Source organism: Homoserinimonas sp. OAct 916, from assembly GCF_003260275.1.
Classification (GTDB): domain Bacteria; phylum Actinomycetota; class Actinomycetes; order Actinomycetales; family Microbacteriaceae; genus OACT-916.
Genome location: NZ_QJHB01000002.1, coordinates 1 through 230,686, shown reverse-complemented (window position 1 = coordinate 230,686; position 230,686 = coordinate 1). Strand labels below are relative to the sequence as shown.

The 230,686-nt window shown below is 64.2% G+C and carries 197 protein-coding genes, 6 tRNA genes and 6 pseudogenes (1 of these 209 cut by a window edge); 111 read left to right on the top strand and 98 right to left on the bottom strand.

Annotated features, from left to right (window positions below; all coding sequences use genetic code 11):
- Window positions 1–424: pseudogene (locus tag DL891_RS03405) on the bottom strand (nitroreductase family deazaflavin-dependent oxidoreductase) (it extends 20 nt beyond the left edge of the window).
- 97 nt (window positions 425–521) lie between these two features.
- Here DL891_RS03405 and DL891_RS03400 point away from each other — a divergent pair.
- From DL891_RS03400 to DL891_RS03380, 5 genes are all read left to right on the top strand, one after another.
- Window positions 522–1,136, top strand: coding sequence for a DsbA family protein (locus tag DL891_RS03400; RefSeq protein ID WP_111719014.1), 615 nt, complete (start codon window positions 522–524; stop codon window positions 1,134–1,136).
- Window positions 1,137–1,207: 71 nt separating this feature from the next.
- Entirely contained in the window at window positions 1,208–1,696 is a 489-nt protein-coding gene (locus DL891_RS03395; protein WP_111719013.1) for a ribose-5-phosphate isomerase, read from the top strand.
- Between the two features lie 59 nt (window positions 1,697–1,755).
- Complete coding sequence (locus DL891_RS03390) at window positions 1,756–2,673, top strand: Fpg/Nei family DNA glycosylase (RefSeq protein WP_111719119.1); 918 nt, start codon at window positions 1,756–1,758, stop codon at window positions 2,671–2,673.
- Window positions 2,674–2,740: 67 nt separating this feature from the next.
- Window positions 2,741–3,373 (top strand): FMN-binding negative transcriptional regulator, encoded by a 633-nt coding sequence (locus tag DL891_RS03385; protein ID WP_111719012.1) that lies wholly within the window; start codon window positions 2,741–2,743, stop codon window positions 3,371–3,373.
- Window positions 3,370–4,854, top strand: coding sequence for an amidohydrolase (locus tag DL891_RS03380; RefSeq protein WP_111719011.1), 1,485 nt, complete (start codon window positions 3,370–3,372; stop codon window positions 4,852–4,854). The genes DL891_RS03385 and DL891_RS03380 overlap by 4 nt, the downstream gene beginning before the upstream one ends.
- A gap of 109 nt (window positions 4,855–4,963) precedes the next feature.
- On the opposite strand, the gene DL891_RS03375 is transcribed toward DL891_RS03380, so the two are convergent.
- Entirely contained in the window at window positions 4,964–5,449 is a 486-nt protein-coding gene (locus DL891_RS03375; protein WP_111719010.1) for a Dps family protein, read from the bottom strand.
- Between the two features lie 189 nt (window positions 5,450–5,638).
- Window positions 5,639–7,003: a threonine/serine exporter ThrE family protein gene (locus tag DL891_RS03370; protein ID WP_198668748.1), complete on the bottom strand. Its 1,365-nt coding sequence runs from the start codon at window positions 7,001–7,003 to the stop codon at window positions 5,639–5,641.
- Between the two features lie 190 nt (window positions 7,004–7,193).
- Between DL891_RS03370 and DL891_RS03365 the strand changes: the two genes are divergently transcribed.
- Genes DL891_RS03365 through DL891_RS03355 form a run of 3 tightly spaced genes read left to right on the top strand, consistent with a single transcriptional unit; the run spans window position 7,194 to window position 11,185 of the window.
- A complete protein-coding gene (locus DL891_RS03365) occupies window positions 7,194–8,849 on the top strand; it encodes a class I adenylate-forming enzyme family protein (protein ID WP_232818985.1) in 1,656 nt (551 codons plus the stop codon).
- Window positions 8,850–8,899: 50 nt separating this feature from the next.
- A complete protein-coding gene (gene fabF / locus DL891_RS03360) occupies window positions 8,900–10,141 on the top strand; it encodes a beta-ketoacyl-ACP synthase II (protein WP_198668747.1) in 1,242 nt (413 codons plus the stop codon).
- A gap of 36 nt (window positions 10,142–10,177) precedes the next feature.
- Entirely contained in the window at window positions 10,178–11,185 is a 1,008-nt protein-coding gene (locus DL891_RS03355) for an alpha/beta hydrolase (protein WP_111719007.1), read from the top strand.
- Here the strand turns inward: DL891_RS03355 and DL891_RS03350 are convergent.
- From DL891_RS03350 to DL891_RS03340, 3 genes are all read right to left on the bottom strand, one after another.
- Complete coding sequence (locus DL891_RS03350; RefSeq protein ID WP_111719006.1) at window positions 11,148–15,209, bottom strand: SCO7613 C-terminal domain-containing membrane protein; 4,062 nt, start codon at window positions 15,207–15,209, stop codon at window positions 11,148–11,150. The genes DL891_RS03355 and DL891_RS03350 overlap by 38 nt on opposite strands.
- A 77-nt stretch (window positions 15,210–15,286) precedes the next feature.
- A complete protein-coding gene (locus DL891_RS03345; protein WP_111719005.1) occupies window positions 15,287–15,847 on the bottom strand; it encodes a hypothetical protein in 561 nt (186 codons plus the stop codon).
- Window positions 15,848–16,132: 285 nt separating this feature from the next.
- Window positions 16,133–16,206, bottom strand: a tRNA-Gly gene (locus tag DL891_RS03340).
- Between the two features lie 292 nt (window positions 16,207–16,498).
- Between DL891_RS03340 and DL891_RS03335 the strand changes: the two genes are divergently transcribed.
- The 5 genes from DL891_RS03335 (at window position 16,499) to clpX (ending at window position 21,059) form a co-directional block, all read left to right on the top strand.
- Window positions 16,499–16,572 (top strand) — tRNA-Pro (locus DL891_RS03335).
- Between the two features lie 57 nt (window positions 16,573–16,629).
- Complete coding sequence (tig, locus tag DL891_RS03330) at window positions 16,630–18,195, top strand: trigger factor (RefSeq protein WP_111719117.1); 1,566 nt, start codon at window positions 16,630–16,632, stop codon at window positions 18,193–18,195.
- Window positions 18,196–18,354: 159 nt separating this feature from the next.
- Entirely contained in the window at window positions 18,355–18,945 is a 591-nt protein-coding gene (locus tag DL891_RS03325; RefSeq protein ID WP_111719004.1) for an ATP-dependent Clp protease proteolytic subunit, read from the top strand.
- Between the two features lie 28 nt (window positions 18,946–18,973).
- Window positions 18,974–19,654 carry an ATP-dependent Clp protease proteolytic subunit gene (locus tag DL891_RS03320; protein ID WP_111719003.1) on the top strand — a complete coding sequence of 227 codons (681 nt, stop codon included), beginning with the start codon at window positions 18,974–18,976 and terminating at the stop codon, window positions 19,652–19,654.
- Between the two features lie 127 nt (window positions 19,655–19,781).
- Window positions 19,782–21,059: an ATP-dependent Clp protease ATP-binding subunit ClpX gene (gene clpX, locus DL891_RS03315; protein WP_111719002.1), complete on the top strand. Its 1,278-nt coding sequence runs from the start codon at window positions 19,782–19,784 to the stop codon at window positions 21,057–21,059.
- 45 nt (window positions 21,060–21,104) lie between these two features.
- Here clpX and DL891_RS03310 read toward each other — a convergent pair whose 3' ends face one another.
- Window positions 21,105–23,150 (bottom strand): M3 family metallopeptidase, encoded by a 2,046-nt coding sequence (locus DL891_RS03310; RefSeq protein ID WP_111719001.1) that lies wholly within the window; start codon window positions 23,148–23,150, stop codon window positions 21,105–21,107.
- A gap of 166 nt (window positions 23,151–23,316) precedes the next feature.
- Here DL891_RS03310 and DL891_RS03305 point away from each other — a divergent pair, with 166 nt between their 5' ends.
- The 3 genes from DL891_RS03305 (at window position 23,317) to DL891_RS03295 (ending at window position 25,434) form a co-directional block, all read left to right on the top strand.
- Window positions 23,317–23,910 (top strand): transcriptional regulator, encoded by a 594-nt coding sequence (locus DL891_RS03305; RefSeq protein ID WP_111719000.1) that lies wholly within the window; start codon window positions 23,317–23,319, stop codon window positions 23,908–23,910.
- Window positions 23,907–24,119 carry a hypothetical protein gene (locus DL891_RS03300; RefSeq protein WP_111718999.1) on the top strand — a complete coding sequence of 71 codons (213 nt, stop codon included), beginning with the start codon at window positions 23,907–23,909 and terminating at the stop codon, window positions 24,117–24,119. Before DL891_RS03305 ends, DL891_RS03300 begins: the two co-directional genes overlap by 4 nt.
- Window positions 24,120–24,231: 112 nt before the next feature.
- A complete protein-coding gene (locus tag DL891_RS03295) occupies window positions 24,232–25,434 on the top strand; it encodes a benzoate/H(+) symporter BenE family transporter (protein WP_111718998.1) in 1,203 nt (400 codons plus the stop codon).
- Here DL891_RS03295 and DL891_RS03290 read toward each other — a convergent pair.
- From DL891_RS03290 to DL891_RS03275, 4 genes are all read right to left on the bottom strand, one after another.
- On the bottom strand, window positions 25,404–25,691 hold the full coding sequence (locus DL891_RS03290; protein WP_232818983.1) for a hypothetical protein: 288 nt from the start codon (window positions 25,689–25,691) through the stop codon (window positions 25,404–25,406). The two genes, DL891_RS03295 and DL891_RS03290, sit on opposite strands and share 31 nt — an antisense overlap.
- Entirely contained in the window at window positions 25,691–26,146 is a 456-nt protein-coding gene (locus DL891_RS03285; protein WP_111718997.1) for a GNAT family N-acetyltransferase, read from the bottom strand. Before DL891_RS03285 ends, DL891_RS03290 begins: the two co-directional genes overlap by 1 nt.
- A 9-nt stretch (window positions 26,147–26,155) precedes the next feature.
- The gene (gene valS / locus DL891_RS03280; protein WP_111718996.1) at window positions 26,156–28,738 is read right to left on the bottom strand and encodes a valine--tRNA ligase; all 2,583 of its coding nucleotides are present in this window, start codon (window positions 28,736–28,738) and stop codon (window positions 26,156–26,158) included.
- Between the two features lie 86 nt (window positions 28,739–28,824).
- A complete protein-coding gene (locus DL891_RS03275; protein ID WP_111718995.1) occupies window positions 28,825–29,499 on the bottom strand; it encodes a TetR/AcrR family transcriptional regulator in 675 nt (224 codons plus the stop codon).
- A gap of 61 nt (window positions 29,500–29,560) precedes the next feature.
- On the opposite strand from DL891_RS03275, the gene DL891_RS03270 reads away from it, so the two are divergent.
- Window positions 29,561–29,860: a cupin gene (locus tag DL891_RS03270; protein ID WP_232818982.1), complete on the top strand. Its 300-nt coding sequence runs from the start codon at window positions 29,561–29,563 to the stop codon at window positions 29,858–29,860.
- Between the two features lie 81 nt (window positions 29,861–29,941).
- Here the strand turns inward: DL891_RS03270 and DL891_RS03265 are convergent, their stop codons facing one another.
- The 8 genes from DL891_RS03265 to DL891_RS03230 all read right to left on the bottom strand — a co-directional run bounded on the left by DL891_RS03265 (window position 29,942) and on the right by DL891_RS03230 (window position 39,495).
- Entirely contained in the window at window positions 29,942–31,630 is a 1,689-nt protein-coding gene (locus DL891_RS03265) for an ABC transporter ATP-binding protein (RefSeq protein WP_232818981.1), read from the bottom strand.
- Window positions 31,627–32,439, bottom strand: coding sequence for an ABC transporter permease (locus DL891_RS03260; protein WP_111718994.1), 813 nt, complete (start codon window positions 32,437–32,439; stop codon window positions 31,627–31,629). The genes DL891_RS03265 and DL891_RS03260 overlap by 4 nt, the downstream gene beginning before the upstream one ends.
- Window positions 32,436–33,362 carry an ABC transporter permease gene (locus DL891_RS03255; protein WP_111718993.1) on the bottom strand — a complete coding sequence of 309 codons (927 nt, stop codon included), beginning with the start codon at window positions 33,360–33,362 and terminating at the stop codon, window positions 32,436–32,438. Before DL891_RS03255 ends, DL891_RS03260 begins: the two co-directional genes overlap by 4 nt.
- Window positions 33,363–33,516: 154 nt before the next feature.
- A complete protein-coding gene (locus DL891_RS03250; protein WP_111718992.1) occupies window positions 33,517–35,196 on the bottom strand; it encodes an ABC transporter substrate-binding protein in 1,680 nt (559 codons plus the stop codon).
- Between the two features lie 362 nt (window positions 35,197–35,558).
- Window positions 35,559–35,966 (bottom strand): Fur family transcriptional regulator, encoded by a 408-nt coding sequence (locus DL891_RS03245; protein WP_111718991.1) that lies wholly within the window; start codon window positions 35,964–35,966, stop codon window positions 35,559–35,561.
- 106 nt (window positions 35,967–36,072) lie between these two features.
- Window positions 36,073–37,473 (bottom strand): hypothetical protein, encoded by a 1,401-nt coding sequence (locus DL891_RS03240; protein WP_111718990.1) that lies wholly within the window; start codon window positions 37,471–37,473, stop codon window positions 36,073–36,075.
- On the bottom strand, window positions 37,470–38,876 hold the full coding sequence (locus DL891_RS03235; RefSeq protein WP_111718989.1) for a hypothetical protein: 1,407 nt from the start codon (window positions 38,874–38,876) through the stop codon (window positions 37,470–37,472). Before DL891_RS03235 ends, DL891_RS03240 begins: the two co-directional genes overlap by 4 nt.
- Before the next feature lie 19 nt (window positions 38,877–38,895).
- The gene (locus DL891_RS03230; RefSeq protein WP_111718988.1) at window positions 38,896–39,495 is read right to left on the bottom strand and encodes a biotin transporter BioY; all 600 of its coding nucleotides are present in this window, start codon (window positions 39,493–39,495) and stop codon (window positions 38,896–38,898) included.
- A 410-nt stretch (window positions 39,496–39,905) separates the two neighbouring features.
- Here DL891_RS03230 and ileS point away from each other — a divergent pair, with 410 nt between their 5' ends.
- From ileS to ndk, 4 genes are read left to right on the top strand one after another with little or no spacing between them, the layout of a single operon-like run.
- Window positions 39,906–43,283, top strand: coding sequence for an isoleucine--tRNA ligase (ileS, locus tag DL891_RS03225; protein ID WP_111718987.1), 3,378 nt, complete (start codon window positions 39,906–39,908; stop codon window positions 43,281–43,283).
- On the top strand, window positions 43,276–44,637 hold the full coding sequence (locus DL891_RS03220) for a folylpolyglutamate synthase/dihydrofolate synthase family protein (protein ID WP_111718986.1): 1,362 nt from the start codon (window positions 43,276–43,278) through the stop codon (window positions 44,635–44,637). The genes ileS and DL891_RS03220 overlap by 8 nt, the downstream gene beginning before the upstream one ends.
- Window positions 44,634–45,050 carry a DUF4233 domain-containing protein gene (locus tag DL891_RS03215; protein WP_111718985.1) on the top strand — a complete coding sequence of 139 codons (417 nt, stop codon included), beginning with the start codon at window positions 44,634–44,636 and terminating at the stop codon, window positions 45,048–45,050. Before DL891_RS03220 ends, DL891_RS03215 begins: the two co-directional genes overlap by 4 nt.
- Entirely contained in the window at window positions 45,047–45,469 is a 423-nt protein-coding gene (gene ndk, locus DL891_RS03210; protein ID WP_111718984.1) for a nucleoside-diphosphate kinase, read from the top strand. The genes DL891_RS03215 and ndk overlap by 4 nt, the downstream gene beginning before the upstream one ends.
- Window positions 45,470–45,575: 106 nt before the next feature.
- Here the strand turns inward: ndk and DL891_RS03205 are convergent, their stop codons facing one another.
- Window positions 45,576–46,178, bottom strand: coding sequence for a vitamin K epoxide reductase family protein (locus DL891_RS03205; protein ID WP_232818980.1), 603 nt, complete (start codon window positions 46,176–46,178; stop codon window positions 45,576–45,578).
- A gap of 386 nt (window positions 46,179–46,564) precedes the next feature.
- Between DL891_RS03205 and DL891_RS03200 the strand changes: the two genes are divergently transcribed.
- Window positions 46,565–49,471 carry an Rne/Rng family ribonuclease gene (locus DL891_RS03200; protein ID WP_111718982.1) on the top strand — a complete coding sequence of 969 codons (2,907 nt, stop codon included), beginning with the start codon at window positions 46,565–46,567 and terminating at the stop codon, window positions 49,469–49,471.
- A 45-nt stretch (window positions 49,472–49,516) separates the two neighbouring features.
- Here the strand turns inward: DL891_RS03200 and DL891_RS03195 are convergent, their stop codons facing one another.
- Entirely contained in the window at window positions 49,517–49,795 is a 279-nt protein-coding gene (locus DL891_RS03195; protein WP_111718981.1) for a DUF4031 domain-containing protein, read from the bottom strand.
- Window positions 49,796–49,978: 183 nt separating this feature from the next.
- On the opposite strand from DL891_RS03195, the gene rplU reads away from it, so the two are divergent.
- From rplU to DL891_RS03155, 8 genes are all read left to right on the top strand, one after another.
- Entirely contained in the window at window positions 49,979–50,287 is a 309-nt protein-coding gene (gene rplU / locus DL891_RS03190; protein WP_111718980.1) for a 50S ribosomal protein L21, read from the top strand.
- 52 nt (window positions 50,288–50,339) lie between these two features.
- Window positions 50,340–50,597, top strand: a complete 258-nt coding sequence (gene rpmA, locus DL891_RS03185; protein WP_111718979.1) for a 50S ribosomal protein L27 — start codon at window positions 50,340–50,342, stop codon at window positions 50,595–50,597.
- A 107-nt stretch (window positions 50,598–50,704) separates the two neighbouring features.
- Window positions 50,705–52,252: a GTPase ObgE gene (obgE, locus tag DL891_RS03180; RefSeq protein ID WP_111718978.1), complete on the top strand. Its 1,548-nt coding sequence runs from the start codon at window positions 50,705–50,707 to the stop codon at window positions 52,250–52,252.
- 108 nt (window positions 52,253–52,360) lie between these two features.
- On the top strand, window positions 52,361–52,579 hold the full coding sequence (locus DL891_RS03175; protein ID WP_111718977.1) for a hypothetical protein: 219 nt from the start codon (window positions 52,361–52,363) through the stop codon (window positions 52,577–52,579).
- A gap of 13 nt (window positions 52,580–52,592) precedes the next feature.
- On the top strand, window positions 52,593–53,195 hold the full coding sequence (gene nadD, locus DL891_RS03170; protein ID WP_111718976.1) for a nicotinate-nucleotide adenylyltransferase: 603 nt from the start codon (window positions 52,593–52,595) through the stop codon (window positions 53,193–53,195).
- Window positions 53,192–54,541, top strand: a complete 1,350-nt coding sequence (locus tag DL891_RS03165; protein WP_111718975.1) for a hypothetical protein — start codon at window positions 53,192–53,194, stop codon at window positions 54,539–54,541. The genes nadD and DL891_RS03165 overlap by 4 nt, the downstream gene beginning before the upstream one ends.
- Window positions 54,542–54,581: 40 nt before the next feature.
- Window positions 54,582–54,962, top strand: a complete 381-nt coding sequence (rsfS, locus tag DL891_RS03160) for a ribosome silencing factor (protein ID WP_111718974.1) — start codon at window positions 54,582–54,584, stop codon at window positions 54,960–54,962.
- A gap of 90 nt (window positions 54,963–55,052) precedes the next feature.
- Window positions 55,053–55,125 (top strand) — tRNA-Ala (locus DL891_RS03155).
- Window positions 55,126–55,247: 122 nt separating this feature from the next.
- Here the strand turns inward: DL891_RS03155 and DL891_RS03150 are convergent.
- Window positions 55,248–55,877: a hypothetical protein gene (locus DL891_RS03150; RefSeq protein WP_111718973.1), complete on the bottom strand. Its 630-nt coding sequence runs from the start codon at window positions 55,875–55,877 to the stop codon at window positions 55,248–55,250.
- A 408-nt stretch (window positions 55,878–56,285) separates the two neighbouring features.
- Here DL891_RS03150 and DL891_RS03145 point away from each other — a divergent pair, with 408 nt between their 5' ends.
- On the top strand, window positions 56,286–57,590 hold the full coding sequence (locus DL891_RS03145; protein ID WP_111718972.1) for a S1C family serine protease: 1,305 nt from the start codon (window positions 56,286–56,288) through the stop codon (window positions 57,588–57,590).
- Window positions 57,591–57,686: 96 nt separating this feature from the next.
- Here the strand turns inward: DL891_RS03145 and DL891_RS03140 are convergent, their stop codons facing one another.
- Entirely contained in the window at window positions 57,687–58,763 is a 1,077-nt protein-coding gene (locus tag DL891_RS03140) for a GNAT family N-acetyltransferase (RefSeq protein ID WP_111718971.1), read from the bottom strand.
- Between the two features lie 304 nt (window positions 58,764–59,067).
- Between DL891_RS03140 and DL891_RS03135 the strand changes: the two genes are divergently transcribed.
- Window positions 59,068–59,382, top strand: coding sequence for a hypothetical protein (locus tag DL891_RS03135; protein WP_111718970.1), 315 nt, complete (start codon window positions 59,068–59,070; stop codon window positions 59,380–59,382).
- Window positions 59,383–59,519: 137 nt separating this feature from the next.
- On the opposite strand, the gene DL891_RS03130 is transcribed toward DL891_RS03135, so the two are convergent.
- From DL891_RS03130 to DL891_RS03120, 3 genes are all read right to left on the bottom strand, one after another.
- Complete coding sequence (locus DL891_RS03130) at window positions 59,520–60,545, bottom strand: TM2 domain-containing protein (protein ID WP_111718969.1); 1,026 nt, start codon at window positions 60,543–60,545, stop codon at window positions 59,520–59,522.
- Between the two features lie 328 nt (window positions 60,546–60,873).
- On the bottom strand, window positions 60,874–61,656 hold the full coding sequence (locus tag DL891_RS03125) for a PIG-L family deacetylase (protein WP_111718968.1): 783 nt from the start codon (window positions 61,654–61,656) through the stop codon (window positions 60,874–60,876).
- Entirely contained in the window at window positions 61,653–62,963 is a 1,311-nt protein-coding gene (locus DL891_RS03120) for a glycosyltransferase (RefSeq protein WP_232818979.1), read from the bottom strand. The genes DL891_RS03125 and DL891_RS03120 overlap by 4 nt, the downstream gene beginning before the upstream one ends.
- Before the next feature lie 541 nt (window positions 62,964–63,504).
- Between DL891_RS03120 and DL891_RS03115 the strand changes: the two genes are divergently transcribed.
- Window positions 63,505–63,732: a hypothetical protein gene (locus DL891_RS03115; protein WP_111718966.1), complete on the top strand. Its 228-nt coding sequence runs from the start codon at window positions 63,505–63,507 to the stop codon at window positions 63,730–63,732.
- A gap of 136 nt (window positions 63,733–63,868) precedes the next feature.
- Window positions 63,869–64,312 carry a nitroreductase family deazaflavin-dependent oxidoreductase gene (locus tag DL891_RS03110; protein ID WP_111718965.1) on the top strand — a complete coding sequence of 148 codons (444 nt, stop codon included), beginning with the start codon at window positions 63,869–63,871 and terminating at the stop codon, window positions 64,310–64,312.
- 85 nt (window positions 64,313–64,397) lie between these two features.
- On the opposite strand, the gene DL891_RS03105 is transcribed toward DL891_RS03110, so the two are convergent.
- The 5 genes from DL891_RS03105 to DL891_RS03085 all read right to left on the bottom strand — a co-directional run bounded on the left by DL891_RS03105 (window position 64,398) and on the right by DL891_RS03085 (window position 70,480).
- Window positions 64,398–64,586 carry a hypothetical protein gene (locus tag DL891_RS03105; RefSeq protein ID WP_111718964.1) on the bottom strand — a complete coding sequence of 63 codons (189 nt, stop codon included), beginning with the start codon at window positions 64,584–64,586 and terminating at the stop codon, window positions 64,398–64,400.
- A gap of 281 nt (window positions 64,587–64,867) precedes the next feature.
- Window positions 64,868–66,034 (bottom strand): MFS transporter, encoded by a 1,167-nt coding sequence (locus DL891_RS03100; RefSeq protein WP_111718963.1) that lies wholly within the window; start codon window positions 66,032–66,034, stop codon window positions 64,868–64,870.
- Between the two features lie 216 nt (window positions 66,035–66,250).
- Window positions 66,251–67,882, bottom strand: coding sequence for an amidohydrolase (locus tag DL891_RS03095; RefSeq protein WP_111718962.1), 1,632 nt, complete (start codon window positions 67,880–67,882; stop codon window positions 66,251–66,253).
- A 99-nt stretch (window positions 67,883–67,981) separates the two neighbouring features.
- Window positions 67,982–68,956 carry a sulfite exporter TauE/SafE family protein gene (locus tag DL891_RS03090; protein ID WP_111718961.1) on the bottom strand — a complete coding sequence of 325 codons (975 nt, stop codon included), beginning with the start codon at window positions 68,954–68,956 and terminating at the stop codon, window positions 67,982–67,984.
- 105 nt (window positions 68,957–69,061) lie between these two features.
- The gene (locus tag DL891_RS03085; protein WP_111718960.1) at window positions 69,062–70,480 is read right to left on the bottom strand and encodes a rhodanese-like domain-containing protein; all 1,419 of its coding nucleotides are present in this window, start codon (window positions 70,478–70,480) and stop codon (window positions 69,062–69,064) included.
- Between the two features lie 171 nt (window positions 70,481–70,651).
- Between DL891_RS03085 and DL891_RS03080 the strand changes: the two genes are divergently transcribed.
- Window positions 70,652–71,047, top strand: a complete 396-nt coding sequence (locus DL891_RS03080) for a YchJ family protein (RefSeq protein WP_111718959.1) — start codon at window positions 70,652–70,654, stop codon at window positions 71,045–71,047.
- 139 nt (window positions 71,048–71,186) lie between these two features.
- Here DL891_RS03080 and DL891_RS03075 read toward each other — a convergent pair whose 3' ends face one another.
- On the bottom strand, window positions 71,187–71,699 hold the full coding sequence (locus DL891_RS03075) for a hypothetical protein (RefSeq protein WP_157962362.1): 513 nt from the start codon (window positions 71,697–71,699) through the stop codon (window positions 71,187–71,189).
- 150 nt (window positions 71,700–71,849) lie between these two features.
- On the bottom strand, window positions 71,850–72,602 hold the full coding sequence (locus DL891_RS03070) for an SDR family NAD(P)-dependent oxidoreductase (RefSeq protein ID WP_111718957.1): 753 nt from the start codon (window positions 72,600–72,602) through the stop codon (window positions 71,850–71,852).
- A 149-nt stretch (window positions 72,603–72,751) separates the two neighbouring features.
- Between DL891_RS03070 and DL891_RS03065 the strand changes: the two genes are divergently transcribed.
- Window positions 72,752–73,567: a CPBP family intramembrane glutamic endopeptidase gene (locus DL891_RS03065; RefSeq protein WP_111718956.1), complete on the top strand. Its 816-nt coding sequence runs from the start codon at window positions 72,752–72,754 to the stop codon at window positions 73,565–73,567.
- Window positions 73,568–73,778: 211 nt separating this feature from the next.
- Here DL891_RS03065 and DL891_RS03060 read toward each other — a convergent pair whose 3' ends face one another.
- Window positions 73,779–74,183: a VOC family protein gene (locus DL891_RS03060; RefSeq protein WP_111718955.1), complete on the bottom strand. Its 405-nt coding sequence runs from the start codon at window positions 74,181–74,183 to the stop codon at window positions 73,779–73,781.
- A 133-nt stretch (window positions 74,184–74,316) separates the two neighbouring features.
- On the opposite strand from DL891_RS03060, the gene DL891_RS03055 reads away from it, so the two are divergent.
- The gene (locus DL891_RS03055; protein WP_111718954.1) at window positions 74,317–75,207 is read left to right on the top strand and encodes a VOC family protein; all 891 of its coding nucleotides are present in this window, start codon (window positions 74,317–74,319) and stop codon (window positions 75,205–75,207) included.
- A gap of 8 nt (window positions 75,208–75,215) precedes the next feature.
- Here the strand turns inward: DL891_RS03055 and DL891_RS03050 are convergent, their stop codons facing one another.
- From DL891_RS03050 to DL891_RS03015, 8 genes are all read right to left on the bottom strand, one after another.
- The gene (locus DL891_RS03050) at window positions 75,216–76,475 is read right to left on the bottom strand and encodes a PLP-dependent aminotransferase family protein (protein ID WP_111718953.1); all 1,260 of its coding nucleotides are present in this window, start codon (window positions 76,473–76,475) and stop codon (window positions 75,216–75,218) included.
- Between the two features lie 65 nt (window positions 76,476–76,540).
- Window positions 76,541–78,115 carry an amidohydrolase gene (locus DL891_RS03045; RefSeq protein ID WP_111718952.1) on the bottom strand — a complete coding sequence of 525 codons (1,575 nt, stop codon included), beginning with the start codon at window positions 78,113–78,115 and terminating at the stop codon, window positions 76,541–76,543.
- A gap of 43 nt (window positions 78,116–78,158) precedes the next feature.
- Window positions 78,159–79,826, bottom strand: coding sequence for a thiamine pyrophosphate-binding protein (locus DL891_RS03040; RefSeq protein WP_111718951.1), 1,668 nt, complete (start codon window positions 79,824–79,826; stop codon window positions 78,159–78,161).
- A gap of 9 nt (window positions 79,827–79,835) precedes the next feature.
- Window positions 79,836–81,512 (bottom strand): amidohydrolase, encoded by a 1,677-nt coding sequence (locus DL891_RS03035; protein ID WP_111718950.1) that lies wholly within the window; start codon window positions 81,510–81,512, stop codon window positions 79,836–79,838.
- Window positions 81,513–81,557: 45 nt separating this feature from the next.
- Window positions 81,558–82,556, bottom strand: a complete 999-nt coding sequence (locus DL891_RS03030) for a C-terminal binding protein (RefSeq protein WP_111718949.1) — start codon at window positions 82,554–82,556, stop codon at window positions 81,558–81,560.
- Window positions 82,546–83,355, bottom strand: a complete 810-nt coding sequence (locus tag DL891_RS03025; protein WP_111718948.1) for an amino acid ABC transporter ATP-binding protein — start codon at window positions 83,353–83,355, stop codon at window positions 82,546–82,548. Before DL891_RS03025 ends, DL891_RS03030 begins: the two co-directional genes overlap by 11 nt.
- Complete coding sequence (locus tag DL891_RS03020; protein ID WP_111718947.1) at window positions 83,352–84,107, bottom strand: amino acid ABC transporter permease; 756 nt, start codon at window positions 84,105–84,107, stop codon at window positions 83,352–83,354. The genes DL891_RS03025 and DL891_RS03020 overlap by 4 nt, the downstream gene beginning before the upstream one ends.
- A 60-nt stretch (window positions 84,108–84,167) precedes the next feature.
- Window positions 84,168–85,034, bottom strand: coding sequence for a transporter substrate-binding domain-containing protein (locus tag DL891_RS03015; protein WP_111718946.1), 867 nt, complete (start codon window positions 85,032–85,034; stop codon window positions 84,168–84,170).
- A gap of 236 nt (window positions 85,035–85,270) precedes the next feature.
- Here DL891_RS03015 and DL891_RS03010 point away from each other — a divergent pair, with 236 nt between their 5' ends.
- Window positions 85,271–86,209: an Lrp/AsnC family transcriptional regulator gene (locus DL891_RS03010; protein ID WP_111719114.1), complete on the top strand. Its 939-nt coding sequence runs from the start codon at window positions 85,271–85,273 to the stop codon at window positions 86,207–86,209.
- A gap of 146 nt (window positions 86,210–86,355) precedes the next feature.
- On the opposite strand, the gene DL891_RS03005 is transcribed toward DL891_RS03010, so the two are convergent.
- The 3 genes from DL891_RS03005 to DL891_RS02995 form a co-directional block, all read right to left on the bottom strand.
- On the bottom strand, window positions 86,356–87,339 hold the full coding sequence (locus DL891_RS03005) for a diaminopimelate dehydrogenase (RefSeq protein WP_111719113.1): 984 nt from the start codon (window positions 87,337–87,339) through the stop codon (window positions 86,356–86,358).
- A gap of 72 nt (window positions 87,340–87,411) precedes the next feature.
- Entirely contained in the window at window positions 87,412–89,652 is a 2,241-nt protein-coding gene (locus DL891_RS03000; RefSeq protein WP_111718945.1) for a cation-translocating P-type ATPase, read from the bottom strand.
- Between the two features lie 49 nt (window positions 89,653–89,701).
- Window positions 89,702–89,914 (bottom strand): heavy-metal-associated domain-containing protein, encoded by a 213-nt coding sequence (locus DL891_RS02995; RefSeq protein WP_111718944.1) that lies wholly within the window; start codon window positions 89,912–89,914, stop codon window positions 89,702–89,704.
- 284 nt (window positions 89,915–90,198) lie between these two features.
- On the opposite strand from DL891_RS02995, the gene DL891_RS02990 reads away from it, so the two are divergent.
- Window positions 90,199–91,683: an NAD(P)-binding domain-containing protein gene (locus DL891_RS02990; RefSeq protein ID WP_368665615.1), complete on the top strand. Its 1,485-nt coding sequence runs from the start codon at window positions 90,199–90,201 to the stop codon at window positions 91,681–91,683.
- Window positions 91,684–91,732: 49 nt separating this feature from the next.
- On the opposite strand, the gene DL891_RS02985 is transcribed toward DL891_RS02990, so the two are convergent.
- Window positions 91,733–93,424 carry a CocE/NonD family hydrolase gene (locus DL891_RS02985; protein WP_198668745.1) on the bottom strand — a complete coding sequence of 564 codons (1,692 nt, stop codon included), beginning with the start codon at window positions 93,422–93,424 and terminating at the stop codon, window positions 91,733–91,735.
- Window positions 93,425–93,587: 163 nt separating this feature from the next.
- Here DL891_RS02985 and DL891_RS02980 point away from each other — a divergent pair, with 163 nt between their 5' ends.
- Together DL891_RS02980 and DL891_RS02975 are read left to right on the top strand one after the other, a co-directional pair.
- Window positions 93,588–94,976 carry a sigma 54-interacting transcriptional regulator gene (locus DL891_RS02980; protein WP_111719111.1) on the top strand — a complete coding sequence of 463 codons (1,389 nt, stop codon included), beginning with the start codon at window positions 93,588–93,590 and terminating at the stop codon, window positions 94,974–94,976.
- A complete protein-coding gene (locus tag DL891_RS02975) occupies window positions 94,969–96,990 on the top strand; it encodes a VWA domain-containing protein (RefSeq protein WP_111718942.1) in 2,022 nt (673 codons plus the stop codon). The genes DL891_RS02980 and DL891_RS02975 overlap by 8 nt, the downstream gene beginning before the upstream one ends.
- 39 nt (window positions 96,991–97,029) lie before the next feature.
- Here the strand turns inward: DL891_RS02975 and DL891_RS02970 are convergent, their stop codons facing one another.
- Together DL891_RS02970 and DL891_RS02965 are read right to left on the bottom strand one after the other, a co-directional pair.
- On the bottom strand, window positions 97,030–97,692 hold the full coding sequence (locus DL891_RS02970) for a YigZ family protein (RefSeq protein ID WP_111718941.1): 663 nt from the start codon (window positions 97,690–97,692) through the stop codon (window positions 97,030–97,032).
- Window positions 97,693–97,762: 70 nt separating this feature from the next.
- On the bottom strand, window positions 97,763–99,340 hold the full coding sequence (locus DL891_RS02965; protein WP_111718940.1) for a glycerol-3-phosphate dehydrogenase/oxidase: 1,578 nt from the start codon (window positions 99,338–99,340) through the stop codon (window positions 97,763–97,765).
- A gap of 17 nt (window positions 99,341–99,357) precedes the next feature.
- Between DL891_RS02965 and DL891_RS02960 the strand changes: the two genes are divergently transcribed.
- Complete coding sequence (locus tag DL891_RS02960) at window positions 99,358–101,055, top strand: FAD-binding oxidoreductase (protein ID WP_111718939.1); 1,698 nt, start codon at window positions 99,358–99,360, stop codon at window positions 101,053–101,055.
- Here DL891_RS02960 and DL891_RS02955 read toward each other — a convergent pair.
- Window positions 101,024–101,680: a DUF4386 family protein gene (locus tag DL891_RS02955; protein ID WP_111718938.1), complete on the bottom strand. Its 657-nt coding sequence runs from the start codon at window positions 101,678–101,680 to the stop codon at window positions 101,024–101,026. The genes DL891_RS02960 and DL891_RS02955 overlap by 32 nt on opposite strands.
- Before the next feature lie 171 nt (window positions 101,681–101,851).
- Here DL891_RS02955 and DL891_RS02950 point away from each other — a divergent pair, with 171 nt between their 5' ends.
- The 3 genes from DL891_RS02950 (at window position 101,852) to DL891_RS02940 (ending at window position 105,724) form a co-directional block, all read left to right on the top strand.
- Window positions 101,852–103,048, top strand: a complete 1,197-nt coding sequence (locus DL891_RS02950) for a sensor histidine kinase (protein ID WP_157962361.1) — start codon at window positions 101,852–101,854, stop codon at window positions 103,046–103,048.
- Window positions 103,045–103,713, top strand: coding sequence for a response regulator transcription factor (locus DL891_RS02945; RefSeq protein ID WP_111718936.1), 669 nt, complete (start codon window positions 103,045–103,047; stop codon window positions 103,711–103,713). Before DL891_RS02950 ends, DL891_RS02945 begins: the two co-directional genes overlap by 4 nt.
- Window positions 103,714–104,311: 598 nt before the next feature.
- On the top strand, window positions 104,312–105,724 hold the full coding sequence (locus DL891_RS02940; protein ID WP_198668744.1) for an HNH endonuclease signature motif containing protein: 1,413 nt from the start codon (window positions 104,312–104,314) through the stop codon (window positions 105,722–105,724).
- Between the two features lie 131 nt (window positions 105,725–105,855).
- Here the strand turns inward: DL891_RS02940 and DL891_RS17255 are convergent, their stop codons facing one another.
- A complete protein-coding gene (locus DL891_RS17255; protein WP_198668764.1) occupies window positions 105,856–106,170 on the bottom strand; it encodes a hypothetical protein in 315 nt (104 codons plus the stop codon).
- Between the two features lie 7 nt (window positions 106,171–106,177).
- Window positions 106,178–107,629, bottom strand: a complete 1,452-nt coding sequence (locus tag DL891_RS02930) for an SDR family NAD(P)-dependent oxidoreductase (protein WP_111718934.1) — start codon at window positions 107,627–107,629, stop codon at window positions 106,178–106,180.
- 134 nt (window positions 107,630–107,763) lie between these two features.
- On the opposite strand from DL891_RS02930, the gene DL891_RS02925 reads away from it, so the two are divergent.
- The 3 genes from DL891_RS02925 (at window position 107,764) to DL891_RS02915 (ending at window position 112,374) form a co-directional block, all read left to right on the top strand.
- Window positions 107,764–108,861 (top strand): PrsW family intramembrane metalloprotease, encoded by a 1,098-nt coding sequence (locus DL891_RS02925; protein ID WP_232818978.1) that lies wholly within the window; start codon window positions 107,764–107,766, stop codon window positions 108,859–108,861.
- Between the two features lie 333 nt (window positions 108,862–109,194).
- Window positions 109,195–109,689 (top strand): carboxymuconolactone decarboxylase family protein, encoded by a 495-nt coding sequence (locus tag DL891_RS02920; RefSeq protein ID WP_198668743.1) that lies wholly within the window; start codon window positions 109,195–109,197, stop codon window positions 109,687–109,689.
- A 117-nt stretch (window positions 109,690–109,806) separates the two neighbouring features.
- Window positions 109,807–112,374, top strand: a complete 2,568-nt coding sequence (locus tag DL891_RS02915) for an RNA helicase (RefSeq protein WP_111718933.1) — start codon at window positions 109,807–109,809, stop codon at window positions 112,372–112,374.
- Window positions 112,375–112,431: 57 nt separating this feature from the next.
- On the opposite strand, the gene DL891_RS02910 is transcribed toward DL891_RS02915, so the two are convergent.
- Window positions 112,432–114,066, bottom strand: a complete 1,635-nt coding sequence (locus DL891_RS02910; protein ID WP_111718932.1) for a molybdopterin-dependent oxidoreductase — start codon at window positions 114,064–114,066, stop codon at window positions 112,432–112,434.
- Between the two features lie 342 nt (window positions 114,067–114,408).
- On the opposite strand from DL891_RS02910, the gene DL891_RS02905 reads away from it, so the two are divergent.
- Window positions 114,409–115,872 (top strand): MFS transporter, encoded by a 1,464-nt coding sequence (locus DL891_RS02905; protein WP_111718931.1) that lies wholly within the window; start codon window positions 114,409–114,411, stop codon window positions 115,870–115,872.
- 35 nt (window positions 115,873–115,907) lie between these two features.
- Here DL891_RS02905 and DL891_RS02900 read toward each other — a convergent pair whose 3' ends face one another.
- The gene (locus tag DL891_RS02900; RefSeq protein ID WP_232818977.1) at window positions 115,908–116,855 is read right to left on the bottom strand and encodes a UbiA family prenyltransferase; all 948 of its coding nucleotides are present in this window, start codon (window positions 116,853–116,855) and stop codon (window positions 115,908–115,910) included.
- Between the two features lie 6 nt (window positions 116,856–116,861).
- On the opposite strand from DL891_RS02900, the gene DL891_RS02895 reads away from it, so the two are divergent.
- Window positions 116,862–118,115, top strand: coding sequence for a glycoside hydrolase family 3 N-terminal domain-containing protein (locus tag DL891_RS02895; RefSeq protein ID WP_111718930.1), 1,254 nt, complete (start codon window positions 116,862–116,864; stop codon window positions 118,113–118,115).
- Between the two features lie 35 nt (window positions 118,116–118,150).
- Here DL891_RS02895 and DL891_RS02890 read toward each other — a convergent pair whose 3' ends face one another.
- From DL891_RS02890 to DL891_RS02880, 3 genes are read right to left on the bottom strand one after another with little or no spacing between them, the layout of a single operon-like run.
- Entirely contained in the window at window positions 118,151–119,647 is a 1,497-nt protein-coding gene (locus DL891_RS02890; RefSeq protein WP_232818976.1) for a glycosyltransferase, read from the bottom strand.
- Entirely contained in the window at window positions 119,648–120,685 is a 1,038-nt protein-coding gene (locus tag DL891_RS02885) for an aromatic acid exporter family protein (RefSeq protein ID WP_111718929.1), read from the bottom strand.
- A 39-nt stretch (window positions 120,686–120,724) separates the two neighbouring features.
- Window positions 120,725–121,711, bottom strand: a complete 987-nt coding sequence (locus DL891_RS02880) for an App1 family protein (RefSeq protein ID WP_111718928.1) — start codon at window positions 121,709–121,711, stop codon at window positions 120,725–120,727.
- A 265-nt stretch (window positions 121,712–121,976) separates the two neighbouring features.
- Here DL891_RS02880 and DL891_RS02875 point away from each other — a divergent pair, with 265 nt between their 5' ends.
- The 5 genes from DL891_RS02875 to DL891_RS02855 all read left to right on the top strand — a co-directional run bounded on the left by DL891_RS02875 (window position 121,977) and on the right by DL891_RS02855 (window position 126,004).
- A complete protein-coding gene (locus DL891_RS02875; protein ID WP_111718927.1) occupies window positions 121,977–122,645 on the top strand; it encodes a TetR/AcrR family transcriptional regulator in 669 nt (222 codons plus the stop codon).
- Window positions 122,646–122,770: 125 nt separating this feature from the next.
- Window positions 122,771–123,646 (top strand): ABC transporter ATP-binding protein, encoded by an 876-nt coding sequence (locus DL891_RS02870; protein WP_111718926.1) that lies wholly within the window; start codon window positions 122,771–122,773, stop codon window positions 123,644–123,646.
- 13 nt (window positions 123,647–123,659) lie between these two features.
- Window positions 123,660–124,349 carry an ABC transporter permease gene (locus tag DL891_RS02865; RefSeq protein WP_111718925.1) on the top strand — a complete coding sequence of 230 codons (690 nt, stop codon included), beginning with the start codon at window positions 123,660–123,662 and terminating at the stop codon, window positions 124,347–124,349.
- Window positions 124,346–125,038, top strand: a complete 693-nt coding sequence (locus tag DL891_RS02860) for an ABC transporter permease (protein WP_111718924.1) — start codon at window positions 124,346–124,348, stop codon at window positions 125,036–125,038. Before DL891_RS02865 ends, DL891_RS02860 begins: the two co-directional genes overlap by 4 nt.
- Before the next feature lie 30 nt (window positions 125,039–125,068).
- A complete protein-coding gene (locus tag DL891_RS02855; protein ID WP_111718923.1) occupies window positions 125,069–126,004 on the top strand; it encodes an ABC transporter substrate-binding protein in 936 nt (311 codons plus the stop codon).
- Here the strand turns inward: DL891_RS02855 and DL891_RS02850 are convergent.
- Window positions 126,001–126,765, bottom strand: coding sequence for a DedA family protein (locus DL891_RS02850; protein WP_111718922.1), 765 nt, complete (start codon window positions 126,763–126,765; stop codon window positions 126,001–126,003). The two genes, DL891_RS02855 and DL891_RS02850, sit on opposite strands and share 4 nt — an antisense overlap.
- 69 nt (window positions 126,766–126,834) lie before the next feature.
- The gene (locus DL891_RS02845; protein WP_111718921.1) at window positions 126,835–127,632 is read right to left on the bottom strand and encodes an aminotransferase class IV; all 798 of its coding nucleotides are present in this window, start codon (window positions 127,630–127,632) and stop codon (window positions 126,835–126,837) included.
- 239 nt (window positions 127,633–127,871) lie between these two features.
- On the opposite strand from DL891_RS02845, the gene DL891_RS02840 reads away from it, so the two are divergent.
- The 5 genes from DL891_RS02840 to holA all read left to right on the top strand — a co-directional run bounded on the left by DL891_RS02840 (window position 127,872) and on the right by holA (window position 136,433).
- Window positions 127,872–129,308, top strand: coding sequence for an anthranilate synthase component I family protein (locus DL891_RS02840; RefSeq protein ID WP_111718920.1), 1,437 nt, complete (start codon window positions 127,872–127,874; stop codon window positions 129,306–129,308).
- A gap of 101 nt (window positions 129,309–129,409) precedes the next feature.
- On the top strand, window positions 129,410–131,941 hold the full coding sequence (gene leuS, locus DL891_RS02835; RefSeq protein WP_111719105.1) for a leucine--tRNA ligase: 2,532 nt from the start codon (window positions 129,410–129,412) through the stop codon (window positions 131,939–131,941).
- A 109-nt stretch (window positions 131,942–132,050) separates the two neighbouring features.
- Window positions 132,051–132,752, top strand: coding sequence for a helix-hairpin-helix domain-containing protein (locus DL891_RS02830; protein ID WP_111718919.1), 702 nt, complete (start codon window positions 132,051–132,053; stop codon window positions 132,750–132,752).
- Complete coding sequence (locus DL891_RS02825; RefSeq protein WP_111718918.1) at window positions 132,749–135,361, top strand: ComEC/Rec2 family competence protein; 2,613 nt, start codon at window positions 132,749–132,751, stop codon at window positions 135,359–135,361. Before DL891_RS02830 ends, DL891_RS02825 begins: the two co-directional genes overlap by 4 nt.
- A gap of 46 nt (window positions 135,362–135,407) precedes the next feature.
- Window positions 135,408–136,433: a DNA polymerase III subunit delta gene (gene holA, locus DL891_RS02820; RefSeq protein ID WP_111718917.1), complete on the top strand. Its 1,026-nt coding sequence runs from the start codon at window positions 135,408–135,410 to the stop codon at window positions 136,431–136,433.
- 99 nt (window positions 136,434–136,532) lie between these two features.
- Here holA and rpsT read toward each other — a convergent pair whose 3' ends face one another.
- Window positions 136,533–136,793 carry a 30S ribosomal protein S20 gene (rpsT, locus tag DL891_RS02815; protein ID WP_111718916.1) on the bottom strand — a complete coding sequence of 87 codons (261 nt, stop codon included), beginning with the start codon at window positions 136,791–136,793 and terminating at the stop codon, window positions 136,533–136,535.
- Window positions 136,794–137,002: 209 nt separating this feature from the next.
- The gene (locus DL891_RS02810) at window positions 137,003–138,715 is read right to left on the bottom strand and encodes an HNH endonuclease signature motif containing protein (RefSeq protein ID WP_111718915.1); all 1,713 of its coding nucleotides are present in this window, start codon (window positions 138,713–138,715) and stop codon (window positions 137,003–137,005) included.
- 175 nt (window positions 138,716–138,890) lie between these two features.
- Between DL891_RS02810 and DL891_RS02805 the strand changes: the two genes are divergently transcribed.
- From DL891_RS02805 to hemW, 4 genes are all read left to right on the top strand, one after another.
- Complete coding sequence (locus tag DL891_RS02805) at window positions 138,891–139,508, top strand: hypothetical protein (protein WP_111718914.1); 618 nt, start codon at window positions 138,891–138,893, stop codon at window positions 139,506–139,508.
- 201 nt (window positions 139,509–139,709) lie between these two features.
- Window positions 139,710–141,557 (top strand): translation elongation factor 4, encoded by a 1,848-nt coding sequence (gene lepA, locus DL891_RS02800; RefSeq protein ID WP_111718913.1) that lies wholly within the window; start codon window positions 139,710–139,712, stop codon window positions 141,555–141,557.
- Between the two features lie 8 nt (window positions 141,558–141,565).
- Window positions 141,566–142,207 (top strand): DUF1990 family protein, encoded by a 642-nt coding sequence (locus DL891_RS02795; RefSeq protein WP_111718912.1) that lies wholly within the window; start codon window positions 141,566–141,568, stop codon window positions 142,205–142,207.
- A gap of 2 nt (window positions 142,208–142,209) precedes the next feature.
- The gene (gene hemW, locus DL891_RS02790) at window positions 142,210–143,460 is read left to right on the top strand and encodes a radical SAM family heme chaperone HemW (RefSeq protein ID WP_111718911.1); all 1,251 of its coding nucleotides are present in this window, start codon (window positions 142,210–142,212) and stop codon (window positions 143,458–143,460) included.
- Window positions 143,461–143,649: 189 nt separating this feature from the next.
- On the opposite strand, the gene DL891_RS02785 is transcribed toward hemW, so the two are convergent.
- The gene (locus DL891_RS02785; RefSeq protein WP_111718910.1) at window positions 143,650–144,276 is read right to left on the bottom strand and encodes a DUF4870 domain-containing protein; all 627 of its coding nucleotides are present in this window, start codon (window positions 144,274–144,276) and stop codon (window positions 143,650–143,652) included.
- A 222-nt stretch (window positions 144,277–144,498) separates the two neighbouring features.
- Here DL891_RS02785 and hrcA point away from each other — a divergent pair, with 222 nt between their 5' ends.
- The 9 genes from hrcA to leuA all read left to right on the top strand — a co-directional run bounded on the left by hrcA (window position 144,499) and on the right by leuA (window position 153,621).
- The gene (gene hrcA / locus DL891_RS02780; protein ID WP_111718909.1) at window positions 144,499–145,524 is read left to right on the top strand and encodes a heat-inducible transcriptional repressor HrcA; all 1,026 of its coding nucleotides are present in this window, start codon (window positions 144,499–144,501) and stop codon (window positions 145,522–145,524) included.
- A gap of 93 nt (window positions 145,525–145,617) precedes the next feature.
- On the top strand, window positions 145,618–146,709 hold the full coding sequence (gene dnaJ / locus DL891_RS02775; protein WP_111718908.1) for a molecular chaperone DnaJ: 1,092 nt from the start codon (window positions 145,618–145,620) through the stop codon (window positions 146,707–146,709).
- Between the two features lie 3 nt (window positions 146,710–146,712).
- A complete protein-coding gene (locus tag DL891_RS02770; protein WP_111718907.1) occupies window positions 146,713–147,444 on the top strand; it encodes a 16S rRNA (uracil(1498)-N(3))-methyltransferase in 732 nt (243 codons plus the stop codon).
- Window positions 147,445–147,490: 46 nt separating this feature from the next.
- A complete protein-coding gene (locus tag DL891_RS02765; protein WP_111718906.1) occupies window positions 147,491–147,844 on the top strand; it encodes an HIT domain-containing protein in 354 nt (117 codons plus the stop codon).
- A 49-nt stretch (window positions 147,845–147,893) separates the two neighbouring features.
- Window positions 147,894–148,868, top strand: coding sequence for a PhoH family protein (locus DL891_RS02760; RefSeq protein ID WP_111718905.1), 975 nt, complete (start codon window positions 147,894–147,896; stop codon window positions 148,866–148,868).
- Between the two features lie 99 nt (window positions 148,869–148,967).
- Window positions 148,968–149,441: an rRNA maturation RNase YbeY gene (ybeY, locus tag DL891_RS02755; RefSeq protein ID WP_111718904.1), complete on the top strand. Its 474-nt coding sequence runs from the start codon at window positions 148,968–148,970 to the stop codon at window positions 149,439–149,441.
- Complete coding sequence (locus tag DL891_RS02750) at window positions 149,438–150,730, top strand: hemolysin family protein (protein ID WP_111718903.1); 1,293 nt, start codon at window positions 149,438–149,440, stop codon at window positions 150,728–150,730. Before ybeY ends, DL891_RS02750 begins: the two co-directional genes overlap by 4 nt.
- Window positions 150,727–151,662: a GTPase Era gene (era, locus tag DL891_RS02745; protein WP_111718902.1), complete on the top strand. Its 936-nt coding sequence runs from the start codon at window positions 150,727–150,729 to the stop codon at window positions 151,660–151,662. The genes DL891_RS02750 and era overlap by 4 nt, the downstream gene beginning before the upstream one ends.
- 192 nt (window positions 151,663–151,854) lie before the next feature.
- Entirely contained in the window at window positions 151,855–153,621 is a 1,767-nt protein-coding gene (gene leuA, locus DL891_RS02740) for a 2-isopropylmalate synthase (protein ID WP_111718901.1), read from the top strand.
- On the opposite strand, the gene DL891_RS02735 is transcribed toward leuA, so the two are convergent.
- Complete coding sequence (locus tag DL891_RS02735) at window positions 153,610–154,377, bottom strand: SDR family oxidoreductase (RefSeq protein WP_111718900.1); 768 nt, start codon at window positions 154,375–154,377, stop codon at window positions 153,610–153,612. The genes leuA and DL891_RS02735 overlap by 12 nt on opposite strands.
- Before the next feature lie 131 nt (window positions 154,378–154,508).
- On the opposite strand from DL891_RS02735, the gene recO reads away from it, so the two are divergent.
- Genes recO through DL891_RS02720 form a run of 3 tightly spaced genes read left to right on the top strand, consistent with a single transcriptional unit; the run spans window position 154,509 to window position 156,773 of the window.
- Window positions 154,509–155,246 carry a DNA repair protein RecO gene (recO, locus tag DL891_RS02730; protein WP_111718899.1) on the top strand — a complete coding sequence of 246 codons (738 nt, stop codon included), beginning with the start codon at window positions 154,509–154,511 and terminating at the stop codon, window positions 155,244–155,246.
- Window positions 155,243–156,046, top strand: coding sequence for an isoprenyl transferase (locus tag DL891_RS02725; RefSeq protein ID WP_111718898.1), 804 nt, complete (start codon window positions 155,243–155,245; stop codon window positions 156,044–156,046). Before recO ends, DL891_RS02725 begins: the two co-directional genes overlap by 4 nt.
- Before the next feature lie 40 nt (window positions 156,047–156,086).
- Complete coding sequence (locus DL891_RS02720) at window positions 156,087–156,773, top strand: DsbA family protein (RefSeq protein ID WP_111718897.1); 687 nt, start codon at window positions 156,087–156,089, stop codon at window positions 156,771–156,773.
- Between the two features lie 78 nt (window positions 156,774–156,851).
- Here DL891_RS02720 and DL891_RS02715 read toward each other — a convergent pair whose 3' ends face one another.
- Entirely contained in the window at window positions 156,852–157,379 is a 528-nt protein-coding gene (locus DL891_RS02715) for an aminoacyl-tRNA deacylase (RefSeq protein ID WP_111718896.1), read from the bottom strand.
- A 65-nt stretch (window positions 157,380–157,444) separates the two neighbouring features.
- Between DL891_RS02715 and dusB the strand changes: the two genes are divergently transcribed.
- The 9 genes from dusB (at window position 157,445) to DL891_RS02670 (ending at window position 169,482) form a co-directional block, all read left to right on the top strand.
- On the top strand, window positions 157,445–158,608 hold the full coding sequence (gene dusB / locus DL891_RS02710) for a tRNA dihydrouridine synthase DusB (protein WP_111718895.1): 1,164 nt from the start codon (window positions 157,445–157,447) through the stop codon (window positions 158,606–158,608).
- A gap of 19 nt (window positions 158,609–158,627) precedes the next feature.
- Window positions 158,628–159,902, top strand: coding sequence for a deoxyguanosinetriphosphate triphosphohydrolase (locus DL891_RS02705; protein WP_198668761.1), 1,275 nt, complete (start codon window positions 158,628–158,630; stop codon window positions 159,900–159,902).
- Window positions 159,903–159,906: 4 nt separating this feature from the next.
- Entirely contained in the window at window positions 159,907–161,796 is a 1,890-nt protein-coding gene (gene dnaG, locus DL891_RS02700; protein WP_111718893.1) for a DNA primase, read from the top strand.
- 182 nt (window positions 161,797–161,978) lie between these two features.
- Complete coding sequence (locus DL891_RS02695) at window positions 161,979–163,637, top strand: ABC transporter substrate-binding protein (protein WP_111718892.1); 1,659 nt, start codon at window positions 161,979–161,981, stop codon at window positions 163,635–163,637.
- 101 nt (window positions 163,638–163,738) lie between these two features.
- Window positions 163,739–164,833, top strand: a complete 1,095-nt coding sequence (locus DL891_RS02690; RefSeq protein WP_111718891.1) for an ABC transporter permease — start codon at window positions 163,739–163,741, stop codon at window positions 164,831–164,833.
- Between the two features lies 1 nt (window position 164,834).
- Window positions 164,835–165,887 (top strand): ABC transporter permease, encoded by a 1,053-nt coding sequence (locus DL891_RS02685; protein ID WP_111718890.1) that lies wholly within the window; start codon window positions 164,835–164,837, stop codon window positions 165,885–165,887.
- Entirely contained in the window at window positions 165,884–167,620 is a 1,737-nt protein-coding gene (locus DL891_RS02680; protein WP_111718889.1) for an ABC transporter ATP-binding protein, read from the top strand. The genes DL891_RS02685 and DL891_RS02680 overlap by 4 nt, the downstream gene beginning before the upstream one ends.
- Window positions 167,621–167,635: 15 nt before the next feature.
- Window positions 167,636–168,478, top strand: coding sequence for an ATP-binding cassette domain-containing protein (locus tag DL891_RS02675; RefSeq protein WP_111718888.1), 843 nt, complete (start codon window positions 167,636–167,638; stop codon window positions 168,476–168,478).
- A gap of 32 nt (window positions 168,479–168,510) precedes the next feature.
- A complete protein-coding gene (locus DL891_RS02670) occupies window positions 168,511–169,482 on the top strand; it encodes a D-isomer specific 2-hydroxyacid dehydrogenase family protein (RefSeq protein WP_232818975.1) in 972 nt (323 codons plus the stop codon).
- A gap of 109 nt (window positions 169,483–169,591) precedes the next feature.
- Here DL891_RS02670 and hisD read toward each other — a convergent pair whose 3' ends face one another.
- Window positions 169,592–170,944, bottom strand: a complete 1,353-nt coding sequence (hisD, locus tag DL891_RS02665; RefSeq protein ID WP_111718887.1) for a histidinol dehydrogenase — start codon at window positions 170,942–170,944, stop codon at window positions 169,592–169,594.
- 170 nt (window positions 170,945–171,114) lie between these two features.
- Between hisD and DL891_RS02660 the strand changes: the two genes are divergently transcribed.
- From DL891_RS02660 to DL891_RS02650, 3 genes are all read left to right on the top strand, one after another.
- A tRNA-Asn gene (locus tag DL891_RS02660) sits at window positions 171,115–171,187 on the top strand.
- A 66-nt stretch (window positions 171,188–171,253) separates the two neighbouring features.
- Window positions 171,254–172,387, top strand: coding sequence for a class I SAM-dependent methyltransferase (locus tag DL891_RS02655; RefSeq protein ID WP_111718886.1), 1,134 nt, complete (start codon window positions 171,254–171,256; stop codon window positions 172,385–172,387).
- An 85-nt stretch (window positions 172,388–172,472) separates the two neighbouring features.
- Window positions 172,473–173,390: a sensor histidine kinase gene (locus DL891_RS02650; protein WP_111718885.1), complete on the top strand. Its 918-nt coding sequence runs from the start codon at window positions 172,473–172,475 to the stop codon at window positions 173,388–173,390.
- Window positions 173,391–173,441: 51 nt separating this feature from the next.
- Here DL891_RS02650 and def read toward each other — a convergent pair whose 3' ends face one another.
- Window positions 173,442–174,008, bottom strand: a complete 567-nt coding sequence (gene def / locus DL891_RS02645) for a peptide deformylase (RefSeq protein ID WP_111718884.1) — start codon at window positions 174,006–174,008, stop codon at window positions 173,442–173,444.
- Between the two features lie 41 nt (window positions 174,009–174,049).
- Here def and DL891_RS02640 point away from each other — a divergent pair, with 41 nt between their 5' ends.
- The 3 genes from DL891_RS02640 to DL891_RS02630 all read left to right on the top strand — a co-directional run bounded on the left by DL891_RS02640 (window position 174,050) and on the right by DL891_RS02630 (window position 176,498).
- Complete coding sequence (locus tag DL891_RS02640; RefSeq protein WP_111718883.1) at window positions 174,050–174,991, top strand: DMT family transporter; 942 nt, start codon at window positions 174,050–174,052, stop codon at window positions 174,989–174,991.
- Window positions 174,992–175,127: 136 nt separating this feature from the next.
- Window positions 175,128–176,408, top strand: coding sequence for a glycosyltransferase (locus tag DL891_RS02635; RefSeq protein WP_111718882.1), 1,281 nt, complete (start codon window positions 175,128–175,130; stop codon window positions 176,406–176,408).
- A 16-nt stretch (window positions 176,409–176,424) separates the two neighbouring features.
- Window positions 176,425–176,498 (top strand) — tRNA-Ile (locus DL891_RS02630).
- Window positions 176,499–176,540: 42 nt separating this feature from the next.
- Here the strand turns inward: DL891_RS02630 and DL891_RS02625 are convergent.
- From DL891_RS02625 to DL891_RS02605, 5 genes are read right to left on the bottom strand one after another with little or no spacing between them, the layout of a single operon-like run.
- Window positions 176,541–177,146, bottom strand: a complete 606-nt coding sequence (locus DL891_RS02625) for a hypothetical protein (protein ID WP_111718881.1) — start codon at window positions 177,144–177,146, stop codon at window positions 176,541–176,543.
- Window positions 177,143–177,721 carry a DUF6286 domain-containing protein gene (locus tag DL891_RS02620; protein ID WP_111718880.1) on the bottom strand — a complete coding sequence of 193 codons (579 nt, stop codon included), beginning with the start codon at window positions 177,719–177,721 and terminating at the stop codon, window positions 177,143–177,145. Before DL891_RS02620 ends, DL891_RS02625 begins: the two co-directional genes overlap by 4 nt.
- Window positions 177,718–178,098 (bottom strand): hypothetical protein, encoded by a 381-nt coding sequence (locus DL891_RS02615; protein ID WP_111718879.1) that lies wholly within the window; start codon window positions 178,096–178,098, stop codon window positions 177,718–177,720. The genes DL891_RS02620 and DL891_RS02615 overlap by 4 nt, the downstream gene beginning before the upstream one ends.
- Window positions 178,095–178,292: a DUF2273 domain-containing protein gene (locus DL891_RS02610; RefSeq protein WP_232818974.1), complete on the bottom strand. Its 198-nt coding sequence runs from the start codon at window positions 178,290–178,292 to the stop codon at window positions 178,095–178,097. The genes DL891_RS02615 and DL891_RS02610 overlap by 4 nt, the downstream gene beginning before the upstream one ends.
- The gene (locus DL891_RS02605) at window positions 178,289–178,744 is read right to left on the bottom strand and encodes an Asp23/Gls24 family envelope stress response protein (protein WP_111718878.1); all 456 of its coding nucleotides are present in this window, start codon (window positions 178,742–178,744) and stop codon (window positions 178,289–178,291) included. The genes DL891_RS02610 and DL891_RS02605 overlap by 4 nt, the downstream gene beginning before the upstream one ends.
- A gap of 127 nt (window positions 178,745–178,871) precedes the next feature.
- On the opposite strand from DL891_RS02605, the gene DL891_RS02600 reads away from it, so the two are divergent.
- From DL891_RS02600 to DL891_RS02590, 3 genes are read left to right on the top strand one after another with little or no spacing between them, the layout of a single operon-like run.
- Window positions 178,872–179,438, top strand: a complete 567-nt coding sequence (locus DL891_RS02600; protein ID WP_111718877.1) for an RNA polymerase sigma factor — start codon at window positions 178,872–178,874, stop codon at window positions 179,436–179,438.
- A complete protein-coding gene (locus DL891_RS02595) occupies window positions 179,435–180,067 on the top strand; it encodes an Asp23/Gls24 family envelope stress response protein (RefSeq protein WP_198668742.1) in 633 nt (210 codons plus the stop codon). The genes DL891_RS02600 and DL891_RS02595 overlap by 4 nt, the downstream gene beginning before the upstream one ends.
- Window positions 180,064–180,387: a hypothetical protein gene (locus DL891_RS02590; RefSeq protein ID WP_111718876.1), complete on the top strand. Its 324-nt coding sequence runs from the start codon at window positions 180,064–180,066 to the stop codon at window positions 180,385–180,387. The genes DL891_RS02595 and DL891_RS02590 overlap by 4 nt, the downstream gene beginning before the upstream one ends.
- Window positions 180,388–180,473: 86 nt before the next feature.
- On the opposite strand, the pseudogene DL891_RS02585 reads toward DL891_RS02590, so the two are convergent.
- Window positions 180,474–180,635, bottom strand: a pseudogene (locus tag DL891_RS02585) (Rieske (2Fe-2S) protein); the annotation flags it as partial.
- A gap of 133 nt (window positions 180,636–180,768) precedes the next feature.
- Between DL891_RS02585 and DL891_RS02580 the strand changes: the two are divergent.
- The gene (locus DL891_RS02580) at window positions 180,769–181,911 is read left to right on the top strand and encodes an FAD-dependent oxidoreductase (protein ID WP_111718875.1); all 1,143 of its coding nucleotides are present in this window, start codon (window positions 180,769–180,771) and stop codon (window positions 181,909–181,911) included.
- Between the two features lie 269 nt (window positions 181,912–182,180).
- Here the strand turns inward: DL891_RS02580 and DL891_RS02575 are convergent, their stop codons facing one another.
- Window positions 182,181–182,762, bottom strand: coding sequence for a GNAT family N-acetyltransferase (locus DL891_RS02575; RefSeq protein ID WP_111718874.1), 582 nt, complete (start codon window positions 182,760–182,762; stop codon window positions 182,181–182,183).
- 228 nt (window positions 182,763–182,990) lie between these two features.
- Here DL891_RS02575 and DL891_RS02570 point away from each other — a divergent pair, with 228 nt between their 5' ends.
- Window positions 182,991–184,721: a sodium:proton antiporter gene (locus DL891_RS02570; protein WP_111718873.1), complete on the top strand. Its 1,731-nt coding sequence runs from the start codon at window positions 182,991–182,993 to the stop codon at window positions 184,719–184,721.
- A 124-nt stretch (window positions 184,722–184,845) separates the two neighbouring features.
- On the opposite strand, the gene DL891_RS02565 is transcribed toward DL891_RS02570, so the two are convergent.
- Window positions 184,846–186,054, bottom strand: coding sequence for a glycosyltransferase (locus DL891_RS02565; RefSeq protein ID WP_232818973.1), 1,209 nt, complete (start codon window positions 186,052–186,054; stop codon window positions 184,846–184,848).
- Window positions 186,055–186,143: 89 nt separating this feature from the next.
- Window positions 186,144–188,354 carry a glycosyltransferase gene (locus DL891_RS02560; protein ID WP_111718871.1) on the bottom strand — a complete coding sequence of 737 codons (2,211 nt, stop codon included), beginning with the start codon at window positions 188,352–188,354 and terminating at the stop codon, window positions 186,144–186,146.
- Window positions 188,355–188,662: 308 nt separating this feature from the next.
- On the opposite strand from DL891_RS02560, the gene DL891_RS02555 reads away from it, so the two are divergent.
- The 3 genes from DL891_RS02555 to DL891_RS02545 all read left to right on the top strand — a co-directional run bounded on the left by DL891_RS02555 (window position 188,663) and on the right by DL891_RS02545 (window position 192,436).
- Complete coding sequence (locus DL891_RS02555; RefSeq protein ID WP_232818972.1) at window positions 188,663–189,796, top strand: N(5)-(carboxyethyl)ornithine synthase; 1,134 nt, start codon at window positions 188,663–188,665, stop codon at window positions 189,794–189,796.
- A gap of 78 nt (window positions 189,797–189,874) precedes the next feature.
- On the top strand, window positions 189,875–191,575 hold the full coding sequence (locus DL891_RS02550; protein WP_111718869.1) for a bifunctional 3'-5' exonuclease/DNA polymerase: 1,701 nt from the start codon (window positions 189,875–189,877) through the stop codon (window positions 191,573–191,575).
- A gap of 21 nt (window positions 191,576–191,596) precedes the next feature.
- The gene (locus DL891_RS02545) at window positions 191,597–192,436 is read left to right on the top strand and encodes a DUF1684 domain-containing protein (protein WP_111718868.1); all 840 of its coding nucleotides are present in this window, start codon (window positions 191,597–191,599) and stop codon (window positions 192,434–192,436) included.
- 67 nt (window positions 192,437–192,503) lie between these two features.
- Here the strand turns inward: DL891_RS02545 and DL891_RS02540 are convergent, their stop codons facing one another.
- Window positions 192,504–193,127, bottom strand: a complete 624-nt coding sequence (locus tag DL891_RS02540) for a PadR family transcriptional regulator (RefSeq protein ID WP_111718867.1) — start codon at window positions 193,125–193,127, stop codon at window positions 192,504–192,506.
- Between the two features lie 274 nt (window positions 193,128–193,401).
- On the opposite strand from DL891_RS02540, the gene DL891_RS02535 reads away from it, so the two are divergent.
- On the top strand, window positions 193,402–193,905 hold the full coding sequence (locus DL891_RS02535; RefSeq protein ID WP_198668740.1) for a DUF3145 domain-containing protein: 504 nt from the start codon (window positions 193,402–193,404) through the stop codon (window positions 193,903–193,905).
- Window positions 193,906–194,009: 104 nt separating this feature from the next.
- On the opposite strand, the gene DL891_RS02530 is transcribed toward DL891_RS02535, so the two are convergent.
- Window positions 194,010–194,774, bottom strand: a complete 765-nt coding sequence (locus tag DL891_RS02530) for an SDR family NAD(P)-dependent oxidoreductase (protein ID WP_111718865.1) — start codon at window positions 194,772–194,774, stop codon at window positions 194,010–194,012.
- A gap of 397 nt (window positions 194,775–195,171) precedes the next feature.
- On the opposite strand from DL891_RS02530, the gene DL891_RS02525 reads away from it, so the two are divergent.
- On the top strand, window positions 195,172–196,629 hold the full coding sequence (locus DL891_RS02525) for an MFS transporter (RefSeq protein WP_111718864.1): 1,458 nt from the start codon (window positions 195,172–195,174) through the stop codon (window positions 196,627–196,629).
- 70 nt (window positions 196,630–196,699) lie between these two features.
- Here the strand turns inward: DL891_RS02525 and DL891_RS02520 are convergent, their stop codons facing one another.
- The 5 genes from DL891_RS02520 to DL891_RS02500 are packed head-to-tail and all read right to left on the bottom strand — an operon-like array spanning window position 196,700 to window position 203,435.
- Complete coding sequence (locus DL891_RS02520; RefSeq protein WP_111718863.1) at window positions 196,700–197,650, bottom strand: hydroxymethylglutaryl-CoA lyase; 951 nt, start codon at window positions 197,648–197,650, stop codon at window positions 196,700–196,702.
- Window positions 197,647–198,270 carry an isochorismatase family protein gene (locus tag DL891_RS02515; RefSeq protein ID WP_198668739.1) on the bottom strand — a complete coding sequence of 208 codons (624 nt, stop codon included), beginning with the start codon at window positions 198,268–198,270 and terminating at the stop codon, window positions 197,647–197,649. The genes DL891_RS02520 and DL891_RS02515 overlap by 4 nt, the downstream gene beginning before the upstream one ends.
- The gene (locus DL891_RS02510; protein WP_111718862.1) at window positions 198,263–200,134 is read right to left on the bottom strand and encodes a hydantoinase B/oxoprolinase family protein; all 1,872 of its coding nucleotides are present in this window, start codon (window positions 200,132–200,134) and stop codon (window positions 198,263–198,265) included. Before DL891_RS02510 ends, DL891_RS02515 begins: the two co-directional genes overlap by 8 nt.
- A gap of 4 nt (window positions 200,135–200,138) precedes the next feature.
- The gene (locus DL891_RS02505; protein ID WP_111718861.1) at window positions 200,139–202,217 is read right to left on the bottom strand and encodes a hydantoinase/oxoprolinase family protein; all 2,079 of its coding nucleotides are present in this window, start codon (window positions 202,215–202,217) and stop codon (window positions 200,139–200,141) included.
- A gap of 9 nt (window positions 202,218–202,226) precedes the next feature.
- The gene (locus tag DL891_RS02500) at window positions 202,227–203,435 is read right to left on the bottom strand and encodes a CaiB/BaiF CoA-transferase family protein (protein ID WP_198668738.1); all 1,209 of its coding nucleotides are present in this window, start codon (window positions 203,433–203,435) and stop codon (window positions 202,227–202,229) included.
- A gap of 225 nt (window positions 203,436–203,660) precedes the next feature.
- Here DL891_RS02500 and DL891_RS02495 point away from each other — a divergent pair, with 225 nt between their 5' ends.
- Window positions 203,661–204,338, top strand: a complete 678-nt coding sequence (locus tag DL891_RS02495) for a GntR family transcriptional regulator (protein WP_198668737.1) — start codon at window positions 203,661–203,663, stop codon at window positions 204,336–204,338.
- A 70-nt stretch (window positions 204,339–204,408) separates the two neighbouring features.
- Here DL891_RS02495 and DL891_RS02490 read toward each other — a convergent pair whose 3' ends face one another.
- The 9 genes from DL891_RS02490 to aceE all read right to left on the bottom strand — a co-directional run bounded on the left by DL891_RS02490 (window position 204,409) and on the right by aceE (window position 215,202).
- Window positions 204,409–205,359 carry a hydroxymethylglutaryl-CoA lyase gene (locus tag DL891_RS02490; RefSeq protein ID WP_111718858.1) on the bottom strand — a complete coding sequence of 317 codons (951 nt, stop codon included), beginning with the start codon at window positions 205,357–205,359 and terminating at the stop codon, window positions 204,409–204,411.
- Window positions 205,356–205,964 carry an isochorismatase family protein gene (locus DL891_RS02485; protein ID WP_111718857.1) on the bottom strand — a complete coding sequence of 203 codons (609 nt, stop codon included), beginning with the start codon at window positions 205,962–205,964 and terminating at the stop codon, window positions 205,356–205,358. The genes DL891_RS02490 and DL891_RS02485 overlap by 4 nt, the downstream gene beginning before the upstream one ends.
- A 9-nt stretch (window positions 205,965–205,973) precedes the next feature.
- On the bottom strand, window positions 205,974–207,179 hold the full coding sequence (locus DL891_RS02480; protein ID WP_111718856.1) for a CaiB/BaiF CoA-transferase family protein: 1,206 nt from the start codon (window positions 207,177–207,179) through the stop codon (window positions 205,974–205,976).
- A 299-nt stretch (window positions 207,180–207,478) separates the two neighbouring features.
- Complete coding sequence (locus DL891_RS02475) at window positions 207,479–208,714, bottom strand: beta-ketoacyl synthase (RefSeq protein WP_111718855.1); 1,236 nt, start codon at window positions 208,712–208,714, stop codon at window positions 207,479–207,481.
- Between the two features lie 217 nt (window positions 208,715–208,931).
- Window positions 208,932–209,183 carry an acyl carrier protein gene (locus DL891_RS02470; RefSeq protein ID WP_111718854.1) on the bottom strand — a complete coding sequence of 84 codons (252 nt, stop codon included), beginning with the start codon at window positions 209,181–209,183 and terminating at the stop codon, window positions 208,932–208,934.
- Between the two features lie 43 nt (window positions 209,184–209,226).
- Window positions 209,227–210,237, bottom strand: coding sequence for a beta-ketoacyl-ACP synthase III (locus DL891_RS02465; protein ID WP_111718853.1), 1,011 nt, complete (start codon window positions 210,235–210,237; stop codon window positions 209,227–209,229).
- 80 nt (window positions 210,238–210,317) lie between these two features.
- Complete coding sequence (locus tag DL891_RS02460) at window positions 210,318–211,238, bottom strand: ACP S-malonyltransferase (protein ID WP_111718852.1); 921 nt, start codon at window positions 211,236–211,238, stop codon at window positions 210,318–210,320.
- Window positions 211,235–212,461, bottom strand: coding sequence for a CdaR family transcriptional regulator (locus DL891_RS02455; RefSeq protein WP_111718851.1), 1,227 nt, complete (start codon window positions 212,459–212,461; stop codon window positions 211,235–211,237). Before DL891_RS02455 ends, DL891_RS02460 begins: the two co-directional genes overlap by 4 nt.
- A gap of 14 nt (window positions 212,462–212,475) precedes the next feature.
- Window positions 212,476–215,202: a pyruvate dehydrogenase (acetyl-transferring), homodimeric type gene (gene aceE / locus DL891_RS02450; RefSeq protein WP_111718850.1), complete on the bottom strand. Its 2,727-nt coding sequence runs from the start codon at window positions 215,200–215,202 to the stop codon at window positions 212,476–212,478.
- Window positions 215,203–215,474: 272 nt separating this feature from the next.
- Here aceE and DL891_RS02445 point away from each other — a divergent pair, with 272 nt between their 5' ends.
- Complete coding sequence (locus DL891_RS02445) at window positions 215,475–215,948, top strand: peroxiredoxin (protein WP_111718849.1); 474 nt, start codon at window positions 215,475–215,477, stop codon at window positions 215,946–215,948.
- 60 nt (window positions 215,949–216,008) lie between these two features.
- A tRNA-Val gene (locus DL891_RS02440) sits at window positions 216,009–216,084 on the top strand.
- 41 nt (window positions 216,085–216,125) lie between these two features.
- Here the strand turns inward: DL891_RS02440 and DL891_RS02435 are convergent.
- The 4 genes and pseudogenes from DL891_RS02435 to DL891_RS02420 form a co-directional block, all read right to left on the bottom strand.
- The gene (locus DL891_RS02435) at window positions 216,126–217,730 is read right to left on the bottom strand and encodes a recombinase family protein (RefSeq protein WP_198668736.1); all 1,605 of its coding nucleotides are present in this window, start codon (window positions 217,728–217,730) and stop codon (window positions 216,126–216,128) included.
- Window positions 217,731–218,112: 382 nt separating this feature from the next.
- Window positions 218,113–218,681, bottom strand: a pseudogene (locus DL891_RS17425) (hypothetical protein).
- A 10-nt stretch (window positions 218,682–218,691) separates the two neighbouring features.
- On the bottom strand, window positions 218,692–219,150 hold the full coding sequence (locus DL891_RS02425; RefSeq protein WP_111718848.1) for a single-stranded DNA-binding protein: 459 nt from the start codon (window positions 219,148–219,150) through the stop codon (window positions 218,692–218,694).
- 180 nt (window positions 219,151–219,330) lie between these two features.
- Window positions 219,331–219,813: pseudogene (locus DL891_RS02420) on the bottom strand (type VI secretion protein); the annotation flags it as partial.
- Between DL891_RS02420 and DL891_RS02415 the strand changes: the two are divergent.
- The gene (locus DL891_RS02415; RefSeq protein ID WP_111718847.1) at window positions 219,812–220,525 is read left to right on the top strand and encodes a VIT1/CCC1 transporter family protein; all 714 of its coding nucleotides are present in this window, start codon (window positions 219,812–219,814) and stop codon (window positions 220,523–220,525) included. The pseudogene DL891_RS02420 and the gene DL891_RS02415 overlap by 2 nt on opposite strands.
- 76 nt (window positions 220,526–220,601) lie before the next feature.
- Here DL891_RS02415 and DL891_RS02410 read toward each other — a convergent pair whose 3' ends face one another.
- The 3 genes from DL891_RS02410 to DL891_RS02400 form a co-directional block, all read right to left on the bottom strand.
- Window positions 220,602–221,021 (bottom strand): YkvA family protein, encoded by a 420-nt coding sequence (locus tag DL891_RS02410; RefSeq protein ID WP_111718846.1) that lies wholly within the window; start codon window positions 221,019–221,021, stop codon window positions 220,602–220,604.
- Window positions 221,021–221,356, bottom strand: coding sequence for an MFS transporter (locus tag DL891_RS02405; RefSeq protein WP_232818971.1), 336 nt, complete (start codon window positions 221,354–221,356; stop codon window positions 221,021–221,023). The genes DL891_RS02410 and DL891_RS02405 overlap by 1 nt, the downstream gene beginning before the upstream one ends.
- A 144-nt stretch (window positions 221,357–221,500) precedes the next feature.
- Window positions 221,501–222,142: a CHRD domain-containing protein gene (locus DL891_RS02400; protein WP_111718844.1), complete on the bottom strand. Its 642-nt coding sequence runs from the start codon at window positions 222,140–222,142 to the stop codon at window positions 221,501–221,503.
- A 222-nt stretch (window positions 222,143–222,364) separates the two neighbouring features.
- On the opposite strand from DL891_RS02400, the pseudogene DL891_RS02395 reads away from it, so the two are divergent.
- From DL891_RS02395 to DL891_RS02370, 6 genes and pseudogenes are all read left to right on the top strand, one after another.
- A pseudogene (locus DL891_RS02395) lies at window positions 222,365–223,237 on the top strand (IS982 family transposase).
- Window positions 223,238–223,607: 370 nt separating this feature from the next.
- Window positions 223,608–223,853: a helix-turn-helix domain-containing protein gene (locus DL891_RS02390; RefSeq protein WP_111719099.1), complete on the top strand. Its 246-nt coding sequence runs from the start codon at window positions 223,608–223,610 to the stop codon at window positions 223,851–223,853.
- A gap of 4 nt (window positions 223,854–223,857) precedes the next feature.
- The gene (locus DL891_RS02385) at window positions 223,858–225,027 is read left to right on the top strand and encodes a site-specific integrase (protein ID WP_111718843.1); all 1,170 of its coding nucleotides are present in this window, start codon (window positions 223,858–223,860) and stop codon (window positions 225,025–225,027) included.
- Window positions 225,028–225,236: 209 nt separating this feature from the next.
- Window positions 225,237–225,665 (top strand): hypothetical protein, encoded by a 429-nt coding sequence (locus DL891_RS17250; protein ID WP_232818970.1) that lies wholly within the window; start codon window positions 225,237–225,239, stop codon window positions 225,663–225,665.
- Entirely contained in the window at window positions 225,563–226,519 is a 957-nt protein-coding gene (locus DL891_RS02375) for a nucleotidyl transferase AbiEii/AbiGii toxin family protein (protein ID WP_111718842.1), read from the top strand. Before DL891_RS17250 ends, DL891_RS02375 begins: the two co-directional genes overlap by 103 nt.
- A 1,709-nt stretch (window positions 226,520–228,228) precedes the next feature.
- Window positions 228,229–229,386 (top strand): hypothetical protein, encoded by a 1,158-nt coding sequence (locus DL891_RS02370; protein ID WP_157962360.1) that lies wholly within the window; start codon window positions 228,229–228,231, stop codon window positions 229,384–229,386.
- A 683-nt stretch (window positions 229,387–230,069) separates the two neighbouring features.
- Here the strand turns inward: DL891_RS02370 and DL891_RS02365 are convergent.
- Window positions 230,070–230,686: pseudogene (locus DL891_RS02365) on the bottom strand (IS21 family transposase); the annotation flags it as partial.

Sequence of the window (230,686 nt, the reverse complement as noted above, 5' to 3'; positions counted from 1 at the left end):
ACAAGACGAAAACTGGGATCCGACGACTCGTCTTCTCCTGGTAGGCGGCATAGTCGGGCCAGGCCGCGACCGCGCGTTCCCACCACAGGGTTCTCTCGTCTCAGCTCGCTTCGTGAGCGGTCATCTCGCGCACCTCCGCACCGTCTTGAAGCTGCACGAGCGGATGCGCACGCAGGTTGTGATACCAGACCGGATGCTCGGGTGCCCCGCCCATTGACGCGACCAGTGCGTATTCACCGTCATGTTCCACCCGCATCAAGGGAACCTTGCGCACCGCGCCGGTTCTCGCGCCCAGGCACGTCAGAATGACGACGGGTCTACCTCGCAGCGTGTTCCCCTCGGTGCCGCTCGTGCGCTCGTACAACTCGACCTGATCCCGCACCTGGGTGCGTGGGCTCGGCTGGTATTCACCGTCATTGCTCATGGTTCGAGTCAATCACGAGGCGAGTGCTTGTGCGCGTGACCCCGACCACCGCAAAGCCGCAGAGTTCGGGATCAGCGCCCGGACCTAGACTGGTGGGATGCAAAGTGATACTCCAACCGTTGTAGATTTCTGGTTCGACCCCTCCTGTCCGTGGGCGTGGATGACCTCCCGCTGGGTCGACGAGGTGGCGCGTCAGCGCGATTTGGAGGTGACGTGGCGAGTGATGAGCCTGGCGGTCCTGAACGAGGGCACCGACGTCTCTGACGAATACCGGATTGCGACCGCAGTGTTGCTGGGTTACACCCGTTTGGTGCAGGCGGCCAAAGAAGTGCACGGTGCCGAATACGTCAAGCCGCTGTATGACGGCCTCGGAGCCCGCCTTCACGTCGCCGGAGAGACCGACCCGGAGCAGATCATGCGGGGAGCGTTGGAGGATGCAGGGCTGCCGGCTGAATTCGCGGCCTATGCGCAGAGCGACGAGTTCGATGTGCAGCTTCGAGCAAGTCATTTCGATGGGATCAACCGTGTCGGCGAGGATGTCGGAACCCCGGTGATCGCTGTCAACGGTGTCGCCTTCTTCGGTCCCGTCATCTCCCCGGCTCCGAAGGGTGTTGAAGCCCTCACCCTGTGGGATGGAGTGGTTGCCGCAGCCAGTTACGACGGTTTCTTCGAGCTCAAGCGTTCCCGCACGCGTGAGCCGATCTTTGACTGATACTGCCTTTTCTCTGCAATAGTCTGGAGCCGTCCCGGCCGCCGTTGGCCTTCACGCGAGGAGTCACCCGCATGCGCATCCATATCGCCACCGACCACGCCGGTCTGCAGTTCAGCCGGCTTTTGAATCAGCATCTGACGGACGCCGGCCACGAGGTGATCGACCACGGGCCGACCGAGTATGACGCGCTCGATGACTACCCGGCCTTCTGCATCAATGCGGCCAAGGGGGTCGTTCGCGACCAGGGGGCGGGCATCCCCGCCCTCGGGGTGGTTTTCGGCGGGTCGGGGAACGGCGAGCAGATGGCGGCGAACAAGGTCGTCGGAGCGCGGGCGGCGTTGGTCTGGAACCTCAGCACCGCGTTGCTCGCGCGCCAACACAATGACGCGAATCTGATCTCGATCGGTGCCCGGCAGCACACGGCCGAGGAGGCGACCACCTTTATCGACGCCTTCATCGCCGAACCGTTCTCCGGTGAGGAACGGCACGTGCGGCGCATCACGCAGTTGGCCGAGTTCGAGGCGACGGGCACGATCGCGGGCAAGGGTGTCGATGGGTAACATCACAGCCTGGTGGCGTGCCGACGGCAGAGAGCCTTGGCTCGATGGTGAGCACGGCTGTGCCTGAGGGTCATTCCGTTCACCGCATCGCGCTGCAGTTCGAGCGCGACTTCGTCGGTCACAAAGTGGCGGTCTCGAGCCCCCAGGGCCGGTTCGCAAGTGGAGCCGCGTTGATCGACGGGCTGACGATGCTGGAGTCCACAGCGGTCGGCAAACACATGTTTTTGTTGTTTGAACACGAACGCTGGTTGCGCATCCACCTCGGTATTTACGGTGCCTGGGATTTCTTCGGCCAGGTCTCGCCGCTGTTCGACGAGGGTGGTGCCGTCGGCAGCATCGGGGCGCCTCGCCTGCGCCGAGCCGTGCACATGGCCGAAACGGAATACACCCGCACATTGGAGCTCACCGAATGGCCACCGGAACCGGTCGGGCAGGTGCGGGTGCGCCTGGAGACCGAGAACTCGCTCGCCGACCTGCGCGGACCCATGGCCTGCGAAGTTCTCGACGAGGCGGGGGTGCAGGCGGTGCTGGATCGCCTCGGCCCCGACCCACTGAGCGATCCGGGCCACGACGCCGAAGAGCGTTTCGTGGCCATCGTGGCGAAAAAACCGACACCGATCGGTCTGCTGCTGATGGACCAGTCGGTGATCAGCGGCATCGGCAACGTGTATCGAGCTGAGATGTTGTTCAGGGCCCGGCTCAACCCGCACACGCCGGGCCGCCTCGTGCCCGCGGAGGTGGTGGCCGCACTCTGGCAGGACTGGGTGCACCTGCTTGACCTCGGTGTGCGCAGCGGGCAGATGCTCACCATGGATGATGTCGACGGTGATGGCCACGCAAAAGCACTCGCCAACGTGGATGACCGACACTGGGTCTACAAGCGGGAGGGCCTGCCCTGCCGGGTCTGTGCCACGAACATCCTGCTCGAAGTGATCGGCGCCCGAAAACTGTACTGGTGCCCGACATGCCAGAAGTGACCAGCGGAGCCTCGCGATTCACCGGGGCAGCGCCTCTGGGTCCACCGTCGCGCGCGAGGGAGTTTTGATGAGAAAGAACCACCACTTCAGCCTCGACGACCCGGAGGCCGTGAAGCGGTTGATCCGGGAGAACCCGTGGGCGACTCTGGTCTCAACGACCAGTCGCGGTTTGGTTGCCTCGCACTATCCGGTGCTGTTGGACGAGAATCGCGAGGAGATCAGCGTCGTCAGCCACGTCGGCCGCCCGGACGAGAAGATCCACGAACTGGGCCGGGCCGAGGCCATTCTCATCATCGAGGGACCGAACGGCTACATCTCACCCGGTTGGTATGACGAGCGTCCGGCCGTGCCCACCTGGAACTTTGTCGTTGCACACCTCTACGGGGTTCCCGAAGTGCTCAGCGACCGGGAGAACCTCGACGTGCTCGCGAGGCTGGTCGACCACTTCGAAGACCCGATGCCGAGCCCGCGCCGCATGGACGGCACAGTCGAGAACGCTGCCTACGCGCGCGAGATCGTCGGTGGGACCGCCGGGTTTCGGTTCACTGCGACCAGGTTCACGGCCAAGAACAAGATGAGCCAGAACAAAGACGTGGCCACGGTCGTGCGGGTGCTGCAGGGCCTGGAGAGCACGGGCCCGTACCGTAATGCGCTACTCGCCCGGGAGATGCGGCGAGTGCATGGGCTGGAGGCGCGGTGAGCCTCGTACTGCGGGACGCACGGTTAGCGGAGGCGCCCGATGCCCGGATCGACGTGGTGGTCGATGACGGTGTGATCCAGGCGATCGTGCCGCACGGCAGCGAGGTCAAAACCCCGGGCGCACAGTACGTCGAGCTCGACGGGCGATTCGTCATTCCCGGGCTCTGGGATAACCATGTGCACTTCAACCAATGGGCGATGGCGGCCCGCCGACTGGATGTCTCGGCTGCCAGTTCGGCAGCTGAGACGGCCCGTCTGGTGGGCGACCGATTGGAGCGGAAACGCCTGGCCCCGGGGGAAGCGCTGGTCGGGTTCGGCTTTCGCGACGGATTGTGGCCCGACGCCCCGAGCCGTGAACTGCTCGACCGGAACTCTGGTGTGCATCCCGTGGTTCTGATCAGCGCCGACCTGCACTGCTGCTGGCTCAACTCGGCAGCGTTGGCCGAACACGGCCACCCCGAACATCCGACCGGGCTGCTGCGCGAGAATGACTGCTTCGCTGTGACTCGCGCGCTCGCCACCGTCACAGACGCCGAGTTGGACAGCTGGGTGGCCGAGGCGGCCCGCGCGGCTGCAGCGCGTGGCGTGGTCGGTGTGGTCGACATGGAGATGGCGTGGAACCTCGCCCCGTGGCAGCGGCGCATCGCTGGGGGCGGTCGCAGCCTGCGGGTCGAGTTCGGTGTCTACACGCAACACCTGGAACGGGCGCATGCCGAGGGACTGCGCACGGGGAACATCGTTGACGGCACCGACGGGCTCCTGGTGGTCGGACCGTACAAGGTGATCACCGACGGATCGCTCAACACGCGCACCGCATACTGTTTCGACGAGTACCCCGGGCTGGAGGGCACTGGCGAGGCCCACGGCCTGTTGACCGTGCCGCCTGAGCAACTGGTGCCGTTGATGCGCCGGGCCGTGCAGATCGGATTACGTCCGGCGGTGCATGCGATCGGCGATCACGCCAACCGACTCGCCCTCGACGCGTTCGAGACGGTGGGGTGCGCGGGTTCGATCGAACACGCCCAACTGCTCACCGAGCAGGACCTGTCGCGGTTCGCCACTCTGGGAGTCACCGCGAGTGTGCAACCGGAACACGCGATGGACGACCGCGACGTGACTGACGTCTTCTGGGCGGGCCGCACCGGTCTTGCATTCGCGTTGGCGAGCCTGGTCGAAGCGCAGGCGACGCTCTCGTTCGGCTCCGATGCCCCGGTCGCGCCGCTCGACCCCTGGCTGACGATGGCTGCGGCAGTCAGCCGCAGCCGCGACGGCCGCGAGCCGTGGCACCCCGAACAGGCGCTTTCGGCTCAGGCGGCGCTGGCGGCCTCGACCCGCGGGCGGGTCGTGCCCACACCCGGCGACACGGCCGACCTGGCCGTGATCGAGGAGAACCCGTTGGTGGCATCCGCAGACGTTCTGCGACGGATGCCCGTGGCAGCCACCCTGCTCGCCGGCCGGTTCACCCACAACACCCTCGGCTAGGCGACCCCCCCTCGGCCGTCACCTTCAAACGCGAACGCGCCCGTTGGAACGCATCGCGCCCGGTCGACCCGGGGCGAAGCGTGCCAACTGGCGCGCGGCGGCGTGCGAACTAGGCGCTGATGTGCGCGACGAGCAGCCAGCGGTCCTTCGTGAGGCCGGCCTCGATCTCGATCGCGATGTCCTGGCTGCCCTGGTCGATCTCATCGAGCTCATCGATGGCTGTGTGAATGTTGACCAGAGCCGCATCCATGTGGGCGACGATCTCACTGATCGTGGTCTCCGACTGCTGGAACCCGGCGCTCAGAGGCACCGCGGTGGTCTCCCGGGCGACGGTCCCGAGGCGGGCGTCGATCGGAAGGCCCAGCGCGATCACACGCTCGGCAGCAAGATCGGCCCACGCCTGGGCGTTGGCCACGACGACATCGAGCAACTCGTGCACCCCGATGAAGTTCGCCCCACGAACGTTCCAGTGAGCCTGCTTTCCGTTCACCACGAGTGCGGTCATGTCGATCACGATCGGGGTGAGGAATTGGGCGACACCGGTGGCAACGTCGGGGTTGGTGGCACTGGGGGATACAGCAGTGATCTTCGTCATGGGGAGTCCTTTCGTGACTGTGAGTACCCTACAACCGTACGCTTTGTGCCTGGCGGCGCAAGCAAGCTGAGGCTTGGCTTACCCCGGAGATTTGTGCTCGGTGGAGGCCACTGCGAAGAAGCGGTCAGATGCAGCAGTGACGGGGATGAGCTGGACGCCACGTGTGCAGAGCTGGGTTCGTGCGGGCAGTCACAAGCTGTCTTCGGGTCGAATCGACTTGCGGCGGTGGAGCGAGACCTGAAGGGCCATGACCGGGCCGATGAACCGCCGTTGGAGGCGGCGCGCCGGCCCCCAGATCGACTGCACCAGATACTGGGCGAGGATGGCGCCCGCGGCCAGTGCTCCGGCCACCGCTGCTGCGGTGAGCATCCCCAGCAGACCGTTGATGTCTCCCTCGAACAATTGCAGCAGCGACCGGAACAGGACCAGCCCCGGCACCAGCGGAACCAGGGCGGCCACGACGATCACCAGTGGCGGGGTGCGCACGATCCGGCTGGCGATGCCGGCGACCAGCCCCACCCCGAACGCGCTCACTGCCGACGACCAGATCGGGCCGAAGCCGGCCGAGACCCCGAGAAAGTAGAGCAACTCGGCCAGGGCGCCGAGCACGGCCACAAGCCAGAATGCTCGCCAAGGCATCTGAACGGCCAGACTGAACCCGGCCACGATCACGACCGCGGCCACGAGTAGAAGTGGCAGATTCTCCAGAGTCGGGGTGGCCATATCGGTGCTCAGAGTGAAACCCATCCGCGACAGCAGCAACGCCGAGCCGGCGACGCCCGTGACCAGGCCCATGGTGATCACCACGGCCTCGGCGCCGCGGGCGCTTCCGGTGACATAGAAACCAGACAGGATGTCGTGCACCGCGCCGAACGTCGTCACGCCGGCCAACAACATGATGATGGTGGCCACGATGACCTTTGACGAGGATGCGGATGGGTCGATCACCTGCACCAGTGCGGCGACGATGGGGCCGATGGCACCGCCGGCGACCGCTTGGTAGAACACCGGAACCTTGTGCCTGGCGAGCGTTTCGGTCAGCAGATCCACGAAGAATGTGGCCACGAAGGCGGCGACGATGACGACCGGGCCACCTCCGATCAGGATCGCAGCTCCCGCGCCGAGCAGGCTCCACCCGATACGCCGCCAGAACCGGCTGACCGGCGACCGGGTGCGCACGATCTCGGCCAGTTTCAACCGGGCCTCGGGGACGGGAAGCGGATGTCGGATCAGTTCGCCGATCAACAGACTGGTTCTGGTCAGCTGTGAATAGTTCAGGGTTCGGTACTTCACGTTGCGGCTGCGCGAGATCGACTCGTGGGTGCTGCGATTCTCGTAGGTGAGGGTGAGCAGCGTGTGGGTGACATCGGCCTCGGTGCGCTCCAGGCCGTAGGCTCGGGCGACCGCGTGCATGGCAGCTGTGGCATCCTCCGCGCCTGCGCCGGCGGCGAAGATCACCTCTCCGAGGCGCATCGTCAGATCGAGGATCGCCCGGGTCTGGGACCGGGTTTCGGCGAGAGAGAGTTCGTTCGGCAGCTGCACACTGGAAAGCATACGAAAAACCCCGCACGTGCGTTGCTGATCCGGGCCCCAGCGAGCTTGCCCTCCGCAACTCAAATGGGTCAGCGTACAGTGACGGATATCAGCGAGATCGTCAGTTACCAGTCGTGAGGTGACCATGAACAGTCCAACAAGCACCACGTCGAGGATGCCCGAAAAAGCTTCACATTCAGGTATTGGACCAGTGGAGGAGGCTGGGGTCTACAACTCGACCGCATATCGCACGTTCTTCGAGCATCAGTTCACGTATTTGGCCGGATTCCACCGCAATGTATTCCGTTTCGGCAATCAGGTTGCCCTACTCGATCCGCCTTCGGGGCGAACGTGGACCTATGCCGAATTGGCCGCCGACGTTGAACGGGCGGCCTCCGCGCTGAGTGATCGAGGAGTCGGTCCGGGCGATCGTGTCATGTACCAACTGTTCAACGGCCCCGAATTCGCGATCTTGTATCTGGCCACCCAGGAGTTGGCCGCGATCGGAGTTCCCATCAATTACCGACTCGCACCGGGGGAGGTCGCGCACGTGATTGAAGACAGTCGGCCGGCCGTGTACCTCTACGACCACGAACTGCAAGAGGTCGTCGAGCAGGCGCTTCTCCGGCAGCCGTCGCCGCTACTGGTCGCGGTCCAGGCCGCGGAGGGTGCCTCGTTGCTTCAGAACGCGGTACGCTTCGAGGACTTTCTGTCTTCAGCTTCTGGTCGCATCCCGCCGCTTGCCCCGAGCACCAGCACATATGACGAGACCACCCGGCTGTACACGTCCGGCACGACGGGCATGCCCAAAGGTGTACCGTTGCCGTCCATCGCCGAGGTGATGACCGCGCATGACGTGATCATGCACTTCCCGCTCACCCCGCACGACCGCACCTTGAATATGACCCCGTGGTTTCATCGCGGAGGACTGTACTCAGGCGGACCGAATCCGCTGTTCTACGTGGGTGGGGCGGTGGTGCCGCTGCGCGCCTTCGACGCTGCGACCGTGCTCGACTGGGTGACTGAATACGAACTCACGTTCCTGATCGGTGCACCGACCACACTCGCACTACTCGCCGATGAACAGCAGAGACGGCCCCGCGACCTCGGCACTCTGAAGGGGATCGTTACCATGGGAGCTCCGCTCGACAGGGCGGCGGCCCTGCGCTACCAGCAATTGCTGACCCCGCGCATCTTCAACGGCTACGGCACCACCGAGGCATTCTGGAACACCTTCCTGCGCCCGGAAGATCTGCCTGAGCACGCGGGCACCGCGGGTCGTTCCTGTACCGACGACGACGTGGCAGTGGTGAAGATCTTCGGTAATCGGCGTGCCCATCCGAGCGAATTGGTGGCCCGCGACGGCACCGAGTCAGGTGAATTGATCATGCGCTCGCCGAAGTCGGGGTTTGGCTATTTCAACCTGCCTGACCTGAACGAGGAGAAGTTCTTCGAGGGTTGGCTGTACCCGGGAGACGTCGCCACCTGGGACGAGGACGGCTTCGTGACCGTTTTGGGGCGCAAGGACGACATGATCATCTCAGGTGGCGAGAACGTGCACCCGGTGCAGGTTGAGGCAGCCATGGCCGACCACCCCGGTGTGGCGGACTCGATCGTGGTGGGGATTCCTGACGACCGCTGGGGGCAGCGCGTGGTCGCCTACATCGTGCGCAAGGATCCAAACCTCACCACCGCTGAGCTGGACGCCCACTGTCGTGCACACCCATTTCTAGCAAATTTCAAGCGGCCCCGAGCATTCAGATTCGTCGAATCGTTGCCGATGACTGCGACCGGTAAGAAGATGCATTTCAAGATCGCCGAGCAAGCACTGGCTGATGCGCAGGCAGACCTGCTGGAGCATGTATGAGGCGGGCTGTCGTGGTTGCCGGTCCTTCGTTCGCAGACAGGTGATGACGCATGCTTGAGTACAGTGACCGTGTCGTGATCACCGGGATGGGCGCTCTCACGCCATTGGGGCTGAGCGTGGGCGAAACGTGGGGTGGCCTGACTGCGGGCCGTAGCGGTGTCGGTCTGATCACCCGTTTCGACGCGAGGGACTTTCCCACCCGTATCGCCGCCGAGGTCACGGGCTTCGACCCACTGGTGGTGATGAGCGTGAAGAGCGTCAATCGCTCGTCCCGCGCGTCGCAACTCGCAGTCGCCGCCGCAAAGGAAGCTCTCGCCGACGCCGGTCTGCCGCCACGCGTGGATGATGAATTCGTCGGGGTTGTCGTCAACAGCGCAGTGTCGGGATTCGCGGAGATCGAAGAGGCTGCTGAGACACTGGCCCGCGATGGCCCGCGGCGCCTGAAGCCGAGCTTTGTGGCATCCGCACTGACCAATATGCCGGCCTGTGAGATCGCGATCGAAGTGGGCGCGCACGGGCCGGTGAACGCGAGCGCCCTGGCATGCGCATCCGGGGCCTACGCGTTATTGGAAGCACGCCGACTGCTGCTGACCGGCGAGGCCGACGTGATTATCTGCGGTGGCACCGACTCGGCGATCACTCCGGCGATGTTCGGCGGCCTGAGCGCGATGCGCGCCCTGTCGAAGAACAACCAGTCGCCCCAAGAGGCGAGCAGACCGTTCGATGCTGACCGGGATGGCTTTGTTTTCGGGGAGGGGGCGGTGATCCTCGTGCTGGAGACCCTTGAGCACGCGCGGGCCCGCGGAGTGCGGGTTTACGCGGAGGTCCTCGGCGGGGCGCTGACCTGTGACGCGTTCCACATCGTTGCACCCGACCCGTCCGGAGCATACTCACGACTGGCAATCAGCCGGGCGTTGACGGCCGCGCGACTGAATCCAGACGAAATCGATATGATCTGCGCCCACGGAACGTCGACGATCGCGAACGACCGCACCGAGACGATGGCGATCGAGCACGCCCTGGGCGATGAGGCCGCCTCGATTCCGGTGAGCGCTCCAAAGTCGATGACCGGGCATCTCATCGGCGCGGCAGGCGCGCTCGCCGGGATGCTCTGTGCGTTGTCGATCCAGACCGGGGTGATCCCGCCGACGATCAACTACACCACCCCAGACCCGGAGTGCTCACTGGACTATGTGCCTGGGGTTGCCCGCTACCAACCGGTGCGGCATGCCATCACGAACGCGTTCGGCTTTGGCGGCCAGAACTGTGTGGTCGCTTTCGGCCGGGTCTGACGAACTGTGATCATCAATGAGGACGGAGGGAGTCACATGGACGTGGAAAACCGAACCCCGTCGTATTCGAAGCCCGAAAGCCGATCGGGCGTTCCGGGCTCTGAGTATCGAGACGTCGAGTTCACCTCGGATGACGCGGTGCTTCGCGGCCGGCTGTACCTGCCGCACACCCTGCCCGCACCGATCGTCGTAATGGCGCACGGCTTCTCGGCAACCGTTCCCATGGTTCTTGACCGGTTCGCCGAGTGCTTCCGCGACCGCGGCATCGCAGTCTTTGTCTTCGATCATCGCGGGCATGGTGACAGTGACGGGGAGCCTCGTGGCGAGATCAACCATTGGGTGCAGGCCCGCGGTTACCTCGATGCAATCAGTGCCACCCGAACATTCGAGGGCTTCGACACGGCTCCCATCGCGGTGTGGGGCGACAGCTTCAGCTCGCGCGTGGCCCTCGGTGTCGCCGCGCTGGATGATCGAGTGGGCGCACTTGTCATCCAATCGCCGGCACTGGGTGACCGAGTGGCCTCTGACACCACTGACGACGCGCAACTCGACGTCATCAGGGAATTCTTGGATGCCGGCGCACTTCGTGCGCCCGAAGCGACGTGGACCTCCGCACCGGTCGTCTCGGCTGACCAGACCTCTTCGCCATCGGCGCTCACACCGCTGACCGCATTCCGATGGTTCATCGAGTACGGTGCCCGTTACGGCACGGGGTGGACAAACCGTGTGACGTACACAATGCCGAAGGGCGCACCACGGTTTGATCCCTTCGTCTTCGCCCCACGAGTGCGAGTGCCCACACAGGTCATTGTGGCCAGGCACGATGAGATGCCCGGAGCATCCAGTGACGTGACGCGCGCGGTGGCTGACCACCTTGCAGGAACGACGGAGGTACTCGAAGTGGATGGCGGACACTTCGGGCTTCTCGAATATCCGAGTGCGTTGTTCACACAGGTCAGCACCGCCGAAGCTGATTTTCTGACTCGAGTGCTTCGCCCCGCGTCGGTTACCGCAACGCTCCGATCCGCAGTGCGACAGACTTGAAATCACGCATCCGTTTCTCATAGGTGGCCGCGATCACAATCAGGATCACGCCGCCGATTCCGAGCCAGAGCCACCAGAGCGCGCTGTAGACAGTGGAGATCCACGGCCAGAGCTGGGCCAGTGCGTGCAGAACCAGCACCCCTCCGGCAATGAGCAGGGGCGCCTGCCACTTGCGCCACACAGCGACCAGCAGAATGACGATGCAGACCACCCCGAGGCCGATCACCCGCCAGAGCGGGGGCACCCAGAAATTGGCGAGGTACGACGGAACCAGAAGCACCGCGATGCCGACGCCCAATTCGGGCCAGGTGCGCCTGCCGGCATACTTGTGCAGTCGGATGATCCCGGCGCTGATCAGGGCGACCGCGATCGGCATCGTGATCAGCTCGAACGGCGTGGCTGCAGTGAAGGCCAGCCCGGCCAGCCCGACCACGGCCAAGGCAGCCGCCGACGCCCATCCCAGTAGCAATGCGAGCGGAGCGGTCCTCATCACTGCAGCAATCACATGTGTGGCTCCCACCACTGTGATCAGTGCCAAGATGCGGGTTTGGGCGTGCTCTCCAGCGGTCACAGCGGCCAGTTCTGGCAGCCCCAACAGAGCCAGCGGGTAGAGCACCGGCAGGCTCCAGGCTGTAGTGCGATTGCGCACGGCGAACACGATGGTGACCACTGCGGCGACAACCACACCGGGCGCGATCCAGGCCTCCAACTGCCAACCCGCTGCCCCCGCCTCGCGGATCACTGCCATGCCGCGCAGGTAACCGGGCACGCCGACCGCGGCCAGACCGGTGACCAGGGCCACCAGACGCACCGGGATAGCCGCGAAGGTGCGTGGCACGTCGAGTGATGCGATTGCCAGCAGTGCGCCGGCGGCGATCAGAATGATCGGCCGCCAGAGTGTGCCGCTGTCAGAAACAAGGATGCTCGGAACCGCCGCAATGGTCGCGCCAGCGACCACCAGTGCGGTGCGGCCGGAGGATCCGTTCGTGGTGGGACGTCGCCACGCGATCACGGTGGCCAGCCCGATCAGGGCCGCCGCGAGTGGCAGGGTGTACCACTCGACGACCGTGACCTCACGCACGAACAGGGCCTGCCACAGGCTTCCGACTGCCAGTGGCAGGCTCAACCAGGCGATGTGCCGGCGCGCACTGCTGCCGGTGAAAAGGTCGCCGTCACCCGAGGCCACAATGAACGGCACACACGCCACGATCAGAAGGGCCAACCAGCCGAGGCTGCCACCGGAGATGATGGCGGCGCCCGCCACAACAAGGGTGACCATGAGTGTCGCGGCATCCCAGCCGATGCGGTTTGCGCGAACAACCCGTCTACTCAGCGCGAGCAGGCCGAAGACGGCGGCGGCCAGAGCTGCCACTGCCGCGGCGATCTGGGCGATCTGGGAGACATCAGTGACCCGCGCGTATGCTCCGACGAGCATGTGTGCGAGCCAGGCCAGCGCAAACGGGGTGATGATGGCAAGGGCGATGGCCTCCGGATGCGTGGAGACCGGGCGTCGCAGTTGCCAGCTTGCGCCGGCGGCGACCACCAGGGTGAGGATGATCGTTGCGGCTGTGGTGCCGACGATCAGCCCGTCGGTGTTGCCGGTGGCGTTCAGCGTCAGCAGCACGGGTGCGCCGACGATCACCACCGTGAAGGCGATCCAGTTCACCGCGCGGGCATCGGGCCGGGGCACCATCGGTCCCACGAACGCAGCGAGCAGGAGAAGTCCTGCGGCCACCGCGGTGGGCCAGAACCCGCGGTCGAGGGCGTTCACGACGTTCGGGACCGCGCCGATGTCGACCAGCCACAGGGTCAGCCAGCCCAACGCCAGGAGCACCAGCGCCGCGGCCAGTGCAGTGATCATCGCTAGAAGAATCGGTCGGGGAGTTGCGCCCGTGCGGCGGCCCGAAACGGCCAGTGCCGCTCGAACTGCGACCAGGAGCACCGTGGCGACCCCCACAGCGATCGGCCATACGGGGGCGCTGAGCCATCCGGCGCCATAGGTGCCGACAGCGGCGATGACCGTGCTGATTCCCAGTACCGGCCGGAGGCCCGGGCTCACGCGGAGCAATCCGAGTGTGAGTGTGCCCGCGATCGCGAATGCGGTGAGGGAGATCGCGACTGCGGCGACCGACCCTGCCATGGCCGCTGAGCCGAGCAGACCGACCGCAGCGATGGCGGCCGGTATCGCGGCAAAGCGGGTCAGAACCTTCAGCAGGGCGAGGGCGAGCGCCAGGAGCGCGGCAGTACCGAGAACGCCGACCAATGCCCACCACGAATCACCGAGGAATGAACCCGTCCTCCCTTCGAACGGCAGGAATCGCCACGACCCGGGCGACCAGACGAACAGTCCTAAAACCTGGCCCAGCCCGAACAGCGTCGCCGGAACCATAGAGACACCGGTCATGATCGCCAGGGGGATCGTCAGCACGATGGCCGCTCGCCTCGCCGCGGGGGTGGTTCGGCGGCTGATGAACCAGGTGGCGCACACGCTGACGAGCGCCGCATAGATCGGCGCCAACCCGACCACTGCTCCCCAGTCGACGATCACGGCGGCTCCACGCCCGGCAGACTCGAGCGCGTCATGCGTGGCAACGGCAGCGAGAATTGCTGCCAGACCGCCAAAGATGCCGAAGACGACTGCGCTGAAGGATACCCAGCCGTCGATCAGGGCAGGCCGGGCCGGCGCTGCCGGTGCTGGGGCTGGCTCGTTGACCGGTGCGGCGGCTGGAACTGCGGCGGCGCCACCTGCGATGGCCGGAACCCGGTGCCGGAAACCGACCGCAGCGGTCACCGCCCAAAGCACTGCGAAGCTGGCGATGAGCGCAGTCGGCGTCCAGATGTTCTCGTGCGCCACGAGCGGGCTGAAGATCCCGATACCGGCGGCAGCATACCCGCCCAATCGCAGGATGCGTGCCTCCGCGGGGCGGTGACGGGCCAGAGGCCAGGCCAACCCGGTCGCGCCTGCGGCGAGAAGGCCGAACCAGCCAGCCAGGTCGGGCCATACCGGCTGGAACGCGCCGGTCACCAGGAAGAAGACCCCGAGGGGCGCCAGAGATGCCGCAGCAACCGTCATCACTCGCAGTCGCGTCAACCGATGGACAGCAAGCAGAACGGCAGCAAGTACCAGAAGTGCGATGCCGGTGTACGACGGGGTGTTCAATCCGCCCGAGCCGAACAGGTCGTTCGCCCGAATGAGCCAGATGTTCACGAGCGCCAAAACAATTGCCAGCACCCCGATGCCCTCGGCGGTTCCGGTCAACGACTTTCGGCGCAGCAGCCAGGCGATGCCGAACGCCCCGACCGCAGCGATTGCAGTGAGAATCGAGCGTATTTCGATGGAAGCGACAACATAGGCCAGGAGCACGAAGAAGATCGCCATGATCGCGACCAGAACGACGCCGATGGTGAGCAAGAAGATCTGCACGCCGGAGCGTCTGGATTTTGCAGGTTCGGCAGGCACCCCTGGCCCGGCTACGTACCCGGGTGCCGGCGGCTGTGGGGGAGCGAATGCAGGAGCGGTGTCTGCCGCGGCCGTGACGTGTCCGGGCACCGCAGCAGCATGCTGTGTCGTCGCACCGACTGGTAGGAGATCTTCGTGCACTGACGACGTGCCCGGTGCCTGAAACGCTGCCGGCGGCATCCAGTGCTCCGGCTGGGCAGCCTGCCCGGTCAAAGTAGCCTGTTCGGTCGAAACTGTCTGGGGAACCGGCACTGGTTCCTGCGCCGCCTGGGTTGTCTCGAGCTCATAGGCGGCCCACGCCTCGGCCTCGGCCCTCGCCTGCTCCGCGCGCATCTGAGTCAACAATTCGGCGCGCTCACCGATGGCTTCGGCCACGCGCTCCGATGCCGCGAAGACGTCGGCGCCCAGCGGCATCATCACATCGAGCCCGCACCACTGGCAACGGGTCTCGCCGAGGGGGGTGAAGCAGGAGGGGCAGTGGGATCCGCTCGTGAAGAGGTCGGGATGCTGCGGCCAGAGGGCAGCCGGGAATGCCTCCGAGGGGGAGTCAGGGTCGATGCTCATCCGAATACTCTGGCAGAGAGCGCGGCTCGGGGCGAGCCGAACACCGCGCGTGTGCCGATCGTGCCTGTCGAGTCGAGCTACGCAGTCAGAAGAGCAGCGAGGTCTTCATCGACCAACCGACGCAGCCGTTCCTCACGCTCGGCCAGATAGCGGGTGTCGACCGGGATGACGGATCGATCCAGCGACTGCTCGATGATGACGGCGACCTCGTGCCAGGCATCATCGCGGGCGCGGATCACCAGATCGTCGAGAAAGTCATCGTCTTGACTCTGTTCGCGCAGACTCCGGGCGATCGCCTCCGAGACGGCGAGGCGGTGCTTGAGATTGGCGAAATCTGCCGATCGGTAATCGTGGGCGTGACGTGCCCGACCGTCGGTGGCCGCCGACCAGCGCTTGGCTTCGGAGAGCCTCTCGGCTGCCGCGTCGGCCTCCGCAGCGAGTCGCTCCAGAACCTCGCGAGCCAACGAACGATGATGGGCTTTGTCGTAGGTGTGCCGCCCGGTGAGCGAATCCACGAGAATGCGGTTCTTCAGCGACATCCGACTGGCGTAGTTCATCAGTTGCAGACCCTCAGAGGTTGCTTCTGCCAATGACACCGGCTCGGGTGCCGGGAGTGACGAGTGGTCGAACGGTTTCATCTTCGGTCGCTTCGGGCGACGACGAAACCATGCCACTACGACACCTGCTTTCCGAATTGAGATCCCGAATCTCTTCCCCCTTGAGCGTACCTCCAGTCCCTCTCATGAGGAGACGGAGAAGCGTGCGTTGGCGGCGATTCGAGGCGTGCTGGACAGGGGGGGGATCAAGGACTGACGGAGAGGAAACCCGGGGCCGGCACCAATTCGAAGAACAAAGATCCGGTGCGGGTCTTCGGTTCTCGCCAGCCCTGGGCCATTCAGTGTCGCCTTCAGGGCTGACGGAGTTGGAGGGGCTGACGAGAATCGAACTCGCATCATTTGTTTGGAAGACAAAGGCTTTACCACTAAGCTACAGCCCCAGAGTTCGCCAATAAATAGGTTCTCATCAGGAGTTTACCTGACATCGGCGGTTCTGGATATTCAATTGTGCGGATGTCGTTCCGCGCCAGCCGGCAGAGTTCCGAGAACTCGAACCATCAGCTTGGAACGCTGAGGCTCTGGAGCCACATCCCCGCGCGAACATCCTACCCAAGAAACTGTAGGTGATCCGTGCGTGCCAATCTTATACATTAGACTTGCCGAGGTCATTTCACACAGCAGACACGGCTTTTGTGTGTGAGTGTGTGGACTACTCGGATTCGACACAGGATCCGGGGCGTAGCTCAGCTTGGTAGAGCGCCCGGTTTGGGACCGGGAGGTCGCAGGTTCGAATCCTGTCGCCCCGACAAGGCAGAAATGTTCGCCTTATGGAACACAGCACCGATCTACAGGAGAGCACACCAGTGAAATCCACGCTCGAAGAATTGAGCCCCACCCGCGTCAAGCTGGTCATCTCGGTCACCCCGGACGAGTTGCGCCCCCACATCGACCACGCCTACAAGCACATCGCCGAGCAGGTGAACATTCCCGGCTTTCGCAAGGGCAAGGTTCCGCCGCCCCTGATCGACCAGCGGGTCGGCCGCGAGGCCATCATGGAACACGCGGTCAACGACGGCATGGACACCTTCTACCGCGGCGCCGTCGAGGAGCACAAGGTTCGCTCGATCGGGCGCCCCGAGGTCGACGTGATCGAGTGGCCCAGCAAGGGCGACTTCTCCGGTGACCTTCAGCTGTCGATCGAGGTCGACGTTCGCCCCGAGATCACCCTGCCCGACTACGCGGGCATCACGCTCACCGTCGACGAGGCCGAGGTCACCGATGAGGAAGTGACCAGCGAGCTCGATGAACTGCGCACCCGTTTCGGCACCCTGATCACGGTCGATCGCCCGGCGCGCACGGGCGACTTCGCCCAGATCGACCTGGTCGCGACCATCGACGGCGTCGAGGTCGACAGCGCCGACGCGATCTCCTACGAAGTGGGCTCGGGCGACCTGATCGAGGGCATCGATGAGGCACTCGACACCCTCACCGCCGGTGAGACGACCACGTTCGAGTCCACGCTCCTGGGCGGCGACAACGCCGGTCAGGTCGCACAGATCTCGGTCAACATGCTGGCAGTGAAAGAGCGTGAGCTACCTGAGGCGAACGACGACTTCGCGCAGATCGCCAGCGAGTTCGACACCATTGACGAGTTGAAGGACAGCCTCAAGGAGGATGTCGCGAAGACGAAGGTCTTTTCCCAGGGCCGCCAGGCCCGCGACATGCTGGTGGAGAAGCTCCTCGAAATGGTCGAGGTTCCTGTTCCCGAGAAGCTGATCGCCGACGAGGTGCACCGTCACCTCGAGGGTGAGAGCCGGCTCGAAGACGACGAGCACCGCGCCGAGGTCGAGATCTCCACCACCAAATCGTTCAAGACCCAGCTGCTGCTCGACACGGTCGCCGAGAACGAAGACGTGTCGGTCAGCCAGGAGGAGTTCACCCAGTACATCATCCAGGGCGCCGGCCAGTACGGCATGGACCCGAATGAGTTCGCGAAGGTGCTGCAGGAGAACGGTCAGATCCAGTCGATCGTCGGCGAAGTTGCCCGTAACAAGGCCCTCGCGATCATTCTCGGCCGCGTGAGGGTTGTCGACTCGGCCGGCGCCGCCGTCGATCTCGGCGCGTTCGTGGCGGTCGACGGAGACGACGATATCGAAGCCCACGAGGCTGCCGAGGAGGCAGCCGATGACGCGCTCGACGAGGCCGCAGAAGACGCACCGGTGGCTGAAGCCCCGAAGACGTCGAGGGCCAAGAAGGCTGCTGTGGCTGACGACTCGGATGCCGCCGTGGCCGCCGCCGCCGCCGCGGTGAAGGCCCGTAAGGCCGCCACCAAGGAGGCTTCGGCGAAGAAGGCCGCCGAGAAGAAAGCTGCGAAGAAGCCGGCCGAGAAGAAGCCCGCAGCGAAGAAGTCCGCGAAGGCCGCCGAGTAGGCTGCTTGACACGCGTTGGCCGGGCATCGACAGGTGCCCGGCCTTCCGCGTCTTCCAACCCGTGCGCGATTGCGCTCCGCCCACCGCGAACAGGGCATTCTTCGGGCATCCGCTCCGCTAGATTCTTAGAGTAGCGACAACTGAAACGGAGTAAGGCACATGGCCCAACCCGCACTCATCAGCAGTGTTTTCGATCGACTTCTCAAAGACCGCATCATCTGGCTCGGCCAAGAGGTGCGCGATGAGAACGCCAATGAGATCTGCGCCAAGATCCTCTTGTTGGCCGCAGAGGACCAGAAAGAAGACATCTACCTGTACATCAATTCGCCGGGTGGCTCGATCACCGCGGGCATGGCGATCTACGACACGATGCAGATCGTGCCGAACGACATCGTCACCGTCGGCATCGGCATGGCGGCCTCGATGGGGCAGTTGTTGCTCACCTCCGGCACCAAGGGCAAGCGGTACATCACTCCCAATGCCCGTGTATTGCTGCACCAGCCGCACGGCGGTTTCGGCGGCACGTCGAGTGACATCCAGACCCAGGCACAGCTGATCCTCGACATGAAGCGTCGGTTGGCCGAGATCACGGCCCAGCAGACTGGCAAGACCGTCGAGCAGATCAATGAAGACGGTGACCGCGACCGTTGGTTCAACGCCCAGGAGGCGTTGGAGTACGGTTTCGTCGACCACGTTCGCGACTCGCTCAGCGATGTCACGGGCGGCGGCGGAACCGACGACAAGAAATAGCCGCCGAGAGATCAAAGGGAAGAAAATTATGGAAATGCCCACATTCGGTGGCTCAGCACTGACACGGCCGGGCGACGCCGTCCAGATGCCCGGCTCACGCTACATCCTGCCCACGTTCGAAGAACGCACGGCCTACGGCTACAAGCGCCAAGACCCATACGCGAAGCTCTTCGAAGATCGCATCATCTTTTTGGGCGTACAAGTCGATGACGCGTCTGCCGACGACGTCATGGCACAGTTGCTCGTGCTCGAGAGCCAGGACCCCGACCGCGACATCGTCATGTACATCAACTCGCCTGGCGGCTCGTTCACTGCGATGACCGCGATCTATGACACCATGCAGTACATTCGGCCGCACGTGATGACGGTGTGCCTCGGGCAGGCCGCGTCTGCGGCCGCGGTGCTGTTGGCGGCGGGGCAGCCCGGCAAGCGCCTGGCTTTGCCCAACGCGCGCATCCTGATCCATCAGCCCGCGGTCGGCCAGGCCGGCCAGGGGCAGGCCTCAGATATCGAGATCCAGGCAGCCGAAATCCTGCGTATGCGGGTCTGGCTGGAAGAGACACTGGCATCGCATTCGGGCAAGCCGGTCGACCAGGTGCACCGTGACATCGACCGGGACAAGATCCTGAATGCCGCCGAGGCGCTTGAGTACGGTTTGATCGACCAGGTTCTGACCAGTCGTAAGAACGTGGCGGCACTGGTCAAGTAGCACCGGATCCGCCCACTGAAAGTGACGCGCCGCGCACTCAACCTCGAGTGCTGCGGCGCGTTGTCTGCCCAGCGGGTTAGGCTCTAATGAATAGTGGTTGGATGACCCTCGACGAAGGAGCGTGAATATGGCCCGCATCGGTGAAAGTGCCGACCTGCTGAAGTGCTCTTTCTGCGGCAAGAGCCAGAAGCAGGTTCAGCAGTTGATCGCGGGGCCCGGCGTCTACATCTGCGACGAATGCGTCGAGTTGTGCAACGAGATCATCGAGGAGCGACTGGCCGAGGCCGGCGAAGAAGTTGTCGCCACGGTCGAACTGCCCAAGCCCAAAGAGATCTTCGGCTTTCTGGAGGAGTACGTGATCGGCCAGGAGCCCGCCAAGCGCGCTCTGGCCGTCGCCGTCTACAACCACTACAAACGAGTGCGTGCCCGCAACACGATCACGGCGGCCGACACGCTCGACGATGTCGAGATCGCCAAGAGCAATATTCTCCTGATCGGGCCGACCGGTTGTGGCAAGACCTATCTGGCGCAGACCCTTGCGAAGCAGTTGAACGTGCCGTTCGCGGTGGCGGATGCCACCGCGCTCACCGAGGCGGGCTACGTCGGTGAAGACGTCGAGAACATTCTGCTGAAACTCATCCAGGCTGCCGATTACGACATCAAACGGGCCGAGACGGGCATCATCTACATCGATGAGATCGACAAGATCGCCCGCAAGGCAGAGAACCCGTCGATCACCAGGGATGTCTCCGGTGAGGGTGTGCAGCAGGCACTTCTGAAGATCCTTGAGGGAACGGTGGCATCGGTTCCGCCGCAGGGCGGGCGCAAGCACCCGCACCAGGACTTTCTGCAGATCGACACGACCAACGTTCTGTTCATCGTGGCCGGTGCGTTCTCCGGTCTCGAAGACATCATCTCCAACCGGGCCGGAAAGCGCGGGATCGGGTTCGGCGCCCCCCTGCACTCAAAAGATGACGACGCCGACCTCTTCGGTGAAGTATTGCCTGAAGACCTGCACAAGTTCGGCCTGATCCCCGAGTTCATCGGCCGCTTGCCCGTAGTGGCGACCGTGTCGCAGCTCGACCAGGCGGCCCTGATGCAGATCCTGACCGTGCCGAAGAACGCCATCGTCAAGCAGTACCAGCGCATGTTCGAGCTCGACGAGGTAGAGCTTGAGTTCGACCAGGGTGCGCTCGAAGCGATCGCCGATCTGGCCGTGCTGCGGCAGACAGGTGCGCGAGGTTTGCGGGCGATCATGGAAGAGGTTCTCGGGCCGATCATGTTCGAGGTGCCCTCGAGCGAAGAAGTTGCCCGCGTGGTCATCACCCGCGAGGCCGTGCTCGACAATGCTGCGCCGACGATCGTGCCGCATACCAATCGGCGCCGCCAGGAGAAATCGGCCTGACCGAATCGCGACAGCAACAACGCTCTCGCCGCCGAGAGGTGCCTCTTACTCCAGCCCTCGTCTCTTCAGCAGCGGTTCGATCGCGGCATCGCGGCCGCGGAACTCGCGGTAGGCCTCCAACGGATTCTTTGACCCGCCCACACCCAACAGCAATTCGCGGAACCGGTCGCCGTTTTTGCGGGTGAGACCACCGTTTTCCTTGAACCACTCGACTGTGTCGGCATCCAACACTTCGCTCCAGATGTACGAGTAGTAGCCGGCGGCGTAACCACCCGAGAATGTGTGAGCGAAGTAGGTACTTGAATATCGGGTCGGCACGGCAGGGTTGTTGAGTCCAGCGTCGGCCAGCGCGGCTTTTTCGAAGTCCGCGACATCAGTCACCTCGTCGTCGGCGGTGATTCTGTGCCACGCCTGGTCGAGCATGGCCGCCGCCAGGTACTCGCTGGTGGCGAACCCCTCGTTGAACTGCACCGACGCCTGTACTTTGTCGACCAACTCCTCGGGCATCGGGGAGCCGGACTGGTGATGCACCGCATAGTTGGCCAGAACCTCGGGCCAGAGCATCCACATCTCGTTCACCTGGCTGGGAAACTCAACGAAGTCACGGAAGACATTGGTGCCGGAGAACTTCGGGTAGGTCACCTGGGCGAACAGTCCGTGCAAGGCGTGTCCGAATTCGTGGAACAGGGTGTTGACCTCGTCGTAGCTGAGCAGGGTGGGCTCACCCGCCGCAGGTTTGGGCACGTTGAGGTTGTTGACCACGACTGTCGGATGCTCGAGCAACCGCGACTGGGAGATCAGCGGGTTCATCCATGCGCCACCCCGTTTCGAGTCGCGCGTGTAGAAGTCCCCGACGTAGAGTCCGACCGGAGAGCCGTCTGAGTTCAACACCTCGAAGACCCGTGCATCAGGGTGGTAGGCGATCAGGTCGGGCCGTTCGGCGAAGGTCACCCCGTAGAGTTTTGTCGCCGCGAAGAAGACGCCGTCGTGCAGTACAGCCTCCAACTCGAAGTACGGGCGCATTGCGGCGGTGTCGACGTCGTACTTCGCTTTGCGCTCCTTCTCGGCGTAGAACGCCCAGTCCCAGGATTCGAGCGGGCCGACGGCGCCCGCCTCATCCATACGGTGTTGGAGGGCGGCTTGCTCGGTGTGCGCGTTGAATGCCGCCGGCACTGCCAGCCTGCCGAGCATCTCGGCCACGGCACCGGGTGTTTTCGCGGTCTCATCGGCGGTCACCCACGCGGCATGGCTGTCGAAACCGAGCAGGCGGGCGCGCTCGGCACGCAATTTGGTGATCTCGAGCACGAGGGCGCGATTGTCGTAATCGCCGCCACGATTGCCGCGTGACCGTGAGGCCGTCATGACACGCTCGCGCAGGTCTCGGTTCGTCAACTGTGCGAGATAGGGGTGTCCGGTGGGCAGCACCAACGAGATCAGGTATTTGCCCGCCAGCCCGCGCTCGGATGCTGCGTGGGCTGCGGCGGAGATCTCGCCGGCGCTCAGACCGTCGAGGTCGGCGACGTCATCGACGACCACCGCCAAGTCGTTCGTGTCGGCCAGCAGGTTCTTCTCGAACCGGGTGGTCAGCGTTGAGAGCTGCCCGTTGAGAGCGGTCAACCTCTCCTTGTCGGTCGCGCTGAGGGCGGCGCCGGCGAGCGAGAACTCGGTGAAGTACCGTTCGATCAAATAGACCGCTTCGGGGTCGAGGTGCAGGGAGTGCCGTTGCTCGTGCAGCAGTGCGATGCGTTCGAAGAGATCCGCGTTCAACCGGATCGCATCCTCGTGCGCGGCGAGAAGCGGTGCCATTTCGGCCTCGAGCTCGGCGGTGAAGTCGGTCGAGTCTGACGAGCATTTGTTGTAGAAGACGTTTGCGACGCGGGTGAGCAGCTGCCCGGCGCGTTCCAAGGGAATCATCGTGTTCTCGAAGGTCGGTACGTCGTCGAGGGTCGCGACCTGGGTGACCTCGGCCAGGTGTTCGGCCATCCCCTGGTCGAACGCGGGGCGGTAGTGCTCGTCGGCGATGTCTGCGAAGGGCGGCAACTGGTACGGCAGGGCGCTGGGGGAGAAGAACGGGTTCTCGGTCTGAGGCATGCTCCCAGCATATTCGCTACGCGAAAGAGGCGACGGGAATCATGGCCGCTCGTGGGGCGGGGTTCGCAGCGGGCGTCGCACGGGCGGGCATGGGCGCGACAAGATGCAAACAATTAGATGCAAAGATATGATTGCAAACATAGCTTTGCAAAGCTATCATTGGTATATGCCCGAAAAAAGCACCGGCCGGCTGATCGACTCGGCAGCGCTCAAGGCGCTCGCGCATCCGCTTCGGGTGGAGATTCTGGACGAACTCTCGCTCTACGGGCCGGCGACCGCGAGTGGACTTGCTGAACGGTTGGGCGAGTCAAGCGGTGCCACCAGCTATCACCTGCGCCAACTGGCCAAACATGCCTTCGTGCGTGAGGTGGAAGGCAGGGGGACCGGGCGCGAGCGGTGGTGGGAGCGCACGCCGGGCGGGCTGACTCTTGACTTTCGCGAGTATGAGGACAGCCCGGCCGCGGTGGCAGCGAGTGAAATGGTGAGCCGGCAGTGGCAGCAGAGGCGTGAGGCGATTCTCGTCGACTTCATGGATCACGGGCTTGAACGACTTTCCGAGGACTGGATTGCCGCCAGCGTCTTGAACTCTGCGACCCTCACTCTCACCTCGGGTCAATTGGCCGAGATCAGCCAGGCGTGGATCGCCTTCCTCGACGAGAACGTCGCCAAATATCGCGGCGTGAACCTTCCGGGCTCTCGCCCGGTCCAACTTCAATTCAACGCATTCCCGCTTGTCGCGGGAAAGGAGACACCCTCATGACGACCATGGAACACCCCATAGTGACCTTCGACTACCAGTACCCGTACCCGGCGCACGGTGTCAGGCTGTTCGCGATCAACTTCGGCCTTGCTCTGGTGGCGTGGGGCCGGAAGCGCTCCGCGCACCGGCCCCCCGTGTCCTACCAGCAACAGGTGAATCTCCTGGAGGCGGCGCAGGTGCAGGCACTCCAACTGGGTGGAATTCGTTAGTGGACACCTGCGCGCGCCGCCAGTTATCGCTTTCGGCACCGTAACGTCGTTGCAGTCCGCGTACTCATTAGACTGAGGCGACACCGGCCGCAAGCAGAAAGCGACGAGCGCCATTTTCCAGCCCCTTTCCGCCGGCGTGATCGCAGCCATCGCCGGCTTCGCCACGTCGTTCACTCTGGTCGTCGCCGGACTGCAGGCGGTCGGGGCGACCGAGCAGCAGGCGGCGTCCGGTCTACTGGCGCTCACCGTGCTGATGGGGCTCTCCACGATCTTCCTGGCGTGGCGACATCGCATCCCGATCACGATCGCATGGTCGACCCCGGGGGCGGCCCTGTTGATCGTGGCCGGGCAGAACAACACGAACTTTCGTGCAGCAGTCGGCGCCTTTCTCGTCTGTGCGGCTCTGATCGTTGTATGCGGGTTGTGGCCGGCTCTCGGACGACTGATCACGCGAGTTCCGCGACCGATCGCCAGTGCGATGTTGGCCGGCATCCTGTTCCCCATCTGTGTCGCGCCGATCACCGCGTCGATCGAATTCCCGTGGCTGGGCGTGCCAATGGTGCTCACCTGGCTGGTGTTGCTGCGCCTCTCACCCCGCTGGGCCGTTCCCGGGGCGATGATCGCGGCAGTGGTGGCGATCGCGGTCACGTCGACAGGCGGCTGGCTCGGAGCCTCCAACATCGCGCCCCAGCTCAACCTGGTGTTGCCCGAGTTCGACCCGCTGGTGATCGTGAGCCTCGGCCTGCCGCTGTTCATCGTGACCATGGCCGGTCAGAACGTTCCCGGTATCACGGTCATGCAGACCTTCGGCTATGCCGTGCCGGCACCGTCCGCCCTGGTCACCACCGGCGCCGCCTCGGCCATCAGCGCGTTCTTCGGCGGCCACGCCCTGAACCTTGCCGCGATCACGGCGGCGTTGACGGCCAGCCCTGAGGCGCACGACGACAGCAGCAAGCGGTGGATCGCCTCGGTCACCGCTGGATCCACCTACGTGCTGCTCGGACTCGGTGCCGGGTTTGCGACGGCGCTGGTCACGGTCGCACCGCCGGTCGTCGTCGTTGCGATCGCGGGGCTCGCCGTGGTTGGTGCGTTGATCGCCTCGATCCAGACGGCGCTGGAAGATGATCGCCACCGGATCACAGCTATCGCGACTTTTTTGGTGACGGCTTCTGGTATCACCATTGTGGGCATCGGGTCGGCGTTCTGGGGGCTCGTCATCGGAGCAGTGTTGATGCTGTGGCTGCATGGGTCGCGGCCACGCCGAGCTATCCGATCAGGGCCTGTTCACTCGTCGTCGTCGTCGTCAAAATCCTGATCCCACGATTCGTCTGAATCGTCTGTGGGTGGCTCGATGCGCGCCTCATCTTTCTCAGGCGTGTAGGTGATCCGTGTGCCGTCGTCCAATTCGATCACCGGCCGGCCGTCGAGCCAGGTCAGCGTCCAGCGCCACGTGGCCGTGTCGAGATCCAGTTTGCTGAGGTCGTCCTCCACCTGCCGCACGGCAAGTTCGACCACTTCAGGGAGGCGTGTCGGCAACTCGTCTCCGACGCTCCAGCGTGTTCCAAGTTGCACTATGCGGGGTCGAGTTCGTAGGTGACCCAGTCGGTACGGCGTGCCTTCTGGTCGTAGAGACTCATCGCGGTCTCGTTGTCAGACGCGGTGATCCAGCGCACCACGCTCAGCCCCCGGTCGGTGGCGACCTGCTTCACATGGTCGAGGAGTGCGGCGCCCGCTCCCTTACCACGGGCATCCGGATCGACGAAGAGATCATCCACATACAGCCCGCGGCTGCTTGACAGCGGGCGAGCGAACTCCCGGTAGTGCGCGAGCCCGACCAGCTTGCCGCCGTCGGAATCGTCGACCGCAACCGCGCCGTTCAACTCATGGTTGGGGTCGACCAACCAGCTCCAGACCGTCAGGGCCTTGATATCGGTTATCTCTGTCTCGTAGAACGAGCCGTAGCCGGCGTAGAGATCCAGCCAGGTGAAGAAATCACCGTCCGCAATGGGTCTGACACTGATCGACATAGTTGCCCCTCACTCGTTGTCTGTCGGCGTGAGCACAACGTCTCGAACCGACAAGTCTGCACCCTGTTCGAAGTGCAGTTCGTCAATCCTACCGACCGACTTCAGGTCGTTCGCAACCAGCTCTATCGCGGTGAGCTGTTCCGGGGTACCGGTGAGCACTGCAGACTCGACGCTGGTCTTCTGCGACGCCTTCGCATCGGTCTTCGCCCCACGGATGCCGATGAGGGCTCGCCCGGCCAATTCGAGCAGGTGTTCGTCACCATTCGAGGCATCGTCGAACTCTGTCAAAACCGGCCACGCGGCCTGGTGCACAGACACGTCGTTGAACCACGACCAGGCCTCCTCGGCAGCGAACGGGATGTACGGTGCGAACAGGCGCAGCAGTGCTGAGAGTGCTCGGCGAAGTGCCGCCACGGCCGATGCCTGGCCCTCGCCACCGGTGGCGTAGGCGCGCTCCTTGACCAGTTCGAGGTAGTCGTCGCAGAACGTCCAGAAGAAGGTCTCGGCCACTTCGAGCGCCCTCGCGTGGTCGAAGGAGGCGAGCGCGGTGGTCGCGGTCTCAACCACCCGGGCAAGGTTCTTCAGCATGCTGACGTCGAGCGGCTCGGTCACGGTGGCGTCTGCGTCTGCGTCAAAACCGAGGATGAACTTGGAGGCGTTCAGAACCTTGATGGCCAGGCGGCGGCCGATTTTGATCTGGGTGGGATTCTGCGGGTCGAAGGCCGCATCGGTGCCCAACCGGGATGACGCGGCCCAATAGCGCACCGCGTCGGAGCCATGCTGGTCGAGGATGTCGGCGGGGGTGACCACGTTGCCCTTCGACTTGGACATCTTCTTGCGGTCGGGGTCGACGATGAAACCGGAGATCGCGGCGTGGTGCCACGGCTTGACGCCCAGCTCGAGACTCGAGCGCAGCATGGTTGAGAACAGCCAGGTGCGGATGATGTCCTGGCCCTGCGGCCGCAGGTCATAGGGGAAGACCAGGTCGAACAACTCGTCGTCGCTCTGCCAGCCACCCGCCAATTGCGGGGTGAGCGAACTGGTCATCCAGGTGTCCATCACGTCATGCTCGCCGACGAAACCGCCGGGCACCCCGCGCTGGCTCTCATCGAAGCCTGGAGCCGAATCGGAAGATGGGTCGACCGGGAGGCTCTCTTCGGTCGGCACGATCGGCTGGTCGAACACCGGGTTGCCGTCGGAGTCGAGGGCATACCAGACGGGAATCGGCACACCGAAAAAGCGCTGCCGGGAGATCAGCCAGTCGCCGGTGAGGCCACCGACCCAGTTCTCGTAGCGAACGCGCATGAATTCCGGATGCCAGTCCATCTCCTGGCCGAGTTCGATCAGCCGGGCACGAAGGGCTTCGTCGCGGGCGCCGTTCTTCACGTACCACTGGCGCGTCGAGACGATCTCCAGCGGGCGCTCGCCCTTCTCGAAAAATTTCACCTGGTGGGTGATCAGGCGTGGCTCGCCGATGAGGTCGCCCGATTCCTTGAGCAGCTCGACAACGGCCTGTTTGGCGGAGAACACGGTCTTGCCAGCCAATTCGGCATAAGCCGCGCGTCCTGCGTCAGATGTGATCGCGTCGGGGGCCTCACTGATCAGGCGGCCGTCGAAGCCCATGATGGCCCGGTTGGGCAGATCGAGCTCCCGCCACCAGACGACGTCGGTCACATCGCCGAAGGTGCAGATCATCGCGATTCCGCTTCCCTTGTCGATCTGCGCCAGGTGGTGGGCAACGACCGGCACCTCCACGTCGAACACTGGGGTGCGAACGGTGGTGCCGAACAGCTTCTGGTAGCGCTGGTCATCGGGATGCGCGACCAGCGCGACACACGCAGGCAGCAGTTCCGGGCGGGTGGTCTCGATCTCGACCGGGCCAGATGCGCCATGGAAGGTGACGCGGTGGTAGGCGGCCGGCTGCTCCCGGTCCTCGAGCTCGGCTTGGGCCACGGCGGTGCGGAACGTCACATCCCAGAGGGTGGGCGCCATCGCCTGGTACGCCTCGCCGCGTGCGATGTTTCGCAGGAAGGCAAGCTGGGAAACCCGGATGGAATTGTCGGCGATGGTGCGGTAGCTCTGGCTCCAGTCGACCGAGAGCCCGAGGGTGCGCCACAGCGTCTCGAACTGTTTCTCGTCCTCGACGGTGAGCTGTTCGCACAACTGGATGAAGTTGCGGCGCGAGATCGGCTGCTGGTTGCCGGGTTTCGAAGCGGCGTTGTCCCCGCCGTCGAACGGCGGGGTGAAGTCGGGCTCGTAGGGCAGAGACGGGTCGCAACGCACCCCGTAGTAGTTCTGCACCCGGCGCTCGGTGGGCAGCCCGTTGTCGTCCCAGCCCATCGGGTAGAACACGCGTTTGCCCATCATGCGCTGAAAGCGGGCGATCACGTCGGTGTGCGTGTAGGAGAACACGTGCCCGATGTGCAGCGACCCGGAGGCGGTGGGCGGGGGAGTGTCGATCGAGAAGACTCCGCCGCGGTCGGTGCCGGTGCGGTCGAACCGATAGGTGCCGGCCTCTTCCCAGCTGGCGCCCCATTTGGCTTCTAATCCTTCGAGGACAGGCTTGGCAGGGACACGCTCGGATGAGGGCACAGGAGACTCCGGTTCGCTATAGGCGGCACCGTGTCGGTCGAAAGGTGCCTGAATGTACGTTCGCACCCCATCGTATCGGAGGCGGGTTAGGTGGTTGCTGAACCATGACTCGCTGGGCCGGTGTCATCGTGCTCGAGCCCGGTGTGCTGAAAACCGGCACAGATCGGGGCGACCGCCGCGGTGAGGAATGGCGCCAGCGATCCCCGGCCGGTGCCGGCGGCCGCCCACGCCTGAGCGCCCGCGATCATGGCCCCGGTCACGGCGTAGGCAAGTGATTGTGCTCGGTTCTGCGCCTCGGCCGCGCCAGATGTCAGTCGGGAAGCGATGAACTCGGCCAGGATCCGGGCGATGCGCATCACGCGGCTGAGCGCAGACGCCTGCAACTCTGCGACGTCGCCGATCACGTCGTATTGGGTGAGCGCCCAGGGAACCTCGGACGGGCCGAACTGGTGGCCGAGTGCGGCGATGCCATCAGCCAGGGCCTTCATCAACGGAATCTCATCGGGAATACCGTTCAGGGCGTCGTCAAGAGTCGCAAGGCGATCATCGACATGCACCCAGAACACGTCGGACTTCGCCTGGAAGTAGTTGAAGAATGTGTTGCGGCTGACCCCGGCCCGAGTGGTGATCTGCTCGATGGTGGTGCCCGCGTAGCCGTTCTCCAGGAACAGTTCGTTGGCGGCATCCTCCAGCATCTCCTTCGACGAGGAGCGGGGGCGGCCGGGGGCGGAGCGCGGCGCCGGGGATGCGGGGTGTGACATGCTGGCATCATTCCACATCAACGGGCACCGGCGGCGGTGCACACGGGAAGCGAGCGAGACAATGACTGCAGACGACGCAATGGCGGCAATGAGTAATGTGCAGATCGATGACGGCACGTTCCGGGTCACGGAATGGACGATCGGTCCAGGCCAGTCGATTCCGGAGCATGAGCACCTGTTCGACTATGTGGTGATCCCGCTGGTCGACGACACCATGCATGTGGTCGGTGCTGATGGAAAATCGTCGCCGACCACTCTGCGGGTGGGAGAGAGCTACAGCAGGCCCGCCGGCGCGGTGCACTCGGTCTGGAACCACGGGTCGCGCACGATTGTGTTCGTCGAGGTGGAACGCCTCAGGTAAGGGGCCGGGACGCTTCGTTCCCGCTCACGTCAGCATCGGTGATCAGCGGCCCGGCGACGACGCTGCAGTCTTGAGTCGGCGTCAGAGCCGAGGCGCGGCGGCGAGCAGTCGGCTCGTGTACTCGTGGGCGGGGGAGCGGAACACTGCCTCGGTGTCGCCGCGCTCCACGATGCGGCCGCCCCGCATCACCAGAAGTGAATCGCTCATGTGGCCGACCACGCCGAGGTCGTGCGAGATGAACAGGTAGCTGATGCCGAACTCCTGCTGCAGGTCGTTCAGCAGGTCGAGAACCTGCGCCTGCACCGTCACATCCAACGCAGACACCGGTTCGTCACAGATGATGATCCCAGGCCTCGGCGCCAGGGCCCGCGCTATCGCGACTCGCTGACGCTGGCCGCCCGACAGGTGTGCGGGGCGGCTGTCGCGGGTGCGTGAGGCGAGCCCCACCGAGTCGAGCAGCTCTGCCACCCGGGTGCGGTGCTGGCGCGTTCCGCCGCTGCCGTTGCCGGCCGCATCCGTCAGGATCTGTTCCACTGTGAGCCGCGGGTCGAACGACGCCGACGGATCCTGGTAGATCGCACCCATCTGACGGCGACGGTGACGGCGTGCACTTTCAGGCAGCGGACTCCACGGCTCGCCATGCAGTGTGACGGTGCCATGATCGGGCGTCTCCAGTGCGAGCAGGAGCCGGGCCACTGTGGTCTTGCCCGAGCCGGATTCGCCGACCAACCCGAGGGTTCGGCCGGGGTGCAGGGTGAGCGAGACGTCATCGACGGCACGCATCAGGCTGCGGTCGGGGGTGCGAAACACTTTGGTGAGGCGTTGGGCGTCCAGCACCGGGTGCTGTTCGGGTGCGACTGGCGGTTCGTGCGGGCGTGTCTGGGTGCCGAGCGCGCCCGTTGTGGCTGGGAGGACAGGTGACGAACTCACGGACAGGCGCTCACCGCGGGGTCGACCGGTGGGTACAGCAGCGATGAGGCTGCGCGTGTAGTCGTGCTGCGGTGCCTCGAGAATTTCGGCGGTCGACCCGGTCTCGACGATTCGGCCGGCACGCATCACCGCCACACGGTCGGCGAGCTGTTTCACGACGGCCAGGTCGTGGCTGATCAGGAGCAGTCCCGTCCCTGACGCGGTGAGCTGGGCGAGCAATTCGAGCACTTGCGCCTGCACCGTGGCATCCAAAGCGGTGGTGGGCTCATCAGCGATCAGCACGGGTGGGTTCAACGCGATCGCCGAGGCGATCAACGCCCGTTGCCGCAGGCCTCCTGACAGTTCTCCGGAGCGCTGCCGGGCGCGCAGGTGCGGCTCGGGCATCCCCACGGCGGTGAGCAACTCCTGCACCCTCACACCGCGGGCCGCCGGGGAGAGGCGGGTGTGCAGGCGAAGGGCGTCGGCGATCTCACGTCCCACTGGGCGAAGCGGGTCGAGTGAGGAGAGGGCGTCTTGCAGGATGAACCCGATCTTCCGGCCCCGTATGCCACGCCACGTGGCCGGGCGGAGGCCCACGAGGGAGCGCTCGCCGAGGCGCAGATGATCGGTTTCGACGTGTGCGCCTGTGCCGGCGAGGCCGATCAATGAGCGGGCTGTGACCGACTTGCCCGAACCCGACTCGCCGACGATCCCGAGGCACTCGCCGGCCGTGAGCTCGAACGAGATGCCGTCGACCACCTGCGGGCCGCGGCCGAACCGCACCCGCAGGTTCTGCACGTCGAGCACCGGGGTGCCCCTTGCTACGGCGGGCGAGAGAATGGAGGCTGAGGTGTCGGTCACCTGTTCACCTGCCGGGTTCGGTTCTGCAGGCTGCGGCCAAGGGCCGTTGCGGCCCCGGCGGCGAGTACGATCGCAATGCCCGGAAACACGGTCATCCACCACGCGGTGCCGATGTAGGTGCGTCCGGCGGCGAGCATGGCGCCCCACTCGGCGGCCGGCGGTACCGCACCCAACCCGAGGTAGCTCAGCGACGAGGCCCAGACGATCGCCTGGCCCACCCCGAGGGTGGCGAGCACGAACACCGGGGCGATCGCGTTCGGCAGGATGGTCCGTGTCAATCGGTGACCCGGTGCGCGCCCCAGCACGATCGCCGCCTCGACGTAGGGCGCACCGCGGATGGCGCGCACCTGGCTGCGGATGATCCGGGCATAGCCCGGCGCTGTCGCAAGGCCGACGGCGATCGTCGACGTGGCGATGCCGGGCCCCGCAATGGCGATGAACACGAGCGCCAGCAGCAGGCCGGGCAACGCGAACAGCACCTCGCTCACGCGGGTGAGGGCGAAGTCGGTTCCGCGGCCCCCGATGCCGGCGGCGACCCCGAGCAACAGAGCCAGACCGATCCCGATGACGGTGGCGACCACCCCGATGATGAGAGAGGCCCGTGCACCGTGGATCACCCGGGTGTAGATGTCGCGGCCGGACTCGTCGGTGCCGAACCAGTGCCCGGCCGACGGTGGGCGGAACGCCTGGCCCGGGTCGATCCCGAGCGGATCGAGGGTGCTGAGCAGACCGGGGGCGATCGCCGCGACCGCGAGCAGCGCCAGAGTGGCGATGGCCACGATCTCACCCGGGCGCAGCTTCGACTTCATGATGTTCCGAGGCGAGGGTCGGCGATTCGGTCGACCAGGTCGGTTACCACGGTGACCAGAATGAAGGCGAGGGCCGAGACAAGGGCCACTCCGGTGACGACCGGGATGTCGCGGATCGTGACCGCGTTGAGCAGGGTGCGGCCGAGGCCGGGCCGGGCGAATACGGTCTCCACCACCACGGCGCCGCTGAGCAGTGCCCCGAACGCCCAGCCAGAGAGCGAGATGCCGGGCAGCGCGGCGTGACGGATTCCGTGGTACCAGCGAACTCCGGTCTCGGACTCACCCCTGGCCCGTGCCGAGAGGGCGAACGGGGATTCCAGGGCATCCGCCAAGGACTCACGCATCACCTGCCCGAGGAAGCCGGCGAGGGGGATCGCCAGGGTCAGCACCGGCAGCACCAGGCCGATCGGCCCGGGCACACTGATCGCCGGTAGCCAGCCAAGCCAGGAGGAGAACACGATGATGAACACGGAGGCCAGCCAGAAGTGCGGCACGGCGGCCGCCATGATCTCCATCCCCGAGCCGACCCGGTCAGACAGCCAGCCGCCACGGGTGGTCCACAGCGCGAGCCCGAGGGCGAAGATCCACGCGGCGGCGAGGGCGGCCAGGGTGAGGACGAGCGTTCCCCAGAACTGGTCGAGAATGAGCGCCCCGACGTCGGTCTTGAGTGCGTAAGACGTGCCGAGGTCGCCGCGCAGCAGCCGCCCGAGCGCACCGAAATACTGCGCGGCCAGCGGTTGGTCGAGGCCGTAGTCGAGTCGCACCTGGGCCAGTGCCTCGGGGGAGGCCTGTGAACCCGGGCCCCCGAGGATTGCTTGGGCCGGGTCACCCGGGATCAGCCGCAGCGCGAAGAAGATCAAGGTGGCCACCGCCCAGAGCACGAACACGCCCCCGGCGATCCGCAGCCCCAGCCAGCGCAGCATCCGCCACCCCCGGCCAGCCCTCGATCTTCGCCGCGCGCCAGTTGGCGCGGTTCGCGCCTGTTCTAACACCCGCGCTGCGTGCCAACGGGCGCGAAACGGGGGGTGACGCGGCGAGCCGACGCGAGCCGGGGTCGTGCCCTGCCCGGAGAGGCAGTCAACGGTCTAGCCACACGTCGTAAAAGGTGGGCGTCGACACGGTGGGCATCGCCCGCAGCCCCTGCACCGCAGTGCTGTGCAGGTAATGGTTCTGCTGGTCGTACAGCGGCAGCACGTAGAACTGGCTCAGCACGAGCCGTTGTGCGTTCTCGTACAGCTCTGCTCGCTTCGCCGGATCGGTCACCTGGCTGGCCTCGTCGAGCAGGGCGTCGACCTCGGGGTCATTCACCTGGGCGAGGTTGGCGAAGTAGCCGCTCGGCGCCGGCGTGATCGACGCCGAGTGGTACAGGATGCGCAACACGTCAGGCCCGACCTTCGTGTACGGCGCGCTCACCAGGTTGTACTCGTGCGCAGCCAGCGCCCCGTACCAGCTGGACAGGTCCATCGGCTCAAGGACCACCTCGAAACCGGCCGCCTTCACCGTGGCCTGGATCTGCTGGAACAATGACTGTTCGGCCGGAATCGACTGGTTGGTGCTCACGGGGAACGTGAGGCTGAGCCGCTCGCCGCCTTTGACCCGGTAGCCGTCGGCATCGTGCTCGGCCCAACCGGCGGCATCCAAGAGATTGTTCGCCTGGGCCAGATCGGTGTCGAAATACTCCGGGGTGCTCAACCCGAGCGCCTCAACGCTGGACAAAAGTGAGTAGGAGCGTTCCGCCGTGCCGAAGAACAGGCTGTTGATGCCGTCGTTGACGATGGCGGCCCGAATGAATGCCTCACGCACTTTCACATCGTCGAACGGTGCCTTACTGGAGTTCAGCTCGATGCGGTTGGCCGCGCCGGGGCGGGGTGCGTTCAACTCGGCGATGCCGTTCTTGTCGGCTGCTGCCGCGATCGTGTCCGGCTGCGCATTGTCGATCACATCGACCTGGCCGGCCTGCAACGCAGCGTACCGCGAGGCGGAATCGGGAATGAACCGCCACTCGATGCGGTCGATGAGGGCGGCACCCGTGTGGCCGGCGTCGGCGGGCGGGGAGTTGTAGTCCTTGTTCTGCACCAGGGCCACTTTGTCCTGTTTCACCCAGGTGTCGACGATGAACGGGCCGGTGCCGACCGGGCTGGCGCAGTTCTCCTCCTGGCTGCGCTTCAACGCAGTTGGCGACTCGATCGCCACCCAGGGCTGCGAGAGTGAGTCGAGCAGGGCGCTGTCGGGGGTGCTCAGTTCGAGGCGCACCGTGTGGTCGTCGACGGCGACGACCTCTTTCACCTTACCGACGGCGAGGTAGCCGGTCGAGGATGCAGTGTTCGGGTCTTTCAGGTGTGCGATGTTGGCGGCGACGGCTGCGGCGTCGAACGGGGTTCCGTCGGTGAATGTCACGTCGTCGCGCAGCGCGAACTCCCAACCGAGGCCGTCCGCATCCTCGGTCCAGGTGGTGGCCAGCCACGGAATGATTTCGCCCGCCGTGTTCTTCGATACCAGCGACTCGAGGTATTGCGTGCTGATCAGAGCCTGCGGGTAGTTGCCGCCCACATGCGGGTCGAGGCACGTCGGTTCGGCATCGCCCGAGGCGTAGACCAGGGTGCCGCCAGCCACCGGCCCTGCGTCGCTGGTCGGCGCCGAACTCGTGCCGTCGCCCGACGTCTGAGCCGAACACCCCGCGGTCATCAACGCGATCCCGGCGCCGAGCGCAAGCGCGGAGAGGGTGGATGAACGCAGCTTTGTCGTGCTCAGGGTCATGGGGTTTCCCTAGTGGTTGGGGTGTGATGCCCGCGTGTGAAGCCGGGGCGCTGGTCGAGGCGCCGATGAAAGAGTCCAAAAGACCCGCCCAGTTTATTGTTGGACTCAGCCCAACAACTATATCGTGTGCCGAACCGACCCGCAGGTCAGGGGTCAATCGGCGAGCCCGCGCTGCCCCGGTATGGAATGATCCGACCGGGAGTTGGCGCCCCGAACCGCCAGCTTCACGGTTGCGCCACGTGGAACGCAACGCGGCTGTTAGAACGGGCGCGACACGTGCCAACTGCCGCGCGGCCGCTATTTATCGAGAATTGGGGAGGCGCGAGCTGCGGCAGGGCGGTGGATTAGGGGCGAGAGGTGGATTAGGGGTGGGCGGTCGAGGTAGCTGCAGCGGTGCAGGCCGGGCAGAGACCGAAGACGTCGACGACGTGAGCCGGGTCGGTGAAGCCGTTCTCGGTGGCGACCCTCTGCGCCCAAATCTCGACGGCATCCGCCCCGATCTCCACCGTGAGTCCGCAGGAGCGGCAGATCAGATGGTGATGATGACCCGTGCTGCAGGCCCGGTACAGGTTCTCGCCGTCCTGCGACTGCAGGGTGTCGGCCTCACCCAGGGCCGCGAGTCGGGTGAGGGTTCGGTATACGGTGGCGAGACCGATGCGGGAACCCGACTCCAGGAGGTTCGCGTGCAGCCCTTGCGCGCTGACGAAGCCATCAACTTCCTCGAGGGCTTCGCGCACCGCATCGCGCTGCCAGGTGTTTCTCTGCATCATCCCACCGTAGCGGCACCCCTCAAGCGGCCCCGCGATTCACCCGGAACGAGCCGCCGACACTCGGAACCTTATCGAGGGGTCCGGGGGCCGAGGTTGGATCACGCGATCATTCGTTATAGCGCGACAGAATGACGTAGGCGTGGCTGACCCGAGTCAGATCCCCGACCAGCCGAATCCGCACCATCTTGCCCGCCAGTCCAGGCTCGACAATGCTCAGCCCGGTGGTCGCCTCATTGCAATTGAGCACTTGGCCGGCAAGGACCTCTGTCGGGGAGGCCTCGGTGGATACCTCAACGGTGAGTGAACCCTGCACGGCCCCCGTCCGGCAATCCGCCTGAAGCATCACGCCATCTGCGTCGTCGGGGACCACGGCGCTGACCGAACCTTCAAAGGTCGCCGGATCAGCCAGGATCAGCCGGGCCAGTTCGTACTCGTCCTCAGCGGGAGCGAGGAACGGATCGAAAGCCCTACCCAGCGGGCCGATCTCCTGCGCACGAACAGTGAGCGCCGGTTCGACCGTACCGTCGGGCAGCCAGGTCAGGGTCCAGTCGTAGATCTCGGGCAGCTGGTCGCTCTGATGTGGTGTGCCCGCATCGCTGGACCAGTTGAGGGTCAGCCCTGATGGGGGAAACTCTTTGGCCGGCACGCAGCTCGCCTGGATGGTCAGCTCGGGTGGGATGGCAACGACGCAGACGCTGTCGAACCTCGTTCTCACGGCATACACACTCGAGCCCTCACCATGGAACAGTTCTCGGGCCGATGATTCTGCGTTGAACTCAATCGGCAGGTCAACCGGAGGCAGGTCGACGTACGGGTTCTGGGTGCGATCGAATATGGCAGCGAATCCGAGTGTTGAGGCGTCGGCGCTGGGTTCTGGGCTGGCCGACGGCAGCCCAGCGGAGATGCCGTCCCACTGAGTTCCCAGAAAAAGGCCCGCGATCAGGGCCGCTGAGAGGCCGCCGGCGATCCACGCTGCGCGACCTCTGCGGTGGATTCCGGGCGCCGTCGACGGGCTACGGGGGGCTGGGCCGGTATCGGCTGAGGAAGGAGCAATCTCGGTCTGCGCATGAGCTGCGCGTTCGGGGAGTTGCGGATGCCCGAGTTCTCGTTGCTCGGACTTTTCAACCAAGGCCGATCCAGTCGTGGCTTCGCTGATGTTCGACGCTGCGCCCCGTGCTGGCAAGTCGGCGCTGCTGATCGCCCGTTCCACGGCTGCGCGATCTTCGTCAACTGCCTGGCGGGCAGCGCTCAGGCGGCAGGTGGCCTCAGCGTGAGCGGCCGGATCCACGTCGGCCGAGTAAGCAAGGCGCTGAAGCTCTCGAACGAGCACCTGGGGGGCCTCGGCACCGCTGGGCGCGACCTCCAACGGATGATCATGCCACCAGAGCGCATCGAGCACATCGGCCCGGCCGGTATACGCCGCGCGAACGCGTTCGAGGAACTCCGCATCCGCCTGCGCGCGTGCAAACACGCCGGCTGGGTGCGCTGATGCGGGAGTGTGGCTCATTCGACGTACCTGCTCAGTACCACATAGGCAGATGACACGGAACTGAGATCGCCGATGAAGGCCACGCGCACGACCATGCCGTCATACCCGAGGCTCGTAATGACGTTCGTGTCTGGCCCCTGGTTGCAGTTGAACGTGCCGCTGAAAAGGGGAGTGTCTGTGCCCACCCCGGTGCTGACCTGGTACCGGACGGTCGTTGCTGAACGTCCAGAACCACACGCACCGGTGATGATGAACCCGTCGGTGCCATCCGGAACGACGGCGCTCGCCGGTTTGCTGGTGTTCGACCGGTCGTACACAAGCCGGGCGATCTCATCCTCTCCGGGGTCGGGTGCGACGGCCGGAACCACATCGATCTCCTGCCCGGAAACTGTGTGACCCGTGTTGGTGATCTCGCCATAGACAGACCAGGTGGCCGACCAGTTGAGGAGCCTGGGCGCCGACCCGGAGGCTGAGTCCTGCACCACCCAGTACACGGACAGGCCCGACGGCGGAAACTCGGAGTCGACGACACAACTGGAGGCGTAACCGGCTTCGGGCGGCACGGCCACCAGACAGGTCAACCCCGAGGTCGACCGGGCCGCGAAGATCTGGGAGTGATCCGCCGAAGGCGAACTGGCGGCGGAGTCACTGGAGAACTCTGCTGTCGTGAGCAGTCGCAGCGAGGCGGGGTCGAAGAAATCGGGTAGCGACGTCTGGGGCGTGTCGATGCTCGCAACCTGGATGGTGTCGAAGTGGGCCTCGACCGCTGCGGGCGGCACCGAGGGTGCGACGCTCACGGGCTCGTTACCGGTCAGACTGAGGGCCTGACTCCACGAGGGCCATTGGGCACCCACCGCACCCCCTGCCACCATGGCCAGGATGGCGCCGATCGCGACCAACATGGTGCCCCGTCGCGCTGCACCGCTGGGCTGTTCTTCAGGTTGTGGCTGAGGTTGAGGGTGGTCGGCCTGGTCTGGTCCCCCGGAGGTGTTGCGGGAGTGTGGCTGTCCGACGATGTCACCCTTAGTGGCCTCTCCCGCCGAGCGAGCCGGTTGCGGATGATCGAACCATTGGGCGTCGACGGGCGCAGCATTCTGAACCTCCGTCGAGGCGGCCTCGATTGCGGCGTCGATCGCCCGCCGGTCGGTCTCGACTGCGTGCAGGGCCGCGCGCAACCGTCGGCCCTCGTCGGCGGTCACCGCAGGGTCGGCGTCGGCCGAATACACCCGACGCTGCAACTCCTGCACGAGCACCTGTGGCGCCGGCGCGCCGCTCGGGCCGGCATCCAACGGCCGAGAAAGCCACCAGAGCGCATCCAGCACGTTATGTCGCCCGGTGTACGCCGCTCGAACCCGCGCAAGAAACCCCGCATCGTGCAGAGCCCGTGCGTAGACCCCTTCGGCGGCGTCAGTACCGCTCACAACAGCGAGCCGTGAATTCTCAGCTCCGCTTTGCGCTGATGCGCTCTGCGAGCTTCCAGGAGCCGGGGATCAGGGCGGCAGCGATTCCCGCCTTGATGATGCCACCGATGATGAACGGGTACAGGCCCCACTCCAGTGTCTGCTGCAGGTTGGCCGAGAGGGCGAGCGAGAGCCCGATCATGCCGAGCGCGAAGATCACCACGGTTCCGGCCAGGAACGAGAGCGCTGCTCCGAGGAACTTCTTGTCCCAGTTGCGCTGGGCCAGCCAACCGGTGAGACCTGCAGCGATGATGAAGCCGAAGATGTAGCCGCCGGTCGAGCCGAACAAAACGCCGGCGCCCGAGGAGAAGTCGCTGAACACCGGCAGACCGACCAGGCCGAGCACGGCGTAGAGCGCCATCGACAGGGCGCCACGAGTGGCACCGAGGGTCGAGCCGACCAGCAGCACAGCGAGGGTCTGCATGGTGATCGGCACCGGCCACAGCGGAACGAACAACTGCGCGGCCACCGCGGTGACAGCCGCACCCGATGCGATCAGAACGACGTCTGTGGTGAGGCTGCGCGCAAACACGCGGTCGGCGAGGGTGGGGCGGCCAAGAGTAAGGGCGAGGGTCGACACGCGACTCTCCTTTCAGCTGATGGATACAACAGTGGGGTCCGCCACGGGCGGCCTGCATTCATCGTAGAGGGTGGGGTGGCGAAGGCGTGCACGCAGTCGCACGAACGTGCGTGTCGTGCGTTGTACAGGTTCTGCAGATACCATGGGAGGTTCACACGCATTGATCCGGTCATCACCGGGGAGCGCTCGGAAGAACAGCAGTTTGATGTCGGGTTCTGAGACGATTGCATCGCAATCCCTCAACCCGCAGATGACTGCCCAGTAGAACCGAACGGGTCTGGCCCGTCACAGCCAAAGAACAAGCGGGCGTGAACCGGATGACCGGGCAACGTCAAGCGGGGTGGTACCGCGGTGCGGGTCGTAAGACCGGCAGCGTCCTCGTCAGGTGAGAAGACCAGCCAGGAGACCACGTGACGTACCCCAAATTCACTGCGGATGAGACCGCAGGCCACTCAGCCGAACACGCGGCAGGAAATTCGGCGACCGGCCAGGCAGAGGATCACGCAGCTGGCGGCGTCACGCCGAACCCCAGCTTTCCGAAACTCGAAGAGGGCATCCTCGCCTTCTGGAAGAAGGAAGAAATCTTCCAGGAGTCGATAGACAACCGAGACGGATGCCCCGAGTGGGTCTTCTACGACGGCCCACCGTTCGCCAACGGCCTGCCACACTACGGCCACCTGCTGACCGGGTACGCGAAAGACGTGTTTCCGAGGTACCAGACGATGCGCGGCAAGCAGGTGCACCGCCGTTTCGGCTGGGACACGCACGGTCTGCCCGCTGAGTTGGAGGCCGAGCGCGTGCTCGGCATCACGGACAAGAGCCAGATCGAAGCGATGGGGATCGGCGCATTCAATGAGGTCGTGCGCGACTCGGTGCTGAAGTACACGCATGAATGGCAGGAGTATGTCACCCGCCAGGCCCGCTGGGTCGACTTCGACAACGACTACAAGACGCTCGACATCACCTACATGGAGTCGGTGATCTGGGCGTTCAAACAGTTGCACGACAAGGGTCTGGCCTACGAGGGCTACCGCGTGCTGCCATACTGCTGGCGCGACCAGACACCGCTGTCGAACCACGAATTGCGCATGGACGACGACGTCTACAAGATGGTGCAGGATCAGACCGTCACGGTCACGTTTCCGTTGGTGGGCCAGCAGGCCGAGACCCTCGGCCTCGCCGGCGTGCGTGCGCTCGCTTGGACGACCACTCCATGGACACTTCCCACCAACCTTGCGTTGGCCGTCGGACCAGACATCTCCTACGCAGTGGTGCCCGCCGGTCCGCTCGGCGCGGGTGACGGCACCGAGCCCGGTGCTGCCGACTACCTGATCGCCGCCGACCTGCTCGGCGCCTACGCGAAAGACCTCGGCTACGAGTCGACAGAGGCGGCCACATCCGCCGTCTCTCGCACGGTGTTCGGTGCAGACCTCGCCGGCGTGCGGTATGAGCCCCTTTGGGACTACTACACCGATACCGAGAAGTGGCAGACCCAGAACGCCTGGCAGATCCTGGTCGCCGACTACGTCACCACCGTCGACGGCACCGGAATCGTGCACCAGGCACCCGCCTACGGTGAAGAGGACCAGAAGATCTGTGAGGCGGCCGGCATCCCGGTGATCATCTCGGTCGACGAGGGTGGGCGTTTCATCGAACCGGTGTCTGAAGTGGCCGGGCTGCAGGTCTTCGCCGCCAACAAGCCGCTCACCCAGATGCTGCGCGCGGGCGGGCGCCTGGTTCGCCAGGCCAGCTACGAGCACTCCTACCCGCACTGCTGGCGCTGCCGGAACCCGCTCATCTACAAGGCGGTCTCCAGTTGGTTCGTGAGGGTGACCGCGTTTCGCGACCGGATGGTGGAGCTGAACGAAGAGATCACCTGGGTTCCCGAGAACGTGAAAGAGGGCCAGTTCGGCAAGTGGATCGCGAATGCCCGCGATTGGTCGATCAGCCGCAATCGCTACTGGGGTTCACCCATCCCGGTGTGGAAGAGCGACAACCCCGAATACCCCCGCATCGACGTGTACGGTTCGCTCGATGAACTCGAGCGCGACTTCGGCGTGCGCCCCACCGACCTGCACCGGCCCCACATCGACGAACTCACCCGGCCGAACCCCGACGATCCCAGTGGAACATCGACCATGCGCCGCATACCCGATGTGCTCGACGTGTGGTTTGACTCCGGGTCGATGCCCTACGCCCAGGTGCACTACCCGTTCGAGAACCAGGAGTTCTTCGAGGCACACCATCCAGCAGACTTCATCGTCGAGTACATCGGCCAGACTCGTGGCTGGTTCTACGTGCAGCACGTGCTGTCGACCGCACTGTTCGACCGTCCGGCGTTCAAATCGGTGATCAGCCACGGCATCGTGCTCGGAAGTGACGGCCAGAAGATGTCCAAGTCTCTTCAGAACTACCCCGACGTGAACGAGGTGTTCGACCGCGACGGGTCGGACGCCATGCGCTGGTTCCTGATGGGCTCATCCGTGCTGCGCGGTGGCAACCTGATCGTCACCGAGGAGGGCATCCGGGAGAGCACCAGGCAACTGATGCTGCCGCTCTGGAACACGTGGTACTTCTTCTCGCTCTACGCCAACACGTCGGGGCCCAAGGGTTATGAGGCCGAGTGGCGCACCGACTCGACTGACGTACTCGACCGCTACCTGCTGGCCAAGACCCGCCAACTGATCGAGAAGCTCGCCGCAGACTACGACGGGCTCGACAGCACCACAGCCGCCGCCACCCTGCGCGACTTCGCCGACGTGCTCACCAATTGGTATGTGCGTCGCTCGCGCGACCGGTTCTGGGTGAATGTCGGGGAAGACGGCTCAGGGACTGAGGCGTTCGACACCTTGTACACGGTGCTGGAGACCGTCACCCGACTGGCAGCCCCCATGCTGCCGCTGATCAGCGAGCAGATCTGGAAGGGCCTGACCGGTGGTCGCAGCGTTCACCTGACCGACTGGCCGAACCCGTCCGACTTCCCGCAGAACGCCGAATTGGTTGAAGCGATGGATTCCATCCGCAGCATCTCGTCGCTCACCCTGTCGCTGCGCAAGAAGGCCGGCCGCCGCGTGCGGCTGCCCCTGGCAACGCTCACCGTGGTGACGGCCAACACGGCGGCCCTCGCCCCGTTCGAGTCGATCCTGCGCGATGAATTGAATATCAAGAAGGTCGAATTCGTCGAACTGGCGGGCACCAGTGCGGCCGACTACGGCATCACCTCGAAACTCACCGTCAACGCCCGTGCCGCTGGCCCCAGGCTTGGCAAAGACGTGCAAAAGGTGATCCAGGCCGCCCGCGCGGGCGACTGGAGCGAACAGGATGGCGTCGTGACCTGCGGGGGCATCACCCTCGCCGAGGGGGAATACGAGCTCGTGCTCTCGGCGGGCTCCACCGAGCCGGGCGAGGGCGACGGAGTCTCATTGGCGCTGTTGCCCGGCGACGGGTTTCTGCTGCTCGACACGCGGACCACCCCCGAGCTAGAGGCGGAGGGGCTTGCCCGCGATGTGATCCGCGCGGTGCAGGACACGCGCAAGGCTGCCGGGTTCGAGGTGGGCGACCGCATCCGTCTCGAACTCGTTTTCGGTGACGAGGCAGATGCCCGCGCGCTGGCGCAGGCGACCGAGGTCGACATCGCCGCCGAAACCCTGGCCACCACATTCCTGATCGGCGACGGGGCAGCCGATGCTGTGCACGCTGACCACATCCAGTCGTTCCCCGCGAACAGATTCGCGAACGCCGGCAGCTTCCAGGTTGCCGTCAGCCGGATCGGAGGAGACCATGACTGAACCCGACGAGAACCGGATCGCGGGCGACGCCGTCTACCAGGAGTTGCTCACCCGCACGGGGGAGGGGGCTCCGAGGCCGAGGCTCGCGCCCACCCGGCAGCTGCTCGACGTGCTCGGCGACCCGCAGCGGTTGTACCCGATCATCCACATCACCGGGACCAACGGCAAGACCAGCACGGCGCGCATCATCGAGTCGATCCTGCGTGCGCACGGATTGCGAGTGGGATTGTTCACCAGCCCCCACCTGGTGCGTTTCAACGAGCGCATCATGATTGACGGCGAGCCGATCAGCGATGGTTCGCTGGCCGCCAACTGGTCTGACATCAAGCCGTACGTTCAGATGGTCGACCGCGACCTGGCCACCTCGGGAGAGAGCCCACTCACCTACTTCGAACTGCTCAGTGCCCTGGCTTTCGCCTCGTTTGCCGACGCCCCGGTCGACGTCGCGGTGATCGAGGTCGGAATGGGCGGCGAGTGGGATTCCACCAACGTCGGAGACGGCCAGGTGGCCGTGTTCACGCCGATCTCGCTGGATCACACGAAACGGCTCGGATCGACCGTGGCAGAGATCGCCCGCACAAAATCGGGCATCATCAAACCGCTCGCCCGCGTGGTGAGCTCCCATCAGGTTCCCGAGGCCCGTGCCGAACTCGAGCGTGCGATCGAGCTGACCGAGTCGACCATGGCGACCGAGGGGGATGAGTTTCGAGTTATTGACAGCCGGGTCGTCCCTGGCGGCCAGCGCATCACTGTGCAGGGCCTGGCCGCTCAGTACCCCGACCTTCTGCTGCCCCTGGCCGGCCGTCACCAGGCCCAGAATGCCTCGGTGGCGATCGCCGCTGTGGAATCGTTCATCGGTGGTGGCAGCCAGCCGATCTCGATCGACATCCTGGCCGAAGGGCTCGCCCGCGCGGTCTCGCCCGGGCGTCTCGAGACCATCGGCACGAATCCGACTGTGTTGGTTGACGCCGCCCACAACCCGGGCAGCGCGCAAGCACTCGACGATTCGCTGGATGCGTTCTACTCGTTCGACCAGATCACGTGCGTGTTGGGCATCCTCGCCGACAAAGACGCACACCGTATCGTCGAATTGCTCAACGCGCACGTCACGCGTTTCATCGTCACCACTGCACCGTCCGACCGAACCGTCGATGCCGAGACGTTGGCGAAGATCGTGACCGACGTCGCCGGCGCCAACCGGGTTGAAACGATCCCCGACCTGAATGCGGCGCTGGACCGTGGCCGCCAGCTCGCCGCCGAAACCACCAACGGCGCAGCACTCGTGACCGGGTCGATTACCCTCGTCGGCGACGCGATGGCGTATGCCGCTCGCCAGAATTGGAGATCCCAGTGACCGAACCGACAGCCGGTGACGGTGTGACAGACTCGAGCCCGAAGGCCCCGGCGCGGGGCCGACCGGCGCGCAGGCGAAGCCTGACCGAATCCCTCGGATCGATCGTGCTGGCCTGTGAGGCGCTCACGGTGTTCCTCGCGTCGCTCGTGGCTTTCGGCCTCGATGCGGTGCACCCGCTGCCGCCGGTGATAGCGCTTGTCGGCGGGGGCGTGCTGTTCCTCGCCATGGTCGTGACCATCGGCCTGCTGCGCCATTCGTGGGGAGTCACCGTCGGTTGGGTACTGCAGGCGCTTCTGCTCGCAACCGGGTTTCTCGTACCCGTCATGTTCTTCCTCGGAGCGGTCTTCGCCGCCATGTGGACCTACGCCATCATTACCGGAACCAGAATCGATCGAACCAAGGAGAAAGTATGACCACCAACGTCGAAGAAACCCTCGTACTCGTCAAACCCGACGGGGTGGCGCGCGGCCTCACCGGCGAGATCCTGCGACGCATCGAGGCGAAGGGATACTCCCTGGTCGATGTGCGGCTGGTGCAGGCGGATCGCGACCTGCTGGCCGAGCACTACGCCGAACACCTTGGCAAACCGTTCTACGAACCGCTGGTGGATTTCATGGAGTCCGGCCCGATCGTTGCGTTCCGCGTGGCCGGAAATCGTGTGATCGAGGGCTTCCGCTCGCTGGCCGGAACCACAGACCCCACCACTGCCGCCCCCGGCACCATTCGCGGTGACCTGGCGCGCGACTGGGGCTTGAACGTGCAGCAGAATCTGGTGCACGGCTCTGATTCGCCCGAGACTGCCCGTCGCGAACTCGCACTCTGGTTCGACTGAGCGGAACCCGCCCTTCAGGCATCCGCCGAGAGAGCAGTACGTGAGGTTATCGAGCGACCTTTCGCCCAGCTGCTGCCCAGTCGGCGGCAGGCGGCAGGCGGTTGGGTCAGAACAGTTGCTGAATGGCGTCGAGGCCCACTTGGATCAGGATGGCCAGAATCAGGTAGGTCACGATGGTGATGCTGATCACCCAACTGTAGGCGTGCCGGCCGAAGTTTCGGGCGGCGGCCGAATCGATCACGTAGCCGTTCTTGAGAGTGAAGAACGTGACCGTCCAGAACAGCGGGATCACCGCCAACCAGGTGACCAAGCAGTACGGGCAGAGTGTTCCGATAACGAACAGGCTCTGGCTGATCAGCCACCCGATGAAGACGAAGGCACCCAACACGCCAAGGTTGAAGATCACCCAGAACCAGCGCGCGAAGCGAGCCCCGGCCAACAGGCCGACACCAACCGCGATCGGTGCCACGAATGCGGCTACGCCCATCAACGAGTTGGGGAAGCCCAGAATTGAGCCCTGGGCGGAGCTCAGGTTGGGGCCACAGGTGACGAACAGGCCGAAGTCGCAGGACAGCGGCTTGTTCGGGAACTCCAATTGGCTCAATTTTTCCAGTGTCAGCTGGAACGAGGCGTACAGGCCGACGAGGCCGGCAACGATCAGAAATATGGCGAACAGTGTGGGTGTTTTCTCAGTGGAGTTTCGGCTCACACTCGGATTATGGCACACCGTGAAAAGCCAACGCTGGGAATCCGTGGTCGAATGCATGCGATAATCAAAAGTAGTCATCCGAGCCGCGCTCGGTGTGGCGCACAGTTATAGCTTTTCGGGTCGTGAACCCGACAACGCACTTGAAGTGGGTTCTCCCGAACAGGGAGGCGACTCGAGTGCAGTCAGACACGTGTCGACGAAGTGAGAGTTTGAAATTCGACACACACGAACAAGCAGCGATCGATGCCACGGGCCGGTCGCCTGAGACAAAAGGATTAGCAGGAATCCACGCGAAGTCGCGAGACAGCGCACGGAAATTCTGCACGAGAGAGTACCTAGCAGGCCAGGGCGCGGCCCGAACCTGAAGGACAGGGAGTGCACCAGTGATGGTGGAAGACAACAATAAAAATGACCATGACACTGACGGAACGAAGCAAGCGGGAAACGGAATGAAACTGGGCCGCCTGTTCGGTGGAAGAAAACCATCCAGGCGGGCGACCAGCCAGACCCAGACGGTGACGCCACCGCAACCGGCTCCTGCAGCTGAAGATCAGGCCGCCCGGCGGCCTGACGTGCCGGCGCCGACCGCTCAGCCGCCCGCGGCAGAACCTGAGCCAGTGACAGAGCCAGTGACAGGGGCACGCGCGCCGGAACGGGCGGCGACGGGCGAGAAGACCAAAGCAGACAAGACCAAAGCTGACGAGCCGAAGACCGAAAAGCTCGCCGATGACACATCAAAGGAACCCGGCAAGCCCGATGCTTCTGGCCCAGTGGGCAGCGAACAAGCGCCCGAATCCGAAGAGGATGACAGCGCTTCGAAGACCGAGGCGGCGGCAGCACCCGGCGTGCGAAGCACCACCTCACTGATCTTCCAGGCGCCGGATGTGCCGCTCCAGCCGGCGCGGTCGCACAGCGACACCCGGTCTGCCCAGTCAGATGACTTCGACGAGGAGATCCCCTCGGTGCGTCGTCGCGCGCGCAGACGCCCGGGCGAGGAAAACCGCCAGGGCGCTGACGATCCGGCCAATACCGTCGTCAAAGTGCGCGCCCCGCGGGCCGAAAGCGAGCTGATCACCGAACCGCAGAAGGTTCGTGGCTCGACCAGGTTGGAAGCGAAGAGGCAGCGTCGCCGGGATGGCAGGGACGCCGGTCGCCGACGCCCGGTGATCACCGAGGCCGAGTTCCTCGCGCGCCGCGAAGCTGTCGACCGCGTCATGGTGGTTCGTTCGAAGAACAACAAGACGCAGATCGGTGTGCTCGAAGACGGTGTGCTCGTCGAGCACTACGTTGCGAAGAACCAGGACGCCTCACTCATCGGCAACGTCTACCTCGGCCGCGTGCAGAACGTGCTGCCGAGTATGGAAGCCGCATTCGTCGACATCGGACGCGGCCGCAACGCCGTGCTCTACTCCGGTGAGGTCGATTGGGCCGCCGCCGAGACCGGAAACCAGCCACGCCGTATCGAACTGGCGTTGAAGCCGGGCGACCAGGTTCTTGTGCAGGTCACCAAGGATCCTGTCGGCCACAAGGGTGCCCGGTTGACCAGCCAGGTCTCCCTGCCCGGTCGTTACCTGGTCTATGTGCCGAACGGGTCAATGAACGGGATATCCCGCAAACTGCCCGACACCGAGCGGTCACGCCTGAAGAAGATCCTCAAGGAGGTACTGCCTGAGAACGTGGGCGTGATTGTGCGCACCGCGGCCGAAGGGGCCACTGAGGAGCAGTTGACCGTTGACGTCAACCGTCTGATCGCGCAGTGGGCAAAGCTGAGCGAGAAGGTGGCGAACCAGAAGGCACCGGCACTCCTGCACAGCGAGCCCGACCTGCTGATCAAGATCGTGCGCGATGTGTTCAACGAGGACTTCCAGAAATTGGTCATCTCTGGCCAGGACGCCCAGGACACCATCACCGAGTACCTGGGCCAGGTCGCACCCGACCTGCTCGATCGCGTGCACGAGCACACCGGCAACAAGGACTCGTTCGACGAGTACCGCATTTCGGAGCAGATCGAGAAGGCTCTCGAACGCAAGGTCTGGCTGCCTTCCGGCGGGTCGCTTGTGATGGACCGCACCGAGGCCATGACCGTTGTCGATGTCAACACCGGCAAGTTCGTGGGTTCTGGTGGAAACCTCGAAGAAACTGTCACCAAGAACAACCTCGAAGCGGCCGAAGAACTCGTGCGGCAGTTGCGGCTTCGTGACATCGGCGGAATCATTGTGGTCGATTTCATCGACATGGTGCTCGAGTCAAACCGAGATCTTGTGCTTCGCCGTCTGGTCGAGTGCCTCAGCCGAGACCGCACCAAGCACCAGGTCGCCGAGGTCACCAGCCTCGGGCTGGTGCAGATGACGCGAAAGAAGATCGGCCTCGGGCTCATCGAGTCGTTCAGCGAGAACTGTGAGACCTGCGCGGGCCGCGGAATCATCATCCAACACGACCCGGTGGCGAAGAACCGCCAGTCGCAGCAGGAACCGCGCCGCCGTGGCGGCCGGGGCAACGGCGGTGGCAACAACAACGCGCACCCTGTGACCGCACCGATCAGCACCCACGCGATCACAGCTGATGCCAAGAACGCGTTGGCCAAGATCGCGGCCAGCACGATCGGCAGTGAGGCGAGGCCGCCGACAGCCGCGATCCCCGTTGTCGGAGGTGCCGACACCAAGGCGGCCGAGCATCCTGTCACCGAGAAGCCCACGGTTGAGCCGACTGAGTCGACAACCGCACGGCAGACAGAACCGGAAGAGAAGAAGGCTGGCGCCGAAAACCCGGATGCCGGCCAGTCGGATGCCGCGGCCTCCCCTGACGGTGCTTCCGATGCTGGTGCTTCCGATGCTGGTTCTTCCGGCACGGACCAGCCGAGGCAATCGGCCAGCGGTCGCCGCAGGTCAGGGCGTCGAGGCTCGCGGAACACGTCGACCGAAGCCGGCCCAACCCTCGACTTCGAGCAGGTGCATGCTGAGCAGGTGCATGCTGAGCAGGTGAAGGCAGAGCGGGGGAAGACGGAGCCGGTGAAAGCGGCGCCAGCCGAAGAACCGAAGCGTGCCGAGGCACCTGCCCGGCAGGACTCGCCGGCCGAGATCGAAATTCTCGACATTCCGATCGCAAAGGCCAGTCATGAGAAGCCTCACCTCAGCGAGCACGACAAAGAGTTGATTCTTGACTCGGTTCTGGACGCCCTGCCCGCGCCGAAGGCCCCGGGCCAGGGTCGTGGCCGCTCGCGCCGCGTGAGCACCTCAGCGCTGGTCGGCGGGGTAGTGCCCACAGTGACGAAGGACGAGACCGAATCCCACTGAGCGACTCGTAGCCGGGCAGAGCCCACGTCGGCCCCGTCACCACCCTCAACGGTGGTTGCGGGGCCGATCTCGTGCGCGCACACGCAGACCGCTGGAGATCAGCCGAAGCACCAATTCGCGGTTGCTGACGGGCACGGCACCAGCTGAAACAAGTTCGTGGTGGCGGTGGGCGGGAACGTCGTAGTGGTCGAGGTCGAACGAGCGTGGCGGTATCCGATTCGCCCGGGCGAACGCGTGCAGTTCCTCCAGAGACTCATCACTCACCAGGTGCGACCACACGGTGTCGTGCGCCGGCCACATCGGGGTATCGATCAACACGGCCATGGCATGATTCTAAACAGCGGCGAACAATGGCGGCGCGCCACGCGGTGCGTTTGACCGGGGCGGTCAAAATCAAGTACAGTAGACCGTTGGTGTGCGAAGGGTTTGACCTCGCAGTGTGCCAAGAAAATCTTCAGCACGGTTTGACTCGGGGCCACGAGCCCCCCAGAGAAATTAGGTACGAGAGTGGTTTACGCAGTTGTGCGCGCCGGTGGTCGGCAGGAAAAGGTTGAGGTCGGCACCATTGTGACGATGGACCGGGTGAAGTCAGACGACGATGGAAACGTGGTGCTTCCCGCTGTTCTGCTGGTTGACGGCGACAAGATCACGTCAGACTCGAAGTCTCTGGCCAAGGTGACCGTCACCGCCGAGGTGCTCGGTGACCTCCGCGGGCCGAAGATCGTCATCCAGAACTACAAGAACAAGACCGGTTACAAGCGTCGCAAGGGGCACCGCCAGGAGCTCACTCGCGTTCAGATCACCGGCATCAAGTAACAGGCTGCTCACAGCAATTTTCAGCTTTGCAAGGATCTGAGGAGATCAACTAATGGCACACAAAAAGGGTGCGAGTTCCACTCGCAACGGTCGTGACTCCAACGCGCAGCGCCTCGGCGTGAAGCGCTTCGGCGGGCAGGTAGTCAGCGCGGGCGAGATCATCGTGCGCCAGCGCGGAACACACTTTCACCCCGGCGTGAACGTGGGCCGGGGCGGCGACGACACACTGTTCGCTCTGTCTGCCGGCTCTGTCGAGTTCGGCGCCAAGGGCGGCCGCAAGGTGGTCAACATCGTGGTGGCCGCCGAATAGGGCAGGTCTTCTAGGTTTTTTGCGATGGGGCGGGCTTCGGTTCGCCCCTTACGCTTTTGCAGGCACGCACATCATCCGCGACATCCCGCTCATGGAAGGAGCACCCGATGGTCACATTCGTAGACCAGGTGACGCTTCACCTGCGCGCCGGAAGCGGTGGTGACGGCTGTGTGTCGGTGCTGCGCGAGAAGTTCAAGCCGCTTGGAGGCCCAGACGGCGGGGCCGGCGGTCACGGCGGCGACATCGTGCTGGTGGCAGATCCCCAAGTGAACACGCTGCTCAGCTATCACCGCAGCCCGCACCGTTCGTCGAAGAACGGCGGCCCGGGAATGGGCGACCACCGCAGTGGCCCCAACGGCGAGCGTCTGGACCTTCCGGTGCCGGTGGGCACGGTGGTGAAAGACGCCAGGGGCAACGAACTGATCGACATGAACGAACCCGGAATGGAGTTCGTTGTTGCTCCGGGAGGTCGAGGAGGGCTGGGAAACGCCGGGCTCGCATCGACCAAGCGCAAAGCGCCAGGATTCGCGCTGCTGGGCACGCCCGGATGGGCAGGTGACGTACAACTCGAGCTGAAGACTGTGGCGGATATCGCCCTCGTCGGATACCCCTCCGCCGGCAAGTCCAGCCTGATCGCCGCCATCTCTGCTGCGAAGCCCAAAATCGCCGAATACCCGTTCACCACGCTGCACCCGAATCTCGGTGTCGTGCAGGCCGGAGATCACCGCTACACCGTGGCCGATGTTCCGGGGCTGATCGAAGGCGCCAGCGAGGGTCGGGGTCTCGGCCTGGAGTTCTTGCGCCATGTGGAGCGGTGCACTGCGCTGTTGCACGTACTCGACTGCGCCACCCTGGAGCCGGGGCGTGACCCGATCAGCGACCTCGAGGTGATCCTCGCGGAGCTGGCGGCCTACGAAGTGCCAGTGGGGCAACTGCCCCTGCTGGAGCGGCCACAGCTGATCGCGCTGAACAAGATCGACATTCCCGACGGCCGTGAGCTGGCCGGGTTCGTGCGCGCCGAACTGGAGAAGCGCGGCTACCCAGTGTTCGAGATCTCTTCGATCAGCCATGAGGGGCTGAAGCCGTTGACCTACGCGCTCGGCGAGATCGTCGCCGAGCAGCGGAACCGTGACATCGCCGCGCAGGCGATCAAGCCGCGCATCGTGATGCGACCACGCCCCGTCGACGAGGCCGAGTTCGTCGTGCGTGTCGAGGGCGGCACCTATGGCAACATCTACCGCATCCTCGGAGACAAGCCCGAACGCTGGGTGCAGCAGACCGACTTCAACAACGACGAAGCGGTTGGGTTCCTCGCCGACCGGCTGGCCAAACTCGGGATCGAGAACTCGCTGTTCAGCGCGGGGGCGGTGGCGGGGTCGACCGTGATCATCGGCGAGGGCGACGGGATGGTCTTCGACTGGGAACCGACCCTCACGTCTGCCGCTGAATTGGTCACCGCACCGCGCGGCACCGATGCACGCCTGGGGGAGCGCACCCGGGCCACTCGTGGCCAGCGACGTGAAGAGTACCTCGCACGCATGGATGCCAAGGCCGAGGCCCGTGCTGAGCTCGAACGCGAGCGAGAAGCCGGGCTCTGGCGCGAAGGGGACACCCTGGACGACGAGAAGATCGCTGACGACGAAAGCAGCCAATAGCTGCCCGAGCTTCACGATCGAAAGGGGAATGGGCGTGGGCGTAGGCGACCTACCAGTTCGTTCAACTAGAATCTTGGGTGAGAAGCGCTTTTTTGAATTGGAGTTGTTATGTCCTTTGTGACTGCCGTCATGACCGAGGCCTCGCACGAACTGGTCGCCATCCCGATGCCGACCATCATGTACGGGGCCATCTCGATCATCGTCTTCGCCGCCCTCGGCTTCGTGCTGTGGTCGTACCGCGACGTTGCACACCGGCATGCTCTGGCTCGTGATGTGCATGCGCCTCACCCCGGACACGACGTGGCCACCACGAAGAGTGAACACTGATCGTTAGCCTTCAATGACGGAAACGGCAGTGCGCAGCCCAAGGATCGGGGTGATGGGCGGCACTTTCGACCCCATCCATCACGGTCACCTCGTGGCCGCCAGCGAGGTTGCACGGTCGTTCGACCTCGACGAGGTCATCTTCGTGCCGACGGGGCAACCGGTCGACAAGCCGCACGTGTCTCTGGCAGAACACCGCTACTTGATGGCCGTGATCGCGACAGCCTCCAACCCACAGTTCAATGTGAGCCGCGTCGATATCGACCGGCTCGGGGTCACGTACACGATTGACACTCTGAAGGACATCCAGAAGAGCCGGCCGGATGCCCAGCTGTTCTTCATCACCGGAGCCGACGCCATCGCGCAGATCCTGGCGTGGAAGGACGTTGAACAGTTCTGGTCTCTGGCACACTTCGTTGCTGTGAGTCGCCCGGGACATGAGCTGACTGTTTCCGGTTTGCCGAATGAGAACGTAAGCTTGCTTGAAGTTCCGGCACTCGCCATCTCATCGACCGATTGCCGTAGTCGGGTAGAACGAAATTACCCCGTGTGGTATTTGGTTCCGGATGGTGTTGTGCAATATATCTCGAAACACCACCTGTATCGGAGTCTGGCATGACTGACCGCCACGATTCGCAGCCCCTGACTCGCCGCGAGTTGCGCGAGCGCGAACGAATGGCCGCGCTGGCTGGCAGCGACCCGTCGTGGCGGGCGCCCGAAGACGGCCCAGACGCGAAAGACGCCGAAGCAGCAGAACACGCTGCCGAAACGTCGACGGCGGGAGACGCGCCACAGGCGACTCCTGAACAGCCCTTCGCGCCGCAGGACAGCCGGGCGACACCAGAACCAGAACAGCCCGGCCCTGCGCTCCCGGATGCACCGGTCACCTCATATTCGGAATACCAGAAGTCGCCAGCAGCGGCCAGGGTCGTGCCAACGTCGGATTCACTCTTTGCTCCTTCGGGACGCCCGAGCTTTGCCAGAGACGACGTCGAGCACACGTTGACCAGGCGTCAGCTGCGCGAGTTGCGCGCCGCCGAGGAAGCCCAGCGCCTGGCAGGTCCGGGACCCGAGGCATCCGGCCCGAGCACCGAGTTGCTGGGGAAGACCGACGGTGTCGATCCCGCTGACGGGGCTCCAGCCCAGGCAGACGTCGAACCCGAGCCCATCGTTCTCGAGCAGGTCGACGAAGATTTTGTTGATGATGATCTGCTCGATCAGCAACTGCCCGCGACAGAATTCATCACCCTCGCCGAAGTTGAACCAGATGCTGTGGTTCCGAAACCCGTCAGGGTCGAGCCGGAGACGGTGGCGTTCTCTGCAGCGGAAGTGCTCGAAACGAGTGAACTGGCATCGTCGCCCGCTGACGTTGTAGAAGAAGCTGACGTTGCAGAAGAAGCTGAGGTTGTAGAAGGCGCTGAAGTTCCAGAAGGCACTGACGACCCTGATGGGTCGCACACGCGCTCCTTCCACCCACCGACCGGGCACTGGTCGATTGCGGCAAGCCAGAAGGATCAGCCGAGTTTTGAAGACATCCTTTCCGGCCCGGCCGACACGTCTGGCTATGGCGCCATCGGCAGCACCCTGGTTCTGCCCACGGTCCCGTCCAGAGAGTCCGCATGGGGGGCAATGGGAAAGTCGGGCGAAAAGCTCGAAACCGATACCGTCGACCTGCCGACCAGCTTGTCAACCACGGGGGAGCACGCCCGCTTCGATACCTCGGCTCTTGACCGCATGTTCGACGAGGAAGAGGTGCGGGTAGACACGGCGATGGTGCACGCGCCCGGTTCAGAACCCGTGCGTGCCAGTTCAGCCGTTAGTTCGGTCACACCGACCGGAGACGTGGTCGGCAAGGCTGCGAAGACGAGCCACCGACTGCCGATGGCGCTGGCGATCTCTGCCGGCGCGCTGGCCGTCGGCGTGGTGGGGCTCTTCGCCGCCGGTGCAATTCTGGGGTACTTCTGATTCACCCATCGATACCAACAAACAATGTGAGTTTCTGCCTATGAGCGCGTCCGAAAACGCCCACGTCCAACTTCAGGTCGCAGCCGCAGCTGCGGACGATATGAAGGGGGAGGATCTGGTCGCACTGGATGTGTCTGGGCCGTTGCCGTTCAGCGATGTGTTCCTCCTGGTCACCGGGCACAGTGAGCGCCACGTCTCAGGCATCGCCCGCGATGTGGAGGAGAAGATGCTGGAAGCGGGGTTCAAAACGCTGCGGCGCGAGGGGCGCACCGAGGGCCGCTGGGTGCTCCTGGACTACGGCGACCTGGTGGTCAACGTGTTCCACGAGGAGGACCGCTTGTTCTACTCGCTGGAGCGGCTGTGGAAGGACTGCCCGAGCATCCCGATCGAGCTCGAAGCGCCTGTGGGCGCAGAAGGTTGAGCCGAACCGCGATTCGGTTATCACCTCGGCTGCAGAATGTAGTAATCTAAGGAAGTTGTCTTCGCGTGTCAGTTGTGGCGCGAACAGAACGGGGCTGTGGCGCAGTTGGTAGCGCACCTGCATGGCATGCAGGGGGTCAGGGGTTCGAATCCCCTCAGCTCCACCCAAGGTTTCTGGAGGGAACACATCACATCGGAAGATGTGGGGCCTGTTCCGTTCTGATCCAACTGACTCCGGCTTCTTCGGCGGTGGTTGTCGCGAGCGCGCCGAAGCCGCATACTGGGGCTATGTGGTGCCCGACGCCTTGTCGAAGTCGCGCTGCCAGTCGTCCATCGCTTTGCGTGGCCCCATGAGGCCCTGCAGCGCAACCTCGCACAACATACCTCGGCGGGCGTTCACCTTCACGATACTGTCGAGAAGGTGGGCATTCACCGACTCGATCGCGCCCTGCGCCTCTCGCATTCGCTGTTCCGGGTCATCCCACAGTCGGGGGTTGGCGAGCACGTCCAGCAGGTAGTCGCGGTCCAGAATCGCGACGAGTTTGCTGAGTTTGTCCTCGTACTCAACCTGGGCGTGACCGGATTGCGTGTCGTCGGCCTTGACCTGCAGCCGTCGGAAGAGCTCGGTCACATTCGCAACTAAAGAATCGACTTCCCCGATCACCGCTGGTGCCGTTCGGTCGCCGGCATCAACACGCGCCAGATACTGCTGACGGATCACCATGAGTTTCTGGATGAGGGCGCGGATCCGCCGAGGCACTGCGTCGGGCTCCTGTGGGACCCTCGCGTTCGTACCACGAAGACGGAGGGACCAGATTGTTGCTTGGATGGCGGCGGCTGCCGCCAGGACGGCAAGGAGCACCCACCCGAACACCGTCGGAGACGGCACCAAGTCCAGCGGCAGGTAAGTGGCCATTCGTCCTCCCTCTGTGCTAGTTGTTGAGCAGCCGAGCACGATCCGCATTCCACCTTTCGGGGCATCAGCGGAATGAACGCAGAATGAACGCGGAGGGTACCGAGTGCAACCGCATCCCGTTCAATGCCTTAATCGGGTGGCTCAATCAGACACCAGTGTAGGCGCGTCAGCCCATGCGGGAACTGGCAATCTTCCACGACGCTCAATTTCGCTGTATCGACCCCACGCAGCAGGTATGGCCCGTATCCCGGGCGTTCCCCTGGCTGATGTGAGCGGCTTTGCGGGGCCTTACAGGAATCTCTGTGAACCTCCCAGCAAGCTCATAACGTACTCCCGAGATGCATTCAGTGTCGAGGACTGTTCTGAAGGCATGACCAAAGAGGCCGAGAGCACGAGAAGGCCAGAATCATGAACGCTACGGATGATGCCAACAGCACGCGCCCCGGCACGAGCCTTCGGACGCGCGGCAGACTGGCAGTTCTCTCGTCCGTTGCCGCAGCCACCATGGTGGCGGGCTCGGCATTCGGTATCGGCGCGGCGTTCGGCGCCGACACCCCAACCCCGTACCGGCCCACCCCGTACACCTCGTCCAGCATTGCCACCGGGAGTCAGAACCACCCGATCGGTGATCAGGGGCAATCCGGATTCGGGCACATTCCCTCCTTGTCAGGTGGGTACGGTGCGTCGCCTTTCGGTCAACCTTCTTCCGGCGCGGGCACTTCCGGATCAGACAGCACCCCTACCGTGGCAGCTACTGCCGTGCAACAGGTGGGCATCGTCGATGTCGTTTCACAGCTCACCTATGACAGCGCAGAGGGTATGGCGACCGGAATGGTGGTCACCTCGAACGGTGAGATCCTTACCAACAACCACGTTGTTGAGGGCTCCACGAGCATCCGCGTCACGGTGGTCTCAACGGGCGAAAGTTATAAGGCGTCCGTCGTCGGCACCGACGCGACAGACGATATCGCCGTACTCCAGCTCTCAGGGGCATCCGGGTTGCAAACTGCCGCGTTTGACAGCTCGTCGAACGTGTCGGTCGGAACCGCTGTCACCGCGGTCGGTAACGCCGGTGGTGCGGGAGGGACCCCATCGGCCGTCACCGGAGAGGTGACCGCCCTGGGCCAAACTATTACGACTCGGGCCGAGGGGTCGGCGGCATCGGAGCACCTGAGTGGGCTGATCCAGTCGAACGCCAACATTCAGGCCGGAGACTCCGGCGGGCCGCTCTACAACGCAAACAACACGATCATCGGAATTGACACCGCGGCTGCGGCCGGGGGGAGCACCGTCGCCGGCTATTCCATCCCCATCGCCAGCGCGCTGTCGATCGCGGGCCATATCGAGTCGGGGCAGGCTTCGGCTCAGGTCACACTCGGCTACCCCGCGTTTCTGGGGGTCGAGGTGGTTCCCTCAGCGGGTAACTCGGCATACGGTTACGGAAACGGGTTCAGTACCGGCGGCGTGCAGGCGCCGGCTGTACCGGGAGCCATGATCGGAGGGGTCTTTGAGGGAACGGCGGCCGCGAACGCCGGGCTGGCCGCCGGTGACACGATCACGGGTGTCAGCGGAACGGCGATCACCTCGCCATCTGACCTGAGCGCGGCGCTTGTCGCCTACGCGCCGGGCCAGCGCGTGACCCTCACCTGGGTGGATGCATCGGGTGTGTCTGCCACAGCGACGGTCGCGCTGGGAACGGGGCCGGCCGCTTAGCCGGCCCCGCGTTGAGGCGTTCCCGTGGGTTGCGGGGGCGCCTCTTCTCGCGTCTGCGCCGCGACCCATGGCCATTCTCGTTGGAACCTCAAGGCCTCAGCCGACAAGTCTTTTCCAGCCGCCGCCATACCCCACTGGCACGAAGCCGATTGCCTCGTTCACGGCGAGCATGGGCCGGTTCTCCTCGGCGTTGAATGTCGTGACGGCGGGGTGCCCGGCATGACTCTGTGCCAGGTACTGCAGGTTTGAGAGTTTCAACAGCAACCCGAGCCGACGGCCGCGGTGCTCCTTCAAAACAAGGGTGTCCTGTTGATCGACGGGGCGCTCGGTTTCCGGCGGAACGGAGAGGTCCGTGAACCCGACGAGAGTTCTGGTGCGCACGTGCTCCACAGCGGTCACCAGATGTGTGCGCGGACTCGTCATGAGACGTTCGTCGAGTGCGCGTACCCGGCCCTCGTCCCAGGCCTCCGCGCTGAGCTCCAAACCCGCGCTCGGGGAATCGGTGCTCATTCGACGGTGCAGCAGCGCCATGCCCGCCAGCCACTTCTGGGGCGTTCGACCTGTCCATTGCACCACACGGTAGTCGTCACCGGCTGCCGCGGTTGCGGCTGAAAGTGCCGTTGCGAACGAGGCTGGATCAGGTGGCAGCGGCAGACGACTGACCCGCTCGACCTGCTCCAGGGCGAACCCGCGCTTCCGGAGAAATTGCGTTTCCGGGTTGTCGCGCGGTACGGAACCGAAACCGGTCGGCGACGGCAGCTGCGCAGCGCCATCCGACCTCTTGTGAATGACGTACGACTGCTGCACTGTGCGACCGTCTGCCGTGCAGATGGCCACGAGCTGCTCGAACAACGTGGAACCGATCCCCAGCCTCCGAAACGCCGGCAGCACGCCGATGTCGAACCATGCATCGGTCGACCCCTCCTCGACAGGCGCCTCGTAGACCGCCCGCGCCACGATCCGCCCGTCCACTCGGGCAATCAGGCACGTCTGGGGTGAATAAGGATCCTGCCAGTTCGGCAGCAACTCAGCCGGTTCGTAGGTGAGTTCGCTTGTGCCAACAGCGTCGGCTTCGATCTCGTTGCGCACGTGGGTCATGTCGATGAAGTCGGCGGCGTCCGGGGCATCAATCGTGGCCGGAATGGCCAACTCCTCAATAGTGAAGGCGGTCATGGCGCGACTCCTCTGTCAGCGGAACCCAAAAGTGCAAAGCTGATCAGAATACAACCGCTGACGGCTATTATCGCGAAATGTGACTGAACCGTTGCGATCGCGGGATGGTTTTGGGAACCTGATTGCGCAGTGCGACGACGGGCCGCATCGACGTATTGGTCTTGTGGTCGATGGCCTTTCCGCTGCGTGGCCCATGAACGGCACACCGGTGCACGGTGAAGCCCCGCCCATACGCGTGTTGTTCGTGGGATTGGTCGTGGCTGAGGGGGCGGCGATTCTGGCTTCTAGGTGTAGACCTAGGAGTATGAGAGTTGAGATTCTGCACAATGCCGATTGTGCGAACTGGAAGGAAGCTGGCGTTCGCCTGCGGGCCGTTCTCGATGAAGCCGGTATGCCCGATGTCACAATCGACTTTCACCTGCTGACAACGCCTGCCGAGGCGGCTTCGGTACCGTTTGCGGGATCGCCGACCATTCTCTTCGACGGGGCCGACGCTTTTCCGGGTGCGGCCCGGGTCACCGAATTGGCGTGCCGGGTATATCGCACCGAGAACGGTTTCGTCGGGGCACCGAGTGCGGAACAGCTTTCGGAGGCAGTCAGGAAGCACTTGCAGACGTGAGTTTGTGCGCGAGGCACTCACCGGTGCACCACGGTCGCGGGGTAGTGGGTGACAGGAGAGCGAGTGGCCATGGGCTTATTTGAGATCGTGCCCGGCTTCTGCGAAGCCGACCATATCGCCAGAATAGGATTCGCGGGTCATCTGCCCTGACCTGACGCTTCGTCGAAGTCACGCTGCCAGTCGGCCATGGCCTCGTGGGGGCCCGCGAGGCCGTCGAGAGTGAACTCGAACACCAGCCCGACGTGGGCGTTGACCTGCCTGATACTCTCGAGAAGCTGGGCATTCACTGACTCGATCGCCCCCTGCGCCTCACGCATTCGCTGCTCCGGGTTATCCCACAATCCGGGGTTGGCGAGCACGTCCAGAAGGTAGTCGCGATCTAGAGTCGCGACGAGTTTGCGGAGTTTGCCCTCGTACTCAATCTGGGCGCGTGCGGGTTGCGCCATGTCGGCCGTGACCTGTAGCCGCCGAAACAGTTCGGTCACATTGGCCACCAGCGAGTCGACCTGGCCGATCACTGCCGGGGCCATTTTGTCGCCTGCCTTCTCATGCACCAGATACTGCTGCCGAATCACCATGAGTTTCTGGATGAGCGCGCGAATGCGCTGTGGCACCGGGTCGGCCTGGCGGATGGCCCTCGCGGTTCCACCTCGCGCATTAAGACGACGCAGCAGCCAGATCGTGCCCCCTAAGGTCACTGCGACGCCAAGGATCACCAGGAGCGCCGACCCGAGCGCCGCCAGCCCTTCGCCGCCGAAAGTAGCCATGACTGTCGCCGCAACGATGCTGATGAACACGGTGGAACTGAAGATTGCGCCGATGACGATCCACGCAGTCTTCTTATACCGGTCGTATCCTGACAGCCTCAAACCCCAGATATCGCGTTGGCCGCCGAAAAGCGTCATGAGGATATCGATGACTACCCAATAGCCGAAGCCCCCGAGGGTGAAGATCTTCAGCAGTGCCGAGCGGTTCTTTCCGAGGTAGAAACGGTCGGCGCCGAAGAAACCAAGAAAGTACGACAGAAGCAACGTCACGAGGAAGCTCTTGCTGCCTTCAGTCGCGGGGCGCACGGAACGCCGTGCCGGCCTGACGAATCTCACGCTGGCAGGGCGCGGAGGCGCCAGAGGCGGCACAACGCGCAGCGGTTGGTAGGTGGACATTCGCGCTCCCTCGGTTCTATTGGTTGAGCAGTCGGGCCCGACTGCCCCCCGTCGCCCGGAGCGTGAACGGCAGGTACGCGAAAGGCAAGGAGTGCAACCGCATCCGGTTCGATCCGTTGGCCGGGTGGCTCAATCTGTCACCAGTGTAGGCGCGTCGGGCGAGAGACGGAGCTCTAAATTTCCGCGCTGCCAACCTCGGAGTGTCGATGTCGCGCAGCAGGCGTCGCCCCGGTTCGGGAGCCTCGGCGGGTACTTTCGCGCCCAGAGCCCTACCAGCGGCTGTGCACGGCCTCTGCGAAGCCGAGCAGGCCACCAGCCCGGATCTGCCTCAAACCAGGCGCAGACCCACGGCCGTCTCGATCGGCTGGCGCTGTCCACCGGAGTGAATGATCTCAGGGCCGTCGACCGTGAGCTGGGTCGCGTGAGAGGCCAGGGCCGCCTTCAGGGTTTCGAGGTGCGCGTCGAGCGTGAAGTACTCCGCATCCGTCGAGCCCGGGCCACCAGGACCATCATCGTCGCCGTCAGGCGGAGCGGTGGGGGTAGCTGCAGGAAGAATCTCTGCGAAGGGGATTGTCTGCGCACCGCTGGCGGCCAATGCCGCCTCGCGGATGCGCACATGGTCGGGATGCCCGTAGCCCCCGTTCTCGTCGTAGCTGACCACCAGCGAGGGGTTCAGCCATTCGATCAGGGCAGACACGTCTTCGGTCACCTCGTCAAGCGGTGCCGCAACGAGTGATTGGTCGTCGGTGTCATCTGCCGGGCCGGCGAGCCCGGCGTGGATCCACCGCATGCCGGAGTCGCGGTAGCGGCGTGCAGCACGGCCGGTGGCCCGGGCGGGCGGCTCGCCCAGCCAGAATTGCCGCTCGATACCGAGTGTCTGGGCCGCCTGCTGCAATTCCTGCTCCCGCACCCGCGTGAGCTCTTCGGTGCCAGCGAGGTTCGCCAGTGGGCCGGGCACCACTTCGCCGCGCTCACCACGGGTCGCGGTCAGGAGAAAGACCCGGATATTGCGTGCAACCAGCTCAGCGATCAGGGCACCGGTCGAGATGGTCTCGTCGTCGGGGTGCGCGTGAACAAAGAGCACCGAATCTCGTGCGTCGAGGAGGCTCATGGCGTAATCCTTGTCTCAGAGTGGTCTGTCGTGCTGCGGGTTTCAGCTGGTTGCACCGCCCGATCGAGCAGAGCAGAGTAGACCTTCAACAGCTCCCGGGTAGACCGGGTCCAAGTGAGGCCCTCAGCTCGCTGGCGCGCGGCCTGCGATAATCGGGCGGTCAGGTCGGGGTTCGCAAGAAGCTCGCTCAGGGCATCGGCCCAGACCTGTGGGTCGCGCGAGGGGAGCACGATACCCGTCTCGCCGTCGATCACCGCTTCGCTCAGCCCGCCGGATGCGGCAGCCACGACCGGCACACCGCTCGCCGCCGCCTCGAGGGCGACCAGCCCATACGTCTCGGAATGCGACGGGATCAGCACCACGCGTGCCTCACGGAACAGCGTGGCGAGGTCCATCCGGGACTGCGGGCCGATGAAGCTCACAGTGTTCGCGACACCGAGGCGATTGGCACTGGTTTTCAACTGGTCCAGATACCCGGTGAAGTCTTCCGAGGGCTCGCCGGCGATGACGAGATGCGGTCGCAGATGCTGCGGCATCGCCGCGATGGCCTCGATGGCGAGGTCGAAGCCCTTGAGTGGGTGCAGCCGCCCGGCAGCAACGACAAAGTCCCGCGCGAGGGGCTCGGCCAGCTCGAGACGACGGGCCCACGCAGGAGTTTCGCCCAGCTGCAGATCGGGCTGTGGCGCCGCCGGGCGGAACAGCGCCGCATCGACCCCGGGCGTCACCACCCAGGTTCGCTCAGGTGCCCCGCCGAGCCGGGTTGCCACGGTGTGGGCCTCGGCCTTGCTGACGGTCACGATCGCATCTGAGTCGCGGGCAAGCCATGCTTCTCCTGCAAGGCGGCCGGGGGACTCCGGTCGCTCTCCGGCAGACAGTGGGGTCGAGGCATCCGCCGCGATGCTGTGGAAGCTCTGCACATGAGGTGCCCCGGTCGCGTGGGCGACTGGTAGAGCGGCCATTCCCGAGAACCAGTGGTGGGAATGAATGAGGTCATACGGCTCGAGGGCGCCCAGACGCGCGCCAAAGGCGGCGATGAGTTGTTCGTGGTCGCCCTTGGCTATCGGTTCACGCGGCCCGGCATCCAGCTGGCGCAAGGTGAGCCCCGGGGAGAGTTCGACCATGGTGGGGCCGTCGGGTGATGCGCGCCGGGTCAGGATCTCGACGTGGTGCCCGAGGCGTCCAAGAACCTCCGCCTGCTGGCGTACCACGACGTTCATCCCCCCGGCGTCACCAGATCCGGGTACCGCCGCCGGTGAGGTGTGCATGCTGACGAGAGCAATGCGAAGAGGGTCTACTTCGTGGGGCACGTGCAAATTTTAGTCGCTCGGATGCCGTGGGCTTCCAGCACAGGATCGTGCCCGAAGTCTCAGGAACCGTTTGATGTGCGGAATATGGCGTTTCGAGCGGAGCCAGACGTGTCACCCCGGGCGATATCACCGGCGATTCGTTCAAGCTCGTCATCCGAGATCTCGATATGGAGATTGCGTAACCGCTTTCGAAGAATCTGAAAAGCTACTTCAGGGCTGTGCCCCTCCAGTTCCAGTCGACTCTGACCTATCACGGCTGACAATGCAGACAGTTGCTTCAGCATTGTGACTGCGCCCACCCTTCATGTCCTGCGGTCATCTACGACGATGACTGAGGCCCCTTGTTGCCTTCAGCTTAGGTTCTCTTGGTGCGTTTGCCGAGACGGTGGAGTGATTGATTCTGACTGGTGTCGGTGCTACGGGAAGTTCCCCGATCTCGGCGAGGTAGGAGCGGCTCCAGAGGTGCTTACGGGAACACGATCGGGCTGTCACCGTAAGCCTTGTTGCGGTGATTCGCAGTCAGCGGCGTGACGATAGGGGTATGGATCCGACTCGCCGACTGCTGTTCTGGCTGAAGGTGCCGTACGCCGCGGATGTGGTGCTCGGCCTGATCGGCATTGGCTATCTGGTCGCAGGAAACAGTGTCGGCTGGTGGGTGTTGGCGTTCGCCGGCGTACGCGCCGTGATCGGCACCATCGCGCTGTTCTGGCTCGCGCCGAAGCTCATCGGCAAAGGAACAACTTCCCGATTGAACGGCGGGCCGAAGTAGCAGACATCACTGGAGCGGACGTCATCGTGCGTGCGATGCTGCCGTCCGACCGCTGAACGCATCGATTGAATCAAATGAAGTAGATCAATCCTTCCGAGGACAATGCGACAGGCGATTGCAGACGTACCATGAAAACGTGACTTTGTACGGTGAATATGAACCCAGCCCCGCCGCGTGGGTTCGCGGTCATGTGGCGAAGTATGAGAATTCTGACGGTGCCGAGGGTGCCAGTATGGGGCCCGCCCGGGTGGTCATCCTGACGACCGTCGGTGCGAAGTCGGGCAAGCTGCGCAAGGTCCCGCTGATTCGTGTGGAGCACGACGGCACCTATGCGGTGGTGGCGGCCGATAGTGGCTCGCCCAAGAACCCGGGCTGGTACTTCAACCTGCTCGCACATCCCACCACGCGATTGCAAGACGGAGCGGAGATTCACGACATGGTCGCTCACGAAGCCAGCGGTGAGGAGAGGGCCGAATGGTGGGAGCGTGCCCTCGTGTCAAACCCCCACTATGACGAGTACCAGGCAAAAGTGACCCGAATCATCCCGCTTCTTGTTTTGCAGGCGGTCGGACACAATTAGGGCAGATCTGCTGATCGGTGTGCCGTCAGTCGCCCGAGCGACTCATGACTCAGTGGCGTCCGAGGTGAGACGGCCACTCACTCGTTCATCTGCTTCGCGGCTTTGCAGCAGCTTTGCGGGCTCGAATGCGGGCTTCCTTGACCTCGGGATCGTACCAGTAGCTTTGGGCTGGTCGGCTGAACTCGTGAAAGCTGGATCTGCTGTTCTTCAGGCCCATGAAGTAGGCGGTGACACCGACTGCGGTGACGAGGAGAAAGACGACAGACTTACGCATGTTGAGCTCCTTCGGCTTGGGGTGGCGTGCTGGTCATCCGAATTTCTTGGGCCGTGGCGACGCCGTCGCGGGCACAGCGGCGGAGATACGCTTCGAGAGACTTCGTGGCCACGATACTGACTGCGCATATCGCCATTCAACACCCATCCGAGGAAACTGCACGACCAGCGTGACGAACGTTGCCACCGCTGCGTCTTTCACGGGGCGAACGCGTCGTCCTGAGCGACCGCGTTCGGGAGCCGTCAGCAGCCCGAACCGCCATTCACCTGCGTTATTGACTTCTACTTGTTGGCTGTCGGGCGGCGCAGGAATGCGAGCGGAAGTGTGGCGAGTGCGATGGCTGCGGCGACGAGCAATGCCACCGGGAACGAGAAGCCCGCGGCGAGGGTTCCGATAAGGATGGAACCCACGGCCGTGCCCATGTCGAACCCGATATTCCACGCCGCGCTCGCTGTGCCGTACTGTGCGCGTCTGACGGCAGAAAGGGACAACACGAGAGTCAAGTTCTGCAGCCCGCCGTAGGCGATGCCAACCAGGACCATGGCGGCCAGGAAGAGCAGGGCTCTGGTGGCATCGGGATTCTCGACAGCGATCGCGGCGAGGAGGAGCCCGATGACGGTGAGCACCACCAATGGCCACAGAAACGGTCTGGTGCCGTGCCGGTCGGCCAGACCTCCGATGTACCAGCGTGTCAGGGCCGCGGCGACGGTGAGCAGGAAGAGTGCGCCCGTGGTCACCGCCGGTGACGAACTCATCTGGGGTGCGAACGTGATCAATGCCCCACCGGCGAGGGTGACTCCGCTCAGAAGGAGCATCGGGCGTAGGAGTTCCGCCACCAGCCGCAGGCGGGACTCGCGGTCGGTCCCCGTTGGTGTGGGATCGGTCGGTGGATGAAGCGCCCGCTCGGCTGCCTGTTCTCGCAGAACCCGCGCCAGCCGTGGGGCGGAGCTGATGCCGAGAAGCGGCAGAGTGCCCAGGGCGAAGACCGCCCAGAACCCGACCGTGTCTACCAGCCACGGCCCGGCAGGGATGAGAACAACCTGCGGCACGGCGATCGCCGCGCCGTAGGCCCCGATCGCCGCGCCGTGTTGGGCGCGGGGCACCAGATTGGCCACCACGGCCGATCCGGCCACGGTGAGTATGCCGAATCCGACACCGCGCAGAACCGAGAGGAGAAGGATCCAGCCGAGGTGCTCGGAGATGAGGTGAAGCAATGGGGGTACTCCGAGCAGCACCAGACCGGCGGCCAGCACGCGGCCGGTCCCCACTCGGCTGAGCATTCGAGGTACGAACGGTTGGGTCAGGACCGTCACGACCAGGAGCACGCCATTGACCAGGCCGGAGCCGGCTTCGTTCGCGCCGCCCTGCACAGCCCACAGGGGGGCGATCGGCAAAAGGGCCGAGAATCCGGCGAAACCAGCGGCCGTCAGCACGAGAAGTGCCGGCATGCCGGGTGCGCGCCATACTGGTTTCGGCGCTGGCGGGGGTTGTGGGCTCACGTTGTCCAACACTAGCCACTCCGGCTCGGGTGCACGAAGGTGCCCAGCCGGATGACCGAGCCGGATGGGCCGGCCGGATGGGCCGGCCGGATGGGCCGGCCGATGGGCAGACTCGGAACCCGCCCGAGGCTTCAGCCGGTGAGCTCAGATTCCAGTAGTGGAGTTTCAGTCGCGAGGTTCGACCGCGTATCGCGTCTGACCGCCGACGACCGTCAGGTGCACCCCCATCGTGAGCAGGTCATCCGCCTCGGCGGTGAGTGGGTTGCCGTCGAGCACCACGAAGTCAGCGAGCATGCCCGTCGACAAGCGGCCCAGGTCTCTCTCGCAGCCGGCCGACCAGGCGGCATCGGCGGTTGCATGCCGCAGCGCGTCGGCGATCGGCATCGCGTACTTCGGCAGGTTTGCGGGGAGCGAAGGGTTGAGCGCGGATCGCCGGGTCGCAGCGATGAACATGTTCGGTAGCGGAGCGTATGGCGCGGTCGGAGCGTCGGTCCCGAAGGCCAATGCGGCCCCGGCGGCGGATAGCTCAGGCCACGGGAATCCTCGGTCGACCCGGTGATCGCCCAGCTTGGCCCGCCAGTTTTCCTGCACCGCCGGATCGGAGTGCACTGGCTGCATCGAGGCCACGATGCCCAGCGACGCCATCCGCTGGATGCTTTCTACTGTGATGGTCTCGAGGTGCTCCATTCGGTGGCGCCTCACGCGCGGGCCGTTCTCTCTGAACGCGTGTTCGAGGGCATCCAGCGCTATTGCCGAGGCTTCGTCTCCGATGGCATGCATCGCTATCTGCAGGTCGGCGGCGTCGGCCGCGGCCACCACGGGGAACAATGCTTCACGACCCCAGATCGGGTCGGCGTTCTCTCCGTTCGCGTACGGCTCTTTCATCGCGGCTGTGCAGGTGTCGATCACGCCGTCGAGGATGAGCTTGATTCCGGCCACGCGAAGCCATGGCGTGCATACCGAGGTTGCGAGTTCGGCGGCGCGCTGCACCTGGCGCAGCTCCTGCTCAGGGGTGTCGGAGCGGTGGATCAACCAATGGGCTGTGACTCGGATGGGCAGTGAGCCGTCGTCTGCGACGGCGCGCTGCAGAGTCGCCAGCTCGGCCTCTCCGCAGGCCATTTCGATCGCCCCGGTGACTCCGCTGGCGAGGTAGTGCTCGAAGGTGGCGGCCAACGCGGCATCGCGCTCAGTGTCGCTGGACAGTTCAACCAGTTTCGGCCAGACGATCGCCGTGACCGCGGTCTCGTAGAGCATGCCGCTCGGCTCACCCGACTCGTCGCGAGCGATGAGGCCGCCGTGAGGGTCAGGCGTGTCGCGCGTGATGCCCAGCTCTTCCAGCGCGGCGGTGTTGACCCACACCGAATGCAGGTCGTTGGCATCGAGATAGACCGGCCGATCGGCGACGACTTCGTCAAGCATCTGCCTGGTCGGGTTGCCACCGGGCACGGCGTCGGGCAGCCAACTGCGCCCCAACACCCGGGCCGCGTGCGGTGCCTGTTCGGCGGCTGCACGCATCCGCCGCTGAATCTCGGCGAGATCACCCGCGTCGATGAGGTCGACCTTCCGAAGTGATTCGCCCATCATCACAAGGTGGCTGTGCGCATCGGTGAAACCGGGCATCACGAAGCGGCCGCCCAGGTCGACCGCCGTCGCGTCGCCGGATGCCAGCCGCTGGGCCGTTCCCCGGTCGCCCACGTAGGCCAGGCGGTCACCGCGCACCACGAACGCCTCGGCTCCGTGAGTGCCGTCGGCGGTGAAGATCTCGGCATTCGTGTACACGGTTTCTGTGGGGGTCATCAGGGCTACATCGTCTTTCTCAAAGTGTTTCCTTGCGGGAACTCGTGCTCGGGCTCCGTGTATGCGGAACCCTCATCCTGCCACAGCTGATGCGCGTACTCAGCGGGTTGCAGCGCTCGTAGTCGGAGGCACCGCTGTGTCTGCTGCCGGCTCTGAGTCTGGTGCCGGCTCTGAGTCTGGTACCGATTCCGCGATCGGTGCCGCTGCCGGTTCTTCTGCACGGAATCTGCGCAGGGGGCACGTGGGGAAGGCGAACCAGCAGATTGCTGAGGCGACGGCCACAATGCCGGCTGCGATTGCGAGGATCAGGCCGCCCGGAGCCGGGAGTTCCTGCGCGAGCACGAACACACCCATGATCAGAACGAAGATGCCGAAGCCCTTGCGCAGTGCGACCTCGGGGATGCGGCCGGCGAGCCGGGCGCCGAGGAAGGATCCCGCGATTGCGAACACCGTGACGGCGATGACCAGGGGCCAGTCGAGGCTGACGCTGGTGAGGTAGCCACCGAGTCCGGCGAACGACTTCATGGCGATGACCACAAGTGACGTACCGACCGCGATGGGCATGGGGAGCCCGCCGAGAAGGGCGAGGGCAGGCACGATCAGAAAGCCGCCACCCGCACCGACCAGGCCGGTGACCAGCCCGACGACGAGGCCCTCGATGATGACCTTGGCCAGCGGCAGCTCGCCGGTGGTGGGGGAGGAGGCCTGTTTCTTGCGCCCGCGAATCATTGCGAGCGAGGTGGCCACCATCATGAGGGCGAAGGCGATCATGAGGATGGTGCCCGGGATGTGGCCACCGACCAGCCCGGCAGCGAATGCCCCGGCCATGCCGGCAGCGCCGAAGACGAGCCCTGTGCGCCATCTGACCCGCCCGGCGCGGGCATGGCGGATGGCAGCCACCGCCGATGTCGCACCGACAACGAAAAGGGACGCCGCGATGGCCTCTTTCGGGCTGAAGCCGGCGACGTAGGTGAGGATCGGAACCGTGAGGATCGAACCTCCGCCACCGAGCAGGCCGAGCGAGACGCCGATCAGCACGGCGAGCACGAGTGTCGCTATCAGGGCGATGCTCATCGGATGGGCTCCTTTTCTGCGGCGGGATGAATGAGTGAAGAGGTTCTTCCCGGCCAGCGCCGCGAGTCGGCCGGCCGGGAAGAAACAGTCACTGGAGAGTTCGGGTCAGACCAGTGAGTCTTGGAGGGATGCCCGTTCGGAGGCCTGCCAGTTGGCGTAGGCCTCATAGGCGCCGTCAACCTCGACAACGTCGTGACCGGCCCGGCGCAGGGCGCTGGCGGCCACCGAGTTGCGCACCCCGGTCTGGCAGAATGTGACGATCGTGCCCTGAGCGGGCAACGTGTCCTGGTGCCACATCACGCGGCTCGCGCCGAGATGGGTCGCGCCGGGGATGGTTCCGGCGGCATATTCAGTGTTGTTGCGCACATCCAGCAACACGGCCGCGTCGAAGTCGGCGACCTCTTCGGGTTGGATCATCTTCGGGGTGACTTTGGGCAACCCGTCGAGGGTGGTGGTGTAGCCGGCGACGGTGTCGATACCAACTCGCACCAGGTGGTCCCACATGTCCATCGCGGAATCCTGGCTCTCGGCAAGCAGCACCAGCGGCCGGGAGTCGGTCTCCGGGTCGTAGGCCCAGGCCCCGTAGGTGGCGAACTTGCCGGCATTCGGCACGTTCAACGCGCCCTCGACGGTTGCTTCGTGCACCTCGGTGTTTGTGCGGGTGTCGACGAACGTGATTCGGTCCTGGGCGAGGTCTGCGGCGATAGCGATATTGTCCAACTCGGCCAGTGGAGCGCGCTCACCCATGATGGCGGGCCCATCGCGGTTCTCGCGCTTCATGCGCCCGAAGTAGCCGTGCGCGTCTGGTTGGCCGTCGAGCAGTTTGTCGACGAAGCCCTGCTCGTCATTTGCTGCGAGGTAGGGGCCCCACCAGGCGTAGAGCCGTTCGTAGCCGACGGTGCTGGAGGGGATCGAGCCCAGTGCCTTTCCGCAGGCGCTGCCGGACCCGTGGGCGGGATGCACCTGAACGTGGTCGGGCAGAGTCAAGAATTTGTCGCGCAGGCTGCCAAAGAGCTGCCTGGCGCCGCCGAAACGCGTGTCGACGCCGCCGGCGGCCTCATCCAACAGGTCGGGCCGGCCGAGGTCGCCGGCGAAGACGAAGTCGCCGCTGAGCATGAAGCCGGGCTTGTCGCTGAACGCACCGTCGGTGATCAGGAACGCCAGGTGTTCCGGGGTGTGGCCCGGGGTGTGGACGGCTTGGATGGTGATGTTGCCGAGCGTGATCGTGTCGCCGTCGAACAGGCGGTTGGCGTCGAAACCGTACTGCCAGTCTTCGCCGCCCTCGCCGGAGACATACATGGTGGCTCCGGTTGCCGCAGCAAGTTCACGCGTACCAGAAAGATAGTCGGCGTGGATGTGCGTCTCGGTGACGGCGACGATCTGCATGTCGTTCGCGACGGCCAGATCTCGGTAGACCTGGATGTCTCGGCGAGCGTCGACAACGACAGCCTCGCCCTTGACCTGGCATCCGATGAAATAGCTTGCTTGGGACAGGTCTTCGTCATAGATGCGCTCGAGCAGCATGTGCTTCTCCTTCTCATGTTCACGCAAAGATACCCAAGGGGGTATCCGCTATGGACTCATCTTATACCCTAGGGGGTATTTATGCCAAATCTTGTTTGATCACGACTGAGAGTCGGTTTTCGGCGAGTTTGAGGTCGAGAACAGGGGTATCCCTGGAGCGATAATGAGAGCATGTCCTCCACTCGTTGCCCCTGTCTGAGCGGCCTGATCTATGGGGAGTGTTGTGGGCGTTTGCACCGTGGCGAGGTCACGGCGACCACGGCTGTCGAGTTGATGCGGTCTAGGTTCTCGGCGTTCGCGATCAGTGATGCCGGCTATCTGTTGCGCACATGGCATCCGCGCACCCGACCACCGTCGTTGCAACTTGACCCGGGCATCCGGTGGTATCGCCTTGATGTCATATCGACGACGGGCGGTGGATTGCTCGACGATGACGGAACGGTGGAGTTTCGTGCCCACTACCGGGAAGCTGCCGGCTCCACTGCTCGCCAGGCAGACGTGCAGCAGGAGAACAGCCGATTCCAGCGGGTCGACCGAGAGTGGTATTACCTCGACGCCGAGGGTTGAACCCCTGCCCGCCGCCGCTGTGATCGTGCAAAGTTCAGGATGACAGCCTGGCCGACTTCCTCACGAGGCCGAGTTGCCTCAGCTCCTGAGTTTCTGTTCCGCCCTGACGGGTGGCACGCAGCGGCACAACTTGGTGACGCTAGGCAATGCGGCGGCCCATGAAGAGGCCTATGACATACGACGCAAGGGCAACCGCGAACAGACCGGCCATGATCATCGAGCTGATGTCGTTGTTGTAGTTGAGAAAGCTGCCCCCGTTGAAGCCAGCGCCAAGAATGGCGAGGAGCCCGATGACGGACAAAGTTCGGCCGAACGGAACTGCCGCGCGTAACGACAGAACCACGACCCACGCCGCGCCCAGAACCAGAAGTAGTCCGAGGGCAGCATGCAGGGTCAACCACAATGTTCCATCCCCGAGCGCCCACCCAACACTTCGGACGACCCCGCTGAAATACCCAGCCGGGTGCGCCCCCGGATGATCGGCTGGAATATTCACGAACAGGTTGACGAACATGCCGAAGACGAACTGCACGATCAGCAAGAGGGCGACGATGAGCGAAGCGACCAAAAACGCCGCGGTGCGCCGTGCTCCAGATCGTGGTGACGACGACTGCCCGCTGTCTGGCTGTGGCGAAGTGTATGGTCGTGTCATCAGCTCTGCCGAGAATTGGTTGGCGATCGGTGATCGTCGGCGCGAAGGCCGATTGAATGCGCACAAACCATCTGCACCAACCTGACGGGGCGAACTGGTGCATCCGACAAACACGATCTCCACACAGTGCGTGGGGATTGGTCGACTCGTCTAGCGGCTGGTGTAGCCACCGTCGACCACATATTGGGAGCCGGTCACAAAGCCGGCCTTGTCGGAGAGCAGAAACAGAACAACATTGGCGACTTCCTCGACTGAGCCGAGACGCCCGATCGGGTGCAGCGCCACCAGCCCATCACGCATCTGCTGCGGAGCACCTTCGAGTAACGGAGTATCGATGTATCCGGGGTGAACCGAATTGATGCGGATGCCCTGATCCGCATATCCGAGGGCGGTTGCCTTGGTCATGCCCGCCACGCCGTGTTTGGCTGTCACATAGGGGATGGCGATCGGCTCGCCGACCAGCCCGAGGATCGACGACATGTTCACGATCGAGCCACCGCCCGCCTTCAACATTTCAGGAATCTCGAAGTGCATGCCGTAGAACACGGAGTGCAGGTTCACGTCCATCAACTTCAGGTACTCGTCGATGTCGATGTCGGCGATTGGGCCCTGCGGCCCGCCGATCCCCGCATTGTTAAGTGCAAGGTGCAGGGCACCATACGCGCTGACTGCCGCATCGACAGCGGCCTTCACGTCATCTGGTTTTCCAACATCGCCGCCGACGGCAGTGGCCGTGCCTCCGGCGGCGGTGATTTCGTCGACGGTGGCCTGTGCAGTTTCGAGGTTGAAGTCGTTGACGACAACCTGTGCGCTTACCGCCGCCAGACTCAGCGCCACCCCCTTACCGATGCCCGATCCGCCACCGGTGACCAGCGCGGTCTTGCCTTCGAAATCGTTTGCCATGATTGCTCCCTTGTTCGCTCCGGAAACTCGTTCGCCAGCCGTGGTCGAATACAGGCACTGCAGACCACCGGTGAGCCCATTCAACGCTGACGCCGCAGAAAGCGACAGGGCAGAGAAGTGGACCTGGATGGTACTGACAGGATGGGAGCATGCTTTCCCCGGACGCATCATTCACCCCCTGGGTACTCGGTGTCGTGCTGGCCGCGTTGCTCGGCCTGATCGCGTGGCGAGCCGGTTCGAGGGATCGCCGCGAATACGAGCGTTTCAAGCGCTACCGCTCGACGAAGCGTCGGCAGGCGATGTTGCGCAAGTGGGTGCTGCAGTCGCTTGGCTGGTTCGGCGGTTCCGCTATCTTCGTGCTCGCGCTTGTCTGGCCGTTCGTGCCCCGCATGCTGGACGAGATCGAGACATGGCCGCTGATGGCCGGTTTTCGGGGCCTGCTGGCAGACAACAGTCTCGCACTGGGCCTGCTCGTCGGAGGGGGAGTCGGCCTGCTCCTGGGGCTCGTGGGTACCGCATTCCTTGGTCGCAAAGCGGAGAACGTCATGGCGCTCGGCGACACCCTTGCCCTGCTCCCTCGTAATCGTGCCGAGCTGAAGTATGGCTGGGCGCTCTCGATCAACGCCGGTGTGGTGGAGGAACTGCTGTTCCGGCTCGCGATGCCCGTGCTCATCTTCGCTGTGTTCGGCAACGCGCTCATCGCGATTGTTGTGAGCCTCATCCTGTTCGGGCTGATGCACGCGTATCAAGGAGTGGGCGGTGTGATCGGAGCATTCGTGCTCGGTGTCGTTCTGATGGCGCTGTTCCTGGCGACGGGCAGCATTGTGTGGCCGATCATCCTGCACGCGGTTTTCGACCTGCGGTCACTGGTCTTGATCCCGCTGGTGGTGTTCAAGGTGAACCGAGTTGGGCCGCAACAAGGCACACCAGACTCGAATGATTCCCGAGGCTCGACCTCGAATTAGTTCACGCAGAAAGTACTGTGTCATCTGAGAAAGTACCGTGTCATCTGAGACGGGTTCGGATGCCCCGGTCGAGGTCGGCGACGCGTGCTTCAGCGATTCGGAGTTCGGGCCGCGCTCCGCATCCACGCGACCCGGGGGAGTGACAGTCACCGCGGGCCTTCCTTCCGAGGCGTGTGGGGATGGTCGGCTGCACAGCCTCCCCGGTTGGATCCTAGTGCGGTCTGGTCCACCAGAGCTCGAGCTGGACGTTGTCGGGATCACGAAACACCAGGGCCGTTCCCGAGCCGGATGGGCTGTCGGTCACCGGGGAGTGTTCGACGCCCAGCATCTGGAACCGGGCCTGCCAGTCATCGAGATCTGCGCGTTCGGTCACCCCGAACCCCAGATGGTCGAGACCGGGCCGGCGCTCATCAAAGCGATCGGCGGCTGGCTCGTTGTGCTGGAGAAGGCCCATGATCAGGCCTGTCGGATCATGCACCAGAACGATCATGATGCGGTTGTCCATATCGGAACGCCTCACGCGGCGGAGCCCCAGCACTTCGCAGTACCAGGATGCGCTCTTCTCCACGTCGGAGACAGACAGGTCGATATGGGAAATTGCCGTGAACGTGTGCATACCATCCAGTCTGCGCCCTGGTCAGGGTGAATGGAGCAGTTCGATTCCTGTTGACTGCTTACCGCTACGGGTGCAAAGTGGGTTTCGGAGCAAAACCACCGCCTCCGTTTGTCCGAAGCCCCAGGAGTTCCGCATGCAGAAGATCACCCCGTGCCTCTGGTTCAACGGCAACGCGGCCGAAGGCGCCCAGTTCTACACCGACCTGTTTCCCGACTCGCGCGTGGTCACAACCTCGCGCTACCCCGACGAGGGCTTGCCCGACTTCCAGAAGGAAATGGCGGGCAAAGTACTGGCCATCGACTTCGAGCTCGGCGGGTTTCGGTTCACCGGCATCAATGCCGGGCCCGAGTATCCGATCACACCGGCGATCTCGTTCATGGTCAACCTCGACCCGTCTCACGATGACGACGCTGAAGCTCGGCTGAATGAACTCTGGGCGGCCCTGGAAAATGGCGGAGAGACTCTCATGCCGCTGGGGCAATACCCGCACAGCACGCGCTACGGGTGGGTGCAGGATCGCTTCGGCGTGAGTTGGCAGCTGATGCTGGCGAACCCCGGCGGCGAACGGGCCCCTTTCATCGTGCCGAACCTGCTGTTCGGAGGTTCTGCCCAGAACCGGGCTGCCGAGGCCAGAGCATATTACACGTCAATCTTTTCGGATTCACGCACTGCCACCGTCATGGAGTACCCAGAGCAGACCGGGCCGGCGGCGGCCGGGGCGGTGATGTTCTCAGACTTCACGCTCGCAGGCCAGTGGTTCGCCGCGATGGATTCGAGGGTCGAGCAGAGTTTCAGTTTCACCGAAGGCGTGTCGCTCGTGGTCACCTGTGCGGATCAGGACGAGATCGACCGGCTGTGGGCTGCTCTGTCCGAAGTTCCCGAGGCGGAGCAGTGCGGCTGGTGCAAAGACCGCTTCGGGGTCAGCTGGCAGATCGTGCCGGAGAACATGGGTGAACTGATGAGCAGGCCCGGGGCGTTCGACAACATGATGGCAATGAAGAAGCTCGAGATCGCCGGATTCTGAGTAGTGCGTCAGCCCGCCTGGCCGGCTGCGAGAGTGGCGATCGTTGCCCCAAGTCGTTTGATTCCTTCTTCGAGCATGGATTCGTCTTCGAACGAGAAGGCGACGCGCAATTGGTTCGTGCCCTCGCCGTCGGCATAGAACGCGATCCCCGGCACGAAGACCACACCATTCTCGATCGAGGGTTGGAGCAACTCTGTGACGGAGCAACCCTCGGGCAACGTGATCCACGTGAAGAAACCACCGGTCGGCACCGTCCAGGTCGTGCCGGAAGGCATGTGCTCCTCGAGGGCAGCCATTGTCGCCGCACAGCGAGCCGCATAGGTGGCACTCGACTTCTCGACGTAGTCGCGCCAATCGAAGTTGCGCACATAGCGCACAACGAGCATCTGGCTGAGCATCGACGGGCAGATCGTGGTTGCCTCGGCCGCAATCTGCAGCCGCCCTCGAACCTGCTCCGGTGCCACAACCCAGCCGATTCGCACGCCCGGGGAGAAGATCTTCGAGAACGAGCCGAGATAGAAGACGTTGTCGGGGTCGAGGGAGTAGAGCGTGGGCATGTAGCTGCCGTCGAAACTGATCATGCCGTACGGATTATCTTCGACGATCGCGATGTTCTCGGCGCGGCAGATGTCGACAACGGCCTGGCGACGGTGCACCGCCAGGCTCACTCCGGCGGGGTTGTTGAAGTTCGGAATCGTGTAAAGAAACTTGATCGTCTTACCGGCGGACTTCACCTCGTCGATCCGCTCCTGGAGGAGTACCGGGTCGAGACCGTCGTCATCCATCGCCACGTGAGCGACCTCTGCCTGCAGCCCTTCGAAGACCGAGAGCGCGCCCACATACGTCGGGCCCTCGGCCAGCACGACGTCACCGGGGTCGCAGAACATCGTGGTCACGAGTTCGAGGGCCATCTGGGAACCGGCGGTGACCTGCACGTTTGCGGGGGATGTATGAGCGCCTTCGATCGCCATCACCTCAGAGATGGCCTGCCGAAGCGTTTCGGTGCCGGCGCCGGATCCGTACTGCAGCGCGTCCAGACCTTCTTCCACGAGGAGGGTACGAGCGGCATCCGCAATCTCTGCCATGGGCAGGGCAGAAAGATCAGGGTTTCCTCCTGCCAGCGAGATCATGCCGGGCAACATGCTGACTTCGAACACGGCGCGCACCGGTGAGGGGTGGAACCCGCTCGCTCTCGCCGCGAATCGGGCGCCGTGCAAGGACCCATCGCGGTCGTTTCCGGCAGGGCCTGTCGTGCTGTCCGCGCTCATGGTTTCCAGTGTATGCGCCGCCCCCGGTCGTGACGGAGAGATGTTGTTCCCACGACGTCTGGAGTTCAACCCCAGCTGCGCACGTCGTCGCGAGTGCGGTAGTCGGGCCACGGCAACTCGATCGGTGGTTCGAAATCTGCGTCCAACAGGGCTGGCATCGGATCAGCGGCCACGCGGCGATCGAACTCGGCCTTGGCCTCGGCAACCAACTCGGGCGAGGTCAGCAGGTCGATGAAGGTGCCGGCGACGGTCTTGCCTGCCACCTCGATCGTGGGGTCAATGGTGGCAGGAATCCCGCCCAGGGCGTTCATCACCCAACCCGGGTAGGCGCCCGCGCCCGGCGCCGGTTTCAACGCCGGGCGGGAGACATAGAACCGCACGGTCGGTGCGTAGTGGGTCATTTCCACATAGTCGTCGCTGGTCCAATTCAGCTGCCACGGTGCAAGATGCTGGCGCAGGGCCTCTTCGGCATCCTGTGGTGTGATCAGCTGTTCACACTCGTCGAGAAACGGCTTCTCCATCGGTTCCATGCCGAGGTTGCGTTGGATCTCCTGCGCCACCTCGATCGCCGCCGAATCGTACGTCGGGGCGCCGACTGCTGCGAGGTTGTCGTAGAGCACCGTCGACAGTGAGTGGTTGGTGCGACCGGGCCGGCTGCGAGCGACCCAGGTGACCTCCAGCGAGCAGTGGGCCATGAGCGCCGCGTGCTCGGCATTGCGGTCGAGCACCGCCAACACGTGCTCGGCCATCTCCACGTTCGGTGTGCGCCAGGAATACTGGATGCGCGCCACCCGTGCCGGGAGGTTGTCTGCGGTCGCCTGCCCATCCAGCAGAATAGCGTCGCTCAGGCTCCAGCCGCCGAAGCTCGGCAGCATGGCATCGTGCATGATGCGCGATGACGTGTACATCGACATCAGCGCCACGTTGGCGCCGGGAGCGCGGGCGGCCGAGTGTGAGGCGGGAATGGGCGAGTTGGGGTTCGCCGACAACTGCCACGACTCGGGCTCGTCGCACACAAAGGTGTAGACCTTGCTGTAATACGCCCCGCACTGGGTGTCCCAGCGGGCAGTGTTGCACAGTGGCAACATGTAGAAGGGGTGGAAGCTCACGATCGCGTCGACGTTGTCGTAGTAGCCGCGCAACCCGTGCACCACTTTGGAACCGTGCATCTTCTCGGCTGGCTCACCGGTGTATTTGAGTGTTCCGGAAATGTCATGGGTCTCCATGGCGTGCTTGGTGCCCAACAGCCCGGCCAGGGTCGAAATGCCCAGTGCCGAATGCGGGTCGGTGTGCCCCGGTGCGAACCGGCTCATGCCTTCCCTGCTGTCTTCGGTGACGGAGGCCGACTGGTTGTTTCCCGGAACCGCATCGTATTCGGCGTAGGTCAGCAGCGTGGGGCCGCCGGCGCCGCGCGTCCATTCGGCGCTGAACGCCGTGGGCATTCCCGCCGAACCCGCCTCTACGGTGAAGCCCTCGGTGCGCAGCTGCTCCACATACCAATGAGCCGAACGGAACTCGCGCCAGGCCGGCTCGGCCAGTTCCCAGATGTGACTGTGCCATTGTGAGAGCCGCGGCATGTTCTCATCAATCCACTGGCGCGCGGTCTCTTTCGCGGCGGCGTCCAACTGTACTTCGGTCACTGGGTGCTCCTTCAAACGATTCAAAAGTGTGGTTGCGGTCTGCTCAGGTGCCCGTGGGGACGTCGAAGATTTTCAGTGGAACATGCACCACGTTCAGCCCGGGGGCTGCAATGGCGCGGGCGACGACGGTGGTCACGTCTTCGGGTGATTCGACCGTGTGACCGGTGCCGCCGAACGCGTCGGCCAGTGCGACCCAATTCGGTTGGGTGAGCACCACCCCGACAGGCTCGATGCCGCGGTCGCGCTCATTCTGGTTGATCTCGCCGTAGCCGCCGTTGTCGACGCAGACGACGGTCAGGTCGAGACCCTGTTCCACCGCTGTGATGAATTCCTGCACCGCGAACATGAGCGCCCCATCCCCGAGAACACACACCACCGGGCGGTCTGGGCTGGCCACCTTTGCGCCGATGGATGCCGGCAGACCATAGCCGAGCGTGGCGTAGGCGGGGGTGTACAGGAATGAGTGGGGTCTGCGCTGACGCAGGACACTCGCCATCCCGAAGTAGGTGATCTGTGAGGAGTCTCCGCCGACGATCGCGTCTTCGGGAAGTGCGGCCTCAATCTGTTCCGACAACGAATACAGTGCGGGGGATATCTCCCGCGCCTCACCTTTGGCACGCCGGCGAACCTCGTCCAGTTTGTGGCTCGGGTCGGCCCGGTGGGCCGGTGGTTTCTCGCTGAGGGCGGTGACGAGTCTGGTCACAATGGCGGCACTGTCGCCGAGTAAGGAGATGTCTGAGGAGACGTTCTTCTGCATCTGTGACTCAAGAACGTCAATCCTGATGACCGTTCCCGCAGGGGCAATGACCCCGCCCCACAACTCGGCCTCGCCGAGCTTCGAGCCGATGATCAGAACCGCATCGGAGCCGTTGATCACTTCGAGCACCGACGGCAGACGAATGTCGGATGCCAGCGAGAGCGGGTGCTTCTCCGAGACGGAGGCCTTGCCGTTGAGGGTGGTCACGACGGGAGAGGAGAGCTTCTCAGCAAGCATGGTCAACTGCGACCCGATTCGACTGGCTCCGCCGCCGGCGATGATCACCGGTCGCTCGGCGCCCTGAAGCACTGAGATCGCCCGTTCCAGGTCCGCTTCACCCGCCACAGCCTTGTCACGGACAGGAACAGCGGCGAGAAGTTCGGCCGGGGCATCGCTGGCCGATTCCAACACGTTGAGCGGAATCTCGATGTGCACGGGGCGCGGCCGGCCATAACGAAACAGCTCGAATGCGTCGTGCACCGCTTGAACAGCCTCACTGGCACTGTGCACCCGCCGGCTCCATTCGGCGATGGCCCCGGCCGCACCGGTGGAGTCTTTGGTCTCGTGCAGCGAACCGTTGTCGGCGAACTCGTCGCCCTCGGCGACGCCGGGGGAGATGACGATGAGCGGTCGGGACTCGCAATACGCGGTTCCCACGGCCGACAGCGCGTTCAGCAGGCCGGGACCGGAGGTGGTGATGACCACGCCGGGCAGCCCCTTCTGCTGGGCCCAACCGTCTGCACCGTAGCCGGCGCCCTGCTCGTGGCGGCTGGTGACCGGATGCATGCCGAGGCGCTCCAACGGCCGATACAGCTCAAGGTTGTGGGTGCCCGGGATGCCGAACACGGTGTCGATGCCGTAGTTGCGCAGAACTGTCATCACCGCGAGGCCGGCGTTCTCGACCTCGACCCCGGCTGTGCGGGCGGCTTCGACGGATACGTCACTGTAGTTCATGTCTCAGTCCTATTCGGCGTGGTAGTGGCAGGTTCCGTCGACCCAGGTCTGGGTCACGGCGATCTGGCTGATCGATTCGGTCTCGACGTCGAAGATGTCGGCGTCGAGCACCGCGAAGTCGGCGCGTTTGCCGACCTCGAGGCTGCCCAGATCCTGCTCGCGGCCCAAGGTGCGTGCGGCGTTAATAGTATGCGCCCGGAGCGCCTGCTCCCGCGTGATCGCGAGGGAGTCCGGGCCGAGCTGGGTGCCACGCCGGGTGATGCGACTCACGGCAGCCTGGATGGCTTCCAACGGTCGGGGGTCTGCGACCGGGGCATCCGAACTGATTGTGATGTGCACGCGTGCGGCTTGGAACTCTCCCAGCGGGTTGAACCGTTCGCCGGGGGTGCCGATCGCTTCTTCGACGCCTTCGCCCCAGTTGAAATGGTGTTGTGGCTGGTTGACCGGGTGAATGCCCGCTGCCGCCATGCGGGTGATCTGGTCGGCGGTCGGCAACCCGCAGTGTTCGATGCGGTGGCGGGAATCGGGGCGCGGATCGTCGGCCAGTGCCGACTCGATCGCATCGATGACCATCTCGATCGCGGTCGGAGACTGCGCGTGTGTCGCAGTCTGAAGGCCAACGGCATGGGCTTTCTTGATGAGCGCCTTGTATTCGGCGGGCTCATGGTAGAGCTGCCCGGTGCGGCATGGGTCACCGACGTAACCGTCGGGGAAATAGGCCGTCCAGCCGCCCAGGGTTCCGTCTGCGTAGAACTTGATCCCGGCGAAACTGAGGTGAGAATTTCCGAACGGACCGTGCATGCCCGTCTCGATCACCTCGTCAAGAAGGTGCGAGAGAAGGTACATCGACACGCGAGTGGTTAACTGGTTCTGTTCGGCCAGCCGCAGGTAGGTGTCGAACTCGCGCCGGGACACCTGCGCGTCGCCGATGGTCGTCACCCCGCCACGAAGAAAAACTGCTTGCGCGACAGCCAACTGCCTGACATGCTCCTCGGGTGCGTCGGCGAGGTGGAAGTTTGGCCCGTGATGACCGATCTTCACGCCGTCGACACCGGTGAGAATGTTGCAGGCGGCATCGGACAGCTCGCCGGTGAGTTCGCCGTCGGCGTCGCGAAAGTACTCGCCGCCCTGCGGGTTCGGGGTGTCTCGCGTCACCCCGTATTGCTCGAGGGTGAAGGTGTTGACCACGCCGCCGTGGCCGGATGCGTTCATCAGGTAGACCTCGCGGTCGGTGGCGACCTCGTCGAGCTCGGTGCGGTGGGGGTGGCGTTTCTCGGCCAGATTGCGTTGTTCGTAGCCGAAGCCGCGAATCGGCAACCCTGCCGGAACCCGGTCGCGGGCCGCCTTCAAGAGATCCACGATCTCTGGGATGCTGCCGGCCTTGTCGGGGCCGCAGTCGACCCAGCTCATCATCTGGCCCAGCATCAGGGGATGCGCGTGGGCGTCGATGAACCCCGGAACAACGACTTGCTCGCCCAGGTCTGTGCGTCTGGGCTCCTGGGGGGAGAGTCGTGCTGCTGCGGCGACGCATTCGTCAACCGAGCCGATCGCTGCAACCTGGCCCGCGAAGACGACCAGTGCCTGAGCGACACGGTTGTCGGTCGAAAGGGTGTGCACGGTGCGTGCGGTGATGATGTGTGGGACGAACTCCGACAGGGGCTTTTCGAAGGTGCTGAGTGTGCGCATGGGGAGGCTCCGGGCAAGGGTCGATGGAGAGTGGAAGATTTCCGGTCAGGCGGCGATGGTGGCAACCGGGGTGTCTGGGGTGCCGTTTGTGGACCATGAGACGACGTTCTGCGCCTGCATGCGAACATACTCGGCGTCGCTGCGCGTTGAGAGGTAGGCGACGTGCGCCGTGATGAGCACCCGCGGCAGACCGAGCAGGGGATGATCTGGGCGGGGAGGCTCCTCGTCCAGCACGTCGAGTGCTGCTCCCGCGATCAGCCCTGCTGAAACTGCGTTCGCCAGCGCGGTGCTGTCGATCAGTGCTCCGCGGCTGACGTTGACCAGAAAGGCATCATTCCTCATCGCCGCCAAGAAATCCTCATCTACCGTCTTCTCGGTGTCGGGTGTCAGGGGCAGGTGCAGTGAGAGAACCGTGGACCCAGAGCGCACAGTCGTCAGACTTTCGCGCCTCACACCGACTTCAGCCAACCGAAGTCGGGTCTCGTCGGTGTCGGGAAGGAGAGGATCGTAGCCGATGATCTCACCGAACAGTGGCCGGGCCAGGGTGGCCAATTTGAGACCTATTCGTCCGAGCCCAATGATTCCCAAGGTGCATTCGCTGAGTCGCGGCGGAGCTATGTTGTCACGTGAGTTCCACGATTGGTTCGTTGCCGAGTCGCTGTAAAACGACAGGCCGCGCGTGACGTGCAGTGCAAGGGCGAGCGCATGTGTTGCCACTTCCTCCGTGGCTGCACCGAGGATGTTGGTGACCCAGATTCCACGCTCGGTGGCTGCGTCGACGTCGACATTGTCGAAACCCATCGACATGAGGGCGATGATCTTCAAGCGCGGCATCTCGGCGATCATCTCGCGAGTGATGGAGGCATAACCGACGAGAAGCGCCACGGCGTCGCGCGACTCGTTGACGATCGTGTCAGCATCCTGGGAATCGAGGTAGCTCACCTGAAAGCCGTTTGCCTGCAAGAGGGCGCGCCCTCCAGAAAAGTCGGTGGCGTCGAGGTCGGTGTAGACGGCCAACGGCCGAACGTTCACGTCAGTGGACATGGCTCAGGAACCTCTTGGTGCGCTCGTGCTGGGGATTCTCGAAGAAACTGGTCGGGTCTGCCTGCTCGACGATGACACCGCTGTCGAAAAGCGTCACCTCGTCCGCGGCCCGCCGGGCGAACCGAACCTCGTGGGTGACCACGATCATGGTCATGCCGGCGGCCGCGAGATTCTCCATGACCTCGAGCACCTCACCGACCAACTCTGGGTCGAGGGCCGAGGTGGGCTCGTCGAACAGCATGACCTGGGGATTGAGCACGAGTGCACGCGCGATCGCGACCCGCTGCTGCTGCCCGCCGGAGAGCTCTGAAGGGAAGTGACCGTCGCGATCTGCAAGGCCGACCTTCGTGAGCATCTGGAACGCCACGTCGCGGGCCTGGGTCTTGTGCATACCCTGCACATCAGTGAGCCCGACAACGACATTCTGTAATGCCGTCAAGTGCGGGAACAGGTTGAACTTCTGAAAGACCATGCCGATGTCACGACGCTGCACCGCGAGTCTCCGCTCGGAGTGATGAACAATCTTGCCGTTCTGGGTCGCGGCGCCGATTCGTGTCCCGTCGAGCATGATTGATCCGCGGTCGGCCGGTTCGAGGAGGGCCATCAGGCGAAGCATCGTCGACTTGCCCGAACCGGAGGGCCCGAGGACCGCCTTGACCTGGCCCTTGTCAATCGCGAACTCGACACCCTTCAACACCTCATTGCCGCCGTAGGACTTGTGGAGATCCGATACCTGAAGCGTCGGTGTGGTCGCCGTGGACCCGGCGCCGAATCCGGCCGCCTCGTGTGGTGTGGTCATACCGAAATCTCCTTTGAACTCGTGGCGATCGCTTCGGTGCTCAACGTGATCGGAGCGACGACTTTCTTGACGCCTCGAGAAGTCCAGAGGAACTTCTTCTCGACCCTGCTCTGGATAAGCGTGATTATGGTGACGATGATCAGGTAGTAGATAATTGCGACCGTGTAATACTCGGCATAACGAAATGTGATGTTGACCCCGATCTGCGCCGTGGTCAACAGCTCTTTCAGCGAGATCACCGATGCCAGCGAGGAATACTTGATCAAGCCGATGAACTCATTCCCGGTCGGCGGCAACGCCGTGCGAATCGCCTGAGGGAGAACAACCTTTCGCATGACCGAAGCGGGCTTCATGCCCAGCGCACGGGCTGCAAGTTCTTGGCCCTCGTCGACACTGCTCAGTGCGGAGCGGATGATCTCCGCCATGAAGGCGGACTCGACGAGCCCCAGCCCGACCGCTGCAGCGATGAACGGCGTGTACCAGTCTGCTTGCAACGCAGGAATCACCTGGGGAAGCGCGTTCCACATGATGAGCAGCACGAGTAGTGCGGGCAGCGCTCGAAAGAACCAGACGTAGGTGTGAGACGGGCCACGAAGGTACGCCTTCTTCGACGTGCGCCCGATCGCGAGGAAGAAACCTATGACGGTGGCGATGATCAAAGAGAGGACAGCCACGCTTACGGAGAGGAATGCGCCCATCAGGTAGGCCGGGTTGAACAGTTGTTCCAGGAAGATCTGGGGGTCGAATACCATGCGATTGTGCTCCTTGTCGATGGGTGGTCACCTGGCGGTGACCACCCAGTCGCGGATGAATCAGTAGACGTCGAGGATCGACGCGTCGAGGTTGTACTCGGCGGCGATCTTCGCAAAGGTGCCATCGTCGTACAGCGTGCGAAGTGCCTTGGCAATCTCGGGGGTGAGCTTTCCGTCCTTCGGAGTGAAGACGCCGAACGTGGTGTCGGGTTCGAAGACACCGTTCGCGACCGTCAGTTTGCCCTCGTTCTGGCTAGACATGTACGCAGCGGCGACGTTGGTCTCCACCAAGACGTCGGCCTTTCCGTTGAGCACGGCCAAGACGGTTTCGGCCGTCTTCGGGTAGTCCGTGTGCTTGATCGCATCCTTGCCGTCGTCGACGCACTTCTTGCTGAGCGCTTCCACGCTTGCGGAGTTGCTCGAAGCAGACTGCGTGACGACTTTGAGGCCGCACAGGTCTTCAGACTTCGACAACGTGGCGGCCAGATCTGGCGCGGCCAGGGCGGCGGGGCCCGCGTTCATGACGGCGTTCGCATCGGCGATCTGAAGACGCTCCTCGCTCATGTAGAGCCCGCCGAAGATCACGTCACATTTTCCTGATTGAAGTCCGGGCATGAGGCCGTCGAATGACGTCACCTCGAACTTGGAATCAACGCCCCAGAGCTTTGCGATTGCACGCACCCCGTCAGCGTCGAACCCGATGATGTCGCCGCCGGTCGAATCGGCGTAATACTCCAGAGGCGGATACTCGGGGTCGATGCAGGCAGTGAATGTGCCTTCCTTGACCAGGCCCGTGGGAGCGTTCGCCCCGGCGGGGTTGGCACTGTCCGAAGCCGGCTGATCGGCGGCAGGGGTTCCTGCGGCGCAACCTGCGAGCACGAGGGCGAGGGATACGCCTGCGACGAGGCCCATCATTGACTTTTTCATTGCTTCTCCATTGACGGCATTGGGTTCTCACCGGGTACTGTCCCGATTCGGTGTTGGGATAGACACCATTGTGGACAGCACTTCTCCGGATTGTCAAGACAACTTTGCGGCAAGATTCCCCAAACGTTGTAATCATGCCGAATAACTTCGAATAATTGATCACACTATTTGGCCAAACCGGATAGGTGAGCGCAAAGTTGTGACTATCTCTGAGGTGTTGCGTTACAGTGGGGATCGTGGATGAACTCACCGAACAGTCCCTGGCCCTGTTGAAGCGAGACGGCAGGGCCTCCTTCAGCGATATCGCGCGCCAACTGGGCACGAATCGCACGAACATCGCGAAGCGGCTCAACCCCTTGTTGAACTCGGGGGATGTCCGGGTGGTTGCAGCGGTGCATCCGCGGTTGCTGGGGCTTCACGTCTTGGCGCACCTGAGCATTCGTGCAGAAGGCAGCACGGCCGACCTCACCGACCGGATCTGCGAGTTGGACACTCCCGTCTTCGTCTCCGAGATTGCCGGGCACTACCAGCTAGTGACCGAACTGCACACAGCCTCCATGCGTGAGCTTCAGGAAGAGATTCGTAAGATCAGGGCATTGCCCGGGGTGAGAGAACTGCAGGTCATCATCTATGAGCGGATGCTTCAGAGCTTCTTCCTCGGGGAAGAGCCCCAGATCGTCAATCTCGATATCGACAGCACCGACCTCAAGCTCATGGAACTGCTGCAAGATGATGGCCGCCTCGGTTACGCCGAACTGGGGGAGAAGGTGGGTTTGTCGATCAGCGGGTGCCGAACGAGAGTCAACCGGCTGACCGAGACCGGTGCCATGCGAATCGGGTTGCTGAGAGAGCGAGCCGATTCGACTAACCAGTTGGTGTTTGGCCTCGGATTCAGCACTGTTGGTGATCCGGAGAACGTGATTGCCCTGATCGAGGCGCAGCCGGGCACGGAGTTTATGGCCCGAACTGTCGGACGGTTCGATTTTGTGGCCACCATCGGGTTCGGCAGCCTGCATGATTTCAACGTCTTCACCGAGGCAACCCGGTCACTGCCCGAGGTGCGCGTTCTCGAACAATGGCTGCACGCGCGGATCCGCAAAGAGCGATATCAACACAGCCTGCATCGAATTCGCGATGGGCATGTCGGTGATTCTGCAGTCGAGGCGTCGGGTTAGTCCCCTTTCCGGATAGGGGTGTGCTCTGCGCCGTGCCTGGCCCGGCCGCTGCGCGTTCTTTTGGGTGCACAGAACATCGTTCCGGACTCGTACGGGCGCGACGACCTATGCAACGCCCCCAGCTGCCGAAACTCCGGCAGCTCGGGCTACAGCAGCCCGGCCCGCAACTGGTCGGGTGACTTCGGCGAGAGCAGGCCCGGCGGCACGTCGAACACGGTCTTGGCCCCGATCTGGCCGAGAGCATTCATGCGGTGCGCGGCCCTCGCGTACGCCACCAGAACGCTGGCGGTGAACTCGGGGTTGCTGTCGAGCGTCAGGGCGTACTCCATCGTCTGCGTGTGCTCATCAGCCGTCGTGCCGCTGCGAATCACGAAGCCACCGTGCGGCATCGCGGAATGGTCACGCTTCAACGCTTCGAGCGAGATGAAGTTGACCTCGGTGTCGAAGTCGGCGAAGTAATCGGGCATCGTGACGATATGCTCCCGCACGGCGGCCGCGTCGGCACCGTCTTCCAGCACGACGAAACACTGTCGGGTGTGTTTGTCCCTGGTGCTCAGCGTGGGCTGGTGGCCTGCTCGAACGGAGTCGACTGCCGTCGGTTGCGGCAGCGTGTACTGCACGGCGTCGGCGACGCCGGGAACGCGGCGCAGGGCGTCAGAATGGCCCTGGCTGAGCCCACGGCCCCAGAAGGTGTAAGTGCTGCCCTCAGGAAGGATCGCTTCACCGAGAAGCCGGTTCAGCGAGAACAGGCCGGGATCCCAACCGACCGAGATCAGGGCGGTGGTGCCGTTGGCGCGAGCCGCGTGGTCGACGGCTTCGAAATGCTCGGGAATGCGCGCGTGAGTGTCGAAACTGTCGACGGTGTTGACCAACGCGGCCACTGCCGGCGACTGCTCGGGTAGGTCGGTCTGGGAGCCCCCGCAGAGGATCATCACGTCGATCTTCTCGCGGTGTTCCTCGATCGTGTCCCAAGCCAGTACGGGGGTCTCCTCTCTGGCCACAGTGACGCTTTCGGGCGGTCGCCGGGTGAAGACCGCCACCAGTTCGAGGTCTTCGGTCTGGGCGATGGCCGCTTCCACACCGCGGCCAAGGTTGCCGTAACCGGCGATGCCAATGCGAATCGGTTGCATGTTCTCTCCCTGGATCACAGGCTTTCTGCCAGATACCAACGTACAACCCGTGCCGGGTTCCCGAGAGGTTGCCTAGCGGGGATTGAGGGAGCGGAATCGGCGCAGGCGCAGGCTGTTGCCGACCACGAAGACACTGGAGAACGCCATGGCCGCCCCAGCAAGCATCGGGTTCAACAGCCCGAGGGCTGCCAATGGGATCGCGGCCACATTGTAGGCGAAGGCCCAGAAGAGGTTGCCCTTGATGGTCCTGAGAGTTCTGCGCGAGAGCCGGATCGCGTCGGCCGCGGCTCGCAGATCGCCGCGCACCAGGGTGAGGTCGGCGGCTTCGATCGCGACATCCGTGCCCGTGCCCATCGCCAGACCCAGGTCGGCGGTTGCCAATGCGGCCGCGTCGTTGACGCCGTCGCCGACCATCGCCACCACTTTGCCCGCGGACTGCAGCCGTTCGATCACGGCGACCTTCTCTTGGGGCATCACCTCGGCGTACACCTCGGTGATGCCGACCTGGCCCGCGATCTCGTCGGCGACCGCCTTGTTGTCGCCGGTGAGCAGCACCGGCGTGAGTCCGAGCGTTCGAAACTGGGCGATCGCCTCCGCGCTGGTTGGCTTCAGCGCATCGGCGACCGTGAGCACTCCGCGCGCCCGACCATCCCAGGCGACCAGCACTGCGGTCTGGCCGGCAGCCTCCGCGGCCGCCTTCGCCGCGGCGAGCTCTGGTTCGATCTCGAGCGTCCAGTCGGCCATCAGCGTGTCACGCCCGACCAGCACCAGTTCGCCGTCGACGATGCCCTGCACGCCCTTGCCGGGCACGTTCTCAAACGACTCGACTGCAGGAAGTTCGCCCACCTTTTCGGCCGCCCCGTCGGCGATCGCCTGGGCGATCGGGTGCTCGGAGTAGTGCTCTACAGCGCCGGCCCGACGCAGCAGTTCGGTCTCGGTGGTGCCCGTGCCGATATGCACCCCGCCGAGCGTCATCCGGCCGGTGGTGACGGTGCCGGTCTTGTCAAGCACGATGGTGTCGACCTTGCGGGTGGACTCGAGAACCTCGGGCCCCCTGATCAGGATGCCCAATTGGGCTCCACGCCCGGTACCGACCAGCAACGCAGTGGGGGTCGCAAGACCCAGCGCACACGGGCAGGCGATGATCAGTACGGCCACGGCCGCGGTGAACGCAGCCTGCGCCGGGAATCCGAGCAGCAGCCAGACCGCCAGGGTCACCAACGCGATGCCGATCACGATTGGTACAAACACAGAAGAAATGCGGTCGGCCAGCCGCTGCACGTCCGCCTTCCCCGACTGGGCGTTCTCCACCAGGGCGGCCATCTGCGCCAACTGGGTATCGGCGCCCACGCGGGTGGCGCGCACGAGCAGCCGGCCTCCGGCATTGATCGTGGCGCCGACCACGGTGTCGCCCTCCGCCACCTCGACCGGTACTGATTCACCGGTGAGCATGCTGGCGTCGATCGCGCTCGCGCCTTCAACCACCACCCCGTCGGTGGCCACCTTCTCACCCGGTCGCACGATGAACTCATCGCCCACCACCAGATCAGCAATGGGGATGCGCACGGAGGCGCCGTCGCGCATGACCGCCACGTCTTTCGCCCCCAGCTCGAGCAGGGCGCGCAGGGCTGCGCCGGCTGTTCGTTTGGCGCGCTTCTCGAAATAGCGGCCCGCCAATACGAACATGGTCACACCGGCGGCGACCTCGAGGTAGATGTTCCCAGCACCATCGCTCGGCGCGATGATGAACTCGAACGCGTGCGTCATTCCGGGTTCGCCGGCGGTGCCGAGGAACAGGGCATACAGCGACCAGAGGAACGCTGCACCCGTTCCGACCGAGATGAGCGTGTCCATGGTGGCGGCGCCGTGGCGCAGGTTCACCCAGGTGGCCTGGTGGAACGGCCAGGCGGCCCAGACGATGACCGGTGCGGCCAGGGTCAATGAGGCCCATTGCCAATAGGTGAACTGAAATGCGGGAACCATCGCCAACACGATCACCGGCACCGACAGCACGATGCTGCCGATCAGGCGTTGCCGAAGGGATGTGAGCTCGTGGTCCAACGGTGTGTCCGAAGCGTCGTCAACGAGATCTGCGGACGGTGGCGTGGGGAGGTTCGCGGAATAACCAGTCTTTTCGACCTCACGGATGATCGCTTCGGAGGTGACATCGCCGGTTGCCATCACGTGAGCCTTCTCGGTGGCGTAGTTCACCGATGCCCTCACGCCGTCGAGCCGATTCAGCTTCTTCTCGATGCGCATCGCACAGGAAGCGCAGGTCATTCCCTGAATATCGAGATCAAGTTCCAGAGCCATCAGTTGCCTTCTCGTGTCGTAGCGGGCGGCCTCGCCTGGATAACGACGTTCATGATGCTCGCGCGGCCTCGTAGCCGGCCTCATCCACAGCCGCGAGAACCGATTTTTCGTCGATCGCTGCGTTGCTGGAGATCCCAAGCAGCCCCGTCTTCGCGCTCACCTCGACAGCGGTCACGCCGACGATTCGTTCCACTTCTTCAGCGACGGCGCGTTCGCAGTGCGCACAGGTCATGCCGGTCACGGTATAGACGGTCTGAACCATGATGCGAGGCCTCATTCCTGATCGTTGCCAGCGGGTGTCTGCCTCCAATTGTATACCCGGTGGGGGTATCGCGCAAAGAGCTGCGGAGAGCTCCCAGTTTCTTGTTGAGCGGCGCGCGCCCAGAGAGGATTCAGACGGCCATGCTATATTTCAAGAGTTCTTCCCGCGCGAACACAGTTGCGGGATTTCTGCTGAGCAGTGGTGTTGCGACGCCTTTCGCGACTGGCTCGGCAGACGCATTTCATGGCGCCGGGCCTGGCACGATTTCCGCCCGAGGCAATGCCGTGGTGGCAGACAAGGTTGGAACCGGAGAGGAATATTTGCAGAAGCGCATCGCAATCATCGGAGCAGGACCCAGCGGAATGGCTCAGCTACGAGCCTTTGAGTCAGCGAAGCGGGCGGGGCGGGAGATTCCCGACATCGTCTGTTTCGAGAAGCAAGATGATTGGGGTGGCCAATGGAACTACGACTGGCGCACCGGTATCGACCAGTACGGCGAGCCCGTGCACTCGAGCATGTACCGCAACCTCTGGTCGAACGGGCCGAAAGAAGCGCTTGAATTCGCCGAGTACACCTTCGATGAGCACTTCGGCACGCCGATCTCGTCTTACCCGCCCCGTGAGGTTCTCTGGGAATACATCAACGGCCGGGTCGAGAAGACCGGCGTGCGCGACTACGTTCGATTCTCCACTGCGGTGCGCTGGGTGCAGTACAACGAATCCACGGGCACGTTCTTCGTGACCGTCGAAGACCTGGTCAACAAGGTCACCGAGACCTCTGAGTTCGACCACGTCATCGTCGGTTCCGGCCATTTCAACGTGCCGAACGTGCCTCACTTTGAGGGTATCGACACGTTCCCCGGCAGCCTGCGTCACGCACACGACTTCCGCGGCGCGGAGTCGTTGGCCGGCAGGGACGTGCTGCTGATCGGCGCCAGCTATTCGGCCGAGGACATCGGCGTGCAGGCATACAAGATGGGCGCCCGCTCGGTGACTTTCAGCTACCGCACCCAGCCGATGGGACTCGATTGGCCCAAAGGCATGGAAGAGTTGCCGCTGATCGACCGCTTCGAGGGTTCGGTCGCCCATTTCTCCAACGGCGTGTCGCGGCGCTTCGACGCCGTGGTGCTCTGCACCGGCTACCTGCACCACTACCCATTCCTGCCGACGGAGTTGGCGTTGGACTCGCCGAACTGTCTGTACCCCGACACGCTGTACCGTGGCGTCGTCTCCGAGAAGAACAACAAGTTGTTCTACCTCGGCGCCCAGGACCAGTGGTTCACGTTCAACATGTTCGATGCGCAGGCGTGGTTCGTGCGTGACGTCATCCTCGGCGAGGTGTCGCTGCCCGATGCGGCCACGCAGCGTGATTCGATCGACTCCTGGCTCGCCCGGCAGGATGCCCTCAGCACCACCCGGGAGCAGATCCAGTTCCAGGCCGATTACATCCGCGACCTCATTGGCGCCACCGACTACCCGATGTTCGACCTCGACACCGTGGTCGAAATCTTCGTGCAGTGGACGCAGGACAAGCAGACCAATGTGCTCACCTATCGCGACGGCCGGCACCGCTCGGTGATGACCGGAACCATGGCGGCCCGGCACCACACGCCGTGGCTGCGGGAGTTGGACGACTCAAGCGAGCGCTACCTGTCAAAGCCCGAGCGCAGCGAGTTGTCGAACATGGTGGACGGCCCGCACACCGAACCGGTCACGATGCAGGTTCGGGTGACCCCAGCGGTTGCCTCGGAGCAGGCGAAGGCCGTCTGAGGGCGGCAACACACTCTATGCACGGCGACGGGGAGACCCGTCGTCGTTGCTAAATCTCCTGCGTGGCGGCCGGCACCACCGGCACGAGCAGTCTCGAGGGGTGCTCGCCGCCAAAGTGCACGATCCCGTAACCTGGCTCACTGGGCACATAGTGCGCCGGAAAGTGGCCGAACAGGGGATTGCGCGGTTGGAGGTAGCGTCCGGCGACGAGAACGCGCAGCTCGTCTCCGGCCCGGAACAGCGTCGATGAGCCGGTGAGTGGAATCTCCAGGGGAACGATCTCGCCATGGGCGAGCGGCTGCGCCGTGCGAAAGGTGTGCTCGGGCTGCTGGGGCGTCGAGAGGTCCTCGTCGAGTTCGCGCAGAGCTACGCGCAGCCGGCCGGAGGCGACGCAGTCACGGCCGTAGCCATACGACCCCTCGAAGTCCACTGCACGACCGGCCCGGCGCTTCTCGACCCCGACGAAGATGTTGGCGTCGTCGACACGCTCCAACGACAGCCAGACCTTCAAGGCCAGGGGGCCGGTGAGCTCGACATTCTCACCGACGGTCCAGGTGAACGCGGCCGCCGTGCGCCTCAGCTCGAACCGGATCCTTCCTTCGTCACCCGGCGACGGCCGCAAGACTCCTTCGTCGGCCAGATACAGGTCTGTCCAGACGGTGCGGGCCAACGGCCACTCCTGCTCGGCGCGGACCGCGACGATCTCGTGGGCACTCTCCCGCACTTCGAGGCGTAGTGGTGGCAACGTGGGCACATCCTTCTGCTTCAGGTAGCGGTCGAAGAACTGCAGTTGCGCCGTGCGAGCGGGTTCGCCATAAAAGGTCGACCACTTCGGGCCGCGGTGGGCGTAGGCGAACCGATCCGTCGAGCCGACCCGCTGGAACGCGCGCATCGACCCGGAGCTGTGCACGTTGTCATCTGAGAAGCTGGTGCAGACGAGCATCGGCACGGTGATCGCGGCGAGGTCGGGCGTGAGGGCATCCCACCACGCGTCGTGCAGCGGATGGGCCTTGCGCTCCCGGCCCAGATTGACGCGAAGCCGGGCGACGCGCATGGACATGAAGAGCCAGATCCTCGCGAAGCCGTTCTCGGTAACGCCACCGGGAGTCATGAAGTCGCGATAGGCATCTGTGAAGCCCTCCCAGGGGCAGATCGCCTTCAGGCTGGGCGGGTGGAGCGCGGCTGCCTTGTATTGCGAGATTGCGAGGTACGAGACGCCCAGCATACCGACGCTTCCCGTCGACCAGGGTTGAGCGCCGGCCCACTCGATCAGATCGACGACGTCGGCCGCCTCCGCGTCGCTGAGAAGGGAGCCGACCCCCTCCGAGGTGCCGGCTCCGCGCAGGTCGGCGTTGATGACGGCGTAGCCCTGAGAGACCCACCACACCGGGTCGGGGGCCTCCCAGCCGGTCTCGCTGGAGAATTCGACCGGTGCGGGTTGGTTCATGATGCGGTACTGAAAGTTCAGTGACCAGCCGCGCCGGGTGCGATGCGGGTGGTTGCCCTTGCCATACGGATGGGCGGACAGGATGACGGGCACGGGCTCATCGCCCGGGGGCCGATATACATTGACCCGCAGGAGTACGCCGTCTTTCATCGGCACGGCAACATCGCGGTGCACCTGCAGGTCGGCGGGGGCGGGCGTCACAGCGACCGGCGGCCGGATGAACGCTGCGAGGCGCGCGCGTGCATACGTGATTCGGCCGGGGCGACGCCACGGAACATCGAGCGAAGCATCCACGATCGTCCTCCACCTGCTCTAGTGGCACTCTATTCCCGGAGCCGGCGGGATGGTAACTGCGCGTCGGCCAGCCCGGCCGAGCCTGGTTGCACCGTGGGTGGCCGCTTGATTTCGAGGTGCCGTTGGAAGCATCGGGGGTTACCCTAGACAGGTGACCGATCAGGTGACGCGGGCCCCCAAAATCAGTACCGTCGGAGAATTGCGCCACTCCGGCCACCTCCAGAAGGCGTTGCGGAGTGAGATTCGCGACAACCTCCTCGAAAAGCTGCGCGCCGGTGAGAATCCCTGGCCCGGTTTGCACGGCTTCGAGGACACGGTCATTCCGCAGCTGGAACGGGCACTGATCGCCGGCCATGACATCGTGCTCCTCGGGGAACGCGGCCAGGGCAAGACCCGGTTGCTGCGCACCATCGCCGGTCTGCTCGACGAGTGGACGCCGGTCATCGGCGGCTCGGAGCTCGGTGAGCACCCCTATGAACCGATCACCCATGAATCTCAGCGCCGGGCTCTGGAGTTGGGCGACGCGTTGCCGGTGGTCTGGCGACATCGTGATGAGCGTTATGTCGAGAAGCTGGCCACCCCGGACACCTCGGTGGCAGACCTCATCGGCGATGTGGACCCGATGAAGGTGGCCGAGGGTCGTTCGCTTGGTGACCCGGAAACCATCCATTTCGGACTGATCCCGCGCAGCCATCGCGGCATCGTCGCGATCAACGAATTGCCCGACCTCGCCGAACGGATCCAGGTCGCGATGCTCAATGTCATGGAGGAGCGCGACATCCAGGTTCGAGGCTATGTGCTTCGACTGCCGCTCGATGTCTTGGTCGTGGCCAGCGCCAACCCCGAGGACTACACCAACCGGGGCAGGATCATCACCCCGCTCAAAGACCGGTTCGGAGCCGAGATCCACACGCACTACCCGAGACGGATCGAGGCCGAGATCGCGGTGATCCGACAGGAGACGAACCTCGTAGCCGAGGTGCCCGACCACCTGGTGGAGATTCTGGCGCGATTCACGCGCAACCTGCGTGAGTCCAGCGCGGTTGACCAGCGCAGCGGTGTGAGCGCGCGGGTCGCGATCGCCGGGGCCGAGACGATCGCGGCCGCCGCACTGCACCGTGCGATGTCGCAGGGAGAAGACAACGCCGTCGCACGCGTGGTCGACCTCGAAGCGGCCGTCGCGGTACTCGGGGGAAAGATCGAATTCGAGACCGGTGAGGAGGGGCGGGAGTCAGAGGTGCTGGGCCACTTGTTGCGCACCGCGACCGCCGACACCGTGCGGCATTGTTTTCGCGGGGTGGACTTCTCAGTCCTGGTCGCGGTGATCGAGAACGGCGCGATGGCGCTGACAGGCGAGCAGGTTCCTGCCAGACAGTTTCTCGAGCAGTTGCCGGTTCTGGGTGAATCTAATCTCTATGAGGAGATTTGCGATCGGCTGGGAGCCACGGCGGAGGGCGAACGCGCCGCAGCGATCGAGCTGGCGCTGGAGGGCCTCTACCTCTCGCGAAAGATCGGAAAGGATGCCGAAGGGGGCGAGACCATCTATGGCTGAGATCCGTTCACGTTTCCACCGCTACGAGGGCGGGGACCCACTCGCCGGGCCGGTCGAGATCGCCGAGGCACTCGACGCCATCGGCGAGTCCGTGATGGCGGGCAGTTCGCCCGAACGTGCGCTGAACGAATTTCTGCGAAGGGGAGGGCGCGGGCAGAGCGGACTCGACGATCTTGCCCGCCGGGTGGCCAAGCGGCGGCGCATGCTGCTCCGTCGACACAACCTCGATGGCACCCTCGAGCAGGCCAGGCAACTGTTGGAGCATGCAGTGCTGGAGGAGCGCAAGCAGTTGGCGCGCGACACGGAAATGGACGACGACCTGAGGGAATTCGCCCAGCTTCGCCTGGACAGCCTGCCCCCATCCACTGCGGCCGCGGTGCAGGAGTTGAGCGACTATGCGTGGCAGTCGCGCCAGGCTCGGGCTGACTACGAGAAGATCAAAGACCTGCTCGGGAGGGAACTGCTTGATCAACGATTCGCCGGTCTGAAGAAGGCGCTGGAGAATGCCACCGACGAAGACCGGGTGGCCATCAACCAGATGCTCGGCGACCTGAACGCTCTGCTGGAAAAGCACCGCCTGGGGGAGGACACCCCGCACGACTTCGACGATTTCATGGACAAGCACGGCGACTATTTTCCTGAGCACCCGCAGAACATCGATGAATTGATCGACGCCCTGGCGCAGCGCGCGGCGGCAGCCCAACGGATGCTCAACTCGATGACGACCGAGCAGCGCGAAGAACTGATGCAGCTCTCGGCGCAGGCCTTCGGCACACCCCAGCTGATGTCGACGCTGACGCAACTGGATGCGAACCTGCGGGCCTTGCGGCCTGGGGAGAACTGGGGCGGCTCCGAGAGTTTCGGAGGGGACGAGCCACTCGGCCTCGGAGACGGGACAGGGGTGCTGCAGGACATCGCGGAGCTCGACGAACTGACCGAACAGCTTTCCCAGTCGCACCGCGACGCCCGGATGGAAGATGTTGACCTGGACAGTCTCTCCCGCCAGCTCGGGGGCGATGCCGCCGTCGCAGCAAACACACTGCGCGAGCTGGAGAAGGCGCTGCGCGAGACCGGAACACTGCGCCGCGACTGGTCGGGGAAGCTCACCCTCACCCCCAAGGCGATGCGTCAACTCGGCAGATCTCTGCTGCGTGACATTGCGACGCGCATGTCAGGTCGAACCGGGCAGCGCGAACTTCGCCAGTCCGGCGCGGCGGGGGAGATCTCGGGCGCCACGCGGGCGTGGGAGTTCGGCGACACGGAGCCCTGGGACATCCCGCGCACACTGCTCAACAGTTTTCAGCGTCGCGCCGGCGGGGGCAACGGTCCGTTGATCGCCGTCGACGACATCGAGATCGCAGAGACCGAGGCACGCACCCAGGCGGCGGTCGCCTTGTTGGTCGACACGTCGTTCTCGATGGAGATGGACGGCCGGTGGGTGCCGATGAAGCGCACCGCGCTCGCCCTGCACACCCTGATCCGGTCCCGTTTTCGCGGCGACCACCTGCAGTTGATCGGGTTCGCCCGCTTCGCGCAGGTGATGGAAATCGAACAGATCACCGCTCTGGAAGCGGAGTGGGACAAAGGCACCAACTTGCATCACGCGCTGTTGCTGGCCAATCGCCACTTCCGCAACCATCCGGACTCGCAACCGGTGCTGCTCATCGTCACCGACGGTGAGCCGACCTCCCACCTGGAGGCCGGCGGTGAGGCTTCTTTTTCCTACCCGCCGCACCCGCTGACCATCGCGCACACCCTCCACGAACTCGACAACTCGAAGCGGTTGGGCGCCCAGACCACGTTCTTCCGACTGGGAGACGACCCGGGTCTTGCCCGGTTCATGGACACGATTGCGCGCCGGGTCTCAGGACGGGTCATCGCCCCGGAGCTCGACGGTCTCGATGCCACGGTCGTGGAATCGTACCTCGGCTCCCGGGGGCCGACGTCGGAGCGCGGCACGGACGATGCGGGCGGTGACTGGTTTGCCGGACGAGGCTTCTGGGTGGGCGGATGACCGAAGCCGCTGGTCCCGCCCTCCAACCGTTCGAAGCCGTCAATGCGCAGCCGGCTCGACGTCGATCCAGCGGGTGCCTCGGGGCTTGATCACTGCCCGACCCGCGGTCAGGTCGGCAACAATGGCCGAGAGGGCGTCACCGTCGGGATGGCTGAGCATCAGTTCGACCTCTTCCCCGTAACCTGCCTTCACCACCTCGACGCGGCGAGAGCGCAGTTCGGCTTCGACCTGCCCTGCGGTCGCGTGGTCGAGTGTGAGCGCAAAGAGCGCCTGCTCGGTTCGTCGCACCACCAGGCTGTTGTTCTGTGCGAGCTCGATCGCTGCCACCACGGCCTCGGAATAGGCGCGGGCCAGACCGCCGGCACCGAGGAGCACGCCGCCGAAATAGCGGGTCACAACGGCGATGCTGTCGATGAAACCAGCCCCCTGCAACGCGGCCAAAATGGGAGCCCCGGCAGTGCCGGAAGGTTCCCCGTCGTCGTTGGAGCGGCGGATCTGGTCTGCCGAACCATTCGCGCCGAGCACGAAGGCGGTGCAATGATGGCGGGCCTTCCAATGTTCGCGCCGAGCCTCGTCGACCACCAACCGCGCCTCCTCCTCACGCTCGACCCGTACGAGCCTCGTCAGGAAGCGCGAGCGTTTGATCTCGATCGCGGCGTCGACACGGGCGCCGACGCCGCCGCGCAGGGTCAGGTTCTGCATGTTCCCACTCTGGCATCATTGGAGAACCTGAACCGATATTGCCCGGCATTGGGTACTGATGCGAGGCTATTCAGCCTGATTGCAGAAGCTCGCGGCCGCGGCCCAGAATGCGCTCGGCCCTCTCACGCGCCCGGGCTGCCTCCGTCGGAACCAGGCTCAGCCGGGTGCGGCGCTCCAACAGGTCATCGATGTCGCTCGCCCCCTCGGCCAGAACACCGAACAGCAGTTCCTCGCCCAGAACCGGGCAGCCCTCGTACAACGGCCCGGCCACATCGGGAATCTGGCCGGCGAGTGCTGCGACCTCCGGAGCCTCTGTGCCGAACCGGCGTACCAGCCGGGCAGCCGATCGCGCACGCAGGTGAGCCAGGTAGCGCGCGTCTGCGGCACCCACCAGCGGCAAGCGGCGCGTTCGGCAGGGGTTATCGCCGGAGTCGATTCTGGCCACGGCGGCGTCGACCGCATCCTCGGCCATGCGCCGGTACGTGGTGAGCTTGCCGCCGATGATGCTGATCGGATTCCCGGGGATGTCGTTCAAAAGGTGACGTCGGGACACATCGGCGGTGTCGCCGCCGGAGCTTGCCAGTGGTCGCAACCCGGCAAAGCTGCCGACCACGTCGCCTGGCGTGAGCGGGTGTTCCATGGTCCGGCCGACGATGTCGAGCAGAAACGCGACGTCGGAATCCGGCACCACGGGGTGACGGCCGTCCGTGGTGTGGTCTTCCTGATCGGTGATCCCGATGTAGCAGAGGCCATCCGGCTGCGGCAGGACGAATACGAACCGGCCGAAGTGGCCGGGAACCGGTGCGGTGTACGCAACCTTTGGGTGGCCCAATCGCGCGGAGCGCACCACCAGGTGTGAGCCCCGGCTGGGCAACACGCTCAACTGAGGGTCGAGGTCGGCCGCCCAGACCCCGGTTGCATTGATCACCGCCTGTGCCTCGAGAACGAGTCGGGTGTCGCTTCGCCGATCGTCGATGACCACACTCGTATCAGTGGCGCTCACCGCCCGGGCATCGCGGATGATGTGGGCTCCGAGCTTCGCCGCGGTGCGGGCGACTGCCAGAACCAGTCGGGCGTCGTCTTCGAGTTGGCCGTCGAAATAGAGAACGCCGCCGCGCAGGCTCCCCTCCGCAAGAGCCGGGGCAAGCCGGTGCGCGGTGGCCGCGTTGACGCGTCGTGGCGCCGGCAGGATGCTGCCAGGCAGGCCGGTGGCGTGCCGCATCAAATCGGCAATCGCGACCCCAACCCCCGACAGCACGTATTCGCGGCGCGGTGAGCCGTGCTCACTCGGAATCAGGAAGCCACGTCGGTGCACCAGATGTGGGGCGATGAAGCGCATCAGCCGTGCGCGTTCGATGGCGGACTCCCAGGCCACCGCAACGTCACCGCTGGCGAGGTAGCGCAGGCCCCCATGTACCAGTTTCGAGCTGAACCGGCTGGTGCCGGATGCCAGATCGTGTGACTCGACAAGGGCCACGCGCAGGCCGCGACTTGCCGCATCGAGCGCGACGCCTGCACCGGTGATCCCGCCCCCGATGACGATCACATCGAGACGGTGTTTCGCGACGTGTCTCAGCGCGATGGCGCGGGTGGCATCGTTGATCCAGGACGCCGGAAACCGGCGATCACTCTCGGGCGACGGCCACACATGACACACTGTATCCCATGGCCGACATCACCCAATCGATCGCTGATTCGGTCTGGTACGGCTGGGGAGACCCGGCCCTGGCCGAGCCGCTCAGCGAGCACGCGCTGGCCTATCTGACCGACGAGCTGCGGCTGGGCTCGATTTCGCCGACTCGTTTGCCGGTGGACCTGTCCGAGGTGCGCCTCGGCGACAGCCGATTGGATGAACGGCGACTGGCCCTGCTGCGGGACGCGGTCGGAAGCGATGCCGTGTTCACCGACCGCACCGAGCGGATCCGGCATGCTGGCGGCAAGAGCACGGTCGATCTGCTGCGCATTCGCGCAGGGGTCGCCGGTGAAGCCCCTGATGCCGTCATCTGCCCCGAGACCAGCGAGCAGGTGGCCGATCTTCTGCGGGTGTGCGCGGCGGAGAAGATCGCTGTCGTGCCGTTCGGCGGCGGCACCAGCGTTGTCGGGGGCGTCAGAGCCACGCCCGGCCGCTTCGATGCGGTGGTGAGCGTCGACCTGCATCGCCTCAACCGAATGCTGTCACTGGATCCCGTCTCACGCACCGCGGTATTTCAGGCCGGGATTCGCGGACCCGCCCTCGAGGCCGCCCTGGCCGACCGGGGGTTCACCCTCGGGCACCTGCCTCAGAGCCACCAGGAGGCGAGCCTCGGCGGCTATGCGGCCACCCGTTCGGCCGGTCAGTCATCGGCGGGATACGGGCGCAGCGACGAACTGATCACCGCGTTGCGGGTGGAGGCACCGGCCGGCACCCTGCGGCTGGGCGGTCACGCGCCCGCCTCCGCCACCGGGCCGGGCCTGCTCGACCTGCTGATCGGCAGTGAGGGCGTGTACGGCATCATCACCGAGGTGACCGTGAGTATCGTGCCGAAGCCCCTGGAGAAGGCGTTCGGGGCGTGGTCGTTCCCGTCGTTCGAGGCCGGTGCCGAGGCGCTCAGGGAGCTCATCCAGGGTGATGAGCATGGTGAGGTGCCTACCGTGTGCCGGTTGAGCGACGTCGATGAGACCGACGCGAATCTCAGGCTGGCGGGAGGGCGCAGTGTGGAGTACCTGCGGCGGTACCTGCAGATGCGGGGGCACACCCATCCGGCCCTCGGCATCTTTGTGTGGGAGGGCAGACGGGGGAGCACGGCGGCGCGCAGGCGCCGGAGCGCGCGGGTTTTTCGCAGACACGGTGGCGTGGCGGTGACGGCTTCGCCGGCGCGAGCCTGGGATCGGGGGCGGTTTCTGGCACCCTACCGACGGGACGAGCTGCTTACCCGGGGCGTGCTCGTCGAAACTCTGGAGACCGCGACCAGCTGGGCAAACCTGCATGCCACACACCGGGCGGTGCACGCTGCGATCACCGGTGCGCTCGAGATGAACGGGGCGCCGTGCCACGTGCAGACCCATATCTCGCACCTGTATCCGGGCGGCGCTTCGCTGTATTACACCTTCGTGGCCGGGATGGAGGGTGACGGTATCGAGCAATGCCTGCGGGTGAAGCGGGCCGCCTCCGAAGCCATTGTTGTGTCGGGGGCGGCAATCAGCCATCACCACGCGATCGGCAGTGACCACGCCGAGTATCTGGCCGAACAGATCGGAGCCCTGGCCGAAGACGTACTGGGTGCGGTGAAGTATGCGCTTGATCCTGTGGGCATACTGAACCCCGGCAAACTCATCCGTCTTGAGGATGGGATCAGCGATGCGACTGCTGAGGTTCCGCAATGAGCTCCTCGACCATCGCCTCTCGGCTGCGCCTGACCAGGGCCGCATAAACCCCGGCGAACCCGACCGTCAGCAATCCGTAGAGCGAAAGCACATCGAACGGCTCCGGGGCAACGAAATCGGCGACTATTGCCGCAACGATCGCGATCGCTGCCCAGAGCGGCGCGACGCGTGCGCGCCATAGTGCAACTGCGGTCAGCAGCATCCCCAGCGCGGTAAGCAGCAGCATCGGTACGACGAGCACCAGGAATGATGCACTCTCGAACATGGCGTCGGCAACCTCACTCATCGCGGCCCGGTCGGCCGCGGCGGCCATTGGGTACTGAACGAGCCCGCCGCCAACAATCGCGAGGTGCAGGATCCAGCCGGCTGCCGCGGCGATGGCCGAGACGTATCCCCACCGGGAGCCCTTCTCAGCCAGATGGTGGCCGATCAGAACGAGGGCGGGCACGAAGAGCGTGAAAGAGACCAGCAGGAGCAGATTGGCGGCGAGAAACCGGGTGCTGTTGGCCTCGATGATCGCCAGCCGTTCTGCCCCGCCTCCCGAAAGCTGCGGGAGCAGCAGCCCCGCCAGCAGCCCGGTCAGGGGTGCGGCCAGCAGGGTGGCCGGCAGGATGCGGTTCGTCATGGCAAGTCCTTTCCACGTGACGCACCGAATGTGCGACGACGCAGCCCACGTTAGGTGGCCGGGAGGGACGTCGTCGTCCGACCCTGCTCCGAAGCGAGTACGACCGTGGTTGTATTCGACAGGTCCGGTTGGATGATGCCGTGCCGGCCCCATTCGGGCTACGGTTGGCCCATGACGACGCGCCGTGGCCTCGGGAGTGCCCCTGTCGCCCTGCGTGCGCATCCGGTGGTCGCCGACGTGATTCTCGCCACGGTCCTGGTCGTTCTCGGCTGGCTGCAGCTGGTCTCTGAAGGGCTCACGCCAGGTGCCCTGGCGGGCATGGTCGCAATGACGGCTCCCGTCGCCACCCGGCGCATCGCCCCGTTGGCGTCGGTCGCCGTCGGTTGGGTCGCACTGCTGGTGCAGGAGGGGCTCGGCGCCGACGTCACCAGCCAGGGCTACGCCGCGGTGATCGCTCTGGTGATCACGGTGTATTCGGTTGCCGCACACTGTGCACGCCGCCGGGCCATCGCTGGAATAATCATCGCGCTTTCGTGCGTCTGGATCAGTATTCCGTTCGGCGCCGAGGGTCTGGATGCCCAGTTGCCCAGTTATGCATTCACCGGACTGGTGGCAGGGGCGCCGTGGGCGGTCGGGCGCATGATCCGCGGCCGCCAGGAGCGCATCGACGAATTGCGCGAGCTCTCGCGCACCCTTCAACTCGAGCGGGAGGAGCGTTCCCGGCAGGCCGTGCTTGCCGAGCGTGATCGCATGGCCAGGGAGATGCATGACGTGCTCAGCCATACGGTCAGTGTCATGGTTGTGCAGCTCGGCGGCGTGCAGGCCATCATCGACACCGACCGCGACGCCGCCCGCAGCGTGATCGAATCGGTGCGCACGATGGGCAAGGCCGCCCTGACCGAGCTTCGGTTCATGCTCGGGCTGCATGCCGACGTGCCCGACGCCCACGCGGGCGCGAACCCGGGGCTGGGACGCCTCACCGAGCTGGTCGCCCAGATGCGCGACGCGGGCCTGCCGGTCAGCGTCGACGCCGTCGGCGACATCAGCCGGCTTCCGCCGGCCGTCGACCTCGCCGCCTACCGAATCGTGCAGGAGTCGCTCACGAACACGCTGAAACACGCGCCGGGCGCCGAAGCCTTCGTGCACATCGAGGTGGATCAGGAGCGGATCGACCTGCGCATCCAGAACACGGGTTCGCCGGAAACGGCCAGTCGTGGCCCGCTTCGCACGGGCCCCGGACGCCCCGGCCACGGCATCAACGGAATGCGTGAACGGGCGCGCCTGTGCGGCGGCGAGCTCGTCGCGTGCCCAGACGCAGACCGCGGGTTCACAGTCACCGCGCACCTGCCGTTCGGGGTGGTCGGATGATCCGGGTGCTGGTGGCCGACGACCACCCGCTGGTGCGCAGTGGCTTTCGGATGATTCTCGAGGCCGAAGAGGACATCGAAGTGGTCTTCGAGGCGGCGAATGGGGGAGAGGCGGTGGCCGGAGTGCGCGCCCACAACCCGGATGTCGTGTTGATGGACGTGCGGATGCCCGGGCACGACGGCCTCGCCGCCACCCGCGACCTGGCGCAGCTCGGCCTCGCCGACCGGGTGCTCGTGCTCACCACTTTCGACGTCGACGACTATGTTCACCAGGCTTTGACGGCCGGGGCGAGCGGCTTTCTTCTGAAAGACGTCGATCCGCCCGAGTTGGTTCGGGCGGTGCGCGTGGTCGCCCGGGGCGACACCCTGCTGTCGGCGGCGATCACCCGTCGACTTGCGGACCGCTTTGCCGACGGCCCGGCACCAGATGCCCGGCGTACGGTCTTCGCGGTGCTCACCGAGCGTGAACTCGAGATCTTCAGCCTGATCGCCGGTGGGCTCAACAACGACGAGACCGCCGAGCGGTTGTTCATCAGCGTGGCCACGGTGAAGACGCACATCACCCGCATCTTCGCCAAGCTGGGCCTGCGCGATCGGCCGCAAGCGGTCATTCTCGGCTACGAGTCGGGGCTGGTGCAGCCCGGTCGCCGGCGCGACGCCGAGTAGCCGGGCGGCGGTGCTACCAGGCGCGACGCAAGCAGCGTGTGGCCCCGCGGCGAGCCCTTTTCGCGTTGGTTTCACGTTGGTTTCACGCTGGCTGAGGGCCGCTTGCGGCCGTCTCGAAGCCGCCAGGTACGAACCAGGTTGACGCGTGCGCCTCGATTTCGAGACGATTTTTCGTGCCTCAAAATCCCTCAATCAGCGAGGTGTCGCCACCGCTGACGGCGAAAACCCGAAGGCACTTCAGGAGTTTTTCTGAGAGGTGGGATGGGGCCGACGAACCTCAGATGCGTAACGGTTTGGTAACGGTTGCAGTTTGGGCTGAAATCCGCGTGTTTCCGGGGATTTTCGGGCGTCGAATGTCGGTGGTGCGGTAGACACTTGGGGCATGAACCAGCCGTTGCAGCTCCTTCAGAAAGACCTCGAGGCGTTGCGCGTGACCTGGGCGGGAGCTTTGCCGGCGTTCGCTGGATTTGGTTCGCCGGGGCTTGGTTCCGCTGGTTTTGGCACAGCGGGTTTTGAGACAGCGGAGTGGGCTGTTCCTCTGCAAACGGTCCCCTTGCCGGCTGTTCGTTGGCAGGCTGCTCCTTCGCCCACTGATTCGGTGCTCACTGATTCTGTGCAGGCCGCTGCGCCTGCGGGTGCGTCGCGCCCTGGTGCGATGCGATCAGGTGCCGATGCGGGTGCGGCACAGGCGGATCGTGTGCAGGCCGACGTGGAGCAGATGAGTGACGCCGGGCTGGTGGCCGCCACAGACACGTTGGGCCGGTTGGTGCGTGACGCGGAGGCGCTGCTGGCGCGGGTGGCCGGCGAGGTGGCGAGGCGTTCGGGGGTCGAGTTGGGCCGGGAGGGCCTGGCAAAAAGACAAGGTTTTGCGACTCCGACCCAGTTGGTGGCCGCGGCCACCGGCGGTGCCGTGGCGGGCGCCGCCCGGCTGGTGGCGGTGGGGCGGGCGACCGCCAGCCGGGTGTCGTTGACCGGGCAGCGGTTGCCCTCCAAGCATCCGGCCGTCGCGGAGGCGTTGACGGCGGGGTCGATCAGTGTGGATGCGGCCGCGGCGATCACCGCGATGTTAGATCGGGTGGCGTTGCGGGCCGATCCGGTTCAGGCGCAGGCGGTAGAGGTGATTCTGGCCGGCCGTGCGGCTGATCTGACCTTTGACCGGTTGCTGCGGGTGATCCGGGAGGCGGAGGCGCGGCTTGACCAGGACGGGGTCGAACTGCTGGAGGACCAGCTTCGTGCCGAGCGGTCATTGCACATCCGGCAAGACGGCAACGGGATGGTGCTGTTGACGGCCCGGATGGACCCAGAGACGGCGGCGCCGGTCAAAACCGCGATCGAGGCCATCGTGACCGGGCAGATCAGGGCACGCCGCGCGACGCCAGACGGGGAGCTGTGTGCGGCACCCGCGGTCGACGATGACCGGTCGATTGCGCAGTTGCAGGTCGATGCGTTGGCGATGATCGCCCGGCACGTGCTCGGCTGTTCGGGCATGCCGTCGGCGCCGGCGATGGCGGTGATCGTGCGCACCGACCTGGACACGTTGACCACCGGTCTCGGGCACGCCCGGATCGACGGACTGGACCAACCTGTGAGCGCCCGCACGGTGCGCCGGCTGGCCGCTGCCGCCGGACTCATCCCGGCGGTGCTGGGCGGGCAGAGCCTGCCGTTGGATCTGGGCCGGGTGGCCCGGTTGTTCACCTGGCCGCAACGGCTCGCGCTCGGCGAACGTGACGGCGGCTGCGCCTCGTGCGGCATCGATGTCGCCTTCACCGAGGCCCATCACATCCGCTGGTGGAAACAAGACGCCGGGCCGACGAACCTCGACAACGGTGTGCTGTTGTGCGGCCCGTGTCACACCCGGGTGCACCAGGACGGCTGGCTGATCCGGGTGAAAGACGGTCAGGTGTGGTTCATCCCGCCCCCGCATGTGGATATCGAGCAGAAACCACGGCTGGGCGGCAAGGCCCGCTTCGGGTTGCCGAAGACCGACGACACCGGCTCACCGCCGGGCTGAGCGCGGGGCGGCACGCTCACGCGGTGTCAGGCGAATTCTGCCCGTCGTGTCGATCGCGCCGCAGTGCGTGCCTCGAATAGGCAATCACAGGAATAGGCAATCACAGGATTAGGCAATCACAGATCGTCGGTTTATCTGGGCGCCCGGCGCTCGGGCGGCGGTGGAACCGCCTTGGCGGCAACCAGGTCGGCGAACAGCACGGTGACCAGGCCACGGCGGGCCTCGATCGTGCAACCGGTCTCGTCACGGGAGCGCAGGTAGCCGAGCGCATCGCTGAAACCGCCCCGGATGCGCGTGCGCGCCACTACACGGGTGCCGAGCGGCGCGGCGGTGAGAAAGGCGAGAGGATCATTCGACGCCGGCGGGTGTGGCGGATACGGCTCCGGGGCCGGCGCAGAGTCGGGTTGTGGCGTGGGTTCCGGCTGCGAACCGTCGGGAGTCACCACGTTTCAGTCACCAGGGCGCCGGCTTATAGTCCTTGAGGAAGATGCCGTACAGGTCTTCGCCCGCCTCGCCGCGCACGATCGGGTCATACACCCGGGCGGCGCCGTCGACGAGGTCGAGCGGCGCATGGAAGCCCTCCTCGGCCAGGCGCACCTTGGTCGGATGCGGCCGTTCGTCGGTGATCCAGCCGGTGTCGACCGCGGTCATCAGAATCTGGTCGGTCTCGAACATCTCCCCGGCGCTCGTGCGCACCAGCATGTGGATTCCGGCCTTCTGGATGTTGGTGTGCGGGTGTCCCGGCCCCTTGTAGCGCCGGGCGAACTGCCCCTCCATCGCCGAGACGTTCACGACATAGGTGCGCCGGGCATCCGACGCCGCCAGTGAGGCGCGCAGCCGGCTGATCAGCAGGAACGGCGCAGTCATGTTCGCCAACTGCACCTCGAGCATCTCCAGCGGTTCGACCTGGTCGACCGTCTGCGTCCAGCTGTTCTCCTCGTGCAGGTCGGGGATCAGGCCGCCCGCGTCGATCGCGGTGCCGGCGGCCAACCTGGCCAGCGACGACGAGCCGGCGGTCATCGCCAGCTCGGTGAGCTCATCCGCCGAGACGACTCCCGTGCGCGACAGCAGCGGGTGGCTGGCGACCGACGCGGCCAGAGCGAGCGGATGTGCGTCATTGGTGTGGCCGAAGGTGATCAGCTCCGGCATCGGGCCGACCGGCAGCGGCGCCTGCTCGGCGTCGACCAGCTGCGAGTATGCACCGGGGGAGCGGCGCACCGTCTGGGCGGCGTTGTTGATCAGGATGTCAAGGTGCCCCTGCTCGGCCACCGACTCGGCCAGCCCGATCACCTGCGCCGGGTCGCGCAGGTCGATGCCGACCACCCGCAGCCGGTGCAGCCAGTCACCGGAATCCTCCATGCGGGCGAACCGGCGGGCGGCATCCTTCGGAAACCGGGTGGTGATGGTCGTGTGCGCACCGTCGCGCAGCAGGCGAAGAGCGATGTACATGCCGATCTTCGCGCGGCCGCCGGTGAGCAGGGCGCGCCTGCCGGTGAGGTCGGTGCGGGCATCCCGCTTGGCGTGGCTGAACGCAGCGCAGTCGGGGCAGAGCTGGTGATAAAAGGCATCGACCCGGGTGTAGTGCTGCTTGCAGATGTAGCAGGCGCGCGACTTGATGAGGGTGCCGGCGCTTTGGGCAGTGGTGCCGGCTGCGAGCGGCACGCCGCGGGTCTCGTCGTCGATGCGGTCGGGGGCACCGGTGGCTGTGGCCGCGACGACCGCGCGGTCGGCATCGGCGATCACGGCGCGTTTCTCGAGCCGCCGGTTCTTCTTCACAGCCTTGAACATGCGGGCTGTGGCGCGGCGCACCTGGACGAAATCCGGATGCTCCTCGTCGAACTCGTCCATGGAAGCCAGAACCCGCAGGGTCACCGCAAGGTCATCCGGGTCGATCGTTGTGCTCATTGGGCAGATTCTAGCCGTCGCCGCTGTCAGAAAACTGAGGCGGCAAGCAGCGCGTCCCCCGGTGCCGAACCGTGTCTTTGGGGCCCGGCTGCCAGAGCCCTTCATTGGCGCCCCTCTGCGGCGAGAGTACTTTGATGGCACTGGTCGACAGTCTCCCCAACTCCGCGCTTCGCGATCCCGAGGAATACGACGCCATGGATGAAGCAGTTCGGGCCCGGGCCGGGTCGGGTGCACGGGCCCTCGGTGCGCAGAAGCAACACGAGAAGCTTGAGAAGCACGGGGAGCTTGAGAAGTCGGAGAAGTCTGGGAAGGCTGAGAGGCCTGAGAAGCACAGGCACCCTCATCGCCATTACCACCACGGGTGGTGGTGGAAGACCCTGGTCGCAGGGCTTGCCCTTTGGATTGCGACGGTGGCTGTAACAGCCCTCACCCGCAACAGCAGCCTCATTTCGACACTGATCCTGCTGGGAAGTTTCCTGATCCCGTTCTGCGTGATGCTCTTCGTCCTCGAACGGATCGGTGGCAACATCAGCAAACTTCACGTGATCATCGCCTTCTTCATCGGCGGTATCTGCGGGGTGCTCGGCGCCTCACTCCTGGAGGCCAAACTGACGTCGAGCCTGTACTCATACCTCGGCGTCGGGTTCATCGAAGAGTTCATCAAAGCTCTTCTTCTGGTCATCATCGGTTGGCGAGTGATGCCGAAGACTGCAGGCTTGGGCGCCCTGCTCGGGGCGACCATCGGCGCTGGGTTCGCGGCCTTCGAATCGGCCGGATACGCATTCAAAGCCGCAATCACCGCACACGGCGTCGACTTGTTGAGGCTCCTTCAGACCGAAGCCCTGCGAGCGATTCTCGCTCCGGTCGGCCACGTCCTGTGGACGGCGATCCTCGGTGCGGCGATCTTCGGAGCCGCGCGAGGACGCACCCATTTTCGCCCGACTCTGGGCATCCTCGGCGCTTTCGTGGGAGTGTCGTTGCTGCACGCTCTGTGGGACTCCTCGATCAGGCTCACCGCGTTGCTCGCGCTGATCCTCACCGGGGCCAGCGTGGAACACGTCGACGTCGGACTGATCGCATCGCCCGCAGTCCACGCCAAAACCCTCGCATTCGTGCTGTTCGTCAGCGCCTTGGCCGTCACCGCTGCGATCGGGCTCGCGACTCTCTGGCTCATCCTGCGGCACCATCGTCATTCAGCCAGGAATCAGCATGCGAGCGCACCGCCGGCGTAAGTCGGGGCATGCATTTCACTGAGTGTTCGCAAGAGTGCCTTTCCTCGTAAATGCGGATGACCCGAGAGATGCGGACGAGCTTCTTCAACGCATCCGTCATGTGCTGGCTGATCACTCGCCTCTGTTCAGCCACCACTGAGTGCGGCCACGACTGAGGGCGCAAACAAGTGCCTTCCCAATGCTCGGGAGGGCACTATTGCGCCCACTCATGGGGGAGTCAAGCTCTTGCGCTGAAGGGACGGGGGCATTGACGCGAGAGGCAATACGGACGAATCTGGAAGCGGGGGACATAAGGGGCGGTTACACGCGCGCCTATCGCGAAAGGGAACAGTCATGACCACAGAGCACATGGTGCGGCCCACTTCCATCACCCAGCGGCTGTCGGTGCAGGAGACAGATCCCCAGGCGTACCTGCCCATGTATGCGCTGGAGAAGTACATTCACGCGGGGAGTCTCGGTGAAGCCCTGCTCTCATTGGTCAAGACACGCGCGTCGCAGCTGAACGGCTGTGCCTGGTGCCTCGACATGCACGCGCAGGAGGCCCGCGCAGCCGACGTCGACCAACGCAAACTCGATGTGCTGGCCGGATGGCACGAAGCTGCCGGCCTGTTCAGCGAGCGCGAGCAGGCTGCGCTCCGGCTCACCGAGCAGGTGACCCAGATCAGTCAGGGTGGGGTGTCCGACGCCGTCTGGGACGGCGCATCCGACGTCTTCAGCCCGCGGGAGATGGTCGAGCTGCTGATGGCGATCTCAGCCATCAACGTCTGGAACCGGTTGGCGGTTGCAACCCGTCAGGATCTGCCCCAACGCCCGGCTTCTGCATCCTGAGCAGCACAGGCTTCCCTGAGCGAGCCCAATAGTGCCTTCCGATCGTCTCGGAGGGCACCTATTTGCACTCTCAACGATCTGGAAGGGGAGGCCGGTGGCGGCACGTAGGGTTGGGGCATGACCCTTCTCGACCGCGCGCCGACCGTTTTCGACTCGGATGCCGTCTACGGCGAGTTCCTTGACTGGTCGGCTTCGAACGGGTTCACCTTGTATCCGGCGCAGGACGAGGCCATGATCGAGATCGTCTCGGGTTCCAACGTCATCCTGAGCACGCCGACCGGCACGGGCAAGTCGCTGGTGGCCATCGGCGCCCACTTCGCAGCGCTCGCAGAGGGCAAACGCAGCTACTACACCGCTCCGATCAAGGCGCTGGTCTCTGAGAAGTTCTTCGCGCTGGTTGACGTGTTCGGCGCCGCAAATGTGGGGATGGTCACCGGCGACTCGTCGGTGAACCCGGATGCCCCGATCATCTGCTGCACGGCCGAGATTCTGGCGAACGTGGCGTTGCGCCACGGCGCGGATGCCGATGTCGACCAGGTCGTGATGGACGAGTTCCATTTCTACTGCGACCCCGAGCGTGGCTGGGCCTGGCAGGTACCGCTCCTGCTGTTGCCGCGGGTGCAGTTCATCCTGATGTCGGCGACCCTCGGCGACATGACTCGCATTGCCGACGACCTCGGTCGGCGCACCGGGCGCGAGACGGCGTTGGTGACCGGGGTCGAGCGCCCGGTACCACTGCACTACTCCTATGCGAAGACCCCCGTGCACGAAACCGTCGAAGACCTGCTCGTCACCTCCCAGGCGCCGATCTACATCGTGCACTTCTCCCAGTTGGCCGCGATCGAACGCGCGCAGGCCATGTCGAGCATCAAGATGATCACCAGGGAGGGCCGTGACGAGATCGCCGAGGCGATCGGCGAGTTTCGGTTCACCACTGTGTTCGGCAAGACACTCTCTCGCCTCATCCGCAGCGGAATCGGCGTGCACCACGCCGGAATGTTGCCCAAATACCGGCGGCTGGTGGAACAACTCGCCCAGCGAGGCCTGCTCAAGGTGATCTGCGGCACCGACACTCTCGGCGTGGGCATCAACGTGCCCATCCGCAGCGTGCTGTTCACCGCTCTCACCAAGTTCGACGGCACCCGGATGCGCCAGCTGAACGCCCGCGAATTTCACCAGATCGCGGGCCGGGCCGGTCGGGCCGGGTTCGACACCGCTGGAACCGTGGTCGTGCAGGCACCCGACCATGAGACCGAGAACCAGAAGATGCTGGCGAAGGCGGGCGACGATCCGAAGAAGCTGCGCAAACTGGTGCGCAAGAAGGCGCCCGAGGGCTTCGTCTCCTGGGGGGAGCCGAGCTTCACCCGGTTGGTCGCCGCCGAACCGGAACCGCTCACCTCGAGCATGCAGATCACCCACGCCATGATCGTGAACGTGATCGGCCGCGGTGGCGACGCGTTCGAGAACGTCAGGCAGCTCATCGAAGACAACCATGAGCCGCGTGTGCGCCAACTCGCGATGGCCAGGAAGGCGCTGGCCATCTACCGAACGCTGCGCACCGCAGGCGTGGTGGTGCAGGAACCGGATCCCCACGGCGGGCACCCGAAGATTCGGCTCACTGTCGACCTGCAACCGAATTTCGCGCTCAACCAGCCGCTGTCGCCGTTCGCCCTCGCCGTGTTCGATCTGATGGATCCGGCCGAAGACCAGGCCGCACCTGACCGTGGCGGCCCGGACATGCCCGTAGCCGGCCCTGGCAGCGGCAATTACGCGTTGGACATGTTCTCCATCCTCGAGGCCACCCTCGACGACCCGCGGCCGGTGCTGCGCGCGCAGGAGTCGATGGCGCGCGGTGAAGCGGTTGCGGCGATGAAGGCCGAGGGCATCGAATACGACCGCCGCATGGAGCTGCTGGATAGTGTCACCTATCCGAAGCCACTCGAAGAGCTCTTGATGGAGGCGTTCGAGACCTACCGGCGGTCGCAACCGTGGGTCGGCGATTTTCAGCTCGCACCCAAATCGGTGGTACGCGACCTGTATGAGCGGGCGATGACGTTCGCTGAATACGTGTCGTTCTACAAATTGGCGCGCTCGGAGGGGCAGGTGCTGCGCTACCTGTCAGACGCCTTCCGCGCAGCCCGGCAGACCATCCCCGACGAATCCAAGAACGAAGAACTGCACGACATCATCGAGTGGCTCGGGGAAATGGTGCGCCAGGTCGACTCGAGCCTGCTCGATGAGTGGGAAGAATTGTCCCACCCGCATGTGGGCGTCGAGCATCCCGACCCGCACGCGCCGCCGGCGCTGCCGCCGGGTGTGACCCGCAACACTCGCGCGTTCCGGGTGCTGGTGCGCAACGAGCTGTTCCGCCGGGTGCAGCTGGCGGCGCTGGAACACTACGACGAGTTGGGCGAACTCGACGGCCCCGCCGGGTTCACCGCCGAGAAGTGGGCAGAGGCACTGGACGACTACTTCGCCATTCACGACGAGATCGGCACCGGGCCCGATGCCCGGGGTCCGGCAATGATCATGATCGAGACGCACCCCGACCGTTGGGAGGTGCGGCAGATTCTGCACGACCCTGCCGGCGACAACGACTGGGGTATCAGCGCCACGATCGACCTGGCCGAATCAGACGAACTGGGTGTCGCTGCAGTGCGCGTCACGGCGGTGGGCACGCTCTGACGAGGTCGTGCCGGAATGCCCGCCGACGCTCATCGTGACCCGGACCGTGACCGGTTTTCAGCCGACGTTGACGGTGAGACGGTCCCAGCCGGTGGCTCCGTCGGGCACAGGCCCCACCTGCGTCTCGGTCTGGGTGACCCCGGTTGAATCGGTCGCCCGTACGGTGAGCGTGTGCGTGCCCGATGTGGCCTGCCATTCGTACAGCCACTGCACCCAGGTGTCGGCCGAGATCGCACGGGCAAGCGTGGCCTCACGCCACGGTTCGGTATCGATTCGCACTTCCACCTTGTCGATTCCGCGGGTCTGCGCCCACGCGACCCCGGCGATCGTCACCATGCCAGCCGCCACCTTCTCGCCGTTGCGGGGAACATCGATCCGTGATTCGGTTTTGATCGGCCCCAGCGGGGACCACCCGTTGCGCGTCCAATAGGCGGTGTCGCGGTCGAATCGTGTCACTGTCATTTCACTCACCCACTTGGTCGCAGAGACGTAACCGTACAGCCCAGGAACGACCATGCGAACCGGGAAACCATGCTCGAACGGCAGCGGTTCTCCGTTCATCCCCACCGCGAGCAGCGCACCGCGGTCGTCGGTCAGCGCTTCGAGTGGGGTGCTTGCTGTGAAGCCGTCGACACTGCGCGACAGCACCATGTCGGCACCGGCGGCCGGTTTCGCCCTGGCCAACAACTCATTGATCGGGTAACCCAGCCAGGTGGCGTTTCCGATGAGGTCGCCGCCAACCACGTTCGAGACACAGGCCAATGTGACCGCCCTCTCGGTCAACGGGAGCGCAAGAAGTTCGGCGAAGGTGATGGTGATCGGATGCTCCACCATTCCGTTCACCGTGAGACTCCAATCGTCCGGGTTCACGTCGGGCACGGCCAGGGCGGTGTCAATGCGATAGAAATCACCGTTGGCCGTGACCAGCGGGGTGATCCCGGCGACGTCGAGGGCGGCACCGGCGGGCACCGCGGGCACCGCGGGTGCCGGGATGGCGGCGGCGGGGAGCCTCAGGAGAGAACGGGCAGACTGGGCTGCCCGAGCCCCGGCGCCGGCGACGCGGCTCATGGCCCCGCCCGCGACACCGACGACCACCGCGGCTGCCGAGTAGAGCAGAAATCGGCGCCGGTCGATCGAGGACTCCGCCGCGGGTGCTGGGGTGGGCGCGTCTCCGCGCTCCGCAGCTCGCCGCCGCGTTGCTGTGGCTGGGGCGACCCCCGGCCGCAGGCGTCGAACGAGAAACACCAATACCAGGGCGGCCACGAGCCAGGCCACGGCGGCAGGCAATACGCTGCTGAGGCCTGCCCCCGCCCGGCTGAGCGCTGCGATCGCACAGACCACGGCGAGACCGCCGAGCACCGCGCGCCCCCCGGGCGGACGAGACAGCTCGAGCACCCCGGCGATGGCGCCGACGGCCGAGGCCACCACAATGATCAGCGCGACGAGCACGAATTTGTCGGCGGTACCGACAGCCGAGATCATGAACTCCTTGAACCATCCCGGAGTGAGGTCGATCACCACGGAGCCAACCGAGCCGGTGGGGCTCGTGGCGATCGAGGTGAGGGCCGCCGTCAATTCGCCGAGACCGAGCCCGGCGATGAGAGCTGCAACACCTCCGGCAGCCGCAAGCGACTTGCGGCGGGGCTTCTGAACGGTGGTCAGAGGTGATGCTTGGCGTGACGGTGCAGTCATGGGCGAAACCGGGCTCCGTTCGACTCGTGGCTGACGCGTGAGTCTGAGTACATTCGGCATGTGTCCTGAGACAGGAGGTGTTGCTTCTGGCCCAGACTAGACCGTGCAACTGCGGGTCGCTCCCAGTCAGCGATCGATCACCACGCGGAGCGCCCTGATCCCGTGGCGTCTCGGTGAAACTCGCCCTCCCCTGAAGTAGCGGCAGGGTTAACATGAAGTCATGGTGACGTCGTCATCGAACAGAGCCCCCATTGTGCGCCGCCCGGAGATGGCGGGGCGCCAATTGCAATTGCCCGCACGCGACAACTGCGGCTGGGGCGCGGCCGTGAACAGCGCACGGCCATGAGTAGGAAACAACGAACGCCCACAACCAGCCAACAGCGGCTCGTCCTGTGGACCGCGATCCTCGCCTCGTTCGTCGCTTTCCTCGACGGCTCCATCATCACCGTCGCCCTGCCCGCCATGGCACGTGACCTCGGCGGCGGACTGGTGCTGCAGCAGTGGGTCGTCGACGCGTACCTGCTCACACTCGGCGCCTTCATTCTCGTCGCCGGATCGCTGTCAGACACGTTCGGCCGCGGCCGAATCCTGCGTGTCGGACTGGTCTGGTTCGGGGTGGCCAGCCTCTTGTGTGCGCTGGCCCCGGCGGGCATCTTCTTGATTCTGGCCCGTGGGCTGCAAGGCATGGCGGGGGCGCTGCTCGTGCCGAGCTCACTGGCGCTGATCCTGTCGGAGTTCTCCGGAAAGGCCCAAGGCAGAGCGATCGGTTCGTGGACGGGCTGGACGGGGGTCGCGTTCATCGCGGGCCCGATCCTGGGCGGCCTTCTGACCGACTATCTCAGTTGGCGGTGGATCTTTTTGATCAATGTGATCCCGATCGGTGTCACGCTGTGGCTGCTGCACAGGATGAAGGAGCCGGAGCACATCAGGGGCACGGGGCACATCGACATCATCGGCGCGGTCTTGGCGGCAGTCGGTCTTGGCGGCCCCGTGTTCGCGCTGATCGAACAGGATCGACTCGGCTGGCAGGATCCGCTGGTGTTTCTCCCGCTCATTCTCGGGGTGGTCGCCTTCGCCGTCTTCCTCTGGTGGGAGTCACGTGCGCCGCATCCGATGATGCCGTTGAAACTCTTCAGGGTGCGCAACTTCTCGGTCGGCAACGTGGCCACCACATTCATCTACGGGGCACTCTCTTTCGGTTCGTTCGCTCTCACCCTGTTCTTGCAGCAGACTGTCGGATTCACGGCCCTGGCTGCGGGGCTGGCCCTGTTGCCGACGACCATAATGATGCTGTTGCTCTCGTCGCGGTTCGGCGAGTTGGGCGGCAAATACGGCCCCCGCCTTTTTATGGCGGTGGGGCCGGTCATCGGTGGAGTCGGCTACCTGATGATGCTGTCGGTCACTGATCCGATCAACTTCTGGCTGCAGGTATTGCCCGGAGTGCTCGTGTTCGGCCTGGGGCTGTCAATCACGGTGGCCCCTTTGACTTCCGGTATTCTCGGCGCCATCAGTACCAGTCAGGCCGGCATCGGATCGGCGGTGAATAACGCAGTATCGAGGGTGGCCGGGCTGATCGCCGTTGCGTTGACTGGAATCATCGTCGGGGGCACCCTCGACCTGACCGGTTTTCACCGCGCGATGCTCGCAACCGCGCTGATGTTGATCGCCGGGGGTGTCATCTCGGCCATCGGGATACAGAACTCGAAAGGGCAGAAGGCAGCCGAGGCACCCTCCACGTCCAGCCCGACTGTGCCGATTGAAACGCGGCCGATTGAACCGCGGCCGATTGAACCGCTGACCCCCTGATCCCCGGGCCCAGAGCGAGCCACGGGGTGCCTGCTTCACGCGCCCACGACCAACGCCATCCCGGTCGCCGCCAACGTGGCCACATTCACCAGCGCGCCCAGCATGATCAGCCGCATCAAAGAACGGGTCGGCCGACGCGTGCGCGCAAGCACGATCCCGGTCACCGCGATTGCCAGTCCCAGCACGACACCCACCGCTGTTCCTGGGCGGGGTGCTGTGCCGACCTGCCCGATCCCGACGAGCACCGACACCACGGCCAACATGATGAACGGAATCAGCCCGGATGCCCGGGCACCCAGCCGGTGTGGCAGCCCCGAAACGCCGGTGCGCCGGTCGCCTTCGAGGTCGGGCAGCACGTTGGTGAAGTGGGCCGCAACGCCGAGAAGAGCACCGGCGGCCACCACCCACCACATCGGCCAGGGCGACCCGGGCAGTGCGAAGGTGACCAGAACCGGCAGGATCCCGAAACTCACGGCGAACGGCAACCAGGACCACAGGGTTGATTTCAGCGGCCCGTTGTACGCCCAGGCGGATGCCACAGAGATCACATTCGCGACCCCGACTGCCGGGGCGAGAGCAAACCCGAGGCCGATGCTGACGACGACCGCGGCCAGGGCGGCAACGCCGACGGCGCGCCGGCTCACCATGCCCGTGACAATCGGTTTGTCCCGTCGCTCGACGGCCGTGTCGCGGGCAGCATCGATCCAGTCGTTGGACCAGCCCACCGACAGCTGCCCGGTGAGCACCATCGCGGCGACCAGCCACAGTTCGACGGAGCCGAGGCCGACGGCCAGCCCGAGAATCAGGGCAACCGCCGTGACCGCGATCGACGGCAGGGGATGGGTGGCATGGATCAGGCCTCGAACAGCAGTGACCGGTGATGGGTGGAAGCCTGCCGAACCCTGCTGCATGGTTGCCAGCGTATTGCGGCCAGCCCCGATTCTGCCAGTGCCGGGCACACCTCTCGTGAACGGGGGTACCATCGACGGATGGTGAGGACGCGGATGGCGGGCAGGCTCCTTGCCGCAGCGGCGGCGATCGCGGGGCTGCTGGTGACCGCCGGATGTGCGCACGCCGGGCCCGCAGGTGTGAAGCCGCCGACGTCGGCAGGCGGCGCTGTCTCGCCGTCGGCAGGGCCGGCGTCAACCGACCCGGGTACGCTCGAGGCGCAACCTGCGCCGCAACCCGAACCCGGCCCCACCGAACGGGCCCAGGCGTGGGCAGAGGTTCGGTTGGCCCAGATGTCGTTGGCCGAAAAGGTGCAGAGCCTGTTCGTGTTGCACATTCCCGGCACGGATGCCAGTGCGTTTCGCGCGTTTGCCGAGCAGAACCGACCCGGCGGCATGATCTTGATGAGTGACAATATCCCCTCGGGCACAGCCGCACTCGCCGGCCTCACCACGGCGGCCAGCCCCGATCCCGAACTGCCGTTGCTGTTTGCGGTCGACCAAGAGGGCGGGGTGGTCAGCCGCCTGGACGCAGACACAGCGCCGGGCGCGGATCAGCTCAAGCACGACTCCGTGAGTGATACCTACACCTCGTTTCGGTCACGGGCAGCGCTTTTGAGGGAAGCGGGCATCCAGATCAACTTCGGGGTGGTCGCCGACGTCTCCGCCGACCCCGGCTCCTTCATTTATGACCGTGTGCTCGGCATCGACCCGCAGGCCGCCGCGGAACGCGTCGCCCAGGCGGTGCGCGGCGAGAGCGGTCTGGTGCTCAGCACCCTGAAGCACTTTCCCGGTCATGGGGCCGGGGTCGGAGATTCGCACCAACTGATCCCGCAGACGGCGTTGAGCCGCGCGAACTGGCGTGAACGCTACGGTCGACCGTTCGCGGCCGGTATCGTGGCGGGCGCCGAACTGGTGATGCTCGGCCACTTGGAGTATTCAGACGTCGATGCGCAGCCGGCCAGCCTGTCACCGGTCTGGCATCGCATCCTCAGGGATGATCTCAACTTCCACGGGGTGATCATCAGCGACGACATGCTGATGCTGCAGCACAGCGGTATCGACGAGTACCGCAACCCCTCCGAGAACGCGATCCGCGCCCTCGCCGCGGGCACCACCGCCTTGCTCTATGTGCTGCCCGCCGACCCGTCCACGGTCGGGATCGATCTCGGCGCCATGGTTGCCGATATCGTGGCCGCGGCCCTGACCGGGCGCATCGACCCGGCTCAGGTCGACGATGCCGCCCGGGCCCTGCTCGTCATGCGGCGCACGCCGGTGGAGGAGAAGCTGCCCTGAATCCGGCGTCGATACCGGTGGCGCGAGCGAACTGGTCAGTGTTCGAGTTCCTCAAGAAGCGGTCTGTCCAAGCTGGCATCGTGTGCGACGAGTGCGCCGAGTTCCATCGCCGCCCGCCGGTATGCCGGGCTGTCCAGTACTGTGGCAATTGCCCCGGCGATTCGTCTGGCCGATGCCCGACGTGACACGACGATGCCGGCACCGCGCGTGGTGACCCGAACGGCGTTGTCGGCCTGATCGCGGCCGTGAGGAAGGATGACCAGCGGCAGTCCCGCAACCAGCGACTTCACCACCGTGCCGTGGCCACCATGGGTGACGACGACGCTGGCGTGGCGCATGGCCTCGCCGTGCGGCGCGGCGGCAAGCACGCTGACGTTGGCGGGTGCCCGAATGTCTGCGGGACTGATTCGCGGCCCGGTGGTCACCAGGCCCCGCACCGGGAGACGCCCGAGGGCATCCACCACCCGCTGCAGGCAGCCCAGCTGGTTCTGGAAGGTCGACGACATCGCGACCAGAACGAGCGGTTCGTCACCGGAGGGCGGCAGCCACCGGTCGTCGACCGCCCACGCTGGATCGTCCAGGATTGGTCCCACATACCGCGCACTCGGCGGCAGCTCGGCCGGGAAGTCGAAGTGTGAGGAGGTGAGAACCAACTGACGCCTGGCGCGATGCACTTGGTCCCAGGTGGTTGTGATCAGGTCAAGCCCATGAGCGGCCCGCAGCGCGTTGATCCGCTTGAGCGCGTACCGGTCGATCAGCCGGCCACTCCCGGAGCTCGCGACCAGGTCGCGCAGTCGCCCGAGCGACCCCCCGGCGGGAGGGAAACCGGTGCCGATCGGCGGCATTCCCCTGACCGGCAGCGCGTAGACGTTCGGGAGCAGAACGTCGAACGGGATCCCGCGCGCCTCGGCCGCGATCATGGCGCCGAACTCTGTGAAAGAGGCCAGTACGAGATCTGGTGGCGTCTCGTCGATCGCTGCTGCGGTGTGTTGTGCATGCCCGGGCGCCGGCCCCGCGATCATGTGGTCGACCATGTCGCGCGCGAGACTCAGCGGGCTGCGTAACTCCCAGTCACGGATTTCGCCCACCGTGTTGGCGGGCCAGGGACTGAACGCCGCACCGGTGGGGCGCACTTGGTCCGCCAACGAGTCATCCGCAAGCACCGTGACCCGATGACCCCGGTCCAGAAGACGACGGGCCACCCCGAGCTCGGGCGGAACGGTGCCGCCGCCGTCGGTGAGCGCGACGAGGTAACGACGGCTGCGGGGTGCCTTGCCCGCGCCATCGCGAGCTGGCTCGATGTCGTCCATGCTGGCCATGGTAACCGGAGGCGGTACATCCTGCCTGGCGTGAAGCTCTGCCGACGCGGCGAGAACGTCGTTTCCATCAGGTTCTTGCCAGGAGCGAGCGTTGCCCACGGCGGCAACCAGTGAGAGCAAGACGTTCCACTTGCGGTCTTCTGCGCTTGCCCGATCGAACCCGGAATCCAGTTGATCATCCCGCGGGACAGCCGCTGATCTGACCCGGAGCATTCATTCGCCGACGATCTCCTCGCGCACCCGTCTGAGGTCCTCCATCAGCGACCCGAGCAGAATCCAGTGCTCGGGGTTGGGTTTCAAGATGACCAGGGGCGCGGTGAGTGCGGGCATCTCGCTGGTCACCGTCGGCAGGTCGATGTCGACGCTGTCGATCGGGCGGATCAACAGTCGCAGGTCGTGGGCGGCCCTCGTGAGTTCAGTGGCGATGGCCTGGGCGGCCGGGTCGGAGCTCAACTGCTCGTCGTAGTGGTCGCGCAGGGCCCGGGACATCCCGATCACCCGGGTGACCAGCGGGGTGAGCCGGGTGAGCAGTTGGCTGGCGGCGACCAGCCGGTCCCGGTGCGCAGAACGGCGGGGGTTGAGCGTCAGCGACTCCTCGCCCTCGGTCACGCGTTGATCTGCGGTATCGCGCAGGTCCCTGAGAGACCGCGAGTCGTGCATGAGCGACATCAACTGGTCGTTTGTCATCGGAGTGCTCAGGGCAACCGCCAGTTGGTCAAGTACCGATGCCACCCCGGCGGCCAGCCGTGCCACAGCGTGGTGCGCCGGTAAGAGCAGCACCGGTGGAACGATCACCAGGTTCACGATCAGGGCGATCACCGCACCGATGATGGTCTCGATGATGCGGGTGAATGCGTAGTCGGGGGTTGCCGCACCAAGCGCGAGCACCAGCATTGCGCTGATCGGGATCTGGTTGGACGAGCCGGGGTTCAACCTGAGCAACCAGGCCATCATGATCGACACCACGATTGCCAGCAGCACCACCCAACTGTTCTGGCCGAACAGCAGGCTGATCCCCGTCGCGACGAGCACTCCGAGAACGACCCCGAATGTGCGTTCGATCGCCTTGCCGAACGATTGATTCACACTCGGTTGCACGACCAGAAGGGCGGCCACGGCCGCGAAGATCGGCAGCTGACCGGGGAGCAGGGTGCCGGCCACCACCCAGGCGAGCACGGTGGCGACCGAGGTCTTGACCGCTTGCAGCAATGGCACCCGACTGGAGGTTCGCAATTTGGTCGCCCACGTCATGCACTCCAGCGTATCGACGCCGGCTCGGGCCAAATACCCTCAGATGACGCCGAACGCGGTCAGTTGCTCCTCAAGGCCCGCCCCGTGCGGGGAATAGGCCCAGGGAATGTCTGCCGTCTCCGAGTGCTGATCGGGCGACGACCGGCCACCGGCCAGCACCGCCTCGCCGGGAGACAGTTGGCGAATGGCGACGGCCGCGACGTGCTCCGGATGCTGCGCGGCGAACTCACCGTAGATCTCTTCGTCCTTCTGCCCATCGTCACCGATCAGCAACCATTTGATATTCGGGAACTCCCGGGCGAGCCTGACGAGGTTCGTGCGCTTGTGTTCACGCCCGCTCCGGAACAATCGGTCGTGTGTGGGCCCCCAATCGGTCAGAAGCAGGGCCCCTTTCGGATAGAGGTTTCGGTCAAGAAAACGGGTGAGTGTCGGTGCGACGTTCCAGGCACCCGTAGACAGGTAGATGACCGGGGCACCGGGGTGACTGGCCGCCAGGCGTTCGAGGAACACGGCCATCCCCGGGGTGGGGATGCGGGCGTGCTCATCGAGGACGAAGGTGTTCCAGGCCGCCACCAGGGGTCGGGGGAGTGCCGTGACCATAACGGTGTCATCGACGTCAGAGAGCACCCCGAGTCGCGTCGCGGGGTCGACGACGAATACCTCGGACTCACTCACCTCCGAGTCGACGGTGTGCATCTTGACCGTGTGCCAACCCGGTTTCAGCACTACCGGAAGTTCTTCATCGATCACCCCGCCCCGGTCAGCCTTCACTTGGAAGCTGATGTCGTCGATGGTCACCGTGACGAGCACGTCACCGACGGGAACACTGGTGAAACTGCGCCAGCCGCGCACCCGGTCGATGCGCTTGAGCTGCTTGCGTTCTGCCCGGGAACCGGCCCGGGGGTTTCTGGTCAACAACACTCGGCCGAGCACGCGAACCCAGGTGGCACCGCCGTAGCCCGTGTAGGCGATCACCGTTGCCGCGTAGCCACGCTTGCGCGCTCGTCTCTCGCGAAAACTGTGCATGCGATCTTCCAGGCGTGCCGCACGGTGGCGAACAACACTTTCCCGTCGCTCGGGGGTCGATCCAGAAGGCTCTGCCACCCGGACAGTCTCGCACGTTCGACGCTCAAGCCACGAAAGCAGACCGAGAAGGCTCCCCACTGTTGATCGGACGAGACCCGCGAAGATGCGCCACTCAGAAGATAGAGCCACGCTGATGGCGAAATGCCACCCTTTCAGGGGACGAGTCACTAGAATCGAGCATGCCGATAATGAGAAGGAGTGCGATATGTCACTAGATAGATTGGTGGATAACGCACCCCAGGAAATTCAGGTGCGAACACAACTGGTGCAGGAGCGCAGCTCCGCCAGGCTGGCCGGACTTCTGGATGCGGCGGCCGAAGTGATCGACGAGGTCGGCTTCGAACGGGTGACGACGGCGATGGTGGCCCAGAGAGCAGGGGCGTCAATCGGAACCGTTTACCGGTACTTCCCCGACCGAATCGCCGTGTTACAGGCGTTGCGCGAACGCGCAATTCAGCGTTTCCACGCCGCCGTGGTCGACGAGATCAAGCGGATCCAACCGACGGACTGGTGGGGCGCAATGGGCTGTGCGATCGACGCCTTCATTGGGATGCACCGGGATGAGCGTGGATTTCGGATTATCAAGTTCGTCGACAGCGTCAACGCGCCCGATGCGGCAGGAGAACGGTTCGAACAGGGATTCTTTGCGCGCAGCCTTGCCGAGATCCTTTCTTCCGAGTACCAATTGCCCGAGGGCGATGAGTTGGCATTCCGAATGGAGGTCGCAGTCGAAATCGGAGACGCCATCATCAGTCGGGCGTTCTACTCCGACCCGCAGGGCGACCCGAGTTTCCTCGCCGAATGCCGAGCCGTGATCTACGGCTACCTCGAGAGCCACTACGGCCCGTCAGCCAAGACCGAAGCGAGCGGATAGGTTCATGACCGGGGGATTCGCCACCATACGTATTGCGCACGACTTTGCCTCTGCCGCAGAATCGTGCGTGCGTTGGACCCCAGGCACGACTTAATCTCACACAACCGAGGAGCCGAGCCCGAGACATGATCGAATTCCGATCGGTGACCAAGCAGTTTCCCGATGGAACGCGCGCCGTGGATTCCCTCTCACTCGTGATTCCGTCTCGCAAGACCACGGTTCTCGTCGGGTCTTCTGGCTCGGGCAAGACGACAATCCTCAGAATGATCAACCGTATGGTCGACCCGACCAGCGGCGTCGTCGAAATCGACGGTGACGACATCGCCGGCAAGGAGCCGGTGAAGCTGCGGCGCGGAATCGGCTACGTGATGCAGAACTCCGGGCTGCTGCCGCACCGCAAAGTGATCGACAACATTGCCACCGTGCTCTATCTGACCGGTGTGGCGCGTGGGCGAGCGCGAGGCCGGGCACTCGAGTTGATGGACACGGTCGGATTGGACCGCGCATTCGCCGACAGGTACCCCAGCCAGCTCTCGGGCGGCCAGCAACAGCGGGTGGGGGTGGCCCGCGGACTCGCGGTCGACCCCAACATCTTGTTGATGGACGAGCCGTTCGGGGCAGTCGACCCAATCGTGCGTTCGGAGCTGCAACAAGAGCTGCTTCGCCTGCAACGCGAACTGGGCAAAACGGTGGTCTTCGTCACCCACGACATCGACGAGGCTTTTCTTCTTGGAGACCAGATCGCCATCCTGAAAACGGGCGGCGAGATCGCGCAGTTGGGTACACCCACCGAGATTCTCAGCAATCCGGCCGATGATTTCGTTTCGAGCTTCGTGGGCACCGATCGGGGTGCGCGTGCCCTGCACCTGGCCCCGGGTCGCTTCGGAAACCTGGTGATTGATGGCACCGGCCGGCCCGCAGGAATCCTGGTGAACGAATCGCCGACCGAGGGCCCAAGCTGGCCCGGACAGACTCGAGGCCCGTCCACGGACGGGCGCTGAGTCGGGGCGCACGATGAGTTGGCTGCTGGCGAACCTCGACATGGTACTGTCGCTGACCCTCGATCACATCTGGTTGAGCGTGGTGCCCATCGTTCTTGGGTTCCTCCTCGCGGTACCGATCGGGGCCATTGCCAACCGCTATCATCTGGTTCGAGGAACGCTGGTCACAGCCAGCGGCATCCTTTACGCTGTGCCGTCCCTGGCCTTGTTCGTTCTGCTTCCGTCGATCATCGGCACCCAGATTCTTGACCCGCTGAACGTGATCATCGCGCTGACCCTTTATGCAGTCGCACTCATGGTGCGAACGACCGCCGACGCCCTGGCCGACGTGGAACCCGATGTGATCCAATCCGCAAAAGCAATGGGTTATTCGACGTGGGGGCGGCTCGTGCGGGTAGAACTTCCGCTGTCGGGCCCGGTACTGCTTGCCGGCATGCGCGTGGTTGCCGTGTCCACCGTCAGTCTCGTCAGCGTGGGCGCGTTGATCGGGGTCAACAGCCTGGGCTATCTGTTCATCGACGGTTTTCAACGCAACTTTCCCTTGGAGATCCTGGTCGGCATCATCGGTACGGTGGTGATCGCACTGGTATTTGACGGATTGTTGGTTCTGATGGGCCGATTCCTTCTGCCCTGGTCGAGGATCACCCGCACGAATGGGCGGCTCATCGTCGTCCAGGACGATCCGGTGGTGATCAACCCATGAACAACTGGTTGGATGCGTTGGCCTGGTTGGTCGACCCGGAGAATCTGACGGGGCCCGGAGGCGTTCCCGCCCGCACCGTTGAGCACCTCGGGTACACGCTGCTCACACTGGTGATCGCCGCTGCGATCGCACTGCCCATCGGTTACCTGATCGGACACACCGGTCGGGGCCGCGGGCTCGCGGTCGCCGTGTCGGGCGGATTTCGAGCGTTGCCCACCCTGGGTCTGGTGACGGTGCTGGCGCTGCTCATGGGCCTCGGGATTCTTGCCCCGCTGACCGCATTGGTGATCCTCGCGATTCCGCCACTGTTGGCCGGCGCCTACGCCGGGGTCGGAGCGGTCGAACGCAGCACGATCGACTCGGCCCGCGCAGTCGGAATGACGGAGTGGCAGGTCTTCGCCCAGGTGGAACTGCCGCTGTCACTGCCGCTGGCGATCAGCGGCCTGCGCTCGGCCACACTCCAGGTCATCGCCACCTGGACGGTCGCGGCGATCCTGCCGGTCGGCGGGCTGGGCCGGTTCATGCTGGACGGGCTGCCGGTGCGAAACTATGCCGAGGTGCTCGGTGGAGCAATCGTGGTGATCCTGTTGGCACTGGTAATCGATGCGGTGTTGGCTGGAACCCAGAGAATTGTGATTCCCCGCGGAGTGAAAGCGCTGCGGCTGGCTTCGAAGAGAATGCACGCCTGACATGATTCACAACAAGGAGATGAGGGACACATGTTGAGAAATACGAAGAGTCGAATACTCGGCGGAGCGGTTGCAGTGATCGCGGCTGTGGCGATGGTCGGGTGCTCCTCGAGCAATCCCACCGCACCGCCGAGCAGTGGCAGTGTGGCTCCGGCCTCGGGAACCGTCGTGGTGGGTTCGGCGCAATTCCCGGAGAACGAGATCATCGCCCAGATCTACGCCCAGGCGTTGACGGCCAACGGAATCACGGTCGAGACGAAGTTGAGCATCGGCCAACGAGACGTCTACCTCGCGGCGTTGCAAGACGGTTCGATCAACCTCATTCCGGAGTACAGCGGCAACCTGTTGCAGTTCTATGATCCCAAGACGACGGCCACCTCGAGCGACGAGGTGGTTGCGGCGCTCGGCGACGCCCTGCCGTCAGGCTTCGAAGTTCTCGACCCGGCCAAAGCCGAGGACAAGGACTCGTACAACGTGACCCAGAAGTTCTCGACCGAGAACAATGTGACCAGCCTGGCCGACCTCGCCGGGCTCGGCATCCCGTTGAAGGTAGGTGGAAACCCTGAGCTCGGAGAGCGCCCATATGGGATTCCCGGTCTGAAGGATATCTACGGGGTGAAGGATGTGACACTGGTGCCGATCAGCGACAGTGGCGGACCACTCACGGTCAACGCCCTGGTCGATGGCACGGTGGACCTGGCCGACATCTACAGCACCACACCTGCGATCACCCAGAACAAGTTCGTCACACTTGCCGACCCGAAGAACATGATCCTGGCACAGAACGTGGTGCCGCTGATCAGCAGTGCAGCAGCCACCGATGAGGTGAAGGCTGTATTGAACAAGATCTCGGCGAACCTGACGACAGCGGAACTTCTGGCAATGAACGAATTGAATCAGGGTGACAAGAAGGAGTCACCCGAGACCATCGCCAAAGACTGGTTGGAACAGAAGAAGCTCTTCTAATCGCGTTTCTCGGTGGGGTCGTCGGCGGCACCCTCGTGCCCGGTGTCGTCGACAGGCCCTCCGGTGGCACTGCCCGCGCCAGCGGCACTCGGTGTGGAGGCAGTGTCACCGGCGACCAGGTCGAGGGCGCGCATGTGGCGGGCCTCGATCCGGTTCAGCAATTTCTTGATACCGAAGGCGATCAGCAGGAAAACCACGATTGCCGCTACGAAAAGGAACCCGGCGTAGTGGAGTTGCCCCGCCAAGTCACGGTAACCCTGGGCTGCCGCTGACCCGGCCGAGACGTACGCGAAGGCCCAGATGATGCAGGCGGGAGTGCTCCAGATCATGAACCTGCGATAGCGCATCGGGCTGACCCCGACTGTCACAGGGATGAGCGAATGGAACACGGGAAGAAAGCGGGAGAGGAAGACAGCGATCCCACCACGGCGCACCACATATCTCTGTGCCTTCTTCCAGTTCTCGTCGCCGATTCGGCGGCCGAGCCAACTGGTCTGGATGCGCGGCCCGAGGTAGTGGCCGAGCGCGAAGCCGATGCTCTCTCCGGCCAGCGAACCGACCACGACGGCGAGCACGAGACCGAAGTACTGGAACGGACTCTGAACGCCGGTGCTGGCAATCAACACGATCGTGTCCCCGGGAACCACCAGGCCAATCAGGACCGACGTCTCCAGAAGCATCCCGACACCGGCCAGCAGGGTTCTCAGCAGCGGGTCCATACCGGCGACCAGGTCGATCAACCAGAGCAGGGAGTCGTTCACGCGCGCCCTGGAGCTTCCGTCATGCCACGATCGTAGTGTGAGCCGGGTGGGTGAAGGCTGTGTTTCCGCTCAACGTATCGGCCGCCGAAGGGCAGCCAGACTGCGCACCCAACGGTCGTCATCCGCATCGTCACTATCAAGATCGGGGCCGTCCATCCAGGCAGACACGCTCCGGATGCCGTGCAATGCGTTGACCGCCCACACGCGGCAGCCCGCCAGGTCTTTGACATGGGCCCGCTCCACCGTGCAGCGGATACCGGTTTGAGACGCCAGCAGCCGGATCGTCTTTGCGGTGATGCTGTCGACGCGTTTCAGGTCAGACGGCGGCGACACCAGGGTGTCACCGCGCCACCACAGGATGGCTGTGGTGGCACCATCGACGATGTGCCCGCGTGCGTCGAGGATGACGGTGTCATCGGCTTCGGGAGCGACCTTGGCCCTGGCGGCGTTCAGGGAGGGAATATCCGGACCCTTCACCGAGGGCCGTGTGCGCGGGTCAGGGCCGCGATGGCTGGCGAGTGCCATCTGACGGTTAGTGGAGGGCGCCGTGCGCAACCGGAGCGCGAGTCGCGGGCGGTCAGGGCCGGTGCCGGCGGTTGTCCCCTCCTGCACCTCAACCCGGGGAAACCATCGGCCGGTGCCCGGCAACACGCCCAGTGCGGCGTCCCAGAAACTGTCCAGTACGGGTTGTGTGTACCAGGTGCGAGCGGTCCGAAAGAACCGGTCGCGATGCAGGCTGATCGCTCGCACCAGGCCATCCTCGACCAGCCACGAGTCGGCGACGAGCAGGTGGGGCGTGGCCTCACCGCGCAGCGTCTGGGCAAGAATTTCTTCGTGTGGATGCCAGACGTATGAGAGGTTCACCATGGTGTGGAACCTCCGGTCAGGTTGTGGTGCGAGCGAGGGGTGCGCGCTGCACGCCGTGGGGCAGACGTACGATTGCCCGGTTCGCACAGAGCAATCGGCCTGTGGAGATTGTAGCGGGGCACTTGCCTTGACCAGTGGCGGCAGGGGAGTGGTGCGTGCTTACTGAGGCTGCAGGCGGCCGGCCGAATAATGGCAGAGGACATGTCCGAATGGCGCGCGACGGGCCTTAGGCTGATGCAGTGACCCGACCCATCGTGCGCACCCCGTTGGAGACGTGGCTGAACCCTACGGCTGTGTTCAATTCCCTGTATGCGCACGCAGAACATGCCTTCTGGCTCGATCTTCCCGAATCCGGTGACCGGGGCGCGGTCAGCTATCTTGGCCAATGTGCGGATGGCCGCGTCGTCACGTCGACGCAGGGTACGCTCCGTGCGTCGGACGGGGCCGGCGCAGTCGCAACCGTTTTGCCGGAATCCGGGACCGTCTTCGATTTTCTACGCTCCCGACTCAACGACAATCTGCTGACGGAGCCGGATGTCAGCGCGGGTGACGGCATCGTCCCGGGCTGGGTGGGGTGGTTCGGCTATGAACTCGGGGAGGTGACCAGTGGTGTCCCCATGCTCCCCGGCGCGCATCCGGATGCCGCCTGGATGTATGTGGATCGGGCCTTCCGGTTTGAGCACTCGTCGCGACAGGTCACGCTCCTCTCGGCCGGCGACTCCGCGGAGGACGCCCGACTGTTGGCAGCCGCGCGCGCCAGCACCCTGCCCGGCTGGTATGGCGAGTCGGCCGCCGCCGGGTCGATTGGGGCCGCGCCGATTGGGAGGGCACCGATTGGGAGGGCGCCGATTGGGACGGTACGTTGGCACCATTCCGATGCGGACTATCTTCATCTGATCGACCGTTGCAAGGAACTGATCACCGCCGGCAGCGCATACGTGCTCTGCCTCACCAACCAGATTCGAGTCGCCGGAGATTTCGACCCGTTCCGGGTGTTCATGGCACTGCGGAAGGTCAGCCCGTCGACGCACTCCGGTCTGATCCGGTTCGGCGGCCTGTCACTGGTGAGCGCCTCACCGGAACAGTTTCTCGAGGTCACGACCGAGCGCCTCGTTCGCACCCGGCCGATCAAGGGAACGCGGCCCAGGTCAACAGACGCCGCCGAAGATGCACGCCTGGCTGCCGAACTCGCCGCAAGCGCCAAGGAGCGAGCCGAGAACCTGATGATCGTCGACCTGATGCGCAATGATCTGGAGAGGATTGCCGCACCGGGAACGGTTCGAGTGGAGTCACTTTTCCAGGTGGAGAGCTATGCGCAGGTGCACCAACTGGTCTCGACCATCACTGCGCAACTGGCCGATGACGCCAGTGTGATCGATGTCATTGAGGCCACCTTTCCGGCCGGATCGATGACCGGGGCTCCGAAGCACGCGGCAATGACGCGGTTGCAGGAGCTCGAACAGGTCGCCCGCGGCGTCTACTCCGGCGCGTTCGGTGTGATCGGCTGCTCCGGCCGGATCGAATTGGCCATGGTGATTCGCAGCATCCTGCTCGAAGCACATCGGGCGGTGATCGGCGCCGGCGGGGGGATCACGGCGCTGTCCGTGCCCCTCGAAGAACTGGAAGAGGTGAAACTGAAAGCGCAGGCGTTGCTCGGGGTTCTCGATGCCGAGTGACCCGCGCTCGGGTGGGTAGGCTTGAGGGGGCGCGAAACGGTCATCCGGGAGCGCCGATCACCCGATCCGCATCGATGAATGAGAGTCACGTGGCATCCGACATGTCCCCGTCAACACACGACGAGCCCACCGATACCGAGCGCTACGATTTCGCCGCGCTCGAGCGCAAATGGGCCCCGGTCTGGGACGAGTTGAAGCCGTTCAGCTCCGATCTCGACGATGATCGCCCGAACAAATACATTCTCGACATGTTCCCATACCCGTCGGGCGATCTGCACATGGGCCACGCAGAGGCTTACGCACTGGGTGATGTGATCGCCCGCTACTGGCGCCACCGCGGGTACAACGTACTGCATCCGATCGGCTGGGACTCGTTCGGATTGCCCGCCGAGAATGCCGCCATCAAGCGCGGCCTCGACCCACGCAAGTGGACCTATGACAACATTGAACAGCAGCGAGTGAGCATGCGCCGCTATGCCGCCTCGTTCGACTGGGAACGGGTCATCCACACCTCCGATCCGGAGTATTACAAGTGGAACCAGTGGCTGTTTTTGATCATGTACGAGGCGGGGCTCGCCTACCGCAAGGACTCCTGGGTGAACTGGGACCCGGTCGATCAGACGGTGCTCGCGAACGAGCAGGTCTTCGCAGACGGCACCTCCGAGCGCAGCGGCGCACTTGTGGTCAAGAAGAAGCTCACCCAGTGGTACTTCAAGATCACTGACTACGCCGACCGGCTGCTCGCTGATCTGGATGATCTCGCCCACACCTGGCCCGCGAAGGTGATCAGCATGCAGCGCAACTGGATCGGCCGCTCGACAGGGGCCGACGTCGAATTTCAGATCGAGGGGCTCGACCATCGCGTGCCCGTGTTCACCACCCGGGCCGACACCCTCTACGGCGCGACGTTCATGGTCGTCGCGCCCGACTCCGACCTGGCCGGAGAGTTGGTGGCGGATGCCCCCGCCGATGTGCGCGAGAGATTTGACGCGTACCTCGCGAAGGTGCAGAAGAGCACCGAGATCGAACGCCAGGCGACCGACCGGGAGAAGACCGGCGTGCCGCTCGGCCGGTACGCCATCAACCCGGTGAACGGTGAGCGACTGCCGATCTGGGCGGCCGACTATGTGCTGAGCGATTACGGGCACGGCGCGATCATGGCGGTGCCCGCCCACGACCAGCGTGACCTCGACTTCGCGCTCACGTTCGACCTGCCCGTGCGGGTGGTCGTCGACGTTCCCGCCGAGCTCGACGCCGACGGGGCGCCGATCGACAACGATCCGGTGCGCACCGGGATTGCGACAACGGGCGAGGGGCGGATGGTCAACTCCGGCCCGATCGACGGAATGGCGAAGACCGAGGCCATCGCCCACGTCGTGGCACAGCTGGAGGCCGACGGACTGGGCCGTGCCACCACGAACTACCGCCTCCGCGACTGGTTGATCTCCCGCCAGCGCTATTGGGGCACCCCCATCCCGATCATTCACGGCGACGACGGCGCGCTGATCCCGGTCCCATTCGACCAGCTGCCGGTCGAGCTGCCGCCGACCGAGGGGCTCGACCTGCAACCCAAGGGCAGCTCGCCCCTGGGCGCAGCCACCGACTGGGTCAACGTTGTCGACCCGCGCGACGGCTCCCCGGCACGCCGTGACCCCGACACCATGGACACCTTCGTCGACAGCTCCTGGTACTTTCTGCGGTTTCTGTCACCGAACGACGACACGCAGGCGTTCGACCCGGAATTGGCCAAGACGTGGGCGCCGGTCGACCAGTATGTGGGCGGGGTCACGCACGCGATCCTGCACCTGCTCTACGCCCGATTCATCACCAAGGTGCTCTACGATCTCGGCCACGTGAACTTCACCGAGCCGTTCAGCGCCCTGCTCAACCAGGGCATGGTGCTCATGGACGGCCACGCGATGAGCAAGTCCAAGGGCAACGTGGTCGCCCTGGCCGAACAGCTCGACGAGCACGGCGTCGACGCGGTGCGCCTGACCATGGCGTTCGCCGGCCCGCCCGAAGACGACGTCGACTGGGCGGATGTCTCACCCGCCGGCAGCGCGAAGTTCTTGGCCAGGGCGTGGCGCGTGGCCAACGACGTGACGTCGGAGCCCGGCGTGGACTTCGGCGCCGGTGACCCGGCGCTCCGCACGGTGACCCACCACTTCCTGGCTGAGGTGCCCGGTCTGGTCGAGTCGTTCAAGTTCAATGTGGTGGTTGCTCGGTTGATGGAACTGGTCAATGCCACCCGCAAGACCATCGACTCCGGTTCCGGTGCCGGCGACCCTGCGGTGCGTGAGGCGGCCGAGGCGGTCGCCATCGGCCTGGACATGTTCTCGCCCTACACCGCTGAGGACATGTGGGAACATCTGGGGCACGAGCCCTCGGTCGCGCTGGCACTGTGGCCAGAAGCCGATCCTGCGCTGCTCGTCGAAACGAGCGTGACCGCGATCATCCAGGTCGACGGAAAGGTGCGCGACCGGTTGCAGGTGAGTCCCGACATTGCGGCCGACGAGCTGGAGGCTCTTGCCCGGGCATCCGACCATGTCATTCGAACGTTGAAGGGGCGCACCGAGGTCAATGTGATCGTGCGGGCACCCAAGATCGTGAACATCGCGACCAAGCCCGAGTAACCCGGTTCGCCCACCGGCACGACTCCCGACACGGCAGGGGTGTGCGCGGTTGTCCACGAGTACCCGGTTCTGGGGTCAAGTGCGGGGTGCACCGGCCTAACCTGCCCCAATGAGCGCACTTTCCGGACCGGGGCAGACGGGCCCGGTCGGCGACGGCCGCCGCGGCCCTGTGCGACTGCGGCTCGGGGTGGGTGCCGCTGTCGGGCTGGTGCTGATCGCTGCCGTGGCGGCCATCCTCGTCACGGTCAGCTCGTCCACAGGGACCTCCGAATGGCTCGAGCCCGATCAGCGCACCGGTGCCACGATTGACGCGTCCGGATCCCCGATCGACGTCGAGGCCAAAGCCACCGGAGCAAACGGAGCCGAGATCGCCGCCGCTGCCGACGTGTTCGTGCACGTCCTGGGGGCGGTGGAACATCCGGGCCTCTACCAGTTGGTTGACGGGGCACGCGTGGTCGACGTGATCGCGGCAGCCGGAGGGCTGGCCGTTGACGCCGACCCGGGCGGGGTCAACCTGGCCCGTTTCGTGGGTGACGGGGAGCAACTGTACGTTCCAGCTGTGGGTGAGGAGGTGTCTCATTCTGAGCAGTCGGGCCCGACAACGGCGGGGAGCTCTGGTGGCCTGATCAACATCAACCGCGCAAGCCAGGCGGAGCTGGAGCTTTTGCCGCGTGTCGGGCCGGCACTCGCGAAACGCATCATTGATTGGCGCGAGTCGTTCGGCTCCTTCACGTCGATCGATGACCTGATGAGTGTGACCGGAATCGGGGAGAAGACCTTCGACGGGTTGAAGGATCTCGTGACCACGTGACGCGCCCTCCACTGGATATTCGGCTCGCGATCCCGGCGGTGTTCGCCTGGTTGGCGGCGGGTGTGCTGATCGGAATCCCACACGACCACGCGGGGATTGCCCTCGCGCTGTGGGGGCTCGCAGCGCTTGGGCTGGTGGCACCGCTGGTTCCCGTACTGTTCCACCGCGTTCGTTCGGTGCGGGCGCTCCCCGATCACGTGACGAGCCGCGCGGGCGCCGAGGGCACTGCCGATGAACTGACTGCCGATGAACTGACGGCCGATGAACTGACCTCCGATGAACTGACCGCCGCTCGACGAGGGGCGATCCCCGGGGTGTTGCAGGTCATCACCGTGGCGGTCATCACTGCCGCATCGATGGCGCTTGTGGCCACATCGATCGCGGTTATGCATGGCAACCGGTACCCGGCCGAGGCTTTCGAGAGTGCATCCGGCGGTCGTACCGTCACCGCCACCATGCGGGTCGTGGCCAGTCCGAGGTCGGCTGCGGGAGCCGGTTTCGGTGCGGGAGCCGGTTTCGGTGCGGGAGCCGGTTTCGGTGGGGGAGTCGAGAACCGGTACTCGTTTCGCGGCAGCATCACCCGGCTGGTTGTCGGTGAGCGGGTCTTTCCCATGGAGGCGCCGGTACGCGTGTTTGCAACCGTGAAATCAGCTGTCGCCAGCGCCCAGGGGGACTGGCGAACGCCGGCGATGTCTGAAATTCGGATCGGGGCGACGATTGAGGTCACCGGAACAGCGCGCCCTCTGGGCGCGGCGGAACAGGTGGGTGTGCTGATATTCGCGCGGGGGAGCCCCAGAGCCGTGGCGCCCCCGCCGGCGTGGCTTGACTGGGCCAACGAGTTGCGGTTTGGCTTCTCCCGTGCGGCGCGAACGCTGCCCGGTGACGGCGGAACCCTGCTGCCCGGGCTCGCGATCGGCGACACGAGCGCCGTGAGTGAGCAACTCGACCAGGCGATGAAGGATTCATCGCTCAGCCATTTGACCGCGGTCTCGGGGGCGAACTGTGCGGTGGTCGTCGCGGGCGTGATGCTGGTGGGCGCCGGGCTCGGTCTTGGCCGCGGCATCCGAATCGCAGTCGCACTCATCACACTTCTGGGCTTCGTCATCCTGGTGACCCCGGAGGGGAGCGTTCTGAGGGCATCGGTCATGGCAGTGGTGGTGCTGGTCTCGCTGGCCGCCGGACGCCTGTCGCAGGGCATCCCCGCGCTCTCATTGGCCTGTCTGGTCCTGCTGGCGATCGACCCTTGGCTGGCCCGGGACTTCGGTTTCGCCCTCTCCGTACTGGCCACGGCTGGGCTCCTGCTGCTGGCCGGGCCGATCGCGGCCACCTTTGCCCGGTGGATGCCGGCGTGGGTCGCGATGCTGATCGCCATCCCCTTGGCCGCGCAGTTGGCGTGCCAACCGGTTCTGGTTCTGCTGGATGCCTCACTGTCGCTGTTCGGCGTGCCAGCCAACCTGCTCGCGGCGCCGGCAGCGCCCATCGCGACGGTGCTCGGGCTGATCGGCTGCGTTCTCCTTCCTGTGGCCCCCGCGGCCGGCCAACTGATCATGCAGTTGGCGTGGTTTCCCTCGTGGTGGATCGCTGCGGTCGCCCAGGCGACCAGCCGGTGGCCGGCTGCCCGCATGCCCTGGTTGGAGGGGGCGGCCGGGCTTCTCCTCGTCAGTGGGTTGACCGTGTGTGTCCTGGTGGTGTTGCTGCAGCGGCGCGCCAGGTCCGTCTCGTGGGCACTGTCGTTGACGGTCGTGTTGTTGGCGGGCAGCGTGTACGCGGGGGTGCATGCGGGTACCCGGTTCGCCCAGCGGCTGTCGGTCCCGGGCGACTGGCAGATAGCAGCCTGTGACATTGGTCAAGGTGATGCCGTCGTGCTGCGTTTCGGCGAACTCCACGCGCTGGTCGATGCCGGACCCGACCCCGAAATGCTTGGCAGCTGCTTGGAAAAACTCGGGGTTGACCGGATTGATCTGCTCGTGCTGACCCACTTCGATCTCGACCATGTCGGTGGGGCATCCGCCGTCGTGGGGCGCACGCAGACCGCGTTGATCGGGCCACCAGAAACGGCAGCCGGCCGGCGCCTCATTCAATCGTTTGCGGCGGCCGGTACACGGGTGGTGACTGCGGCAAGCGGAATGAGCGGCACGCTCGCAGAGAGCACATGGAACGTGCTCTGGCCGCGTGCGGGGGATCCCCGGTTCGCGGTGGGCAATGCGGGCAGCGTGACGATCAGGTTCGAGTCGCCAGAGATGAGCTCGATCTTTCTGGGCGACCTGGGCGAAGAAGCCCAGCGCGCACTGCTCGCCAGTCGAAGGTTCTCCCACCAGGGGCTTTCCCCGGTCGGTGTGGTGAAAGTGGCACATCACGGTTCGGCCGACCAGAGCCCCGAACTGTATCGGCGCCTGCAGGCGAGAGTTGGGCTGATCTCGGTCGGCGAGGGCAATTCGTATGGGCATCCGACAGACAGGGCGCTGCAGATGCTGACTGCGAGCGGAACGCGGATGCACCGGACCGACCAGCAGGGCCTGGTCGTCGTGTCACCGCCGGGTGACGGGGATGACCGCATCCGGGTGTGGAGCGAACGGCCCGCTTCCGACGCCCGCAAAGGGTTGGGATGACCGTGGGGTGATCTAGGCTGGGGGCGGAACTCATGAGGGAGCAGCAGTGGCAGTGAGGAAAGCGGCACCGTCCAGAGCGAAGGCTCCGGCGATCGCGCAATTGTCGTGGAACCAGATCAGGCCCGCCCCGGTGGTTCTGGTCTCAGGCACCGAGGGCTTTCTCGCCGATCGTGCGATTCGCTACCTGCGTGACTTTCTGAAAGAAGAAGATCCGAGCCTCGAGGTCAGCGATGTGCAGGCCGACGACTACGCACCCGGAGAACTGCTCACTCTCGCCAGCCCGTCATTGTTCGACGAGGCGCGGATGATCCGAGTGGCCAACGTGGAGAAGTGCACCGACGAGTTCATCATCGAGGCTCTGCACTACCTCGAGCAACCCGCCGATCGCACCTGCCTGATTCTTCGCCACGGTGGGGGAGTGCGCGGCAAGAAACTTCTCGACGCCATTCGTGGCGGGTTGGGCGGGGGAGTCGAAGTGGTCTGCGCCGAGCTGAAGAAGGAGTCGGACAAGGTCGCCTTTGTCCAGGCCGAATTCGCCACCGCCGGCCGGCGGGTGGCGCCGGGCGCGGTGCGCGCACTGGTCGCCGCGTTCTCCGATGACATGGCAGAACTGGCCAGCAGTTGCCAGCAACTGATCTCGGACGGCGCAGGCGACGTGACCGAGCAACTGGTCAACAAGTACTACGGCGGCCGGGTGGAGACCAACGCCTTCACTGTGGCGGATGCTGCCATCGCCGGCCGGTATGCCGAGGCACTCATCTCGTTGCGGCAGGCGCTCGCCTCCGGCGCCGATCCCGTGCCGATGGTAGCCGCGTTCGCGATGAAGCTTCGCACCATGGCCAAGCTGCAGGGTGCGCGCGGGGGTTCCGCCCAATTGGCCGCAAAGTTCTCCCTGGCCCCGTGGCAGGTCGACCGGGCGAGGCGCGACCTGCAGGGCTGGAGTGATCAGGGCCTCGGCCGTTGCATCCAAATGTTGGCCGAGACCGACGCCGGGGTCAAGGGTGCCGGGCGTGACCCGGTCTACGCGCTGGAGCGCATGATCGGTCTGGTGAGCGCCCGCGGCGAACGCTGAGCGCCCGCGGCGAACGCTGAGCGCCTCTCACGGACGGTGTTCCCGCTTAACGACGAAAGCCCCGCACGCGGCGGGGCTTTCGAATGAAACAGGGGGTGGTTACAGCGCTGCAACCTTCTTGGCAATCGCCGACTTCTTGTTGGCGGCCTGGTTCTTGTGGATGACACCCTTCGAGGCGGCCTTGTCCAAACGCTTGGCGGCAACCAGCAACGCGGCCTGAGCCTTGTCCTTGTCGCCGGCGACGACGGCTTCGCGGGTGGCGCGGATCGCGGTCCTCAGTTGGCTCTTGATCGCCTTGTTGCGCTCGTTCGCCTTGTTGTTCGTGCCGATCCGCTTGATCTGCGACTTGATGTTTGCCACGTAGGTAACCTTCTTCTTGATGTTTGGTGTGTAATGCCACTCGACGGCCTGATTCAGGCCCAGTGCGGTGACGGACGATCCTCGCGCCGAAACTAGTCAGATGTCTCACGCGCGTAAGCCAACAAGCAACCCTAGCAAATCGTAGGCCGTCGAGCAACAACGGCACGAGGTTGTCCCAGGAAGATCAATTCCGTGAGACACGATTCCGATCACGGCGGCGGCTCTCCGAGGGGCCGGGGTTGCGGTCGCCCTGAGGTGCGGGGTTGCGGTCGCCCTGGGGTGCGGGGTTGCGGTCGCCCTGGGGTGCGGGGTGGCGGCTGTCCACTTGGTCGGTCTTCGGATCGCCCGGCAACGCCCGACACGGATTGCCCAGCTGGGCTGAGTTCTGGCCGACCGGATGGCCGGAGCGTCGGTAGCCCCGCGCTACGAGGTGCAGCCGGTGCGGCGGGAGGTGCGGCTTGTCTTGCGGAAAGTGCGTCCTGCCCCGCGGTTCCCGCTGTGCGTTTCTCAAGGATACGGGTGAGCTGGGTGGGGGATTTGCTGGCAGGCCGCCACTTTGCGTTCGTTTCCAGCCACGGCGGCGCCTTCACCTGCGGTGCCCCAGCGATCATACGGATCAGCCAGCCGGACGTCTCGATCGTGCGGTGGTGATACCAACAGAGCGAAACTCCGTTCGATGTGTGGGTAGGTCCGCCCGCGGCGTCGGGGATGACGTGATGGATCTCGGTCCAATACGCCGGGATCGTGCAGCCCGGAATGATGCAGCCGCCATCGCGCAGGTTGATCGCCCGCCTTTGTTGCCGGTTGAACAACCGTTGCTCGGTGCCGAGCGCATTGATCGCCCCGTTCGCACCGATCACGACCAGTTGGGTGCCGCCGGTACAGGCGTACTGCCTGACCGTGCGCATGGAGACCGGGATGTCGATGCCGTCAATATGGCCGACACCATGCCCGGCAGTTTTGCCGACGCTGGGGCCGACTCCGTGGCCGGCGCTGAGGTCTTCGGCCCGCGCACTGACCAGCACGGTCGGCGGGGCACCGCCGATGGTGGGCACCTCACTGCTGCGGCTGATCAGGTCGATGATCGCGGCGAACACGTCGTGGCGTTGCTGGGTCCAACTGCGCGGGTCTTTCTCCCGCTGGTGGGCGTCGAGCTCTTCATCGGAGTAGAAGGAGGGCGCGGTGCGGGTGAAGATGTAGGCGTCGAAGACGCGTTGCAGTTTTGCATACACATCGGGCATGAACGCATACCGGCCCACCATCAACCCGTCTTGGGCCGTACCAGCACTGAACCCGCGGCGGCGAAGGGACCGCTCCTCGAGCGGCCGGGCGCCGTCCTGGTCGAGAATGACCTGCCACACCTTCGCCTGCCGGCGAATCTCATCGGCACCATCAGGGCCCGGGCCGGCGGGGCCGGTCCCGGTTGCGGCGCCCACCAACTCCAGCTCGGCAGCCAACAATTCGGTGGTACCGGCGACGGGCAAAGCTGGCAACAAACCGGTGACGATCGCGGAAGCGGCATCCACCCCGAGATCACCGGCAGCCAGCGCGGCGGCGACCGTGGGGAACCGCGCCGGCAGTTCTTCCCCGGTCAGGGAGGTTCCTTGCCGGGTTTCGGTGCCGAGCCTGATCCGGTCGGCGGCGGTGCGGCCCGAGACCAGGGTGACTCGCTCGACCAGGTCGGCGCCGTTGCGGCAGCCCTTGGTCGCCGACAGCCCGGCGGAGCCCAGCTCGGTGCGGGACCGGTCGGCGATCTCCGCGGCCGCGGTCACCCGGAGTGCGTCGACTCTGCGGCCCAACCGTTCGATCGCCCCGGTCGCCTGCAGCAGCAGCTCATCCGGGAGCCCGGCCAGCAGGTCGCACGGCACCCCGGCGGCGAGCTCGCGGCTGAGCCGGTCTGCCGTTGCGGTCGGGTTGTTCATGCCTCAATACAAACACCGGCCACCGACATTTCGGCTGCATAACCCCAGCTCAGAGCTCAGATCTGTGGAAAACCCACACACCGCCCAGCCTGTGGAGGAGAAGCCGGAAAGGGCATGTGGGAAGTACACGACAGGAAGAACTGATGGTTGCTGGGGGCTCAGGTAGTCTGACCGAATGGAGCACACTCCGCCGGGCAACACCGCTTCGTCTTCAGGCATGGTCAATCCCACCGGGCACATGCCGGAGGATCGCTACCCTGACGGCGTGGTCTTCCGGGTGTGGCTGACGTTTGGTCGCGCGATCATTTATGGAGCCGGGTTGGGCGTGCTGGCGGTTGCAGTCCTGCTGGTGATCTCCATCGTTCAGGACGGTTGGACCCAGTGGCTGGCGGCTACTTTGACGTTTGTGTTCTTCGGCGCGCTGGCAGGTGCAGTCGTTGGCACCGTCGCCGCCACTGGCTCACTGATCGCCGTGCTGATCTTTGCCCCGGTCGGCGCCCGCCCCATATCTCGTGAAGGGCGTGAAGACGTGCTTCCCCGGCTCCGGGAGGAGCACACTGGCACCCCTCACGTGCATCATGATGGGGCCAGTGGGCTGGCCAGGCGCCGTGCCCGTGCCGCCGGGGTCGGGGCCGCGGTGCTGGTCTGTTTCGGGTGGATCTTCTTCCTGCGCGGGACCTGGGTCTCTCCGAGCGTGGCGATGGTGCTGGTGCCGGCCGTGGTCGGCGCCGCTGTCGCCGGTGTGCTGGCCTGGATTGCCGTGCGTCGCTCGGAGCGCATCCGCCCGCTCTGATCCGATAAGCAGCTGATCCGATAAGCAGCTGATCCGATAAGCAGCTGATTCGATAAGCAGCTGATTCGCTGACTCATCGAGCCGGTCGCTGCGGTCTGAGGAGGTTTGCTGCGATTGCCCAGTCGGTCGGAGAGTGGTGGATTTCTCGCCGTTCATCAGGCGGTGATTGCCCCGCCTGGAACATGGGACAATTGAGCCACAATGTCACCACGAGCTATTCAGGGGCTGCAGCCCGCGAAGACCCCGCCCGAGTTCATTCGCAACTTCTGCATCATCGCGCACATCGACCACGGCAAGTCCACTCTGGCCGATCGCATGCTGCAGATCACGGGCGTCGTTGACGAACGGCTGATGCGTGCCCAGTACCTCGACCGCATGGACATCGAGCGTGAGCGGGGCATCACCATCAAGAGCCAGGCGGTGCGCATGCCGTGGGACCTCACCGGCCAGACCTATGCACTCAACATGATCGACACACCCGGCCACGTCGACTTCACCTATGAGGTCAGCCGCAGCCTGGCCGCCTGCGAGGGAGCCATCCTCCTGGTGGACGCCGCCCAGGGTATCGAGGCCCAGACGCTCGCGAACCTCTACCTGGCGCTCGAGAACGACCTCACCATCATCCCGGTGTTGAACAAGATCGACCTACCGGCCGCCGACCCGGAGAAGTACGCGAAGGAACTTGCCAGCCTGATCGGCGGGCACCCCGACGACGTCATGCGCGTCTCCGGCAAGACCGGGGTCGGGGTCGAGGCCCTGCTCGATCGGATCACCGAGCTGGTGCCGCCCCCGGTCGGAGACCCCGAGGCTCCCGCACGGGCAATGATCTTCGACTCCGTCTACGATACCTACCGCGGAGTCGTCACCTACGTGCGCATGATCGACGGCACATTCTCCCCGCGTGAGCGCGTGCAGATGATGAGCACCAAGAGCACCCACGAGCTCCTCGAGATCGGCGTGAGCTCGCCCGAGCCGATCGCGTCGCAGGGTCTCAGCGTCGGCGAGGTCGGCTACCTGATCACCGGGGTGAAAGACGTGCGGCTGTCGAAGGTCGGTGACACGGTGACATCGGCTGCGAACCCGGCCGCCGAGCCGCTGACCGGCTACTCCGAACCGCTGCCGATGGTTTTCTCGGGACTGTATCCGATCGACGGCTCCGACTATCCGGTGTTGCGCGAAGCGCTCGACAAGCTGAAGCTGTCGGATGCCGCCCTCGTTTACGAACCCGAGACCTCGGTCGCGCTCGGGTTCGGGTTCCGCTGCGGTTTTCTCGGCCTGCTGCACCTGGAGATCATCACCGAACGGCTCGAGCGAGAGTTCAACCTCGACCTCATCGCGACCGCTCCCAGCGTGATCTACGAGGTCACGTCAGACGACAAGAAGACCGTTACCGTGACGAACCCGAGTGAGTTTCCCGGAGGAAAGATCACGTCGGTCCGCGAACCGATGGTGCGTGCGGCAGTGCTCGCGCCGAAGGATTACGTCGGCACGATCATGGAACTGTGCCAGAGCCGACGGGGAACCCTGCTCGGCATGGAGTACCTCGGCGAAGACCGGGTCGAACTGCGCTACAACATTCCGCTCGGCGAGATCGTGTTCGACTTCTTCGACCACCTGAAGAGCCGCACGCAGGGCTATGCGTCGCTCGACTACGAGCCAAGCGGCGAACAGGAGGCCGATCTGGTCAAGGTCGACATTCTGCTGCAGGGCGAGAAGGTCGACGCGTTCAGCGCGATCGTGCATCGGGACAAGGCCTACGCCTACGGTGTGCTGATGACCGAGAGGTTGAAAGAGCTGATCCCGCGCCAGCAGTTCGAGGTGCCGATCCAGGCAGCCATCGGCTCCCGCATCATTGCCCGTGAATCGATCCGGGCAATGCGCAAGGATGTTCTGGCCAAGTGTTACGGCGGTGACATCAGTCGAAAGCGCAAACTCCTGGAGAAGCAGAAGGAGGGCAAGAAACGCATGAAGATGGTGGGCCGGGTCGAGGTGCCTCAGGAGGCATTCATCGCTGCCCTGAGCGGCAATACCGAGACCAAGGAGAAGTAGCTCCTCTCATGCGACGTGCCACGTTCAGCGATGTGCCGGTCACCTACGCCGCAGTTGGTGCCACCCAGTCGGGTGAATTGATGAAGTATCCACCGGTCGGATTCAAACCGTTCGAAACCGCGGTGCGCCTCGGCAGCGGCAAGGAAAGATTCGAGACGGCGACCGCCCAGGTGATGACCTGGCAGGTGCAATCGGGTGCCGGCTTCGTGATCGGCGATATTCACGAGGGCACCGGCGTGCAATACACGGGAGTTGTCTTCGACGACGACGGAACTCCGACGAATACGGTCCTGTCGCCGAATGAGCACCACTTCTCGCCCAATGGAACGCCGTTCATCACCGCCGGCATGACCGCGACACTGACCTATCGGATCGGCCCGGTCCGGATCGCGTCCCCGGTGCGGGTGGTCTATGTGGTCGATGAGCCGAAGCGGCATGGTTTTGCGTGCGGCACGCTTCCCGGACATCCACAATCCGGCGAGATGAGCTTTGTCGTCGAACACCGCGACGACAACACGGTGTGGCTGGTGCTCAGGTCGTTCTCTCGCCCGGGCACCGGGTTCTACAAGCTGGTCGCACCGATCCTGAAGTTGCAACAGGGGCGAATCTTCAAACGGTTCCAGCGTTCACTGCTGCCCGGCCGGGTCTAGCGATGCCCGGAGTGCTTCCCATCGGTGACCCGGCACCCGCTGACGGCCTTCTGCCCGACCTCGTCGTCGAGGGTGCCGAGCACCGAGATTTCGGCGTGTACCTGCACGTGCCGTTCTGCCGGGTTCGCTGCGGTTACTGCGACTTCAACACCTACACGGCTCAAGAGATCCGTGGGGTCAGGCAGAACGACTACACCGGACACGCCCGGCACGAGATCGAACTGGCTGACGGCGTGCTCACCGGTTCGGGCCTACCAGCGCGACCGGCGACCACCGTGTTCTTCGGAGGCGGCACGCCGACGCTGTTACCGGTCACGGACCTCGTGAGCATGTTTGACGCAGTGCGCGACACCTGGGGGCTTGCACACGGGGCCGAGGTGACGACCGAGGCCAATCCAGACTCCGTCGACGCCGCCTACCTTCAGGCTCTGTCCGACGCTGGTTTCACCCGAGTGAGTTTTGGCATGCAGTCTGCGGTTCCCGAAGTGTTGGCCACCCTGGAGCGCACCCACGACCCGCAGCGTGTTCCGCTGGTCGTCGGCTGGGCCCGTGACGCCGGGCTCGAGGTGAGCCTTGACCTGATCTACGGCACGCCGGGGGAGACACTGGAGAACTGGCGCGCCTCACTCGAGGCGGCGCTGACCTGCGAGCCGGATCACCTCTCGACCTACGCACTGATCATCGAGCCCGGCACGAAGCTGGCCCGGCAGATCCGCCGTGGGGAGGTGGCAGAGCCCAGTGACGACCTGCAGGCCGACATGTATGAGCTCGCAGACCAGGTTCTGGATGATGCCGGCTTCGACTGGTACGAGGTGAGCAACTGGGCCCACCGCGATCCGGAGGCAGCTGGTTCGAGCGTCAGGCACCGCTCCCGGCACAATCTCGCCTATTGGCGGGGGCAGGACTGGTGGGGCGTCGGGCCCGGCGCGCACAGCCACATCGGCGGCGTGCGCTGGTGGAACGTGAAGCACCCGGCTGCCTACGCCGACCGGCTGACTGCTGGCCTCTCTCCGGCGGCCGGGCGCGAGACACTGGATCTGGCGACCCAGCGCCTGGAGCAGATCCTGCTGCTCAGCCGCATCAGGGAGGGCATCGCCATCGACATACTGGCCGAATCGGTGCGACCGCAGGTGCCCGCGCTGATCGCCGAGGGCCTGATCGACGGACGAGACGCTCTCACGGGCCACATCGTGCTGACCCTGACCGGCCGCCTGCTCGCCGACCTCGTGGTGCGTCGGCTCACCGAAGACTGAGATGACTCGTGAGGCGCATGAAAGTGCTCCTCCCCAGAACGTCGGAAGAGCATTCCGGCGCCCCTCGCCGGGAATTCCGGCACAGGTCTCGGAATGCGCGGAGGGATCCCGGGCGCCACGCGCGCCAGACACAGAAATGCGCGGCCGGGCGTGACGCTCGGCCGCGCATTCAGCGGCAGATGGTGCCGACTACTTGATCAGGCGCAACGAAACCGGGTAGCGGTATGCGCCGCCCTGGTTGACCTTGACGCCACCCATGATCGAGAAGACCACGTTCGCGATGTAGAGCAGCCACGGCAGCCAGCCGAGGATATTCACGATGACCCAGCCGCCGGAGAAGATCAGGATGGCGCTGAGGATCGCGACGATAATCCAGAGGATGATGTAGGAACCGATGAACGTGATCTGCCAGTTCAGTGCCTCTTTCGACTCCTGGCGGGTGAGCGCACCGCGGTCCTTGAATACCAGGTAGATGATCAACGACGGCAGGATCCAGAGGATTCCGCCGAAGTGGGCGAACATGGCCCACTGCTTGTCGTCTGCCGGGCTCAGCGGAACAGCGCCAGCGGCCGGCTGCCCCTGCTGCGGGTAACCTGGCTGGGGCGGATACGGCTGTCCGGGCTGAGCCGGCTGCTGCTGGTAGGGCTGCTGCTGGTAGGGCTGCTGAGGCGGAGCCTGCTGACCTTGCTGCGGAGGTACAGGCTGGCCCTGTACAGGCGGGACCTGCTGACCCTGCTGCGGCGGTACGGGCTGACCGGGCTGGGCCGGTTGGCCTGCTGGCGGCTCGTGGGGCGGCTGTGCAGTGTGGTCAGTCATAGAGTGGCCTTTCGCATCCAAAATGTTCAATTGGGCTTGCTGTTTCGTCTCAACGTACACGCGGAAGGCGAACTCAGTGCTGAGCCGCGCTGCGTGCACACCCCATAAGGTAACGGTCTTTGACAGCGGATGCAACGCCCCAAGCAGGGTGTCAGACTATAATTGGCACTCACAGAACACGAGTGCCAGATTGAAGCGCGGAGCGGGAAAGCGAGGAGCCGAATGGTCTCTGAACGCAGTCTCGAGGTGTTGCGAGTGATCGTGCACGATTATGTGGCTTCACGGGAGCCGGTCGGGTCGAAATCTATTGTCGACCGTTATTCCTTCGGGGTCTCGGCGGCCACGATTCGCAACGACATGGCACAGCTCGAGGACGAAGAACTGATCGTCGCCCCGCACACCTCGAGTGGTCGCATCCCGACAGACAAGGGCTATCGGGTGTTCGTTGATCACCTTGCCGAGGTGAAACCGTTGTCGTCTGCGCAGAGACACGCGATCGAGGTGTTCCTCGGGTCTTCGCCGGATCTTGATGAGGTATTGGCCCGAACGGTGCGGCTCCTGTCCCAATTGACGAACCAGGTCGCATTGGTGCAGTACCCGTCGGTCAACCGGGCGCGCATCCGGCACGTCGAATTGGTGAACCTGTCGCCGACCCGATTGCTCGCTGTGCTGATCACCGACACCGGCCGGGTCGAGCAGCGTGTCGTGGAGTTGCCGGAGGAGTTTCCCGACGGTGGCCTGGCCGAGGTCGGATCCACGCTCAACCAGGTGCTCGGAGGCTGCACACTGATCGAGGCCGAGCAAGAGCTGCGTGCCATCGCAGACAGATTCAGCCCGGAGGTGATCGCCCGGGTGCAACCCATCATCGACACACTGATCGAGCAACTCTCGGCAAATCGTCAGGAGAAGCTGGTCATGGCCGGTGCCGCCAACCTGGTGCGCACCGAGGAGGACTTCTCCGGCAGCATCTATCCCGTGCTTGACGCGATCGAACAGCAGGTCGTTCTGCTCAAACTCTTCGGGGAGATGGCCATGGATGAGCGCACTCGCGTGCAGGTGAGCATTGGGCGGGAGAACGCCTCGTTCGGGCTGCAGGAGACGTCGGTTCTGGCATCCGGCTACTCGTCGCAGGGCGGCGAAGTGGCACGGCTCGGCCTGCTCGGGCCGACCCGGATGGATTATTCGAATAATATGGCAGCGGTCAGGGCAGTGGCGCGCTACCTGACGCGACTACTCGGCGAGGACTGATCCCGACCACGACCTGCCCAGAGACGTGACCTGACCGGCGGCATTCCACGCGCCGGATGAACCATACGACTACGAGAATTGAAAGAGGCCCGAGTGGCTGACCACTATGAAGTTCTCGGTGTTGCCCGCGACGCGACAACCGATGAGATCAAAAAGGCGTACCGTCGCCTCGCCCGCGAGTTGCACCCCGACGTGAACCCGTCGGCCGAGGCATCCGAACGATTTAAGCTCGTCACGCACGCGTACGACGTGTTGAGCGACCAGGAGTCGCGACAGCAATACGATCTCGGACCTCAGGCCGGCATGGGTGGCTTCGGTGGTTTTGGCGACATCTTCGAGACTTTCTTCGGCGGCGGTGGTTCGCGTGGGCCGAAGTCACGGCGCGAGCGCGGCCAGGATGCACTCCTCCGGGTCGAGGTGTCCCTGGACGAGATCATCTTCGGCACTCATCGGGAACTCGAGGTCGACACCGCGATCCTGTGCGAGACGTGCAAGGGAAGCTGTTGCATGCCGGGCACGGCACCGGTGACGTGCGACATCTGCCACGGCACCGGCCAGATCCAACGGGCCGTGCGGTCGCTGCTGGGCAACGTGATGACCTCGAGCCCCTGCGGAACCTGCCGCGGCTACGGAACCGTCATCGCCACACCGTGCAACACCTGCCAGGGGCAGGGGCGGGTACGAGCCCGCCGCACCGTTCCGGTCGACATTCCGGCCGGCGTTGACACGGGCCTGCGGCTGCAGATGCCGGGCAGCGGTGAAGTGGGGCCGGCAGGCGGGCCCAACGGCGACCTCTACCTGGAGATCAAGGTGCGCCACCACGACGTGTTCAGCCGCAACGGCGACGATCTGCTCTGCACGCTGGAAGTGGAGATGTCTGACGCAATTCTCGGCACGACCACGACCGTTCACGCGCTCGACGGTGACATCGAGGTGGAGATCAAGCCCGGCACCCAGAGCGCCGAGGTCTTCACGGTCAAAGACCGCGGAGTCACCAAACTGCGTGGGGGCGGCCGCGGCGACCTGAAGATCGGTGTGCAGGTGCGGACCCCCACGAAACTGGATTCACGCGACCGCGAATTGATCCGCAAGTTCGCGGACGGGCGCAAGCAGGCGAAACCGACCCTCACTCATTTTCAGCAGGGCCTGTTCTCCAAGCTTCGCGACCGCTTTCTCAACGTCTAGGTCATGGCCCACTTCTACCTGAACGAGGAGTTGGGGTCGGAGTATCCACCGGGCTCGTTCATCACGCTGACCGGTGCTGAGGCGAAACACGCGCTGACCGTCAGCCGGGCCAGGGTGGGCGAACGACTCCTCGTCGGAAACGGTTCGGGTCTCACCATCGCCGGACGGGTTGTCGACGTGGCGAACGGCACTGTGCGGCTAGAAGTCGAGAGATCAGATCGTGTGCCTGCCCCGACGGTACGCGTCACCCTTGCCCAGGCCCTGGCGAAAGGCGGCCGCGACGAGGCGGCTGTTCAGGCGGCCACAGAAATGGGAGTCGATCGCGTCATTCCCTGGCAGGCCGAACGATCCGTCTCTCGTTGGCAGGGCAACAAAGTGACTGCCGGTGTCGAACGCTGGCGAGCGATCGTGCGCGAGGCCACCAAGCAGTCCATCCGGGCATGGACGCCTGAGGTCGCCGAGCTGACGGGCACCAAAGGGTTGGCCGCGCAGGCCGGTGAAGCGCGAATGCTCGTGCTGCAACCCGATGCCGAAACAGGGCTCTCCTCGCTGACCGGCGACGATCGTGACCTGTTGCTGGTTGTGGGGCCCGAGGGAGGAATCTCTCCGGCAGAGTTGGATCTCTTTCAAGCAGCCGGCGCCGAGATGGTCCGTTTGGGCGATTCGGTTCTGCGCACCTCGACGGCGGGGCCCGCGGCCATTGCCGTTGTCAATGTCCTGCTCGGCCGTTGGTGACGGCGGCCAATCCCCGCCCGGCTGCGGCTACGCCTAGGCTAGAGCCATGAGCCAGTCCGAACCCAGCATCTTCACCCGAATCATCGACCGGGAGATTCCGGCCGATATCGTCTTCGAGGACGACCTGTTCATCGCGTTCACCGACATCGCGCCCAAGGCGCCCATCCATATTGTGCTCGTGCCGAAGACGTCCGAATACGCCGACGTCGTGCAACTTGCTTCCGGAGACCCCGAACTTTTGGCGCAGATGATTGCCCGCGCATCCACGATCGCCCACCAGGTTTCAGACGGGCAGTTCCGCCTCGTGTTCAACACCGGCGCCGGGGCCGGCCAGACCATTTTTCACGTGCACGGCCACATCATGAGCGGCGAAATGACAGAAGGTTCACTTGGGCGTTAGCGACCGTATTAACGAGCAGCAGCCACCACGGCCGGGTGCCTCCTTCACCATGCGGGTCGACGGCGTCGCCATGGTGCAACTTCTGGGCACACAGGATCGCCTGCTGAAGGCCGTCGAAGACCAATTTCCCTTGGTCGACGTGGCAGTCAGAAGCAATGAGATCACCCTGACCACGGGCAATACGGCAGAAGACCGCAGTCAGCTCGAGTCGGCCAAGAAACTGGTTGAGGATCTCGTACACATGGTGCGCAAAGGAATGCCGATCGGGGAGCGCGAGGTGAAGCAGTCAGCGGGGATGATTCGCGCCGGCGACAACTCCGGGCTCGCCGACGTGCTCAGCCCCGCCATCATCTCGGCCCGCGGTAAGAGCGTCCGACCGAAGACCCTTGGGCAGAAGACGTATGTCGACGCCATCGACGAGAACACGATCGTGTTCGGAATCGGCCCTGCGGGCACGGGAAAGACCTACCTGGCGATGGCCAAGGCGGTTCAGGCACTGCAGCGCAAAGAGGTCAACCGCATCATCCTGACGCGCCCGGCGGTTGAGGCCGGCGAGCGACTCGGCTACCTGCCCGGCAGTCTCAGCGAGAAGATCGACCCCTACCTCCGACCACTCTTCGACGCGCTGAACGAGATGATGGACCCAGAACTGGTGCCCAAACTGTTGACAACAGGGGTCGTCGAGGTCGCGCCCCTGGCCTACATGCGGGGCCGCACCCTGAACGATGCGTTCATCGTGCTCGACGAGGCTCAGAACACGACGCCGGAACAGATGAAGATGTTCCTGACCCGACTCGGCTTCGGCTCGAAGATCGTCGTCACCGGAGACGTGACCCAGATCGACCTTCCCGCCGGCTCGAGCGGGCTGAACCTGGTCACCCGGGTGCTGCGCGACATCGACGACATCCACTTCGCCACACTCACCAGTGCAGATGTGGTGCGCCACACCCTGGTCGGCCGCATCGTCGACGCCTACACCGAATACGACGCCGTTCGGCAGGCGGCCAGGCGCCCTGCCGAGTAAGAACGCGCTCCGGAGGCCTTCGGGCGTGGTGGCCACCGCTAAAATGGCGTCAGGCCGGTGCCACGCCGGTCGACGAAACCAGGGACGATTCCACGCACCATGAGCATTGAGATCAATAACGAGTCGGCGATCAGCGTCGATGAGAACGTTCTGCAGCGATTGGCGACGTATGCGCTCGACGTGCTGCACGTGCACCCAGACGCCGACCTGGCGATCCTGATGGTCGACGAGGCGGCGATGGAACAACTGCATGTGCAATGGATGGACGAGCCCGGCCCGACCGACGTGCTCAGTTTTCCGATGGACGAGTTGCGCCCGGGAACCGAGGATTCGCCGACCGCCGCCGGTCTGCTGGGCGACATCGTGCTCTGCCCGCAGGTGGCAGAGGGCCAGGCCGAAACGGCCGGGCACCCACTCATCGACGAATTGCTCATGCTGACCACCCACGGCCTGCTGCACCTGCTCGGTTTCGACCACGCGAACAGTGCCGACGAGCGCGAGATGTTCGGGATCCAACGGGACATTCTGGTCGGATTCTCGATGAGCGAACGTGGCGGCCCCGGCACCCGATGAATTGGCTCTTTCTGGCTGCCGCGGTACTGCTCGTCGCCCTGGGCGGGGTGCTGGCCTCGGCCGACTCGGCGTTGTCGATGGTCTCCCGTGCCGATCTGCTGGAACTCGCGACCAAATCGCGGGCCTCGCGATCCCTCAGGGCGATTGCTGCCGACATCGGTGCTCACATCAACGTGGTCAACTTTGTACGTATCCTTGCAGAGACCTCAGCCGCGGTGCTCGTGACAATCGTGCTCGCCTTCAACATCGAGCAACTCTGGCTGGCACTCGTGCTGGCCGCCCTGATAATGGCGGCGGTGTCGTTCGTGCTGGTCGGCTCCAGTCCGCGCAGTGTGGGCAGGGTGCACACCACGAGGGTCATCCTGTCCACCGCGTGGTTGGTGCACGTGTTGCGAGTCGTGCTCGGCCCGATCGCCAGCGGGTTGGTTGCCATGGGCGACAAGGTCACCCCCGGCCGGCCCCGCAGCCGCGTCTTCTCCTCCGAGGAGCAACTGCTGAGCATGGTCGATGAGGCCACCGAACTTGATGTCATCGAAGAAGACGACCGTGAACTCATCCACTCCATCTTCGAATTCGGTGAAACGGTGGTGCGTGAGGTGATGATTCCGCGCACCGACATGCTCACCATCGATGACGATGCCACGGTGGGCACTGCGATGGGGCTCTTCCTCAGCAAGGGCATCTCCCGTATGCCGGTCGTAGCCGAGGATGTCGACGAGATCGCCGGAATCCTCTACCTGCGCGACGTGGCCCAGTTCGCGCACGAACGAGGGATCGGGTCTGATGATGCGCCAGTGCGGCGGCTGGCACGCCCTGCGGTGTTCGTACCGGAGTCGAAGAAGGCGGATGCCACGCTTCGGCAGATGCAACTCGACTCGATCCATCTCGCCATGGTCGTCGACGAATACGGCGGGATCGCCGGGTTGGTCACGTTGGAGGACTTGATCGAAGAACTGGTCGGCGACATCTCAGACGAGTACGACCGGGCGGTCGTTCAGGTCGAAGAGCTGGCCGAGGGCAGGTTTCGGATCAGCGCGCGGCTACCAGTGGACGAGTTGGGAGAGCTGTTCGGGCTCGAACTCGACGACGACGACGTCGACTCGGCGGGCGGGCTGTTGGCCAAACAACTCGGGCGGCTGCCGCAACCCGGCCAGACCGTGACCGTGCACGGGCTACGCCTCAAGGCAGAACGGGTCGAGGGCCGGCGAAAGAGAATCACCACCATTGTGGTCGAACGTGCTGAGCCGATTGCGGAGGGCACCGACGAACAGACGAAGGGAACACCATGACCGAGGACGACCAGCACACAGAACAGCGAACCGCCGGCGTGAAAGCATATCGGGCGGGTTTCGTTTCTTTCGTCGGTCGGCCGAACGTCGGCAAATCGACGCTGACGAACGCCCTGGTCGGTGAGAAGGTGGCCATCACCAGCTCGAAGCCGCAGACCACCCGGCGGGCCATCCGCGGCATGGTGCATCGTGACCACGGGCAGTTGATCCTGGTCGACACCCCGGGTATCCACCGACCACGCACCCTGCTGGGGGAAAGGCTGAATGCCTTGGTCGAATCGACCCTCGGCGATGTGGACGTGATCGGATTGTGCCTGCCGGCCACCGAGGCAATCGGGCCGGGCGACCGGTTCATCAACGAGCAACTGGATCACTATCCCCGGGCAAAGAAGGTCGCGATCGTCACAAAGATCGACCAGGCGCGCAAGCCGGCCGTGGCAGCCCAGTTGATGGCCGTGCAGGAGATGAGACAGTGGGATCTCATCATCCCGGTGTCGGCGGTCGAAGGCATCCAACTCGACACTCTCACTGACGAACTCATCAAACTGGTGCCATTGTCACCCGCGCCGCTGTACCCGGAAGATGCCCGAACCGATGAGACGATGGAAGAGCGCATCGCGGAACTCATCCGAGAGGCGACATTGGAGGGCGTGCACGAAGAACTGCCTCATTCGGTCGCCGTGTTGGTCGAGGACATGATCGAACGCGAAGGCGAAGACCTGCTCGAGATCTATGCGAGCGTGTTCGTCGAACGTGATAGCCAGAAAGGCATCATCATCGGCAAGGCGGGCAGCCGATTGAAAGAGGTCGGCATCGCTGCGAGGGCAGAGATCGAACCCCTTCTCGGTCGCCGCGTATTCCTTTCGCTGCGGGTGAAAGTGGCCAAGGAATGGCAGCGCGATGCCAAACAGTTGGGCCGACTGGGGTTCTGACCCACCGGAAATCTCGACCGCGCAGCCGGTCGGCAAAGAACGGTGCTACTCTAAAACTGTGTTGCACGGTCTGCTCCTCCTTAGCTGCCGCGACGAGTCCTAACCAAGGCCTCCCTCGTCGCGGAGTTCTTCGTTGGCCGACCAGACCGTATCTTTCGGCCCACAAGGCTATGTTGAGGAGCACCAAGGATCATGCGCAATAATCAAAAACCGTCGGCGATGCCCATCCACCGGTACCAGCCGTATCACCAGCAGTTCCAGGTCGATCTGCCCGACCGAAGCTGGCCAGACAAACACATCGAGGTTGCCCCGCGCTGGTGCGCCGTCGACCTGCGTGACGGCAATCAGGCCCTCATCGACCCGATGAGCCCGGAGCGCAAGCGCGTCATGTTCGACCTGCTCGTCAAGATGGGCTACAAAGAGATCGAGGTCGGCTTTCCGTCGGCCAGCCAGATCGACTTCGACTTCGTGCGCAGCCTCATCGAAGACGACGCGATCCCCGACGACGTCACCATCCAAGTGCTCACCCAGTCCAGGGAACACCTGATCAAGCGCACCTACGAGTCGTTGATCGGCGCGAAGAGCGCCATCGTGCACCTGTACAACTCCACCAGTGTGCTGCAGCGCGATGTGGTGTTTCGCAAAGACAGGCAGGGCATCATCGATATCGCCCTCGAAGGCGCCCGCCTGTGCCGGTCATTCGAACCCCTGGTCGCCGGCACCGAGATCTACTACGAATACTCGCCCGAGAGCTACACCGGCACCGAACTTGATTTCGCCGTCGACATCTGCAATCAGGTGATCGAGGTGTTCGAGGCCACGCCCGACCGCAAGGTGATCATCAACCTGCCGGCCACGGTCGAGATGGCCACCCCGAACGTTTACGCCGACTCCATCGAATGGATGTCACGTCACCTGGTTCCGCGGGAGAACGTGATCATCTCCCTGCACCCGCACAACGACCGCGGCACCGCGGTGGCAGCGGCCGAACTCGGTTACCAGGCCGGCGCCGACCGCATCGAAGGCTGCCTGTTCGGGCACGGGGAGCGCACGGGCAACGTCGACCTGGTGGCGTTGGGAATCAACCTGTTCACCCAGGGCATCGACCCACAGATCGATTTCTCGAACATCGACGAGGTGCGCCGTACCATCGAGTACTGCACCCAGATGGAGGTTCCGGCGCGCAGCCCGTGGGCCGGTGATCTGGTCTACACCGCCTTCAGCGGCTCGCACCAGGATGCCATCAAGAAGGGCTTCGAGGCGATGGATGCAGAAGCCGAGGCGCACGGCGTCACGGTGAACGACCTGGTCTGGGCAGTGCCGTACCTGCCGGTCGACCCGAAAGATCTCGGCCGCGACTACGAGGCGATCATCCGGGTCAATTCGCAATCGGGCAAGGGCGGGGTGGCCTACCTGCTGAAGGAGAACCACTCCCTGGACCTGCCGAGAAAGCTGCAGATCGAGTTCAGCCAGGTGGTGCAGGGGCGTACAGAAGCCGCTGGCGGCGAACTCACCAGTGACCAGATCTGGGACATCTTTCGAGACGAATACCTGCCAGCGGGTGAAGTGGACTCCAAGTGGGGCCGGTTCGAATTGACCCGCACCAGCTCGTCCAGTGACATGAGCGGCAGCGTCCACCTGCAGGTCGAACTGCGCGACGGCGAGCTCACCCTGCCGTGCGACGGCACCGGTAACGGGCCGGTTGCTGCGTTCCTCAGCATTCTCGAGGGCCGCGGTGTGAAGGCGGAACTCTACGAGTACAGCGAGCACGCGATGAGCGCGAGTGGCGACGCACTGGCCGCCGCATACGTGGAGATCAATTCAGACGGCACCACCCTGTGGGGGGTCGGGATCGACGCCGACATTTCAACAGCGTCGCTGAAGGCGGTCATCTCAGCGGTGAACCGAGCCGTACGCGCCCAGGATCGCACACCGGTGGCAGCGGCCTCAGCCGGTTGAACCGGGGGTACCGGCGCGGCGGGCGATGAACTGTTCGAACGTGCCGGTGCCGTAGGGGTTGTCCGGGCACAGGTGGTCTCCGACCCGGAACGCGGTGATCGCCCTGCCGCGAAGCGGGAGCCGAACGACCCGTCGGCGGCTGCCGGATGAGGCGAGGTACAGCTCGGCGAGCTCGCGAATCGTGCGAACCCGAGGACCGCCGATGTCAGGGACGCGGCCCGCCGGTGGGTCGAGAGCGATTTCGGCCAATCGCTCGGCAACTTCGGCCACCTCGATCGACTGCACACGGATGTCGGGGATGAACAACACCGGCCAGTAGTGTTGCGCGCTGAAGATCGAGTAGACCAGATTGTGGAACTGGGTGGCGCGCAGGATGGTGTGGGGGAGCCCGGATTCTTCGATCAGCCGCTCCACCTGGAACTTGGTGCGGTAGTAACCGAAAGGAATGCGGTCGACACCGACGATCGAGATGTAGACGAGGTGGGCCACTCCGGTGCGCGTGGCGGCCGCGATCAGGTTCTCGGCCGCCAGGGAGTCACCGGCACCGGTGGCGCAATGGATGATCGTATCGACCGATTCCACGGCCGCGTCGAGCCCCACGTTCTTCTTCAGATCTCCGACCAGCCAGTGGGAGGGCTCATCATCGACGTGCGCAGAACGGCTCAACAGACGAAAATCCTGCTTCTGCTCGACCAGGACGCGCCGCACCTCGCGCCCCAGGGTTCCGGTTGCGCCGGTGACCAGAATCGATTTCATCAGGCTCCTTCTCGCTTCGGCACGTCACCCGCCGCAGCACACCACTGATCCCAGCATCCACCGACGGGCACGCGAACGCCAGAGCGGCCCGTCGTCAGCTGGGCCGGGCCCGGGTGCGCGATACTGGAGGGGTGCCCGTGTACCGTGATGAAGGCGTTGTGCTCCGAACCCAGAAGCTGGGCGAAGCCGACCGTATCGTCACCGTTCTCACCAAGCAGCGCGGCAAGGTGCGGGCGGTCGCGAAGGGCGTGCGTCGCACCGCTTCGAAGTTCGGTTCACGGTTGGAACCCTTCATGGTCGCCGACTTGCAGCTGTATGAGGGTCGCAGCCTCGACACGATCGTTCAGGCCGAGTCGTTGGGGGCGTACGGGGCGCAGATCGTCTCGGATTACGCCAGTTACACTGCGGCCAGTGTGATGGCCGAAACCGCCGAAAGGCTGACCGAGTCGGAACCTTCAGAGCAGCAGTACCTGCTTCTGGTCGGTGCCCTCCGGTCTCTGGCCAGGAAGGAGCACGGTTCGGGCCTGACGCTCGACTCGTACCTGCTGCGGTCACTCTCGATCGCCGGTTGGGCCCCGAGCTTCAACGACTGTTCCCGCTGTGGGGCCGAGGGACCACACCGGTCGCTGGTGGTGCAATTGGGTGGTGTCGTGTGCGCCGACTGCGCGCCGACCGGGTCGCCGAAGCTGCCGGCAGACACGATCACTCTTCTGTCCGCATTGTTGACCGGGGATTGGGCGTACGCGGATGACACCGACGAGCGCCAACGGTCCAGGGCCAGCGGCGTCGTTGCGGCCTACACGCAATGGCACTTGGAACGTGGCCTGAGATCGCTGCACCTCGTGGCGCGCTCCGAGGGCACGTCATGAGCCCCAAGCCCTTCACCCACGACGACGCAGAAGCCTACCGCCCGCTGGACTGGACAGGTCTGTACCCGCCGAAGCTTCCAGCGGCCGCTGTTCCCGATCATGTGGCCATCGTCATGGACGGCAACGGCCGCTGGGCCAACCAGCGCGGCCTCACCCGCGTCGAGGGGCACCGCGCCGGGGAGGCCTCCCTGCTGGATGTGGTCGCCGGGGCCATTCAGATCGGGGTGAAACACCTGTCGGTCTACGCCTTCTCCACCGAGAACTGGCGCCGGTCACCCGATGAGGTGCGGTTTCTGATGGGCTTCAACCGGGATGTGCTGCACCGCCGCCGGGACCAGCTCAATGAGTGGGGCGTTCGGGTGCGGTGGGCCGGGCGCAAACCGAGGCTGTGGACATCCGTGATCAAGGAACTGCAGTTCGCCGAGTCCTTGACCCGCGACAACGACGTGCTCACCCTCACCATGTGCGTGAACTACGGGGGGCGCACCGAGATTGCCGACGGTGTGCGCCGGATCGCCGACGATGTCGCGCAGGGCCGGCTGAAGCCATCGCAGGTGACCGAGAAGTCGCTGCACAAGTACCTGTATCGGCCCGATATGCCCGACGTGGACCTGTTCGTGCGCAGTTCGGGGGAGCAGCGCACCAGCAATTTTCTGTTGTGGCAGAGCGCATATGCCGAGATGGTGTTTCTCGACACGCTCTGGCCCGACTTCACCCGGGTCGACCTGTGGCGGGCCGTCTCCACCTATGCGCAGCGCAACCGTCGGTTCGGCGGCGCGACCGACACGCCCAAATCCTGACCCAAGGAATATCGGCGGCGACCACCTGGTTGGCCGAGGTATGAACAGTGCTCTCAAAGACACAGGTGTCAAAGCCACGGCCATCAAAGTAGACATTTGGTCGGATATCGCCTGCCCGTGGTGTTACATCGGCAAGCGCAGGTTCGAGGCGGGGGTGGCCTCCTTCGACGGCGACGTCGACGTCGAGTACCACTCGTACGAACTCACCCCCGACGCGCCCGTCGACTTCGTCGGCACCGTGACCGACTACCTGGCCGAGAAGAAGGGAATGTCGACCGAGCAGGTCACCGCCATGTTCCAGGCCGTGATCGAGATCGCGGCCGGCGAAGGGCTTCACTACGACTACGAATCGGTCACGCACACGAACACGGTGAAGGCGCACCAGGTGTTGCACCTCGCGAAGGCGCACGGGGTGCAGACAGAACTGCAGGAGCGGTTGTTCCAGGCCTACTTCGAGCAGGGCGCCCATGTCGGCCACGACGATGTTCTCGCCGATCTTGCCGCCGATGTCGGCCTCGACCGTGCGGAGGTGTTGCGCTCACTCGCGGAGAACGAGTACCTGGCCGCTGTGCGCGCCGACCAGGCACGCGCCCGCGAGTACGGAATCCAGACGGTGCCGTTCTTCGTCCTCGACGGCAAGTACGGGATTTCCGGCGCGCAGGAGGCGGCGACGTTCACCCAGGCGTTGAACCAGGTGGTGGCCGACCGTGAGACGGCAACCGCATGAGCCCGACTCCTGCCGGCACTGAACCCATCGATCTCGCCGATTCCATCGAAGCGGCGGCAACCGCGCCGACGCCAGGCGTCAGTGGTGGGAGAGCGGCTCGGTGATGTCGGCCACCGTCGCTTCGAAGGACGAGAGCAGCGGCTCGGCATCGACGAATGCGCTGTATCCGTGCTCGCCCGCCCCGATCGAGATTCGTCCGAGAATGCGGGAATCGGCATACACCGGCCAGGGGGTGCTGCTTCCGAGCGGCGTGATCGTGCCGCGTTCGTATCCGGTGGCCGCCAATGCCTCGGCCGGGTCGGGAAACGCAAGTCTGTTCACCTGCACCAGTTTTCGGAGCCGCGGCCAGGAGACCTGCCGATCGCCAGGGACCAGGGCGAACAAATAGGCAGCTGAAACCGGCCCGTCGGCCAAGACGCGGGCCTTTCTCTGCCGAATGATGAGGGTCTTCACGATCTCGGCCGGCTGGATGCCCAGCAGCGTCGCAGCCTCGGCCAATGAGGCTGCGGGCGCACGAGAGACGATGTCAAGAGCGAGGCCTCGGCGTCGGGCATCGGCCAGCACCCGTTGCAGCCCGACTGCTCCCGTCGCGCCGTTCGTCTGCATCTTGCCTCCCAATAGCGGTCTACCGCGCTCAACCCGGCCCCAACATCTGGGAGAATTGAACTGATATGTCTTCCACAGCCACAATAAGCCCCCCCAAACTGGCCATCGGCCCGATCGCACTCGAGGTTCCGGTCGTGCTTGCCCCGATGGCGGGCATCACCAATACCGCCTTCCGGCTGCTCTGCCGCGAGTACGGTGCCGGCCTCTACGTCAGCGAGATGATCACCTCACGTGCCCTGGTCGAACGCACCCGGGAGTCGCTGCGGCTGATCACCCACCACCCGAGCGAGAAGACGCGCTCCATCCAGCTGTATGGGGTCGACCCCGAGACGGTCTCGGAGGCGGTCACCATGCTGGTCGCCGAAGACCGCGCCGACCACATCGACTTGAACTTCGGCTGCCCGGTGCCCAAAGTCACCCGCAAGGGTGGCGGTGCAGCGCTGCCCTGGAAGCGCGACCTGTTCCGGCAGATCGTCGAGGCGGCGGTGAGAGCGGCCGGACCGCTCCCCCTGACGGTGAAGATGCGCACGGGCATCGACTCGGATCACCTCACCTACCTCGAGGCGGCGAAAGCGGCCGAAGGAGCCGGTGTGGCCGCTATCGCGTTGCACGCGCGCACCGCATCGGAGTTCTACTCCGGTCAGGCAGACTGGTCGGCCATCGGGAAACTCAAACAAGCGATCACCTCGGTTCCGATTCTCGGTAACGGCGACATCTGGTCGGCCGACGATGCTCTGCGCATGATGGCGACAACCGGCTGCGACGGGGTGGTCGTCGGGCGCGGCTGTCTGGGGCGCCCGTGGCTGTTCGGCGATCTCGCAGCGGCGTTCCAGCCGGGTTCGGTTCGCGTCAAGGCCGAGCCGACGCTGGGCCAGGTTGCGGCTGCCTTCAGGCGCCATGCCGAACTGCTGGCCGAGTTCTTCGAAAGCGAGGATCACGGCTGCCGTGATATTCGCAAGCATGTCGCCTGGTACTTCAAGGGCTATTCGGTCGGCGGCAACCTACGGTCCAGGCTGGCGACGGTGGAGACCCTCAGCCAACTCGACGACCTCTTGGCGACACTCGACTGGGACCAGCCCTATCCGGGCATCGAGGCGGAGGGCCCGCGGGGGCGTGCAGGTTCACCGAAACGCACAGCGTTGCCAGACGGCTGGCTCGCCTCACGCGAGCTGGTTGCTGCCGAGCGAACGAATCTGACAGAGACGGAGCACGATACCAGTGGCGGTTGACGCGGCACTCGATCGGGCGGTGCCGGGCGCCACCTACAGTGCGTTCGATGAAGAGCGGGCGTTCCCGGAACAGCACAACTCCAGACGCAGCCACTTTGCACGCGACCGGGCGCGCCTGCTGCATTCCAGCGCCTTGCGCCGGCTGGCAGCGAAGACCCAGGTGCTGAGCCCCATGATCGGTGTTGATTTTGCCCGCAACCGGCTCACCCACTCCCTCGAAGTGGCACAGGTCGGCCGCGAGCTGGCCACCAGCCTCGGCCTCGACCCCGACATCGTCGACACCGCCTGCCTCGCCCACGACATCGGGCATCCGCCGTTCGGGCACAACGGGGAGCGTGCGCTGAACGCCTGGGCTGACCAGATCGGCGGATTCGAGGGAAACGCCCAGACCCTCCGGGTGCTCACCAGACTAGAACCGAAGGTGATCGGCCCCGATGGGCACCCCTACGGGTTGAACCTGACCCGGGCCACCCTCGACGCCAGCTGCAAATACCCGTGGCCGGCATCCCACGCCGTGGACGACCCCAGCGGCCGGGCCAAATTCGGCTTCTACGACGACGATGTGGCCGCATTCGAATGGATGCGGCGCGAGGCCCCTCCCCGCAAGTTGTGCGTCGAAGCCCAGGTGATGGACCTGTCCGACGACATCGCGTACTCGGTGCACGACTTCGAAGACGCCGTCTTCGGCGGCTACATCGACGTGGCAGCCCTCGGCAGCAGAGTCGACCATGACGAGCTCGTCTCCAGCATGTACGAGTGGATCGGCGGAGAGTTCGATCACGATGAACTGATTCAGGCATTCGACCGGCTCGACAGCCTTCCGGTGTGGCAGGACTCGTGGGATGGAAGTCGGCGCGACCAGTCGCGGTTGAAGAACCTCACCAGCCAGCTCATCGGCCGTTTCGCCGGCGCGGCGACCGCGGCAACCCGCGAAGCGTCCGAGGTGCAGCGGCTCAACCGGTTCGGCGCCGATGTCGTCGTACCGAGGGAGATCCTCGCCGAGATCAACGTGCTCAAAGGAATCGTCGCCGCGTTCGTGATGTCTCGTAACACGAGGCAGCCGATCTACCACCGGCAGCGTGAGGTTCTGACCGAACTGGCAGACGAGTTGCTCGCACACGACGGGGAACGGCTCGACGCCGGGTTCAGCGAGGATTGGCATGCGGCCACCGACGATGACACCAAACGGCGGGTGATCGTCGATCAGGTGGCCAGCCTGACGGATCAGTCGGCGCTTGCCTGGCACCGCAACCTGGTCGAGGACGGCCGCACCGACGGCGCAGACCTAGGATGAGACCATGGCCGGGTTGATTCGACAAGCAGACATCGAAGAGGTCAAGGCACGAACGAACATCGGTGACATCCTCGGCGAGTATGTGACGCTGAAATCGGCCGGAGTCGGCTCGCTCAAGGGCCTCTGCCCGTTTCATGATGAACGCAGCCCCAGTTTTCACGTGCGCCCCCAGGTCGGCTTCTACCACTGCTTCGGCTGCGGTGAATCCGGAGACGTGTACTCGTTCCTCCAGAAGATGGACCACGTCACGTTCGCTGAATCGGTGGAAAGACTCGCAGCCCGTCTCGGCTACGAACTGCACTATGAAGACGGGGCCTCCGGCGCCGGGCAGACGAGTAACCGTGCCCGTGTGCTGGCCGCCAACCAATTGGCCGCCGAGTTCTTCCAGAGTCAACTCGGAACGCCCGGCGCTGACGTCGGGCGCCGGTTCCTGGGCGAGCGTGGCTTCGACGCCCAGGCCGCCGGGCGGTTCGGGGTGGGGTTCGCCCCCCAGGGCTGGGACGGCCTCACGCTGCACATGCGCGGTCACGGCTACAGCGACGAGGAGTTGGTCGTCAGCGGGCTCGTCTCCGCAGGAAACCGGGGCGTCTACGACCGGTTTCGCGGGCGGCTGGTCTGGCCGATCCGCGACGTCACCGGCCAGACGATCGGCTTCGGGGCCCGCAAACTGCTCGAGGATGACAAGGGACCGAAATATCTGAACACCCCCGAGACGCCGGTCTATCACAAGTCACAGGTGCTCTACGGCCTCGACCTGGCCAAGCGTGAGATCTCGCGCAGCCGGCGGGTCGTGGTGGTCGAGGGCTATACCGACGTGATGGCCTGCCACCTGGCCGGGGTTACCACCGCGGTGGCGACCTGTGGCACGGCGTTCGGAGTCGACCACATCAAGATTCTGCGCCGCATCCTCGGCGACGACACCGGCCTCGGAGAGGTGATCTTCACCTTTGACCCGGATGCCGCCGGTGAGAAGGCCGCGATGCGAGCGTTCACCGAAGAACGTCGTTTCACCGCGCAGACCTACGTCGCTGTGGCGCCCGACGGGCTGGACCCCTGCGATCTTCGATTGAAACGCGGCGACGAGGCCGTGCAACGAATGATCGATGGCAAGAAACCGATGTTCGAGTTCGTCATGCGTCAGATCCTGGCGCGATTCAACCTCGACACGGTCGAAGGCAGGGTGGGCGCCCTTCGCCAGGCAGCCCCTGTGGTTTCGGAGATCCGTGATCCTGCCCTGCGCCCCGGGTACACCCGAGAGTTGGCCCGCATGCTCGGCATGGAACTTGGAGAGGTCAGCCGCGCAGTCAGCCAGGCCGGACGAACCGGCACCCTACCGGCATCCGGTGGCGCTCGCACGGGACGAGGCGAGACTGGCGACCCGGCAGAACAATGGAACGACGGCGAGCCCATCCCGGCGCCCGGGGTCGTCGGGCTGATGCAACTGCCCACCGACGCCGCGACCCGGCTCGAGCGCGACGGGTTGATGGCGATGCTGCAGTACGCCCCGCTGATCGGACGCGACCTGGTCGACCGGGCCGCCCGCACCGGCTTCTTCCACCCCGACCTGGCCACCGTCCGTGACGGGATCGCGGCGAGCATCGACGCCTTCGATTCGCCGGAGTGGATCACGCGGGTCATCGACGCGGTTCCCGAGACGCACCGTGACCTGGTGAAGCAATTGAGTGTGGCACCGGTTCCCGAGCGTGCAGAGCGGGAGATGACCCTGTACGTGCGGGATGTGACGGCCGGATTGGTCGACCGGCACCTTGTGCAGCAGAAGTCCGACTTGTTGGGCAGGCTGCAACGGGTTGGCAGTGACGACCGAGATGAGTTCAACCGAGTGCAGCGTGCCCTGGTCGACGTGGAGATCGAACGTCGGGCGTTACGCGTCTGACCCGCCGGTTCCCCAAGAGTTGAGGGAGACCTCATTTGTTTCGATTTCATTCCATTCGTCTCTGTGGCCCCTCTAGGTGTCTCAAACATGGCACGGTGAGGATCAATAAGTTTGCTCGTCCTGCGCCGTTCCTGTGCGCCCGAGAGCATTTCACACGTGATGAAGAATGGAGAAAGACGGACATGACGTCTTCTTTGAACAAGGGCACGCGTTGGTTGGCTGTCACAGCCACGTTCGCGGTCGCCGGAATGGTCCTGGCCGGTTGCGCTTCCGGCGGCTCAAGTACCGGATCGTCGCAGCAGCCCGGGGCCTCGAGCGGCACCAGCGACACCATCCTGATCGGCACCACCGACAAGGTGACCCTGCTCGACCCAGCAGGCTCCTACGACAACGGATCGTTTGCGGTGATGAACCAGATCTTCCCGTTCCTCATGAACTCCCCGTACGGTACCGCTGACGTCGAGCCCGACATCGCCGTCTCCGCCGAATTCACGAAACCGACCGAGTACACGGTGAAGCTGAAGGAGGGCCTGAAGTTTGCCAACGGCAACGACCTGACGTCATCTGACGTCAAGTTCTCGTTCGACCGTCAGGTCAAGATCGCCGACGTCAACGGCCCGTCCTCACTGCTCTACAACCTGGAGAGTGTCGCCGCCCCGGATGACACCACGGTGGTGTTCACCCTCAAGGAGGGCAACGACCAGATCTGGCCGCAGATTCTGTCCAGCCCGGCTGGCCCCATCGTCGACGAGCAGGTCTTCGCGGCCGATGCGGTCACACCTGACAGCGAGATCATCGACGGCAAACCGTACGCCGGCCAGTACGTGATCACCAGCTACGACTTCAACAACCTGATCTCGTACCAGGCGAACCCGGACTATCAGGGCATTCTGCCGGCTGCACGCACCCCGAACATCAACGTGAAGTACTACGCCGAGGCCTCCAACCTGAAGCTCGACGTGCAGGAGAACAACATCGACGTCGCGTGGCGCAGCCTCTCGGCGACCGACATCGACAGCCTGCGCTCGAATGACAAGGTCAAGGTCGTCGACGGCCCCGGTGGCGAGATCCGCTACATCGTGTTCAACTTCAACACGCAGCCCTACGGTGCCACCACAGCAGTGGCCGACCCGGCGAAGGCTCTGGCCGTGCGCCAGGCCCTGGCCGACCTGCTCGACCGCGCCGCGATCTCCGATCAGGTCTACAAGGGCACCTACACCCCGTTGTACTCCTACGTCGCCGCCGGCATCACCGGTGCCAACGAGGCCTTGAAGCCGCTCTACGGCGACGGAAACGGTGGGCCAGACGCGGCCAAGGCCGAGAAGACGTTGAAGGATGCCGGGGTCACCGTTCCAGTGAAGCTCAGCCTGCAGTACAACCCCGACCACTACGGGCCATCGTCAGGCGACGAGTACGGAATGATCAAGGACCAGCTGGAAACCAACGGGCTGTTCGCCATCAACCTGCAGTCCACGGAGTGGGTGCAGTACTCGAAGGATCGTTCCGCCGACGTGTACCCTGCCTACCAGCTCGGCTGGTTCCCGGACTACTCCGACGCTGACACGTACCTGACGCCGTTCTTCCTGAAGGACAACTTCCTCGCCAACCACTACGACAACCCGACGGTCAATGACATGATCCTGAAGCAGGCGGTCACGGTTGACAAGGCAGAGCGCATGAAGCTGATCGGGGAGATCCAGGACGCGGTCGCCAAAGACCTGTCCACGGTTCCCTACCTGCAGGGATCGCAGATCGCGGTCGTCGCTTCTGATATCTCCGGGACCCAAGACACCCTGGATGGCGCGTTCAAGTTCCGATACGGCGCCTTGACCAAGGGCTGAACCCGGTAGATTGAGTAAGATTTACTAACCATGGAGAAAGGGCGGCCCGTCCTGTCGGGTCGCCCTTTCTTCTTTGATTCCTCTCGTCGCGATAGGTGATTATGACAGCCGATACAGTCGTCGCCGGTAGGCCCTCACCCGGGGTCGGAACGGCGAAGAAGAAGGACAAGAAGGAATCGGGGCTGCTGCGCTACCTGGTGGTGCGTTTTCTCCTGATCATCCCGACCATCTTCATCCTGGTCACCATGGTCTTCATCCTGATGCGGACGACCGGCGACCCGATCACGGCCGCCCTCGGCGGCCGACTGTCGGCCGATCAGCTGGCGGAGCGGGTCGCAGCCGCCGGGTACGATCGACCGCTGTTCGTGCAGTACCTCGAATACCTCGGAAACATCATCAGGGGTGACTTCGGCACCACGATCAGTGACAACCGGGCGGTGTCCCAGGTGCTGCTCACGTACGGCGCCGCCACGCTCGAATTGGCCTTCTACGCCCTGATCGTCGCCTTCATCGTCGGCATCCCGCTCGGGATGATCGCCGCGTACTACCGCGACAAGGGCCAGGACGCCTCCTTGCGTGTCATGGCGATCCTGTTCTACGCCACACCGGTGTTCTTCGCCGGGTTGCTCATGAAACTGATCTTCTCGGTCTGGCTGGGTTGGCTTCCCACCAACGGCCGAGCCTCCACCCGATCAGATCTCCTGTTACAGGCGTTACCGGACAAGGTCGGCATCTACGTGATAGACGCGCTGAGACTCGGAAACCCGCAAGTGATCGGTGACGTGCTCGTACACGCGATCCTTCCGGCGATCACCCTCGGGCTGCTCACCGCCGGCATCTTCCTGCGTCTGGTTCGGGCGAACGTGATCGGCACCCTCTCACTCGACTACGTGGAGTCGGCCCGATCCCGGGGTGTGAGCGAGTTCCGTCTGGTGCGCAAACACGCCTACCGGCCGGCACTGATCCCGATCATCACCGTGATCGGCCTGCAGATCGCGCTGCTTCTGGGCGGCGCGGTGCTGACCGAGACCACATTCGAATGGAAGGGACTCGGCTTTCAACTGGTGCAGTACCTGCAGGCCAGGGACTTCGTCGCGGTGCAGGGAATCGTCATCCTGCTCGCCATCATCGTGGCGATTACCAACTTCGTGGTCGACATCATCGCGGCCCTGATCGACCCGAGGGTGAGGTACTGACATGGCGCGCACCATTGGCAACCGCAAGCTGAGCCTGTGGGACAGGCTCCCTCTGATCAGCCACTTCCGGCAGAGTGTCGGCTGGCAGCGGGGCATGCTCACCGGCGGTCTCGTCATCACCGGGATCTTTCTGGTGACCGCAGCGCTGGCGCCCTGGTTGGCGCCGTTCGGATTCGCCCAGCTGCGCGACGCGAACGGTCTGTTCGGCTCCCAGGTGCCGCCGAACAGCAAACACATCTGGGGCACCACAGTCGGTGGTTACGATGTGTTCTCGAGGGTGATCTGGGGTACCCAGACCGCGGTGTCGGTGATCGTGGTCGCGGTTCTGCTCTCCATCTTCGCGGGAGTCCTGCTGGGGCTGGTGTCAGGCTATTTCGGGGGCTGGCTCGACCGGATCATGGTGGTGGTCGCTGACGCGATCTACGCCTTCCCCTCCCTGTTGCTGGCGATCGTGATGTCGATCGTGATCTCGGGCGGACAGTCCAGCCTGTGGGGCGGCATCCTGGCTGCAGCCATCTCCATCACCGTTGTCTTCATTCCGCAATATTTCCGGGTGATCCGCGCCGAGACCGTTCGGATGAAATCAGAGGCCTTCGTCGAGTCTGCGAAAGTGATCGGGGCCAGCAACGCACGCATCATGTTCCGGCACGTGCTCCGCAACTCGATGCGTACCCTGCCGCTGATCTTCACGTTGAACGCGTCCGAGGCCATCCTGACGTTGGCGGGGCTGGGCTTCCTCGGTTTCGGAATCGAGCCGACTGCTGCGGCGGAATGGGGCTACGACCTCAACAAGGCGCTTTCTGATGTGACCAGCGGGATCTGGTGGACCTCCCTGTTTCCGGGTGCGGCGATCGTCTTCGTGGTGCTCGGCATCACCCTGGTCGGTGAGAGCTTGAACGAATTGGGCGATCCTCGTCTCCGAGGTCGGAAATCCGTCGAGGCGGCCTCGGGGGCGATGACCGAAACCTCTGTGATCCAGACGGTGACGGCTCCGGCCCACAGCGGGGATCCAGCGATCGAGATAGACGGCAACCAAGGTTGGAGCGACCGATGATCGACGTCATCAAGCCGGGCGACGACGACGCAGTGGTCAGGATCAAAGACCTGACCGTCTCGTTCGCAACCGACGCCGGCGCTGTCAAGGCGGTCGACGGGGTGAGCCTCGAGGTTCGGCGAGGCGAGGTGCTTGCGATCGTCGGCGAGTCTGGCAGCGGCAAGACCGTCACCGCGAAGACCATCCTCGGCCTGCTGCCCGACACTGCGACGGCCCAGGGCGCCATCATCCTGACCTCGAAGGACCGCGGAAGCTCCACCGACGTGATCACCCTGTCAAAGAGGCAGTTGCGCAAGGTGCGGGGCAGCGATGTGGCCATGGTGTTCCAAGAGCCGTCGAGTGCGCTCAACCCGGTCTACACCGTCGGCTGGCAGATTATCGAGGGCTTGAACGCGCACGGCCATTACTCACGTCGTGAGGCGAGGGCGAAGGCGATCGACATCTTGGGGCGGGTGGGAATCCCCGACCCGGAGGCGCGGATCGACTACTATCCGCACCAGTTCTCCGGAGGCCAGAAGCAGCGAATCATCATCGCCATGGCGCTGGTGCTGGACCCGGGGCTGATCGTCGCCGATGAGCCGACTACCGCCCTGGATGTCACGGTGCAGGCTGAGATTCTCGACCTGTTGCGCGCCTGCCGCGACGAGTTCGGCACCGCCATCGTGTTGATCACCCACAACATGGGTGTGGTCGCCGACCTGGCCGACCGTGTGGCGGTCATGTATCAGGGAAAGCTGATCGAGCAGGCCGACGCGGTCACTCTGTTCACCCATCCGACCCAGGATTACACGAAGCGACTCCTTGCCGCAGTGCCGCACGTCGGGCAGAGTGCGTTGAAAACGGTCGATCGTGCCCAGAACCGGCCTGCCGATTGGGACGACGTGGCACCGCTGGTGGTCGCTGACGAACTGCGCATTGAATATCCTGGCCGTCTGGGGCGACCCGGTTTCGTGGCCGTCGACGGCATCAGCTTCAGCATCCGCCCCGGGGAGGTTCTCGGACTGGTGGGGGAGTCGGGTAGCGGAAAAACGACCACCGGTCGCGCCATCGCGGGTCTGACCCGGGTGACCGGAGGGTCGCTCAACGTTCTGGGCATGGAGATGCGCGGCGTGCGGGAGCGCCAGTTCAAGAAGATCCGGTCCCAGATCGGTTTCGTCTTCCAAGACCCGGGCACCAGCTTCAACCCGCTCTTGACCATCGCGGAATGTGTCGCCGAGCCGCTGGTCGTGCACGGTCGCGCCCACGATCGCTCGGCGGCCAGGTCGCGGGTCGACGAGCTGCTGGAGGCCGTGCAACTGCCGAAGGCCTACGGCGACCGATTCCCGCACGAGCTCAGCGGCGGGCAACGACAACGGGCGTCATTGGCCAGGTCGCTGGCGCTGGACCCCAAACTGCTCATCGCCGACGAGCCCACGTCGGCGCTCGACGTGTCAGTGCAGGCGAAAGTTCTCGAGCTGTTCTCCGAGCTTCAGGCCCAATTCGGCTTCGCCGCCTTGTTCATCAGCCACGACCTGGCGGTGGTCGACATCCTGGCTGACAAGATCGCAGTGCTCTGGAAGGGCAAGCTGGTCGAGGAGGGCACGGGAGCCGAGGTATTGGGTGCCCCGCAGCATCCATACACCCAGCGTCTGTTGGCCTCGCTTCCGGTGCCGAACCCCGAGTTGCAGGCGACGCGTCGGGCCGCGCTGCATGTGCTGCAGGCCCAGGACGCCGCACTCGCCCTTGACGCCTAGGAGGACGGTCGATAGATGAAAGACCCTGCCCAGTCCGCTCTCGTTCGCACCAGCGATCTCAGTATCGGTTACGCTGCGCACGGGCCGAGCCCCGCCCATGTTGCCATCAGCGGCCTGACGCTGACGATCCGATCTGGTGAAGTTCTCGGCGTGATCGGCGACGCCGGCAGTGGCAAGAGCACTCTCGCCCGGGTGCTGGGTGGCCGCTCGGCAATCGCGGGCCGCAGCGGAGTTCGGCCGCGGATCGTCGGCGGGCAGGCCTGGGTTCTCGGCTCACCGTTACGCCATCTGGGTCGCCGGCGGCTGCGCGCGGTTCGTCAAAGGGTCGGCTACCTGGCACAAGATGACAATCAGTCGTTGCCTCCCGACTTCACAGCCGGCCAGATCATCGCGATGCCGATCTACATCCATGACCGCAAGGCCGCAGTGCGAGCCACTGAACTCGCGGTCGCCACGCTCCTGGACGCCGTTGAATTGCCACTGCGGGTGATCGACATGTACCCATACGAGCTCTCGAAGGGCCAGCGGCAGCGGGTGGCGATCGCGCGCTCCTTGGTTCTGGATCCACCTCTGCTGATCGCAGACGAACCCACAGCAGGCATCGACCCGTCGGCTCGGGACGCGGTGGCCCGGCTGATCTCGACGGCACGCAGCGATACGGGGCGGTCATCGATGATCATCAGTAATGATCTGGCCCTACTCGGGCGTTTGGCGACCAAGGTGGCCGTGCTGCATGAAGGGCTGCTCGTCGGCTACGGGAAGTTGGACGAGGTGTTGCGCGACCGGCGGCATCCGTACATCGAGAAGATGGCCGCCCACCACGCCGTCGACGACGCCCACACCCGCTCGCGCCTGTGAGCGGCTCGGGGCCCACTGCTCGACACACGGCGGTGCTCGCGACTGAAGCCTCGGAGATTCCCGCCGACCGCAGGCCGGAGCCCGGCGAGGTGGCCATCTTGCCATCGGCGCCTGACGACATGGTCTCGGCGGTGAGGGCCGGCGGAGGGATCGTGGGAGCACTCGGCGCGGCGACCCGCGGTATTGTCTGGCTGTCCTATGAGCGGGCGGGTGACCTGGCCCAGATTCTTCGAACGAACCCGCAGGTGGGTTGGGTACAACTGCCGTGGGCCGGGGTGGATGGTTTCGCGGCGACGCTGGCAAGTGATGAACTGCCCGACCGCCTGTTCACAAGCGCCAAGGGTGCCTACGCGCAACCGGTTGCCGAACACGCACTCACCCTCAGCCTCGCGTTGTTGCGGGAGATCCCGAACCGGGTACGAGCAACCAGGTGGACAGGGGAGAAGGCGGGCCGGTCCCTGTACCGGGCGAACGTGGTGATCATCGGCGCCGGGGGTATCGCCCGCGAGTTGATCTCGTTGCTTGCACCCTTCTCGGCCGAGATCACGGTCGTGCGCCGGAGTGTCGAAAACGTTCCCGGCGCAGCCCGAGTCGTTCGGTCAGAACAAATGTGCGAAGTGTTGCCGGAGGCCGATCTCGTTGTCCTGGCGGCCGCCCTGACCGCGGGCACCCGACACCTCGTGGGGGAAAAGGAGCTGGCTCTGATGAAGCCGACGGCCTACCTGGTGAACATTGCCCGCGGGGCGCTGGTCGACACGGCTGCCCTGACCGACGCGCTGGCCGACGGCCAATTGGCCGGGGCAGCTCTCGACGTGACAGACCCAGAGCCGCTACCAGATGGGCATCCCCTGTGGGCGGAGCCGCGTTGCCTGATCACGCCGCATTCGGCGGACACCCCGGAAATGACCGAGCCGCTCCTGGCCGAGAGGATCCGGCAGAACGTGCAGGCGTTCACCGGCCACGGCCGGTTCGTGGGAGTGGTCGATCGCAGCCTCGGGTACTGACGCCGGCTCGTGAAGCCTCGCGAGTCGGCACCTGGAACTCCGCGCCACGTGGCACTCATCGCGCCCGTTCAAACCGGCGCGAAGCGTTTCACGTGGAGCGGGGGTCGAATCAGCCCAGCCGGCGGCGCACCGCGGCGGCGTGGGCGGGAAAGCCCTCGTGGTCGGCCATCGCCGTGATCGTGTCGGCCAGACTGGCGAGACCTTCCGGGGTGAGGCGTGCCACTGCGGATCGCTTGCGGAACGTGTCGGCGGTGATGCCGCTGGTCGTGCGTGCGTACCCACTGGTGGGAAGGGACGCCGGGCATCCGATCGCATAGTTGCCCGCTGAGAACAATGTGCTCTGGCCCAACAGGATCTCGCCGGCGTTGACCAGCAGAGACAGAATCTCGTCCTCGTTACGCGCCACCAGTTGCAGGTGCTCGGGGGCGTAGGCATTCGCGACCTCGGCGCCCTGCACCAGGTCATCGACCAGCACCGCGCCACCGTTCACCCCGAGGGCGCTGTAGGCGTAGGCGGCGCGCTCCGGCGGCAGGTCTGCCGCCTGTCGGGCGATCTCCGCCCGCACCAGGGTGACCAGTTGCTCAGAATCGGTGACCAGAACGCTGGAGGAATCGTCGCCGTGCTCCGCCTCGTTGAGCAGGTCGGCGGCGAGTAGAGGCACATCGGCCGAATCGTCGGCCAGAATCAGGCTCTCCGTCGGCCCCAGCAGCATCACCGAGCTGGTGCCGTAACGCTGCACCTCGACCTGGGCGGCTGTCACCGGGGGGCTGCCCGGGCCGCAGATCTTCAGCACCTTGGGGATCGACTCGGTGCCGAAAGCCATCGCGGCGATTCCGGCGGGCCCGTTCGAGCGGAAGACCTCCCGGATTCCCAATTCTTCGGCGACCACCAGTACGGCCGGGTCAACAGCACCGTCGGTGCCGGGCACCGGAGGCACCACCACGACGATGTCGGTCACGCCCGCCACGACCGCGGGTGTGCCCAGTTGCACCAACACGGAGGGATAGGACCCCTTGCCGCTGGGAACGAACAACCCGACGCTCGCGATCGGGGTGGCCTTCTCTCCAACGGTGACACCCGGTGCGGATTCGAACTGCCAAGTACCTTGTTTCATCAACTGCTCGTTGAAGCGCCGCACCTGGGCAATACTGTGGCGAATCGCTTGCAGCAGGTCGGCAGACACCCAGTCGCGCGCGGCCCGGAACTCTTCGTCGGTGACCCGCAGGGCGGATGCCTCGACCTCGACGTGGTCGAATCTGGCCAATGCCCCCACCACCGCCGTGTCGCCGTTCGCGCGCACGTCTTCCAGAATCTCCACGATCGACTCCCGCAACGCCGGGTCGAAGATCGTGTGCGTGCCGCGGTCGAGCAGCGCTGCCCGGGCGTCGGCGCTCATAGTGCCCCAGTGCCCGCGGTCACGCAACGGTTCACGGTCGAGCTGGGGGGTGGGTGTGGACGCCATGAGAATCCTTTGCGAAGCCGACGGGGAAAACTTTTCCACTAAGCAGAGTACTGGTTTCGCGGGGGAGGGGCCTCATCAGGATGCGCGCGGATGAGCGCCATGGCTTCGAGTTCGCGGGTGGTTTTTGTGGGGTCGATTCCTTTGGTAAGGTAGCTACGCTGTTTCAGCATTCCCCGATAGCTCAATTGGCAGAGCAGCCGGCTGTTAACCGGCAGGTTGTTGGTTCGAGTCCAACTCGGGGAGCGAAGCCCCCGGTCCTCCACGACCGGGGGTTTCTTCGTTCGTGCACGGTGCGATGATGGGAGCCCCATGGCCATACCCTTTCGTTTTGATGCACTTCGACGTTTCCCCGACGTCGAAGCCGATAATCTCTTCGCCGTCGACGCCACCGATCGCCTCATCCTTGATCGGGCAGCGGGGCACCTGGCCGACGCGCCTGCCGCGAGCGTGACCGTGATCGGTGACCGCTACGGCGCGTTGACGCTCGGGGCCGCAGGGCTCTACGGTGCCACCGGCATCCGAACCCATCAGGACCCGCTTCTGGGGGAGCGCGCGCTGGCCCGGAATGCGCACGTCGTCGGCCTCGACGGAGCCTTCACCAACCATGGGCTTGACGAGGGCCTGCTTGCCGGGGCCCAGACGGTGTTGCTCCAACTGCCGCGTGAGTTGGCGGCGCTCGATGAGATGGCGCAGACAATCGCTGAATTCGCGTCGCCGGAGGTTCAGGTATTCGCCGGGGGCCGGGTGAAGCACATGACTTTGGCGCAGACGAGGCTCCTGCGGGAACGGTTCGGTCACGTCGACGTGGGGCTGGCCGAGCAGAAGTCGCGGGTATTGCACGCAGCGGAGCCAGTTCGTGGCGGTGAACACGCGGGCTACCCGCGCCGGGAGTACCATCGCGATATCGGTGTGTGGGTGTGCGCGCACGGCGGGGCCTTCGGTGGAACGGGGATAGACATCGGCACACGCTTTCTGCTGGGTTTCACCGATCAGATGCCCGTGGGGGCCATCACGGCGCTCGATCTCGGCTGCGGCACCGGAGTGCTCGCCGCCACGCTGGCGCAATCCAACCCCGCGATGCGGGTGATCGCCACCGACCAGTCGGCTGCAGCGGTGCTCTCTGCCACCCAGACCGCGCAAGCGAACGGGGTCGATGGTCGAGTTCGAGTCGTGCGTGACGATGTTGCCGAGTCGATTGCCACGGCCTCGGTCGACCTCGTCGTCTGCAACCCGCCGTTCCACGTCGGGGCCACGGTGCATACCGGCCTGGCGCAGCGCATGTTCGGTGCGGCGGCCAGAATACTGAGGCCAGGAGGTCAGTTGTGGACGGTGTACAACTCGCACCTGGGCTACCGGTCGGCACTCGGCAGAACGGTGGGCCCCACGCGAGAGGCGGGCCGGAACCGAAAATTCACCGTCACGGTTTCGACCGTCAAACGCTGACCGCCGCACCCCGGATCGCGGCCCACCGGTGCCACCGGCTACAGTTTTGAGAGGCCGCATCCACAACGCGCCCCCAAGGAGCCGCATGAACGCTTGGATCGACGAAAACCCGCAATCGGTGATCTTCACCCTCTCGGTGCTGTCCGCGGTGTTCGCTGTGCTGACCATTGTGGCTCTGACGCTCTGGTTGAGCGCACGCTCGAGGGGCCGGCAACTGGTCAGGGAGCGCAGTGAAGCCGTGGCAGAGGTGGTCGACCTCGAACTGGCGCTCGGGGAGCAGCGGGCACGAGTGGGAATCGCACGCGAACTGCTTGACCTCGGCATCCGTTCCCAGGGCGCACTGATTCGGCAGGCCGAGGGAGCCGCATACACCGCTGAGAGTGACCCGGAGGCTACCGGGAGGCTGCTGCGCCAACTGGTGCAGAACGGCCAGGGAACCCTGGGAGACCTGCGTCGAGTGACCACGGTGCTGCGCGACGACGAGAAGGTCGCGGCGATCCGACCGTCATCGCAGTCGATCGAAGAACTATTTCAGGCAATGAGCGACGAGGGTCTGAAGATCAACTTTGCCGAGACGGGCAATCCGTTCGTTCTGAGGCCGGGACCCGATGTCACGGTGGCGCGGATCGTGCAATTGGCGTTGCAGAATTCCCTCAGACATGGAGGGGTCGGGACCGAGGTGCAGGTGAACTACGCGTGGACCGAAGACGGCGTACGGGTCCAGATCGACGACGACGGTGTTCGCGCCAGCCTTCGGCGTGCCGGGATCGACCCCAACAAGGCGACGCGCGGCGGCGTCTATTCCATAGCGGATGACGCCTCGGCACTCACACACACCTCCACCGGAAAGGACGTGTCTGAGATGCGCGAACGGGCCGAATTGTACGGCGGTGTGCTCGATGTGCAAGCCGTTCCCGGCGTCGGCTACTCGGTGTCGGTCGCGTTCCCGCGCCTGCGGCTTCACAACGGCGTGCACGGCGTCGACCTCGGCAACAGGGGCTGATCGCACCCCGCGATGGTGTACATCGCATCCGAGCGTCAGGCCTCCTGACGGTCAGGCCTCCAGGTCGTCGACCCCGGGCATCCAGGACAGGTCCGGGCCGCCCCAGCCGTTCTTTCGTAACACTTTGGCGGCGGCCTTCTGGTGCGGAGGCTCCAGGCGATCCGTGTAGAGAATCCCATCCAGGTGGTCGGTCTCGTGTTGCAGGATCCGCGCGAACCACCCCTCGGCCTCCAGGGTGAACGCAACACCGGCCTCATCGACGGCATGAAGAATGGCCCGCTGGGCGCGCCGCAGCGGATAGCGCTCGCCCGGGAACGAGAGACACCCCTCCGACTCGTCATCTTCCTCTGCGGCGCCGGGGCGTGCGGGAGAGAGCCAGAGCGTGGGGTTGATCGCGACGCCTCGCCTGGGCTTTTCGTCGTCGATCGCGTAGTCATAGACGAACAGGCGAAGGCCGATGCCTACCTGTGGTGCCGCGAGGCCGACCCCGGGTGCGGCATCCATCGTTTCGAACATGTCGTCGATCAGTGTTCGCAGCGCGGCATCGAATTCGGTCACCGGCGCAGCGGCAGAGTGTAGAACCGGAGCTCCGGAAATTAGTATTGGTAGGACGGCCATTCACCAAGAATATCGACGAATCGGCAGGTAGGGTCTTACACGTGCCATTCGAGTTCGAGTCTCTCGCGTCTCAGGTTGAGCTGGACCCCATTCAATTCGTTGGCATCCCGATTGCTCTGGTCGGTGCGATCTTTCTCTCGCTCGGAGCCCAGTTCCAGTATCGCGGCGTGAACAAGGTCGAACAGCACGATGTGTCTGGCGGCGGTGCACTGAGCGCCAGCCAGTTCGGCCAACTGCTGGCACGACCATCCTGGGTCATCGGAACCCTCTTGATCGGTCTCGCGATCGCGTTCCAACTGGTCAGCCTGGTCTTCTCCCCATTGATCGTCGTGCAACCGCTGGGCGCGATCGCACTGGTGATCACAGCGATCCTCAATTCACGGATCAGCAAGGTCGGACTCAACCGACCCTCGATCATCGCGATCACGCTGTGCATCGTCGGGGTCGGGGCGTTCGTGACCCTTGCCGCCTTCACGGCGCGGGATCGGCCGGTGACCGAAGATGACCTGGTGATCATCCTGATCATTCTTGCGGTGGTCCTCACGGCGTTCTTGGCGACGTTCATCACCCTGCGGCGCAAGTTCAAGGCGTTGTACTACATCGTGGGGGCGGGTGTACTGTACGGCTTCGTGGCCACTCTCGCGAAGGTGATCATCGGCCGGTTGACCCAGCAGCAGTTCGGCTTGCTCACATTGTGGTGCGTGGCCGGTCTGCTGATCGCCGTCGTGGTCGGCGGCATCTTCGTGCAGAATGCCTACTCGTCCGGCCCGCCTGACCTGGTCATCGCGGGACTGACCGTGATCGACCCTGTGGTGGCTGTGACGATCGGGATCGTCGTCTTGGGTGAGGCGGCCCAGGCGGGCCTGTCCGCGGGAGTCGGCTATGTGATTTGCGGCGCCGTGGCGATCTGGGGGGTCTTGCTCCTGGCCCGCTACCATCCGCAGACCCAAGTTCCGGCGGGCAAACTCACGAAAGGCGCCTGAATGGTCGGGCTTCACTCCATGTTCGCGCCTAGAATAGTTTCTTTGGCCCGGGATCGCGCACACAGTATCGCGGAACCAGAGATCTGCTGCAGACCGCAGAGGTGGGGATTCGTTCATTTTGCCAACAACGCCTGAAATGGGCACGCCCGTGCCCGGCGACGCCAATAACTCCAGCCCTTCCAGCACTCCCGGGAACGCCGGTGCGTCGAGTGCCAACGGCAGGCCGCTACGCATCCTGATCGGGTGTGACACCTTCGCACCTGATGTGAATGGTGCTGCAAAGTTTGCCGAACGTCTCAGCGCAGGACTGGTCGCGCGGGGGCACGATGTGCACGTCATGGCTCCCAGTGCGACCGGGCGCCAGCACACCGGGATCGAAATGTTTGAGGGTCAACCGGTCATGGTGCACCGCCTGCACAGCTGGCGCTGGTATCCGCATGATTGGCTGCGATTCGCGATCCCCTGGCGGATCAAGCAGAACAGCGCCCGGATACTGGACGAAGTGAAACCAGACGTGGTGCATTTTCAATCACACATCATCGTTGGCCGGGGGCTGAGCCAAGAGGCCAGCAAGCGCGGCATCCGTATCATCGGGACGAATCACTTCATGCCCGAGAACATGCTGGAGTTCACGCTCCTGCCCAAGTGGCTTCAACACCGGGCTATTCAGATGGCCTGGCGGGCAGCCAGGCGCACGTTCGGCCGTGCCGCAGCGGTCACCACACCGACCAAGCGCGCCGCCCAGTTCTTGGAGAAGTACACCGGCCTCACCGGGGTGTACGCCATCTCCTGCGGCATCGATTCTTCCAAATACACGCCTAACTTCGAGCCACGCACCGAGAACCGGGTCTTGTTCGTCGGCCGGGTGACGGGGGAGAAGCACATCGATGTGCTGTTGAAAGCGGTGAAGCTGCTGCCGGTCTCTCTCGATGTGAAGCTCGAGATTGTTGGTGGCGGCGACCAGCTGAAGAATCTTCAGAATCTCGCGGTCACTCTCGGAATCGCAGACCGGGTGACATTCACCGGTTATGTCACTGACGAAGAGCTGAAGGCCGCCTATACGCGGGCCACTGTGTTCGGCATGCCGTCGATAGCGGAGTTGCAGTCGATCGCGACGATGGAAGCGATGTCGTCAGGGCTGCCGGTGGTCGCCGCGAACGCGATGGCGTTGCCGCACCTGGTGCACGACGGTAATGGCTACCTCTTTGAGCCGGGTAATGCGCAAGACATGGCCGATAAGCTCGCCGCCGTGTTCACCGCCTCGGCCGAGGAGTTGGGCATCATGAAGATGAAGTCGCTCAAACACATCAAGGCGCACGACATCAACCGTACTCTGGCCACCTTTGAGAGCCTGTATCGTGGAGAGGCGGTGTCCGCTCCGGTCACCGAAGCGATACCGATCATCCCGACCGACTAGCCTCGGTCGGCAACACGGGGCGGTAGCTCAGCTGGTTAGAGCAGCGGACTCATAATCCGTCGGTCACGGGTTCAAGTCCCGTCCGCCCTACTTTGAACATTGTTTGATCAGGGTTTCTTGTCTTAGCTGTGGCTATTGCAAACGGGTCGATTTGGTCAGGTTGGCACGAAAACCGCCACTGATCTGGATCAGCGCCGGCAGTTGCCTGCCCAGCAGTTCGTCGAGGGCCCGAAGTTTGTCTTCGATGATCGTGGCCGCGTCCTTGGGCGACACTCCGCGGCGGCACGTGACCGAGACCTTCAGCACCGGGGTGCGGCGCACCTGGTATGTGGAGACGTGGGACGTGACGAACTCGGGTCGGCGGCTGAGTGCATCTTGGATGGCGTGCTCTGGCACGGCCGAGTCGATGATCGTTGTGCCCGTCTCACTGGAGCGCTCGTAAACCGCGACGCCAGTGTGGCCGTGCCCCTGCCGGGTAATGAATGCGATCAGAACGATTACGGCGATAAGAAGGAGCAGAAGGATTGCCGGCATGATCCAACTCACTCCGGTGTTCCCAAGCGGCGTCTGACGCAGCCAGGTCGACACCTGCACGGTGGCGCCGGTGGTCGCGCCCTTCCACCAGTCCCGGAAGGCAGGGACGAGCACCCCGGCAGCCGCGCCGGCGCCGACGACCAAAAGAAGGAGCCCGCAGAAGAATATCAGCAGCCGGTTCAGCGCACGGTTGGTGTTGTTCATGCGCCCACTCTCCCCCTCTCGTCGATCTGCACGCGCGCGAGGACCGGTCGGCGTAGCCCGTACGATTCGAGCTGCTTGGCCGCCACGTCGGCGACTTCATAACGGTCCACCGGCACCCCGGATGTAGGGGTGAGGTGCACGACCGCGTGTCGCCGGGATACTGACACGGTGGTGCTGTCGGGGTCAACATTTGCCGCATAGGCGGCGTGCCTGGCCAGTGCGGACGCAATCACTTCGTTGTCGACGACTGTTGCTGCACGCTCGGTCACAAGCACATGACGGGCTCGGCGGCCAGGGGAGACAGCGGCGACGACCAGGATGAGACCGACCACCGCAACCACTATCCCGACTACTGCGACTGCGCCGGTCGGCTCAGCGACGACGTTGACCGCGGAGGTGAACATATCGACCGGGGCGACCAGAAGTGCGCGGAGGCCGAGCAGGGCGAGCACGATTTCGGTCCCGATCCACGAGAAGACGATGATGAGGATGACGGCGAGAATGATCGCAAGCAGGGATCGGGGTGAGTGGGTTTCGCGGCGGGTGATGCGAGCGTGGTATCGGTTTGAGATCATCGGACACGTTCCTCCGGTTGGATGCTCAGACCGCTGACTCGCACCGTCACTCGGCCGATCGTGTACCCGGTGAGGTAATTCACCCTGTCACGAATGCTCTCCTGTGCGTGGGTGGTGCGTTCCATAATCGACCCGCCGGAGCGGGCGACGACGGATGGTTCGCCGTGGACGCGATCAAGCGACACAACTCTGATCGACGTGGTCACCGACACTGCAAGAGCACCCTTCTGGTCAGAAAGATCGACGACGACCCGGCGCGCGTCCACCCCGAGAGTGTCCGCGGTCACCGCAGACACCACCGCCTTGAGCGATTTGTTCGTGATGCGGTTGCGGCCGCGTTGTCCTGCACCGTCCGCAGTGATCGCGGCATCACTCATGACGACGACCGCTTGCCGCGGAACGCGTCGACAAGACCGGCCATGCTGATTTTGCCTTCTGCGATCCGGCCCAGAACCGCACCGATTGCCATGGCCACGGCGACGAACACGAACGGCCAGAAACCGAGAACGATCCAAGTCAGTGCGAGGAGCGCCCCGACGAAGATTCCGGTGCGCGTGGCGGAGGAGATCACTGGACTCGCGCCTCTACAGTCTCATCCCTGGCATCCTCATCGGAGGGCAGGTGCACGTCATTCACAGTCACGTTGACCTCGGTGACCTCCATGCCCACGATCGTCTCGATGGCGTGGATCACAGCGGAGCGGACACCGTCGGCCACGCCCTGGAGCGGCATCGGGTATTCAGCTACGATCGTGACGTCGACCGCGACCTGGGTTTCGCCCACTTCGACGCTGATGCCCTGGCTCTGGTCGGTGGCGCTGAAGGCGTCACGGATGGCGCCGATCGCCCGTGCTGCTCCGCCGCCGAGCGCGTACACGCCGCGTGCGTCGCGAGCGGCGATGCCGGCGACCCGGGAGATGACACCGTCATTGATGATGGTTCGACCGAGAGTCGCGTGTCCGTTCTCGATACCGGCTGATGCGGCGGAGGGGGTGGGGGTGGGGGTGGGGGTGTTGGTTGCCATGAGGTAACTCCTTAGTCGGGTGCCCGATCGTGCAGCACAAGTGTTTTGTTACCTATAAGACGAAGCGGATGGCCTTTTCGTCACAACCTATTCGCGAAATGTTCATTGTCTGGTGTTGAATGACGGTATGGGCCCTCAGGACCAGCCGATCGATCTGACCGTCGCAAGCGACCGAATCCTCGTCGGTCGAGCTGTCGACGGTGACGTTCGCGCCTTCGAAGCCCTGGTGCGCCGATACGGTCTGCTGATACGCGTCTACGCAGGTCGGGTTCTCGGCTCGACCGCCGACGTGGATGATGTCGTGCAAGAATCTCTCGTGCAGGCCTGGCAGCACCTGCCAGAGCTTATGGATCCCGGCGCGGTGAAGAGTTGGTTGATGCGGATCGTCTCCAATAAGGCACTCGACGTACTCCGCCGCCGTCGCGAGCACGGCGATATCACCGACCATGAACTGAGAATCCCGGATGATCAGATCCCCACGGCGCTTGTTGAGAAGAGGTCGTTGGAACAAGCGCTGAACGCAGTCCTTTCCGATCTCCCTGACCAGCAACGCCGTTGCTGGGTGCTTCGCGAAATCGGTGGTTATAGTTACTTGGAGATCGGCCGGAACCTCGACCTGCCGTCGTCAACGGTCAGAGGGCTGATAGCGAGGGCCCGCAAGAACCTGATCCGCGAGATGGAGGGATGGCGATGAACGACAGCCAGAACGACTCCGAGCCGGCCACCGACGCTGACCGCACCCGGCGGGATCCGGCCGAGCTCGATGGGCACACCCTGGATGAACTCAGCGACTACCTCGACGCGGGGCGTGCTCCCGCCGATGCATCGATCGATTCGTCCCCGAGTTGCCAGATTGCCCTGACATCGCTCGAACGACTGTATCGGCTCTCGGATACGCTCCTCGAGGCACAGGCATCGACGGAACCAGATCTGGATGAGTCCTGGGTGGCAGGGATCCTACACAACATCAGCCGTGACTCCCGCGCCGGTAGAACCATCCCCGTCACCCACCCCGACCCTGCCGCCGAACTCGCCATCACCGAGGGCACAGTTCGCGGACTCGTCCGTGCCGCCGGCGACATGGTCGAGGGGCTACTGGTTGGTCGGTGCCGGCTCGACGGCGATGTCACCACCCCAGGTGCTCCGATCACGATCAGCGTGGATGCCAGTATCGGCTGGGGAACCAGCATTCCCGACGCCGCCGATCGGCTCCGTGAAGCGATCTACGGGATACTCATCCGGCACACCGACCTCACTATCGCCGGGGTCGACATTACCGTCGATGACGTGCATAATCCTGCGGCGAAAGGTAGTTCCCGATGACCACGACCACCGATCTTCAACAAGAAATTCTGAACGTGACCACGGCTATTCCCGGAGTGGCAACCGTCTATCCCGCCGCACCGGCCGCGCAGACCATACTCGAAAATGTTGTCTCGGTGATCACGCAGCAACCAGCACCACTGCCGATTTCGATCACCGAAACCGACGGCGGAATCGCCGTCGCACTCACGATTGGGGCTGCAACGAACACCCCGGCCGCCGACCTCTGCCGACTGGTCTATGACACCCTCGTCGACCACTTCAGACAAAATTCGCAACCAGTGGCCAGCATCCGAATCCTCATCGCGAACATTGAATAGAACACAGAACCGTTTGCGTTCACCCTCCCAGAAATTTTGAGGCACGGCAGCAGCTGGCGCGCAGATGTGGCCGGCAACGCTGAACTCTAGAACTCGCTGCGCGCACGTGTGGGATATCCATGAGGGGCCGCTGGCACGGTGCAGCTTCTCAAACGTGACCGTGCACTCGTGGCGGGCCCGTGGATCACTTCACCGGTTCGCAGTGAGAAAACGCTCTGATGCCAGGGACACTCAACACACGAGCCGCCCCCAGCCGGCGGACACGACACGATCTGAGCCGGCTTTCGACCAAGGCCGGCTGCCCGAGTAGGAACCTCATCCGGCGCAGCGAAACTACTTCTGCTTCTGAGTGCCTCTGGTGTTAAGTGCTTGAATGGACGGATGACGGATCGCAGCGTCTTGGTCTCCGGCGGCGGCGTTGCTGGCGCGACCGTCGCGTACTGGCTGGCGAGGGCCGGTTGGTCGGTCACGATCGTGGAACGCGCGGACGGCACGCGATCGAGCGGCAACCCAGTCGATGTACGCGGTGAAGCGGTCGCCATTGCACGGCAAATGGGTATTTGGCCGCGCCTGGAGGAGGCCGCCACCGGGGTCAATCGTCTGACTTTTGTCGACGCTGACGGGCGGCCACGGGCTTCGATCCGTACCCACAAACCCGGTGACCACCACGAGGAAGTTGAGCTCGCACGCAACGAACTCGTCGACTTGCTGCTCGATAAGGCACGGGAGAGCACCCTTATCATCCCGCATGACTCGATCACCGTCTTGCATGAGGACAGCGGCGGAATCGATGTCGAGTTTGAAAGGACCCCATCCCGTCGGTTCGACCTGATGATCGGAGCCGACGGAGTGCACTCCACCGTTCGGCGCTTGGCTTTCGGCCCCGAAGAACACTTTTCCCGCCCCTTCGGCATGTTCGTGGGCACCGTGCAGGCCCCTCTACAGATTGAGGATCCACTTACCGTGTTGATGTACAACGAACCGGGAACCTCCTTGAGCATCCATCCGGCCGGCGGTAAGCCCGGGTTCGCGTTCATCTTCCGTGGGCAGCACAATTTTGACTACCGAGATCCGGAACACGGCAGGCGCCTGGTCGAATCCACCTACGCCAGCGGCGGATGGCTCACCACACTCGCCCTCAAGGCATGGGGTGCGTCCGATGACAGGTACTTCGACGAAGTCACCCGTGTGGACGTTCCGCAGTGGAGTGCCGGCCGCGTGGTGCTGCTCGGTGACGCGGCGAGTTGCATCTCGCTGTTCGGTGACGGCTCCAGCAGCGCGATCGTCGGAGCCCAGACCCTCGCCGACGCAATTACCGCATACCCGGACAATCACACCGCCGCCTTCGCGCACTATCAACAAAAGCACCGCAAACACATCCGACCGCTACGACGCGGCGCCGGCATCTCATCGCGCCTCCTCGTACCCAAGACCCGAGCGGGCATCATCTTGCGCAACGGTGTGTTGAACACTCTCCCCTTCCGGAACAAGCAGCAAACCGTCCCACCCTCCAGCGGCACCTGAGGTGCACGCGGCACGACCGAAAATGATTTCTTGAGATGCCGGGGAACACCTGCTCTGGAGTTGCCATGGATGACGACCTGACGATGCTTGGTGGGCCCGCTCCCGACTGAGCGTTGCTGGAGATCGGAGTACTCGACATTGACGGAGGAGCCCCGGGCCAACAGCAACACCAGGCGCCAACAGCTACCCGGTTTGCTTGCGATGGCCGCAGCCGTAGCCGTTACCGTAACGAACGTCCGGTGTTGGATCCTGAGAAGGTTCCCCCACGCTCACGCCGACCGTTCGACTAGTCTCGTGACCACCCATCGGTTCTTGCCGATCTTACGATCTCGCGTGAACCCCAGGTCTTCGTAGGTTGAGAGCGCACCGTTGAACAGAAACCCGGCAGGCACCGACTCGACATCCTCCGGATAAGCCTCGACACTGCCCCCACCATCGCCGGCGATCAGGTCGAGCGCACCAGCCAGGGCCGCGGCCGCGACACCCTGACGACGATGCCCCTTACCGACGAAACAGCACGCGATCCGCCAATCCGAGGTTGTTGTTGCGTCTCTTTCGTATGCAGCGCGACTCTTGATTCGCGGCACCTCGTCCGGAGGGCCGAACTGGCACCAGCCGAGGCAAGACTCTCCATCAAACACGAGCGCAGCGTGCGCGTTCCCGCTATATACCCGACTCCGTTTGCGTTCGCAATTGAGTGCAGCAGTCGTGCCCTTGCCAACACCCTCTGGGTGAAATCCCATGCACCAGCAACCGCCGAAGACTCCGTTGTTGAACTCGACGAGCGCCGCAAAGGCGTCCCAGGTGGACTCGTCAAGAGGTCTGATCTGATACGTCATTGTTCGTCCCATCCGCGCTGATTCTGCCATTATGCACCCGCCACACTCAGGTAACCCATGACCGAGCGCGACGCCAACCCAGCGACCGCATGTACTTGAGCCCGCAGGCGGGCCTCCACAGACGCAGATCTCGAGTCAGAACGCTCTCGGCCCCAATGCTGCCGGTTTGTGTCACACGCGAAGGGGAGACCGCCGTTTGAAGGGTGTCTGCGGCGTGACGCCCAGGCGTAGAGTTGCGGAATGGACTACGCGGTAGTCGTGTTGTTCGGCGTGCTGGTCGTTGTCGCCGCGTCTGCACTCGCGCCCAGACTCGGTGTTGCGACACCCCTGATCCTGGTCGTCATCGGTATCGCCTGCAGCCTGCTGCCGGGGTTCCCGCCGATCGAGGTCGAGCCCGAATTGATCCTCGCTCTCGTACTGCCGCCGATCCTCTATGCGGCCGCGGTGAATGTGCCGTTGGTTGACTTTCGTCGCAACTTGAAACCGATTGCGGGACTGTCGATTCTCTTGGTGATCGTGAGCGCTATCGGCAGCGGACTTCTGTTCTACTGGCTGCTCCCGGGGCTCGGACTGGCCGCCGCCATTGCACTCGGCGCTGTGATCAGCCCAACTGATGCGGTCGCGGCCACCTCCCTGGGTAAGCGGCTGGGCCTGCCCCCACGGCTTGTTACGGTGATGGAGGGGGAGGGCCTCGTCAACGACGCCTCTGCCCTGGTGCTGTTGCGATCGGCGATCGCGGCGACTGCTGGTGTTGTTTCACTCTGGGAGATTGTGGGAAACTTCGCGTATGCGGTCGCGGTCGCCGTTGTCGTCGGCGTGGCGATCGGGTACGCCACAGTGTGGGTGCGATCAAAATTCGACAACTCGGTGCTCAACACGACCGTCTCGTTTGCTGTGCCATTCCTCGCCTACCTTCCGGCCGAGAAGTTGAACGCATCGGGTGTTCTCGCCGTGGTGGCCGCCGGCCTGGTCACAGGTCACCAGAGTGCGAAATACTTCACCGCGCAGGATCGCATCAGCGAGCGGATCAATTGGCGCACCATCCAGTTCGTGCTTGAGAACGGGGTGTTCCTTTTGATCGGTCTTGAGCTGAAGGCACTGGTCGAGGATGTCACAGAGAAACACCTCGGAGTATTGCCTGCCATCGGTATGGGGCTGGCAGCCGCCGGGCTGCTCTTGGTCATCAGGGTGGCGTTCGTCGTGCCTCTGATCGGAGTGCTGCGGCACGACCAACGGCGAGCGGCCACGATCGGCCAGCGCCTCGACGTCGCAATGGAGCGGCTGAAGCGTGCTGACTCCAGTGAGCGCGCGGGGGGCCGCACGATGTCGGACAACCAGAAGGCCCGGGTCCATCGCTTCTTCACCCGAAAACGTGCCGACTACAAATCGTTGGCAGCCGAGGGGCTCGGTTGGCGCGGTGGCGCCGTTCTGGCCTGGTCGGGAATGCGCGGAGTGGTGACCCTGGCCGCCGCGCAGTCACTGCCGCACAGTATCCCGTACAGGTCACAATTGGTACTGATTGCCTTCACCGTCGCAATCGTGACGGTGCTGGTGCAGGGCGCGACGCTCCCATTCCTCATCACGAGGCTGCACATTGTCGGTACCGATGCGGTGACCGATCGAGCCGAACTGGCCGACCTGCTCGACGAGATCAGCAGCGTTGGCCTGGCGACCCTCGACAACCCCGGGCTCATACAGGACAACGGGGAGCAATTCGACCCGGCGGTGATCGAGCGGGTGAGGGCGGAGGGGAAGTTCCTCACCGAGTCGATCATGGAACTGCCCGAGGCCGAAAGTGCGGGGCCCCACCGGCAGAGCAGGGCACTTCGGCTCGCGATGCTCAGGGCCGAGCGCGCAGCGCTGCTCGACGCGCGCTCCACCGGTTCGCACACCTCGCGGGCGTTGGGGCGTGCGCAGGCGATGCTCGATCTGGAGGAGTCGCGGCTCGCCCAGCTGGACGAGGAGCCCTGAGCCGAACAGGTCCCAACGCACTCGCAGTCCGTTCTGCAACACCAGCGGCTGGGTTCACGGGCGCCTCGCTCTCAACCCGATCACCATGCCGCATTCGTGGATCTTCACAGCGTGAACAAAACTGTCACGAAACTCGCTCGATCAGGGTTTGCTGCCCGTCACCCTGTCGCACGCTGAGCGCCAGGGCGGTCAGAGCCGCACGGATGTTCGCAGGAAGATTCAGCATCGACCCGATCGCGTGTTTGATCTGGTCAACACTGGCACCATTGGGATCTAGAGCAGCACCGAATCCGACGCGTTCCAAGGCTTCAGCTCCTGCAAATTGATCTGTGGAGAACGGCAGGACCACCAGCGGAACGCCAAACGTCATGGCCTCCGTCACGCTGTTATTGCCCCCGTGCGTCACCCCGGCAGCCGCTGAACCCAGCAACGTGACTTGTGGCAGGAATTCCCCGACCAGCCAATGGTCGGGGACTTCACCCAAGGCCGGTGCGCCTGCGGATCCGTAGGCGACCGCTGCCCTGATGTTCTCTTCCCTCAATGCCGTGGCGACCCTGCCCAGCACGTCGGCGCGTACCGAAAGAAAGCTGCCGAAGCTGACATAGACAAATGGCTCGTCGCTGGATGCCAACCACTGGTCGATGTGCGCTTCGCGCGGTTCGGTGCGCACCGATGCGCCGATGAACGTGTGAGGCGGTAAGAGCTCTAACCGATCTGATGGCATGAGTTCGGCCGGGTAATTGAAGACCAGAACGTCACCGTGCTCGGCGAAGGCGTCCTCGGACAGCGTTCGCGTGGGTGCCAGCTCCGTCAACGCACGGTTCCATTCTGCAGTGAATGCCTCACTCACTTCTTCGCAGACGACCCTCAAGTCTCCGAGCTGCTGATCGCTCGGAGAAAACGCGGCCGGCCACGCCGGAGGCAGCCCATACACCTCGCTTGCAGCCGTCAGCGGCAGCGCGCTGGGATGCCCCAAGACGACATCGATATGTTTTCTTTCGGCGGCGACCAGTGCCAGTCGGGCGCTGAAAGCCAGATGATCGACCACGATCGTATTCGGGTTCAGCTCGTCGACAATGGCTTGGACAGCCCGGGCGGTGGCAACCGGCTCCCACATGAGATCGTTCATTCGGGCTTCAGCCTGGAACGTGAGTGTCTGGATCATTCCCTGACGCGTCGCAGCGAAAAAACCACGCAGCGCGTCATCTTCGCCGTCTGGCTGCTCTTCAGCACGGATGACCCCGGGGTTGGAACCACGGCTGAGTTGCAGATTGACGTGCTCGAAGCCAAAGGATCGCACAATCGAAGCGGTGGCGGGGCCGGTTGCGACCACGACTCGCTCCCCAGCATCTGACCACCTGGTTCCCAGGGCAGCGAGGGGATACAGATGTGAGGCATAGTCGGGGCTGATTATGAGCACCGTCACGTGGAGAAAACCAGTTCTTTTCGATGTTGCACGTCGTCGAGGTGTACATCGGAATAGACCTTGTTCAGTGCGTGAGCCATCGACTGGACGGTGAAACGTTCCTCGACGATGCTGCGAGAATACGCTGCACGCTCAACTGTGGTCTCGGTCGCCGCGCAGGCCAAGGCGTCGTGAATGGCTGCGCCGAGTAATGCTGGGTCCCATGTTGTGGTCAAGAACCCGGTTCGACCCTGTTCCACGTAGGTGGCCGGGCCGCCGCCGTTGGGCGCCACCACAATCAAACCCGAAGCCATGGCCTCGAGCAGCGCAAGACCGAACTCTTCTTTGAGGCTTCCGCAGACATACACGCCGTTCGGGGCCACGAGTCCGGGCAATCCAATGCGTGCCGCCGCGATCCAACGAGACACGACGCCGTTGGGGCGATTACCCGAAAGTACGAGCCCTTCGAGCATCCGATTCCTGGAGTCGATGGTTCGGTTCATCCGGCCCAACTGCTCACATTCATCGGCTGAGGGATTCTGCAGGTTTCCGCCGACCAACAACAGATTCGTGCGGAGACGCAGATCCGACCCGGCCCAGACATCCACGACGGTCGCCATCCCTTTGACCCGGTGAAATCGGCCGACGCTAATCAGCAATGGCAGACCCCGACGCTCCCGTGGGAGCTCTTCCAGCAGTGTGCGAAGCTCGGCCAGCGGAGCGCTGGCGGGACCTCCGGCAGCATGGGACTGCGCTTCACGAACTGCGTGGTCAGTCACCTCGAGATCGATGCCTTCCGCAACCGTCGTGTATCGCGCGGGCTCGCTCAAAATATCGATTCCCATGAGGTTTTTCAGATCGTGACGGAGGGTTGGCCGGGGAAAGAACACCGCATGCTCTGAGTTGGTTGCCAGCCGTTGGATGAGGCGCGCTCTGAACCAGAAGTGTTCCACCTCATCGATGGTTCCAAAATTCTGACGATTCAGCTCACCCGAGAGATCCATGGAGTTGATCAACCCATGGGGGTCTGGTGCCGCAGTGAAGATGATCGGTATATCCAAGGTACGAGCGACGTCGAACGCAGCCAGACTCCCCACATCGGCCATGCGCAGATGGATTGCATCAACAGGGGCGGCGGCCCTGAGTATCCGCGCGATTCCCCGACGTGTGGCTACCCGCAGAGGCCAGGCAATGGCTGATCGCATCGATTCCTGCAGCAACGGGATCCGGCCATACAGGTGGCCGGAGCGATGCTCTCGCAGAGTGGCCAAGCTCCGCACTGCTTCGTCGAGTGTGCCCCTGGAAAGTGTGAGCACCCGGTCGATCGGCAAACGCCGATCCAGTCCCTCGCTGGTGTCGGCGGCATCCTGTTCCGAAACACTCACCAACGCGTTACCGAGTCGCACCAGCAGGGTGGCAATTCCTCCGTTGTCGCCGCTCCCGGCGTGACGCAGCTCTGAGTCGATTTCGGCGTGAAGAAAGAGTTGGGCCACGGTGAGACCGTTCGCTCTGGTTGAGTTCGAGCTCGCATCGTTCGTGGTTCCTTGATCGGCAAAATCGGCGAGGGAAAGCTGCGCAACCTCGGCGAGATGACCTCCGGCTGTCACTAGTTGCTCGAGGGCCTCGGGTACTTCTCCGCTTTCTCCCCGCTCGCCCATCGCGGCGACAGCGGCCACCCGAATCGAGAGGTCCTCACCCTCGTCTGCAGCGATGCGCAACAACGGGTGGGTGGCGATGGGTTGGTGCACCAGACCCATCGTCTCCACCAGCCGATAACGGCTGCCGGGTTCGGCGACACCGAGCAATGCGCTTTCCACACCGATCACGACGAGTTCGGGGGATGTCTTCGACCATTCTTCAAGGGTTCGCTGGGCCAACATGCCCGCAAACCCGCCGGTGACAACCAAACCGATGAGACGCCCCACAGACTCGGGCCGGGGGGCACGGGCACTGAGCGCCCACGCGGCGTGTTCCCTCACAAACCCGCGCTCGCTCGACAGCAGCTCCGACAGAGCATCAACTGACTCTTCATCAGGGATGTGCGAGAGAGCATGTATCGACGCGATTGCCGCGATCTGGTCCGTCGATGCTACGGCGCTCAGAAGAGTTCGAATATTTCTTGAACCACCGTCACGCCCCGCCTCCACAGCGAGCTCATCTGCTAGCCGGAGCACTTCTACCAACCGATCAGCAGTCTTCACCGCCTCAAGGCATTCCCGAACTCGCATCAACAAACCTCTTCAAGAATTTTAGCTTCTAATAATAGTATCTAGCTTGGCTACCGATTCTACTCACTTCGCAGTGGAAATCACCCAACAAATTTTTCGCCTGGGACGATCTCGCAGAGTCGACGATCGATCTGGAGAGGCGCGGCTCGCCCAGATGCACGGGGAGTGAGCCGAACCGGGTGCCGACGTCCCTGATGAGGCCCGGTATGGCGTACTGTCGAAACACTGGCCGGGATGTGACACCCTTCAGGGCGACTCCCGCGGCCCGGCAACCCGTTCGATGTGAAGGTGTAGGTACAAAGGTGTCGTTGACTATCGGAATATTCGGCCGTTCGTCGCTGGAGAACGAGTACCGGTTGCCGATCCATCCCGCACACTTTCAGCGCATCGAGCCCGATGTCTCGGCCGCGATCTTCATCGAGACGGGGTATGGCAACAAGTTCGACGTCACAGATGACGAGTTGGCCCCACACGTCGGCGGTATTCTCTCCAGGGCTGAACTGATCAAGCGCTGTGACGTGATCCTGCTGCCCAAGATGCAACCGGCCGACCTGGCGGAGTTGCGCGAGGGCCAGATCGTGTGGGGCTGGCCACACTGTGTGCAGGACGCCGAGATCGCACAGCTGGCGATCGACAAGAAGCTCACCCTGATCGCTTTCGAGGCGATGAACCACTGGGCCAGCGACGGCGGTTTCAGCCTGCATGTGTTCCACAAGAACAACGAGCTCGCCGGTTACGCCTCGGTCATCCACAGCCTGGAGCTGATGGGGGTCACCGGCGACTACGGTCGGCGACTGACCGCGGCGGTGATCGGGTTCGGGGCGACAGCCCGAGGGGCGGTCACCGCACTCAACGCACACGGGATCCACGATGTGAGAGTGCTGACCATGCGCAGCGTATCAGCGGTCGCTTCGCCCATCCACTCCGCCTGGATGGTGCAGATCGAGCATGATGATGAGAGCGGTGGCAGCTTCGTGAACACTGACGACGAGGGCCAGGTGGAACTCGCGCCCTATCTTGCTGAGAACGACATCGTGGTCAACTGCACCCTGCAGGATCCGGAGAACCCGATCATTTACCTGCACACCGAAGACCTGAACGCGTTCCGGCCCGGCTCGCTGATCGTCGACGTCTCCTGTGACGAGGGCATGGGGTTCAGTTGGGCCAAACCGACCACTTTCGACGACCCCATCTTCGAAGTCGGAAACCGGGTGCACTATTACGCTGTCGATCACACACCCTCGTTGCTGTGGAACTCGGCCACTTGGGAGGTCAGCGAGGCGTTGCTTCCGTACCTCGAGACCATGATCGCCGGGCCGGATGCGTGGCAGGAGGACGAGACCATTCGGCGGGCAATCGAGATCCACGACGGAATCGTGCTCAACAAGGCGGTTCTGGCATTCCAGAACCGTGAGGCGGAATACCCGTACCCACGTCGTTGATTCGTGGTTCGCGCCGAAACCAGACCGACAGGTCACCTGGCGGCGGCGACGTCGGTGGGGCGCGGGAGAATGGTCGGTATGTACCTCCTGTTGACTCGGCACGGGGCGAGTAGCGCATGCCTGCAACCGGTCTCAGGCGACGGCACCGTTGAGGGCAAGCCCAGCGTCGTCACGATGGATGCCCTCCCCGCGGCCGTTCGCGCGGCCGAATCGGCGCATCCCCGGTGGCTCTGGGGTGACACACAGTCGTGGTACCCGGCATTGCTGGCGGCCGGTGTGCGGGTGCAACGCTGCCACGACCTGCGCCTGTCGCGGGCCATCCTGAAGCGGTCGGCGCTGTGCCGGAAGTCCGCGCTGGCGGCCGGCCCGGGTGACGCGTGGGACGAACCGGCACCGGCGAACCAGACGGCGAGGGGCGGGTCTCCGGTTTCCGGCACGATGGTAGCGCTCTTCGAAGACGTGCCGACCGAACCTGCTCCGGTCGATTCGGGGGAGATCGCCGAGTTCCGCCAGCAACAGGAGGCGGTGACTGCGGCAGCGGAGCCCGGGCGGTTGCGCCTCTTGCTGGCCGCCGAATCGGCCGGTGCCCTGATCGCTGCCGAGATCCATCATGCCGGGTTGCCGTTTCGCTCGGAGTTGCACGATCGAATGCTGACCGAACAGGCCGGGCCCCGGCCCCAGCCGGGTTCACGACCGATCAAGCTCGAGGCCCTCGCCGACCAGGTGCGCCAGGCCCTCGGACAGGCCGATCTCAATCCCGACTCGCATACAGACCTGCTGCGCGCACTGCGACGGGTCGGGCTGGTCGTCTCATCCACCAGGTCATGGGAGTTGCGGGAACTGGTGCATCCCGCAATTGAGCCCCTGCTGGCCTACAAGAAGCTCTCCCGCCTGTTGTCGGCCAACGGCTGGGCCTGGTCCGACCAGTGGGTGAGTGACGGTCGGTTCAAGCCCGACTACGTGGTGGGCGGTGTGGTGACCGGACGGTGGGCGACCGACGGCGGCGGCGCATTGCAACTGCCCAAGCAGGTACGAGGGGCGGTGGTGGCCGACCCCGGCTGGAAGCTCGTGGTCGCTGATGCCGCCCAATTGGAGCCACGAGTGCTCGCGGCTCTCGCCGGAGACACCACGATGTCCTTGGCCGGGCGTGGCACCGACCTCTACGCGGGCATTGTCGCCAGCGGCGCGGTCGCCGAACGAAGCCAAGCCAAGATTGCCATGCTCGGCGCCATGTATGGGGGAACAACCGGTGACAGCGGCAGGTTGCTGCCCCGGCTTGCGCGCGCCTTCCCCCGTGCGATCGACTACGTCGACAATGCCGCCAGGGCGGGGGAGCGCGGTGAACAGGTCACCAGCCGGCTGGGCCGGAGCTCGCCGTTCCCTGCCGACCAATGGCAACAGGTGCAACGGCGAAGCCGTGAGCCGGATGCCACCCTCGTAGACGAGCGCCGTGCCCGGTCGGCCGCCCGCGACTGGGGCCGGTTCACCCGAAACTTCGTCGTGCAGGCGAGCGCGGCCGAGTGGGCCCTCTGCTGGATGGCCGAGGTGCGCCGCAGCCAGTACCAAGAGAATGGAAGCCGACCGTTCACCGAGGGCCCACACCTGGTCTTCTTCCTCCACGACGAGGTGATCGTGCACACGCCGGCCGATCGCGCAGCCGAAACGGTGGAGCAGCTCCGGGCGGCAGCTGAGGCCGCCGGGCGTCTCCTGTTCCACAACTTCCCCGTAGATTTCCCCGTGAATGTGTCGATAGTTGACGCATATTCTGAGGCCGAATGATTCAACTGACAGAATGGAAACATGACTGAAACAGCGACCACCGTCGATCCGGGCAGCCAATACAAGACCTTTCGTGAACGCCGCGACCGCGCCGTCACGCAGCCCCAGGGCAACCTCGCGCTCGTCGCCACCGAACTGATCACCGGCGATCCCCAGCAGACCCGAGAAATCTGGGGTGTGCCCGGGCTGTGGGCCCCGCTGCCGGAGGGGCAATCCGGCCTTCGGCTGGTGGCTGCCGCATCCGACGGCATCGTCGTCGACGGGTCACCCGTCGACGGCGAGGTGATTGTGCGTGGGAAGGACGACGAAAAACCGGGCAACATCGTGTTCAGCGACACCGTCACCGGGTTCGTGATCGCCCGCGAAGACGGATACGCGCTGCGCGTGTGGGACGCCCAGTCCGAGGCGATCCAGGCTTTCGGAACCATCGATGCGTTCGCCTATGATCCCGACTGGGTGGTTTCTGCAAAGTTCACTCCAATGCCCGGGGCCACGTTGCCGTTCGAGCACAGCAAAGACGACGGCCGCACCCGCGAGATCCCGCTGCCCGGTGAGATCTCATTCTCCAAGGACGGCGTGGATTACCACCTGGCCGCGATCAGCTCGGGCCGCGCATTGCAGGTCGTGTTCGCTGACTCCACCAGCGGAGTGTCCACCTACAGTGTCGGCCGGTTCCTGTTCGTGGCGCCGGATGCGGCTGGCGACGTGGTGCTCAACTTCAACCATGCTGTGCTGCCGCCGTGTGCGTTCTCCTACGCGTTCAACTGCCCGATGCCGCCCAAGCAGAACCGCTTTCCGTTCCCGATCGAAGCCGGTGAGAAGAACGTGATGTCGAAAGAAGGGGCACTGCTCCACGCCTAGGAGTGGGCAATGGTGACGGGACTCTTGTCCGGGGATTCTCGTCAAGCGGCGGGCGCATCCTGAACCTTCACGGCTTCTCCCAGGCGACGGGAGTGTGCCCGATCTTCACGGGTCGGCCTCGTTTGGGGGCGGCCGTGTTGAGCGGCAGAGGAGTGGCGTGGCCGGCAGCGGTGGCCAGCGATAGTTGTGTCTCGGTGTGGTCGAGCCAGCGCAGCTCGGCTTCGGCGGCGAAGATGAGTGAGTCCATGACGAGCATCTTGGCGAACGCGTCGGAAGTCTCCGGTGCCTCAGTCGCGTCTCTCGCTCGGGTGAGTTCCTTCAGCGTCTCTGTGCTCGCACTGCGTTGTACTTCGATCGCGCGCACGATATCGACCTGCGGAAGAGTCACGGCGACAGCGAGCTTGATGGCGAGCTCATCTCTGGTGGCCGCCGAGCGCACGACGGGGGAGCCGAGCCAGCGGGCGGCTTCGGCGGTGCCCTCCGCCGTGATCCGGTAATAGATCTGTCCGTCATCATCTGGTGTGCCTCGTTCAACAAGGCCGTCGCGCTCAAGCCGATCCAAGGTGTTGTAGATCTGCCCGGCGTTCAGGGGCCAGCTTGACCCGGTGCGCCGGTCGAACTCGGTGCGCAGCTGGTAGCCGTAACACGGGCCCTGGTCGAGAATGGCGAGAAGGGACTGGCGAACAGACATGAGGGCTCCAGAGATCGAGTCACGGTGTCAGCCGGCATCAGCTGCGCAGCGGGAATGCCGGCACCACCTATTTGCCTACCGAGTATAGGTATATCAGCGGCCGTGACCGCTACCGGTGGGCGGCGTGTCGATAATGACAAGGTTGTCATTTCGGGGTATATCCGCCATAATTCAAGGACTCGCGCAATTTGTGGCGCAGTGAAAACTTCACACACAGCACAGGATCCATACAACAGGTCGATGGGGAAGTCGCACCTGAACAGATGGAGGAATTGTGGCTGTTGCAAATGCACGAGGGGTGCTTTATGTGCACTCCTCCCCGCGCGCGCTCTGCCCCCACATTGAGTGGGCTGCAGGACGCGCCCTTGGTCGTGCCGTCAACTTCAAATGGACCGAACAGCCCATCCTCAAGGGCAGCCAGCGTGCGGAGTTCTACTGGGAGGGCCCGGTCGGCACGGGAGCGGCACTGGCATCTGCGTTGCGTGGGTGGGAGCACCTTCGCTACGAAGTGACCGAGGATCCGAGTGGAGCCAGCGATGGCGCCCGGTGGTCACACACTCCTGACCTCGGAATCTTCTACGCCCAGACCGACACCGGTGGCAACACCGTGATCCCGGAGGACCGGGTGCGCTATGCGATGGAGGTCGCCGGTCACAACACTCTGGAACTGCATCGCGAGCTCCGGCTGGCCCTCGGCCAGGCCTGGGACGACGAACTCGAACCGTTCCGGCACGCGAGTGACCACAACTCGGTGGTCTGGTTGCACAAGGTCGGCTGACCCGGCCAGGGGCCGATCAAATCCTCAGGCGCACAGGTCTGCGGAGACCGCTAAGGCACCGGTAGCCCCCACAACCTGAATTTGTGGGGTGCAACCGGCTCCTTTCAACGTCTGAGCGACGCGCCTCCGTCGACCGGCAACGCAACCCCGGTGATGTAGGAGGCCTGCGCGGAGCACAGCCAGACGGCCGCATTCGCTTGCTCCTCGGCAGTCGCCATACGCTTCATCGGAATCGCCTCGACCACGGCCTCATACTGGTCGGGCACCTCGGCTGCCCAGTACTCAATGGCAGCGGTGAGAGTTGCGCCGGGGCAGATGGCGTTGACACGAATGTCGTCAGCCGCGTTCTCGGTCGCAGCCGTCTGCGTCAGCCCGAGCACACCCCACTTGCTGGCGTTGTAGGCCGAGAGTCCCGCGTTCGCGCTGATGCCCGCCACCGACGCCGTGTTCACGATCGCACCAGGTGTCCCTTGCTCCTTGAAGCGCTTGATCTGGTGCTTCATGCAATACATCATGCCGAACAGGTTGATGCCGAAGGTGCGCTCCCAATCGGAGCCCTCCTGCTCACTGACCGGCTTGGTGGGGGCGCCGATGCCGGCGTTGTTGTGGGCGAAGTCCAATTGACCCCACAACTCGACAACTCGTGCGACCAGGGCCTCCGCGCTGGACTCTTCCGCGGCGTTGCCCGCCAGATACTCCGCGGTGCCGCCTGCGGCACGGATGAGCTCAACGGTCTCGTTGCCTGCGGCGTCATCGATGTCTGACACCAGCACTCGTGCGCCTTCGCGGGCAAACGCGAGAGCACTCGCGCGACCGATTCCCCCACCGGAAGCCGTGACCAACCCCTTCTTGCCGTCCATGAGTCCCATTGCTGTGATCCTTTCGTCCATCGACCGGAGATGATTTGAGGAGGGTTGATCCCCGCCTCCACGTCGGTTCGTGCCTCCACCCTATGGGCCCGTTGACCCCGCTGATCTGTTCGTTTCTCGGGTAGGCCTGCTACCCGTTCCTGGCCCACTGGCTGGAGGTGAGGCCGGGGGACACGACGATGTCGTTCACATACTCATGGTCGACGAAGTCGCCGCCACAGGTCAATAGGCATTGGAAATTCTTGAGCATTCGAGGTACTCCTCTTCGTGTTACGAACCTGTGTGGGGCGTCTGGGTGGGACTCGATGCGCATCCCCCGTTCGGATTGGAAAGCGCTGAAGAAGCATCGTCCGCGTTGGAGCGGAGGGCGATGGTTGTTAGGCGCTAGCCTGAGGGCATGAATGAGCACACCCCCGACAACGATGTCGACAAAGATCACGCGGCCACCACGTCGAAGCGGGTGCCGGTGATCGCCAACAGCGGGGCAATCGCGGCAGTGGGGCTCGACCTGCAGGAGGGGAGGGTGATCCCGCGCACGAGGGTCTTCTCGTGGGCGCTGTGGGATTGGGCGACGCAACCGTTCAACTCGGTCATTCTCACGTTCGTCTTCACAGCGCTCTATCTGACGACCGACACGTTCTTGGACCCGGCGGTTGCCGCCCTCGACGACGCCGACCCGGCCAAGCAACACGGGCTCGCAGATCTCGCGAGCGGACTGGGGCTGGCACTGACCATTGCCGGGCTGGCTATCGCCCTGCTCGCGCCCGTGCTCGCCCAACGGGCGGATGCGGCCGGTCGCCGCAAGTTCTGGCTGCTCATCTATACGGCGGGCCTCATCGTGAGCATGGCCCTGCTCTTCTTCGTCGAGGGGTCGCCGGCCTTTTTCGTGCTCGGGGTCTCCTTGATCGCCATCGGCAGCATTTTCAGCGAACTCGCCGGGGTCAACTACAACGCGATGCTCGTGCAGGTCTCCACACCGAGAACCGTGGGCAAGGTGAGTGGCCTCGGCTGGGGCATGGGCTATATCGGCGGGATCGTCGCCCTGGTCATCGTCGTCGTCGCCTATGTCTCCGACTGGTTCGGCCTTCCCGAAGACAACGGTCTTCCGTTCCGTATTGTCGCAGTGGGTTGCGCGATCTGGGGGATTGTGTTTCTCATCCCCTTCATCCTCAACGTGCCGGAACTCAGCGAACGGCAAGGGGTGCAGAAGGCGAACCTCTTTCAGAGCTACGTCATTCTGGGCAAAGACATCGCCTCACTGTTCCGCGACTCCCGCCAGACCTTCTGGTTTCTACTCGCCAGCGCTGTCTATCGTGACGGCCTGGCCGGTGTGTTCGCGTTCGGGGCGATCATCGCAAAGCAGGTGTTCGGCTTCACATTCCTCGAAGTGGTCATCTTTGGCATAGCGGCCAACCTCGTCGCCGGTATCAGCACAATCATTGCCGGGCGCTTCGACGACTCGTACGGCCCGCGCTCGGTCATTCTCCTCTCCCTGATCGGGCTGGTGATCGCAGGCCTTGCCGTCTTCGTGCTGCATGACTCGGGCACCGTCGTGTTCTGGGTGGGCGGATTGACGCTCACTGCGTTCGTCGGGCCCGCCCAGGCCGCCAGCCGGTCGCTGTTGGCGCGAGTCAGTCCGGTGGGCAAGGAGGGCGAGATTTTCGGCCTCTATGCCACGACCGGACGAGCAGCCAGCTTCTTGTCTCCGTTGCTGTGGACCGTGTTCATCGCCGCATTTGGAGCAATCTATTGGGGCATCCTCGGAATCGTGCTCGTGCTCCTCGTCGGATTGATCATGATGTTCTTCGTGAAGGCAGGCGGACGCCCCGTGTATGCCGGTCGAACCAAGCAGTGAGCCGTCACCACACCCTCGTCGGTGGCTGAGCGATCACACACCGATCACCTCGAAGCCTCCTGAACGGCGCTCAGGCAGAGAGGACTCCGGGAAAGTCACCGGCCCGAAGCAACGCACCGGGCAGAATCTTGCCCAATCGTCCCTCCAGCCAATCCGCAGCGGCGGTGAGCTGTGCGAGGTCCAACCCGGTCTCGATCCCGCTGCGATCGAAGAGGTAGACGAGGTCTTCCGTCGCCACGTTCCCGGTCGCGTTCGGGGCGAATGGACAGCCGCCGGCCCCACCGATTGACGCATCGAGCACCGCGACACCGGCAGCCACTGCCGCAACCGCGTTGGCGACCCCGGTGTGTCTGGTGTCGTGCAGGTGCAGGCGCAGTCGGGCTTCCGGGCCCGCCAGGCGACGGGCCAGTGCCATTCGCTCAGTGATCTCACGGGGCACCGCGACCCCGATGGTGTCAGCGAGTGCGAGTTCGTCTGCGCCGGCGTCGACGACACGCGTGATGACCTCGCGCAGGCGTTCAATCGGCACCTCGCCCTCGAACGGGCACCCGAACGCCGCACCGATCGTGATCGTCGACGAGATTCCGGCACCGCGCGCTCCCTCGGCAAGCGTGTGGGCGTTCTCCACCGATTGCTGCATCGACATCCCCTGGTTGCGTTGGCAGAAGGTGTCGGTCGCCACAACGACGATATTGATCTCGTCGACGTTGGCTGCCAGCGCCCGATCCAGTCCGCGCTGGTTGACCACCAGCCCGGCGTAACTGATCCCGTTGCCCCGCGGCACCGCAGCCATGACATCTTCGGCATCCGCCATCTGCGGAACGCGTTTTGGGTGAACGAAACTCGTGGCTTCGATTCGCTGTGCGCCAGCACGAATCGCTCGCTGCACGAGTTCGACCTTGTCTGCGGTCGAAAGCAATACGTCTTCGTTCTGCAGCCCGTCTCTGGGAGACACCTCGCAGATCTGCACGCTCTGCACGGTGGGTTGCTCCCGGTCGAGTGATTCGGTCTGAGCGTTCATCGGCTCTCCAAGTAGGTGATCGCCGCGGCTTCGTCGATCACTTCGGCGTATTTCGCCTGAATATCGTAAAGGTTCGCCTCGTGTGGCCCGGGTTCTCGATCGCCCACCGCGTCGCGCACGACCACGGCGGTGAAGCCGTACTGCAAGGCATCGACGGCGGTGGCGCGCACGCAACCGCTGGTGCTGACCCCGAGAATCATGATCGTGTCGATCCCATTTGCCTGCAGCGTCGAAACCAGTGACGTGCCGAAGAACGCGCTCGCATACTGTTTGGTGATCACGAGTTCGTCGGGTTGCGGCGCCACCTGCGGCATGATCTCGTTCAACGGATTCTTGCCGACCAGTCGCATCAGCGCCGGCACCTTCCTGATGAACAGTCCGCCATCGACACCGCCGGCGCCGAACTCGACCCGCGTGTGCACGACGGGCACCTGATTCTCCCGCGCCGCCTCGACGACCCGGCCTGCAGACTCCAGGCTCGCTGTCGACGGCAGGCACAGGGGACTGTCCGGGTCGAAGTACGACCGCATCATGTCGATCGAGAGCACGACGGGACGCCGCCCCAGCGACAGCGTTCCACCGAACCCCTCGGCAATCTCCACCATCGGTATCTCAGACACTTATCGGCGGCAGGGGAGCCGGCAAACCCGTCTCCTCCAGGCAGCGTTCCAGGATCGTTTCGAGCGGCGGCCCCATGTTGAAGGTTGGGAGCGGGCTCGGTCGGCCCTCGCCCATCTCCGTGCGCAACCGATCGGTCGCCTCGACGTCCACCGCACCGGCGCCATCGCAGACGACGCCGTAGCTACGCGCACCGTCAACGGTCACAAGGCCACGCCGAACCTCCAGGCCCACCAGCTCTGGGTCGCGGGCCAGTGGGTCGCCCCACCCGCCGCCGCCCCAGGTCACGAAGTGCAGAACATCGTCTCGATGAACGGGAACATCGATGACTTTGCTCGGGATGATCTCTGTTGTGCCATCCGCCCGATCGATCCATTTCGTACCGCGTGCTCCCGGCTCGCCGCCGTTCACACCCCACGGGTAGGTCAACCAACGATCATCGTGGATCGCGATCGTTCCGGGTTCCAGGAACCGGTACGAGACGTCCACCCCGTTGCCACCGCGATGCAGCCCGGCGCCGCCGGTGTCGCTGATGGTCTCCCAGCGCTCGATGCGCAGCGGGTAGTACGACTCGAGGTACTCGCACGGGATGTTGACGAACGAGGGCCACAGCGAGTGTCCGTCCGGGCCGTCGCCGACCGGGCGCCCCGGAATGCCGCCGAAGCCGATCGAGTAGAGCTGGAACCACTCACCCTTGCGGTCGCCCTCGCTGTAGTTTCCAGAGAACATGAAGTGCGGCGATGAGGAGAAGCCGGCCGCGTTCAGCAGGTCGGGGTTGGTCTGACCCAGGAGGCCACCGAACAGGTCGAAGACGCGACCGATTCCGTGATTTCTTGCGTTCAAGGCCGCCGGATACTTGGGCTTCCAGAACGAGTCCTCGGGAATGATCACATCCACAAGCGGGTAGAACCCGTCGTTCCAGAGAATCTGCGGATCCGCGACGGTGATCATGTAGATCCCGAAGAACATGCGCACCAGGTTCTCGTTGATGAAATAGTTGATCGGTCCCTGCGCCTGCGGGCTGCTCTCCCTGAAGTCGAGCGTCACCTTGTCGCCGGTGCGGGTGAGGCTCATCTTCAGCTTGTACGGGCCGTAACCGACACCGTCGTCGTCGATGTAGTCGGTGAACGAGATCGTCTCACCGTCTTTGAACACCATCGCCAGCAGGATCTTCATGGCCCGATAGTTGCGGTCCATGAGCTCTTCGAGGGCCGACGTGTAGGTGTCGGCGCCGAAGCGGGCGCACAATTCCTGCACACGTCTGGAGGCAGTACGACACGCTGCCACAAGTCCGTTCAGGTCGGCCCGGTTCCAGTCAGGCTTGCGCACCTGGTTCAGAATGATCCGTAGCGAGTCCTCAGCAAGCACGCTCTTGTTGTACAGCTTGAACGGGGGGATCACCACACCCTCTTCGAAGATCGTGCGGGCATCCGTGGGCATCGAGGCCGGAGTCTTGCCGCCGACGTCGGTCATGTGCCCGAACATCGATGACCAGCCGACGATCCGCCCCTCGAAGAAGATCGGCATCACGATCAGCCAGTCGTTGGCGTGGCTGATCGCCGCACCGCACGAGTACGGGTCGGAGGTGAGCAGAACGTCGCCCTCTTCGATGGTGCCGTCGAAGTTCTCCAGAAAGTCTGGGATCGAGAGGCCGAATTGGCCGACGACCATTTTTCCTTCAGGGTCGCCGATCAGAGGAAACTCGTCGTGCTGTTCGCGGATGCCGGGGGAGAGCGCCGTTCGGAAGAGTACTTCGTCCATCTCGTACCGTGCGTGACGCAGGGCGTTCTCGACGAGGTCGATGGTGACGAGATCGACTTCCACTCTGTTCAGGGGCGTGGTTGAGGTTTCGATGAGTTGTGCCATGGTCCTAGACCTCCTCGGTCTGCGTGGTTTCGGGGCGGATGAGCAGGCTGCCGCTGACGTGCACTGTAGCGGCGTGGCCGGGGAGCACCAGAGTGGTGGAGTCCATCTCGGTGATGATGGCAGGGCCGGAGATGATCTGCCCTGCTTTCAGCTTCGTGCGGTCATAGACGTTTGCGGCCGTTTTGGCACCCTCCACCCAGATCTCCGTTGTCGTTCTCAGCGCGTCGGCAGGGTCAGTGCCCCCCTCGTCCAAGAGCTGCGCGGTGACCTCGGGGCGTGGGCCGTTCACGGTCGCACGAACGGTGACGACTTCGTGCTCACCATCGAGGAGGAAGGAGAACAGACGCTCATGTTCGTTGTCGAAGACGGCGCGCAAGGCGTCCAGCCCGGCCCCCTGACCATCGAAGCTGTCGATGTCGATGGTCACCGGAATCTCGAAGCCCTGACCGAGGTAGCGCAGATCGGCGGTGTATGCCACGTGGTGGTTGGCCTCGTCGACACCCTCGTCGAGCAGTGATGCTCGTGCCTCCGTTGCGAGCTCTTTCAGGATCTCGACCAGACTGTCGTCGGTCAGATCGGCGAAGCTGCGCACCAGGGTGCGAACGGCTTCGTCACGCAGGCTGGTGGTCGCATCACCGTACGCACAGAGCACCCCGGGAGACGGCGGAATGATGACAGGCCAGGAACCCATCAGGCGGCCGATCGCGTTGGCGTGCAACGGGCCCGCCCCGCCGAAGGCGACCAGCGCGAAATCGCGGGGGTCGAACCCTTGCTGCACAGAGACCAGTCGCAATGCGCCGAACATGTTTTCGTTGACGATGTCGACGATGCCTGCTGCGGCTGCCTCAATGCTGTCGAGCTCGGTGGCGTCGAAGATCTGCTGTACAGCCGTGCGTGCGGCCTCATGGTCGAGCGTGATCTCCCCGCCCGCCAGCTGGGTCGGCAGGTAGCCGAGCACCACGTTCGCGTCGGTCACTGTCGGCTCCGTTCCGCCGGCGGCGTAGGCGGCCGGCCCGGGGTCTGCCCCGGCGCTCTGTGGCCCCACTCGAAGTGCCTGGGTGAGTGGCGGGACGTGGGCGATCGATCCGCCACCGGCGCCCACGGTGCGCACGTCGACGGAGGTGGCGCGTACCGTGAGGTCGCCGACGCTCGTCTCGCGACCGACTCGGGGCACAAGATCCTGCACCAGCGCAACATCGGTGGACGTGCCGCCCATGTCCAACGTGAGGAAGTTCGGAAAGCCCGCCTGCTCTGCGATCCACGTGGCGCCGATCACTCCTCCGGCCGGGCCAGACATCATCACCGACACAGGGTTGACAGCTGCCGTCTTCGCGGACACCAGACCGCCGTCGCTCTTGAGGATGTAGAGCTTGCCTTGAATGCCCGAGTCCTCCAACTGACTCTCCAGGTGGTCGACATAGCTGGTGACCTGTGGCTGGACGTATGCGTTCGCGACGGTGGTGATCGCCCGCTCGTACTCGCGAAGCTCGGGGAGGACTTCAGAGGAAAGAGAGACCTGGATTCCCGGCAGCTCCTCCGCGGCGATCTCCCTGATGCGCCGTTCGTGGTCGGAGTTCGCGTAGGAGTTGATCAGGCTCACGCTCAATGTCTCGATCTTGTTGTCACGCAGCTTGGTGAGTTGACGGCGCACATCGTCTTCGTCCAACTCGGTGACGACCTCCCCGGCACTACTCATACGCTCGCGAACCTCGACCGTGTCTTGGAGGTCGGCCAGCGTCTCGGGCTTGGGCCAGATGATCCAGCCGGCGAGCCCACCGGGAACGAATGACCGGGCAATCTGCAGCACCTGCCGAAACCCGTCTGTGGTGACGAGTCCGACGCGTGCCCCCTTTCCCTCCAGGATGGCGTTCGTTGCGACCGTGGTTCCGTGCAGGACGTCCCCAACCTGGGTGAGGTCGATTCCGGCCAACTCGCAGACCTGGCCCATTCCTCGGATCACGCCGATGGACTGGTCGGCGGGGGTGGATGAGGTCTTGGCGCGAAAAGTGTCGCCACTGTCCTCATTGACGAGCAGGATGTCGGTAAAGGTGCCGCCGACGTCTACACCGAGTCGGTATGTCATGAGTTCTCCTTAGATGACGCCGGAAGTGCGCAATGACGACAGGGTGTCGTCATCCAGTCCCAGCAGGCCTTGATAGATTTCATTGTTGTGTGCGCCGAGTTCCGGGCCGAGGCTGCGTACGGACCCGGGGGTTTCGGTCAGTCGGGGAAAGACGTTCTGCAGCTTGAAATCCCCGAGCTGCGGATGCGTCATCTTCACGATCGCCTCCCGTGCGGCGAAATGAGGGTCGGCCAGCATGTCCTTGGCACGGAAGATGCGTCCGGCCGGAACCCCGCCAGCGTGCAACCGCTCCAGGAGCTCGTCGGCCGGCAGGGTCACAGTCCATTCGGCAATGATCCCGTCGAGTTCTTCCATCCGCGATCCGCGCGCCACGTGGGTCGCGTACCGGTCGTCCGCGGCCAATTCGGGCTGGCCCATGGCCTCGGCCAGGCGTTTGAACACGGTGTCCTGGTTACCGGCGATCAGAACCATCTCACCGTCTTCGGTGGGATACACATTGCTCGGCGCGATATTCGGCAGTGTGGCACCGGTGCGCTGGCGCTCGTAACCGGCCACCTGCCATTCCGGGATCAACGATTCCATCATCGCGAGCACCGCTTCGTAGATGGCCGAGTCGACGATCTGGCCACGGCCCGACCGGGTGCGCTCGTGCACGGCGACGAGGGTTCCGAGGGTGGCGAACAGGGCAGCAAGCGCATCACCCAACGACACACCGACCCGCGCCGGCGGCCGGTCCGGTTCACCGGTGATGTAACGGATCCCGCCCATCGCCTCCCCGATCGCGCCGAAACCGGCACGCGCCGCGTAGGGCCCGGTCTGGCCATAGCCGGTCACCCGGGTGATGATCAGCTTGGGGTTCAGCTCCCACAACTTCTCGGGGGACAGCCCCCAACGCTCCAGCGTTCCGGGGCGGAAGTTCTCGACCAGCACGTCCGCTTCGACGATCAGCCTGCGCACCAGGTCTTGGCCGGCTTCCGAGCGCAGGTCTGCGGTCACCGACTTCTTGTTGCGGGCCACCACCGGCCACCACAACGACGTGCCGTACGGGCGTTCGCGGCCCCACTGCCGCATCGGGTCACCCCTGCCCGGGTCTTCGACCTTGATGATCTCGGCACCGAAGTCGCCCAACAGTTGCCCGCAGAACGGCCCAGCCAACAGTGAGCCGAGCTCGACGACTCGGAGATCATCCAACGGCAACGAGAGAGAGGAAGGCAACATTGCGATCTTTCGTATGCAATTCATGACGAATCGGGAAATTGCGGGCGTGTTCGTTCCCCAAGTTACGCGGTGTATTTGCCCTCGTCAATGGCCGAAGAAGCAAAGGTGAATACAATGACACGATGACCAACTTGAATACAATAGCGGGATGATCAACTTCATCTGCCATGTCCGCCCCCCCGTACCCGTCGGACATGGGCAACCGGGCGCCGAGCGGAATCTGTCATGACAATGTTTGCGAGCGACGTTGACGACGATCGCCCGGTCGAGCTCGCATACCGGTCGATCCGCGACCAGATCCTGTCAGGGGAGCAGGCCGGTGGGGAATGGTTGCGTGAGAGTGACCTCGCCGCTGAGATCGGGGTGAGTCGCACCCCTGTTCGTGAAGCCTTGCGCCGGTTGGAGGCCGACGGGTTGGTTCGGCATGAGCGCAACCGGGGTGCACAGGTTCAGAGTTGGGCGTTCAAAGACCTTGAGAACGTCTACGCGATTCGTTCCCGCCTTGAGCCATGGGGGAGTGCGCTGGCCGCTACCTCTGGCGAGGCCGACCTGGGCGCGTTGGAGGGGTTGGCCGCCGAGATGGATCGCGTCGCGGCAGCCGAGGAGCTCGATGTCGACCTGCTCACGAAGCTGAACGCACAGTTTCACGACGCGATCCTCATCGCCTCCGGCAACGTTCGCCTGCGGTCGTTGCTGACCACACTCGTGCAGGTTCCGTTCGTCTGGAGAACCTTCTCGCATTACACCCCCGACGAACTTCGGCGCAGCCTTGCGCACCATCACGAACTGATTGACGCGTTACGCGCCCAGGATGCCACCTGGGCCGAGTCGGTGATGCGAGCGCACATCCATTCGGCCTGGGTCTCCGTGACCCGCGAGGCCGCGGAGGACGAAACGACCTAGAGGAATCGCGAAACGAGAGTTTGTGGGCTGAGGGATCGCACAGGGATCGACTAGAAGCCCTGGCGAGCGCTCAGGCGGACAGGTCGCCGGGGAACGCACCGGCCCGAAGCAACGCCCCCGGAAGCGTTTTGCCGAGCCGCCCCTCCAACCATTCTGCCCCAGCCGTGAGCTCCGCCAGTTCGAGCCCGGTCTCGATCCCACTGCGGTCGAAGAGGTAGACGAGGTCTTCGGTTGCCACGTTCCCGGTTGCGTTGGGGGCGAACGGGCATCCGCCGGTGCCACCGATCGAAGCGTCAAGCACCGCCACCCCGGCCGCGACGGCCGCTACGGCATTCGCGACTCCGGTATGCCTGGTGTCGTGCAGATGTATCCGCAGTGCGGCGTCGGCGCCCGCCAGCCGACGGGCGAGAGCGATTCGCTCGGTGACCTCCCACGGCACTGCGACTCCAATGGTGTCGGCGAGTGCGACCTCGTCTGCACCCGCACCAACGACACGCTCGATGACTTCGTGCAGGCGTTCGATCGGCACCTCGCCCTCGAACGGGCATCCGAAAGCCGCACCGATCGTGATCGTCGACCAGATTCCGGCGCTGCGCGCCTGCGCCGCAAGTGCGGCCGCATTCTGCACCGACTGCTCGGTCGTCATCGCCTGGTTGCGCTGGCAGAAGGTGTCGGTGGCAACGACCACGATGTTGATCTCATCGACGTTGGCTGCCAGTGCCCGATCCAACCCACGCTGGTTGACCACCAACCCGCCGTAGCTGACCCCGTGGCCTCGGGGCACGGAGGCCATCACGCGTTCGGCATCTGCCATTTGGGGAACGCGTTGCGGATGCACGAAACTGGTGGCCTCGATACGTGTTGCACCGGCACGAATGGCTCGCTCCACCAGTTCGACCTTGTCATCGGTCGAGACCAGCACGTCTTCGTTCTGCAATCCGTCCCGGGGGGACACCTCACAGATCTGCACGCGTTGCACTGTCTGCTTCTCCCGGTCGAGTGGCGGGGTGTGGCTGGTCATCGGTTCTCCAAGTAGGTGATCGCGGCGGCTTCGTCGATCACTTCGGCATATTTTGCTTGAATATCGTAAAGATTCGCCTCGTGCGGCCCCGGTTCTCGATCTCCGACGGCATCGCGCACGACCACAGCCGTGAATCCGTATTGCAGCGCATCCACGGCGGTGGCCCTCACACAGCCGCTGGTGCTGACTCCGAGGACGACGATCGTGTCAAAACTGTTGGCCTGCAGGGTCGAGACCAGCGACGTGCCGAAGAATGCACTTGCGTACTGTTTCGTCAGCACCAGTTCTCCATCAACCGGCGCCACTTCCGGCATGAAGTCGTTCAGTGGGTTGCTTCCGATCAGAAGTTCAAGCGCGGGCACCTTTCTGACGAACAGCCCTCCGTCGATACCACCACCGCCGTACTCGACCCGTGTATGGATGACGGGCACCTGGTTCGCCCGTGCCTTCTGGATGATCCTACTGGCCGATTCAAGGCAGCGTGTCGAGGGGAGGCAGAGCGGACTGTCTGGGTCGAAGTACGACCGCATCAAGTCAATTGACAGGACTACGGGGCGACGGCCCAGCGACAGCGTTCCGCCGAATCCCTCAGCGATCTCGGTCATTCGGTCTCCTTAGATGACGCCGGATGTGTGCAGTGACGCCATGGTCTCGTCGTCGAGGCCCAGTATTCCTTGATAGATTTCTTTGTTGTGTGCGCCGAGGTCCGGGCCGAGGCTGCGTACGGACCCGGGGGTTTCGGTCAGTCGGGGAAAGACGTTCTGCAGCTTGAAATCCCCGAGCTGCGGATGCGTCATCTTCACGATCGCCTCCCGTGCGGCGAAATGAGGGTCGGCCAGCATGTCCTTGGCACGGAAGATGCGTCCGGCCGGAACCCCGCCAGCGTGCAACCGCTCCAGGAGCTCGTCGGCCGGCAGGGTCACAGTCCATTCGGCAATGATCCCGTCGAGTTCTTCCATCCGCGATCCGCGCGCCACGTGGGTCGCGTACCGGTCGTCCGCGGCCAATTCGGGCTGGCCCATGGCCTCGGCCAGGCGTTTGAACACGGTGTCCTGGTTGCCGGCGATCAGAACCATCTCACCGTCTTCGGTGGGATACACATTGCTCGGCGCGATATTCGGCAGTGTGGCACCGGTGCGCTGGCGCTCGTAACCGGCCACCTGCCATTCCGGGATCAACGATTCCATCATCGCGAGCACCGCTTCGTAGATGGCCGAGTCGACGATCTGGCCACGGCCCGACCGGGTGCGCTCGTGCACGGCGACGAGGGTTCCGAGGGTGGCGAACAGGGCAGCAAGCGCATCACCCAACGACACACCGACCCGCGCCGGCGGCCGGTCCGGTTCACCGGTGATGTAACGGATCCCGCCCATCGCCTCCCCGATCGCGCCGAAACCGGCACGCGCCGCGTAGGGCCCGGTCTGGCCATAGCCGGTCACCCGGGTGATGATCAGCTTGGGGTTCAGCTCCCACAACTTCTCGGGGGACAGCCCCCAACGCTCCAGCGTTCCGGGGCGGAAGTTCTCGACCAGCACGTCCGCTTCGGCGATCAGCCTGCGCACCAGGTCTTGCCCGGCTTCCGAGCGCAGGTCTGCGGTCACCGACTTCTTGTTGCGGGCCACCACCGGCCACCACAACGACGTGCCGTACGGGCGTTCGCGGCCCCACTGCCGCATCGGGTCACCCTTGCCCGGGTCTTCGACCTTGATGATCTCGGCACCGAAGTCGCCCAGCAGTTGCCCGCAGAACGGCCCAGCCAACAGTGAGCCGAGCTCGACGACTCGGAGATCATCCAACGGCAACGAGGGAGAGGAAGACATCAAGGCCTACTTTCGTATGCAATTTCCGAGGAGTGCAATCGTTCGCACAGGACACTTCCGTCATTATACCCAGACGAGGTCTCGGGGCGACAAGTTTCTGCACGGCTATTGCATACAATCTGCGTAACGCGATGGTTTCGCTATCCGCGCCCTCGTCGTGGGGAAGGGCCCGGTCTTCTTCCTGGCCGGCAGCAACGGTGCACGCAAAAATTCAGGAGTTGAGGGCCGCCGGGCCACTGGGGCCGCCAGCTGCCGTCAGCTCCTGATGTTGTACGCACAACAAGGCACGGCCGTGTGGATCAGGCGCTGCGGAACGCGATCACGGCGTTGTGGCCGCCGAAGCCGAACGAGTTGCTGATCGCCAGCAGGTCTCCCGTGCCGAGCGAACGCGGTGACGTGACGACGTCGAGTGGGATCTCCGGATCATGCTCGTTCAGGTTGATCGTGGGCGGTGCTGTACGCGTCGACAGCGCCATCACCGTGAACAACGCCTCGATCGCGCCGGCCCCACCGAGCAGGTGCCCGGTGGACGCCTTGGTGGCCGAAACCGGAATGCCTTCCACGAGATCTCCAAAGACCCGCTTCAGTGCGTGGAACTCGGCGATGTCACCGACCGGCGTGCTGGTGGCGTGAACGTTGATGTGGCTGACATCTGAAACGGAACCGCCTGCACCTTCGATTGCGGTGCGCATGGCGCGTGCTGCGGCAGTGCCCTCCGGGTCGGGGGCGGTGATGTGGTGCGCATCACTGGTCACGGAGCCGCCGAGCAGTTCGGCGTAGATCTTGGCGCCACGTGCTTTCGCGTGCTCCTCGGTCTCGAGCACGAGGGCGGCCGCACCCTCTCCGAGCACGAACCCATCTCGGGTCAAGTCGTACGGACGGGAAGCCGTGGCTGGGTCGTCGTTTCGTTTGGAAAGCGCCTGCATCGCTGCAAATGACGCGATCGGCAACGGGTGGATGGCGGCTTCGGAGCCACCGGCGATGATCACATCGGCCAGACCCTGCTGCAGGTGGTCGTAGGCGTCGGCGATGGATTCCGTGCTCGAGGCACACGCAGACACCACTGTGCGAATGCCCGCTCGGGCGTGCAGATCCATACCGACGGCCGCAGCCGGGCCGTTCGGCATCAGCATCGGCACTGTCATGGGCAGAACCCGGCGTGGCCCGCGTTCTCGCAGGGTGTCCCAGGCGTCGAGCAGGGTCCAGACCCCGCCGATTCCGGTTGCCCAGTCGACGCCGAGGCGTTCCGGATCCACCCCGGGGCTGCCGGCGTCAGCCCAGGCCTCCCGTGCGGCGATCAGCGCGAACTGGCTCGAAGGGTCGAGTCGCTTCGTCTCGAAACGCTCCAACACATCGGCGGTCTTCACCTTGGCCTGCGCTGCGAACTTCACCGGAAGTTCGAGCTCTTCGACCCAGGGTTGCTCCAACGGACTGGCGCCGGACGCGCCGGCCAATAGGGCCGCCCACGTTTCTGGGGCTGTTCCGCCAATGGGGCTGGTGGCACCGATTCCGGTGACGACGATCTTCTTGGGCATTTCAGGACTCTCTGGGTTGCTCACCATCCGACGAGCCCCCTGGGCTGTCGAGAGTGGCGCGCAGGTTGCGGTGACCAGCCAGTTTCAGCGGCTCGGAATGTTCGGAGTCCGAGTCGGTCAGCCTGCGTAATGAACTTCAGGTGTCGGCGCAACTGAAGACCGTGATGCAGTCTGCCGATGGCATCCTGCATCACGGTTCAAACGGGAATGGGGTGAGTTACGCACCCTGCGCGCTGGTGATGAAGGTGACGGCGTCGCCGACAGTCTTCAAGTTCTTGACCTCTTCGTCCGGGATCTTGACGTCGAACTTCTCTTCTGCGTTGACGACGATCGTCATCATCGAGATCGAATCGATGTCGAGGTCGTCGGTGAACGACTTGCCGAGCTCTACCGTGTCGGTTGCGATGCCGGTCTCATCATTGATCAATTCCGCCAGGCCGGCAAGAACTTCTTCGGTGGACAGTGCCATTGTGTGTATCTCCTCGATTGTTGTCAGATGACCAAAGAACAGTTTAGGGCAGGACGACGACTTGTGCGGCGTAGACAAGCCCAGCACCGAAGCCGATCTGCAGGGCGAGACCTCCGGACAGTTCCGGGTGCTCCGTGAGCAGCGCATGGGTCGCGAGCGGGATGGAAGCCGAACTGGTGTTTCCGGTGGTTTCGATGTCCCGCGCGATGACGACCTGCTCGGGCAGCTTCAGCTGTTTGGCGAACTCGTCGATGATGCGCATATTGGCTTGGTGGGGGATGAAAGCCGCCAACTGGTCGGCGCGCACGCCCGCAGCATCCAACGCCTGCTTGGCCACCTTGGCCATATCCCAGACGGCCCAGCGGAACACCGTTTGCCCGGACTGCCTGAGTGTTGGCCAATCGACCGAGCCCTCGCCGTTACGGTACTCGTCGAACGTGGCGTCCATGCCCACTGCATCCCACTTCGAGCCGTCGGAGCCCCACGTCGACCGGGAGATGCCCGGCGTTTCGCTCGGACCGACAAGTGCGGCGCCCGCGCCATCCGCGAGCAGGAACGAGATGGAGCGGTCGGTCGGCTTGGCGTAGTTGGAGAGTTTCTCGGCGCCCACGACCAGCACGAATTCGGCGAGCCCTGCACGAATGAACGCGTCGGCCTGGGCGATGCCGTAGGCGTACCCCGCGCACGCCGCAGAGATATCGAATGCGGCCGCGGGGTTGGCCCCCACCCGCTCGGCGAGCAGGGCAGCCATCGACGGTGTTTGCATCGTGTTGCTGACGGTCGCCACGATGACGACGCCAATTCGGTCGGCGGAGATGCCGGAGCGTTCGATCGCCTCCAAAGAAGCGGTGGTAGCCAGGTCGACAGCCTGCACGTCGGCACTGGCACGGCGGCGTTCGATCACACCGGTCCGTTGCCTGATCCACTCGTCAGAGGAATCGATCGGCCCGACCAGTTGGTCGTTGTCGACCACGAGGTCGCCTCGTGCAGCGCCGATCGCGTAGATGCGGGTGAACTGCGGGCCGGTCGCCTGTTGCAGGACGGGCTGTGTCATGGGTGTCTCTCGTTCTGGTTGGGTGCTGTGGTGCTGTGGTGCTGTGGTGCTGTGGTGCCGTGCTGTGGTGCGGTGAACGGTCAGGCGTGGTCATCAATCATCTGGAGGGCTTCGGGCAGGTCATCCGGGGTCTTGATCGCCAGAGTCGGCACGCCTTTGAGCGCCCTGCGGGCCAGGCCGGTGAGTGCACCGCTCGGAGTGACCTCGATGAGCCCGGTGATGCCGGCCTCGCTGAAGGAGTTCATGCATAGATCCCACCGTACCGGGGAGGAGACCTGCCCGACCATCAGGTCGATGAAACCGCGACCCGAGGTCTGTGCGCTGCCGTCCTTGTTGGTCCACAGTCTCAGGTTGGGGTCGTTGGCGTCCAGGGCGGCGGCGACAGCAGTCAGGCGCTCGACGGCGGGCTGCATATACCGGGTGTGGAATGCACCGGCCACCTGGAGCGGGATGACCCGCGCCTTGGCCGGTGGCGCCTCCTTCAAGGCCGCGAGTGCATCGAGGTCGCCGGCGACGACGATCTGCCCTCCGCCATTGAAGTTCGCCGGTTCCAGATCGAGTTCGTCCAACCGGGCCAGGAGTTCGTCCTCATCGGCTCCGAGCACTGCGCTCATCCCGGTGGCGGTGATCGCAGCGGCATCGGCCATCGCGTTTCCACGCTCCCGAACGAGACGCAGTGCGTCACCGGGGGTGAGGATGGCGGCCCCACTGGCGGCGGTGATCTCACCCACCGAGTGCCCCGCGATCCCGCCGACCCGTTTACGACGGCCATCTGCCAGCAGTGCTGACAATGCGAGGAGCCCGGAGGCGACGATCAACGGTTGGGCAACCGCGGTGTCCCGTATGGTGTCGGCATCGCTGACGGTGCCATGGGCGACCAGATCAAGCCCCGCCTCATTCGACATCCACTCGAGCATGTCCTGGAATCGTGGCTCGGCCAGCCAGGGCTCAAGGAACCCGGGCGTCTGTGAACCCTGGCCAGGGCAGACGATGACGATCATGTGAGGGCTCTTCCTTGCGTCTTGGGTTGCGGTTCGGGTTCGTTCATCGAACCAATTATCAGGGCGGACTGCAAGATGAGTGCTTCCCGTGCGCCGGTTGCGTCCCAGCCGATCACCTCGGTGACGCGCTTGAGGCGGTAGCGCACCGTGTTCGGATGCACGAAGAGTTCGCGCGCAGTGGCCTCGAGTGAGCGCCCGTTGTCGAGATAGGCCCACAGCGTGGTCATCAGTTCCGGTGCGTGCGCCTGAAGGGGTCGGTAGATGCGATTGACAAGGCTCGCCCGCGCGAGGGGATCGCCGCCCAGGGCCCGCTCCGGCAGCAGGTCGTCGGACTGCACCGGCCGTGGCGCGTTGCGCCAGCTGCGGGCAACGGCGAAGCCGGCCAGTGCTGCTTTGGCGCTCTTGGAAGCCTCGACAAGGCTCGGCACCTCGTGTCCGAGCACCAGGTGGCCGGAGCCGAACCCGGATTCCAGCTGGGTCGCGATCTCCAGGAACGACAGGGTGGGTGAGGCGCCGATCTCCGGATCGACTTCGCTCATCGACGGTTGGGCACGACCGATCACCAGCACCAGTCGCTTGCCCTGAACCCCGATCAACACGTCGGCGGTCATGTGCCTGGCTGCACGTCTCAGCTGGTCGACATCCAACATCTGGGGGGCCGTCCCGACGAGGACACTGACCTCGCCGTGGCCGTGCCAGCCGAGCGCGGCGATGCGGCTCGGCAGCTCGTCGTCGTACTCACCGCTCAGGATGGAGTCGACCACGAGGGCTTCCAGCCGGGCATCCCAGAGCCCACGGGCTTCGGCCGCGCGGGCGTAGACATCGGCAGCAGCGAAGGCGATCTCGCGAGAATAAAGCAGGATGGCTTCACGCAGGGTCTCACTGCCACTGGTGACGCGCTCTTCGACCACCTCCACGGTCACACGGATCAATTGCAGGGTCTGCTGCAGGCTGACCGAACGCAGAAGCTCACGCGGGGCGGCGCCGAAGACATCGGCGGCGATCCACGGGGTTGATTTGGGGTCATCGAACCAGGCGATGAAGCTTGTGATCCCGGCCTGGGCGACCATGCCGACCGCCGACCGCCGCCCGGGCGGCATCGTGCCATACCAGGGCAGCGTGTCTTCCAGACGCTTCAGTGTTGCCGTCGCCAATTCCCCTGAGATCGTGCGCAACCACGCCAATGTCTGGGCCTTGGTCTGCACCTTTTTCTGTGGCGTCATTGCGCTCGGACCGATCAGCTCGCCCCACCGGCTGACCCGGTGGTGCCGGCGTTGACGTCGAAGAGGCGGTACTTCTCGATCGCCTGTCCGGGTGTGGCCTTGTCGATCTGACCGCGCTCAACCAGCAGTTCCAGGGTGCGCACAACGAGCGAGGGTCCGTCGATCTTGAAGAACCGGCGTGCCGCCGGACGGGTGTCGGAGAAACCGAAGCCGTCGGCGCCGAGCGTTGCGAAGTCGCCAGGAACGAATTGGCGGATCTGGTCAGGCACCGAGTGGGTGAAGTCCGACACCGCGACGACCGGGCCTTGGGAGCCGGAGAGTTTCTGGGTGACATACGGCACCCGGGGCTCGTCGTTCGGGTGCAGGAAGTTGTGCTCCTCTGCATCGACTCCGTCGCGCCGCAATTGGTTCCAGCTGGTGACGCTCCAGACGTCGGCTGAGACACCCCAGTCCCGGGCCAGCAGTTCCTGGGCTTCCAACGCCCACGGAACCGCGACACCGGAGGCAAGCAACTGCGCCTTCGGCCCGTGCTGGGGCGAGACACTGACTCGGTGGATGCCACGGATGATGCCGTCAACGTCAACACCTTCCGGCTCCTTCGGCTGCACCATTGGCTCGTTGTACACCGTCAGGTAATACATGACGTTCGGGTCGGGGTGGTTGCCGCCGTACATCCGGTCGAGGCCCGATTGAACGATGTGCCCGATCTCATAGCCATAGGCGGGGTCATAGGAGACCACAGCCGGGTTGGTGGCGGCGAGCATCGGTGAGTGGCCGTCAGCATGCTGCAGGCCCTCGCCGGTGAGTGTGGTGCGTCCGGCGGTGGCGCCGATGATGAAACCGCGGGTCATCTGGTCACCGGCCGCCCAGAACGCGTCACCGGTGCGCTGGAACCCGAACATCGAGTAGAAGACGTAGATCGGGATCAGCGGTTCGCCGTGGGTGGCGTAGCTGGTTCCGACGGCGGTGAACGCGGCGGCGGCACCGGCTTCGTTGATGCCCACATGCAGGATCACGCCCTGGGGGCTCTCCCTGTATGCCAGAAGCAACTCGCGGTCGACCGAGGTGTAGGTCTGACCGTGCGGGTTGTAGATCTTCGAGGTGGGGAAGAAGGCGTCGATCCCGAAGGTGCGAGCCTCATCCGGGATGATCGGCACGATTCGGTGGCCGAAATCTTTGGCACGCAACAGGTCCTTCAGCAGTCGCACGAATGCCTGTGTGGTCGCGATCTCCTGTGTGCCCGAGCCGCGCTTGGAGACGGCGTAGGTCTCCTCTGCAGGCAGGGCGACCTGAGCGTGGGTATGCCGACGCTCGGGCAGGTAACCGCCGAGGCTCCGGCGGCGCTCCTGCATGTACTGGATCGCCTCGTCATCGGGGCCGGGGTGGTAGTAGGGCGGTCGGTACAGGTCGACCTCGAGCTGGGCATCCGTGATCGGGATCCGCATGGAGTCACGGAACGTCTTCAAATCTTCGAGGGTCATCTTCTTCATCTGGTGGGTCGCGTTGCGACCCTCGAAGGAAGATCCCAGGCCGTAACCCTTGACGGTCAGCGCCAAGATGACGGTGGGCTGGCCCTTGTGCTCCTCGGCGGCCTTGAACGCAGCATAGACCTTGCGGTAGTCGTGGCCGCCGCGTTTGAGGTTCCACACCTGCTCGTCGCTGAGGTCCTTCACCATCATGAGTGTGCGCTCGTCGCGGCCGAAGAAGTTCTCGCGCACATAGGCGCCGCTCTCGGCCTTGTAGGTCTGGTAGTCGCCATCCGGGGTCTGGTTCATCAGGTTGACCAGTGCACCGTCGGTGTCGGCCGCCAGCAGCGGGTCCCACTCGCGACCCCAGATCACTTTGATGACGTTCCAACCGGCGCCGCGGAAGAAACTCTCCAGCTCCTGAATGATCTTGCCGTTGCCGCGAACCGGTCCGTCGAGCCGTTGCAGGTTGCAGTTGATCACGAATTTGAGGTTGTCGAGCCCCTCGTTTGCGGCGACCTGGAGCTGTCCCCGGCTTTCCACCTCGTCCATCTCGCCGTCACCGAGGAATGCCCACACATTCTGTTGCGAGGCATCCTTGATGCCGCGGTTCGTAACGTACTTGTTCAGCTGGGCCTGCCAGATCGCGTTGATCGGGCCGAGGCCCATCGACACCGTCGGGAACTGCCAGTAGTCAGGCATGAGGCGCGGATGCGGGTAGGAGGAGAGCCCACCCGACGGGTGCGACTTCTCTTGCCGGAACCCGTCGAGCTGGTCGGTGGTGAGGCGTCCTTCCAGGAAGGAGCGGGCATAGATGCCGGGGGAGGCATGACCCTGGATGAAGATCTGGTCGGCCCCGCCGGGGGCGCCGGCGCCCTTGAAGAAATGGTTGAAGCCCACCTCATAGAGCGACGCAGACGACGCGTAGGTGGAGATGTGGCCACCGACGGCGATATCGGGCCGTTGAGCGCGGTGCACGGTGACGGCGGCGTTCCAGCGAATCCACGCACGGTAACGACGTTCGAGGTCTTCGTCACCGGGGAAGTCGGGCTCGTTCTCATTGGCGATGGTGTTGATGAAGTCTGTGGTCGGTACCATCGGCACGCCCAGCTGCAACTCCTTGGAGCGCTTGAGCAGGCTCAACATGATTTCGCGGGCCCTGCCGCGCCCGTGTGCGGCGACCAGTGAATCGAGCGATTCCGACCATTCGGCGGTTTCTTCCGGATCGGAATCCGCGGGAGTGACTGAGTACGGGTCCTGGTCGTTTACCGGCACGTCGACCTCATTTCTGTGGGTGGGCAGATTGTGTCTAGGGTTCAATTGTCGTAAATCGCGGTGACTGTGGGCGGATCTCGGCCACGTCCGGATCGAATCGGATTCTCGAACCAGCATGACGCCGCGTGCCGAATGAATCCATTCGAGCAACCTCTCCAGTCTAGGTGACGAGGACGGAAGCTCCGTCCCGGTGCCACTGGCCTCACAGTCGGCGACCAGTATCATGGTCTATTCGCGCCCTTGAGGCTTCGTGACGCAAAGAGAGTGTGACTATGACGATCATCCAGGTCGGTGCCCAGGCGCCGGATTTTGAGCTTGTGAACCAGTTCGGCGAGCAGGTGCAGCTGAGCTCCTTCCGTGGCAAGAAAGCCGTCGCGCTCGTGTTCTTCCCGTTGGCCTTCTCCGGCATCTGCACCGGGGAACTCTGCGAGATCCGCGACAACTTCGAACAGTTCGAGACGGCCGGCGTGGAACTGCTGGGCATCTCCGTCGACTCAAAATTCGCGCTGCGCGCCTGGGCAGAGCAGGAGGGGTACCAGTTCTCCCTGCTGGCCGACTTCTGGCCGCACGGCGAGGTGGCGCAGTCATACGGAGCGTTCCTGGATGAGCCGGGACTGGCCAACCGGGCGACGTTCCTCATCGACACCGACGGGGTGGTGCGGGCATCGTTCGTCACCTCGGCTGGCGAGGCGCGGCCGTTCGCGCAGTACCAGGAAGCGCTGGGGGAACTCCGAGAGGCCGCCTGACCGGCTAGAGATTCGGTAGAGTGTTGATTGCTCGTGGTGCATCGTGAAGGTGCACTCCGAGGGCCTTTAGCTCAGCTGGTAGAGCGCCACGTTTACACCGTGGATGTCATCGGTTCGATCCCGGTAGGGCCCACCATAAGGTCGTTGTTCAAACCGGCGACATCAGCGGTTTGAGACCTAACTATTAACTGGTCGCCGTTCGTGGCGGGCCGCTGTTGACTGTACGTCGGGGTTGAAGAACACGGTGAACGGTTCCCCTGGTTCGCCGTCAATGGTTCCTTCTTCGCTGAGGTAGATCTTGCTGAAGAAGGCTTGGTTGGCGATGCGGCGTAGGGAGTCATCGATGCTCATGTGCAGCTGATGACAATCCCCAGCCAGGGCTAGGCAGTCGTCCAGATGTGCTTTGGCTTGCTCGTACTCGATGTCACCGGATTCGACCTGGGCATTCAAGAACGCGAGCCTCCGCGCGATGCGGTCTTGTTCTGTCTTGAGTAGATCGAGAGGGACGGCTCCGGCGTAGTGTGCTTGCAGGAGTTTGGATCGCTCGGCAAGTAGATCGTCGCGTTCGAGCCCGTGCGCATGGCGTTCTTGCTTGGCGGTTACGTGGAGCTGATCAAACTGTGCCGTGATGAAGGTGCGGAGCGCGGAGACGACGTGTTCGGGTATCTGGATGCGTCGGTAGTAGTCCTCGACGGCAATTTCTACGTCGGGGATGAACATTGATTTCTGTTCGCAGTTGGTTCGTTTGGCGTGTCTTCCGGCGCAGATGAAGTACGGGTAGATAGTTCCGCTGCGGCTCTTGGCGTTGGTCACCATGAGCCGTGAGCCGCACTGTCTGCAGTACACAGTGCCTTTGAGGTAGTGATCATGCGCCTGGGTCTTCTCCCCAGAGGTCTGTTTCGCGGTGAGTACCGATCGAACCCGGTACCAAATTTCAGGGCTAATGAGCGGCTCATGCATGCCCTCGTAGGTTGCGCCACGGAAAGAAACGTTGCCTTTGTAGTAGGGGTTGGCGAGCATCTTCTGGATGGTGGACAGCGCTGGCGGCTTCGTCGGACGTTTGGGTGTCGGCACGGTCGTCAGCCCCCGGTCGACGAGCGCTTCGTGCAATGAGGAGGTGGAGTAGTTACCGGTCGCGTAGGCTTCGAAAGCCCATTTCACCATTGGTGCGCGATCGGGGTCAGGCTGGACGGTGCGCAGTTCCCGGCCGAGTTCATCACGGGTGGTGATATTGAGATAGCCGACTGGCGCTTTGCCGTTAGTCCCGCCGGTGACAGCCTTCTGGTTCATTCCTTTGGAAACTTCGTTGGCGAGGTTGCGGGAGTAGAACTCGGCGATAGTGGACATTATGCCGTGCAGCAGCATCCCCGAGGGCGTCTCATCGATGTTCTCGGTCGCGGAGACTAGCATCACGCCGGCTTCTTTCAGCGCCAAATGAATCGCGACATCATCAGCACGGTTGCGTGCGAGCCGATCGACCTTGTGGACGATGCAGTAGGCGATCTCGTTGGTCTTGACGTACTCGATCATCCGCACCAACTCTGGGCGGTCGGCCTTGCGCGCGGATTCTCCAGCATCAACGAACTCTTCGATGACTACCGCGTTCAGATCGCGAGCCTTGCGTAAGTTCGCCTCGCGCTGGGCGGGGATGGAGAAGCCTTCGTCTCGGCCGCCACGTTCAGCTTGCTCTTTGGTGGACACGCGGAGGTAGGAAACCGCGAAAGTGGTGGTCTCCCCGAAGCGATCGAGGCTAGCGATGGCAGGTGGTTGTGTGATGGGCACGGGTGCGTGTTTCCTATCTCCATAGATTGGGACCAACACAAGCGGCATCATCTACCGCTGTGGTGCGACTCGTAATAGGAAACACGACCCGACTGGCTCCGTGGAGCCTGTCGGGTAAGCCACGCTGGGCCAAACAGGACTGCGCACCACGGCTAAATCGGAGTTCAACCGTTGGCTTCTTACGAGGTTGATTGTATCTCACCGCTCTGAGCCTCTCCAGGCCCGGCGTGCGGAGGGTGTGGCTTGGTGCGGTCTTGCTCGGTTCGGGCCAGAGCCATACCGATGAAAACCTGTGCGAGACGATGCAAGTCAGGAGTCTCATGCAGTTCGCCGTGAACGTGAAACTCGCGCATCCGAGCTGGAGGGCGCTGATCATTCGCCGTCATGGGACTTCACCTGTCTCAGGATCGAGCGTGCGGTAGAAAGCGTCCTCTTTCTCACGGCGCTTTGCGACTTCTGCCAGGACGAAATCCACGCATTCTTCAACACGGTCTTGGATGACGACGTCCTCGACGGAACGCGCAAGGCCCTCACCGGGCCATGTGGGATTCCTCGTAGGTAAGTCGCGATCCGGACGGGTACCGGACGCCGCGACCGAGTCACGCAGGCGTTGACAGGTATCGGCGGAGTCGCAGTGCCAGGCACACGGTGCGGAACTGTTCTGTTCAGGGCCGTAGGCGCACAGCCAGTGCAGGTACAGTGCGGAAAGTTCCCAAAGTAGTTCGGGATGATGGTGCCAGAACGGTGGGACCACCGATGCCGGGAGACCGTAGGTGCGTCGTGGCCAATTCTCACCCACTGGTTGAGTTCCAGCCATTCTGCTTCCAGAACCTCGGATCCAAGGAGCTTCCAGTTGAGCGGGTGCGGAGGCCCCGCTGTGGAATCTTCGAACGTGCTGGTGTCGAGATCTTCAATGTTGATCTCATCTGAGTCATGACCGTGCTCGCTCATGGTTGTCGCCTCACATACCAATGGCAGGTGACGAAGTAGTGGGTTGAGAATGCGCCGGTGGTTCGAAAGCCGATGCCTCCCAGGCTGCGGCGCGGCCGACGCCTTGGCGTCGGGGTGCGCGATCAACCTCATAGCGAGTGCGCGCCATGTCATGGCCGAGCCGGCGGGCTGTGAACTCCTCACCCTCGATGGTCTGCCCATCACGTTCGCAGGAGTATTCGCGCACGTATCCTTCGGCTACGAACCTGTCACCCTTCGCAAACCGGGCATGACCTTGTTCAGCGGCAGCCTTGAACGCCACCAGATTGTGAAACGTCGTTTCCAGCTCGGTGAATGACCCGTCGTGTTCTTGCCGGTAATACTCTTTGCCGACTTTCATGAACAACCGGGCATCACCATTCTCGGTATAGGTCAACCGCGGCTCCGAAGCCACAAAGCCTGAGAATGACTGCTGCGTTTGTATTTCCATCGGATATGTCCTCCTGAGAAATCAGCGGCGGCCTACGGTTTGAAGACCGCCTCGTGTCAGACAGGTGCACCGACTGCTTCAGGAACGACGAAGCAGCGCTTCGATCTCACCGCAGTCGGTGCGGAGTTGTTTCACATCGCGTCGTTTGCCGCCGCCCTCAGCCATGAGTATCGGGACCTACGGTAACGGGGCGAGATTCCCGATCTCATCCAGAGCCAGCAGCACGGACGGATCGGGGCGGGCACCGGCCGAGCGTGCAGCGAGACGGCGTGCGGTTTCAACGAGATTTTCCACGAGGGCCGCAACCAGCGCACTGGATGCGCCGGCTCCAGTGGCCAGCAGATAGAATGGGTGCCGCGTTCGGCGAGGAAGGTTTCGGGGTCGAAGTCTTCACCGGCACGCGGTGACACCGTACCAAGCACGCGCGGGTCAGTCAGTCAGCGCGGCCAGCGCGAGGTAGACGACTTGCCAGATCGAGTCCCGCGTTCTGGGGTAAGCGTTGATCATCGCTTCCAGCGATTCGGGCCACCCTGAAGCTGCTTGAGTGGAGCCGGTGAGGATCGCGACGTGCTCGGAATGTTGCGCGGCGGTGGGGTCGAGCGTCCATCGGAACAGCTCGGCAGGTGTCCGGTGATCCAATGCGGCCGAGTGGACGAGCGCTCTGCGGCCCACCAGGTATTGCCGCCACCTGACCGACCTGGCAGACAAGCCCCGAACAAAAACAACCAGTGGAACATCCGAGCAGCGAGGCTCAAAGCTCAGTGTTGCCCACCACCCGGCAGGTCATTCAGATCAAGATCAAGCCAGCCTCGGGACCGGCTCGGTGGATCGAGGCTTAGCAGGTGCGCTTCCCATGGGAGCGGGCGAATACGTTTCCGTGCAGTCACAGCGTGAGCTCTTGGAAGCGTCTACTGCTGATCCCCAGATGCGGAACGCCCTACCCCATCTCGATATTGATGCTAACGAGCTGGCATTGCTCTACCGATCCCGAGGTATGAGCCCCGACGACGCGCAAGCTCACGCCGCGGAAGTTCTCAATGGAAACTCAGGACTCGAGTTCGAAGCGGGGGCATCCGAACCTGACCAGCACGAAGCTGTCGGAACCGGGCTCGGCGCGGCTATGTCAAGCTTCTGCTTCTTCGCATCCGGTGCCATCATTCCCGTGCTTCCCTACCTGTTCTGGATGGAAGGGATTGCGGCAGTCATCGTCTCGGCAGGCCTCGTGGGAGTCGCGCTGCTTGGCACCGGGGCGATAGTTGGGCTTCTCTCGGGCGCTTCGCCCGTCAAGCGCGGGCTGCGCCAACTCATGATCGGCTTCGGAGCAGCGGCAGCAACCTACCTGCTCGGCCTACTTCTCGGCACCGGTGCGGTGTAATCCGTCGAGCCAACTTTGTCTGGCAGCGCAAAGAACGGATTCAAAAGATGGAAGCGAATGGGGATCGGCTCGCGCGTCAGTCGGCGCCCTCGCGGAGCCCGGCGAGTGTGCGCAGCGCTTGCAGGCCCTGCTGGGTTCCCGGCCAATGTTTGTCGAGCGCGGCAGCACCCGCGTGGTGGGTGACGAAGCGGAGGACCACCCCCACCACGATGGCGTCGTCTGCGTATCCGATCACGGGAATGAAATCGGGGATCAGATCGATCGGGAGCAGCAAGTAGATCAACAGTGCGAATAGCCAGATCCGCACTCCGCGCGGAACACTTTTGTCGGCGGCAAGCCGACGCACCAGGCGAATCACATCAGGTACCAACCTGAGCGCGTCGCGAAGCGTCATCGCATCTGGTTGGCCACGCGCAGCTGCCCACAGCAACGCGAGAAGAACCAACCAGAGCAAGAACAGGCCGCCGAGGATGCTGATCAATATCTGCCACCACATCACGGACTGACTTTGCGGCCGTTCGGGCGCACGAAGAGTAGCGCGAACGTGACAACCGCAGCTGCTTGGATGACGAGCGTCACAATGATGAGTGCGGTAATCGAGACACCATACAGTGCGCCTGCCATGATGCCGCCGACGGCCGTCGCGACGCCGACGATGGCGGCGTAGATCCCGTACGCGGTGCCTCGGCGATCCGGCGGCACGAGGTCGGCGACAGTCGCGCGCAGCGTTGATTCCTGGATGCCGAGTGCTCCACCCCACAGCAATGACCCGGCGATGACTGATGCGAGAACGTCGGTGAATGCGAGCACTGGTATCGCTGCGGCGATCACGGGAAGCAGCAGCAGGGCCCGCGGGCCGAACCTGTCGTACGCGCATCCGGTGCCTCGATGGCAACGACCCGGGGCCGGTCGAGGCTATGGATGAACGAACCCCGCACCCCAGTGTGCAGGGTTCGTTCATCTGTGCGACGGGCGTTACTGCCGAACGAGGTCGCCACAAGCGACCGGAAGAGTTGCCCATGCCGGAAGTCCTGGCAGTGATTGCACGGAGGCCGGAAGTGGATATGCAGGGTCGATACCGTGAATCACAACGTGGCGGTTGCCCAGCTTCAGTGCCTCTTTCAGCTCCTTTTGCAGGTGCGATTTGGATGCTTTCTGGCTGTAGGTGTAGCTTCCCGAGGCGTCTGAGACCGGAAAGTCGAGTGACGGCGCGAAGCTGCCCAAGTTGCTGTCCAGCGGAATCAGAATGGGGCCGTACTTGGGGAGCCCCTCAATGACGTCGACGAAGCCGTCATGGTTGACGTCATCACTCGCGACTGGACACATCGTGCCAGCGTGAATGTGCTGGGGATGGAGGGTGAGCGGAGTGACGCCCTCCACGTTGATAGTGACGGTGAGGTCGTTGCCCTTGAGGTTGATGACCGCGCTACCGCTCGCCGTCGGGATCGTATACGTATCCGAGCCAACCGTGTGATCACCGGCGTTCAGCGGCTGAAGATCTGCCACGTAGTCGTGGCCCGATTGGTTGTGTGCTGGTGCCGGGACGGCGCCGGCTCCGGTAACGGTCAGAAATAATCCGGCTGCCGAAGCGACAGCAAGGAGTAGACGTTTGTGCATTATTTCACCTTAGAAAATTTGCTACGGGGTCGATATCACCCCCGAACGGGTATCAGGAGAGCGAACCTGTAGGCATAGTACGCCCGGCCCCAGCGAATCACAATGGCGACGAAACTCCTCTAGACGGCTAATTCCAACCCCATTGCCTCGATGGGCGCGGCAGCTTTAGAGTCTGACGGACGGTGTTAAACCCTCGATACGAACGATGAACTCAACACCTTCTTGACCACACTTTATGTCTTCCTTGACGACCGCGTCCTCCCGCGTCGGCCTGTCTCGAGGTCAGCTCCCGAGACGCCGCCCGGTCCTGAGCGACGCTGAATGACTCTGCGTGGTCGTAGCCCAGCACCTGCTGCAGCTCGACGCGGAAACCAGATGGGTTCGCTACACCCGCACCCACCTGTACGGCATGTTCCCGGGCATCCCCCAATAGCCCGGATTCAAGAAGCGCGTCCGCGCCGCAGGCACCCTGATCTCGGCCGTGATCACCGAGCTCGCCCGAGACACCTCGTCCTGGTATGAACTGCTGCGCCTGGTCGACTCGACCCCGGTGCCCGTGGGAATGTCACGAGGGACGGTGAATCGCTCGGATCTGGCCGGCGACGCCGACTAGGGGTATTGCGCCTCGCACTCACGGTTCTTCCGGGGTTTCCGGCTCTACCTGATCAGCACGCCCGAGGGCATTCCCATCATTTGGGCGCTCGCCAACCCGAAGGTTGGCGAACGCGATGTCACCTAAGCAATGCTCGGGCGTGACCACCACCTCGTCCTCGATGAGCAGTCATCCTCGGCGACAACGGCTTCGTAGGAAAAGACTTGAACGGTTCGTCAAAGATGAACTCGGTGCCACCTTGATCCGGCCCGACCGCACAGACGAGAATCCCAGATTCGGGGGCTTCGGGTGCATCCGCCAATGGATCGAGGCTCTCTCCGACGCCCCCAAGAGCACCTGGGACTCGAACGCCACGGCGCAGAACAGCGGCTGGTGTTGATGCCAGAGCCGGTGCGAAACTCCTTGCCCTCTCCGCTGGAATCTGGCGCTACTGGCTCATCGACGCACCCCGCAAATGCTCACTTATCGCCTACGACCATTAGGAATTACTCATCTAGGAAGGTAGACGAGAAAAGGGGGGACCAAAAGGGGACCGAAGACATGCAAACCATGCAATCTAAGACCTGAATTGAGTCCCGTTGCGCCTCGCTGCGCCCCGGCCAATCTACGATTTCGACAATTTCGACTACCTGGGGGTCAGGGGGTCGCAGGTTCAAATCCTGTCAGCCCGACCAAAAAATCGCGGAAACTCAAGGGTTTCCGCGATTTTTCGTTGGTGAGATTTGATCCGGCCATCTAATACCCATCTAAAACCCCTCCTGAAACGACTTCTGACCTGCGCTTTGCTCGGTTCGCGAGTGTCACCTACGGGTGGTTCCGGTTGCCCTGGAGCGCATCGTGCACCTGGTCTGTATGACCAATCCAACCCCGCTTCCGTTGCCTTCGCCCGACCTGCCACCGCTACTCGATATCCGAGAGCTGTCGGAATACCTCGGCGTGGCCGTCTCGACGATCTACGACTGGCGCTCGCGCGGCGTCGGACCCCGCGCATACCGCTTCGGCAAGCACTTGAAGTTCGCCGTCACGGATGTGACCGAGTGGATCGAGGCGCAGCGCGACCCGTCGCCTGCTGCACTGTCTCGCCCTCCTCGGCGGTGACACGATGAGCCGCCCGCGTCTGACGATCGGCACCTACGGTGAGATCACCACCCGCCGTCGCCCGAGCGGACGCATCGAAGCACGCGCCCGCTACCGCGACTGGGATGGCGCCACCCGACTCGTGCAGGCAAGCGGCGACAGCCCGGCCGCTGCAACCCACGCGCTCAAAGCCAAATGCGTCGATCGCAATCTGATTGCGCCGAGTGCAGGCTCGCTCACGGCTGACAGTCCATTCCCCGACCTGGTGGCGTACTGGCTCGAAGACATTGATCTGGAAGATCGGCTGGCGACAGCCACACGGCAACTGTATGAACGCGACATGCGCACCCTCGTGCTGCCCGCATTCAAAGATCTGACATTGCGCGAGATCGGAGTGGCCCGATGTGACCAGTTCCTGAAGCGGCTGGCGAAGGATTCGTACTCGAAGGCGAAGCATGCTCGTGTCGTGTTGCGACTCGCGATCGCACTGGCCGTGCGACACGAGGTGCTGCTACGCAACCCCGTCGATCACGTCGCACGGTTGCACCGTGACGCACCGATACCCGACGCGTTCGCGCCCGAGGAGATCACTGCGATCCGTGCGGCGATCGCGTATTGGGAGGCGGGGCGCGAAGTGTCGGGGCCAAAGCCCGATGGGCAACTCGGCGCAATCATCGAGGTCATGCTGGGCACCTCCGCTCGCATCGGTGAAGTTCTCGCAATCCGCCGCCGCGATATCGACCTGAGCATGCCGTCCGTGCGCATCACCGGAACGATCATCAGCCCAAAGGGCGAACTGACGACGCGGCAGGATCATCCGAAAACCGCGCGGTCACGGCGCACGATCCAGCTTCCTGGATTCGCCGCAAACGCCGTGCAGCGGCGAACGAAAGAGCTCAATACGATCGACCCCAATGCGCTGTTGTTCTGCTCCCGCGAGGGGACCCCGCTCACGACGAACAACGTGCGCCGCCAACTCCGCCACGTCATGGCTCTGGCCGGGATCGAGGGCGTCACTCCGCACAAGTTCCGCCGTACCGTCGCAACCACGATCAACGAGCAAGCTGGAGTTGAGCTGGCCTCGCAACTGCTCGGTCACACCGACCCGGCGATCACGATCAAGCACTACATCCGCCGCAACGAGACAGTCAATCCCACGACTGCAGGTCTGCTGGAGAAGGCATTCGGGTCATGATCAATATTTTGGGTGGAAGATTTACCTCGCGAAACGAAACGTACTCAGATAACATTAGCTGTGTACGAAACGTGTCAGGAGGTGATCTCGTGAAAGCTCTAAGACCAAAGGCTGCCGCCGAGAAGCGAAGCGCCTTGTACCGGGGGCATGCTGAGGGGCGGTGGGAACGCATCGGTCGAGGCATCTATTTGCCCGCGGATGCACCCGCAATGGACTGGGACAAGCTCGAAGCGGCCACCCGCCGACCGGAAGCAACCATTTGTCTGCTTTCAGCGCTCGCACACCACGATCTCACCGATGCGATTCCTGATGCATTGGATATCGCAATACCGCGCGGAACGCGTGCGCCGCTGACCGAGGGTGCGATTCGCTGGCACCGCTTCGACCCGGCGACGTTCGATCTCGGTCGAGAGGAGATCTTGATTCCAGGCAGCTCGCAGACCATCGGTTTGTATAGCGCCGAGCGCACGATTGTCGACTGCTTCCGCCTTCGAGCGTCAGTCGGGTATGAAGTAGCTCGCGACGCCACCAAAGAATGGCTCCGCCGTGGTGGCAAGCCCGCCGAGCTTATGGCATTCGCCACGGAACTCCCACGAGCCAAAGCCCCACTCCTGCAAACCTTGGAGGCACTCACGTGACCGGCAACGATGTGTACCGTCAACTTCAGTCTGCGGCTCGATCAGTTGCGGCCAAACAGGGTGTCCCGGCGCCAACGGAGGAGTACCTGATTCGGCATGCGCTCGAGTCATTTCTTGACCGGTTGAATCGCACACCTCATGCGCGTGATTTCGTACTGAAGGGTGGGATTCTGCTCGGTGCGTACGGCGTGCGCCGACCGACGAAAGATGCTGACTCAAATGCGATCGGCGCGGAAGTCTCGCCCGAACACCTCGCTCACGTTGTTCGAGACGCCGCTGAGGTCGAAGTCGATGACGGCGTCGAGTTTGACCTCGATACACTCACCGTTCACGAGATTCGCGACGGTGCCGAATACCCAGGTGTCCGTCTCCGCGTGAAAGTCGCGATCAGCAGCTGGCGGGGAACAGTGGCATGGGACGTGTCAACGGGCGATCCGATCGTGCCAGCACCGCGCGAGGTAACGCTTGACAGGATTCTCGGAGCGCCCATTACGCTCATTGGGTACGCGCCCGAATCGACGGTCGCCGAGAAGGGTGTGACGATTCTTGAACGCGGAATTACGAGCACTCGATGGAGAGATTACGTCGACATCGTCGCGCTCGGAGGCGCTGGTCTTGATGCCGAAGCGCTGCTGGAGTCCGTCCGAGCGGTGTCTGACTATCGGGGTATTGAACTGAAACCGATCACGCCGCTCCTTGACGGCTACGGAGCAGTGGGGCAGTCGAAGTGGGCCGCTTGGCGTCGCAAGGAAAAGCTCGAAGCTGTTTGTGAGGAGAACCTAGACGAACAGATCATCCGAGTCGCAGCGATCCTCGATCCGATATTCAGTCGTGGCGCAGGAAGCTTAGCCTGATGCCGACATCGTGGTTGACAGTTGCGGTACTCGGCGTACCGTAGAACCATAACTGGTTCATCTTCGGCACCACCTTGACGGTGCCGCAAATTTTGCGCCACCGTCACAACCACCGCAAAATCGGCAGAATGAACAGTGCCGCCGAATCGGCGGGACCGTTGGCCGCAGAAGAATCTTGTAGATCTCGCACGCTCGCCACCGCGTCCGTCCTTGCGCTTCGTACTCGAAAGCTTGGAACGTTCATCATCAGCCTCCTTCCAAAGCCGAGCGACCCTCCTGATGACTAGGTGCACACCGCTGACCAGAGCCGTTACGGCTCTGGCAGATCGAATCGCTCCTCCCCGAGACCGAGCTCTCCAACGTCCAACCGTTCACCAATACAGCTATCGGATCCACGATCTGCCAGGTGCCTGCTCCTGCTGAGTGACCGCGTCTCGGGTAGGTGTCCGTGACTTGCAAGAGGCGTGACGACTCAGGTGGCCACAGCCGTCGGAGAAGTCATGATCTTGTCAAGCATCTACCGGGAACTCGATATTGACGTTCTACCCGGGTCTACTTGACTAGCCCTGAAGTTCGCCGCACTTCAAGTCGAGCAGACTCGCTGCCTGTACCCGCACCGCGCAAATAGATACCACGCGTCTTGCAGATCAAGGCCGAGCACGGCTTCCAAGCGGTTTCATGGCGTAGAACCAGTGACACGCGAGAGAAAATGGGCATTGGATCCTGGCTCCACGTTTTGAGCCGCGCCTCCTTGGTGCGGCCCTGTCGGTAATACTGCACAACGATATGGACGCAAGAGCACACAGGATGTCGGAAAGTAAAGAAGCCGGGGGTGCCGAACTGCACAAGGCCATCCGGCGGATCGTGAATGACCTGCGGGACAGAGTCGGTTGTGGTGACTTCAAACTTTACGTGCTCGGGGCGCTTTCATACCGGTGTATCCGGGATAATCTAATTTCGTCCTTCAGCAAGAGCAAGAGCAAGAGCAAGAGCAAGAACGAAGTGGATACACCGAAGTCGACTATCGTAAGCTCGGCAATCATGAGGTTAAAGCGTCCGTGATGGCATCGTGCTGGACAATAGCCTCGTCATCCTTCCCCAAGGCTTTACTCTCAACGTGCGCAAGGATGCCACCCGCGACGGGAATCTCATCGAGACGCTCTCTGGGTTCTCACCCACATAGAGGCTCCAACGGGGGGTTCGGTCTCTGAAGGCGATATCAAGGGACTCGATAACGGGTAGGTACTCTCCGTCACTAAGAAGCAACTCGATCAGGCAGCGGCGTACGGCGCGCGAGGCCGCGAGTTTTGGGCTCACGTGGGGTTTATCCGGGAGGACTTTGTGAATCGCACGTAACCCGGCCGAAGCTACGTCGGCCGGGTCGAACTCAGTGAGAGGAACCTTAGACTGGACGAAATCTATCGGCTCGCGGATGTCACGGAACGCGCACCCAGCACATTGCTCCCGTGCGCTTTTGTAAACAACGCCAGACTGACACCGACTTGGATCCCGACAATCAAATTGTCGTGGGGGCTGCGGGCCGTTGACTCGTAGATTCTGGTAGCGCCGTTAGTGCCGGTAACGGTTGTCTTGCGAGTCTCAGGCCTTTCGGCCATGCTGAGCGTATGACAGATGCGAGGAACACCGCCGGGGAGTCTGCTAACGGATCGAGCGGCGGTCGCACACGGCGTGCGCGCACCTTCCCTGCGATGTCGTTCAAGGAGGCCCTGCTCCTTGCCGAGGCAATTCAGACACACGGCGCGGGCAAGCCCATTCGGCGTCTTACCCTGCTTGAATCGCTTGGTCGGTCGCCCGGTAGCGACGCCGTGCGCAAGCTGATCACGAGCAGCGGACAATACGGTATTACCGAGGGAGCCTATAACGCCGAATTTCTCTCATTGACTCCAACGGGTGCGATCGCAACCGATCCGGACTACGCGATCGCGGGACGCGTTACCGCGAGGTTCCAGCTCGCAATTGAGAGCATCGCACCGTTCGCAGCAATCTATCAGCAGTACAAAAATAGCCGACTTCCGAGCGTAGAAGTGTTGCGTGATGCCGCATCGGGGGCTGGGACACACGAGGACCACGTGGCCGAGTGTGTGGAGACCTTTCTTGCCAATGCTCGGGAGGTCGGGCTGATCCGCACTATCGCTGGTTCAGAGCACATCGTGCCTATCGAGGCGGTCCTGGAACAGACCCCTGATGACAGCGGTACGGCAGAAGAGCAGGAGCGCAACAGCGAGTACAGCGAACCTACGGAAGAGGCGCAAGCAGAGATTGTGGCCCGGTTCGCACCGCCGCCCCCGAAGACACGAAAATTGCCGAAGTCGGGTAACAAGGGCTCCCACGCTAGTGCGTTCAATAAGACGTGCTTCGTTGTTTCACCTATCGGATCCGCGGATTCGGTCGAGCGTAAACATGCCGATCTGGTGCTTTCATCGCTTATAGAACCCGCGCTTGAGGGCCTCGGCCTCGAAGTCGTCCGCGCAGACCGGATCAGCAAACCTGGATTGATCACCGGCCAGGTCATCGAGCACATCGCACAGGCGGCGCTCGTAATCGCAGACCTCAGCTTCGCGAACCCGAATGTGTACTACGAACTCGCACTACGGCACGCGGTGCGTAGGCCGGTGGTCCAGTTGATTCGGACTGGCGACAAGCTTCCATTCGATGTCGGCCAGTACCGCACGGTAGAGATTGACATGACTGACATCTACGTCTTGGTCCCAAAGCTCGATCTCCACCGCCAGGAGATCACGCGGCAGGCGCGAGCTGCCATGGACGACGGTGGGAACACTGAGAGCCCGCTATCGCAATTCTTCCCGGCGTTCTGGGATCACATCGATCATCCGGAGGAGAATTAGGTATCGCTGCGGAGCACCCCTGACGTCAGCTGGGTGCCATCGCCACGCAAGGGATATCGCATTCGCTAAGCTGCGTGCCCATCGAAAGCTTTCTGATTACGGCGAAATATTTTTCGGGCTCGGTACCGCCGTCTAATACGATCTCAAACACCCGTGACGGACCGCAATCGATCGGGTATTCTTGCCCAAGGAGAGTCACTCGATTCTCGGTACGACCAGGTAAAACTCGAGATTTTCGCAAGTTTTCGGTAGGGCTCAAAATCCTCCAGGGGAAAGCACGTGCGCGTCGACGCGCGAAATCTGGCTCGTTCAGCAAAGCGTTTAGCCAGAACTAATCGAAGACTGACTCCTCTTTGACGTGCCTGAATCAAGAACGCCCCGTCCTGAGCCGACCCAGCAGATTGAACCTGCGTCTGATGCTTTGTCGCAGTGGGCTATTGCCGATCGATCGAGCTGTCCGACGAAGTCTGTTCAATTGCGCGGGACCTTCGCGCCTGGAGTCACCTCGCAGGACCGGCCCGCGCCTAGGTTACGGTAAGAGAATGCGCCTGAATCTCAAAGCAGTAGAGGAACGAGTGAAACCACTCGCCGGTCGTACTGTGTATGACAAAGAATTCATCTTCGAACTGCTCGGCGCATATGGGCGCGCTGCTGGAAACATCACACGATTGCGCAATGGCTCGCAGGTCGGCGTCGTTCGTCTGATACTGGTTCGTTGTGCTCGCTGGCAGCAGCGGGTGGCTGGTCAGGCGCTCGTCGCGCCGATAGACCTCCAGCATCGTCTCGGTGACGCGAAGGTCTACCAGGGCGCCGATGTGGCTGAAGGGGACGGAGTAGAAGTTCCTCGCCCAGACCACGTGAGCGTTCTTGTTCACCTTGCGCTTGTAGGACCACGAGCTGATCTCGAACGGCGCCGCCGGCAGTGGTTGCAGCAGCGGTTTCTCCTCCGTGGTGAACACGCTCAGCCGGGACCCGTCGCGTTTTTGGAACGGCTGCCGGTTGTAGGCATCGATCTGCTCGTAGATCCGGGTGCGCAACTGCGGCAGCGACGTAAACTGCTCATGCCGCAAGCCCGCGATGACCCAGGTCGCGACGTGGGAGACCGTGTTCTCGGCACTGCTCTTGTCTCGAGGGTGTCTCACTCTGCCCGGGAGTACGGCGGCCGAGTAGTGCGCCGCCATCTCCCGGTAAGCGTCATTCAGGACGACTTCGCCCTCTCGGGGGTGGGAGATGACCCCAGTCTTCAGGTTGTCGGGCACCAGGCGCGGGACGCTGCCGCCGAAGAAGGTGAACATCGATG

Coding starts and splice junctions, on each gene's coding strand:
- DL891_RS02760 (WP_111718905.1), top strand. CDS start 147,894: ATGCGGGTCGACGGCGTCGCCATGGTGCAACTTCTGGGCACACAGGAT.
- DL891_RS02425 (WP_111718848.1), bottom strand. CDS start 219,150: ATGGAAATACAAACGCAGCAGTCATTCTCAGGCTTTGTGGCTTCGGAG.
- DL891_RS03030 (WP_111718949.1), bottom strand. CDS start 82,556: ATGTCCACTGACGTGAACGTTCGGCCGTTGGCCGTCTACACCGACCTC.
- DL891_RS02530 (WP_111718865.1), bottom strand. CDS start 194,774: ATGGGACTCATGGACGGCAAGAAGGGGTTGGTCACGGCTTCCGGTGGG.
- DL891_RS03115 (WP_111718966.1), top strand. CDS start 63,505: ATGGATCCGACTCGCCGACTGCTGTTCTGGCTGAAGGTGCCGTACGCC.
- DL891_RS03055 (WP_111718954.1), top strand. CDS start 74,317: ATGCAGAAGATCACCCCGTGCCTCTGGTTCAACGGCAACGCGGCCGAA.
- DL891_RS03200 (WP_111718982.1), top strand. CDS start 46,565: ATGGTGGAAGACAACAATAAAAATGACCATGACACTGACGGAACGAAG.
- DL891_RS02460 (WP_111718852.1), bottom strand. CDS start 211,238: ATGATCGTCATCGTCTGCCCTGGCCAGGGTTCACAGACGCCCGGGTTC.
- DL891_RS03090 (WP_111718961.1), bottom strand. CDS start 68,956: ATGAGCATCGCCCTGATAGCGACACTCGTGCTCGCCGTGCTGATCGGC.
- DL891_RS02465 (WP_111718853.1), bottom strand. CDS start 210,237: ATGACACAGCCCGTCCTGCAACAGGCGACCGGCCCGCAGTTCACCCGC.
- DL891_RS02455 (WP_111718851.1), bottom strand. CDS start 212,461: ATGACGCCACAGAAAAAGGTGCAGACCAAGGCCCAGACATTGGCGTGG.
- DL891_RS02855 (WP_111718923.1), top strand. CDS start 125,069: ATGTTGAGAAATACGAAGAGTCGAATACTCGGCGGAGCGGTTGCAGTG.
- DL891_RS02605 (WP_111718878.1), bottom strand. CDS start 178,744: ATGGCAACCAACACCCCCACCCCCACCCCCACCCCCTCCGCCGCATCA.
- DL891_RS02595 (WP_198668742.1), top strand. CDS start 179,435: ATGAACGACAGCCAGAACGACTCCGAGCCGGCCACCGACGCTGACCGC.
- DL891_RS02545 (WP_111718868.1), top strand. CDS start 191,597: ATGACTGAAACAGCGACCACCGTCGATCCGGGCAGCCAATACAAGACC.
- era (WP_111718902.1), top strand. CDS start 150,727: ATGACCGAGGACGACCAGCACACAGAACAGCGAACCGCCGGCGTGAAA.
- hrcA (WP_111718909.1), top strand. CDS start 144,499: ATGGTCTCTGAACGCAGTCTCGAGGTGTTGCGAGTGATCGTGCACGAT.
- DL891_RS02810 (WP_111718915.1), bottom strand. CDS start 138,715: ATGAACAACCCGACCGCAACGGCAGACCGGCTCAGCCGCGAGCTCGCC.
- DL891_RS03345 (WP_111719005.1), bottom strand. CDS start 15,847: ATGAAACCGTTCGACCACTCGTCACTCCCGGCACCCGAGCCGGTGTCA.
- DL891_RS03165 (WP_111718975.1), top strand. CDS start 53,192: ATGACTGACCGCCACGATTCGCAGCCCCTGACTCGCCGCGAGTTGCGC.
- DL891_RS03100 (WP_111718963.1), bottom strand. CDS start 66,034: ATGCCGGCACTTCTCGTGCTGACGGCCGCTGGTTTCGCCGGATTCTCG.
- DL891_RS02385 (WP_111718843.1), top strand. CDS start 223,858: ATGAGCCGCCCGCGTCTGACGATCGGCACCTACGGTGAGATCACCACC.
- dusB (WP_111718895.1), top strand. CDS start 157,445: ATGTCTTCCACAGCCACAATAAGCCCCCCCAAACTGGCCATCGGCCCG.
- DL891_RS02725 (WP_111718898.1), top strand. CDS start 155,243: ATGAGCCCCAAGCCCTTCACCCACGACGACGCAGAAGCCTACCGCCCG.
- DL891_RS03255 (WP_111718993.1), bottom strand. CDS start 33,362: ATGCTGCGCTGGCTGGGGCTGCGGATCGCCGGGGGCGTGTTCGTGCTC.
- DL891_RS03240 (WP_111718990.1), bottom strand. CDS start 37,473: ATGAGCCACACTCCCGCATCAGCGCACCCAGCCGGCGTGTTTGCACGC.
- DL891_RS02560 (WP_111718871.1), bottom strand. CDS start 188,354: ATGCGAGTTCGGGAATGCCTTGAGGCGGTGAAGACTGCTGATCGGTTG.
- DL891_RS03050 (WP_111718953.1), bottom strand. CDS start 76,475: ATGAGCGCGGACAGCACGACAGGCCCTGCCGGAAACGACCGCGATGGG.
- DL891_RS02520 (WP_111718863.1), bottom strand. CDS start 197,650: ATGAACGCTCAGACCGAATCACTCGACCGGGAGCAACCCACCGTGCAG.
- DL891_RS02860 (WP_111718924.1), top strand. CDS start 124,346: ATGAACAACTGGTTGGATGCGTTGGCCTGGTTGGTCGACCCGGAGAAT.
- DL891_RS02485 (WP_111718857.1), bottom strand. CDS start 205,964: ATGACCGAGATCGCTGAGGGATTCGGCGGAACGCTGTCGCTGGGCCGT.
- DL891_RS03130 (WP_111718969.1), bottom strand. CDS start 60,545: ATGTCCACCTACCAACCGCTGCGCGTTGTGCCGCCTCTGGCGCCTCCG.
- DL891_RS02570 (WP_111718873.1), top strand. CDS start 182,991: ATGGACTACGCGGTAGTCGTGTTGTTCGGCGTGCTGGTCGTTGTCGCC.
- DL891_RS02410 (WP_111718846.1), bottom strand. CDS start 221,021: ATGTGGTGGCAGATATTGATCAGCATCCTCGGCGGCCTGTTCTTGCTC.
- DL891_RS03355 (WP_111719007.1), top strand. CDS start 10,178: ATGGACGTGGAAAACCGAACCCCGTCGTATTCGAAGCCCGAAAGCCGA.
- DL891_RS03145 (WP_111718972.1), top strand. CDS start 56,286: ATGAACGCTACGGATGATGCCAACAGCACGCGCCCCGGCACGAGCCTT.
- DL891_RS02955 (WP_111718938.1), bottom strand. CDS start 101,680: ATGACGAACCGCATCCTGCCGGCCACCCTGCTGGCCGCACCCCTGACC.
- DL891_RS02375 (WP_111718842.1), top strand. CDS start 225,563: ATGGCTCCGCCGTGGTGGCAAGCCCGCCGAGCTTATGGCATTCGCCAC.
- DL891_RS03140 (WP_111718971.1), bottom strand. CDS start 58,763: ATGACCGCCTTCACTATTGAGGAGTTGGCCATTCCGGCCACGATTGAT.
- rpmA (WP_111718979.1), top strand. CDS start 50,340: ATGGCACACAAAAAGGGTGCGAGTTCCACTCGCAACGGTCGTGACTCC.
- DL891_RS02865 (WP_111718925.1), top strand. CDS start 123,660: ATGAGTTGGCTGCTGGCGAACCTCGACATGGTACTGTCGCTGACCCTC.
- DL891_RS03245 (WP_111718991.1), bottom strand. CDS start 35,966: ATGATGCAGAGAAACACCTGGCAGCGCGATGCGGTGCGCGAAGCCCTC.
- DL891_RS02500 (WP_198668738.1), bottom strand. CDS start 203,435: ATGTTGCCTTCCTCTCTCTCGTTGCCGTTGGATGATCTCCGAGTCGTC.
- DL891_RS03065 (WP_111718956.1), top strand. CDS start 72,752: ATGCTTTCCCCGGACGCATCATTCACCCCCTGGGTACTCGGTGTCGTG.
- DL891_RS02930 (WP_111718934.1), bottom strand. CDS start 107,629: ATGAGCACAACGATCGACCCGGATGACCTTGCGGTGACCCTGCGGGTT.
- DL891_RS02970 (WP_111718941.1), bottom strand. CDS start 97,692: ATGCAGAACCTGACCCTGCGCGGCGGCGTCGGCGCCCGTGTCGACGCC.
- DL891_RS02615 (WP_111718879.1), bottom strand. CDS start 178,098: ATGAGTGATGCCGCGATCACTGCGGACGGTGCAGGACAACGCGGCCGC.
- DL891_RS02550 (WP_111718869.1), top strand. CDS start 189,875: ATGTACCTCCTGTTGACTCGGCACGGGGCGAGTAGCGCATGCCTGCAA.
- ybeY (WP_111718904.1), top strand. CDS start 148,968: ATGAGCATTGAGATCAATAACGAGTCGGCGATCAGCGTCGATGAGAAC.
- DL891_RS02625 (WP_111718881.1), bottom strand. CDS start 177,146: ATGAACAACACCAACCGTGCGCTGAACCGGCTGCTGATATTCTTCTGC.
- DL891_RS03395 (WP_111719013.1), top strand. CDS start 1,208: ATGCGCATCCATATCGCCACCGACCACGCCGGTCTGCAGTTCAGCCGG.
- DL891_RS02575 (WP_111718874.1), bottom strand. CDS start 182,762: ATGGGACGAACAATGACGTATCAGATCAGACCTCTTGACGAGTCCACC.
- DL891_RS02390 (WP_111719099.1), top strand. CDS start 223,608: ATGACCAATCCAACCCCGCTTCCGTTGCCTTCGCCCGACCTGCCACCG.
- DL891_RS03320 (WP_111719003.1), top strand. CDS start 18,974: ATGGAAATGCCCACATTCGGTGGCTCAGCACTGACACGGCCGGGCGAC.
- DL891_RS02495 (WP_198668737.1), top strand. CDS start 203,661: ATGACAATGTTTGCGAGCGACGTTGACGACGATCGCCCGGTCGAGCTC.
- DL891_RS02525 (WP_111718864.1), top strand. CDS start 195,172: ATGAATGAGCACACCCCCGACAACGATGTCGACAAAGATCACGCGGCC.
- DL891_RS03080 (WP_111718959.1), top strand. CDS start 70,652: ATGTCCTCCACTCGTTGCCCCTGTCTGAGCGGCCTGATCTATGGGGAG.
- DL891_RS02695 (WP_111718892.1), top strand. CDS start 161,979: ATGACGTCTTCTTTGAACAAGGGCACGCGTTGGTTGGCTGTCACAGCC.
- DL891_RS02480 (WP_111718856.1), bottom strand. CDS start 207,179: ATGTCTTCCTCTCCCTCGTTGCCGTTGGATGATCTCCGAGTCGTCGAG.
- DL891_RS02770 (WP_111718907.1), top strand. CDS start 146,713: ATGGCCCACTTCTACCTGAACGAGGAGTTGGGGTCGGAGTATCCACCG.
- DL891_RS02925 (WP_232818978.1), top strand. CDS start 107,764: ATGGCACTGGTCGACAGTCTCCCCAACTCCGCGCTTCGCGATCCCGAG.
- ndk (WP_111718984.1), top strand. CDS start 45,047: ATGACCACCAACGTCGAAGAAACCCTCGTACTCGTCAAACCCGACGGG.
- DL891_RS03095 (WP_111718962.1), bottom strand. CDS start 67,882: ATGACCCCCACAGAAACCGTGTACACGAATGCCGAGATCTTCACCGCC.
- lepA (WP_111718913.1), top strand. CDS start 139,710: ATGTCACCACGAGCTATTCAGGGGCTGCAGCCCGCGAAGACCCCGCCC.
- DL891_RS02445 (WP_111718849.1), top strand. CDS start 215,475: ATGACGATCATCCAGGTCGGTGCCCAGGCGCCGGATTTTGAGCTTGTG.
- DL891_RS02765 (WP_111718906.1), top strand. CDS start 147,491: ATGAGCCAGTCCGAACCCAGCATCTTCACCCGAATCATCGACCGGGAG.
- DL891_RS02975 (WP_111718942.1), top strand. CDS start 94,969: ATGGCTGAGATCCGTTCACGTTTCCACCGCTACGAGGGCGGGGACCCA.
- DL891_RS03375 (WP_111719010.1), bottom strand. CDS start 5,449: ATGACGAAGATCACTGCTGTATCCCCCAGTGCCACCAACCCCGACGTT.
- DL891_RS02785 (WP_111718910.1), bottom strand. CDS start 144,276: ATGACTGACCACACTGCACAGCCGCCCCACGAGCCGCCAGCAGGCCAA.
- DL891_RS02675 (WP_111718888.1), top strand. CDS start 167,636: ATGAAAGACCCTGCCCAGTCCGCTCTCGTTCGCACCAGCGATCTCAGT.
- DL891_RS02505 (WP_111718861.1), bottom strand. CDS start 202,217: ATGACATACCGACTCGGTGTAGACGTCGGCGGCACCTTTACCGACATC.
- DL891_RS02635 (WP_111718882.1), top strand. CDS start 175,128: ATGGGCACGCCCGTGCCCGGCGACGCCAATAACTCCAGCCCTTCCAGC.
- DL891_RS02900 (WP_232818977.1), bottom strand. CDS start 116,855: ATGGTACCCCCGTTCACGAGAGGTGTGCCCGGCACTGGCAGAATCGGG.
- DL891_RS02870 (WP_111718926.1), top strand. CDS start 122,771: ATGATCGAATTCCGATCGGTGACCAAGCAGTTTCCCGATGGAACGCGC.
- DL891_RS02470 (WP_111718854.1), bottom strand. CDS start 209,183: ATGGCACTGTCCACCGAAGAAGTTCTTGCCGGCCTGGCGGAATTGATC.
- DL891_RS03305 (WP_111719000.1), top strand. CDS start 23,317: ATGCCCGAAAAAAGCACCGGCCGGCTGATCGACTCGGCAGCGCTCAAG.
- DL891_RS03085 (WP_111718960.1), bottom strand. CDS start 70,480: ATGCTGCTCGAGCGCATCTATGACGAAGACCTGTCCCAAGCAAGCTAT.
- DL891_RS03175 (WP_111718977.1), top strand. CDS start 52,361: ATGTCCTTTGTGACTGCCGTCATGACCGAGGCCTCGCACGAACTGGTC.
- DL891_RS02890 (WP_232818976.1), bottom strand. CDS start 119,647: ATGCTCCGGGTCAGATCAGCGGCTGTCCCGCGGGATGATCAACTGGAT.
- DL891_RS03000 (WP_111718945.1), bottom strand. CDS start 89,652: ATGGCTCTGGAACTTGATCTCGATATTCAGGGAATGACCTGCGCTTCC.
- rsfS (WP_111718974.1), top strand. CDS start 54,582: ATGAGCGCGTCCGAAAACGCCCACGTCCAACTTCAGGTCGCAGCCGCA.
- DL891_RS03035 (WP_111718950.1), bottom strand. CDS start 81,512: ATGCGCACACTCAGCACCTTCGAAAAGCCCCTGTCGGAGTTCGTCCCA.
- DL891_RS02720 (WP_111718897.1), top strand. CDS start 156,087: ATGAACAGTGCTCTCAAAGACACAGGTGTCAAAGCCACGGCCATCAAA.
- DL891_RS02950 (WP_157962361.1), top strand. CDS start 101,852: ATGACGACGCGCCGTGGCCTCGGGAGTGCCCCTGTCGCCCTGCGTGCG.
- DL891_RS02580 (WP_111718875.1), top strand. CDS start 180,769: ATGACGGATCGCAGCGTCTTGGTCTCCGGCGGCGGCGTTGCTGGCGCG.
- DL891_RS02690 (WP_111718891.1), top strand. CDS start 163,739: ATGACAGCCGATACAGTCGTCGCCGGTAGGCCCTCACCCGGGGTCGGA.
- DL891_RS03150 (WP_111718973.1), bottom strand. CDS start 55,877: ATGGCCACTTACCTGCCGCTGGACTTGGTGCCGTCTCCGACGGTGTTC.
- DL891_RS02895 (WP_111718930.1), top strand. CDS start 116,862: ATGGTGAGGACGCGGATGGCGGGCAGGCTCCTTGCCGCAGCGGCGGCG.
- DL891_RS02620 (WP_111718880.1), bottom strand. CDS start 177,721: ATGATCTCAAACCGATACCACGCTCGCATCACCCGCCGCGAAACCCAC.
- DL891_RS03285 (WP_111718997.1), bottom strand. CDS start 26,146: ATGTCGATCAGTGTCAGACCCATTGCGGACGGTGATTTCTTCACCTGG.
- DL891_RS02475 (WP_111718855.1), bottom strand. CDS start 208,714: ATGCCCAAGAAGATCGTCGTCACCGGAATCGGTGCCACCAGCCCCATT.
- DL891_RS02600 (WP_111718877.1), top strand. CDS start 178,872: ATGGGCCCTCAGGACCAGCCGATCGATCTGACCGTCGCAAGCGACCGA.
- DL891_RS02805 (WP_111718914.1), top strand. CDS start 138,891: ATGGAGCACACTCCGCCGGGCAACACCGCTTCGTCTTCAGGCATGGTC.
- DL891_RS02845 (WP_111718921.1), bottom strand. CDS start 127,632: ATGGTGAACCTCTCATACGTCTGGCATCCACACGAAGAAATTCTTGCC.
- DL891_RS02880 (WP_111718928.1), bottom strand. CDS start 121,711: ATGCACAGTTTTCGCGAGAGACGAGCGCGCAAGCGTGGCTACGCGGCA.
- DL891_RS02680 (WP_111718889.1), top strand. CDS start 165,884: ATGATCGACGTCATCAAGCCGGGCGACGACGACGCAGTGGTCAGGATC.
- DL891_RS02910 (WP_111718932.1), bottom strand. CDS start 114,066: ATGACTGCACCGTCACGCCAAGCATCACCTCTGACCACCGTTCAGAAG.
- def (WP_111718884.1), bottom strand. CDS start 174,008: ATGGCCGTCCTACCAATACTAATTTCCGGAGCTCCGGTTCTACACTCT.
- hemW (WP_111718911.1), top strand. CDS start 142,210: ATGCCCGGAGTGCTTCCCATCGGTGACCCGGCACCCGCTGACGGCCTT.
- dnaG (WP_111718893.1), top strand. CDS start 159,907: ATGGCCGGGTTGATTCGACAAGCAGACATCGAAGAGGTCAAGGCACGA.
- DL891_RS03020 (WP_111718947.1), bottom strand. CDS start 84,107: ATGGTATTCGACCCCCAGATCTTCCTGGAACAACTGTTCAACCCGGCC.
- DL891_RS03325 (WP_111719004.1), top strand. CDS start 18,355: ATGGCCCAACCCGCACTCATCAGCAGTGTTTTCGATCGACTTCTCAAA.
- DL891_RS02995 (WP_111718944.1), bottom strand. CDS start 89,914: ATGGTTCAGACCGTCTATACCGTGACCGGCATGACCTGTGCGCACTGC.
- DL891_RS03250 (WP_111718992.1), bottom strand. CDS start 35,196: ATGACCCTGAGCACGACAAAGCTGCGTTCATCCACCCTCTCCGCGCTT.
- DL891_RS02510 (WP_111718862.1), bottom strand. CDS start 200,134: ATGGCACAACTCATCGAAACCTCAACCACGCCCCTGAACAGAGTGGAA.
- DL891_RS02655 (WP_111718886.1), top strand. CDS start 171,254: ATGGCCATACCCTTTCGTTTTGATGCACTTCGACGTTTCCCCGACGTC.
- DL891_RS03400 (WP_111719014.1), top strand. CDS start 522: ATGCAAAGTGATACTCCAACCGTTGTAGATTTCTGGTTCGACCCCTCC.
- DL891_RS03040 (WP_111718951.1), bottom strand. CDS start 79,826: ATGAACTACAGTGACGTATCCGTCGAAGCCGCCCGCACAGCCGGGGTC.
- DL891_RS17250 (WP_232818970.1), top strand. CDS start 225,237: ATGGACTGGGACAAGCTCGAAGCGGCCACCCGCCGACCGGAAGCAACC.
- DL891_RS02400 (WP_111718844.1), bottom strand. CDS start 222,142: ATGCACAAACGTCTACTCCTTGCTGTCGCTTCGGCAGCCGGATTATTT.
- DL891_RS03350 (WP_111719006.1), bottom strand. CDS start 15,209: ATGAGCATCGACCCTGACTCCCCCTCGGAGGCATTCCCGGCTGCCCTC.
- DL891_RS02590 (WP_111718876.1), top strand. CDS start 180,064: ATGACCACGACCACCGATCTTCAACAAGAAATTCTGAACGTGACCACG.
- obgE (WP_111718978.1), top strand. CDS start 50,705: ATGGTCACATTCGTAGACCAGGTGACGCTTCACCTGCGCGCCGGAAGC.
- DL891_RS02540 (WP_111718867.1), bottom strand. CDS start 193,127: ATGTCTGTTCGCCAGTCCCTTCTCGCCATTCTCGACCAGGGCCCGTGT.
- DL891_RS02960 (WP_111718939.1), top strand. CDS start 99,358: ATGGCCGACATCACCCAATCGATCGCTGATTCGGTCTGGTACGGCTGG.
- DL891_RS02650 (WP_111718885.1), top strand. CDS start 172,473: ATGAACGCTTGGATCGACGAAAACCCGCAATCGGTGATCTTCACCCTC.
- DL891_RS03060 (WP_111718955.1), bottom strand. CDS start 74,183: ATGCACACGTTCACGGCAATTTCCCATATCGACCTGTCTGTCTCCGAC.
- DL891_RS03025 (WP_111718948.1), bottom strand. CDS start 83,355: ATGACCACACCACACGAGGCGGCCGGATTCGGCGCCGGGTCCACGGCG.
- hisD (WP_111718887.1), bottom strand. CDS start 170,944: ATGGCGTCCACACCCACCCCCCAGCTCGACCGTGAACCGTTGCGTGAC.
- DL891_RS02945 (WP_111718936.1), top strand. CDS start 103,045: ATGATCCGGGTGCTGGTGGCCGACGACCACCCGCTGGTGCGCAGTGGC.
- DL891_RS03370 (WP_198668748.1), bottom strand. CDS start 7,003: ATGCTTTCCAGTGTGCAGCTGCCGAACGAACTCTCTCTCGCCGAAACC.
- DL891_RS03270 (WP_232818982.1), top strand. CDS start 29,561: ATGACTGCAGACGACGCAATGGCGGCAATGAGTAATGTGCAGATCGAT.
- fabF (WP_198668747.1), top strand. CDS start 8,900: ATGCTTGAGTACAGTGACCGTGTCGTGATCACCGGGATGGGCGCTCTC.
- clpX (WP_111719002.1), top strand. CDS start 19,782: ATGGCCCGCATCGGTGAAAGTGCCGACCTGCTGAAGTGCTCTTTCTGC.
- DL891_RS02905 (WP_111718931.1), top strand. CDS start 114,409: ATGAGTAGGAAACAACGAACGCCCACAACCAGCCAACAGCGGCTCGTC.
- DL891_RS02885 (WP_111718929.1), bottom strand. CDS start 120,685: ATGACGTGGGCGACCAAATTGCGAACCTCCAGTCGGGTGCCATTGCTG.
- DL891_RS03075 (WP_157962362.1), bottom strand. CDS start 71,699: ATGACACGACCATACACTTCGCCACAGCCAGACAGCGGGCAGTCGTCG.
- DL891_RS03125 (WP_111718968.1), bottom strand. CDS start 61,656: ATGAGCCTCCTCGACGCACGAGATTCGGTGCTCTTTGTTCACGCGCAC.
- DL891_RS02875 (WP_111718927.1), top strand. CDS start 121,977: ATGTCACTAGATAGATTGGTGGATAACGCACCCCAGGAAATTCAGGTG.
- DL891_RS03135 (WP_111718970.1), top strand. CDS start 59,068: ATGAGAGTTGAGATTCTGCACAATGCCGATTGTGCGAACTGGAAGGAA.
- DL891_RS03005 (WP_111719113.1), bottom strand. CDS start 87,339: ATGCAACCGATTCGCATTGGCATCGCCGGTTACGGCAACCTTGGCCGC.
- DL891_RS03275 (WP_111718995.1), bottom strand. CDS start 29,499: ATGTCACACCCCGCATCCCCGGCGCCGCGCTCCGCCCCCGGCCGCCCC.
- leuA (WP_111718901.1), top strand. CDS start 151,855: ATGCGCAATAATCAAAAACCGTCGGCGATGCCCATCCACCGGTACCAG.
- DL891_RS03070 (WP_111718957.1), bottom strand. CDS start 72,602: ATGGCAAACGATTTCGAAGGCAAGACCGCGCTGGTCACCGGTGGCGGA.
- DL891_RS03015 (WP_111718946.1), bottom strand. CDS start 85,034: ATGAAAAAGTCAATGATGGGCCTCGTCGCAGGCGTATCCCTCGCCCTC.
- DL891_RS02915 (WP_111718933.1), top strand. CDS start 109,807: ATGACCCTTCTCGACCGCGCGCCGACCGTTTTCGACTCGGATGCCGTC.
- DL891_RS02795 (WP_111718912.1), top strand. CDS start 141,566: ATGCGACGTGCCACGTTCAGCGATGTGCCGGTCACCTACGCCGCAGTT.
- DL891_RS03105 (WP_111718964.1), bottom strand. CDS start 64,586: ATGCGTAAGTCTGTCGTCTTTCTCCTCGTCACCGCAGTCGGTGTCACC.
- DL891_RS02370 (WP_157962360.1), top strand. CDS start 228,229: ATGTCGTTCAAGGAGGCCCTGCTCCTTGCCGAGGCAATTCAGACACAC.
- DL891_RS02735 (WP_111718900.1), bottom strand. CDS start 154,377: ATGAAATCGATTCTGGTCACCGGCGCAACCGGAACCCTGGGGCGCGAG.
- DL891_RS03220 (WP_111718986.1), top strand. CDS start 43,276: ATGACTGAACCCGACGAGAACCGGATCGCGGGCGACGCCGTCTACCAG.
- DL891_RS02715 (WP_111718896.1), bottom strand. CDS start 157,379: ATGCAGACGAACGGCGCGACGGGAGCAGTCGGGCTGCAACGGGTGCTG.
- DL891_RS03260 (WP_111718994.1), bottom strand. CDS start 32,439: ATGAAGTCGAAGCTGCGCCCGGGTGAGATCGTGGCCATCGCCACTCTG.
- DL891_RS03300 (WP_111718999.1), top strand. CDS start 23,907: ATGACGACCATGGAACACCCCATAGTGACCTTCGACTACCAGTACCCG.
- DL891_RS03195 (WP_111718981.1), bottom strand. CDS start 49,795: ATGGCCGTGTTGATCGATACCCCGATGTGGCCGGCGCACGACACCGTG.
- DL891_RS03385 (WP_111719012.1), top strand. CDS start 2,741: ATGAGAAAGAACCACCACTTCAGCCTCGACGACCCGGAGGCCGTGAAG.
- DL891_RS02830 (WP_111718919.1), top strand. CDS start 132,051: ATGAGCGCACTTTCCGGACCGGGGCAGACGGGCCCGGTCGGCGACGGC.
- DL891_RS02685 (WP_111718890.1), top strand. CDS start 164,835: ATGGCGCGCACCATTGGCAACCGCAAGCTGAGCCTGTGGGACAGGCTC.
- DL891_RS02750 (WP_111718903.1), top strand. CDS start 149,438: ATGAATTGGCTCTTTCTGGCTGCCGCGGTACTGCTCGTCGCCCTGGGC.
- leuS (WP_111719105.1), top strand. CDS start 129,410: ATGTCCCCGTCAACACACGACGAGCCCACCGATACCGAGCGCTACGAT.
- DL891_RS02920 (WP_198668743.1), top strand. CDS start 109,195: ATGACCACAGAGCACATGGTGCGGCCCACTTCCATCACCCAGCGGCTG.
- DL891_RS03310 (WP_111719001.1), bottom strand. CDS start 23,150: ATGCCTCAGACCGAGAACCCGTTCTTCTCCCCCAGCGCCCTGCCGTAC.
- DL891_RS02490 (WP_111718858.1), bottom strand. CDS start 205,359: ATGACCAGCCACACCCCGCCACTCGACCGGGAGAAGCAGACAGTGCAA.
- nadD (WP_111718976.1), top strand. CDS start 52,593: ATGACGGAAACGGCAGTGCGCAGCCCAAGGATCGGGGTGATGGGCGGC.